General features: G+C 69.3%; 192 protein-coding genes and 1 pseudogene (2 of these 193 cut by a window edge). 95 read left to right on the top strand and 98 right to left on the bottom strand.

All coding sequences use genetic code 11. From position 1 onward, the window contains the following. On the top strand, positions 1-868 hold the 3' portion of the coding sequence (locus tag NR810_RS06280; RefSeq protein WP_257448937.1) for a beta-ketoacyl synthase N-terminal-like domain-containing protein. Its footprint begins 695 nt before the window's first position; 868 of the gene's 1563 nt are visible here — the last part of the coding sequence; its start codon lies off the left edge, out of view; it ends in the stop codon at positions 866-868. 52 nt (positions 869-920) lie between these two features. Here the strand turns inward: NR810_RS06280 and NR810_RS06275 are convergent, their stop codons facing one another. Both NR810_RS06275 and NR810_RS06270 read right to left on the bottom strand, forming a co-directional pair. Then, positions 921-1454 carry a hypothetical protein gene (locus NR810_RS06275; RefSeq protein WP_257448935.1) on the bottom strand — a complete coding sequence of 178 codons (534 nt, stop codon included), beginning with the start codon at positions 1452-1454 and terminating at the stop codon, positions 921-923. A 210-nt stretch (positions 1455-1664) separates the two neighbouring features. After that, positions 1665-2444 (bottom strand): DUF6683 family protein, encoded by a 780-nt coding sequence (locus NR810_RS06270; protein ID WP_257448933.1) that lies wholly within the window; start codon positions 2442-2444, stop codon positions 1665-1667. 166 nt (positions 2445-2610) lie between these two features. Between NR810_RS06270 and NR810_RS06265 the strand changes: the two genes are divergently transcribed. Further along, a complete protein-coding gene (locus NR810_RS06265) occupies positions 2611-4161 on the top strand; it encodes an MBL fold metallo-hydrolase (RefSeq protein WP_257448931.1) in 1551 nt (516 codons plus the stop codon). A gap of 12 nt (positions 4162-4173) precedes the next feature. On the opposite strand, the gene NR810_RS06260 is transcribed toward NR810_RS06265, so the two are convergent. Next, a complete protein-coding gene (locus NR810_RS06260; RefSeq protein ID WP_257448929.1) occupies positions 4174-4449 on the bottom strand; it encodes a hypothetical protein in 276 nt (91 codons plus the stop codon). A gap of 278 nt (positions 4450-4727) precedes the next feature. Here NR810_RS06260 and NR810_RS06255 point away from each other — a divergent pair, with 278 nt between their 5' ends. The 4 genes from NR810_RS06255 (at position 4728) to NR810_RS06240 (ending at position 6944) form a co-directional block, all read left to right on the top strand. Next, positions 4728-4949, top strand: coding sequence for a hypothetical protein (locus tag NR810_RS06255; RefSeq protein ID WP_257448927.1), 222 nt, complete (start codon positions 4728-4730; stop codon positions 4947-4949). A 109-nt stretch (positions 4950-5058) separates the two neighbouring features. Next, positions 5059-5916 carry a nucleotidyltransferase gene (locus NR810_RS06250; protein ID WP_257448925.1) on the top strand — a complete coding sequence of 286 codons (858 nt, stop codon included), beginning with the start codon at positions 5059-5061 and terminating at the stop codon, positions 5914-5916. 81 nt (positions 5917-5997) lie between these two features. Beyond that, positions 5998-6396 carry a YkgJ family cysteine cluster protein gene (locus NR810_RS06245; protein ID WP_257448923.1) on the top strand — a complete coding sequence of 133 codons (399 nt, stop codon included), beginning with the start codon at positions 5998-6000 and terminating at the stop codon, positions 6394-6396. A gap of 131 nt (positions 6397-6527) precedes the next feature. Further along, positions 6528-6944: a hypothetical protein gene (locus NR810_RS06240; protein ID WP_257448921.1), complete on the top strand. Its 417-nt coding sequence runs from the start codon at positions 6528-6530 to the stop codon at positions 6942-6944. Positions 6945-6973: 29 nt separating this feature from the next. On the opposite strand, the gene NR810_RS06235 is transcribed toward NR810_RS06240, so the two are convergent. Next, positions 6974-8065, bottom strand: a complete 1092-nt coding sequence (locus NR810_RS06235) for a sigma-70 family RNA polymerase sigma factor (RefSeq protein WP_257448919.1) — start codon at positions 8063-8065, stop codon at positions 6974-6976. Between the two features lie 69 nt (positions 8066-8134). Between NR810_RS06235 and NR810_RS06230 the strand changes: the two genes are divergently transcribed. Beyond that, positions 8135-10561, top strand: a complete 2427-nt coding sequence (locus tag NR810_RS06230; RefSeq protein WP_257448917.1) for a DEAD/DEAH box helicase — start codon at positions 8135-8137, stop codon at positions 10559-10561. 90 nt (positions 10562-10651) lie between these two features. On the opposite strand, the gene NR810_RS06225 is transcribed toward NR810_RS06230, so the two are convergent. After that, complete coding sequence (locus tag NR810_RS06225; RefSeq protein WP_257448915.1) at positions 10652-11143, bottom strand: helix-turn-helix domain-containing protein; 492 nt, start codon at positions 11141-11143, stop codon at positions 10652-10654. Positions 11144-11205: 62 nt separating this feature from the next. On the opposite strand from NR810_RS06225, the gene NR810_RS06220 reads away from it, so the two are divergent. Together NR810_RS06220 and NR810_RS06215 are read left to right on the top strand one after the other, a co-directional pair. Continuing rightward, the gene (locus NR810_RS06220; RefSeq protein ID WP_257448913.1) at positions 11206-12435 is read left to right on the top strand and encodes a Glu/Leu/Phe/Val family dehydrogenase; all 1230 of its coding nucleotides are present in this window, start codon (positions 11206-11208) and stop codon (positions 12433-12435) included. 56 nt (positions 12436-12491) lie between these two features. Beyond that, positions 12492-13733 carry a threonine ammonia-lyase gene (locus NR810_RS06215; RefSeq protein WP_257449322.1) on the top strand — a complete coding sequence of 414 codons (1242 nt, stop codon included), beginning with the start codon at positions 12492-12494 and terminating at the stop codon, positions 13731-13733. On the opposite strand, the gene NR810_RS06210 is transcribed toward NR810_RS06215, so the two are convergent. Together NR810_RS06210 and NR810_RS06205 are read right to left on the bottom strand one after the other, a co-directional pair. Beyond that, positions 13734-14468, bottom strand: a complete 735-nt coding sequence (locus tag NR810_RS06210; RefSeq protein ID WP_257448911.1) for an immunity 52 family protein — start codon at positions 14466-14468, stop codon at positions 13734-13736. 9 nt (positions 14469-14477) lie between these two features. Continuing rightward, positions 14478-15803, bottom strand: coding sequence for a restriction endonuclease fold toxin 5 domain-containing protein (locus NR810_RS06205; protein WP_257449320.1), 1326 nt, complete (start codon positions 15801-15803; stop codon positions 14478-14480). Positions 15804-16261: 458 nt separating this feature from the next. Here NR810_RS06205 and NR810_RS06200 point away from each other — a divergent pair, with 458 nt between their 5' ends. Together NR810_RS06200 and NR810_RS52030 are read left to right on the top strand one after the other, a co-directional pair. Beyond that, complete coding sequence (locus tag NR810_RS06200; protein ID WP_257448909.1) at positions 16262-17620, top strand: peptidase MA family metallohydrolase; 1359 nt, start codon at positions 16262-16264, stop codon at positions 17618-17620. Positions 17621-17748: 128 nt separating this feature from the next. Next, a complete protein-coding gene (locus NR810_RS52030; protein WP_306817896.1) occupies positions 17749-22686 on the top strand; it encodes a DUF6982 domain-containing protein in 4938 nt (1645 codons plus the stop codon). 75 nt (positions 22687-22761) lie between these two features. On the opposite strand, the gene NR810_RS06190 is transcribed toward NR810_RS52030, so the two are convergent. Together NR810_RS06190 and NR810_RS06185 are read right to left on the bottom strand one after the other, a co-directional pair. Next, positions 22762-23418 (bottom strand): YceI family protein, encoded by a 657-nt coding sequence (locus tag NR810_RS06190; protein WP_257448907.1) that lies wholly within the window; start codon positions 23416-23418, stop codon positions 22762-22764. A gap of 39 nt (positions 23419-23457) precedes the next feature. Further along, positions 23458-24324, bottom strand: coding sequence for a dioxygenase family protein (locus tag NR810_RS06185; protein ID WP_257448905.1), 867 nt, complete (start codon positions 24322-24324; stop codon positions 23458-23460). A 139-nt stretch (positions 24325-24463) separates the two neighbouring features. Here NR810_RS06185 and NR810_RS06175 point away from each other — a divergent pair, with 139 nt between their 5' ends. Next, complete coding sequence (locus NR810_RS06175) at positions 24464-26104, top strand: sigma 54-interacting transcriptional regulator (RefSeq protein WP_407653759.1); 1641 nt, start codon at positions 24464-24466, stop codon at positions 26102-26104. A 20-nt stretch (positions 26105-26124) separates the two neighbouring features. On the opposite strand, the gene NR810_RS06170 is transcribed toward NR810_RS06175, so the two are convergent. From NR810_RS06170 to NR810_RS06150, 5 genes are all read right to left on the bottom strand, one after another. After that, positions 26125-26781, bottom strand: a complete 657-nt coding sequence (locus tag NR810_RS06170; RefSeq protein ID WP_306817895.1) for a rhomboid family intramembrane serine protease — start codon at positions 26779-26781, stop codon at positions 26125-26127. A 225-nt stretch (positions 26782-27006) separates the two neighbouring features. After that, positions 27007-27204: a hypothetical protein gene (locus NR810_RS06165; protein WP_204225761.1), complete on the bottom strand. Its 198-nt coding sequence runs from the start codon at positions 27202-27204 to the stop codon at positions 27007-27009. A gap of 152 nt (positions 27205-27356) precedes the next feature. Further along, complete coding sequence (locus NR810_RS06160; RefSeq protein ID WP_257448899.1) at positions 27357-27572, bottom strand: hypothetical protein; 216 nt, start codon at positions 27570-27572, stop codon at positions 27357-27359. Positions 27573-27610: 38 nt separating this feature from the next. Further along, positions 27611-28807, bottom strand: a complete 1197-nt coding sequence (locus NR810_RS06155; protein ID WP_257448897.1) for an acetyl-CoA C-acetyltransferase — start codon at positions 28805-28807, stop codon at positions 27611-27613. A gap of 78 nt (positions 28808-28885) precedes the next feature. Continuing rightward, the gene (locus NR810_RS06150; protein ID WP_257448895.1) at positions 28886-29557 is read right to left on the bottom strand and encodes a hypothetical protein; all 672 of its coding nucleotides are present in this window, start codon (positions 29555-29557) and stop codon (positions 28886-28888) included. 144 nt (positions 29558-29701) lie between these two features. Here NR810_RS06150 and NR810_RS06145 point away from each other — a divergent pair, with 144 nt between their 5' ends. The 3 genes from NR810_RS06145 (at position 29702) to NR810_RS06135 (ending at position 38330) form a co-directional block, all read left to right on the top strand. Then, entirely contained in the window at positions 29702-30229 is a 528-nt protein-coding gene (locus NR810_RS06145; protein WP_257448892.1) for a hypothetical protein, read from the top strand. Positions 30230-30295: 66 nt separating this feature from the next. Next, complete coding sequence (locus NR810_RS06140) at positions 30296-34258, top strand: serine/threonine-protein kinase (protein ID WP_257448891.1); 3963 nt, start codon at positions 30296-30298, stop codon at positions 34256-34258. A 106-nt stretch (positions 34259-34364) separates the two neighbouring features. Continuing rightward, on the top strand, positions 34365-38330 hold the full coding sequence (locus NR810_RS06135; protein ID WP_257448889.1) for a serine/threonine-protein kinase: 3966 nt from the start codon (positions 34365-34367) through the stop codon (positions 38328-38330). On the opposite strand, the gene NR810_RS06130 is transcribed toward NR810_RS06135, so the two are convergent. Next, positions 38325-39215, bottom strand: a complete 891-nt coding sequence (locus NR810_RS06130; protein ID WP_257448887.1) for an NAD-dependent epimerase/dehydratase family protein — start codon at positions 39213-39215, stop codon at positions 38325-38327. The two genes, NR810_RS06135 and NR810_RS06130, sit on opposite strands and share 6 nt — an antisense overlap. A 135-nt stretch (positions 39216-39350) precedes the next feature. Between NR810_RS06130 and NR810_RS06125 the strand changes: the two genes are divergently transcribed. Then, positions 39351-40034: a S1 family peptidase gene (locus tag NR810_RS06125; RefSeq protein ID WP_257448885.1), complete on the top strand. Its 684-nt coding sequence runs from the start codon at positions 39351-39353 to the stop codon at positions 40032-40034. 115 nt (positions 40035-40149) lie between these two features. Further along, positions 40150-40548, top strand: coding sequence for a hypothetical protein (locus NR810_RS06120; protein ID WP_257448883.1), 399 nt, complete (start codon positions 40150-40152; stop codon positions 40546-40548). A gap of 20 nt (positions 40549-40568) precedes the next feature. Here NR810_RS06120 and NR810_RS06115 read toward each other — a convergent pair whose 3' ends face one another. After that, complete coding sequence (locus tag NR810_RS06115) at positions 40569-40967, bottom strand: thioredoxin family protein (RefSeq protein WP_257448881.1); 399 nt, start codon at positions 40965-40967, stop codon at positions 40569-40571. Positions 40968-41177: 210 nt separating this feature from the next. Here NR810_RS06115 and NR810_RS06110 point away from each other — a divergent pair, with 210 nt between their 5' ends. Further along, complete coding sequence (locus tag NR810_RS06110; RefSeq protein WP_257448879.1) at positions 41178-41582, top strand: response regulator; 405 nt, start codon at positions 41178-41180, stop codon at positions 41580-41582. Between the two features lie 18 nt (positions 41583-41600). Here NR810_RS06110 and NR810_RS06105 read toward each other — a convergent pair whose 3' ends face one another. Beyond that, entirely contained in the window at positions 41601-42539 is a 939-nt protein-coding gene (locus NR810_RS06105; protein WP_257448877.1) for an aldo/keto reductase, read from the bottom strand. Positions 42540-42674: 135 nt separating this feature from the next. On the opposite strand from NR810_RS06105, the gene pruA reads away from it, so the two are divergent. Both pruA and deoD read left to right on the top strand, forming a co-directional pair. Beyond that, a complete protein-coding gene (pruA, locus tag NR810_RS06100; protein ID WP_257448875.1) occupies positions 42675-44309 on the top strand; it encodes an L-glutamate gamma-semialdehyde dehydrogenase in 1635 nt (544 codons plus the stop codon). Between the two features lie 89 nt (positions 44310-44398). Then, positions 44399-45109, top strand: coding sequence for a purine-nucleoside phosphorylase (gene deoD, locus NR810_RS06095; RefSeq protein WP_257448873.1), 711 nt, complete (start codon positions 44399-44401; stop codon positions 45107-45109). Here the strand turns inward: deoD and NR810_RS06090 are convergent. The 3 genes from NR810_RS06090 to NR810_RS06080 all read right to left on the bottom strand — a co-directional run bounded on the left by NR810_RS06090 (position 45103) and on the right by NR810_RS06080 (position 48096). Further along, complete coding sequence (locus NR810_RS06090) at positions 45103-46572, bottom strand: sugar transferase (RefSeq protein WP_257448872.1); 1470 nt, start codon at positions 46570-46572, stop codon at positions 45103-45105. The two genes, deoD and NR810_RS06090, sit on opposite strands and share 7 nt — an antisense overlap. A gap of 268 nt (positions 46573-46840) precedes the next feature. Then, entirely contained in the window at positions 46841-47425 is a 585-nt protein-coding gene (locus NR810_RS06085) for an RNA polymerase sigma factor (RefSeq protein WP_257448870.1), read from the bottom strand. Continuing rightward, entirely contained in the window at positions 47422-48096 is a 675-nt protein-coding gene (locus NR810_RS06080) for an anti-sigma factor family protein (RefSeq protein ID WP_257448868.1), read from the bottom strand. Before NR810_RS06080 ends, NR810_RS06085 begins: the two co-directional genes overlap by 4 nt. 304 nt (positions 48097-48400) lie before the next feature. On the opposite strand from NR810_RS06080, the gene NR810_RS06075 reads away from it, so the two are divergent. The 3 genes from NR810_RS06075 to NR810_RS06065 all read left to right on the top strand — a co-directional run bounded on the left by NR810_RS06075 (position 48401) and on the right by NR810_RS06065 (position 52151). Further along, a complete protein-coding gene (locus tag NR810_RS06075) occupies positions 48401-49690 on the top strand; it encodes an O-acetylhomoserine aminocarboxypropyltransferase/cysteine synthase family protein (RefSeq protein ID WP_257448866.1) in 1290 nt (429 codons plus the stop codon). A gap of 119 nt (positions 49691-49809) precedes the next feature. Beyond that, complete coding sequence (locus NR810_RS06070; protein ID WP_257448864.1) at positions 49810-51174, top strand: homoserine O-acetyltransferase family protein; 1365 nt, start codon at positions 49810-49812, stop codon at positions 51172-51174. 182 nt (positions 51175-51356) lie between these two features. After that, the gene (locus tag NR810_RS06065; protein ID WP_257448862.1) at positions 51357-52151 is read left to right on the top strand and encodes a Uma2 family endonuclease; all 795 of its coding nucleotides are present in this window, start codon (positions 51357-51359) and stop codon (positions 52149-52151) included. A gap of 19 nt (positions 52152-52170) precedes the next feature. Here the strand turns inward: NR810_RS06065 and NR810_RS06060 are convergent, their stop codons facing one another. Next, on the bottom strand, positions 52171-53244 hold the full coding sequence (locus NR810_RS06060; RefSeq protein WP_257448860.1) for a potassium channel family protein: 1074 nt from the start codon (positions 53242-53244) through the stop codon (positions 52171-52173). Between the two features lie 177 nt (positions 53245-53421). On the opposite strand from NR810_RS06060, the gene NR810_RS06055 reads away from it, so the two are divergent. The 4 genes from NR810_RS06055 to NR810_RS06040 all read left to right on the top strand — a co-directional run bounded on the left by NR810_RS06055 (position 53422) and on the right by NR810_RS06040 (position 55448). Next, on the top strand, positions 53422-53649 hold the full coding sequence (locus NR810_RS06055) for a hypothetical protein (protein ID WP_257448858.1): 228 nt from the start codon (positions 53422-53424) through the stop codon (positions 53647-53649). Next, complete coding sequence (locus tag NR810_RS06050; RefSeq protein ID WP_257448857.1) at positions 53649-53834, top strand: hypothetical protein; 186 nt, start codon at positions 53649-53651, stop codon at positions 53832-53834. The genes NR810_RS06055 and NR810_RS06050 overlap by 1 nt, the downstream gene beginning before the upstream one ends. Positions 53835-53857: 23 nt before the next feature. Then, positions 53858-54940 (top strand): hypothetical protein, encoded by a 1083-nt coding sequence (locus NR810_RS06045; RefSeq protein ID WP_257448854.1) that lies wholly within the window; start codon positions 53858-53860, stop codon positions 54938-54940. 313 nt (positions 54941-55253) lie between these two features. Next, positions 55254-55448 (top strand): hypothetical protein, encoded by a 195-nt coding sequence (locus NR810_RS06040; RefSeq protein WP_257448852.1) that lies wholly within the window; start codon positions 55254-55256, stop codon positions 55446-55448. Here NR810_RS06040 and tatC read toward each other — a convergent pair. The 4 genes from tatC to NR810_RS06020 all read right to left on the bottom strand — a co-directional run bounded on the left by tatC (position 55435) and on the right by NR810_RS06020 (position 60582). Further along, positions 55435-56637 (bottom strand): twin-arginine translocase subunit TatC, encoded by a 1203-nt coding sequence (gene tatC / locus NR810_RS06035; RefSeq protein ID WP_257449316.1) that lies wholly within the window; start codon positions 56635-56637, stop codon positions 55435-55437. The two genes, NR810_RS06040 and tatC, sit on opposite strands and share 14 nt — an antisense overlap. A gap of 36 nt (positions 56638-56673) precedes the next feature. After that, positions 56674-57123 carry a Sec-independent protein translocase subunit TatA/TatB gene (locus NR810_RS06030; RefSeq protein ID WP_257448850.1) on the bottom strand — a complete coding sequence of 150 codons (450 nt, stop codon included), beginning with the start codon at positions 57121-57123 and terminating at the stop codon, positions 56674-56676. A 96-nt stretch (positions 57124-57219) separates the two neighbouring features. After that, complete coding sequence (locus NR810_RS06025; RefSeq protein WP_257448848.1) at positions 57220-58488, bottom strand: MFS transporter; 1269 nt, start codon at positions 58486-58488, stop codon at positions 57220-57222. A gap of 15 nt (positions 58489-58503) precedes the next feature. After that, complete coding sequence (locus NR810_RS06020) at positions 58504-60582, bottom strand: methyl-accepting chemotaxis protein (protein WP_257448846.1); 2079 nt, start codon at positions 60580-60582, stop codon at positions 58504-58506. A gap of 144 nt (positions 60583-60726) precedes the next feature. Between NR810_RS06020 and NR810_RS06015 the strand changes: the two genes are divergently transcribed. The 4 genes from NR810_RS06015 to NR810_RS06000 all read left to right on the top strand — a co-directional run bounded on the left by NR810_RS06015 (position 60727) and on the right by NR810_RS06000 (position 63897). Beyond that, positions 60727-61758 (top strand): histone deacetylase family protein, encoded by a 1032-nt coding sequence (locus NR810_RS06015; RefSeq protein WP_257448844.1) that lies wholly within the window; start codon positions 60727-60729, stop codon positions 61756-61758. Positions 61759-61804: 46 nt separating this feature from the next. After that, on the top strand, positions 61805-62347 hold the full coding sequence (locus NR810_RS06010; RefSeq protein WP_257448842.1) for a hypothetical protein: 543 nt from the start codon (positions 61805-61807) through the stop codon (positions 62345-62347). 29 nt (positions 62348-62376) lie between these two features. Beyond that, a complete protein-coding gene (locus NR810_RS06005; RefSeq protein WP_257448841.1) occupies positions 62377-63054 on the top strand; it encodes a glutathione S-transferase family protein in 678 nt (225 codons plus the stop codon). Between the two features lie 81 nt (positions 63055-63135). Further along, on the top strand, positions 63136-63897 hold the full coding sequence (locus tag NR810_RS06000) for an SDR family NAD(P)-dependent oxidoreductase (RefSeq protein WP_257448840.1): 762 nt from the start codon (positions 63136-63138) through the stop codon (positions 63895-63897). Positions 63898-63927: 30 nt separating this feature from the next. Here the strand turns inward: NR810_RS06000 and NR810_RS05995 are convergent, their stop codons facing one another. Both NR810_RS05995 and NR810_RS05990 read right to left on the bottom strand, forming a co-directional pair. Beyond that, positions 63928-66507 (bottom strand): penicillin-binding protein 1A, encoded by a 2580-nt coding sequence (locus tag NR810_RS05995; RefSeq protein WP_407653758.1) that lies wholly within the window; start codon positions 66505-66507, stop codon positions 63928-63930. Then, a complete protein-coding gene (locus NR810_RS05990; protein WP_257448839.1) occupies positions 66504-67469 on the bottom strand; it encodes an RluA family pseudouridine synthase in 966 nt (321 codons plus the stop codon). Before NR810_RS05990 ends, NR810_RS05995 begins: the two co-directional genes overlap by 4 nt. 43 nt (positions 67470-67512) lie before the next feature. Here NR810_RS05990 and NR810_RS05985 point away from each other — a divergent pair, with 43 nt between their 5' ends. Both NR810_RS05985 and NR810_RS05980 read left to right on the top strand, forming a co-directional pair. Further along, positions 67513-68985, top strand: coding sequence for a pentapeptide repeat-containing protein (locus NR810_RS05985; RefSeq protein ID WP_257448837.1), 1473 nt, complete (start codon positions 67513-67515; stop codon positions 68983-68985). 170 nt (positions 68986-69155) lie between these two features. After that, positions 69156-70082 carry a DUF4382 domain-containing protein gene (locus NR810_RS05980; RefSeq protein ID WP_257448835.1) on the top strand — a complete coding sequence of 309 codons (927 nt, stop codon included), beginning with the start codon at positions 69156-69158 and terminating at the stop codon, positions 70080-70082. Between the two features lie 95 nt (positions 70083-70177). On the opposite strand, the gene NR810_RS05975 is transcribed toward NR810_RS05980, so the two are convergent. The 7 genes from NR810_RS05975 to NR810_RS05945 form a co-directional block, all read right to left on the bottom strand. Then, positions 70178-71155: an MBL fold metallo-hydrolase gene (locus tag NR810_RS05975; RefSeq protein WP_257448833.1), complete on the bottom strand. Its 978-nt coding sequence runs from the start codon at positions 71153-71155 to the stop codon at positions 70178-70180. Positions 71156-71253: 98 nt separating this feature from the next. Then, positions 71254-72183, bottom strand: coding sequence for a DMT family transporter (locus NR810_RS05970; protein ID WP_257448831.1), 930 nt, complete (start codon positions 72181-72183; stop codon positions 71254-71256). Positions 72184-72233: 50 nt separating this feature from the next. Beyond that, the gene (locus NR810_RS05965; RefSeq protein ID WP_257448829.1) at positions 72234-73202 is read right to left on the bottom strand and encodes a GNAT family N-acetyltransferase; all 969 of its coding nucleotides are present in this window, start codon (positions 73200-73202) and stop codon (positions 72234-72236) included. Further along, positions 73177-73953, bottom strand: coding sequence for a potassium transporter TrkH (locus NR810_RS05960; protein WP_257448827.1), 777 nt, complete (start codon positions 73951-73953; stop codon positions 73177-73179). Before NR810_RS05960 ends, NR810_RS05965 begins: the two co-directional genes overlap by 26 nt. Positions 73954-73962: 9 nt before the next feature. Beyond that, the gene (locus tag NR810_RS05955; protein ID WP_257448825.1) at positions 73963-74103 is read right to left on the bottom strand and encodes a hypothetical protein; all 141 of its coding nucleotides are present in this window, start codon (positions 74101-74103) and stop codon (positions 73963-73965) included. Positions 74104-74115: 12 nt separating this feature from the next. Continuing rightward, the gene (locus NR810_RS05950) at positions 74116-79971 is read right to left on the bottom strand and encodes a VCBS repeat-containing protein (protein WP_257448823.1); all 5856 of its coding nucleotides are present in this window, start codon (positions 79969-79971) and stop codon (positions 74116-74118) included. A 41-nt stretch (positions 79972-80012) separates the two neighbouring features. Further along, the gene (locus tag NR810_RS05945) at positions 80013-80312 is read right to left on the bottom strand and encodes a PqqD family protein (RefSeq protein ID WP_257448821.1); all 300 of its coding nucleotides are present in this window, start codon (positions 80310-80312) and stop codon (positions 80013-80015) included. 179 nt (positions 80313-80491) lie between these two features. On the opposite strand from NR810_RS05945, the gene NR810_RS05940 reads away from it, so the two are divergent. Continuing rightward, complete coding sequence (locus tag NR810_RS05940; RefSeq protein ID WP_257448819.1) at positions 80492-81064, top strand: cytochrome c oxidase assembly factor 1 family protein; 573 nt, start codon at positions 80492-80494, stop codon at positions 81062-81064. Positions 81065-81136: 72 nt separating this feature from the next. On the opposite strand, the gene NR810_RS05935 is transcribed toward NR810_RS05940, so the two are convergent. The 3 genes from NR810_RS05935 to NR810_RS05925 form a co-directional block, all read right to left on the bottom strand. Further along, positions 81137-82105 carry an electron transfer flavoprotein subunit alpha/FixB family protein gene (locus NR810_RS05935; RefSeq protein ID WP_257448817.1) on the bottom strand — a complete coding sequence of 323 codons (969 nt, stop codon included), beginning with the start codon at positions 82103-82105 and terminating at the stop codon, positions 81137-81139. A gap of 42 nt (positions 82106-82147) precedes the next feature. Continuing rightward, positions 82148-82945 (bottom strand): electron transfer flavoprotein subunit beta/FixA family protein, encoded by a 798-nt coding sequence (locus NR810_RS05930; protein WP_257448816.1) that lies wholly within the window; start codon positions 82943-82945, stop codon positions 82148-82150. A gap of 151 nt (positions 82946-83096) precedes the next feature. After that, a complete protein-coding gene (locus NR810_RS05925) occupies positions 83097-84233 on the bottom strand; it encodes an acyl-CoA dehydrogenase family protein (protein WP_257448814.1) in 1137 nt (378 codons plus the stop codon). Between the two features lie 176 nt (positions 84234-84409). Here NR810_RS05925 and NR810_RS05920 point away from each other — a divergent pair, with 176 nt between their 5' ends. Continuing rightward, entirely contained in the window at positions 84410-86710 is a 2301-nt protein-coding gene (locus NR810_RS05920) for an Ig-like domain-containing protein (RefSeq protein WP_257448812.1), read from the top strand. Positions 86711-86773: 63 nt separating this feature from the next. Here NR810_RS05920 and fsa read toward each other — a convergent pair whose 3' ends face one another. Next, positions 86774-87430 (bottom strand): fructose-6-phosphate aldolase, encoded by a 657-nt coding sequence (gene fsa / locus NR810_RS05915; RefSeq protein WP_257448810.1) that lies wholly within the window; start codon positions 87428-87430, stop codon positions 86774-86776. 172 nt (positions 87431-87602) lie between these two features. On the opposite strand from fsa, the gene NR810_RS05910 reads away from it, so the two are divergent. Continuing rightward, a complete protein-coding gene (locus tag NR810_RS05910; protein ID WP_257449312.1) occupies positions 87603-88664 on the top strand; it encodes a KpsF/GutQ family sugar-phosphate isomerase in 1062 nt (353 codons plus the stop codon). A 78-nt stretch (positions 88665-88742) separates the two neighbouring features. Here NR810_RS05910 and NR810_RS05905 read toward each other — a convergent pair whose 3' ends face one another. The 11 genes from NR810_RS05905 to NR810_RS05855 all read right to left on the bottom strand — a co-directional run bounded on the left by NR810_RS05905 (position 88743) and on the right by NR810_RS05855 (position 98327). After that, the gene (locus NR810_RS05905) at positions 88743-90077 is read right to left on the bottom strand and encodes a tetratricopeptide repeat protein (RefSeq protein ID WP_257448808.1); all 1335 of its coding nucleotides are present in this window, start codon (positions 90075-90077) and stop codon (positions 88743-88745) included. Next, complete coding sequence (gene folK / locus NR810_RS05900; protein ID WP_257448806.1) at positions 90074-90601, bottom strand: 2-amino-4-hydroxy-6-hydroxymethyldihydropteridine diphosphokinase; 528 nt, start codon at positions 90599-90601, stop codon at positions 90074-90076. The genes NR810_RS05905 and folK overlap by 4 nt, the downstream gene beginning before the upstream one ends. Next, a complete protein-coding gene (locus tag NR810_RS05895) occupies positions 90598-91365 on the bottom strand; it encodes a fumarylacetoacetate hydrolase family protein (RefSeq protein WP_257448805.1) in 768 nt (255 codons plus the stop codon). Before NR810_RS05895 ends, folK begins: the two co-directional genes overlap by 4 nt. Further along, positions 91362-92177 (bottom strand): 4-hydroxy-tetrahydrodipicolinate reductase, encoded by an 816-nt coding sequence (gene dapB, locus NR810_RS05890; protein ID WP_257448802.1) that lies wholly within the window; start codon positions 92175-92177, stop codon positions 91362-91364. The genes NR810_RS05895 and dapB overlap by 4 nt, the downstream gene beginning before the upstream one ends. Before the next feature lie 124 nt (positions 92178-92301). After that, complete coding sequence (dapA, locus tag NR810_RS05885; protein WP_257448800.1) at positions 92302-93189, bottom strand: 4-hydroxy-tetrahydrodipicolinate synthase; 888 nt, start codon at positions 93187-93189, stop codon at positions 92302-92304. Between the two features lie 16 nt (positions 93190-93205). Further along, positions 93206-94447, bottom strand: coding sequence for a diaminopimelate decarboxylase (gene lysA / locus NR810_RS05880; RefSeq protein ID WP_257448798.1), 1242 nt, complete (start codon positions 94445-94447; stop codon positions 93206-93208). Further along, positions 94444-94650 (bottom strand): LPS translocon maturation chaperone LptM, encoded by a 207-nt coding sequence (gene lptM / locus NR810_RS05875; RefSeq protein WP_257448796.1) that lies wholly within the window; start codon positions 94648-94650, stop codon positions 94444-94446. Before lptM ends, lysA begins: the two co-directional genes overlap by 4 nt. A gap of 12 nt (positions 94651-94662) precedes the next feature. Continuing rightward, complete coding sequence (locus tag NR810_RS05870) at positions 94663-96513, bottom strand: TIGR04551 family protein (RefSeq protein WP_257448794.1); 1851 nt, start codon at positions 96511-96513, stop codon at positions 94663-94665. Between the two features lie 77 nt (positions 96514-96590). Then, positions 96591-97448, bottom strand: a complete 858-nt coding sequence (gene mutM / locus NR810_RS05865; protein WP_257448792.1) for a bifunctional DNA-formamidopyrimidine glycosylase/DNA-(apurinic or apyrimidinic site) lyase — start codon at positions 97446-97448, stop codon at positions 96591-96593. Between the two features lie 22 nt (positions 97449-97470). After that, positions 97471-97827, bottom strand: a complete 357-nt coding sequence (locus NR810_RS05860; RefSeq protein WP_257448790.1) for a hypothetical protein — start codon at positions 97825-97827, stop codon at positions 97471-97473. Between the two features lie 5 nt (positions 97828-97832). Next, entirely contained in the window at positions 97833-98327 is a 495-nt protein-coding gene (locus NR810_RS05855) for a hypothetical protein (RefSeq protein ID WP_257448788.1), read from the bottom strand. Between the two features lie 485 nt (positions 98328-98812). Between NR810_RS05855 and NR810_RS05850 the strand changes: the two genes are divergently transcribed. After that, positions 98813-99418: a superoxide dismutase gene (locus tag NR810_RS05850; protein ID WP_257448785.1), complete on the top strand. Its 606-nt coding sequence runs from the start codon at positions 98813-98815 to the stop codon at positions 99416-99418. A gap of 85 nt (positions 99419-99503) precedes the next feature. Here NR810_RS05850 and NR810_RS05845 read toward each other — a convergent pair whose 3' ends face one another. Then, entirely contained in the window at positions 99504-101222 is a 1719-nt protein-coding gene (locus tag NR810_RS05845; protein ID WP_257448783.1) for a hypothetical protein, read from the bottom strand. A 133-nt stretch (positions 101223-101355) separates the two neighbouring features. Continuing rightward, positions 101356-102285, bottom strand: coding sequence for a non-homologous end joining protein Ku (ku, locus tag NR810_RS05840; RefSeq protein ID WP_257448781.1), 930 nt, complete (start codon positions 102283-102285; stop codon positions 101356-101358). A gap of 244 nt (positions 102286-102529) precedes the next feature. Here ku and NR810_RS05835 point away from each other — a divergent pair, with 244 nt between their 5' ends. After that, positions 102530-103354 carry a M48 family metallopeptidase gene (locus tag NR810_RS05835; protein ID WP_257448779.1) on the top strand — a complete coding sequence of 275 codons (825 nt, stop codon included), beginning with the start codon at positions 102530-102532 and terminating at the stop codon, positions 103352-103354. A 12-nt stretch (positions 103355-103366) separates the two neighbouring features. Here the strand turns inward: NR810_RS05835 and NR810_RS05830 are convergent, their stop codons facing one another. Further along, positions 103367-104437 (bottom strand): YihY/virulence factor BrkB family protein, encoded by a 1071-nt coding sequence (locus NR810_RS05830; RefSeq protein WP_257448778.1) that lies wholly within the window; start codon positions 104435-104437, stop codon positions 103367-103369. A 160-nt stretch (positions 104438-104597) separates the two neighbouring features. Here NR810_RS05830 and NR810_RS05825 point away from each other — a divergent pair, with 160 nt between their 5' ends. Then, positions 104598-105221 carry a hypothetical protein gene (locus tag NR810_RS05825; protein WP_257448776.1) on the top strand — a complete coding sequence of 208 codons (624 nt, stop codon included), beginning with the start codon at positions 104598-104600 and terminating at the stop codon, positions 105219-105221. Between the two features lie 80 nt (positions 105222-105301). Here NR810_RS05825 and NR810_RS05820 read toward each other — a convergent pair whose 3' ends face one another. The 6 genes from NR810_RS05820 to NR810_RS05795 form a co-directional block, all read right to left on the bottom strand. Then, entirely contained in the window at positions 105302-106279 is a 978-nt protein-coding gene (locus NR810_RS05820; protein WP_257448774.1) for a DMT family transporter, read from the bottom strand. A gap of 60 nt (positions 106280-106339) precedes the next feature. Further along, entirely contained in the window at positions 106340-106726 is a 387-nt protein-coding gene (locus NR810_RS05815; protein ID WP_257448772.1) for a c-type cytochrome, read from the bottom strand. A 108-nt stretch (positions 106727-106834) separates the two neighbouring features. Beyond that, positions 106835-107854 (bottom strand): tRNA epoxyqueuosine(34) reductase QueG, encoded by a 1020-nt coding sequence (gene queG / locus NR810_RS05810; protein WP_257448770.1) that lies wholly within the window; start codon positions 107852-107854, stop codon positions 106835-106837. A 47-nt stretch (positions 107855-107901) separates the two neighbouring features. Further along, positions 107902-108462 carry a cob(I)yrinic acid a,c-diamide adenosyltransferase gene (locus NR810_RS05805; RefSeq protein ID WP_257448768.1) on the bottom strand — a complete coding sequence of 187 codons (561 nt, stop codon included), beginning with the start codon at positions 108460-108462 and terminating at the stop codon, positions 107902-107904. 18 nt (positions 108463-108480) lie between these two features. Then, on the bottom strand, positions 108481-111117 hold the full coding sequence (locus NR810_RS05800; protein WP_257448766.1) for a putative metal-binding motif-containing protein: 2637 nt from the start codon (positions 111115-111117) through the stop codon (positions 108481-108483). Then, positions 111114-112061 (bottom strand): class III extradiol ring-cleavage dioxygenase family protein, encoded by a 948-nt coding sequence (locus tag NR810_RS05795; RefSeq protein WP_257448763.1) that lies wholly within the window; start codon positions 112059-112061, stop codon positions 111114-111116. Before NR810_RS05795 ends, NR810_RS05800 begins: the two co-directional genes overlap by 4 nt. Positions 112062-112222: 161 nt before the next feature. Here NR810_RS05795 and NR810_RS05790 point away from each other — a divergent pair, with 161 nt between their 5' ends. The 3 genes from NR810_RS05790 (at position 112223) to NR810_RS05780 (ending at position 115478) form a co-directional block, all read left to right on the top strand. Continuing rightward, positions 112223-113017 carry a thymidylate synthase gene (locus NR810_RS05790; RefSeq protein WP_257448761.1) on the top strand — a complete coding sequence of 265 codons (795 nt, stop codon included), beginning with the start codon at positions 112223-112225 and terminating at the stop codon, positions 113015-113017. Then, on the top strand, positions 113014-113490 hold the full coding sequence (locus NR810_RS05785) for a dihydrofolate reductase (RefSeq protein ID WP_257448759.1): 477 nt from the start codon (positions 113014-113016) through the stop codon (positions 113488-113490). Before NR810_RS05790 ends, NR810_RS05785 begins: the two co-directional genes overlap by 4 nt. Before the next feature lie 131 nt (positions 113491-113621). Then, positions 113622-115478: a cytochrome c/FTR1 family iron permease gene (locus tag NR810_RS05780; RefSeq protein WP_257448757.1), complete on the top strand. Its 1857-nt coding sequence runs from the start codon at positions 113622-113624 to the stop codon at positions 115476-115478. 18 nt (positions 115479-115496) lie between these two features. Here NR810_RS05780 and NR810_RS05775 read toward each other — a convergent pair whose 3' ends face one another. The 7 genes from NR810_RS05775 to NR810_RS05745 form a co-directional block, all read right to left on the bottom strand. Next, entirely contained in the window at positions 115497-120800 is a 5304-nt protein-coding gene (locus NR810_RS05775; RefSeq protein ID WP_257448755.1) for a trifunctional serine/threonine-protein kinase/ATP-binding protein/sensor histidine kinase, read from the bottom strand. A 309-nt stretch (positions 120801-121109) separates the two neighbouring features. Beyond that, entirely contained in the window at positions 121110-121811 is a 702-nt protein-coding gene (locus NR810_RS05770) for a carbonic anhydrase (protein WP_257448753.1), read from the bottom strand. Then, positions 121811-123355 (bottom strand): SulP family inorganic anion transporter, encoded by a 1545-nt coding sequence (locus tag NR810_RS05765; protein WP_257448752.1) that lies wholly within the window; start codon positions 123353-123355, stop codon positions 121811-121813. Before NR810_RS05765 ends, NR810_RS05770 begins: the two co-directional genes overlap by 1 nt. A 268-nt stretch (positions 123356-123623) precedes the next feature. Beyond that, positions 123624-124967 (bottom strand): sigma-54-dependent transcriptional regulator, encoded by a 1344-nt coding sequence (locus NR810_RS05760; RefSeq protein WP_257448749.1) that lies wholly within the window; start codon positions 124965-124967, stop codon positions 123624-123626. Next, positions 124964-126631 carry a sensor histidine kinase gene (locus tag NR810_RS05755; RefSeq protein WP_257448747.1) on the bottom strand — a complete coding sequence of 556 codons (1668 nt, stop codon included), beginning with the start codon at positions 126629-126631 and terminating at the stop codon, positions 124964-124966. The genes NR810_RS05760 and NR810_RS05755 overlap by 4 nt, the downstream gene beginning before the upstream one ends. A gap of 59 nt (positions 126632-126690) precedes the next feature. Beyond that, the gene (locus NR810_RS05750) at positions 126691-128205 is read right to left on the bottom strand and encodes an MBL fold metallo-hydrolase (RefSeq protein WP_257448746.1); all 1515 of its coding nucleotides are present in this window, start codon (positions 128203-128205) and stop codon (positions 126691-126693) included. Then, positions 128202-129491 (bottom strand): HD domain-containing protein, encoded by a 1290-nt coding sequence (locus NR810_RS05745; protein WP_257448744.1) that lies wholly within the window; start codon positions 129489-129491, stop codon positions 128202-128204. The genes NR810_RS05750 and NR810_RS05745 overlap by 4 nt, the downstream gene beginning before the upstream one ends. A gap of 111 nt (positions 129492-129602) precedes the next feature. Between NR810_RS05745 and NR810_RS05740 the strand changes: the two genes are divergently transcribed. From NR810_RS05740 to NR810_RS05725, 4 genes are all read left to right on the top strand, one after another. Beyond that, positions 129603-130727, top strand: a complete 1125-nt coding sequence (locus NR810_RS05740) for a D-alanine--D-alanine ligase family protein (protein ID WP_257448742.1) — start codon at positions 129603-129605, stop codon at positions 130725-130727. Then, entirely contained in the window at positions 130645-131064 is a 420-nt protein-coding gene (locus NR810_RS05735; protein WP_257448741.1) for a GNAT family N-acetyltransferase, read from the top strand. The genes NR810_RS05740 and NR810_RS05735 overlap by 83 nt, the downstream gene beginning before the upstream one ends. A 38-nt stretch (positions 131065-131102) precedes the next feature. After that, entirely contained in the window at positions 131103-132623 is a 1521-nt protein-coding gene (locus NR810_RS05730) for a transglutaminase-like domain-containing protein (protein ID WP_257448739.1), read from the top strand. Between the two features lie 87 nt (positions 132624-132710). Then, the gene (locus NR810_RS05725) at positions 132711-133985 is read left to right on the top strand and encodes a hypothetical protein (protein WP_257448737.1); all 1275 of its coding nucleotides are present in this window, start codon (positions 132711-132713) and stop codon (positions 133983-133985) included. Here NR810_RS05725 and NR810_RS52025 read toward each other — a convergent pair. Continuing rightward, positions 133982-136072 (bottom strand): thioredoxin domain-containing protein, encoded by a 2091-nt coding sequence (locus tag NR810_RS52025; protein WP_306817893.1) that lies wholly within the window; start codon positions 136070-136072, stop codon positions 133982-133984. The two genes, NR810_RS05725 and NR810_RS52025, sit on opposite strands and share 4 nt — an antisense overlap. Before the next feature lie 125 nt (positions 136073-136197). Here NR810_RS52025 and NR810_RS05715 point away from each other — a divergent pair, with 125 nt between their 5' ends. Further along, a complete protein-coding gene (locus NR810_RS05715; protein ID WP_257448727.1) occupies positions 136198-137556 on the top strand; it encodes an ArnT family glycosyltransferase in 1359 nt (452 codons plus the stop codon). A gap of 33 nt (positions 137557-137589) precedes the next feature. On the opposite strand, the gene NR810_RS05710 is transcribed toward NR810_RS05715, so the two are convergent. Beyond that, on the bottom strand, positions 137590-139362 hold the full coding sequence (locus NR810_RS05710) for a CBM96 family carbohydrate-binding protein (RefSeq protein WP_257448725.1): 1773 nt from the start codon (positions 139360-139362) through the stop codon (positions 137590-137592). Positions 139363-139581: 219 nt separating this feature from the next. Between NR810_RS05710 and NR810_RS05705 the strand changes: the two genes are divergently transcribed. After that, positions 139582-139908 (top strand): CBS domain-containing protein, encoded by a 327-nt coding sequence (locus NR810_RS05705; RefSeq protein WP_257448724.1) that lies wholly within the window; start codon positions 139582-139584, stop codon positions 139906-139908. A 14-nt stretch (positions 139909-139922) separates the two neighbouring features. After that, positions 139923-141485 (top strand): AsmA family protein, encoded by a 1563-nt coding sequence (locus NR810_RS05700; RefSeq protein WP_257448721.1) that lies wholly within the window; start codon positions 139923-139925, stop codon positions 141483-141485. Positions 141486-141490: 5 nt separating this feature from the next. Here the strand turns inward: NR810_RS05700 and NR810_RS05695 are convergent, their stop codons facing one another. Both NR810_RS05695 and NR810_RS05690 read right to left on the bottom strand, forming a co-directional pair. Then, positions 141491-142327 (bottom strand): DUF692 domain-containing protein, encoded by an 837-nt coding sequence (locus NR810_RS05695; protein WP_257448719.1) that lies wholly within the window; start codon positions 142325-142327, stop codon positions 141491-141493. After that, on the bottom strand, positions 142324-143277 hold the full coding sequence (locus NR810_RS05690) for a TIGR04222 domain-containing membrane protein (protein WP_306817892.1): 954 nt from the start codon (positions 143275-143277) through the stop codon (positions 142324-142326). Before NR810_RS05690 ends, NR810_RS05695 begins: the two co-directional genes overlap by 4 nt. A gap of 78 nt (positions 143278-143355) precedes the next feature. Between NR810_RS05690 and NR810_RS05685 the strand changes: the two genes are divergently transcribed. Continuing rightward, the gene (locus NR810_RS05685) at positions 143356-143898 is read left to right on the top strand and encodes a DUF350 domain-containing protein (protein ID WP_257448717.1); all 543 of its coding nucleotides are present in this window, start codon (positions 143356-143358) and stop codon (positions 143896-143898) included. A 4-nt stretch (positions 143899-143902) separates the two neighbouring features. Beyond that, complete coding sequence (locus NR810_RS05680) at positions 143903-144799, top strand: transglutaminase-like domain-containing protein (protein WP_257448715.1); 897 nt, start codon at positions 143903-143905, stop codon at positions 144797-144799. 6 nt (positions 144800-144805) lie between these two features. On the opposite strand, the gene NR810_RS05675 is transcribed toward NR810_RS05680, so the two are convergent. The 4 genes from NR810_RS05675 to NR810_RS05660 form a co-directional block, all read right to left on the bottom strand. Then, entirely contained in the window at positions 144806-145585 is a 780-nt protein-coding gene (locus NR810_RS05675; protein WP_257448713.1) for a tRNA(His) guanylyltransferase Thg1 family protein, read from the bottom strand. Next, positions 145551-146042, bottom strand: coding sequence for an ATP-binding protein (locus tag NR810_RS05670; protein WP_257448711.1), 492 nt, complete (start codon positions 146040-146042; stop codon positions 145551-145553). Before NR810_RS05670 ends, NR810_RS05675 begins: the two co-directional genes overlap by 35 nt. Before the next feature lie 65 nt (positions 146043-146107). Further along, positions 146108-148144 (bottom strand): ATP-binding protein, encoded by a 2037-nt coding sequence (locus NR810_RS05665; protein WP_257448709.1) that lies wholly within the window; start codon positions 148142-148144, stop codon positions 146108-146110. A gap of 59 nt (positions 148145-148203) precedes the next feature. Then, positions 148204-149373, bottom strand: a complete 1170-nt coding sequence (locus tag NR810_RS05660) for an acyl-CoA dehydrogenase family protein (protein ID WP_257448707.1) — start codon at positions 149371-149373, stop codon at positions 148204-148206. 247 nt (positions 149374-149620) lie between these two features. On the opposite strand from NR810_RS05660, the gene NR810_RS05655 reads away from it, so the two are divergent. Continuing rightward, positions 149621-153307 (top strand): FG-GAP-like repeat-containing protein, encoded by a 3687-nt coding sequence (locus NR810_RS05655; protein WP_257448705.1) that lies wholly within the window; start codon positions 149621-149623, stop codon positions 153305-153307. 17 nt (positions 153308-153324) lie between these two features. Here the strand turns inward: NR810_RS05655 and NR810_RS05650 are convergent, their stop codons facing one another. After that, positions 153325-157449 carry an ELWxxDGT repeat protein gene (locus NR810_RS05650; protein WP_257448703.1) on the bottom strand — a complete coding sequence of 1375 codons (4125 nt, stop codon included), beginning with the start codon at positions 157447-157449 and terminating at the stop codon, positions 153325-153327. 171 nt (positions 157450-157620) lie between these two features. On the opposite strand from NR810_RS05650, the gene NR810_RS05645 reads away from it, so the two are divergent. Both NR810_RS05645 and NR810_RS05640 read left to right on the top strand, forming a co-directional pair. Beyond that, positions 157621-158445: a polyphosphate kinase 2 family protein gene (locus NR810_RS05645; protein ID WP_257448700.1), complete on the top strand. Its 825-nt coding sequence runs from the start codon at positions 157621-157623 to the stop codon at positions 158443-158445. A gap of 9 nt (positions 158446-158454) precedes the next feature. Continuing rightward, positions 158455-159528 carry an AAA family ATPase gene (locus NR810_RS05640; RefSeq protein ID WP_257448698.1) on the top strand — a complete coding sequence of 358 codons (1074 nt, stop codon included), beginning with the start codon at positions 158455-158457 and terminating at the stop codon, positions 159526-159528. A gap of 10 nt (positions 159529-159538) precedes the next feature. Here the strand turns inward: NR810_RS05640 and NR810_RS05635 are convergent, their stop codons facing one another. From NR810_RS05635 to NR810_RS05620, 4 genes are read right to left on the bottom strand one after another with little or no spacing between them, the layout of a single operon-like run. Next, positions 159539-160474, bottom strand: a complete 936-nt coding sequence (locus NR810_RS05635) for a hypothetical protein (RefSeq protein ID WP_257448697.1) — start codon at positions 160472-160474, stop codon at positions 159539-159541. Then, positions 160462-162051, bottom strand: coding sequence for a caspase family protein (locus NR810_RS05630; protein WP_257448695.1), 1590 nt, complete (start codon positions 162049-162051; stop codon positions 160462-160464). The genes NR810_RS05635 and NR810_RS05630 overlap by 13 nt, the downstream gene beginning before the upstream one ends. Next, on the bottom strand, positions 162048-162815 hold the full coding sequence (locus NR810_RS05625; RefSeq protein WP_257448693.1) for an anti-sigma factor family protein: 768 nt from the start codon (positions 162813-162815) through the stop codon (positions 162048-162050). The genes NR810_RS05630 and NR810_RS05625 overlap by 4 nt, the downstream gene beginning before the upstream one ends. Next, positions 162812-163393, bottom strand: a complete 582-nt coding sequence (locus tag NR810_RS05620) for an RNA polymerase sigma factor (RefSeq protein WP_257448690.1) — start codon at positions 163391-163393, stop codon at positions 162812-162814. The genes NR810_RS05625 and NR810_RS05620 overlap by 4 nt, the downstream gene beginning before the upstream one ends. 42 nt (positions 163394-163435) lie before the next feature. Between NR810_RS05620 and NR810_RS05615 the strand changes: the two genes are divergently transcribed. Further along, positions 163436-163777 (top strand): hypothetical protein, encoded by a 342-nt coding sequence (locus NR810_RS05615; RefSeq protein ID WP_257448689.1) that lies wholly within the window; start codon positions 163436-163438, stop codon positions 163775-163777. A gap of 242 nt (positions 163778-164019) precedes the next feature. Further along, on the top strand, positions 164020-166125 hold the full coding sequence (gene fusA / locus NR810_RS05610) for an elongation factor G (RefSeq protein ID WP_257448687.1): 2106 nt from the start codon (positions 164020-164022) through the stop codon (positions 166123-166125). 55 nt (positions 166126-166180) lie between these two features. On the opposite strand, the gene NR810_RS05605 is transcribed toward fusA, so the two are convergent. After that, the gene (locus NR810_RS05605) at positions 166181-166597 is read right to left on the bottom strand and encodes a DUF6209 family protein (protein ID WP_257448685.1); all 417 of its coding nucleotides are present in this window, start codon (positions 166595-166597) and stop codon (positions 166181-166183) included. 218 nt (positions 166598-166815) lie between these two features. Between NR810_RS05605 and NR810_RS05600 the strand changes: the two genes are divergently transcribed. The 5 genes from NR810_RS05600 to NR810_RS05580 all read left to right on the top strand — a co-directional run bounded on the left by NR810_RS05600 (position 166816) and on the right by NR810_RS05580 (position 175420). After that, complete coding sequence (locus tag NR810_RS05600; protein ID WP_257448683.1) at positions 166816-167802, top strand: hypothetical protein; 987 nt, start codon at positions 166816-166818, stop codon at positions 167800-167802. A 122-nt stretch (positions 167803-167924) separates the two neighbouring features. Beyond that, positions 167925-169055 carry a trigger factor gene (locus tag NR810_RS05595; protein ID WP_257448681.1) on the top strand — a complete coding sequence of 377 codons (1131 nt, stop codon included), beginning with the start codon at positions 167925-167927 and terminating at the stop codon, positions 169053-169055. Between the two features lie 254 nt (positions 169056-169309). Further along, positions 169310-171034, top strand: coding sequence for a galactose-binding domain-containing protein (locus tag NR810_RS05590; RefSeq protein WP_257448678.1), 1725 nt, complete (start codon positions 169310-169312; stop codon positions 171032-171034). Between the two features lie 191 nt (positions 171035-171225). Further along, complete coding sequence (locus NR810_RS05585) at positions 171226-172620, top strand: glycosyl hydrolase family 18 protein (protein WP_257448676.1); 1395 nt, start codon at positions 171226-171228, stop codon at positions 172618-172620. 97 nt (positions 172621-172717) lie between these two features. Continuing rightward, positions 172718-175420 (top strand): PQQ-dependent sugar dehydrogenase, encoded by a 2703-nt coding sequence (locus NR810_RS05580; RefSeq protein ID WP_257448674.1) that lies wholly within the window; start codon positions 172718-172720, stop codon positions 175418-175420. A gap of 36 nt (positions 175421-175456) precedes the next feature. Here NR810_RS05580 and NR810_RS05575 read toward each other — a convergent pair whose 3' ends face one another. From NR810_RS05575 to NR810_RS05560, 4 genes are all read right to left on the bottom strand, one after another. Then, entirely contained in the window at positions 175457-175609 is a 153-nt protein-coding gene (locus NR810_RS05575) for a hypothetical protein (protein WP_257448672.1), read from the bottom strand. 214 nt (positions 175610-175823) lie between these two features. Next, positions 175824-177974: a hypothetical protein gene (locus tag NR810_RS05570; protein ID WP_257448670.1), complete on the bottom strand. Its 2151-nt coding sequence runs from the start codon at positions 177972-177974 to the stop codon at positions 175824-175826. A 197-nt stretch (positions 177975-178171) separates the two neighbouring features. Continuing rightward, positions 178172-178558 (bottom strand): hypothetical protein, encoded by a 387-nt coding sequence (locus NR810_RS05565; protein WP_257448668.1) that lies wholly within the window; start codon positions 178556-178558, stop codon positions 178172-178174. 103 nt (positions 178559-178661) lie between these two features. Further along, positions 178662-179558, bottom strand: coding sequence for a LysR family transcriptional regulator (locus tag NR810_RS05560; RefSeq protein ID WP_257448666.1), 897 nt, complete (start codon positions 179556-179558; stop codon positions 178662-178664). Between the two features lie 368 nt (positions 179559-179926). Between NR810_RS05560 and NR810_RS05555 the strand changes: the two genes are divergently transcribed. The 9 genes and pseudogenes from NR810_RS05555 to NR810_RS05515 form a co-directional block, all read left to right on the top strand. Beyond that, the gene (locus tag NR810_RS05555) at positions 179927-180808 is read left to right on the top strand and encodes a helix-turn-helix domain-containing protein (protein ID WP_257448664.1); all 882 of its coding nucleotides are present in this window, start codon (positions 179927-179929) and stop codon (positions 180806-180808) included. A 93-nt stretch (positions 180809-180901) separates the two neighbouring features. Next, positions 180902-181828 (top strand): alpha/beta fold hydrolase, encoded by a 927-nt coding sequence (locus tag NR810_RS05550; RefSeq protein WP_257448662.1) that lies wholly within the window; start codon positions 180902-180904, stop codon positions 181826-181828. A gap of 341 nt (positions 181829-182169) precedes the next feature. Further along, positions 182170-183540 carry a hypothetical protein gene (locus NR810_RS05545; protein ID WP_257448659.1) on the top strand — a complete coding sequence of 457 codons (1371 nt, stop codon included), beginning with the start codon at positions 182170-182172 and terminating at the stop codon, positions 183538-183540. Positions 183541-183604: 64 nt separating this feature from the next. After that, positions 183605-184159 (top strand): hypothetical protein, encoded by a 555-nt coding sequence (locus NR810_RS05540; protein ID WP_257448657.1) that lies wholly within the window; start codon positions 183605-183607, stop codon positions 184157-184159. A 24-nt stretch (positions 184160-184183) separates the two neighbouring features. Next, positions 184184-184393, top strand: coding sequence for a hypothetical protein (locus tag NR810_RS05535; RefSeq protein ID WP_257448655.1), 210 nt, complete (start codon positions 184184-184186; stop codon positions 184391-184393). Positions 184394-184720: 327 nt separating this feature from the next. Continuing rightward, entirely contained in the window at positions 184721-184888 is a 168-nt protein-coding gene (locus tag NR810_RS05530) for a hypothetical protein (protein ID WP_257448653.1), read from the top strand. Between the two features lie 1077 nt (positions 184889-185965). After that, positions 185966-187216: an AAA family ATPase gene (locus NR810_RS05525; protein WP_257448651.1), complete on the top strand. Its 1251-nt coding sequence runs from the start codon at positions 185966-185968 to the stop codon at positions 187214-187216. Then, complete coding sequence (locus NR810_RS05520; RefSeq protein WP_257448649.1) at positions 187213-187869, top strand: HNH endonuclease family protein; 657 nt, start codon at positions 187213-187215, stop codon at positions 187867-187869. Before NR810_RS05525 ends, NR810_RS05520 begins: the two co-directional genes overlap by 4 nt. Before the next feature lie 139 nt (positions 187870-188008). After that, positions 188009-189067, top strand: a pseudogene (locus NR810_RS05515) (AAA domain-containing protein); the annotation flags it as partial. A gap of 50 nt (positions 189068-189117) precedes the next feature. Here NR810_RS05515 and NR810_RS05510 read toward each other — a convergent pair. Together NR810_RS05510 and NR810_RS05505 are read right to left on the bottom strand one after the other, a co-directional pair. After that, a complete protein-coding gene (locus NR810_RS05510) occupies positions 189118-189849 on the bottom strand; it encodes an immunity 52 family protein (protein WP_257448644.1) in 732 nt (243 codons plus the stop codon). Positions 189850-189863: 14 nt separating this feature from the next. Beyond that, a complete protein-coding gene (locus NR810_RS05505) occupies positions 189864-191300 on the bottom strand; it encodes a restriction endonuclease fold toxin 5 domain-containing protein (protein WP_257448642.1) in 1437 nt (478 codons plus the stop codon). Positions 191301-191637: 337 nt separating this feature from the next. Between NR810_RS05505 and NR810_RS05500 the strand changes: the two genes are divergently transcribed. Continuing rightward, a complete protein-coding gene (locus tag NR810_RS05500; protein WP_257448640.1) occupies positions 191638-193563 on the top strand; it encodes an AAA domain-containing protein in 1926 nt (641 codons plus the stop codon). 18 nt (positions 193564-193581) lie between these two features. On the opposite strand, the gene NR810_RS05495 is transcribed toward NR810_RS05500, so the two are convergent. After that, complete coding sequence (locus NR810_RS05495; RefSeq protein WP_306817891.1) at positions 193582-194196, bottom strand: helix-turn-helix domain-containing protein; 615 nt, start codon at positions 194194-194196, stop codon at positions 193582-193584. A gap of 123 nt (positions 194197-194319) precedes the next feature. Here NR810_RS05495 and NR810_RS05490 point away from each other — a divergent pair, with 123 nt between their 5' ends. The 5 genes from NR810_RS05490 (at position 194320) to NR810_RS05470 (ending at position 201109) form a co-directional block, all read left to right on the top strand. Next, positions 194320-195333: an aldo/keto reductase gene (locus NR810_RS05490; RefSeq protein WP_257448638.1), complete on the top strand. Its 1014-nt coding sequence runs from the start codon at positions 194320-194322 to the stop codon at positions 195331-195333. Between the two features lie 234 nt (positions 195334-195567). Beyond that, a complete protein-coding gene (locus NR810_RS05485) occupies positions 195568-195747 on the top strand; it encodes a hypothetical protein (RefSeq protein WP_257448636.1) in 180 nt (59 codons plus the stop codon). A gap of 88 nt (positions 195748-195835) precedes the next feature. Beyond that, complete coding sequence (locus tag NR810_RS05480) at positions 195836-196693, top strand: alpha/beta fold hydrolase (RefSeq protein ID WP_257448634.1); 858 nt, start codon at positions 195836-195838, stop codon at positions 196691-196693. 188 nt (positions 196694-196881) lie between these two features. Continuing rightward, entirely contained in the window at positions 196882-199890 is a 3009-nt protein-coding gene (locus NR810_RS05475; protein WP_257449307.1) for a choice-of-anchor D domain-containing protein, read from the top strand. Between the two features lie 67 nt (positions 199891-199957). Further along, positions 199958-201109 (top strand): serine/threonine protein kinase, encoded by a 1152-nt coding sequence (locus tag NR810_RS05470; RefSeq protein WP_257448632.1) that lies wholly within the window; start codon positions 199958-199960, stop codon positions 201107-201109. Between the two features lie 16 nt (positions 201110-201125). Here NR810_RS05470 and NR810_RS05465 read toward each other — a convergent pair whose 3' ends face one another. Continuing rightward, entirely contained in the window at positions 201126-201932 is an 807-nt protein-coding gene (locus NR810_RS05465; RefSeq protein WP_257448630.1) for a nucleotidyltransferase domain-containing protein, read from the bottom strand. A 67-nt stretch (positions 201933-201999) separates the two neighbouring features. Here NR810_RS05465 and pdxR point away from each other — a divergent pair, with 67 nt between their 5' ends. Together pdxR and NR810_RS05455 are read left to right on the top strand one after the other, a co-directional pair. Next, positions 202000-203493, top strand: a complete 1494-nt coding sequence (gene pdxR / locus NR810_RS05460) for a MocR-like pyridoxine biosynthesis transcription factor PdxR (RefSeq protein WP_257448628.1) — start codon at positions 202000-202002, stop codon at positions 203491-203493. Next, entirely contained in the window at positions 203490-204650 is a 1161-nt protein-coding gene (locus tag NR810_RS05455; protein WP_257448626.1) for a hypothetical protein, read from the top strand. The genes pdxR and NR810_RS05455 overlap by 4 nt, the downstream gene beginning before the upstream one ends. A gap of 66 nt (positions 204651-204716) precedes the next feature. Here NR810_RS05455 and NR810_RS05450 read toward each other — a convergent pair whose 3' ends face one another. From NR810_RS05450 to ttcA, 4 genes are read right to left on the bottom strand one after another with little or no spacing between them, the layout of a single operon-like run. Continuing rightward, positions 204717-205268 (bottom strand): peroxiredoxin, encoded by a 552-nt coding sequence (locus tag NR810_RS05450; protein ID WP_257448623.1) that lies wholly within the window; start codon positions 205266-205268, stop codon positions 204717-204719. 37 nt (positions 205269-205305) lie between these two features. Next, positions 205306-206127: a phosphate/phosphite/phosphonate ABC transporter substrate-binding protein gene (locus NR810_RS05445; protein ID WP_257448621.1), complete on the bottom strand. Its 822-nt coding sequence runs from the start codon at positions 206125-206127 to the stop codon at positions 205306-205308. A gap of 25 nt (positions 206128-206152) precedes the next feature. Then, the gene (locus NR810_RS05440) at positions 206153-206980 is read right to left on the bottom strand and encodes a tellurite resistance TerB family protein (RefSeq protein WP_257448619.1); all 828 of its coding nucleotides are present in this window, start codon (positions 206978-206980) and stop codon (positions 206153-206155) included. A gap of 35 nt (positions 206981-207015) precedes the next feature. Beyond that, positions 207016-207825, bottom strand: coding sequence for a tRNA 2-thiocytidine(32) synthetase TtcA (gene ttcA / locus NR810_RS05435; protein WP_257448617.1), 810 nt, complete (start codon positions 207823-207825; stop codon positions 207016-207018). 79 nt (positions 207826-207904) lie between these two features. On the opposite strand from ttcA, the gene NR810_RS05430 reads away from it, so the two are divergent. From NR810_RS05430 to NR810_RS05415, 4 genes are all read left to right on the top strand, one after another. After that, on the top strand, positions 207905-209074 hold the full coding sequence (locus tag NR810_RS05430) for a ribonuclease D (protein WP_257448616.1): 1170 nt from the start codon (positions 207905-207907) through the stop codon (positions 209072-209074). 350 nt (positions 209075-209424) lie between these two features. Beyond that, on the top strand, positions 209425-209775 hold the full coding sequence (locus NR810_RS05425) for a hypothetical protein (protein WP_257448614.1): 351 nt from the start codon (positions 209425-209427) through the stop codon (positions 209773-209775). A gap of 65 nt (positions 209776-209840) precedes the next feature. After that, positions 209841-211514: a DUF2339 domain-containing protein gene (locus tag NR810_RS05420; protein ID WP_257448612.1), complete on the top strand. Its 1674-nt coding sequence runs from the start codon at positions 209841-209843 to the stop codon at positions 211512-211514. Between the two features lie 58 nt (positions 211515-211572). Next, the gene (locus NR810_RS05415; RefSeq protein WP_257448601.1) at positions 211573-212070 is read left to right on the top strand and encodes an NUDIX hydrolase; all 498 of its coding nucleotides are present in this window, start codon (positions 211573-211575) and stop codon (positions 212068-212070) included. Here the strand turns inward: NR810_RS05415 and NR810_RS05410 are convergent. Further along, positions 212052-213551, bottom strand: coding sequence for a carboxypeptidase M32 (locus NR810_RS05410; RefSeq protein WP_257448599.1), 1500 nt, complete (start codon positions 213549-213551; stop codon positions 212052-212054). The two genes, NR810_RS05415 and NR810_RS05410, sit on opposite strands and share 19 nt — an antisense overlap. A 67-nt stretch (positions 213552-213618) precedes the next feature. Between NR810_RS05410 and NR810_RS05405 the strand changes: the two genes are divergently transcribed. Continuing rightward, positions 213619-214164, top strand: coding sequence for a hypothetical protein (locus NR810_RS05405; protein WP_257448597.1), 546 nt, complete (start codon positions 213619-213621; stop codon positions 214162-214164). Positions 214165-214192: 28 nt separating this feature from the next. Here the strand turns inward: NR810_RS05405 and NR810_RS05400 are convergent, their stop codons facing one another. Together NR810_RS05400 and NR810_RS05395 are read right to left on the bottom strand one after the other, a co-directional pair. Next, complete coding sequence (locus NR810_RS05400) at positions 214193-214783, bottom strand: hypothetical protein (protein ID WP_257448595.1); 591 nt, start codon at positions 214781-214783, stop codon at positions 214193-214195. 146 nt (positions 214784-214929) lie between these two features. Beyond that, positions 214930-216549, bottom strand: a complete 1620-nt coding sequence (locus tag NR810_RS05395; RefSeq protein WP_257448593.1) for a peptide chain release factor 3 — start codon at positions 216547-216549, stop codon at positions 214930-214932. A 334-nt stretch (positions 216550-216883) separates the two neighbouring features. On the opposite strand from NR810_RS05395, the gene NR810_RS05390 reads away from it, so the two are divergent. From NR810_RS05390 to gvpJ, 9 genes are all read left to right on the top strand, one after another. Beyond that, entirely contained in the window at positions 216884-217273 is a 390-nt protein-coding gene (locus NR810_RS05390; protein ID WP_257448591.1) for a RidA family protein, read from the top strand. A gap of 108 nt (positions 217274-217381) precedes the next feature. Next, complete coding sequence (locus NR810_RS05385; RefSeq protein WP_257448589.1) at positions 217382-218197, top strand: GvpL/GvpF family gas vesicle protein; 816 nt, start codon at positions 217382-217384, stop codon at positions 218195-218197. Next, on the top strand, positions 218190-218897 hold the full coding sequence (locus NR810_RS05380) for a GvpL/GvpF family gas vesicle protein (RefSeq protein ID WP_257448587.1): 708 nt from the start codon (positions 218190-218192) through the stop codon (positions 218895-218897). The genes NR810_RS05385 and NR810_RS05380 overlap by 8 nt, the downstream gene beginning before the upstream one ends. Before the next feature lie 160 nt (positions 218898-219057). Beyond that, a complete protein-coding gene (gene gvpA, locus NR810_RS05375) occupies positions 219058-219360 on the top strand; it encodes a gas vesicle structural protein GvpA (RefSeq protein WP_257448585.1) in 303 nt (100 codons plus the stop codon). Between the two features lie 39 nt (positions 219361-219399). After that, positions 219400-220167 (top strand): GvpL/GvpF family gas vesicle protein, encoded by a 768-nt coding sequence (locus NR810_RS05370; RefSeq protein WP_257448582.1) that lies wholly within the window; start codon positions 219400-219402, stop codon positions 220165-220167. 2 nt (positions 220168-220169) lie between these two features. Next, positions 220170-220436 carry a gas vesicle protein GvpG gene (locus tag NR810_RS05365; protein WP_257448581.1) on the top strand — a complete coding sequence of 89 codons (267 nt, stop codon included), beginning with the start codon at positions 220170-220172 and terminating at the stop codon, positions 220434-220436. Beyond that, positions 220433-220657, top strand: coding sequence for a gas vesicle protein (locus NR810_RS05360; RefSeq protein ID WP_257448579.1), 225 nt, complete (start codon positions 220433-220435; stop codon positions 220655-220657). The genes NR810_RS05365 and NR810_RS05360 overlap by 4 nt, the downstream gene beginning before the upstream one ends. Next, entirely contained in the window at positions 220654-220974 is a 321-nt protein-coding gene (locus tag NR810_RS05355) for a gas vesicle protein K (protein ID WP_257448577.1), read from the top strand. Before NR810_RS05360 ends, NR810_RS05355 begins: the two co-directional genes overlap by 4 nt. Before the next feature lie 12 nt (positions 220975-220986). Next, the gene (gene gvpJ / locus NR810_RS05350; protein WP_257448575.1) at positions 220987-221301 is read left to right on the top strand and encodes a gas vesicle protein GvpJ; all 315 of its coding nucleotides are present in this window, start codon (positions 220987-220989) and stop codon (positions 221299-221301) included. Positions 221302-221315: 14 nt separating this feature from the next. Here gvpJ and NR810_RS05345 read toward each other — a convergent pair whose 3' ends face one another. The 3 genes from NR810_RS05345 to NR810_RS05335 are packed head-to-tail and all read right to left on the bottom strand — an operon-like array spanning position 221316 to position 223910. Continuing rightward, positions 221316-222110 carry an ABC transporter permease gene (locus NR810_RS05345; RefSeq protein WP_257448573.1) on the bottom strand — a complete coding sequence of 265 codons (795 nt, stop codon included), beginning with the start codon at positions 222108-222110 and terminating at the stop codon, positions 221316-221318. A 4-nt stretch (positions 222111-222114) separates the two neighbouring features. Further along, the gene (locus NR810_RS05340; RefSeq protein ID WP_257448571.1) at positions 222115-222918 is read right to left on the bottom strand and encodes an ABC transporter permease; all 804 of its coding nucleotides are present in this window, start codon (positions 222916-222918) and stop codon (positions 222115-222117) included. After that, entirely contained in the window at positions 222915-223910 is a 996-nt protein-coding gene (locus NR810_RS05335; protein WP_257448569.1) for an ABC transporter ATP-binding protein, read from the bottom strand. The genes NR810_RS05340 and NR810_RS05335 overlap by 4 nt, the downstream gene beginning before the upstream one ends. 63 nt (positions 223911-223973) lie before the next feature. On the opposite strand from NR810_RS05335, the gene NR810_RS05330 reads away from it, so the two are divergent. The 3 genes from NR810_RS05330 (at position 223974) to NR810_RS05320 (ending at position 228337) form a co-directional block, all read left to right on the top strand. Continuing rightward, the gene (locus tag NR810_RS05330; protein ID WP_257448567.1) at positions 223974-225173 is read left to right on the top strand and encodes a small ribosomal subunit Rsm22 family protein; all 1200 of its coding nucleotides are present in this window, start codon (positions 223974-223976) and stop codon (positions 225171-225173) included. Positions 225174-225267: 94 nt separating this feature from the next. Next, positions 225268-227319 (top strand): serine/threonine protein kinase, encoded by a 2052-nt coding sequence (locus NR810_RS05325; RefSeq protein WP_306817948.1) that lies wholly within the window; start codon positions 225268-225270, stop codon positions 227317-227319. A gap of 40 nt (positions 227320-227359) precedes the next feature. After that, positions 227360-228337: a DUF2381 family protein gene (locus tag NR810_RS05320; RefSeq protein ID WP_326522486.1), complete on the top strand. Its 978-nt coding sequence runs from the start codon at positions 227360-227362 to the stop codon at positions 228335-228337. Between the two features lie 88 nt (positions 228338-228425). Here NR810_RS05320 and NR810_RS05315 read toward each other — a convergent pair whose 3' ends face one another. Beyond that, positions 228426-229723, bottom strand: the 3' portion of a protein-coding gene (locus tag NR810_RS05315; RefSeq protein WP_257448563.1) for a hypothetical protein. 43 nt of this gene lie beyond the right edge of the window; the window shows 1298 of its 1341 coding nt (coding positions 44-1341); its start codon lies off the right edge, out of view — the gene reads right to left on this strand; it ends in the stop codon at positions 228426-228428.

Here is a 229723-nt window from a genome sequence, read left to right as displayed (position 1 = left end):
GAAGTGGGGCGCACCCGAGCCGCCCTGGAACGCGGTGCCGGCGGAGATCCTCTGGAACATCCACAACACCCCCGCCTCGCAGATTTCGATGATGGGCAAGCTCACCGGCATGACGTTCGCGCCGGTGGCCGCGTGCTCCTCGTTCGGCTACGGGCTGAAGCTGGCGCTGGATGCCATCCGCCGGGGTGATGCCAAGGCGGTGGTGATGGGGATGACGGATCCGCCCCCGCACGAGCTCACGGTGGGTGGCTTCTACAACGCGCGCGTGGTGAGCGCGGACGGCGCGGTGTCCAAGCCGCTGACGCAGCTGCGCGGCACGCACGTGGCCGGCGGCTCGGTGGTGTGGATCCTCGGTGACCTGGAGCACTTCACCGCCAAGGGCTTCAAGCCGCTGGGCATGGAGCCCGTCACCGTGGGCGTCACCGCGGACGCGGACCACATCATCACGCCCTCGAAGGAGGGCCCCTCCGTGGCCATCCACGAGGCCCTGCAGTCCGCGGGCATCACGCCGGCCGAGGTGGGCAGTTGGGACCTGCACGCCACCGCCACCCCGGGCGACGTCCTGGAGATGGAGACGCTGCGCGCGGTGCTGCCCGAGACGGTGCTGGTGACGGCGCGCAAGGGCACCTTCGGCCACGGCATGGGCGCCGGTGGCGGCTGGGAGCTGACGGCCCAGTACCTCGGCTATGCCCGGGGCCAGGTGTTCCCCACCCCGCTGGCCGAGGCGGAGCTCAACAAGGGACTTGGCCAACTGCACAGCCGCTACGTCTTCGACAAGGCGGTGGCCGCGCCCCAGGGCTGCGCCGGCAAGCTCTCCATGGGCGTGGGCGGCATCAACGCCTGCGTCATCTCGCGCCCCTGGCGCTGAAGCGCACCCCGAGGGGCGGGCTCGTTCCACCCGCCCCCCGGCGCGTCCGCGCTCAGTAGATGTAGAGCGTGTCCGACCAGTTCTGGTTGTTGAAGGCCGAAGTGACCTGCGAGACAAAGCTCCCGCTGGTCACGTTCTGCAGCGTGTAGTGGCGCCACAGGCCCACCATCATGTTGTTGGTGTCGTACAGGGGCTTGGTCTCGTCCTGGTACACGGCCGAGTTCGCGAAGGTGGAGAAGTAGGTGCTCGCGGTGCCGTACTCGTACGTCCACACGCCCACCGTCCCGTTCCAGTTGTAGTAGGTGTCGGGGTAGTCGCGGACGTCCTCGCAGTAGTCCTGGCCGTCCACCCGCTCGCACACGAAGACGAACCCGAACGCCTGGATGTCGAAGGCCAGCGCCGACTTGTCACGCGCCGGCACCTGCTGGAGCTGCGGATTCACCACCAGCTTGCCGGCCCGGACCGCCTCCCGCGCATCGGGCTTCGGCCGCGACAGCGACGAGGACTCCGCATCCCGCTCGGAACCACCGCACGCCACGGCCCCCAGCCCGCAAGCCAGCCATGCCAATACCTTCATGCTCTTCATACGTGCTTCCCCCTCGAGAACCGCCCGCCCCTCTGGCGGGACGGAAGCCTTCACGGCTCACCCAAAGGCAATCACAGTCGGCGGGCGGTACGCCAGGGAGTGAATCGTAAAAAGATTCTCACACACCTCGGGTATGAGCACGCGTAGCCCGGCAGGCAACACCCGTTGACGGAGGTCGTTGCCTCCCAGGCTACGCACGCCCACCGCGCATCAGTCGAGCCTCACGCCGTCGCCCTCGACGTGCACCTTGTCCAGGGTGAGGCCCATCGCCTGCTCCAGCAGGTCCTTGCTCAGCTCCCGCGCCAGCTTCAGCTGGTCCGGGCGCCCCTTGTCGCGCCCCTCGGTGTAGAGCCCGCGGACGATGGAGCCCGCGAGCACCACCGACTCGTACATCTCCTGCTTGTCGCGGTCGGACAGCCGCCGCTCCTTGAGCGCCAGGGCGATGCCCTCGTTGAGCTGCTCCAGCATGCTCTCCCGCTGCTCGCCGTTCAGCTCCTGGTTCTTGAGCGCCTGGTAGGCCGACGCGAAGAGGAAGTTGAAGGCCCCGGCGAGGTTGTTCTTCAACCGCTGCTCGTCGTTCCGATCCAGGTGCTGGTCATAACCCTTCAGCAGCCCGGCGAAGGCGGTCTCGAGCGACTGACGGTGCGCCTCGTCGATGTCCTGGAGGCCCGCGGCCAGCCGGCGGGGCACGATGGGCCCACCCACCGAGCGGAACGACGACACCGCGAGCGGCAGCTTCACCTGCAGGATGCTGGAAGCCTCCTCCGTGCCCACGACGGCCTGGCGCCCCCCAGCCGTGTTCCTCGCCTGCTCCCGCAGATCGTGAGCCCACCACTGCTTGCGGAAGAAGAGCTTGAGGTTGCCGTTGACGAACATGCTGCCGCTGTACTGCCGGTAGGGGCTCGAGGGCTGCGCACCCGCCTCACCCGCCGAGCCGAGCAGGATGCACCCCACGGCGATGACGAAAACCGTCCTGGAAAAGTCGTTCATGTCCCCCTCCACACTGTTCGGGAAGTCGCGCTCCACGGGAGTCAGCCCGGTACTCCGGCCCACAATCCCGATGGACGCGGGAACATCAGCGGAAAGGGCGCGTGCTGGCAAGCCGGTCAGCGAATGCGCTGGCCACTTCCCCCGGGGGTTGGTAGCTGCTCCCGGCATGCGGCTCACCCTCCACCGTGGCGTCAGCCTCGCCGTCCTCGCCTCGGCCCGTACCGAGGCGGAGCACCATGAGGACCTGGGGTGCAGCATCCAGGGCCCCACCGCCCGGCCCGTGAGACAGGCCCATGTGCCCCTGAAACAGCGGCTCGCGGAGCTGGGGCCGGAGCGCGCCCTGCGCGAGGCGAAGTCCCTGGTGCGCTGGCTGGAGGAGACCCCGCGCTATGCCGCGCTGCGTGACGGCAACCGGCGCAGGGGCGGGCGCTACCCGCTGCGTCACGAGGTGCTCTTCCCCGACGCGGCGAAGCACAAGCCACGCGTCCTCCACCTGCGCCAGGAGGAGCGGGGGCTCGACTTTCCCGTGAAGGCCCGCGAGTGGCCGGCCCTCGCCGAGCTCTTCGCCTCCCTGGCGCGCGGAGCCACCCGGGCCGAGCTGCGGGCCCTCGCCCTGGAGCCCGCGGTGGGCGAGCTGCTCGCGGACATGTCGAGCGTGGGCTGGCTGGTCCGCCACGAGGGTCCGGTGGAGGTGCCCACCCCGGGGGCCCTCTTCGTCGGCCACAACACCGTGCTGGTGGCGAGCGCCCAGGCCCGCGTCCTGGTGGACCCGTACTTCCGCCCCGCCAGCGGGCTCGACCGGCCGGACTACCAGCCGATGCAGCCGAGGGACCTCGGCCCGGTGGACGCGGTGGTCATCACCCACTCGCACGGGGACCACTTCCACCTGGGCTCGCTGCTCCAGCTCCCGCGAGACACACGCATCTTCGTGCCCGCGGTGGAGCGCGAGAGCCTCTTCTCCACCGACTGCGTGCTGCGGCTGAAGCAGCTCGGGTACACCCGCGTCGAGCCCCTGCGCTGGGGCGAGGAGCGGCGGGTGGGCGACATCACCGTGCGCGCCCTGCCCTTCCACGGCGAGCAGCCCACCGACGGCGAGGGCCTCTACCCGGGCCTCTTCAACGAGGGGAACACCTGGCTGGTGCGCACGCCGGACTTCTCGGCGGCCTTCTTCGCCGATGCCGGGCACGACGTGCGCGGAGACATGGACGGCGTGTGCCGCGCGCTGCGCGAGGAGGCACCGGTGGACGTGCTCTTCTGTGGCGTGCGGGGCTTCCGGCTCAAGCCGCTCTTCTTCGGCTACACCACCCTGGACGCCTACCTGGTCGACGTGCCCCTGGACGCGCTCGCCACGCCGCAGCAGCTCATGGCCGGGCCGGAGGAGGCCCTGCGCTATGGCGAGCTGCTCGGCGCGCGCTACGTGGTGCCCTGCGCCGACGGCGGTGCCCCCTGGTACTGGCGCGAGGGCATGGGCCCACGCTACCCGGGCTACCCCGGCGAGCCGGTGAGTGGCGCCAGCACCCTGGACGAGAACCCAGACGCGGATCCGTACCCCGAGCGCCTGAAGCAGGTGCGCCGGCAGGTGGGGCACGGGCCCCAGGCGCTGCTGCTCCGCCCCGGCGAGTCCCTGGCCTGGCGGGGACGCAAGGCACCGGACGTCCTCCAGCAGCCGGGCTTCCGCTGGCCGTTCGGCGGCATCCCGGCACGCCGCGGGGCGTGAGTCATTGCCCTGTCATTGCCCTGGAGGTTGCGCTGGCTCGAGGTCCCGGACGGCATCCTCCGGGAAGCCCCGGAGGTTGAGCTGCCCCGCCAGGACGTGCAGCTTCTCGTGAACCGACTCGTTGGTGAACTCGTGCAGGTCCATCAGGGCCTGGGCGTAGTCGGTGAGCGCGGTCAGCCACTCGCGGAGGCTCTCCGTGCTCGTGGGCGCGGCACGGGCCGCCTCGATTCGTGCGAAGGCCTCGTGCAGCCGGTCAGCAGCTTCGTCTACGTGCTTGGGGAGTGCCATGGTGTCGAACCCTCTGGCCTCACCATGGGACCGCCTCGGCCCGGCGTGCCAGGGTGGGTTCCACGCCGGGGGGCCCGGCTGACACTCCGGAAGGCGCTCCCCCCAGAAGCCTCGCAGGGGGCTGGCGGCCAGGGCCGTGCCCTCCGCCGGGCCGGGGGACGAGCATACGAGCCCGGAGCCTCCGGCGAGGGCATGCAACCGCGCTCGGGCGGACAGATCCTGAATCTTCGTGACGATGGCCGCGCCCTGCGGCCGCGAAGGAAAGGAAGGGGGTCGACATGCGAGGACGAGAGCGCGTGTGCAAGAAACACATCAAGCAGGCCGGCTGGAGCATCGCGAACGAGGGGCAACGGGAAGAGCGCTATCATCTGGAGCTCCATGGCCCTCGTGGAGAGCGGATGAAGGTCGATGCTCCCTCCAAGGCTCGCGCCTACCGCCATGCGGAGCGGCAGGTGAATGGAACGGAGCCGGGAACGGCCCTCTGGGCAAACCCGAGCTGACGTCCCTCCTCGTCTGGGAAGCAGCCGACCGGGCTGGTGCACCGTCCGCTGACCTGCCCCCCGGCTGCCCCCGAACCTAACCTCCCTGGCAGGACACCGAGGGCGTGCCATGAATGTTCAAGAGACCGACAAGCTGCCGCACACGCAGGACAGCAAGCAGGCAGCTCACGAGCAGGAGAGCAGGCCGAGCAAGGCGCCACCTCCCATGCAGGCGGATCAGCGTCCCCCCATCGAGCGGGGCGCGCACCTGCTGGCGCTGAGCACGCTCAAGAACGCGGAGATTCCCTTCGTGGTGGCGGGCGCCTACGCGCTCCACCTGTACACGGGCATCTACCGCGACACGAAGGATCTGGACCTCTTCCTCAAGCGCGAGCACGTGGAGCGCGCGATGGAAGCCCTGGGGAGCATGGGCTTCCAGACGAAGATGCATGATCCGGTGTGGATCGCGAAGGCCTACGCCAATGACGAGTACTTCGCCGACCTCATCTTCAGCTCGGGCAACGGCGTCGCCATCGTGGACGACCATTGGATCGACGCCGCCCACCCGGGCGTCATCCACGGGCTGCCCATCCTCGTGGCACCGCCCGAGGACATCATCTGGTCCAAGGCGTTCGTCTGTGAGCGCGAGCGCTTCGACGGCACGGACATCAACCACCTCATCCTCGCCCGCGGCAAGCAGATGGATTGGAAGCACCTGATGATGCGGTTCGACCCGCATTGGGAGGTGCTCCTGGCCCACCTGACCTTCTACCGCTTCAGCTACCCGGGCCAGCGCGACCACGTGCCCCGCTGGGTCTGGGACGAGCTGCTCGAGCGCGCCCGCAACCAGCACAACGAGCCCGAGAAGAAGAAGCTCTGCCGGGGAATGTTGATCGCCAAGGGGCAGTACAATGTGGACGTCGAGCACTGGGGTTATGCCGACGCCCGGATGGAGGAGGTCGCGACATTCCGCGACTACAAGAAATAGGGCGTACGGCGCGGCCCTTGCCCGGCGGGTCGTCCACCACTAGCAAGGGGGCTCCCCGCTCCCCGGAGTCGACGCGCCCCCATGCCCCTCTCCACGCTCTGCCTGCGCTGTGGCCTGTGCTGCGACGGCACGCTCTTCACCCACGTGCCACTCCGGCCGGGCGAGGTCGCCCCGTTGAAGGCCCTCGGCCTGCCGGTGAGGGAGCGAGAGGATGGAAGGTCCGTGCTCCCGCAGCGCTGCGCCGCGCTGGATGGGCGACGGTGCACCGCCTACGCCGAGCGCCCCGAGGGCTGCCGCCGCTACCACTGCCAGCTCTTCTCCGCGCTCTCCGAGGGCGAGGTGTCCCTCGAGGAGGCGCTCTCGGTGGTGGATGGAGCCCATGCGCTGCTCGCCGCCACGGGCGAGGCGCGTGGGCCCGAGGTGGAGGACTACCTCGACCGGCACTTCCGGGGCCGCCACCGGCGCGACCCGGCACGGTAGCGGGACCGCCTGGCCAGGAGCTCCCACCCAGACACTCCCTTGTGGCAATCGGTGAACTCCGGAAGTAGTATATTCCCGTTTTTCATCATCACCTCCAAAGTCATGAGGTGGACCGAGCCCAGAGGGAGCTCATGGATCGCGAAACGTTCCTGACATGGACGGAGGGGCTCCTGCGGCCCGGCGCCGCTCCAGGAGCGAAAACCGGCGGCGACACGCCCTACCGGACCGTGCGCATCGGCACGAGGCAGTACATCGGCGTCGACGCGCTCCACAATGGTGTCCTTCGCGTCTATCTCTATTCCAGCCATCCCCCGCTCAAGGAGCGCTGGCTGCGATTGAAGAACGCGCTGGAGTTGAACGACACGCCCTCGCACCTCGACCCGCTGCCAGCGGGCTCGCGCCCCCGTCTCTTCATGCGTGACAACGGGGAGCAGCAGCGCGGGTTCTTCGGCTTCGAGTGGCAGGGCGCCAACGACCTCGCCCCCGAGCGGACCCCGCTCAGCCAATACGTCTCGTGGCTGCTCCACGTGGCCCGCCGGGAGGGGTGAGGGTCCGCGCCCCCACCTCCCCACCCACTTCATCCCTTCGGCACCGCCACCAGATCGAAGTCCGGAATGTGCTCGCGCATGTAGTCGCGCATCCGGTTGATGAGCGCGGCCTCTATCTGCCTCGCCCGCTCGCGACTCACCCCGTACTTGTCACCGATGTCCTGAAGCGTCAGCGGCTCGTCCGCGATGAGCCGGTTCTCGAAGATGAACCGCTCCTTGCCCTCCAACGACTTCGCGAACTCCCCCAGCTTCTCCCGGAAGAGCGCCTTGAGCTGCTCGTTGCCCAGCCGCTCATCGGCCCCCTGCGCCGCCGACGGCAGGAAACGGTCCATCCGCGTCGCCGACGAGTCCTCTCCCCCCACCGGCGCGTCCAACGACATCTCGTCGTGACCCAGCCGCTGGTCCATCTCCACCACGTCCTGCTCGGTGACGTTGAGGCGCTCGGCCAGCATCTTCGGCGTCACCTCGAAGCCCTGCGCCATCAACTTGTCCTGCTCCTGACGCAACTTGAAGAAGAGCTTCCGCTGGGCCTCCGTCGTCCCCAGCTTCACCATCTTCCAGTTGTCCATGATGTAACGCAGGATGTAGGCGCGTATCCACCATGCGGCGTAGGAGCTGAGCTTCACCCCCCGCTCCGGATCGTACTTCTTCACCGCCTGCATCAGCCCGATGTTGCCCTCCTGCACCAGGTCCAGCAGGGACAGCGGGTTGCGGTGGTACTCGTGGGCCAGCTTCACCACCAGTCGCAGGTTGGCCGCCACCAGCCGGTAGGCCGCCTGCACGTCACCCGTGTCCCGGTAGCGCCGGGCGAGCGCCGTCTCCTCCTCCCGGGTGAGCAGCGGGTGGCGCGTCACCTCGGCCATGTACGCCTGGAGGGGGTCGGCCCGGGCCAGCCCCGTCTCGCTGGCCTTCACCAGGGCCCTGGCGGGCACCTGGGGGACCTCCTCCACCTCGGCCTCCACCTCCTCCAGCTCCTCGGGGGCCGGCTCCAGGGCGTCCGGTTCCGGCTCGGAGGATTCCGCCTCCACGACCTCTGCTTCCTCGGGGGGCGGGGCCGCGGCCGGACGCTTCGCCCGGGTCCGGGTTGCCGTACCTCCCGTTTTCTTCCTCCCATTCGCCATGGGGAGTTCCTTATGCAAAGTGAGCCGATTGTTGCCAGAGGGTAATGCAGGGGTTATGCCCCTGCCTTGATGAGCGACATTCAACCTCCGGAGCAGCCGGAAACCACTGCCGAAGCCCCGACCCGCCCCGCCGAGTACGTCGCGGACGTCAGCTTCGATGACCTGAACCTCTCCGAGCCCCTACGGCGCGGCATCACGGAGCGCGGTTACACCCACCCTACCCCCGTCCAGGCCAAGGCCTTCCGGCCCGTCATGGAGGGGAGGGATCTCATTGTCCGTAGCAAGACGGGCACGGGCAAGACGGCCGCCTTCGGCCTGCCCCTGCTCGAGAAGATTTCCGCCGAGGACAAGCGCGTGCGCGCCCTCATCCTCTGCCCCACCCGCGAGCTGGCCCTCCAGGTGTCCGAGGAGCTCTCCGCCCTGGGCAAGCACAAGGGCGTCAAGGTCGCGGCCATCTACGGCGGCGCCTCCATGAAGCAGCAGGAGGACGCGCTCGAGGAGGGCACGCAGATCATCGTCGGCACCCCCGGCCGCGTGTTCGACCACATCAACCGCGGCAACCTCAAGCTCGAGGCCTGCTCCCACGCGGTGCTCGACGAAGCCGACGAGATGCTCAACCAGGGCTTCTACGAGGAAGTGACGCGCATCCTCGACCGGCTTCCCAAGGACCGGCAGGTGCTGCTCTTCAGCGCCACGGTGCCCACGGACATCCAGAACCTGATTGCCCGCTACACCACCAACGCCGAGACGCTGCTGCTCTCCGGCGACGTCTTCACCGTCGAGCACATCCACCACATCCGCTACGACGTGTCGGACGCCTTCCCCAAGCCGCGCAACCTCATCTACGTGCTGGAGGCGGAGGAGCCGCACAACGCCATCATCTTCTGCAACACGCGGGATGACACGGCGCTGGTGACGGCGGTGCTCAACCGCAACGGCTTCGACGCGGACCTGCTCAACGGCGACCTGCCGCAGAAGGAGCGCGAGCGGGTGATGGGCAAGGTGAAGCGCGGCGAGGTGGCCTTCATGGTCGCCACGGACATCGCGGCGCGCGGCATCGACATCTCCGGCCTCGAGTACGTCATCAACTACTCGCTGCCCGAGGACCCGGCCGTCTACCTGCACCGGGTGGGCCGCACCGGCCGCATCGGCAACAAGGGCACCGCCATCAACCTCTTCTCCGGCCGCGAGCTGGCCACCTACTCCGTGCTGGAGAAGAAGTTCGGCATCAAGTTCGAGAAGCGCGAGATGCCCGCCCCCGAGGAGGCCATGCGCCTGTGGGCCGAGCGCCACGTGCGCGAAATCCGCGAGGCCGCCTCCGGCTCCATCTTCGAGGGCTTCCTCCCCCTGGCCGCCCAGATCAAGGGACGGGCGGACGCGGATGACCTCGTCGCCTTCCTGCTCAAGTACTTCTTCAGCCACCTGCGCATGGAGAAGGCCCAGGCCGCCGGAGAGACCGAGCGCGAGCCGCAGCAGGAGCGCGGCAAGCCCGAGGGCCGCCGCAAGGAGCGCGAGCGCGGCGAGCGTCCTCGCGACAGGGAGCGGGACAGGGACAAGCCCCGCCGCGAGGAGCGCCGGGAGGGCCGCGCGGAGCCGTCCGGCGAGTCGCGTGAGCGTGGCGAGCGCGGGGAGCGTGGCGACAGGCGCCGCCGGGAGCGCGGCGAGCGTGGCCCCGCGGCGCAGGAGGCCGCCCCTGGCGAGGTGAAGCTGTGGGTCAACCTGGGCACCGATGACGGCCTGGGCCCCGGCAGCATCGTCACCGCCCTGGAGGAGGCCGGCGCCCCCGCCAACAAGGTGGTGCGGGCCGATCTCAAGCCGGGCTTCGCCTATGTCTTCATCGCCCAGGAGGACCTGGCCGCCTTCGAGGCCCTCACCGGCAAGCCGTACAAGGACAAGGCGCTGAAGGTGGAGAAGAGCCGGCCCCGGGGCGAGCGAGACCCCAACCGGCCGCCTCCCTCGCCCGACGCCGGCCCCGGCGAGGTGAAGCTGAAGTTCAACCTGGGCATGGACGACGGCCTCGACGAGGCGAAGTTCATCGCCGCCCTGGAGGCCGCTGGCGCCCCCGCGGGCAAGGTGAACAAGGCGGTGCTCCGCCCCCACTACGGCTACGCCTACGTGCCCGAGGAGGAGGCGCAGGCCTTCGAGGCACTCGACGGCAAGCAGCACGGCGAGAAGGCCCTGAAGGTGGATCGGCACAAGCCCCGCGGCTTCCGCGAGCGCCCGCCCCGCCCCGAGCGCCAGGAGTCCACGCCCGAGGTGCCCGGCCAGGCGCGCCTGTGGGTCGGTCTGGGCCGCTCCGACGGGCTGGATGAGGCCGCCCTCACCAGCGCCCTGGAGGGACTGGGCGCCCCGGCGGGCAAGGTGCAGCGCGTGGAGCTCAAGCCCACCTACGCGTACGTCTTCATCGCCGACGAGGACGTGCCCGCCTTCGAGGCCCTCAACGGCAAGCAGCACGGCGAGAAGACGCTGAAGCTGGAGCGGGCCCGGCGCCGGTAAGCCGGCGGGTATGGCACCCAGCCGGGGAGCACGGGGTCGAATACCCTCACCCCGGCCCTCTCCCAGAGGGAGAGGGTCGAAACCCGAGGGTCAGGGTGAGGGTTTCGCCGGCTTCGCCCGGCGTGCCCGGTGGTAGTGCGCGACACAGAGTTCCTTCGCCAGGACCGGCTTCCCGCAGTCCGGCTCCTTGCAGCGCGGCGCCTCCTCCATGGGCCGCTCTCCGGGCGCTCGTCCGGTGAACATCGCCTCCGCCACCGCCAGCAGCCGGTCCACCTCCGCCCGCGTCAGGTGGTGCGCTCGCACGAGCTCCACCAGCCGGTGAGCCCCCGCTTCCTCGTCCTCCTCCACCCGGAAGAGCTCCGCCAACGGCACCTGGAGCGCCCCCGCTACCTGCACCAGCGTCTCGTAGCTGGGGCTGCGCTCCCCTCGCTCCAGCAGCGACGCGAAGCTCACCGAGATGCCACTGCGCGCGGCGAAGTCCTCCTGGGTCAGCCCCCGCCGCTCCCTCAGGGCACGGATGCGCTTCGCGAGCCCTTGCAGGTGCCCGCTCGCATCCTGGGCTGACGGGGAACTGGAGCGCATCGAGAACCCATGCTAGCGCACCCAGTCTGTTAAGGTCTCGCGTCCAGGAGAGCATCCCGGCCATGCACGCCGTCGACAGCATCCACCATTACTTCCGCAAGGCCGCGCGCATCATGGACGTGGGTGAGCGCATCGAGACCCTGCTCGCCACCCCTCTCCGCGAGGTGAAGGTCCAGGTCTCCATCGAGCTCGACAACGGGGAGATCCGCACCTTCCACGGCTACCGCATCCAGCACGACAACAGCCGCGGCCCCATGAAGGGCGGCCTGCGCTACCACCCCTCCATCACCCAGGAGGAGTGCGTGGCGCTCGCCTCGCTGATGACGTGGAAGACGGCCGTGGTGAACCTGCCCTACGGCGGCGCCAAGGGCGGCATCGCGGTGGACCCCACCCAGCTCTCCTTCAAGGAGATCGAGCGTCTCACCCGCAAGTACGTGGACCAGATTCAAGACGTCATCGGTCCCACCCGCGACATCGCCGCCCCCGACGTCAACACCAACCCCCAGGTGATGGCGTGGATCATGGACCAGTACTCGCGCTACCACGGGCACTCGCCGGCCGTCGTCACCGGCAAGCCCCCGGAGCTGTACGGCTCCAAGGGCCGAGACTCGGCCACCGGGCGCGGGCTGCTCTACATCACCCGCGAGATCCTCCGCGACACGGGCCTGCCCATGAAGGGCACGCGCTTCGCCATCCAGGGCTTCGGCAACGTGGGCAGCCACACCGCGCAGCTCTTGTGGCAGGACGGTGGCGTGGTGGTGGCCGTGTCGGACGTGTACGGCGGCGTGTTCAACCCCCAGGGCCTGGACGTCCCCGGCCTCTTCGAGCACGTGAAGCGCACCGGCACCGTCACCGGCTTCAGCGGCGGCCAGGCCTGCACCAACGAGGACGTGCTCGCCGCCGACTGTGACGTCCTCATCCCCGCGGCGCTCGGCAATGCTTTGCACCGCAACAACGCCAACGCGGTGCGCGCCCGGCTCGTCATCGAGGGCGCCAACGGCCCCATGGACCCCGAGGCCGACGAGCTGCTCGAGAAGCGCGGTGTGCTGGTGGTACCGGACATCCTCGCCAACGCGGGAGGAGTGACCGTCAGCTACTACGAGTGGGTGCAGAATCTCCAGCACCTCACCTGGGAGGAGGACCGGGTGAACGCGGAGCTGGAGAAGACGATGAAGGAGGCCTACGACCGGGTGGCCCAGCTGGCGCGCTCGCGCAAGGTGACGTTGCGCACCGCGGCATTCATCCTGGCCATCGGCCGGGTGGGCAAGGCCACGGTACTGAGAGGTATTTGACGGGCAGGCGGACAGACGCAGGCCCGCAGTCCCCTCCTCTTTCGCCCGGGCACCTCATCGGTTATCAGGCGCGACACAAGCTCATGGTCACGCTCCAGCAAATCGAAGACGCCCAGCAGCGCATCGGTGAAGCCGTCTACCGCTCGCCCTGCACCAGGTCGGAGCAGTTCAAGGACATCACGGACTGCTCCTCGCTGTACTGCAAGCTGGAGAACCTGCAGCGCACCGGCGCCTTCAAGGAGCGAGGCGCCCTCAACAAGCTGCTCACCCTCACGCCGGATGAGCGGGCCCGCGGTGTCATCGCCGCCTCGGCGGGCAACCACGCACAGGGGCTCGCCTACCACTCGGGCCGCCAGGGGGTGAACACCACCATCGTCATGCCGGAGCGCACCCCGCTCATCAAGGCCGCGCGCACGCGCGCCTACGGCGCCCGGGTGGTGCTGCACGGCACCAACTTCGACGAGGCCTATGCCGAGGCCCTGCGCATCCAGGACCGCGAGAACCGCGTCTTCGTCCACCCCTTCAATGATCCGCTCGTCATCGCGGGCCAGGGCACCATCGGCCTGGAGCTGCTCGAGCAGATTCCGTACATGGACATGGTGGTGGTGCCCATCGGCGGTGGCGGGCTCATCTCCGGCGTGGCGTGCGCGCTCAAGGAGACCAACCCGCGCATCAAGGTCATCGGCGTGCAGGCCTCGGCCATCGCGAGCATGAAGGCCTCGGTGGACGCGGGGAAGCTGGTGGAGCTGCCCGCTGGCACCACCATCGCGGACGGCATCGCGGTGAGGCGCCCCGGTGACTACACCTTCGAGATGATCCGCCGCTACGTGGACGACATCGTCACGGTGGACGAGGAGGAGATCGCCAACGCCATCCTCCTGCTGCTCGAGCGCGAGAAGTCGGTGGTGGAGGGCGCGGGCGCGGTGAGCCTGGCGGCGCTCCTCAACGGGAAGATTCCCGCGGCGCGCGGCCGCAAGGTGGTGCTGCTCCTGTCCGGCGGCAACATCGACGTCAACCTCGTCAGCCGCATCATCGAGCGTGGCCTGGTGAAGGACGGGCGACTGGTGCGGCTGGTGGTGCGCATGCCGGACCGGCCGGGGATGCTCGCGCGGCTCACCGCGGAGATCGCCCAGCAGGGCGCCAACGTGGTGGAGATCTACCACAACCGTGCCTTCTCCCGGGCGGGCCTGGGCGAGGTGGCGGTCGAGGTGACGCTGGAGACGCGCGGCCGCGGGCAGATCCAGGAGCTGATGGCCAGCCTGTCCCAGAACGGCTGGCAGGTGGCGGAAGAGACCTGATCAGCCCGCCGGGGCTCTCGAAATCGGTTCGAGCAGGCCCTTTGAGAGCAGCACATCCTGGACGCGACGGGCCAGGCTCACGTGTTCGGGGTTGGCGGCACTGATGCGCTCGGGGGAGAGCTGAACGAGCGAGCCACTCTCTCCCACCGGCTCCACGCGCACCGGTTCCGGCAAGGGTGGCACTTCTCCGCGGTGGCTCGAGAAGTACGTCATCCACCCCACGAACGTGCCGGCATTTCCTTCCGGCGACATGCTGTCCCGGAAGTCGCTGGAGGAGACAACTCCCCAGTCCGGTTCCCAGGCCAACACCATGGAGCGCATCACCTCCGTCAGCATGGGAGCGGTGAGCACTCGCTCCGCACCTGGCTGCTCTCGAGGGAGATAGAGGAAGCAGCTGTTCGGAGCGCCCCTTCCATCGGAACCACAGATGAAGTTGGTCATGCCTCCACGCTCCCGGCCCTCATGTCCCGTCCAGGCTCCAAAGATGAACCCGACGTTTCCGAGCTTGTAGCCCCTCCGCTTGAAGAAGCGCACGAACGTTTCGGCGGTGGGCTCGAACTGGAGTTGCAGCGCCTTCTTGCGCGAGTCGGCCTTCTCGAACCAACGGGTGTAGCCCGGATCGCACTGTGAAAGGAGGCGGAAGAAAGTCTCCGCGCGCCGTGCACACTCCTCAGCGGACTCCACGCGGCAGCCCCAATAGACGGCAGCGTAGTAGCTCTCCATGACCTGTGACATGGCTCAGGGCTACGGCGGAGTATGAACCACGTCAATGCCCTTGATCTCCGCGTCCTTGAACAGCTTTCTCAGGATGGCAACCATCCTGGGCTCCGCCACATGCCAGCGGATGGGCGTACCGTTGGCGACCCGGAGTTGCCGTGCGGCCTGTCTGACGAGCCGATCGACTCCCTTGAAATAAGGCTTGGGGTCGAGGTTCACATCGAAGTGCTTGTCGTAGCCGAGGCCCTTGCTCTCCAGCAGGATGCCCTCGTCGAAGCCATCGAAGTCCGCCCTCTCGCCACCGAAGAGCACGCGGTAGACCCAGCCTGCGGGCGCCCTCGTTATCTTGTTCTGGAACTTGCGTGAGCGGGCCGACATACGCTCGTTCTTGGGCACCCACTGGCCCGGTCCACCCACAGGCGGCGTCCAGGTACTACCACCCGCCACGGCCACGCCCACGCTGGCCATGTGCAGCACGTACGTGGCGCTGAGCGCCTGACCCGCCACGGCGATGGCACGGCCGGGCACCGCCACCAGCCGCAGCGCCAGCACGCCATCTCCCGTCAGCGAGAAAACGGGCACGGCGAGCCGTCCCATCCTGCTCCCCCACGTGGCGGCCTGTACCGCGCCTTCCCCGGCGGTGCCCACCATCAGCACCACGCCGGTGACCAGGCGCGACACGCCCCGCACCTGCTCGCCGGAGGGCTTGTGCCGGAATGACTCCCAATATTCGGGGGCGTTGCGCACCAACTGGCGCACCGCGCCCGGGAGTTGGGCGAGACCCTCCGCGGTCTCGATGGGGTGGAAGATGACGCGGTAGAGCCCCTCCACCGTGTCCGCCAGCGCCAGGGCCGCCCCCTCCAACGCGGGCAGCAGCACGCCGTCATCCGGCTCGTAGGCACCGAGGGGTAGTGCCCCCCGTGGTACTTCCAGCGCCGCATCCACCGGCCACAGGCGTCTGTCCTCGATGGCGTAGAAGGGGCCCAACTCGTAGCGGCCGGCGCGCAGCGTGCCGTCCTGGGCCACCGTCACCTCGCCCACCTTCTGTCTGGCCTCGCCCGTGACTGCCAGCACCAGGTAGCCGTCCGGCCGCAGCACCAGCAGCCGGTGGAAGCGGTCCATGCGCGCGTGCAGTTCCTGGCGCGACACGGGCCGCTCACCCGTGGCCACCTCCAGCAACAGCCAGGCCGCCATGCGCCGCTGGGCGAAGTTGCCCAGGGTCACCGGCGTGGAGAGCAGGTGCGGCAGCAGTTGCAAGGCCTGCTCGGGGGAGAGGGTGCGCCCATCCTCGGGCAGTGCGTCAGCGGGCACACCCACGTGCGCGAGGAAGCCCTGGAAGTAGTCCACGCTCATGGGCACGGTGTGAGGGCGGCCATCGCCTACGCCGTCGGGCCACCCCGCCCAGCCCTCGCCCCAGTCCTCCAACGGCTCGTCCCCACCCGCCGGGTGGCGCGTGGGAGCACGAAACGGGGCTCTGGGTACGCTCCCCGCCAACGCGGGGACGTTCTCGTCCAGGTCAAGGTCACCTTCCCCATCACCGACCCCATCGGCATTACTCTCGACTTCGGTGAAGGACGGCCACGGCGAGCCCTGAGATGCCCTGGGTTCAACGGTGGCACACCCGGGCAACACCATCAGGGCGACCATGAGCAGCACGGAAATGGGGTATCCCCGCCCGCGAGGACAAGGGCCTGGGGACTGCACACACATGGCGAGCCTCCTTAAAGAGGGTCCGAGGCGGTCCGCTCCGGACTCTACCTCCGGAAAGCCCCCCTTCGTCCCGGGGCAGGGGCTCGGCCATACTGCGCCCCATGCGTGCCCTGCTCCTCGCCGCCCTGCTCTCCGCCAATCCTCCCCCGACGCCCGCGCAGGCCCAGAAGCTCGCCACCCAGCGCGCGTGGGAAGACCTGTACCTCGCCTGGTCCTCCGTGGACCCCAAGGGCTACGAACCGCCCCAGCGCCGGACCATCGCCTCCTCGCTCCTCAAGGGCTGTGAGGCCCTCGCCGGCTCCGACGCCGTGATGGCGTACTCGCTCGGAGAGCGCGCCGTGCTCTTCGAGGAGACGGCCGCCGGGCTGCGCTGCCTGGCCCGCACCGCGCTCGCCACCGACCAGCGCGGCGCCGCCGAGGACGCCCTGCGCCGCGGACTCACGCGCTTCCCCAAGGACGGCCACTTCGGACTGGAGCTGGGCCGGCTCATGCTGGAGGACAAGGATCCCCAGGGCGCCATCGCCGCGCTGAGCAAGGTGCCACCACGCTCGCCCGAGGCCGCCAAGGCCCGGGCCCTGCTGCAGAAGGCCCGCGGTGAGTCCGCCGAGGAGAACCAGTCACGCGCCACCGCCCTCGCCATCGAGCGCCGCTTCACGGGCGAGGACGGCAAGGGCTCCGTCCAGCCGGCCTCGGGCTCCTCGGGCCTCGCCTACGAGTCCGGCATGGGCGAGGACGGCATGCGCACCCGCGCCAACAACCGCTTCGTGGTGAAGTACTTCAACAACGCGCGCGACTTCGGCCAGCGCGCCGAGTACGAGGGCCGCATCGTCTCCGCGCTCGACGAGGCCTACGTCCACACGCGCCAGGTGCTGGGCGAGGCGCGCGAGGCCCCCGTCGACGTCATCCTCTACACCCGCGAGGAGTTCCGCACCCACCAGGGCGCCGCCCTCGCTCGCGCCGTGGCCGGGCTGTACTCGGATGGCGCCATCCGCATCAACGACGCCGCCGAGCTCACCCAGCAGACCAAGGCCACCCTCGTCCACGAGTACGTGCACTCCGTGGTGGATGACCTCGTCCGCGCCGCCGCTGGCGGCCAGCACGTCCCCATCTGGCTCAACGAGGGCCTGGCCGAGTACGTCGAGTGGCGCTACCTGGGCAGCGACAAGCCGCCCTACGCGCTGGCCACCCGCCTGCGCGCCGCGGCTCAGTCCGGCCAGCTCCCCCGCCTGTCCCAGATGGCCGGGCAGGCCCTCATCCACCAGAGCGACCCCGCCCTCGCCTATGGCACCTCGGCCGTGGCCGTCCGGGAGCTGCTGGGCGAGGGAGGGCCCACCCGGCTGCTCGGCCTCATCCGCGAGGTAGGCCAGGGCACCCCCTTCGAGCAGGCCCTCCAACAGCGCTATGGCCGAGGGGTCCCCGAACTGGAGGCCGCCGTGAAGGCCGCTCTCTCGCGGAGGTAACGGGCGGGCTGAATCCGCGTCCGCGAAGTTTACCCCTCCTCCTGAGTCTCCTAGACTCGCGCGGAATTTTATTTGGCTTCAGGCGCTGCGGCTGAAGCTCCGGCCCAGGACCCGCAGCGAGGTGATGGATGTCCGACACGCGTGCGGCGATGAGGGAGTTTCGCTTCCTGGACGAGAAGCGGACGCGGGGAAATATTTCCCCCGCGGAGGAAGCTCGTTGGAACGAGCTGCGTGGGTCCCTGGGTGACCAGGGAACGCCTGCCCAGGAGTCCGCCGTGGCCATGGACCCAGCGCAGCAGCCCCAGGGCTACTACGGCGCCGATGGCCAGTGGTACGCCTACCCCGCCCAGGGCTACGACCCCCACCAGGGTTACGATCCCCATCAGGCCTACGACCCCAACCAGGCCTACGCCCAGCAGCCCCAGGGCTACTACGGCGCCGATGGCCAGTGGTACGCCTACCCCGCGGGCTACGATCCCAACCAGGCCTACGACCCCAACCAGGCCTACGACCCCAACCAGGCCTACGATCCCAACCAGGCCTACGCCCAGCAGCCCCAGGGCTACTACGGCGCCGATGGCCAGTGGTACGCCTACCCCGCCCAGGGCTACGACCCCCACCAGGGCCAGGATCCCTACGCGCAGCCCCAGGGCTATTACGGCGCCGATGGCCAGTGGTACGCCTACCCCGCCCAGGGCTACGACCCCCACCAGGGCCAGGATCCCTACGCGTCCCCGCAGGGTCAGCCCTACCCGGCCGAGCCGCAGCAGGACGCCCCCAGCTACGCGCAGCCACCGGCCGCCGCCCATCCGGTGGTGCCCGGGTACGTGCCGCAGCAGCCGCATCCGATGCCGGATCCGGTCAAGATCAGCCTCGAGAGCGAGAACCTCGACATCCCCGCGCTGAGCGAGCCGGCGCCCTGGGCCGAGCCCGAGCCCACCCCGGAGCCCCTCGAGCCCACCGCTTCCGAGCCGGAGCCGGAGCCCGAGCCACTCGACGCGGCGGAGCCCGCCACCGACGACGTCTTCGAGGTGTCCGACACCGACGTCTCGCCCGTGAGCGAGGCCATCCCCATCCCCGAGAGCGTTCCCGAGTCGGTCGACATGAGCGACTGGAACGACGTCACCGCTCCCTCGACGGCCTCGCTCACGCAGCGGCAGCCGGTGCTCGCGGCCACGCCTCCGGCGGATTCCTCGGGGCCCATCGAGCTGGGCGAGGATGACTTCTCCTCGCTCAACTCCGACCTGGCGCAGCCCGCTCCCGCCTCCGAGCCGCCCGTGGCCGAGGTGCCACTGACGCCCAACCGGACCATCGAGGTGAGTGCCTCCGACATCGAGCTGATCGAGTCCGAGGCCGACATGCTCCCGGCCGAGCCGCTGCTCACCGCGGAGCCCATCTCCGCGCCCGAGCCGGTACTCGCCCAGGAGCCCTCGGCGCCTGTCGCGGACGAATGGGCCTCCGCGCCGCTCGCGGTGGACATGGAGCCGGGCGCCTCCACGTCCTCCCACGCGGACGATCCGGACCTCGCCCTGCTCGAGGATCCGAGCTACCGGATGGAGATCACCGCGTCGTACGCGCTGCCCGCGTACCCGGAACCCCGCCCCCTCGTGTCCACGCTGGACGTGAACGACGTCCAGGCGGAGAACCCCCCGCCCGGCGCGGCCGACGAGACTCCCACGTTCGACGTCTCCGACCTCGAGGCCACGCCCGAGCCCGCCGCGGAAGCGGCCCCGGCGATGGAGATGCCGTGGCAGACCTCCGAGGACATGGCGGCGCTCGAGGCGAGCCCCACCGACGAGGACGCGTCTCCCGCCACGGGAGAATATGGCGTGGGGCAGCCCACCTTCGACGTCGTCGACCTCGGCGCGGAGAGCACGCCCCCGATGCCGGCTCCGGGCTTCCCGTCCGAGGCGCACGTGCCCTCGCTGGCGCTGCATCCGGTGAGGGTCGCGCCCGACCTGCAAGCGGACACCGTCCAGGTCACCGACTCGTTCGATCCCGAGGCCGCGCAGCCCGCCGCGTGGGGCGCGCCAGCGGAGCGCAACGAGGTGGTGGACTCGGGCGAGCCGCTGTTCGGCTCGGGCGGCTCGGGCGACCCGGGCGATCCCGTGCCGCTCGCGAACACGAACGAGTTCCTGGGTCACGCGGACGCGGCCGGCACGGGCGTGACGGACGAGGCCGTGCCGCTCGAGGCGACGGAGGCCAGCGCGAGCTGGAGCACGGCCGAGGGTGAGGGCACCGGAACGGGGCTCCAGCTGGAGAGCGCGGCGGAGTACATGAGCACGCCGGAGTTCGCGGCGGCCAGCTCCACCTGGGGCCATCAGCCGGGGAGCGAGGGTGCCGGAGAGAGCGCCGAGCCTCAGCCCGAGGACACCACGGCATACGGCACACCTTTGAGCGAGAGCGGCGAGCTGCCGTCGATCGAGGCACAGCCCGAGTGGGCCACGCCCGCCGAGGAGCAGGCGCCCATCGAGGTGCAGGGCGAGTGGTCCACCGCCGAAGCCACCGCCGAGCCCCAGCCCGAGTGGTCCGCTCCCATGGAGGAGCAGGCCCCCATCGAGGTGCAGGCCGAGTGGGCCACCTCCGAGCCCTCCGCCACCGAGCCCCAGTCTGAGTGGTCCGCTCCCATGGAGGAGCAGGCCCCCATCGAGGTGCAGGCAGAGTGGGCTACCTCCGAGTCCCAGCCCGTCGCCGAGGCACAGCCCGAGTGGGCCACTCCCGCCGAGGAGCAGGCTCCCATCGAGGTGCAGGCCGAGTGGGCCACCTCCGAGCCCCAGCCCGAGTGGGCCACTCCCGTCGAGGAGCAGCCCCTCATGGAGGCCCAGCCCGAGTGGGCCACCTCCGAGCCCCAGCCCACCGCCGAGGTCCAGCCTGAATGGTCTGCTCCTGTCGAGGAGCAGCCGCTCATGGAGGCCCAGCCCGAGTGGGCCACCTCCGAGCCCTCCGCCGCGGCCGAGCCCCAGCCTGAGTGGGCCACGCCCGCCGAGGAGCAGGCGCCCATCGAGGTGCAGGCAGAGTGGGCCACCGCCGAGACCTCCGCCACGGCCGAGCCCCAGCCCGAGTGGGCCACTCCCACCGAGGAGCAGCCGCTCATGGAGGCTCAGCCCGAATGGGCCACCTCCGAGCCCTCCGCCACGGCCGAGCCCCAGCCCGAGTGGTCTGCGCCCGCCGAGGAGCAGCCGCTCATGGAGGCTCAGCCTGAGTGGGCCACCTCCGAGCCCTCCGCCACGGCCGAGCCCCAGCCCGAGTGGTCTGCGCCCGCCGAGGAGCAGCCGCTCATGGAGGCTCAGCCTGAGTGGGCCACCTCCGAGCCCCAGCCTGTCGCCGAGGCTCAGCCCGAGTGGGCCACGCCTGTCGAAGAGCAGCCGCTCATGGAGGCCCAGCCTGAGTGGGCCACCTCCGAGCCCCAGCCTGTCGCCGAGGCTCAGCCCGAGTGGGCCACGCCTGTCGAGGAGCAGCCCCTCATGGAGGCCCAGCCTGAGTGGGCCACCTCCGAGCCCCAGCCTGTCGCCGAGGCTCAGCCCCAGTGGGCCGCTCCTGTCGAGGAGCAGCCTCTCATGGAGGCTCAGCCCGAGTGGGCCGCGCCCGCCGAGGAGCAGCCCCTCATGGAGGCTCAGCCCGAGTGGGCTACGCCCGCCGAGGAGCAGCCCCTCATGGAGGCTCAGCCCGAGTGGGCCACGCCTGCCGAGGAGCAGCCCCTCATGGAGGCCCAGCCCGAGTGGGCAACCTCCGAGCCCCAGCCTGTCGCCGAGCCCCAGCCCGAGTGGGCCGCAGGTGGCGCCACGCAGGATTGGAACGCCGCTGCCGCCGAGCAGCCGCAGCCCGACTGGAACGCTCCGGTCGAGGCCCAGACCGAGTGGGGCTCGCCCGTCGAGGAGGTCCAGCCCGAGTGGGGGACGCCGGAGTCGTCCGCGGCTCCGGCCGCGTCGCCCGAGTGGTCCGCTCAGGGTGGCGAGACCTCGCCCCAGGGCGAGTGGGCCAGCGCGCCCGCGGAGACGGCCTGGAGCGCGCCCGCCACGGATGCGGCGGGATGGAACACGCAGCAGGCCGAGAGCCAGGGTGAGTGGGGTGCGACCGCCCACGACGCCGCGCCCATGAGCCCTGGCGGTGACGCGTCCATGTTCGGCACGAGTGGCTCCTGGTCCGCGGACGAATCGGCGGATCCGCAGGCCCACTGGTCCGGCCAGGAGCAGGCACCCGCCTGGGGCCAGGGAGACAGCCTCGCCACGGCTGTCGAGGAGACGGCCAGCTACGCGCCCGCCCCCGAGGCCGACCTGCCCATCATGGAGGCCGAGCCCGAGATGCCGGTGATGGCGACGCCTCCGCCCGCCCCCGAGCCCGACCTGCCCATCATGGAGGCCGAGCCCGAGATGCCGGTGATCGATCTGGCGGCGCCCGAGGCCGACCTGCCCATCATGGAGGCCGAGCCCGAGATGCCGGAGATCGACCTCTCGGAGGACATCGTGGAGCAACCGCCCGCGATGGCCGTGCCGCCTCCGGCTCCCGTGGCCAGGGCCCCGGTGGCTCCCGTGCCGCCTCCGGCTCCCGCGATGGCTCCGAAGGCTCCCGCGAAGCCCTCCGCGGTCGCGGCTCCGGTGCTCGTGCCCGGCGCACCGCCTCCGCGTGCCACGCTCCAATCCATACCGGCCGTGTCGGCCACTCCGTCCGCCTCGGCCGTCATCGCCCCCGTCAACGCGTTCATCGACGGCGAGCACCGCGTCATCATCCACACCGTGGAGGGCCAGGTGAAGCGCGGCGCCATCCGCGACGTGGACCTGCTCGACGAGGTCATCCCGCTCGAGCAGCAGACCGGCTTCGCTCCCGAGCGGATCCCCGTCACCCGCGTGAAGGCCATCTTCTTCATGCTCGCCACCGGCAGCCGTCCGCCGCAGCCGGACGGACAGAAGATCCGCGTCACCTTCACCGACGGACGCCAGGTGGCCGGCTTCTCCCACGACTACAAGGGCACCGGTCAGGGCTTCTTCGTCATCCCCGCCGACACGCGCACCAACACCTCGCGCATCTTCATCTACCGCGCGAGCGTGCAGGCCGTCGCCGAGGGCTGAGCCGCCCCCCGAAAATGAAAGAGGGGCCTCGTCACCGAGGCCCCTCCGGGCAACCGCCCTACCCTGCTTGAAGGACTACTTGGAGTCCTTGGCCGACTTGGCCGGGGCCGCCTTGGCGGGAGCCGCCGCCGCCGGAGCCGCGTCCTTCTTCTTGTTCAGCTCCACGTCGATGGTGATGGCGACCTCCTCGCCCACCGCCACGCCGCCGGTCTCGAGGACGCTGTTGTAGGTCAGGCCGAAGTCCTTGCGGTTGATCTTCGTGGTGGCCACGCCGCCGCGCTTGATGTTGCCCCAGGGATCCTTCGACTCGGTGGTGAAGCCCTCCACGTCCAGCACCACCGGCTTGGTCACGCCGTGCATGGTGAGGTTGCCGGACACCTTCAGGTTCTCACCGGCCTTCTCCACCTTCGTCGACTTGAAGGTGATGGTGGGGTACTTCGCGGTGTCGAAGAAGTCCGCGTTGCGCAGGTGCTCGTCGCGCTTGGGCTCGTTGGTGTTGATGGTGGAGGCGTCGATGGTGGCCTCCACGGTCGACTTGGTGATGTCCTTCTCGTCGATGTTGGCCTTGCCGGTCACCTTCGCGAAGGAGCCACGCACGTTCGACACCATCATGTGCTTCACGGAGAACTGGGCGCTCGAGTGGCCCGGGTCGATCTCATACTCGGCGGCGAACGCGAGGGAAGGGGCGGCGAGCACGAGAGCGGCAACGGCGGGCTTGAGGGACAGCTTCATGGTGTTTCTCTCCAGTTGGGACTGCGAACGACGGGGGTTTCATCCACGCAGCACGAAGCTGCGCATGGACAGACTCGAGTAATGGAAGCCCTCGAAGACGGGGGTGACGCGCTCCTCGGGGAGGGCCGCACCGAGGGCGAAGAAGATCGGTAGGAAATGTTCGGCACTGGGATGCGCGAGCCGCGCATGCGGTGCGCTCGTCCACGACTGTATCCCAGCGAAGTCGCGGGCCGCGAGACGCTCGCCCACCCACGCATCGAACTCGCCCGCCCAGGATGCAGCGGGTGCGGATTTATCCTGCCAGGCCAACCGGCGCAGATTGTGGGTGATGCCACCGCTGCCCATGAGGAGCACGCCCTCGGCGCGCAGCGGGCGCAGCGCCTCGCCCATCTTCGCCACGTCCGCCGCGGATGCACCCCAGGGCAAAGACACCTGCACCACCGGTGTGCGCGCCGCCGGAAAGGCCAGCCGCAGCGGTATCCACGTGCCATGGTCCAGCCCGCGGCTGGCATCCGCCGTGGCCGGAAGCCCCGCCGCGCCCAGCCGCGCCACGATGTCGCGCGCCAGCTCGGGCGCTCCGGGGCTCGGATACTTCAATTGATAGAGCGGCTCCGGAAAGCCGCCGAAGTCATAGATGAGCGGAGGGGCCTCGGAGGCGGTGACGCGCACCCCGCCCGGCGTCTCCCAGTGCGCGGACACCACCACCAGCGCTCGCGGTGCCACGCTCTCGCCGAAGGCCTTCATCGCCTGGGGGAACGCGTCCGTCTCCAGCGCCACCATGGGCGAGCCGTGGGACACGAAGAGCGCCGGAGCCACCGCCGTCCCCTTGGTGCTCCCCAGCGCGCCCGCCACGCCGGCGGCCGCCGCTCCCTGCAACACCTCGCGTCGATTCAGGTCCGAGCTCATCTCGCGGGGACTTCATAGCAACCCCCGGGCCAGGAAAGTCAACCCGCCAAGCCCTTGAATTTCCTCAGCCTCTCCCATTCGGCTCGCATTGGCACTCTCAAAACGATAGAGAAGAGCATCATCCTGAGAGGAAGGCGCCGTGGCGACGAGAATGGAGCTGGACCTGAGGGAGCTGCTGAGCTTCGACCCCCAGGGGGGACTCATCCACTTCGCGGGCCAGCGGGTGCTGCTGTTGGATCCAGTGGTGCTGGGGCTGCTGCGCAAGGAGCTCATCTCCACGGTGGGGATGACGGCGGCGCGGGGCATGCTCACGCGGCTGGGCTTCGCGCATGGCTGGCGGACGGCGGAGACGATGAAGACGGCCTTCCCCTGGGAGGACGAGTCGCAGTGGCGCCGTGCGGGAGGGCGGCTGCACGCGCTACAGGGGCAGGTGGTGATGGAGCGGGTGGAGCGCGGCGCGGAGGACGGCCCGGAGCCGTTCGCGGAGGCGCTGTGGCACGACTCGTACGAGGCGCAGCAGCACCTGCTGCACCTGGGCAAGGCGGAGGAGCCGGTGTGCTGGGCGCTGACGGGCTTCGCCAGCGGCTACATGAGCTACTGCAACGGCAAGCCGGTGTACTGCCTCGAGACGCGCTGCGTGGGCAAGGGAGACCCCGTCTGCCAGGTCATCGGCAAGCCGGAGGAGGAGTGGAGCGCCGAGTGCAAGGAGGCGCTGCGCTTCTACGAGACGCAGTGCATGGAGGGAGCGCTGGCGCAGGTGACGGAGGCGCTCAAGCAGGCCGAGCGCAAGCTGCGGGCGAAGCGCCAGACACTGGCGCGGGTGTCGGGCGTGCCGGAGGATCCGGCGGGAATGCTGGCGCGCACCGAGGCCATGCAGCAGGTGCTGAACCTGGCGCGCCGGGCGGCGAAGGTGGACTCCACGGTGCTCATCACCGGCGAGAGCGGCGTGGGCAAGGAACGCATCGCCCGGCTCATCCACGAGGAGTCGGGCCGGGCGCACAAGGCCTTCGTGGCGGTGAACTGCGCGGCGGTGACGGAGAGCCTCCTGGAGAGCGAGCTGTTCGGCCACACGAAGGGGGCCTTCACCGGGGCCACGCACGACCGGCCGGGCCTCTTCGAGGCGGCGCACGGGGGCACGCTCTTCCTGGACGAGGTGGGCGAGGTGCCGCCGGCGATGCAAGCCAAGCTGCTGCGCGCGCTGCAGGAGAAGGAGGTGCGGCGCGTGGGAGAGAACCAGAGCCGCAAGGTGGACGTGCGCGTGGTGGCGGCCACCAACCGCAACCTCGCGGCGGAGGTGATCGCGGGCCGCTTCCGGCAGGACCTCTACTACCGCCTGCGCGTCATCGAGCTGCGGGTGCCGCCCCTGCGCGAGCGGCGCGACGACATCCTCCCGCTGGCGAGGATGCTGCTGGCGGAGGCGACGGAGCGGCTGGGACGGAGGGTGACGGGGCTGTCGCCGGAAGCGGCGGACCAGCTCCTGCGCTACTCGTGGCCGGGCAACGTGCGCGAGCTGAGCAACGCGCTCGAGCGCGCGGTGGCGCTGTGCGAGGGCTCGCGGGTGGAGAAGGACGATCTCCCGGAGGAGGTGCGCGCGGCGCCGCCGAGCCTGCTGCCGGGAGAATCACCGCGGACGCTCGAGGAGATGGAGCGCGAGTACATCCTCGCGGTGCTGGCCCGGAACGGAGGGAACCGGGCGCGGACGGCGGAGCAGCTCGCCATCGGCGTCGCCACGCTCTACCGCAAGCTGAAGCAGTACGGAGAGCTCGAGCACCCCAACTGAGCTCCCCGCCGCTCGCGGGACTAATTCAAATACTTGTCGTTCGGCCGCTCGCTGGAGATGACGCGCAGGTGCCGCGAGCGCCCCTGCATCTGCCGCTGCAGCCGCCAGTGCTGGAAGCGCAGCCACAGGCGGCGGGGGCTGCCGCCGCGCACGTAGAGGAAGATGATGCCGAGCCCGAACAGCTCGGGGAGCTGGCTGACCCACCCGAAGCGCAGCCCGTTGAGCACGACGAACCCGGCGCCAATGCCCGCCAGGACGTTGCCGGAGACGGGGATGCCCCAGAAGTTCGCCTGCCCGCGCCCGATGGACAGGCCGTAGGCCACCCAGGCCATGGTGCCCATCACCCAACCTCCGGTGTAGGCGCCGGCCACGGGGACGAAGAGCCCCACCAGCACGGTGAGGACTCCGGCCAGCATCGTGCCACCCCACAGCACCTGCAGCAGGCGGCGCGAGCCCCAGCTCATCTCCAGGCCGCCGCCGATGGAGTACAGGGCGAAGGCGCCGAAGATGATGCCGAAGGGCTCGGTCTCGACGAAAGCGTAGGTGAAGGGCTGCCACAAGTGGAGGCCGGGGAAGACGGCCTGGGGCGAGAGCACCAGGAGCCTGCCAATCGTCGCCTGCGCCGCCAGGGTCAACACCGAGCCCACCACGAGCCCGATCGCCAGCTTGGCGGCCATGGATTCCACGCCAGCAAAGCCGAATCCACTACCGCCGCCAGAGCTTCGCATCGGTCGCATCACGTTCCTCCGCTCGGAACACCCGAGAGTCGTCCAAAGGTGGGGAAACGCGGCCCGCTTCGCAACCGTTTCCGTCCACTTCCGAGCGCGCTCAATGGGAAAGGGCGCCCATCCCCGTCCCGGGGAGAGCGCCCTCGAACCGACATCGCCACCGGAGTGTCCGGCTCAGGACTTATGGCGGTAGAACAAGGTGATGGTCAGGCAGTGGAACTCCTTGTCGGAGGACTGCGTGACGATCTTGTCCACCACGTCGACGTTCTGGTTCTCCTTGAGCCACTTGGTGATGTTCTCCCCCATGTTCTCGCGGTCGCGCGCGAGCGTGGTCGAGAACACCTTGACTCCCGTGAAGCTGATGACGCCCATTCCGACCCTCGTGTAGCCGAAGAGATTCCGCAGGTTTACCGCGAGTCTTGACGGCCATCAAGGAAACTGCCCGCAAGAAAACACCCCATCCTACCCGACAGGGTGGGCGAGGGGCCGGAGACGCTCCGCTCCGGCCTCCCCTCGAGGAGCTCTCAGCGCGCGGCCGCGGCGCGGCGGGCCTGGCAGGAGACCTCGTCCTTGCACGAGGGCCCGATGCCGTCCGGGTGGGCCCCCAGCGGCGTCTTGTCACTCTCCTCCACACCACACACCACGCACTTGCGCTTGCGGTTGCGGCGCTCGGCGCGCCGCTGCTCGGCGATCGCCTTGGCCCGCTCCCGGGCCGCCTTCGCATCCAGCTCGTTGCTCATCGTCATGTTCCGTTGGTCGTCTGGAGACCGAAAGGGGGTCAGAGCGCCTCGATCAACAGCGCGATGCCCTGGCCACCGCCGATGCAGGCGGAGCCGATGCCGTAGCGGGCCCCCCGGCGCTTGAGCTCGTAGGCGAGCGTCATGGTGATGCGCGCGCCCGAGGCCCCCAGCGGGTGGCCCACGGCGATGGCGCCACCGTTGACGTTGGTCCGGTCACGCGGCAGCCCCAGCTCCTTCTCCACCGCGAGGTACTGCGGAGCGAAGGCCTCGTTCACCTCGAAGAGCTCCACGTCCCCCAGCTTGCACTGGGCGCGCTCGAGCAGCCGGCGGATGGCGGGCGCCGGGCCGATGCCCATCACCTTCGGGTCGCACCCGGAGATGCCCCAGTTGACGAGCCGGGCAATGGGCGTGAGGCCGTGCTTCTCCACGAAGCTCCGGGTGGCCATCACCATGGAGCCCGCGCCGTCGCAGATGCCGCTGGCGGCGCCCGCGTGCACCACGCCGTCCTTCTTGAAGACCCTGGGCAGCTTCTTCAGGCCCTCCACCGTGGTGTCCGGCCGGTTGTGCTCGTCCCGGGCGAACTGCGTCTCGCCCTTCTTCGTCTTCAGCGTGACGGGGGAGATCTCCTGCTCCAGGCGGCCGGACTCCTGCGCGGCGGCGAAGCGCTTCTGGGTGAGCACGGCGTACTCGTCCACCTGGTCCTGGGTGAGCGAGTAGTCCACCGCGAGCTGCTCGGCGGTGAGGGCCATGGGGTTGCCCGTGTAGCTGTCCGTCAGGGCGCTCCACAGCATGTCCTCCATGCCGCCCTTGCCCAGCGGAATGCCGAAGCGGGCGCCACGGATGACGTGGGGCGCCTGGCTCATGGACTCGGTGCCACCGGCCAGCACGCAGTCGGCCTGCTCGGTGAGCATCATCTCCGCCGCCGTGACGAAGGCCTGGAAGCCCGAGCCGCACAGCCGGTTGACGCCCAGCGCCGGCACCGGTACCGGCACGCCCGTGCGCAGGCCCACGTGGCGCGGCAGATAGATGGCGTCCGCGCTCGTCTGCACCACGTTGCCGTAGATGACGTGCTGGATGGACTCGGGAGACACCTTCGCCTGCGCGAGCGCCGCGCGGGCCGACTCCACGGCCAGCTCCGTGGCGCTCAGATCCTTCAGTGCGCCTCCATAGGTGCCGAACGGGGTACGCTTGCCAGACAGGAAATAGATCTCTTCGGTCTTGGACACGCTCTTCATCGCGGGACGACTCCACACAGGCTGCAAAGATTCGTTCTTCCTACTCCCCGAAGGCGCGCCGTGCACGCCCCAGGTGCGTCAGACCGAGCGTCCGCCGCCCAGGAAGAGACCGGCGACGATGGCAAGGGCCACGACCGTCCACAACAACCCTTGGAGGTTCTGTCGTCGAATCTCCCTTTGACCTGCCCCCCGGTACCACGCCCGCCCGGCCCCCAGCCGGCCTTCCCAGGAAAAATCCTCCGTGGGAACGAGACCTTGGAGCCTCTCCTGGTGGATCTGGAGCAGACGCTCGACGGAGGCCTCCGCGACGCCCCCTGAGCGATAACGGCCGGGGAGCTCGAAACCCGGCCGCCGGTAACCGGCGGTGAGCACGAACCCCTCGGGGGCGAGCGGGGTGAGGAGATAGAGACGGGGCTTGCCGTCCGGCCCGAAATGGAGGGTGGCGAAGGTGTGCGCGCCGGGGTGGGCGAAGTCGTAGGAGCTCGTCCCCTTCTGGAAGCGGGGCTGCTCCACGTGGCTGCCGAGCGGGACGAAGCCGAGCGTCCGGAGCCGGTCCGCCAGGGGAGTGAGCCCGGCGGGCAGCGCCATCTGGCCCGCGGGGGCCTCGGGCTGGACGCGGACGCTGGCGGGGAAGAGGAAGAGGACGGCCCGCCAGAAATTGAGGAGCAGCAACTTCACGGCCATGCCCAGCGCGACGAGCACGAAGACGAGCTCGACGAGGACACCGAAGGCGGGGCTTCCCGGGGACATGGGGCGCGCACCCTACTGGGAAAATCCGGACACGGGGAGGGCACGGCAGCCAGCCAGCCGGGCGCTCCTCCCTCCCCAACGCGCCACTCCCGGAACTCCCGGGTCAGCCCGATTCCTCTCCTCGCGGAAACGAGGGGGGTCCACATGTCCATGCGTCTCCGGTTGATGAGCGGGGGTGTCCTCACGCTCTGCCTGTCCCTCCACGGTCTGGCCTGCGGTCCCTCGACGAGGACCCAGGACATCACCACCCGGAAACAGCCGGGTGGCGAGCTCTGCGGCGGAATCGCTGGCATCCCCTGTTCCGAGGGCAATGTGTGCGTCGATGACCCCCGGGACGACTGTGATCCGAGCCAGGGGGGAGCTGACTGCGGCGGTCTCTGCCGCAAGGCGAAGGAACGCCGGTGCACGGGCAGTGAGCCTGGTTTGAGCTACAAATCCCGGGAACCCTCGCTGTGCCCCACACTGCCCTTCACCTGCGGCAAGGACACCACGCCGTTCTCCAACGGATGTGGGTGCGGCTGCCAGGAGGGCAATGCTTGCAAATACGACGATCCGGACCGCACCTACGTCTCCACGGATCCCGCCGAGTGCGCGGCCATCCTCTTCCTCTGCGTCGAGGGAACGGTGCCATTCTTCGACAGGTGCGGCTGCGGCTGTGAAACGGCACCGTGAGGTGAGACACGGACCGGGGAGAGGGGAATTAGGCCCTACCTGGAATCCGAATCTACACTCCTCACCATGGACAGCACCCTGACGTTCGAGGCCGCGGGCGAGGCAACCTCGTCGCGGGCCCCTGCCCCGCTGCCGGCGGGCACCGTCATCGCCAGCCGGTTCACCATCGAGTGCCAGGCGGGCCGAGGCGGAATGGGCGCTGTCTACCGCGCCCACGACTCCCTGTCCGGCCAGCCCGTGGCCCTCAAGCTGCTGCACGGCAGTACCCCCGATGGCCTCCATCGCTTCCACCGCGAGGCCACCCTGCTGGACTCCCTGCAACACCCCGGCATCGTCTCCTACGTCGCCCACGGCACGACCGAGAACGGGCTGCCCTTCCTCGCCATGCAGTGGCTGGAAGGCGAGGTCCTCACCCTCCGCCTCAGGCGCCAGCCACTGCGCCCGGGGGAGACGCTGGCCCTGCTGCGCCGCGCCGCCGAGGCCCTCGCCATCGCCCACCAGCGAGGCATCGTCCACCGCGACATCAAGCCCTCCAACCTCCTGCTGCGCAACGGCCGCCCCGAGGACGTGGTGCTGCTGGACTTCGGCCTGGCCCGCAGCACCCTGACCTCTCCCTCCATGACGGCCAGCCACGCCGTGCTCGGCACCCCGGGCTACATGGCTCCCGAGCAGGCCTCGGCCCACACCCGCCTCACTCCCGCCGCCGATGTCTTCTCCCTGGGCTGCGTCCTCTACGAGTGCCTCACCGGCCGGCGCCCCTTCTCCACGTCCCACTTCGTCGCCACCCTCGCCAAGATCCTCTTCACCGAGCCGCCCCCGCTTCGCTCCGCGCGCCCCGGGCTTCCCGCCGCCTACCAGGAATTGCTCGAGCGCATGCTGGTCAAGAACCCCGCTCGACGGCTCCCGGACGCCCAGCATGTCGTGAGCGCCCTGGAGGAGCTCCGCCCCCGGCTGGAAGCGGAACCCGTCACGGAGCCACCCCGGCACACCCCGCCCCCTCTGGCGGGCGTGGAACAACAACTCTTCAGCGTGCTCCTGGCCGCGCCCCGCGGAAGAACCATCGGAGCGCCCGGCTCACGTGCGCCCCTGCGCGATTCCCTGAGCGCCCAGCTCGCCCCCCACGGCGCCCAGGTGGAGCTGCTCGCCAATGGCTCCCTCGTCATCACCCTGAGGGCCCTCCATGGCTCCGCCACCGACCCGGCCACCCTGGCCGCCCGCTGCGCCCTCTTGATCCAGGAGCGCTGGCCCGAGGCCGCCGTGGTGCTCACCACCGGCCGCGGCCAGTTCGACCAGCAATTCCCGGTGGGTGAGGCCATGGACCGCGCCGGCCAGCTGCTCCGCCAGCTGGAGCTGTTGCCTCCCCAGCTCGGCGCTCCGGTGCTGCTGGACGAGGTGACGGCGGGGCTGATCGGCTCCAACTTCCAGCTCACCCCCCTCCACCCCGGGCTCTTCCTGCTGCGGGGACTGCCGCCAGGCTCGGACGAGTCCCGGCCACTGATGGGCAAACCCACTCCCTGCGTCGGCCGCGAGCAGGAGCTGGCCCTCCTGGAGATGGCCTTCACCACCTGCGTGGAGGAGCCCTCCGCGCAGGCCGTGCTGGTCACCGCCCCCCCGGGGGTGGGTAAGTCCCGCCTCCGGCACGAGTTCCTCCGCCGCCTCGAACGCCACAAGCAACCCGTGCTGACGCTGTTCGGCCGGGGAGACCCCATGAGCGCGGGCTCGGCGGATGGGCTCATCGGCCAGGCCCTGCGACGGTTGTGCGGCATCACCGGCAGCGAGCCGCTCGGGCTCCGGAGGATGCGGCTGCTCCAGCGCATCAGCCAGCACCTGCCTCCCGCCCAGGTGCCGGATACGGTGGCGTTCCTCGGCGAGCTGTGCGGCGTTCCCCTCTCCGACGAGCCCGGCCCCAAGCTGCGTGCCGCCCGCGGCAACCCGCAGTTGATGAGCACCCAGATGAGCCGGGCACTGGCGGCCTTCCTCCAGGCCGAGTGCGACGAACACCCGGTCCTGCTCGTGCTGGAGGATCTCCACTGGGGCGACGTGCCCACCCTGCGGCTGATGGACGAGGCGCTGCGCGAGCTGGCCGAATACCCCTTCATGGTGCTGGCCCTGGCCCGGCCCGAGGTCGAGAAACTCCTCGCGAGCCATCCGGCGGCGCGGCGCATGCAGCAGGTGCCCCTGCGAGGGTTGAGCCGCAAGGCGGGAGGCCACCTGGTGCGCGAGGTGCTCGGCGAGGACGTGCCCGACACCCTCATCGGCCGGCTCGTCGAGCAGGCCGCGGGCAATGCGCTCTTCCTCGAGGAGCTCATCCGCGGCGTCGCCGAGGGCCGTGGAGACACCACACCGGAGACGGTGCTGGCCATGCTCCAGGCGCGCTTGATGCGGCTGGAGCCCGGAGCCCGGCGGGTGTTGCTGGCCGCCAGCATCCTGGGCCACACCTTCTGGTCCGGCGGCGTGCGCGCGCTGCTGGGCGAGGAGCACTCCACCCAGGAGCTGGAAGGATGGTTGCGACAGCTCGTGGAGTGGGAGTGGGTGGAGCCACGGCCCGCCAGCCGCTTCCCGGGCGAGGCCGAGTACCGCTTCCGGCACGAGCTGGTCCGGGACGCGGCCTACGGGCTGGTGCCCGACAGCCACAAGCCGGGGGGCCATCAGATCGCGGGCCTCTGGCTGGAGAAGGCGGGAGAGAGCGACCCGCGCGTGCTCGCCAAGCATGCCGCGCTGGGCCAGCAGCCCGAGCGGGTCGTCCAGCTCCACACCCAGGCCGCCGAACAGCTCTTCGAGCGCCATGACATGCAGGGCATGGAGCGGTGCATGGAGACGGCCCTGGGGCTGGATCCTCGCGGAGAGGCGTTGGTGCGGCTGCACGCGCTCCGGGCCATCTCGGCCTTCTGGATGGACGACTTCGCGACCCTGCACGAGGTGGGGAGCGCGGTGTTGCCCAGGCTGAAGCCTGGCGAGGCCCAGTGGAGCAACCTGCTCAGCGGGCTGTGCATGAGCCATGGCCAGAGCGGGCACAAGGAGCAGCTGCTCGCCCTCTACCGGCTGTTGCTCGACACCGAGCCGGAGCCGGAGGCCCGGAGCGCCTACCATCTGGCGCTGTGCTTCATGAGCAGCATGACGTGCTACGTGGGCGCCATCCCCGAGTCCAACGTGATGATGGAGCGGCTGGAGCGCACGGGGGGCGAGAGCATCGCCGGGGACGCCATCGTGCGCGGCTGGAGGAGCATCGCACAGGGCTTCCGGGCGCTGAGCCTGACGGACGAGCCCTGGCAGGCGCTGACCTGGACGAAGAAGGCCAGCCAGGCCTTCCGCGAGGCCGGCGCGGAGCGCGACGAGGTGGCCTCCCTCACGTGGGAGGCCCAGGCGCTGCTGGGGCTCGGAGACCGCGAGGGAGCGATGGAGCGGGCGCGCCAGAGCATGGGGATGGCGGTGCGGGTGGGGCAGCTCTTCGGCATCACCCATGCCCGGCAGAACCTGATGCTGCTGTTGGCGACCAGCCCCGAGCCCGCCCATTGGGAGGAGGCCCGCGCCCTGGCGCACGATTGGGTGGAGGTCCGGGTCCCCAACCGGCTGCACCTGGGCTTCGCGCGCTGGGCCCTGGCGCGGGTGGACGCCTGGGAGGGAGCGCTCCCCAAGGCCGAGGCCCAGGCGCGTGAGGCCTGCGAGGCGTTGGCGCCCTTCGCCCCCTTCGCGCCCCTCGCGCACTGGCTGCTGGGAGGCCTGCTGCTCGTCCAGGGACGCCCGGCTGAGGCCCGTCACGGAGTGGAGCTCGCGCTGCGCGAGGTGGAGACGGTGGGCGGCGGAGGGCTCGCCAGGGTGGGCCTGCTCCAGGTGCTGGCCGAGGCCTGCCTGGCCGAGGGCTCCACCGCCGCTGGAGAGGAAGCCCTGCGCCGCGCCCTGCACTGCGTGCGTACCCGCGCCAACGACATTCCCGATGCCACCGTTCGCGAGCGCTTCCTGCGGCAGGTGCCCGAGAACGCCCGCGTCCTCGAGCTGGCCCACCTGCGCTGGGGCGAGCCCTTCAGCTAGGGGCGAGCGCGGGGATTCTCAAACTCCCAGACTCCAGGGTTCTGTCACCCGACAGAACAGGCGCGGGGGGTAGGCCGAGCCTGGAGTCAGATTCTAGAGTCTCATCATGGACAGCACCCTGTCGCTGGATGAAACGGTCGAGTCGCCAGCACCGCGCTCCACCGCCCATTTGCCGACGGGAACCGTCATCGCCAGCCGCTTCACGGTGGAGGCCCCGGCGGGCCGCGGCGGCACGGGCTCTGTCTACCGCGCGCGCGACTCGCGCACCGGCCAACCCGTTGCCCTCAAGTTCCTGCACGTCGCCATCCCCGAGACCCTCCAGCGTTTCCACAGGGAGGCCTCCCTGCTGGCCTCCCTGCATCACCCCGGCATCGTCTCCTACGTCGCGCACGGCACCACCGAGGCCGGCCTGCCCTTCCTCGCCATGGAATGGCTGGAAGGCGAGGACCTGGCCCACCGCCTCGCGCGCCAGCCGCTTCGACTGGAGGAGATACTGGCCCTGCTGCGCCGCGCCGCCGAGGCTCTCTGCGCCGCCCACCAACGCGGCATCGTCCACCGCGACCTCAAGCCCTCCAACCTCCTGCTGCGCAACGGCCGCCCCGAGGACGTGGTGCTGTTGGACTTCGGCCTGGCGCGCGACACCCTGCCCGACTCCGCCATGACGGCCAGCCACATGGTGCTCGGCACCCCGGGCTACATGGCGCCCGAGCAGGCCTCGGCCCAATCCCGCCTCACTCCCGCCGCCGACGTCTTCTCCCTGGGCTGCGTCCTCTACGAGTGCCTCACCGGCCAGCGCGCCTTCTCCGCGTCCCACTTCGCCGCCGTCCTCGCGAAGATCCTCTTCACCGAGCCGCCACCGCTTCGCACCGCGCGTCCCGAGCTTCCCGCCGCCTTCCAGGAACTGCTCGACCTCATGCTGGACAAGGATCCCACCCGGCGCCTCCAGGACGCGCTCCATGTCACGAGCACCCTGGTGCGGCTCCTTCCTGGTCTGGAAGCGACCCACGCCACCGAGGAGCCCCGGCTTCCGACGCCCCATCTGGCGGGCGTGGAACAACAGCTCTTCAGCGTGCTCCTGGCCGCGCCCCGCGGAAAGACCCCCGCGGCGCCCGGCTCACGTGCGCCCCTGCGCGAGGCATTGAGCACCCTGCTCGCCCCCCACGGCGCACGGGTGGAGCTGCTCGCCGATGGCTCCCTCGTCGTCTCCTTGGTGGCCATCCACGGCTCCGCCGTCGACCCGGCCGCCCTGGCCGCGCGCTGTGCTCTCGCGGTGCAGGAGCGCTGGCCCGAGGCCGCCGTGGTCCTCACCACCGGCCGTGGCCGGCTCGACCAGCACATCCCGGTGGGCGAGGCCATGGACCGCGCCGGTCAGCTGCTCCGCCAGTTGGAGCAGTTGCCCGCGAGCCTCGGCGCTCCGGTGCTGCTGGACGAGGTGACGGCGGGACTGCTCGGCTCCAGCATCCAGGTCTCCCGCCCGATGCCCGGGCTCTTCCTGTTGCAGGCCCCACAGCTCGACTCGGACGAGTCCCGGCCGCTGCTGGGAAGACCCACGCCCTGCGTCGGACGCGAGCAGGAGCTGACCCTCCTGGATGTGGCCTTCACCACCTGCGTGGAGGAGCCCGCCGCGCAGGCCGTGCTGGTCACCGGCCCCGCGGGCGTGGGCAAGTCCCGCCTCCGTCATGAATTCCTCCGCCGCCTCGAGCGCCGCGGACAGCCGGTGCTGAAGCTGCTCGGCCGGGGAGACCCCATGAGCGCGGGCTCGGCGGATGGGCTCATCGGCCAGGCCCTGCGACGGTTGTGCGGCATCTCCGGCAGCGAACCGCTCGAGGCCCGGAAGACACGGCTGCTCCAGCGCCTCGGGCAGCAGCTATCCCCGGCCCAGCGCCAGGAGCTCGTCCCGTTCCTCGGGGAGCTGTGCGGCATTCCCTTCTCCGATGAGGACAACCCGAGGCTGCGAGCCGCCCGCAACGACCCGCGGCTGATGAGCACCCAGGTGGGCCGGGCACTGGTGGGCTTCCTCCAGGCCGAGTGCACCTGCTCCCCTGTCTTGCTGGTGCTGGAGGATCTCCACTGGGGTGACGTGCTCACCCTCCGGATGGTGGACGAGGTCCTGCGTGAGCTGGCCGAGCATCGCTTCATGGTGCTGGCCCTGGCCCGGCCCGAGGTCGAACAGCTCCTGGCGAGTCACCCGGCGGCGCGGCGCATGCAGCAGGTGCCCCTGCGAGGATTGAGCCGCAAGGCGAGCGGCCATCTGGTGCGCGAGGTGCTCGGCACGGCCGTGCCCGAGCTCCTCATCGACCGGCTCGTGGAGCAGGCCGCAGGCAATGCGCTCTTCCTCGAGGAGCTCATCCGCGGTGTCGCCGAGGGGCGCGGGGACGCCACGCCGGAGACGGTGCTGGCCATGCTCCAGGCGCGCGTGATGCGGCTGGAGTCCGGAGCCCGTCAGGTATTGCTGGCCGCCAGCATCCTCGGCCGCACCTTCTGGTCAGGTGGCGTGCGCGTGCTGCTGGGTGAGGAGCGCTCCGCCCAGGAGCTGGACGGGTGGTACCGGCAACTCGTGGAGTGGGAGTGGGTGGAGCCGCAGACCCTCAGCCGCTTCCCGGGTGAGGCCGAGTACCGCTTCCGGCACGCGCTGGTCCGGGACGCGGCCTATGGGCTGGTGCCCGACAGCCACAAGCCGGCGGGCCATCAGCTCGCGGGCCTCTGGTTGGAGAAGACGGGAGAGCGCGACCCGCGCGTGCTCGCCGAACATGCCGCGCTGGGCCAGCGGCCCGAGCGGGCCATCCAGCTCTACACCCGGGCCGCCGAGCAGCTCTTCGAGCGCCATGACATGCAGGACATGGAGCGGTGCATGGAGGCGGCCCTGGCGCTGGGGCCCACCGGAGAGGCATTGGTGCGGCTGCACGCACTGAGAGCCACCGCGGCCTTCTGGATGGACGACTTCGCGACCCTGCACGAGGTGGGAAGCGCCGTGCTGCCCCAGCTGAAGCCTGGCGAGGCCCGGTGGAGCAGCCTGATCAGCGGACTGTGCCTGGGCTATGGCCAGAGCGCACAGAGGGAGCACCTGCTCGCCCTGCACCGGCTGCTGCTCGACACCGAGCCGGAGCCAGAAGCCCAGGACGCGTACTACCAGGCGCTGTGCTTCATGAGCTGCATGGCGTGTTACGTGAACGCCATTCCCGAGGCGAACGAGTCCTTCGAGCGGCTGGAGCACAAGGGACGGGAGAGCATCGCCCGGGACGCCATCGTGCGCGGCTGGAGGAACATCGCGCATGGCTTCCGGACCCTGAGCCTGACGGAGGGGGCCTGGCCGGCACTGAACTGGAGCGAGAAGGCCAGTCAGGCCTTCCGCGAGGTCGGCTCGGAGCGCAACGAGGTGGCGTCCCTCTCGTGGGAGGCTCAGGCGCGACAGGCACTCGGAGACCACACGGGAGCGGTGGAGCGGGCGCGCCAGAGCATGGCGCTGGCGGTGCGGGTGGGGCAGCTCTTCGGTATCGCCCACGCCCGGTACAGCCTGATGCAGGTGCTGGCGGATGGCCCCGAGCCGGCGCACCAGGAGGAGGCCCAAGCCCTGGCGCTCGAGTGGGTGGAGGCCCGGGTCCCCAACCGGTTGCACCGGGGCTCCGCGCTCTGGGTGCTGGCGCGGGTGGCGATGTGGAAGGGGGCCATGGACGAGGCCGAGACCCGGGCGCGCGAGACCTGCGAGGAGTTGGAGCCGTTCGCGCCCTTCATCCCCCGCGCACGTTGGTTGCTGGGTGCCCTGCTGCTCGCCCGGGGACGCCCGGCCGGGGCCCGCCAGGTGACGGAGCTCGCGCTGCGCGAAGCAGACGCGGTGGGCGGTGGCGGGTTCGCCAGGGTAGGCCTGCTCCAGGTGCTGGCCGAGGCCTGCCTGGCCGAGGGCTCCACCGCCGCTGGAGAGGAAGCCCTGCGCCGCGCCCTGCACTGCGTGCGTACCCGCGCCAACGACATTCCCGATGTCACCGTCCGTGAGCGCTTCCTGCGGCAGGTGCCCGAGAACGCCCGCGTCCTCGAGCTGGCCCACCTGCGCTGGGGCGAGCCCCTCGGCTCATGAGCCGAGCGCCTGCTGTGTCTCGCGCATGACCTCCTCGAAGGAGTACCGGGGCGTGTAGCCCAGCACGCGCCGGATCTTCTCCGCTGGGAAGTGCCCGCGGAAGCTCAGGAAGCTCGGGACCTGCGACTCCGGAACCGCGGGAAGCGGCTCGGAGCGGAAGTGCGCGGCGTAGCGGCCCCAGGTGGTCTCCCCATCGGCGATGTCGAACACCTGCCCCACGGCAGCCTCCGAGCGCAGGCACTGGACGACGGCCTCGGCCAGGTTGCGCACGTGGACGTAGAAGAGGTGGCCCTCGCCCCCCATCGGCAGTGCGAACTGCCCGGCGACGATGGCGCGCGGCACCTTGTTGCCCCAGGTGGACGTGGGGTGCACGCCCAGGATGCACGGCGGGCGGAGGATGACGGCCGGCAGGCCCCGCCCGATGGCCGCGAGCACCCGCCGGTCTCCCTCGGCCTTGCTCACCGAGTACGCCCGGCCCTCCTTCACCAGCGGAGCGCCCTCGTCGATCGTATCGACCCTGGCCATGTCGTACACGGCCACGGTGGAGATGTGCACGAAGCGCTCGCAGCCCGCGGCCCGCGCGGCCTCCAGCATCGCCTCGGTGCCCTCCGCGTTGACCCGCATCGCCTCGGCCATGTCATCGGACCCCGTGGCCGCGCAGTGCACCACCACCTGTGCTCCCACGGCGGCCTCCCGCGCGGACCGCGCGTCCGCCGGATCTCCCCGCACCGGCTCCGCGCCCAGGGCCCGCACTTCCGCGTCGGCCTCGGGACGCCGCACCAGGGCCCGCACCCGCAGGCCCTCCTCCACCAGACGCCGCACGATGAAAGAGCCCACGAACCCGTTGGCGCCCGTCACGAGCGCCACCTTCCCTTTCAGCTCCATGTCGTCCTCTCCTCGCGTGCAACCCCGGGTTCATCCCGGACGCACGCCTGCTCAGCGAACCTGCGCCGATACCACCACGGGGGAATGCACATCGTCAGCCCCAACGGAGCAACCCCGCCCCGTGGGAGGACGGCGATGCGCGCGAGGAGACTTTCGGGTCTGGCCGGTGTCCTGGCAATGGTGACGCTGGCGGCCTGCGGCTCGGCGAAGAAGCAGGAGGACACTGCGCCGGACTTCCGGGCCGTGAAGGACGCCACGGTGACGCTCTTCCCCGGGCATTGCGCCGGCGTGGTCGTCGCCGACGGGCGCCACGCCCTCACCGCCGCGCACTGCATCGACGTCGCTCCCGGCGAGCGCCAGCCCGTGGTGCTGCGCAATGGGCATCTGCTGAGCGGTGTCGTGAAGATCGTCGATCCCGTGCGAGACCTCGCCGTCATCCGCTTCGACGAGCAGGCCCCGGTGCCTCCGCTGGCCGTGGCCACCTCGCTGCCCGTGCCGGGCGAGGGACTCCTCTTCGCCGGCCGCAACGACCGTCCGGGCGAACCCCAGGAGGTGGAGCTGAAGCGGCTCGGGCGCTGCCCCTCCCTGCCCGGCGTGCCCCAGGCGCTCTTCACCAGCCTGCACGGGGAGAAGGGTGACTCCGGCGCGCCCGTGGTGGACCACCGCCTCCAGGTGGTGGGCCTGGTGCACGGAGGCGCGGCATGCAGCGTCGCGGCTCCCACCGCGGAGATCGCCTCGCTGGTGGAAACGCTCGTCGCGGAGATGGCCCGGCCCGAGTCCCTGCAAGGAGTCGGCGGCAGCGGAGGCGCCGGCCAGTAGTCCCCCCTCACCCTGCCGGGCAGCCGAGCCCCGGCGCGCCAGAGAGGTTTTCCGGTGCGCCACCGTGCCGAAGTTGAGTCGGGCAGACACAGGCGCGAAGGCGACGGAGACACCCATGGCCGACACTCCCAAGATTCCCACGGGCAGGACGAAGAACTCCCAGGACAAGGGCCGGGCCGACACCGAGATGACGAACGTCGGCGACGACCAGTACGTGCCGGACGAACGCGGACAGAACTTCCAGCCGCGCAACGCGGGCACGCTCGAGGACTCCATCGACGCGGCGGCGGCGAGGGTCGCGAGGGACATCAACGCGCGCACCGGCCCCGCCGACAATCCCGGCTCGTCACAGGACACGTCCTGGGAAGCGCGAGTGGAGCGTGGTGAGGAGTGGGAGGAGCAGGAGGACAAGGATCCCGTCCGCAACCACGACATCAACGAGGACGTCTACAAGCGCGAGGCTCCGGCGGACGAGCCACGCGAAATCCAGCCGAACAAACCCGGCAGGCGGTGAGCCCCGGCCACGCGCGGGGCTCACACCCCGTGCGGGCCGATCCTCATGCGCGCGTTGCTGGCGCGGTACTCCGCTACCTCGAGCCGCACGCCGTCCATGTCCAGCGCTCGGGCCTGCCGGACGAGGTCCTCCAACATCGGCTCCGGCACGGGCCCCACGTGGTTGAGCAACAGGAAGCCATCGCGGAACACCATCAGCGCGGGCATCGTCTGGACGCCGAGCACCTCCGCCAGCTCCGGCTCCGCGTCCACGTCCACCATCGCGAAGGTGATGTCCGGGTGGTGCTCGGCCACCCGCGCCACATCTGGAGCGATGAAGCAGCAGGGCGCGCACCACTTGGCCCACCAGCCGATGAGCAGGATGCCGGGCCTCGCCAGCACCGGTCCGAAGCTCCTGCTGTTCAGGGATACCACCGCCATGGGAGTCCTCCGAAGGGCCCGATGTCCCGTCCCGGCCCCCCGTAAGGTAGGAGTCAGGAGCCGTCAGGGAAGATTCTCCTGGCTGCTGGCTGAAAAGACGGACGACCCCCCTTCCTTATCCTGGCAAAGCGAGCGAAACTGAACAGGTGCGTGATTCGGGGTACGGGCCGATGGACACCCCCGGTGAAACGGTCGCGCACGAGAACGTCCGTGAAGGTGGAGAGCGTCGTGAAACCCAGGGTGCTGATCGTGGATGACTCGTGGTCCATGCGCCAGACGCTGCGGCTGTTGCTCTCCCCGGACTTCGACTGCGCCCTGGCCGAGGATGGATTCTCCGCGCTCGATCAGGCCCGTCAGCAACCGCCCGACATCATCGTGTCGGACGTGAACATGGCGGGCATGGACGGGTACGAGCTGTCCCTCCGGGTGCGCTCCGAGCCGCCTCCGCTCCAGCTGGTGCCCTTCGTCTTCATCAGCGGCATGGCGCCCCGGCCCGGCATGATCCAGGCCTCGGACGTCTACCTCGTCAAGCCGGTACAGCCCGCCGTCCTCATCGCGCGGATGCACGAGCTGCTTCAGCCCCGGCACCTCGCCGTGGCCCAGGGCCAGGGCTGACGCCCACCCGGCCCCGCCTCAGGGGTTCCACCACACGGCGCCCTTGCCCTCGATGGCCTCCACCGCGCGCCGGCGCACGTCCGCCATCTGCGCGGAGGTGAGGGGCTGGAAGGCCGCGGCGGCGTGGAGCGCCGCGTCCTGCTCATTGGGGAAGCTCATGCCCAGCAGTGCCACGTCCGGGTCCAACGTGAGCGTGTAGCGCACACACTCCTCCACCCCCAGGTGCGGCAGCGACGGCTCCGCCCCCGTGTCGTCGGAGCCGCCCGAGCTCACCTTGCCGCGCGGACGAGCCTGGAGCGGCCGGCCATACCCCTCGGTGTCCACGAGCAGCTTGCCGGCCCCGAAGGTCTTGAAGCACACCGTGCCCACGCCCCTGGACTTCGCCAGCGGCAATATCTCCTCCACGTAGCGCGGATGGACGAAGGGCCCCACGGGGAACATCACCACGTCGCAGCGGCCGGACTCGAGCGCCGCGCGCAGCACGTCCGGGTGGTGGCTGGAGATGCCTCGGAAGCGCGCCTTGCCCTGGCGCACGCAGCGCTCCAGTTCCTCCATGCCCCCGCCCGGCGCGGCGAGCCGCTCCCAGGTGGCCGGCACGGAGACGTTGTGGAAGACGAACAGGTCCACCGCCTCCAGCTGGAGCCGGCGCAGGCTCTCCTCCACCTGTGGGGCCACCGGCTGGTCCAGGAAGTCCACCTTGTCGATGACGAACATGCCCTCGCGCCGGCCCCTCAAGGCCTCGCCGACGATCTGCTCGCTGTAGCCGTCCTCGTAGCCGGGAGCGGTGTCGATGAGGTTGAGCCCGGCATCCATGGCGCGGTGCAGCGTGGCCACGCACCGCTCCCGGGGGACCGAGCGATCGGCCAGGTCTCCGATGCCCACCACGGTGGCCTGGAAGCCGGTACGTCCGAGCTGCCGGCGGGGCTGGAAGCGGGGAAGCATTCGTTCATCTGCCATATGAGCCTCAGTCCGGGTGATGGATGTGATGTCCGGAGGTGTGGGTTCTACATCTCCCTGGTGGTTCAACCTTCGAGATGAAGGGCTATGCTCCGCCGCCCTTCCCTACCCCGCTTTCTCCCCGAGGTGCTCCGCGTGATCAACGCCAACGTCCGCGTTCCCCCGCCGCAGAACGAGCCCGTCCTTTCCCACGCGCCCGGCACGCCCGAGCGCGCCGAGCTGCAGGCCACGCTCAAGCGCATGGCCTCCGAGCAGATCGAGATTCCCATCGTCATCGGCGGCAAGCGCATCAAGTCCAGCAAGACGGACACGGTGCGGATGCCGCACAGGCACTCGCACGTGCTGGCCACGGTGCACGAGGCGGACGCGAGCCATGTGGAGCAGGCCATCCAGGCGGCGCTGGCGGCCAAGGACGAGTGGGCGCGGATGCCCTTCATGGAGCGGGCGGCCATCTTCCTGCGCGCCGCGGAGCTGCTGGCCACGAAGTACCGCCCCATCCTGAACGCCTCCACCATGCTGGGCCAGTCGAAGACGGCGCACCAGGCGGAGATCGACGCGGCGTGCGAGGCCATCGACTTCCTGCGCTTCAACGTGCACTTCGCCGAGCGGCTCATGTCGGAGCAGCCGGTGAGCTCGCCGCAGACGTGGAACATGATGGACTACCGTCCGCTGGACGGGTTCGTGTTCGCGGTGGCGCCGTTCAACTTCACCTCCATCGCGCTGAACCTGGCCATGGCGCCGGCCCTCATGGGCAACGTGGTGCTCTTCAAGCCGTCGACCACGGCGGCGCTGAGCAACTGGTACAACCTGGAGCTGCTGCGCGAGGCGGGCCTGCCCGACGGCGTCATCAACCTGCTGCCGGGAGACGGCCCCACGGTGGGCAACCCCGTGATGGCCAGCCCGCACCTGGGCGGCATCCACTTCACGGGCTCCACGCCCACGTTCCAGGGCATGTGGCGCACGGTGGGTGAGAACATCGCCCGCTACAAGCAGTACCCGCGGCTGGTGGGCGAGACGGGCGGCAAGGACTTCATCTTCGTGCACCCCTCGGCGGCGGACGACCTGGAGGCGGTGGCCACGGCCATCGTGCGCGGCGGCTACGAGTACCAGGGCCAGAAGTGCTCGGCGGCCTCGCGCATCTACGTGCCCGAGTCCCTGTGGCCCAGGCTCAAGCCGCGCCTGCAGGAGATGATCGCCGAGCTGCGCATGGGCGACGTCAGCGACTTCCGCAACTTCATGGGCGCGGTCATCGACGAGAAGTCCTTCAAGCGGACGTCCTCGTACATCGAGCTGGCGAAGCAGGGCGGCGAGGCGAGCATCGTGTCTGGCGGCGAGACGGACCGGAGCGAGGGCTGGTTCGTGAAGCCCACGCTGGTGCAGGTGACCAACCCGCGGCACCGCCTGATGATGGAGGAGATCTTCGCGCCGGTGGTGACGCTGTACGTGTACCCGGACGCGAAGTTCGAGGAGACGCTGCGCGAGTGCGACTCGTGCGCCACGTACGCGCTGACGGGCGCCGTCTTCGCGCGCGACCGCAAGGCCATCTCCACGGCGATGAGCACGCTGCGGCACGCGGCGGGCAACTTCTACGTCAACGACAAGCCCACCGGCGCCGTGGTGGGCCAGCAGCCCTTCGGCGGCTCGCGCGCCTCGGGCACCAACGACAAGGCGGGCTCCATGCTGAACCTGGTGCGGTGGACCTCTCCGCGCACCATCAAGGAGAACTTCGTCCCGCCCACCCGCGTCCCCTACCCGTTCATGAATTCGTAGAACCCGGACGCACTGCGAGCGAAGCCCCGGCCCCACCCGGCACCTCTGGTGCTCTCCGGGTGGGGCCGGAGCGGCTATGCTCGCTCACCATGCCTACTCCTCATATCTCCGCCGCGGCGGGAGACTTCGCCGACGTGGTGCTCATGCCCGGCGATCCACTGCGCGCCCGCTACATCGCCCAGCGCTTCCTCCAGGACGCGCGTGAAGTCACCTCCGTCCGCAACATGTATGGCTACACGGGCGTTGCCCGGGGCCGGAAGGTGTCCGTCATGGGCCATGGGATGGGGATTCCCTCCATCTCCATCTACGCCACCGAGCTCATCCAGCAGTACGGCTCGCGCGTGCTCATCCGCGTGGGCAGCTGCGGCGCGCTGCGCCAGGACGTGAAGCTGCGCGAGGTCATCGTCGCCCTGGGCGCGGGCACCGACTCCAAGGTGAACCGCATGCGCCTGCAGGACCACGACTTCCCCGCGGTGGCGGACTTCGCGCTGGCGCGGCAGGCGGTGGAGGCCGCCGAGAAGCGCGGCAAGCCGGTGCGCGTGGGCTCCGTCTTCACCTCGGACCTCTTCTACGGCCCCGCGGGGCAGACGTACGAGGTGCACGAGCGCATGGGCATGCTCGCGGTGGAGATGGAGGTGGCGGGCCTGTACGGCGTGGCGGCCGAGTACGGGGCCCGCGCGCTCGCGCTGCTCACCGTCTCGGACCACCTGCGCACCAAGGAGGCGCTGAGCGCCGAGGAGCGGCAGACCACGTTCGACGAGATGATCGAGCTCGCCCTGGACGTGGCCGCCGCTCAGTAGGCGCCGGTGCGCCGGAGCACGGCCGGCAGCGTCTTGAGGAGGATTTCGATGTCCAGCCAGAGCGACCAGCGGTGGATGTACTCGCAGTCGAGCCGGACCACCTCCTCGAAGTCGGTGATGGAGCTGCGGCCACTGACCTGCCACAGGCCGGTGATGCCGGGCAGGGCGCCCAGCCGGCCGAAGTGGTGCTCGTGGTAGGTGGCCAGGTCCTTCTCGAAGAAGGGCCGGGGCCCCACCAGCGACATGTCCCCGCGCAGCACGTTGAAGAGCTGGGGCAGCTCGTCCAGGCTCCACTTGCGCAGGAAGACACCCACGCGGGTGACGCGCGGATCATTGGGAATCTTGAACAGGCGCGCGTCGCCGCTGGTGTTGAGGTGGGCCAGCTGGGCCTTCTCCGCGTCCGCGCCCACCCGCATGGTGCGGAACTTCATCATGCGGAAGGTCCGGCCCCCGAGCCCCACCCGCTCCTGGGCGAAGAAGACGGGCCCGCGCGAGTCGAGCTTGATGGCGATGGCGATGAGCGTCAGCAGGGGGGAGATGACCAGCAGCCCCAGCCCGGCGGCCGTCAGGTCCACCATCCGTTTGATCCACATCTGCTGCGCGCGCAGCGAGGGCACCGTCAGCTCCATGAAGGACACGGAGCGGTAGGAGATGGGGGCGGGGCGCACCCAGCCGAGCCGGTCGTAACGGGACACGGCCAGCAGCCGGACGCCAGCGGACACCACGGCCTCCATGAGCAGCTTGTGCTGGGAGTCGCCGATCTGCCCGCAGAGCACCACGGTGTCGATGGGGTTGTCCTTGAGGATGCTCCACAGGTCATCCAGGGAGCCCAGCACGCCCTCGCGCGGGGTGCCGCCCGGGGCGGGCGATTGGACGGTGATCCACCCGGCCAGCTCCATGCTGCCGTGGCGGGACAGGCGCCCGACGACCTTCTGGCAGAAGGGCTCGTCCGGCTCTCCCACCAGCAGCACGCGCTCGACGGGAGAGTGGAAGAGGTGGGCCAGCCCCGTGACGAAGCGGTCCACCCCGAAGCGGGCCGCCAGGACACAGGCTCCGAGGCCCGTCACCGCCGTCAGGTAGTGCACCAGCACGGGGGCGATGTCGCGCAACCAGAGGTCCCCCCAGAGCACCAGGCCCACGGCGAGCATGACGCCGCTGAGGGTGCGCCGGGGTGAGCGCCAGTCATCACCCGAGCGGTAGGCACCCGCCACCAGCAGACCCACCAGCAGGGCGGCGCCCATCTGCCATCCGCCGTAGGGCCCCAGGGCGGGGACGACCCAGCGGGTCGCCGCGTCGAGCGGCTTGAGCACCTGGCGGTTGAGGAGGAAATGCAGGGCGGTCCGGGCGACGAGGAAGGCGGCGGTGTCCGCGGCCAGCAACAAGCCCACGCGCACGGTGGCACGTAGCGCATGCATCAGCAGGGTGCGAGAAGCACGGCGCTGCAGGACGACCCGGGGAGGCATCAGCCAGAGAGGCTTGATCGACGCGAAGCGTCCCGAAACGGTGGGCGTCCCTGGGGGGGGAGGGACAGGCGAGGCTGGCTTGCTCACGATGGGTAGTGTGACACCCGATTTCCTCTAGAGTCCATCTTCCCTGGGTGAAGACGTCTCCTGGAAACACTCCGCGGGGGAGATCCGCCGACGACAGCATGTTCCGCCAACGTCCCGGCAGGCAGGCAGCCAGCCAGCCACCTCGCGGCAGGCGACCAGGCAGGGCAGGTCGTGCCCCCTGTCAAGTTTCCGGCTCCTGGAGCGCCGCCAGGAGCTTGCGGCGGGCCAGGTGGAGCCGGGACCAGACGGTGCCCTCGGGGATGCCGAGCACCTCGGCGATGCGCGAGGGGCCCAGGCCCTCGATGGCGGAGAGGGACAGGACGCCGCGATGCTCCAGGGACAGCCGGCCCATGGCGGCGAGCATCCGGCGCATCTCCTCGCGCGCCGCCGCCCGCCGGTCCGGGAGCACGCCCGGGTCGACCAGCTGGCGCCACACCTCCTCCTCGTCTTCGGCGGCCAGTCCCCGGGGCCGGCGGGCCCGGTGCTGGGCGGCGGCGCGCAGGGTGATGCGGTAGACGAAGGTGGACAACCGCGCCTCGCCCCGGAAGGAAGGCAGCGCGCGGTGCAGCGCCAGCAGCACCTCCTGGACGACGTCCGGTGCGTCCACGGGGCTTCCCGTCAGGTGCGTGGCCAGCCGCAGCAGGGGCCGCTCGAAGTGGGCCACCAGCTCGCGGAAGCTCGCCTCGCGGGCCGGGCCCTCGTCGCGACGCCAGGCCTCGAGCAGTTGCCGCTCCCGTCCCTCGGAGAGCGTCGAGGAGACCCTCACCGCAGCTCCTGGAGCTCACGCCGGAGCATCGGCAGCGTGCGGAAGCTGAGGTGCAGTGCGCGCACGAGGCACACCGCGGCGGTGCCGAAGAGATAGAGGTACACGACGGGCCGCAGGCTCGCCGGCCACGGGGGCCCCACCACCACGGCCGCCAGCTGGAAGGTGGCGAAGGCGAAGGCCAGTCCGCGCAACCGGCTCCAGCGCCGCAGCCGCGCCTCGAGGTCGCGCCGGTATACGGCCAGCAACTCCTCGTGCCCATTGCCCGCGCGAGCCACCTCCCGCGCGAGCCTCCGTCCGCGCAGGTGGGACGAGGGCAGGACGAGGACGGCCACCAGCGCGGCGACCCCCAGCCCCAGGACGGCGCTGCCCGTGCTCCACCACAACAGGCCTCCGGTGGCGAGAATCCCCGCCACCACGCTGCCCAGGCGCCAGCGGTCCTCGGACTGAACGCGGCGCACCCGCCGCACGAGCGACTCGGCCGGCACCACGGGAGCTGGGCCACACAGCAGCGCCTGGGAGCGCCGGGCCTCCGCCGCGAAGGCCCGGCACGCCTCACAGGTGCCCAGGTGGGCCGCCAACGCCCGGGCGCGCTCGGGTGGCAGCGCATCCTGGAGCTCCATCTCGAGAGAGACCTCGAAGTCGCCACAATCAGAAGGAAGTGTCGTGGTCATGAATCACTTGGTGGGCCACGCGCGAAAACCCTTCACGTCCGCCATAACGGACATCCTGCATAACGGAAGCCTTGACAACATGACGGAGGGGGTCCATCTTGCCCATCGCAATGAACGCCGAGTCCTTCGCCAGCTGTCGAATGTGGATGCCGAGTGGTGGGCGCCAGCCCGCTGCCGGTTGACCGACGTTCGGCCACCCGTGGCGAGAGTTCGGAGCCCACCATCCCGCGAGGGTCGGTGGGCTTCGTCGTTCCTGGCCTCCGGTGCCCTCGTGGCTTTTCCAGCCCACCCGAGGAGCACCGTCATGAGCACGAATCCGTCGCAGTCGCAGCACTTCGAGACCCTGGCCCTGCACGCTGGCTACGAGCCCGACCCCACCACGGGGGCGCGGGCGGTGCCCATCTACCAGACGACGAGCTACCGCTTCCGCAACGCGCAGCACGCGGCGGACCTGTTCGCGCTGAAGGAGCCGGGCAACATCTACACGCGCATCATGAACCCCACGACGGACGTCTTCGAGAAGCGCATCGCGGCGCTCGAGGGCGGAGTGGGAGCACTGGCGGTGGCATCGGGGCAGGCGGCGCAGACGCTGGCGCTGTTGAACATCCTGAAGGCGGGAGACGAGTTCGTCTCGGCCACGAGCCTGTATGGAGGGACGTACAACCTCTTCAAGGTGACGCTGCCGAGGCTGGGCATCCACGCGCGGTTCGTGGACGCGAACAAGCCGGACGAGGTGCGCGCGGCGATCGGGCCGAAGACGAAGGCGCTCTACATCGAGGCGATCGGCAACCCGCGCCTGGACGTGCCGGACTTCGAGGCGCTGGGGGCGGTGGCGCGCGAGGCGGGAATTCCACTCATCGTGGACAACACGGCGCTGAGCCCGGCGCTGTTCAATCCGCTGCGCCACGGGGCGAACATCGTGGTGCACAGCGCGACGAAGTACATCGGCGGCCACGGCACCTCGATTGGAGGCGTCATCGTGGACGGCGGCAACTTCCCCTGGAACAACGGCCGCTTCCCGGAGTTCACCGAGCCCAATCCGAGCTATCACGGGCTGAGGTTGCACGAGGCGCTGGGCCCGGCGGCGTTCATCGGCAAGGCGCGGCTCGAGGGACTGAGGGACCTGGGTCCATCGCTGAGCCCATTCAACGCGCACGCCTTCATCCTGGGGCTGGAGACACTGACGCTGCGCGTGCAGCGGCACTCGGAGAACGCGCTGACGGTGGCGAAGTGGCTGAAGAAGCACCCGAAGGTGGAGTGGGTGCGCTACCCGGGGTTGGAGGAGGACCCATCGTTCGCGAACGCGAAGAAGTACCTGCGCAACGGGGCGGGAGGGCTGGTGACGTTCGGGGTACGCGGAGGGGTGGATGCGGGCCGGAGGCTCATCGATGGCGTGAAACTGTGGAGCCTGCTGGCGAACATCGGAGACACGCGGTCGCTGATCATCCACCCGGCGAGCACGACGCATCAGCAGCTGACGCCGGAGGAGAGGCTGAGCACGGGAGTCACGGACGGGTTGGTGAGGCTGTCGGTGGGACTCGAGCACATCGACGACATCCTGGCGGACCTGGAGCAGGCGCTCTCGCAGTCCTGAGACAAACCATGGGTTCGACCCTCTCCCCCTGGGAGAGGGACGGGGTGAGGGTATGCGCCCCCGTCCTCCCACTCGAGCCCCCACCTCGTCACTCAGCCCCACCCGACCAGGACCCCACCATGTCCACACCGTCCCGAGTCTTCGATCTCCCGCTTCCCGACCTGCCGCTCGAAGCAGGAGCGCGAGTCACATCCCACATCGCGCGAGGCTGGTGGTGGGGACCGGAGCAGGATCTGCCGTGGCTGCGAGCCCGAGCCCACGTGCTCCCAGAACAAACCGTGCGCGAGAACGCGCTGCGAGTCGTCCGCCGGACGAAGGAGGAACAGGGCCAACTCACCGCGGCCCGGCACCGAAACGAGTCCAGGCGCCCCGACAGCACCGTGCCCACGGTGCTGCTGGTGCACGCGCTCACGGGAGACATGCGAGCGGGAGACGAGGGGGGCTGGTGGGAGCCGGTCATCGGCCCGGGCCGGGCGCTGGACCCGGAGCGGGTGCGACTGCTGTGCTTCAACAACCTGGGCTCCTGTTACGGGAGCTCGGGCCCGGCGGACGAGGGCTTCCCGTCGCGAGCGGAGGACCGAGGAGCGGAGGGAGACGAGGGAACCCACGAGTGCCACCTGCCGGCCACCCTCACACCGTGGGACCAGGCGCGGGCCATCCTGCAGGCACTGGACGCGCTGGGAATCGAGCGGGTGTCGCTGGCCACGGGAGGCTCGTTGGGAGGGATGATCCTCCTGTGCCTGGCGGCGCTGGCGCCGGAGCGCTTCGAGCGCATCTGTCCCATCGCGGCGGCCGAGGTGGCGAGCACATGGGTGGTGGGGTGGAACCACGTGGCGAGGCAGGCGCTGCTGCTGGACCCTGGCTTCCCGGAGGCGCCCGTGAGGGGACTGGAGGTGGCGAGGCAGCTCGCCATGCTCACGTACCGCGCGGAGCCGGGCCTGGAGTCACGCCAGGGGAGGCACCTGCCCCGGCCGGGAGAGACGAAGGCGCGCGGCTGGTCGCCCCGAGCGCTCTATCCCATCCAGAGCTACCTGGAGCACCAGGGCGAGAAGCTGCGAGAGCGCTTCGACGCGAAATCCTACCTGGCGCTGCTGGGGGCGATGGACCACCACGACCTCTCGCGTACACCACGGGGTGACGCGGGCGGAACGTGGGGCGTGTCGCGCATCCGGGCGAGCGCGCTGTGCGTGGGCATCGACCGGGACCAGCTCTTCTACCCCGAGCACATGGAGAAGCTGACCGAACGCCTGCGCGCCCTGGGGCGCCACGCGGAGTACGCGGAGCTCTCCAGTCCCCACGGACATGACGGCTTCCTCATCGAGTGGGAGCCGCTGGAGGAGCTGCTGCGGCGCGCGCTGGCCCTGCCCCCCGCGGGAGGCGACCCACTGCCCCGGCGGGGAGCGGGAGGCGAGGAGCCGGTGGCGGGCGTGCTCGCCGAAGCCCTCGATGTGGCTCGCGGCGCACAGGCCCGGGTGACGCGGTAGCAGTCCGGCCGGGCGGGACGTCCAGGGAAGGAGACCCCCCCTCCACGCCAGGAACGGAGGAAGAGGAGCACCCGCCCTCCGTGCACTCGGAGGCAGGTGCAGTGTCCACTCGGCCCGCTCCTTGCTGAGAAGTCACGTGGGGGCGGTTGACCGGCGAGGTCACCCGTCGCACGCTCAGGAACATGGGACAGCACGCGAAAGAGAGTGGAGACGCCTTCCCCCGGGCGCCGACGCAGGAAGAGTGGGAGGCGATGGGACCGGAGGAGAGGGCCCGGGTGGTGGAGTCACTGCCCGGGGAGGTGACGTGGGACGAGATGGCCATGCCGGAGGGAGACAGACACTTCCGGGCCAAGGTGGAGACGCTGGACGTGCTCGAGGGCTACTTCACGCACCAGCGGCGCAAGGTGTACCTGGGAGCGGAGCTGCCCGTGTACTACCCGGGGGAGCGGCGCTTCGCGCCGGACCTGCTGGCGGTGCTGGATGCGGAGCAGCACGATCGGGACAAGTGGGTGGTGAGCCACGAGGGGAAGGGGCTGGACTGGGTGTTGGAGGTGCACGTGGGCGGCGACCGGAAGAAGGACGCCGAGTACAACGTGGAGCGCTACGCCCGGCTGGGCATCCCCGAGTACTTCATCTACGACCGCTCGAGACAGCGGCTGGAGGCGTACCGGCTGGCCACGCCCGAGGCGAGGCAGTACGTGCGGATGGAGGCGAAGCAGGGCCGGTACGTGTCGGAGGTGCTAGGGCTGGAGTTCGAGGTGACGGGGGACACGCTGCGGCTGTGGGCGGGCAACGCGCTGCTGCTGGAGTCGGCAGAGATGCTGGCGCGGCTGCGGGAGAAGTTGGAGGAGGTGCAGCAGAGAGCCGACGAGGAGGCACGGATGCGCCACGAGGAGGCGCAACGCCGGGAGGAGGCGGAGCGGCGCCTGGCGGAGCTACAGGCCGAAGTGGAGCGCCTCCGGCAACACGGAAGGTGAGCCCCCGCGAACCGTTGCTTCAGGACGAGAACTCGGCGCGATGGGCGAAGACGGGGGCGTCCGCTTCCATGGTGAAGGCGCGGAGCTGCCGGTAGTCCTTGTACTCGGCCTGGAGGGTCAGCGCGTCCCCCACCTCGATGCGGGTGTCGCCATTGGGGTGGAGGAACTCATCGCGGCTGCCGCGCCGGCGCATGGACAGTGTCAACCCTCCGAAGCGGTCGCGCACCTCCGAGATGGTCATTCCCGGCAACCCGTCACGCGCCTCGAAGACGGACACCACCATCAGGTGGGAGCCGATGCGGAACGAGTGGATGATGCGCGGATCCAACGCCGCGAGCGCCATGGCGGGGGCGGCCAGCGAGGAGCTGCTGAGCGCCTCGGCCTTGAAGGTGTCGCGCACCTTGGCCACCAGGTCGTCGTCGAAGAGGCGGATGACCACGCGGATGTCCGGGTTCATCCGCCGGGCGTCCAGGGCGATGTTCAGGTTGGCCAGGTCGTCGTCCGTGGCGCAGACGATGGCCGCGGCCTTCTTCACGTTGGTGCGAGGCAGACACTGGGGGCTGCGGATGTCGTCGATGAGCAGGGGCACCTGCTCGTCGCGCAGCACCGAGACGAACGCCGCCTCCTCGCGCTTCTCCACCACCACCACGTCCTTGCCGAGCGCGCGCAGCTGCGTCACCACCCGGTACCCCACCCTGCCCGCGCCACACACCACCACGTGCCCCTTGAATGTCTCGGCGATCACCTCGAACCACTCCTTGTCCTGCCGGTGCCTGGCGAAGAAGAGATAGGCGAAGCGCACCACGCCGTCGACGAGCACCGCGATGCCCACCGGCGGGATGACCATGTCGAGGACCATCAACAGCGTGTCATCCACGTCCAGCGAGGGCTGCCCGTAGAGCAGGAAGTAGACGTGGCGCAGCGCCTTGCCCAGGCTCACCGGGTGCCCGTCCGGCCCTACATGGCGCCAGTGGTACAGCAGGGGCATGCAGCCGAAGAGCAACACCGCCATGAGCACCGTGGTGCGGAAGCGACGCAGCAGCGCACCAAGGTAGCGCAGGTTCATCGCCAGGCGGCGGCGGGGGGTGTCCATCGGCTACCTGCGTAGCATGCCCATGACACCCGGGCCACACACGGGCGGCGGGACACGATGGCAGGCCCCGCCGCCCCTGCCCGGACACCCTGACACGCCAGGCCCCGGATACCTCCGGCCCACCGAGACGCGACACCCCGGCACGCCCCTTGAAGAAACGGAAGGAGGGGAGGAGTCATGAGCATGCTGCTGGTGGGAGCCCTCGCGGTGCTGGTGGGCCTGAGCTGTGTGTACTGGGTCGTGGGCACGTGGGGACTCGTGAAGATGGAGCGGGAGCTGCCACGCCTGGGGTCGCCCGGAGTACCCGAACCCGCCCGGTGGCCCCGGGTGTCCCTCATCATCCCGGCATGCAACGAGGCGGACACGCTGGAAGCCGCCGTGGCCTCGCGGCTCGCCCAGGACTGATGGTGAAGCGGGCCGGGGGCCGCTGTGGCGTGGCGCACGCGCTCGACCACGTGGGCCTGGAGATCTACCCGACGCTGGGTGCCCTGGCCCGGGGTTGCGAGAAGAACGGATTCGGGGTCATGGGCGGCCCCCTCTACCCCACGGAGATGCTGCGCGCGGGGATCCGCATGCAGGCCCCGTTTTGACTGAGTAGGCTTCGAAGCTACCCATGCCCTCACTCCCTCTCACGGCTTTCGCGCTCGTGCTGCTGCTCGATGCGACACCCGCGCTGGACTACGACAGCTTCTGTGATGCCGAGGGAAACATCCGCGCTGAGCACGTTGAGGCGGCCCAGACCATGGTGCGGCAACCTGAGCTTCTGGAGCAGCTCTACGCAGATGCAGCTCGAGGCGATTCTCGAGCAGCTCGCGTCTTCCATGAGCTCGAAACACAGTACTTCCCGGCCATCGGCCGCACCGTGGCCGAAGAGACACGTGCGATTCCCTGCTCCGTCCCGGTCTATCGGGAGCTGTCCGGGAGATGCATCCCGAACTGGGCGTTCCTCGATTTCCTATCCAAGGACAAGCCTGGAGGAATACGTCTCAGAACAGCACTCGGTACCGCTTATCAGGCTCGTGCCAGGGAGCTCGGGCTCAAAGACGCAATGATCTTGAGCGTCGTGAATGCCCTCATGGCCGGGGTCATCGTCAAGGGAACGATGGCCGGTCCTGAAGCCAGGAGCAGCACGACGAGCACACGGCTCGAGGCCCCCAGGTCAACGTCTCCGCCTATTGAATGGCCACCCGACCCCCCCCGAGGTCCCAAGCCCGGGCTCGAAGAGCCGGGTGCAGCCCAATGGCGTTATCAGCGCTACCTCCATGAGCAGCACGCAGCGGGAAAGCAGCCTCACGAGATTCTCGACTTCCAGAAATGGAAGCCGTTGTATTTCGACCCAGCATTGAAAGGCGGTCGGCCAGGGCGTTCAGGAGGTCCAGCACAGGTGGCAACCCGCCAGAGTCTGACGGAGGAAGGGTTCATCAACACGGAGAGCAAGAGACTTGGCGAGAACTTCGTCGACCTCTACAGGCCCAATACCGCAGGAGGAATCGACTACGTCGAAGTCGATGAGATGTTGAAGAGCGGCATTCCCCGAGCCGACGTGCGGGCGAAGTTGAAGAAGGAACTCGCCCACCTCACCAAGAACGATACGTTGCTCTTCGTCGACAAGGCGGAACCCTCGAAGAGGATCCTGTATCGCTTCGGGGAGGAACCGAGCGTCGTCGACACCCGGACCTGCCAGCCCTCACGATGATCCCCCCTGCCTCCGCACGACGATGAGCCACTACCTGCGCGTCCTGTGTCGCTCCGACGAGCCCCTTCCCAGGGTCGAGCTCGCCAGCTTCATCCGAGATGGCTGGTTCTTCGATACACCCCCGCTCTTCCAGCCCGCGATGGACGCGCCGGAGGCCAGACACCCGGAGTGGGACAGATTCGAGATCCACCCTCCAGGGAGTCGACGGCCGGTCGTGCTCCATCACGCCTCCCCTGATGTCCTGGCGGAATCAGTCGAGGAAGTCCTACAGACACTTCGCGACGCCGGGCTCGAAGAGAGCCACTCCTCGCTCATGCAGAGGATCCGCGAGAGCCGACAACTCTTCACCTTCGAGGTCGAACCACTCCAGATGAAGGAGGATGCCTGGGAGATGCTGGATGCCACCGAGGCCTGCGTGGCCCGGGTGCGAGACGGCGTGGTGTTCGTCGCGGGAGAAGGCGTCTATGACGCCTCCCTCCAACCCATCTGCCGGCTCACGTCGGGGTGATGCCCGTCTGAGCTTCCTGCTTCGACCGCCTGCGCTCGATCAGCCACACCGCCAGCACGCCCATCTCGTAGCAGAGCAGCATCGGACCCGCCATCAGCGACAGGTTCACCACGTCACCCGTGGGCGTGAGGATCGCCGCCGAGATGAGGCACACCACGAACGCATGCCGCTGGTACTTCATCAGCCAGCTCGCCTTCACGACGCCCACCACGCCCAGCAGCGCCATCACCAGCGGCAGCTCGAAGATGACGCCGAAGGACAGGATGAGCAGCAACACCAACGAGAGCTGCTCGTTCATCGTCAGCATCGGCCGCGTCCACGACGCCGCCACGTAGCGCGCCTTGCCCAGCGCCAGCTCCTTCTCCAGCCTCCACAACCCCGCCAGCTCCTCGGCGCGCGTGGGGGCCGCCCCGGCCAGCAGGCTCGCCGCCTCGTCCATCGCCTTCGCCGACGCGGCGTAGTTCTCCTTCGCGTACGCCTCCACCGCCTCCGAGCGCTTCTCCACCGACTGCCGCAGCACGCTGCGCGCCGCCACCCCGAAGCCGTCCGCCGCCGCGTCCAGCAGCCGCCCCAGCCCGTCCAGCCGCGCCTCCAACTCCACGCTCTCCGCGGGCGGCCGGTTGGCCTCGCCCAGCTTCCCCTCCCCTTCCGCCTTCAGCGTCGCGCTCGCCTCCTGCGCCAGCTTCCCCGCCCGCTCCGCGTCACCGATCCGCAGGAAGCGCACCGCGTCGTCCGCGCGCAGCCTCGCCACGTCCAGCCGCTGGGAGATGGCCAGGCCCTGCTCGTCGTTGAGGAGGAACCTGAACATCGAGGGCAGCACCGCGAAGTAGCAGAAGAGCGCTCCCAGCAGGAACGCCAGCGTGCCCATGAACACGAAGGGCCCCGCGTACTTGCGCTCCTCCGGGTAGAGCCCCGGCGACACGAAACCCCAGATCTGCGTGAGGATGACGGGCGTCGTCAGGAAGATGCCGCAGTAGACGCCCACCTTCATCAGGACGTTGATCTCCTCGATGCCCGACGTGTAGACGAGCGCGCGCCCCTCGGGCGGCAGCGCGTCCAGCACCGGCTTCATCAGGAGGCCGAAGATGGGCTTGGCAAACACCATCGCCGCGGCGCCCAGCACGAACACCGCCACCACGCACTTGAGCAGGCGGGAGCGGAGCTCCGTCAGGTGCTCCGCCAGACTCATCCGAAGATCGTTATCCACTGTCGCGACTCTCGCGGGCTAGCCGCTCTTGGAGGCGTTGCGCGCCACCGTGCCCGGGATGGGCTCCAGACGCGGCAGGGCGTCCGGCTGCTCGGCTCCGGCGGCCGACGGCTCGGAAGAAGCAGGAGAAGGTTCAACCGCGGCGACTGGCGCCTCGGCGGCCGGCGTGGCGGCCGTGGCCAGGGCCTCGGCGGGGGCGGCCGGTATCACGGAAGGCGGCACGGGCGCCGGAGAGGGCAGGGCCGCCGGGGTGGCCAGGGGGACCTGGGGACGCGGCTCGTCCTGGAACTCCTGGTCCATCTTGTAGAACTCACGCTCCACCACGGTGCGGACCTCATCGGTCTGCCGGCGGAACTCGCGCACGAACTTGCCGATGGCCCGCGCGAACTCCGGCAGCCGCTGCGGCCCGAGCACGAGCAACGCCGCCACCAGGATGAAGACCAGTTCGCCTGCGCCGATGTTGAACATGAGCGGGGAGCTCCAGAAAAACCGCCTCGGGGTTATCGCGCCATGGGCGGCCGGGCGCAACCCGATTGGACCACCCCTGTCCGCCTGGTCCCTCGTTCAGGAGCGGGGAGCGCCCCCGGTTCCCACCGCCACGGGCCCCCCCGCGGCCAGCGAGGGGGCCGACGCCCGGTCGCGTGCCTGCACCTGGCGCTCCACCAGGAAGAACATCACCGGCAGTGTAAGAGACAGGAGGATGGACACCCCCACCACCCGGTTCATCCCGCCCAATTGCCCACCCGGCAGATCGAACAACATCTGGGAGGACAAGAAAGCACCGGCCGCGGCCCCCAGGTGCTGCACGGCCGACTGGAAGGACATGAAGCGCGCGCGGATGGACTGCTCGGGCACGCGCGAGGTGAGCGTGCTGTACGCCACGTTGCGCACCCCATTGGCCAGGAAGAAGAACGGGAAGAGGAGCATCAACGGCAGACCCGGCGGCAGGTGGAGGAACAGGACGTAGATGGTGCACATGAACAACACCACCCCCACCGTGCCCACGCGGAACGAGCCCAGCCGGTCCACCGCCTTGCCCGCCAGCCGCAGCGTCACGAAGCTCACCAGGCCGCCGGCGAAGTAGATGGCCTCGACCTGTTCACGCGGCTGGCCCAGGTTGTTCTGCACGTAGCCCGACAGGTGGGGGATGACCATGAAGCCCGCCATGTTGAGCAGCCCCGTCATCGAATAGGAGGTGAGCACGTCCGAGCGGGTGAACAGCTCCCGCACGCCCACCACGTGGGTCCGCTCGCGCTCCAGGTGCCCGCGCATCGGCGGCAGGAAGAAGATGGCCCCAGCCACCAGCAGCAGCCCCAGTCCCGCCAACAGGAAGAAGGGCATGCGCCAGTCCGACCAGCCCGCCACCTTCAGCGCCATGGGGACGCCCAGCACCGAGGCCACGGAGAAGGCCCCCATCACCGCGCCCATGGCCCGCCCGCGCCGCTCCACCGGGATGAGATCCGCGATGATGGACAGCGACAGCGACGTGGCCGGACCACCGAACAGGCCCGCCATCGCCCGCGCCATCAGCAGTGACGTCAGCCCCGTGGCGAAACCTCCCGCCGCCGTGCTCACCACCAGGCCCAGCATGGCCACCGCCAGCGCCTTGCGCCGGTCGAACCGGTCCAGGAAGTAGCTGCCCGCCACTCCCGCCACGCACCCCGCCGCCGTGTACGCCGCGCCGATGGTGCCCACATGGCTGGTGGAGATGCCCAGTCCCGCGGCGAAGTCGGGGCCCAGCGGCATCACCATCACGAAGTCGAGGATGTTGACGAACTGGACCGCGCCGATCAGGAAGACGACGGCGCGCTCGGAAATCGCACGGGAGCTCACCGAGCCCCTCCCCTCTCACACCTTGAAACGCCGGATCTCGGCGCGAAGCACCTCGGACTGCCGCTGCAGGCTGTCGATGGCCTCTTCCAGCGCCTTCACCGAGCGCGTCTGGTGGTCCGACACGCCCTTGATGGCCTCCACCGCCTTGAGCACCTGCTCGCTGCCCTTGGTCTGCTCCTTCTGGGCGCGGTTGAGGTGGGTGACCATCTCGTTGATGTTCTCGATGGAGCGGGTGATCTGCTTGCTGCCGTGCGCCTGCTCCTGGCTGCTGCGCTGCACGTGGGCGGTGATGGCCTTCATCCGCTCGGCGCTGTTCATGATCTGCTCGCCGCCCTTGGCCTGCTCGTTGGAGGCCTTGGAGATCATCAACACCGTCTCGGAGATGCGGTGGATGGCCTGCGTCACCTGCTTGCTGCCCTTGGACTGCTCCACCGTGGCCCGGGCGATGGCCTTCACCATCTGCGTGGACTTCTGCGCGCTGTCGTTGATCTTCCGCAGCGTGCTCTCCGCCTCGCGGCCCAGGTTCACGCCCTCCTCCACGTTGCGCACGCCCTGGTTCATCACCTGCACCGCGTTGCGGCTCTCGTCCTGCACCCGGCTGATGAGGTCGGCGATCTCCTTGGTGGACGCGCCCGTGCGCTCGGCCAGGTCCTTGATTTCATCGGCCACCACCGCGAAGCCCTTGCCGTGCTCGCCCGACTGCGCGGCGATGATGGCGGCGTTGAGCGCCAGCAGGTTGGTCTGCTCGGCCACGTCGTCGATGACGTTGAGGATGTTGCCGATCTCCGAGATGCGCCGGCCCAGGCTGTCGATGACGCCCGCGGCGCCGCGCGTGGACTCCTTGATGCGGTCCAGGCCGTGCATCGTCTTGCGCAGGGCCTCCACGCCCGTCTGCGCGTCCTCGGACACCTGCTCGGACAGGCGCGCCGTCTCGTTGGCGTTGGCCTCCACCTGGCCGATGGAGCTGTCCATCTGGCTGATGGACGTGGACGTCTCCTCGGTGGAGTCGCGCAGCTCGTCGATGTTCTTGGCGACCTCCTTGATGGAGAAGGTCATCTCCTCGATGGCGCTGGTGGTCTCCTCCACGCTGGCGGCCATGGCCTGGACGTTCTCCGCCACCTCGTCGTTGGTGGCCGCCATCTCCATGATGGAGGAGCTGCTCTCCTCGGCGCTCTGGTAGAGGACCTCCACGTTCTCCGCGATGCCGCGCAGGCTGGCCAGCATCTGCTCCATGGAGGAGGACGTCTCCTCCACGCGCCCCTGGATGGTGGAGGCGCCCGAGGACACGGTGGTGCCCGCGCGCGAGAGCTGCTCGATGACGTTGGAGACCACCTCGGACACGCCGCGCACCTGGCCGAGCGTCTTGCGCAGCGACTGGCCGATGCCGTCGAGCGCCTCGGCCAGCTGTGCCAGCTCGCCTCCGGTGCTGTTGTCCATCGCCACCACGCGGCCGGACAGGTCTCCCTCGGCCATCTTGCGCGCCACCGCCATCATCCGCTCCAGCGGCTTGAGGATGAGCCGGTGGGTGACGACGTAGATGAGCCCCACCACCAGCCCCAGGCCGATGATGAAGGCACCAATCAACAGGAGGGTGAGCTCGCCCAGGATGGCCCGCAGGGGAGAGAAGTCCACCACCACGACGACCCGGCGCTGCAACGTGTCGCCCTGGGAGGGAACCACCTCGGACACGAGCACGTCCCCATTGGGCAGCTCGAAGGACGAGGGCGCTCCCGGCTGGACGAGCCGGCCGAGCACGGACTCGAGCTGCTCGGGCCGATGGCCTCCATCGAGGAAGATCTCCCCAGTGCCGGAGATGATGGCGGCGTACGTGAAGTCGGCATCCGACTCCGGCAACCAGCCAATGGCGTTCATGGCCCGTTGGGAGCGTGGGTCCGTGTCCTGTTGGAGGGGGCCACGCGCGAGCTCCCGGGCCTTGCTGCGGCCATGATCCAACAGTCTCGTCTCGAGATAGTCGGAGACCATCCAGGAGATGGACAGGTGGAGGGCCCCGAGAATGAAGGCCAGAGCCAGCGTGAAGGTGACGAAGAGGGTGACCCGGAGACCGGGTTTCTTGAGGCGTCGGACCAAGGCCATGGGACTGTAGGAAGGTTGACCCCGCGAGAGCAAGAAACCGGCGGTCCGTCTGGCAGTGGGCCTCGCCCGTCCCCCGCCTGGAGAGAGAGAGAGCGGGCATCCCGATTCCAGGCACGCCATACTGGATGGGTGGGAGCCCCCGCCATGACCCAGACGCTGCTGCTGACCGACCCGCTCTTCCTCAAGCACGACCCGGGCGAGGAGCATCCCGAGCGGCCAGCGCGGTTGGCGCGCATCCTGGACGTGTTGGAGCGCGACCCCATCTGGGGAATCGAGCGCCGGACCCCTCGGCCGGCCACCGAGGAGGAGCTCGCCTCCGTCCACACACCGCGGCTGCGCGAGTACCTCGAGGGGCTGCGCGGTCGGCACGAGGTCGTCGATCCGGACACGGTGACGTCGCCGGACAGCTACGACGCGGCGGTGCTGGCGGCGGGGGCGGCAGTGCAGGCTGTGGAGGAGGTGATGGCGGGGCGGGCGCGCAATGCCTTCGCGCTGGTGAGGCCCCCGGGGCACCACGCCGAGCCGGACAAGGCCATGGGCTTCTGCCTCTTCAACAACGTGGCCATCGCCGCGGAGGCCGCGCGCCGCCAGGGCGCCGAGCGGGTGCTCATCCTGGACTGGGACGTGCACCACGGGAACGGCACGCAGGCGGCCTTCTGGAGGCGGCGGGACGTGCTCTACATGTCGGTGCACCAGTACCCCTACTACCCGCACACGGGCGCGCCGCACGAGGTGGGCGCGGGCCCGGGCGAGGGCTACACTCTCAACTGCGGGCTGCCGGAAGGTGGGAAGGACGCGGACTACGGGGCGCTCTACCAGGATCTCTTCCTGCCGGTGGCCCAGGCCTACAAGCCGGACATGGTGCTGGTGTCCGCGGGCTTCGACGCGCACCACAGGGACCCGCTTGGCGGCATGGAGCTCACCGAGCGCGGCTTCGCGGCCATGTGCTCGGACATGATGGACCTGGCGCGGAGCGCGTGCGGCGGGAAGCTGGTGCTGCTGCTGGAGGGGGGCTACTCACTCGAGGGCCTTTCCCGCTCGGTACACGCCTGCGTGGAGGTGATGGCGGAAGAGACGAAGGACAGCTACCCGGGAGGAGTCTCGCGGGGGGCGGCGGCGGCACTCCGGAGCAGCCGCGAGGCGCTCCGGCCCTACTGGTCCGTGCTGCGCGGGTGAGACGGAATGAAGACTCCGAGGACATTCGAGGGTGTTGGGGTGAGACGTGGATCGTGATGCCGTGGAGAGGTTGCAGCGCGCGGGCCTGAAGGTGGACCAACCCGAGATGCTGCGGGTGGCCATCCAGCGCGACGAGAACAAGAAGGTGATGAAGCTGGGCACCGAGGTACCGGTAATGGGCAACGAGGGGCTGATGCTGGTCTCGCTCCAGCCCCTCACGAAGCTGTGGACGGGCTCGGCGGTGCCGCCGGACCTGTCCCGGACGCCGCCGCCGCAGTACCAGCCCTTCTTCCTGTTGCTGGAGTCGACGGCGGCCAACTACTGCGCGGCCATCGGCAAGGCCGAGACGGATGACGAATTCGAGCGGCTCTACAGGCAACTGCGCCGGAGGCCGGATGGGGATGACCCACATCCTCTCTTCTCGTACCTGAGGGGAACGGCGCGCCTGTACATGTCGCTGCGGGACGTGAGCCAGTCCGAGTTCGAGGCGGTGGTCAACCGGCTGAGCCAGTCGGCGAAGTGGCATTCCACGCACGTGGGCAGTACCAACTACCACCGCGAGGTGCTCCAGAAGCTGTTCGGGGCCTGAGCACCCGCCTACCCGAGAGGAGCTGTCCGATGATCGACCTGTACACCTGGGCGACGCCCAATGGTTGGAAGGTATCCGTCACGCTGGAGGAGCTGGGGCTGCCCTACACGGTGCACCCGGTGGACATCGGCAAGGGCGAGCAGAAGCAGCCCTGGTTCCTGAAGATCAATCCCAACGGGCGCATCCCGGCCATCGTGGACCGCGAGGAGGGAGACTTCGCGGTGTTCGAGTCGGGGGCCATCATGCTGTACCTCGCGGAGAAGACGGGGAAGCTGCTGCCGACGGATCGGAAGGGGCGCTCGCGGGTGACGCAGTGGCTGATGTTCCAGATGGCGGGCGTGGGCCCGATGCAGGGACAGGCCAACGTCTTCTTCCGCTACTTCCCGGAGAAGATTCCGGCGGCCATCGAGCGCTACCAGAACGAGACGCGGCGGCTCTACACGGTGCTGGATACCCGGCTCGGGGAGAGCGAGTACCTGGCGGGGGACTACAGCATCGCCGACATCGCGAACTGGGCCTGGGTGCGCATCCACGGATGGGCGGGCGTGTCCGTCGACGGGCTGCCGAACCTGCAACGCTGGCTGGCGGCCATCGAGCAGCGGCCCGCGGCCCAGAAGGGTGTGACCGTGCCGCACGTGCAGAAGCTCGACACGTCCGCCGACCAGACCCAGGCCATCAAGAGCGCGCAGAACATCGTGCAGCGGTGAGGGCGCGACGCGCCGCGTCGCTTTCTCTCCCCTCCCCCGCCCTTCCATGGCAGGAAGGTGCGAACACCCGGAGGGAGCAACATGGCGGAGATGAATTATCGGACAGCGCTGATCACGGGGGCCTCGAGTGGCCTGGGACGCGGGCTGGCGCTCTGGTTCGCCCGGCGCGGCGTCAAGGTGTACGCCGCAGCCCGGCGCCGCGAGAACCTGGAGGCGCTCGCCAACGAGGCCCGCGCGGCCGGCGCCACCGTGGATCCCATTGAGCTGGACGTCGCCAACGCGGACACCACCCTCGCGCGCATCCGTGAGCTGGATGATTCCTGCGGCGGGCTGGATCTGATCGTCGCCAACGCCGGCGCCGGCATCGAGACCAACGCCCGGCGCATCAAGTGGGAAGTGGTGAAGCAGCTCATCGACGTCAACGTCACCGGCGCCGCCGCCACCCTCTGTGCCGTGCTCCCGCGCATGGTGGAGCGCAAGCGCGGACACGTCGTGGGCGTGGCCAGCCTCGCCGCGTACCGGGGCCTGGGGCGCAACGCCGCCTACTCCGCCTCCAAGGCCTACCTCTCCACCTTCATGGAGAGCCTGCGCGTGGACCTCAAGGGCACCGGCGTGCGCGTCTCCTGCATCTACCCCGGCTTCGTGAAGAGCGAGATGACCGCCCAGAACAAGTTCCCCATGCCCTTCCTCCTGGAGACGGAGGAGGCCGTGGAGATGATGGGCAAGGCCATCCTCCGAGGGGAGGCCGAGTACGCCTTCCCCTGGCAGACGGCGGGCGCCATGGGCCTGCTCAAGTGGATGCCCAACGCCCTCTTCGACGCCACCATGCGCAAGATGCGCTGACGCACGGTGGCGCCGCCCGCGGGCGCGCCGCTACGGCGCGCCCATCAGGAATTCCTGCGTGCCCACCTGGCCCTTCTCCGGGGCCACGTCCTCGGGCTGCGTGCCCTTCTTGAACCAGATGTTGACGGCGTCCTTCGTCCCCGACGAGGCGAGCTTCCCCGTCTTCTTGTCGATGCGCAGCAGCCGCATGTCGTCGCGCAGCCACTCGGGCGGCCAGAACTCGGCCTGGGGCCGGGCCGCCAGCGCCGTCTTCATGTAGCTCAGCCAGATGGGCAGCGACGCGCGGCCACCCGTCTCGTAGCGGCCCAGCGGGTGCTCGTTCTTGTCGTAGCCCACCCACGTCACCGTCACCAGGTCGCGCGTATAGCCGGCGAACCACGTGTCGAACGAGTCGTTCGTCGTTCCCGTCTTGCCTGCCGCCGGCTTGCCCAGCTTCTGCGCCGGACCGCCCGTGCCCTCCTGCACCACGCCACGCAAGAGCGAGGTGAGGATGAAGCCCGTCTCGGGGCTCATCACCTGCTCGCCCGGCTCGAACATGCGCGCATAGCCCGCCGCCACCCGGTCCTGCAGCGGCGCCCAGGCGTCGTCGTACGCCGTGTGGTCCTCCAGCGTGCGCCCGAAGCGGTCCTCCACCTTGCGGATGAAGTACGTGGGCTTCTTGCGGCCGTAGCGGTCGAAGGTGGCGTACACGTTGGCCAGGTCGTACGGGTACACGCACGAGGAGCCCAGCGCCGCCGAGAAGTCCATGTTCATCGGCGTGGTGAGGCCCAGCTTCTCGCTCCACGCGGCCATGTTCTTCACGCCCACCGCCGCGAACGTCTTCACCGCGGGGATGTTCATCGAGTTCACCAGCGCCGTGCGCAGCAGCACGTCACCCTGGAACTCCTCGCTGTAGTTGTCCGGCTTCCAGCTGACGCCGCTCTCCGGGTCGTGCTCGACGATGGGCGAGTCCACGATGATGGTGGCGCCCGTCCACCCCAGCTGCTCCATCGCCGCCGAGTACACTAGCGGCTTGAAGGAGCTGCCCGGCTGGCGGCACGCCTGGAAGGCCCGGTTGAACTCGTTGGCGTCGAAGTCGTACCCGCCCACCATCGCCGTGAGGTACTGGCGGTGCGGATCGATGGACACCAGCGCGCTCTGCAGCTCCGGCTCCTGCTCCAGCCGGAAGAGCGGCACGCCCTGGGGAATCTCCTTGTCCAGCTTGCGGTCGAACTGGACGTTGTCGTCCGTGAGCTCCTTCTGCACCACGTGGCGCACCACGAGCACGTCTCCCACGGTCAGCACACGCTTGACGGAGGTGAGCATCAGCCCCGGGTAGTAGCCCTCGGGGTTCACCTTGCGCGCCCAGCGCATGCCCAAGAGCGGCAGCAGGCCCTTGTGCGGACCCACCTGCACATCCGCGCCCTGGCCGTCCGGATCCACCCGCGTCACCACGCCCACGTACAGCTTGTTCTCCTGGAGCTTCTCGTCGCCCATCACCTTGATGGACTTCTCGATGAAGGCCTTGCGCTCCTGCTCCGTGCCCAGCTGCATCACCGGCCCGCGGAAGCCCTGCCGCTTGTCGATGGACATCAGCCCGTCGAGCACGGCCTCCTGCGCGCCGCGCTGACGCTCGCTGTCCATGGTGGCGAAGATCTTCAGACCCTCGTTGAGCAGCACCTTGTTGGTGTAGCGCTCCACCACGTCGCGGCGCACCTGCTCGGTGAAGAACGGGGCGAACTCGTGGAAGACGTCCTCCACCGGGTACACCCGCACCGGCTCCTCGTCGGCCTGCTTGCGCTCCTCCGCGGAGATCATCCCCTCGTCGAACATGCGGCGCAGCACGTACGAGCGGCGCTTCTTCGCCGCCTCCGGGCGCAGGAAGGGCGAGTAGCGGCTGGGCGCCTGGGGCAGGCCCGCGATGAGCGTCATCTCCCCCAGCGTCAGGTCGCGCACGTCCTTGCGGTAGTAGTTCTCCGCCGCGCTCTGCACGCCGTAGCTGTGGTGCCCGAGGAAGACGTTGTTGAGGTAGAGGTAGAGGATCTCCTCCTTCGTCAGCGCCTCCTCCAGGCGCCGGGCGAGGATGGCCTCGCGAATCTTGCGCGTGAGGTTCTTGGCGGTGGCCTTCTCGTAGCCCTCGGCGCCGATGAGCACGGCCTTCGCCGTCTGCTGCGTCAGCGTGGAGCCACCCTGCATGCTGCCGCCCAGGCCCAGCTTCTTCATGATCGTCTTGGAGCCGGCGCGCGCCGTGCCCAACACGTCCACACCGTGGTGGTCGAAGAAGCTGGAGTCCTCGCTGGCGATGAAGGCCTGCACCAGCCGCTTGGGGATGCGCTCGTAGGGCACCACCTTGCGCCGCTGGTGGTAGAACTCGCCGGCCAGCACCGCGTCATCGGTGTAGACCTCGGTGACGATGGGCGGCCAGTACTGGTCCACCTTGGGGATCTCCGGCAGCCCCTGGGAGAAGTGGTAGTACACCCCCACCACGGCCACCGCCGCGGCGGTGGCGCCCGTCAGTGTCGCCCACGCGGCGAACTTCAAGAGGCGCACCCACCAGCGGCGCTTCGGGGGCACGCCGTCGAGCACCAGCTTCGACTGGGAGCGATCGGTCTTGTCGGAATTCATACTCATGAGGGTTCCAGCGCGGCTCGCTTCAACACGTCCTTCAACTCCGGGGGCATTCGCGCCTCCACCGCCACCTTGCCCCCATGAGCCGGGTGGGGAAATTCAATGAACTCGGCGTGCAGGAACAGACGTTTCAGGCCCCACCGGGCCCGGACTTCCCGATTGAAGGCGAAGTCACCGTACTTCTTGTCCCCCGCCACCGGATGTCCGATGGCGGCCAGATGCCTTCTTATCTGATGCGTGCGTCCGGTCTCGATGACGCAGGAGAGGAGGGCTGCCTCGCCCGACTGCTTGATGACCTTCCATCGCGTCACGGCCTCCTGCATGTTCACCCCGCGACGGGCCTTGGACTCGGCCGTCTGCTGGTGCTCGGCGAGCGGGAGGTTAATGACGCCTGAATCCTTCGGCATCTTCCCTTTGACCAGTGTCAGATACCTCTTGCGGGGGTGTCCGTTGGTGAAGAGTTCCGTGAAGTGGACCATCGCCGGCCGGCGCTTGGCCACCAGGATGACCCCGCTCGTCTCCCGGTCGAGCCGGTGGGCGGGGCTCGCCGCGAAGTCGTTTCTCACCGCCTTGGGCCCCAGGTGCGCCCGGACGTAGTCCACCAGCGTCCCCCCGGTGATTCCACTCCCGGTGTGGACGGCCATCCCACTCGGCTTGTCCACCGCCATCATCCAGTCGTCCTCCATGAGGATGACCAGCTCGCTGGGGTCCACGGGGGGAGGGGGTGGGGGTTTACGCTCCTCGGGGCTGGCGGGAGCGAGCAGTTGCTCCTGCGTCCCCCGGATGGAAATGGTGTCCCCGGCCGCCAGGGGCTGCTCGGGTTGGGCCCGCTTCCCGTTCACCCGCACCTTCTTCACGCGAATCATCTTGAAGAGGTGGGAGGTGGGCACGTTCGCGAGCTTCTTGCGGAGGAACTTGTCCAACCGCATGCCCGCGCTGTCTTCCTCGATTCGGAACTCGATCATTTGACTGGCGCACGGACCTCACCACACCGATAAATTCGGGTCCATGCCGAAAGCCCCCACGATTGAACAGCTCCTTCAGAACGGAAGCGCGGAATGGAACCGACTGCGCAAGGCCGGCAAGGTGCCCACCGAGCACACGGGCGCGACCTTCACCCAGCTCTTTTCCGCCAATGCCGACCTGTCGGGTCTGGGACTGGTGGGCAGTGAGTGGGAGCGCTGCGACCTGTCCAAGGTGAACTTCCGCGATACGGACCTCTCCAACGCCTACTTCCACGGCGGCCGCCTCCAGGACTGTGACTTCCGGGGCGCCAACCTGGAGGGCGCCACCTTCGAGAAGCTCAAGCTGCTGCGCTGCGACTTCACCGGCGCCAAGGGCGTGGAGGAGGCGGACTTCGAGGACGTGGACATGGACCGCGTCACCGGCCTGGATGGCCAGGAGCCCCCGCCGCCCCCGCCGCCCCCGGTGCAGGGCATCACCGCCTTCACCCGCGAGCAGCGCGACCGGGTCATGGGCCCCGGAGCCCTGCTGGCCCCCGCCGCCGAGCAACCCGCGGAGAACGAGCTGCCCCCCTTCAAGCCCCAGGACAACCCGGGTCAGCTCTTCTTCCGCGCCCTCAAGCGCATGGGGGCCCCGCCCCTCTGGGTGCTGGACGTGCCCGGCCTGCGCCCGCTGCTGCCCGCGCGCCTGCCTCCCGGCTCCTCCCTGGAGACGCTCTACCGCGAGGCGGTGAAGACGCGGCTGGAGAACAAGAAGCCCGCCGCGGACCCCGGCGCCGTGGAGCGCGCCCAGCGCTCGCTGCGCATGGGCTCCAAGGACGCCAACCTCGCCGCCATGTACCTGCGCGAGGTGGGCGTGGTGCCCTCCTTCCGCTTCTCCGCGGCCAAGACGGTCAAGAACGCCCTGCGCGAGGAGCTGCAGGTGGATGACCTCACCGGCTCGGTGGATCCGCGCACCACCGGCGCCCTGCTGGAGCTGCGGCTCCCCCAGGAGGTGGTGGAGCACACCCACGAGGTGCGCCGCCGGCTGGCCGCCACGCAGCTCTACACCGCGCTGCTGGAGGCCGGCTTCAACCCGGAGAACAACTGGGAGGAGGCGCTGGAGTCCGCGGACGCCGCCATGGAGCTGGCGCAGCTAGCCACCGGCGAGGACCGGCAGGCGCTGCTCGAGGGCTTCCAGGTGTTCGCCGCCCTCCCCGAGGAGGCCCGGCTGCGGCGCCTGGCGTACCTGGCCGAGGCCCTCTCGCACCTGGAGCTCATCGGCCGGCTGCCCGAGGGCATGGAGCCCGCGTGGCTCACCGGCCCCGAGACGCGCGAGTGCCACGACCGGGAGATGACGTACGTGCAGTCCCTGACCGCCGAGGACATCCCCCGGAAGGTGCCGGCGCTGGGCAAGAGCGAGCTCGGCGTTCCCGAGGGCGAGGTGCCCGAGGAGAGCGAGGAGGACCTGTTCGTCCACCTGCGCTGCGACGTGTGCGGCAAGGAGAAGCTCATCGTCCAGTCGCCCGGCGAGGTGTGACGGGCGGCCCGCGCGGATGGGGGAAGTGAACGGCCCGGGACACTCCCCCTGTCCCATCCGGTACACCCGCCGGGGTCTCGACGGCCCGGCGGGCCTGATTTCAAGGGGTTGGGGCGCGGCACGGGGAGTGCTTTGGGGAGTGGCAACTCGAACCCCGGAGCACCCTCTCCATGAAACGCATCCAGCTTCTGACGCTCAGCCTGTTCGCGCTCACCTTCGGTCTGCTCACCGGCTGCGGCGGCGACAGCCAGGTCACCATCAAGCTGACCGACGCCCCCGGCGACTTCAAGAAGGCCGTCGTCACCATCTCGGAGGTCTACCTCCAGGGTGAGGGTGGCAAGGTGGTGCTCAGCGACGAGGCGACGACCACCAACCTCATCTCCCTGGCCAACGACACCCAGGACATCGTGAAGGACGCGGTCGTCCCCGCCGGCACCTACTCCGAGCTGCGCTTCGTCATCTCCGGCGCCTACATCGAGGTGGAGCAGGCCGACGGCAGCACCCTCATCTACGCCACCGAGGACAACTACGCCGGCCTGCCCGAGGGCGCCAAGGTCGCTGGCAAGCTGCAGACGCCCAGCTTCAGCTCCTCCGGTCTGAAGGTGAAGTTCGACGGCGACGTGGAGATCTCCGGCGAGCAGAAGGTCATCCTCGTGGACTTCGACGTGGCGCAGAGCTTCGGCAAGGAGCGCGGCCAGGGCGACAAGTGGGTGATGAAGCCGGTCATCAAGGGCGCGGACATCACCTTCAGCGGCAGCGTGAACGTGACCCTGGCCAAGGGCGCCGAGGTGAGCCTGCCCGTCATCAATGAGCAGGCCGTGACGCTCGGCCAGTTCAAGGCCACGCTCACCGCCGAGGCCGACGCCGACGGCGCCGCCGCCCCCGCCGCCGAGGAGATCGCCCTGACGGACGCCAACGGCGACGGCGTGTTCGAGGCCAGCTTCAAGTTCCTCGTCCCCGGCAACTACAAGATCAACTTCGTGGCTCCCGCGGGCGTGAGCTTCACCACCAACCCCTCCGTGCCGGCCCCCGTCACCATCTCCTCCGGCCAGGACCAGACGCAGGCCTTCATCCTCACCTCCGCCTCGGCGCAGTAATCCAGGAGGCGTCCCCCTGCCGCCCTCCTTCACCAGGTGGGATGCCCGATCGGGGACACGGCTCGCGCCGTGTCCCCGGTTGTCTTTTCGAAGGCTCAGAGGAGCGCGAGCTGCTTGGGCTGCCCGAGCGCGCGCGCATCCAGGCCCTCCGCGCGCAGCACCTCGGCCAGCTCCTCGGCGAAGCCATGCAGGGTGATGACGTCGCGGGCGCCGGTGGCCTTCACGTAGCGCACCAGTGAGGGGCAATCGGCATGGTCCGACAGCGGGAAAGCCACGTCCGCGCCATAGCGCCGCGTGGCCCCCGGCCCATCCACCGCCCAGCCCGTGAGCACGGCCGTGGCACGCGGCCAGAGCGGCGCCAGCGCCCCACCCCGCGCCTGGTGCGGCGGGAAGAAGAGCACCTCGCCCGGCTCGACGCGCCCGTCGAAGCGGCGCAGCGGCTCGATGGGGACACCGAGCTCACCGTACAGCTTCGTCACCTCGTAGATGGAGGCGTGCGCCACCAGCGGGAAGCCCCGGTCCGACAGGTACTTCATCGCCTCCTGGCTCTTGCCCAGCGCATAGGCCAGCAGCACCGGCACCGCGCCGCGCTCCTGGTGCCGGCGCACCCAGGACTCCACCTGCCCCAGCACCTCTTCTCTCGGAGGGAAGACGTAGCGCGGATGACCGAAGGTGGACTCGATGATGAGCGTGTCGCACTCGGCCACCTGGGCGGGCTCGGCGGTGAGCGAGGGGGCGAGGTTGATGTCCCCCGTGTAGACGATGCGCCGGCGGTCCTCCCGGGTGACGCGCAGCTGGGCACTGCCGAGCACGTGGCCCGCGGGCAGCAGCTCCAGCGTCAGCGAGCCCAGCGCGAAGGGGCGGCCGTAGGGGGCCGGCAGCGGCGCGCTGAGCGTCCCCAGCCGGTGCGCCATGAGACGCAGGGTGGCGGCGGTGGCGATGGTGCGCTCGTGCCGGGCGATGTGGTCCGAGTGCGCGTGGCTGACGAAGGACAGCGGGCACTTGCGCGTGGCATCCAGCGCCAGCGGCGTCCCAGCCAGGTGCAGTCCGTTCCTTCGCAGCTCGACGCTCATGGGAGGCGCTGGATATAGCGTGTCCCCACGGCCCATGCGCCTTCTTGACCACCGCCCCACGAACCCGAGCGCCGGGCAGGCGGAGGAGCGGGCCCGTGCTACACCTCGGGGAGCTGCTCGGTGGCCCCGCGCCCGCGCAGGCGTTCGAGGAGATGGCCTCCCAGCTCGGCCACCAGCACGCCCACCACGATGAGACCTCCGCCGCCCCACTCGCGCACGCCGAGCGTCTCGTAGCCGAGCCACACCGAGTACACCGCCGTGAAGACGGGCTCCATGGAGCAGATGAGCGCCACGCGCACGGCGGTGGTGCGCACCTGCGCCCACGTCTGCACGCAGAGGGCCAGCGCGCTGGCCAGGAGGCCGCAGAAGGCCACCGCCCCGATGAAGGACGGCGTCCACTCCACCCGGGTCTCGGTGAAGGGCAGGCAGAGCGCGGAGAGCACGGTCACCACCCACAACTGCACGGCCACGAGCGCCACCACTCCCGTCTTCGACGCGTAGCGCTCGGTGAGGAGGATGTGGAGGGCGTAGGCCATCGCGCAGCCCAGCGTCAGCCAGTCGCCCACGGACAATCCCCCCTCTCCCACGTCCGCGCCGGTGAGGTAGCGCAGGCCCACCGCCGCCAGCACCACGCCCACCCATGAAGTGACGCGCGGCATGCGCCGGAAGAGGATCAGCCCCAGCAGCGGGACGAACACCACGTACAGCCCGGTGATGAAGGCCGAGCGCGAGGGCGTGGTGGACACCAGCCCCACCGTCTGCAGCACGAAGCCGAGGAAGAGGAAGACCCCCAGCAGCAGCCCCCGGCGCAGCGTCTGGGGCTCGAGCATCTCGCGCCGGGCGACGGCCGTGAGCGCCAACGCGCCGAGCGTGAACCGAAGCGTGAGGAAGGAGTACGGGTCCCCATGGCCAAGCGCCCCCTTCACCACCACGAAGGTGGTGCCCCAGAAGGCGGTCATGAGCACCAGGGCCCCGTCCGCGCGGAGGCGGGCGGCATCGTTCGTCGAAGAGGAAGAGGGGCTGCTCACGGGGCGGGAATCGCTCTCATCGAGGGGAAGGAAGGCCCCGTGCTTTTGGCCTACCCTCCGGGCCGATGCAATGGGGGGAGGGCTTCATCCCCCAGGGGGTGCACGAGCTCACGCCAGGGCCCTCCGGACTGTCTCCAAGGTGGACCCTGGCGCTCCGCTCCTTGCCCTCCAGGCACATCGAGGAAGCCACCGCTGGCCAGGAACTCCCGGCAGGCCACCTCCTCTTCCCGCACCGCCGCGCGCAGCACCCGGATGCCTCGTCGGGCGGCGGACCCCTCCAGTTCCCGGAGCAGCCGCGTCCCCACCCCAAGCCGCCGCGCTTCCTCCGTCACGTGGAGGTAGCGCAGCCACGCCTCTTCCCGGACCGCGAAGCCCACCATCCGGCCCCGGCGGGTGAAGGCGCCCACCGCTCCGTCCTCCTGACACCACCGCTCCCGCAGCGAGTCGCCCAGGAAAGCCGTGGGGCCACGCAGGGCATGCCCCGCGTAGAGCAGCAGTGCCTCCGCGTCCTCCAGGGCGAGAAGCCGCACTTCGATGGGACCGAGCCACCGCCGCCGCGGCTCGCGGGTGGCCGGAGAAGAGGCGATGCCCCGCAGCACCTGGACGCTTCGGCGAAGCGAGGCGCTGCCCGCCGCGCGAGCACCCACCCGGTGCATGGCCAGCAGCAATGGCACGAGCCGGCCTCCCACCGGCAGGCGAAGCCCCGAGCGCCGGACGGCCACCACCCGTCCCAGCAGCTGCACGGGGCCCTCGTCCGCGCGCCCGAGGAAGGACCGCGTACGCAGAGGCGCCACGGAGCACACCACATGAGCCGCGAGCCCTCTCCCTTCCACACGGACGAGGGCGATGTCCCCGGGCCGCACCGCGAAGACGTCCGAGCAGCGCTCCACCTGGACGGAATCACCCCCGCGCAGCAGCGGGTACATGCTCCGTCCGGCGCCTCGAACCCAGAGGCGCGTACCTGGAGGGCTCGCCTCGAGGAACGCCGCCCACTCATCCTCGGGACGGCGTGAGCCCATGCATCCACTCGTCGAGGAAACCCGCCACGGCCGGGTCCTTGCGGAACGTCAGGCGGAATCCCGGAACGGGCGCCATCAGGCCACCCAGCCTCGGAAGCGTCGCAGCGCCGAGGCTCAGCCCCGTGCCCCCCTCCCCCTGAAACACCTGTCCGAGCAGCGGAGCCACCAGGGCCGCGGGGCGCACCGGGGAGATCGACTCGACCTGCCCCTTCTCCAGCAACAGGAAGGCGTGCAGGCGAGCCTCGGTGCGTGTGGCGGGCAGGTCCGGCTCCGAGCGGAAGGGGCTGCCGCACACGAGGCCGTCCGGCAACAGCGCCACCACCTCGTCCGAGAGCAGCGCGGCCCTGCCTGACTGGACGCAAAGCCGCGAGAGGGTGGATTTGCCGGCCCCACTGATGCCCAGGGCCACCACCGCCTCCTCACCGAAGGCCACGCCAGCGGCATGCAGGCAGAGACCTCCCTGGCGCAGGATGGCGAGTTGGAAGAGCGCACGCAGCGCGAGTTCCGCCGGGAGGAGCTCCAGGGGAGCATCCGTCGCCAGCCCGTCCTCCTCCACCCGGACGGCGCCGAGCGAGGGCTGGCCGGTTTGAAAGGGCCGGGCCCCCTCGCCCAGGTCCGCCAGCCGGCGGAGCCTCAACCGTGGCCGCCCCTCCTCCACGAGGAAGGGCGCGTCACTGCACCGGGGGCGGGCCGCGTCGAGGAGCGCGTCCTCGACCTCGCACACCCACCGGCCGAAGCACACCCGCGCCATGCTCCGGACCTACAGGCACTCAGGGCGCGGGTCACCGAAGGGGTCGCAGTTCGTCGGCTGGAACAGGTCCGGCACGATGATGCGCTCGGACTTCACCCGGGGAGGACTGTAGGGCTTCTTGGGAAGTGGCTGCTTCGGTTCCGTCCGCATGGTCGAGTTCTATCAATACCACACAGTAATGCGCCCCGGGGTATCAAAGGGATCGCCCGCCGCCACGTCCGGCGCACCATCCCCGTTGAAGTCACCCGTCACGACACCGGCCCCGAGCGCCTTGACTCCCTTGAAACGGGACTGGGCGACACCTTCACCGGCCACGAGATCGAACGGCGCTCCGGTGCCCCCCCGGTTGTAGAGGATCCAGGCGGAGGCGCTGGTGGTCATGGACTCGCCGGTCACGAGGTCCGGCAACCCATCCTGGTTGATGTCCGCCGAGGCCAGCGTGTAGCCGAAGAAGCGCTTGACGGTGATGCTGGGGTCGTTCGCCACGGTGACGGACCACTCGGGCTGGACGAACCCCGACGCCCCACCGTCCGGGAAGAGGCGAAGGGTGTTCGACTCGGGTTGGCTGACGACCAGGTCCCTGGCGGGTCCACCGGTGAAGTTCACCCGTGCCACCACGTCCACGCCGAAGCCATTGAGACCTCCCGTGCTGACCGGACCGTAGGTGAGGCGCTGCAACGTGTCCGCGACCGTCAGCGTCCGCTCCGCCACGGTCGCGCCGTTGCGGGCCATCAGGATGCTCCCGGGATAGATGTAGAGGGTGTTGACCTTGTCGTAGGGCGAGGAGATCGAAAGCTCCGGCTTGCCATCGCCATCGAGGTCTCCCACGTTCGCCTGTCCCCGCCGCCGGCCGAAGTAGGTGTTCGTGCCCACGTTGAGGCTCGTATCCCCTTCGATGATGCGGTCCGCCTTGTCCACGGGCACGAAGGTCACGCCGCTCTCGTTTCCGGTCGAGGCCGCCACCCAGTTGGCGCGGGTGCGCCCGAAGAAGAGATAGACCCTGCCCTTCCCACCATTCTCCCCGTCGGCGCTGAGGAGCACCTCGGACAACCCATCTCCATTGAGGTCCGCGATGATGCGGGCGGCGTGGCCGAAATTCGTCGAGCTGGCCTGGCCCCGGAACTCGATGGGAGCCGGGTCCACCGGCTGGCCCGTACGGCCGAAGTAGAGGAAGGCCCGGCCTCGAGCAGTGGACCAGTTCGGCGAGCCCACCAGCAGATCCGGCCGTCCCTCGCCGGAGGCGTCGCCCACGTTGCCCACCGCCACCTCGTTCCCGAAGAGCTGCGCCCCCACCGTGGGCGTGGAGGGCCACAGCGTCAGGGGCGTCTCGTTCCCGGAGAGGGCGTCGGAGTAGATGTGGACCGCCCCCACGTTCGTGGTGGTCGCGCTGCCCACGACATAGGCGGCCCTGGAATCCCCCGCCACCAGCTCATCCCTGCCATCACCGTTCAGGTCACCGCTGGCCAGGACGAGGCCGAAGAACCCGGACCGGGCCGTGGGGTTGGTGAGGACCTTGTTCGGCGCATTGTCGAAGACCGGGATGGTCCGGAAGGGCGAGACGTTGCCCACCTCGTCGAGGGCCCGCACCTCGATGAAGTACTTCGCCAGCGGAGGCAGGGTGAGCCGGTAGGAGGTGGTCTGCGCGGGCAGCAACGCACCGGTCTCCCGCCGCACCTTGGACCCGTAATAGGTGGCCTCGTCCGGGATGCCCGTCGGCAGCAGCGTGTCGGTGGTCCAGCGCAGGTCGTAACCCGCCGGCGTGCCCGTGGCGTCATCATCACCACTCTGAGGCCACGTCAGGTCCACCCAGGCCTTGCGTGCCCCACCCGTGGGAACCTTCGCGGTGAAGGCCACCTGGGCCGGAGGCCGCACGTCCACGGTGACGTCGATGGCGTACACCGTCTCGTTGAGGGCCGTATCGCGCAGCCTCAGCTCCAACGGCCCGGAGGTGCCGTGCGGCAGGACGAGGGGAATCGTCAGCGACTCGGGGCTCTGGGAGATCGGCAACGACGCGAGCTCCGTGGTGCCCTTGTAGAGGATGCGCAGGCGGCCCCCGGTGGCGCCCGTCACCGTCGCCCGGAGCTCCGCCTCCGCGTCACCGCCCGGCGTGAGATCCTGCACGTAGCCGGTGCCCGGCAGGTTCACGTTGGAGGCGGACACGAAGGTCAACGTCTTCTGGGCGGGAGTGACGGTGCTGAAGGCGGGCGGGGAGATGTCCACCGTGTAGTCGACGAAGTCGCTCGTCTGGCTCGACGCCGAGTCGATCATCTCCACCGTCAGCCGGGACTGCTCGCCGTCCGGCAGCGACACGTCGAAGGAGAAGTCCCCGGTGCCCGGAGCCGCCACCGTGGAGCCCAGCAAGGTGCCACCCTTGTAGAGCGACACGGTCTGGCCCGCGCAGCGGTTGGTGCGCCCGTGCAGCGTGTACTGCAGGCCCGACAGGCTCGCGTTCCCATCATCCGTCTGGTTGAAGGTGACCGGAGTGCCCGCGGGAGAGGTGAGCGTGACGTCACAGCCGACGTGCGGCACCGTCACCCCTTGCGCACTCGCCGAGCCGCGGTTGCCCGCTGCGTCCACGGTCTCCACCGTCACGTCCTGCGTGCCCTCGGGAAGGTTCACACTTCCCTGCGCCACGCCATTCACCACCGGGAAGGAGCCCACCAGTTCCTTCGAGTTCCCTCGTACGGAGAAGACACTCACGATGAGCCCCTCGCCGCCCTCGACCTCCACCCTCACCGTCGCCAGCGGAGAGCCGAGGGTGGTGCCGGAGGTGGGGCTGCTCAGCGTGAGCCGCGGGGCCTCCAGGTCCACCGTCACCGGCATGTTCACCGGCGGGCTCACGTTGCCCGCCTTGTCCTGAGCGGTGAAGACGAGCGTGTAGCTCCGGGTGCCCGCCGCCTCGACCGTGAAGTCGTGGGACACCGAGCGTCCTTCCGGGGTCTTCGTCACCACGGTGCCCGCGGGGTCGAGGCGCAGGGAGACACCACCCGGCCCGACGTCGGCGCTCGTCAGCGCGCTGGCCCGGAGCTGGAAGCCCGCCGTGGCCGGAACCGCGTCATCCGCCGGTCCGAGCGTGGCCCTGCCCGGTGAGGTGGGGCTGAGCTCGGGCACCACCCGGTCCAGCCGGAAGGACAGCAGGGCCGCGGCATTGACCGGATCCAACGGATTGGGCGGCACGGCGGCCACCGTCCGGTTGGCGTTGCCCGCGGAGTCCGTGACGACGACCACCAGCGAGTAATCCGCCTCCTCGAGGGACGGCAACGAACCGAGCGTCACGTCGGTCACCGTCCCCGTGGACATGGCATTGCCATAGAGGGTGTTGTTCGTGGCGTCGCGGACCTGGATCGGCAGACCGGTCGCCAGCCCGCTGGTGGACACGCGCAGGACCGGAGCACCCGTGGGCCACTCGGTGGCATTCACCATGCGGTCACCGTTGACGTCACCCACGAGCTCGAGCGCGGTCACCTCCGGGCGCACGCTGTCCACCACCAGCGACACGGGAGCGGACTCACGGACGGTGCCACCCTCGTCGAGCACCACCTTCAGCGAGTACCTCCCATCCGGATAGGAGAACAGGTTGGTGTAGGCCGGAACCCCCGCCGCCAGGGTGAACCAGCCGCTCCCGTCCCGGCACGGCGCCGCCGCCGTGGTGAGCGCGACACTGGTGCACACGTCCACCGTGGCCGACGCGGAGGCACCGTTGAGCGTGTAGGCCAGGGGGTGCTGGATGCCGGGAGTGAGCGGGTCGCGATCCGACTGCAGGTTGTAGTTGCTGGAGGCACCCGGCGCGGTGAGGACGATATCGCCCGGCGTGGTGTCCACGGTGTACAGCGCGCTCGCGCACGCCCCGGCGCCCGCGTTGTTCACCAGCACCGCGCGGAGCACGTTCACGCCATCGGCGAGCTGCACCCCCGAGAAGGTCTTCCCGGTGTCCACCACCTCCACGGGGACTCCACCCACCTCGGCGGTGTCCCGGTAGAGCTTCAACTGTCCCAGGGCGCCCGCGGAGAAGCCCAGATTGAGCGACACCTGGAGATTGCCGTCACCCACCGGCGAGCCATCCGTCGGACCCAACGTCCGGGAGGGATCCGGCGATTCGAACTTCAGGGAGGAGGTCCCAAAGGCCGACGCGACGGGCACGGACACCGAGGACTCGTTGCCAGCCAGATCCACCGCTCGCGCGGAGAAGGAGCAGGTGCCGCTGGTGGGAACACCGACGTCCCGAAGCGAGGCACGGCCCTGCTCGTCCGCGTTCGCCAGGAGGGTACCCTGCAACCCGCAGCCCTGGACGAGCACCTGCGCGAAGGGCTCCGTCACCGCGTCGAGCACCACCTGGGTGCCGGGCAGCGGGGAGGTGTCGATGAAGGAGGGCTCGATGCGGCCCCCGGGCGCGTCGCGCACGGTGACGGCGAGCGTGGGAGGCGTGGTGTCACGGGACACGGTGACGGCCTGGCTGACACCGCCGCCGGCACACGAGGCCACCAGACTCCAGGCGCCGTCCCCGGACAGGTTCATCGACAGCGAGGCAGCGCCCCCCGAGGCCGTCCCCGAGGCGTTCTCCGAGGCCCCCGGCCGCTGCGCGGAGAGGCTCACCGGTCCATTGTTGCCGAGCGCCTCCACCCGCACCACCACCGGCTTGCCGCCCGCGGGCAGCACGTCGCCCGGCGAGGGCTCGACGATGCGGCAGTTGGGACGGCCCGTGCGCACCTGCGTCGTGGCGAGCGTGCACACCTGGGTGCCGGCCGCGTTGCGCACGCACGCCTTCACCGTGTTGGCGCCCTCGGCGAGCGACAGGGTGAAGCGCGCCACCCGGCCTTCCCCGCTGCCATCCACCGTCCGCGCGCGCTGCGGCTGGCCGAGCCGGCCAGACACCGTCGTCCACAGCTCCACCTCCGTGCCCACCGGCTGGTCGTCCACCTTCACCACCGCCTCGACCTGGGCGGGCTGGCCCGCGACGAAGGTGCCGATGGTGGCCGGCACGCGCAGCACGGGGGTGGGCGCGGTGCTCGCCACCACGACGGAGAAGGGCTTGCCGGCCACGTTGCCACCGGAGTCCGTGACGCTGAGCTGGAAGTCGTGACGGCCGTCGCCGGGAACGGTGACCTCCGGGAAGAAGACCTGCCCCGCGCGCACCGTGGCCGACAGCGGCTCGGCTCCCGCCCGCGTCAACGTGGCCGTGGCACCGTCCTCCACCGGGCGCACCACCGCCTCCACCTTGAAGGTGCGGGTGGCCACCGCCGACACGGGCGAGCTGATGGCCAGCCGCGGTCCCTCGGTGTCCAACGTCATGCCGCGCGCCGGAGACGTCACATCCCCTCCGGGCAGCTTCACCACCGCCACGCACTGGGAGGGCTGCGCCTCGCGCACCGGCTCGGAGAGCGTCACCCGCGCCATGGCCCTGCCATTGTCCCCCACCGTGAAGGGCACCGGCGCGATGCCGCACACCCCCGCGCACGAGAGGAGGCCACTGGCTCCGCGCAGTCCCGTGCCCCACACCTCGAAATCCACCTGGTAGCCCGGCAGCAGCGGGTCCGCGTCATCCACCTCCCGCAGCACCTGCCCCTCGGCGGGGATGACGATGTCCAGGGTCCTCGTCTCGCTGCCCACCGTCACGCTCTGGTCGTGCGACGCCGTGCGCTTCGAGCCCTCCTCCTCCACCGTTACCCGCAGCACGTTGGTGCGCCCCGGCAACGTCACCGTGGGGAAGCGCACCCGCTGGCCCTCGAGGGTCGCCGCGGGCCCCTCCCGCCACACCGACTCGCCCGCCGACAGCACCTCCAGCTTCGCCCGCGCCAGCGTCACCTCGCGCCCGGCCGAGTCCGCCGCCACCGCCACCACGTCGTACTGGAAGCCCGCGGTGCCCACGTCCGCGTCATCCCCCAGCGCCAGCCGTTGCCCATCCACCGGCCGCTCGAACGCCACCGTCAGCGCGGACTCCACCGGCGGCTTGCCGCACGTACAGCCCGCCGTCCACAGCGCACACACCGCCAGAAGCCACTGCCATCCCGTTCGACGCATGACTGCCTCTCGACGTACTGGAACCGGCCCCACACAGGGCCTCACGGCCCGAGCACCAACACCTTCTTGTCCACAAGGAGCCTCACGAAGGCGACCGTGTCCTCACGGCACACCTCGGGCTCCACCTCGAATTCCTCGCACAGCGCCGCCACGATCTCGCCCAATGTCCGCCGGCCGTCGACCAGCTCGAGGATGCGCTCGGCCACCGCGGATACCTCGCCGCCCTCGTCCTCGAACGTGTGCAGGGTGTCGTCCGGCCCCACCGCCAGCACCCGGTCTCCCACCCGCTGCACGCCCGCGTCCGGATGGAGGCGCGGCACCCCCTTCATCACGTCCTCCATGTGCGCCTCCGTGCACCCACATGACCCCCGGTCCGTTCGAAGCAGGGTGCGATGCTACCCCCACCCCGATACCCGGGCCAGGAACCGTGCTCGCCCGCAAGCCCTGTTGTCGACCATGCGGTAACCGCTATGACGGGGGCGCGCCACCCTCGGGGGCGTCGGGAGGAACCAGGGAAACCATGAATACGATGCCAGAAGGCGAGATGGCTCCCCGGCAGGGCTGGTGGGGCCGCAACTGGAAGTGGGTGGTGCCCACCGGATGCCTGGGGCTGCTGCTGTCCTGCGGCTGCCTCGGCGCCCTCATCTTCGGCGTCACCTACCAGGCGCTCCGGGGCACCGGCGTCTTCGTCGAGGCGCTCACCCAGGCAAAGCAGTCGCCCGAGGTGCGCGAGGCACTCGGCGAGCCCATCGAGTCGGGGATGATGCTCCAGGGCTCCATCCAGTCCCACGACGACCAGGGCTCGGCCAACTTCTCCGTGCCCCTCCAGGGCCCCAAGGCCGACGGCACCCTGCTCGTCGAGGCCTACAAGGACGGGGAGCAGTGGAAGTTCACCACGCTTCAGGTGGAGGTGCCGGGACGCCCGACCATCGACCTGCTCGGCGGAGAACCCGCGCCCCCACCCGACACCGTGCCCTTCCAGGACTCGCTCCCGGACGTCGAGCCCCTGCCCGAGGACGAGGAGCCCGGTGGGGAGCCCGTCGAGCCCGAGGAGCGGGAGCCCGAGGAGGGGCAGAAGGACATCGAGCTCTGAACCCGCAACGGCGAAGGGGCGGCGCGAGGAGTCTCCCCGCCACCGCCCCTCCCGGGACTGCTCAGGCGATGCCTAGCCCTTGGCCTTGTGGATGGCCTCGCGCAGCGCGGGCAGCACCTTGAAGAGGTCCTCCACCAGCCCGTAGTCCGCCACCTGGAAGATGGGGGCCTCGGGGTCCTTGTTGATGGCGACGATCGTCTTGGAGCTCTTCATGCCCGCCAGGTGCTGGATGGCACCGCTGATGCCCGCGGCGATGTAGAGCTGCGGCGCGACCACCTTGCCCGTCTGGCCCACCTGCAGGTCATTGGGCACCCAACCGGCGTCGCACACCGCGCGCGAGGCGCCCACGGCGGCACCCAGCTCGTCGGCCAGCGCTTCGATCTCCTTGAAGTCGCCCTTGGTGCCACGGCCGCCGGACACCACCACGCGTGCCTCGGTGAGCTCGGGCCGCGCGCTCTTGACCTCCTTGAAGTCGACGAACTTCGTCTTGCCCGTCTCCACCTTGGGGGAGAAGGTCTTGACCTCGGCGGCGCCCTGGCCACCCGCGGCCGCGGGGAACTCGGTGGCGCGCAGGGTGAAGACCTTCACCGGCGTGGTGAGCTTCACCTCGGCGAACACGTTGCCCGCCCACATGGGCCGGGAGAACGTGACGTCCGCGCCGCTACCATTGAACCCCATGACGTCGGTGGCCATGGCGGCCTGCAGGCGGGCGGCCACGCGGGGCATCAGGTCCTTGCCCTGCGCGGTGGACGCCATGCCCACGTAGTTGGCGCCAATGGACTTCGCCAACTCGGCGATGGCCGGGGCGTACGTCTCGGCCAGGTAGTGCTCGAACTCGGGGGCCGCGGCGGTGTGCACCGCCTTGGCGCCCAGGCCCGCGAGCTCCTGGGTGACCTTGGAGGGATCCTTGGAGAGCAGCACCAGGTGCAGCTCCGCGCCCGCCTTCTCGGCGAGCTGCTTGCCCGCGCCAATGGCGTTGAGGGTCGCCTTGCGCAGGTTCCCGTCCGGCTGCTGCTCCGCAACGATGAGAACGATCGGCATGTTCGGCTCCTAATCTCGAAGAAGAAGGGGAACGACGCCCCGTCAGACGACCTTGGCCTCGTTGCGCAGCTTGTCCACCAGCGTCGCCACGTCCGGCACCTTGATGCCCGCCTTGCGCGGAGGCGGCGCCGCCATCTTCAGCACCTGCACCTTCGGGGTGACGTCCACGCCCAGCTTCTGCGGCGTCAGCTCCTCGATGGGCTTGCTCTTGGCCTTCATGATGCCCGGCAGGCTGGCGTAGCGCGGCAGGTTCAGGCGCAGGTCCGTGGTGACCACCGCCGGCAGCGCGCACTCGAGCGTCGCCAGGCCGTTGTCCACCTCGCGCACCACGCGCACGCTCTTGCCGTCCGCGCCCATCTGCAGCGCCGGCACCTTGTTCTTCTCCTGCTCGCTTTCCAGCGACTCCACCTTGGAGGCGAACGTGGCCTGGCCCCAGCCCAGGTACTCGGCCAGGTACTGGCCCACCTGGTTCTGGTCGTCGTCGATGGACTGCTTGCCCAGCACGACGAGGTCCGGCTTCTCCTTCTCCACCACCTTCTGCAGCAGCCCGGCGACGCCCATCTGGTCCAACGGGCCCGTGTGGTTCACCCACACCGCGCGCTGGGCACCCATGGCCAGCGCGTGCCGCAGTTGCTCCTGAACTTCCTTGCCGCCGATGGAGACGACCACCACCTCGCCGCCATGCTTGGCGACGAGACGCAGTCCCTCCTCGACGCCAATCTCATCGAAGGGGTTGATCTTGTACTTGAGCCCCTCCTGAACGATGCCCGAGCCGTCCGGCTTCACCTTGATCTTGGACTCGGGGTCTTCCACGCGCTTGGCGGTGACGAGGATCTTCACGGTCGTCCTTCTCCTTAGAGCGGGTACTCCCAGAAATGGCGTGACGGGCGCGTTTTCATGACGCAACGCGCCGCGTCGCGGGGCGTTGATTTACGCATCAACGCCCCGCGCCGGCAACCGGGAAGCGCAAGGAGCGGACAGTTTTTCTTGCCTACTTGAACAGCTCGCGCGCGATCACGAGGCGCTGCACCTGGCTGGTACCCTCGTAGATCTGGATGAGCTTGGCGTCGCGCATGAGCTTCTCCACCGGGTATTCCTTGATGTAGCCGTAACCGCCGTAGACCTGGACGGCGTCGGTGGTGACCTTCATGGCCATGTCGGCGGCGAAGCACTTGGCGTAGGAGGACTGGAGGCTGGCGCGCTGGCCCTCATCCAGCAACCACGCGCTCTGGTGGCACAGCAGGCGCGCGGCCTGGATGTTCATGGCCATGTCGGCCAGCATGAACTGGATGCCCTGGTGCTCGCGGATGGGCTTGCCGAACGTCTTGCGCTGGGCGGAGTACTCCAGGGAGTGCTCGAGCGCGGCGCGGGCGATGCCCACCGAGAGGATGGCGGTGATGGGACGGCTGTTGTCCAGCGTCTCCATGGCGATGCGCCAGCCCTCGCCCTCCTCGCCGATGCGGTTGTTCACCGGGACGCGCACGTCCTCGAAGGTGAGCGCCACGGTGTCGCTGGCGCGCTGGCCCATCTTGTTCTCGTGCTTGCCCACGGTGAGGCCCTTGGGACGGCCCTCCACCACGAAGCAGGTAATACCCTTGTGCTTCTTCGCCTTGTCCACGGTGGCGAACACCGTGTACTGGTCCGCGTGGCCGCCGTTGGTGATGAAGCACTTGGAGCCGTTGAGGACGTAGTGGTCCCCGTCGCGCACCGCGGTGGTGCTCATGTTCGCCACGTCCGAGCCCGCCTCCGGCTCGGTGAGGCAGAACGAGGAGAGCTTGAACTTCTCGGTGAAGGGCGTGAGCAGCCGCTTCTTCTGCTCCTCGTTGGCGCCCACGATGATGGGCAGGTTGGCCAGGTCATTGGCCGTGATGGAGGTGGCCATGCCCGCGCAGCCCCATGCCAGTTCCTCATAAGCCAAGAGCTGGTCCAGGTGCGACAGGCCCACGCCGCCGTACGCCTCCGGGATGGCCATGTTCAGCAGGCCGTTCTCCCAGGCCGCGGCGATGATGCTCCGGGGGAACTCCGCGGTCTCGTCGTGGTGGGCCGCCTTGGGGCGGATCACCTCGCGAGCAAACTTGCGCGCCATCTCCTGCAGGGCGCGCTGGGATTCGGAAAGCTGGAAGTCCATGGGTCCTCGCGGGCTGTGATTCGGCAGAAAAACACGGTGGTTGGAAGGGCACTTCCCACAGGCTCATCTGCCATGTGTCTGTGGTTTGACGAATACCGCGTGCACCGGAATACTGCCAGCCGTCAAGACCCGGGGTCTGGGCCGGTTCAACCCCGTGTCCGAGGGGAGTCATCTACATGCATCGATTGTTGAAACTCACTGGCGCCCTGGCGCTGGTGCTGGGAACCACCGCCTGTCCGGGAATCTTCGGAGGGGATGACGAAGAAGGGGAGCCACTGCTCCAGGTAAGCGCCAGGCCCACCCGCATCGATGACAAGGGACAGGTCGCCACCCTCACCGTCAGCGCAACCGACGCCAAGGAAGAGCCGGGCACGGGCAGCGTGGAACTGACGGCCGCCGCCGGCCTGCTGGGCGATGGCCAGACCACCGTCACGCTGACGCTCGACGAGACCGGCACCGCCACCACCACCTTCAAGTGTGACAAGGCCCTGGACTCCAACTGCAAGGGCGCCGTGAGCATCGAGGGCAAGTGGAGCGGCACTACCGCCAAGACGACGGTGACGGTGGGCAGCACCGTCGTGACGCCGGACGCTGGCACCGGTGACGCCGGCACCGGTGACGCCGGCACGGATGGCGGCTTCGACGGCGGAGTCACCACGGTGTTCAGCATCGACATCGCGTTCAGCAAGCCCGTCGTCGTGGCCAACACCGGAGACCAGACCACCGTCACCGTCACGGCCATCCGCAACTCGACCAGCGCCCCGGTGGCGGACGGCACGCCCATCACCTTCACCAGCGACAAGGGCTCGTTCCAGCCGACTCCCGGCGTGAAGAGCATCACCGTCAACACGACCTCGGGTGGCAAGGCCAGCGCGCCGCTCTACGTGGCCAACGACACGCCCGGCCAGGCGCGCATCACCGCCACCGTGGAGAACGAGACCAAGGCGGCGCAGTACTCCTTCCTGAGCGTCTCCTCCGTCACCTACGTGCCGACCACCGCCACCAAGGCGCTGCTGGGCCTGGAGTCGTCCGGACGTGAGACCACCACGCCCATCACCTTCAAGGTGCTCAACGCGAACGCCCAGCCCGTCCCGGGTATCGACGTGAGCTTCGAGGTGTCGGGCGCCGCCGGTGCGAGCGTCACCCCGTCGGGCACCACGGACGCCCAGGGCCAGGTGTCCACCACCCTGCGCTCGGGCAACACGGTGGGCGTGGCCATCGTCCGGGCCGTGGTCACCGCCACCCGCAGCTCCACCCCGAGCGTGGACGCCAACCACACCGGTACCCCCATCGTCGGTGGCAAGCCCTCGGATCGTGGCCTCACGGTGGACTGCGTCCGCAAGAACCTGGGCGCGCTCCATGCCACGCCCCCGCCGCGCAAGGGCATCAACACCAACTGCACGGCCAAGCTGGTGGACCGCTTCGGCAACCCCGTGGGCCTGGCCACGCCGGTGCAGTGGTACCCCGAGGCGGGCTCCATCAGCAGCCCCGTCAACTCCAAGCCCCAGGCGGGCAGCACGCCCGCCGCCGGCACCGGCGAGGCCGTCACCGTCTTCAACACCGATGGCGCCTTCCCGCCCTACCCCGTCACGCCCCTCACGGGCGAGAAGTACGACGGCAGCGCGACCAACCCGAACGATCCCAATCCCCGCGACATGGCGGTGACCGTCATCGCCGTGGTGGCCGGCGAGGAGGAGTTCGCCGACGGCTCCGGTACCACGACCGTGAAGAACGGCCGGTGGGATCCGGGCGAGTGGTTCGTGGACCTCGGCGAGCCGCTGGTGGACCGCAACGACAACGGCGTGTGGGACCCGGGCGAGGACTTCATCGACACCGAGCGCATCGACTGCGCCGATCCGAGCAAGCCCGCGACCCGCAACGGCAGTTGGGACGGCCCCAACGGCTGCTGGGATGGCAACACGCAGATCTGGCGCGCCATCCACCTCGTCTACACCGGGCCCCTGGCGAGCAACCACCTGGTGTTCAAGCCCTACTCCGACAACTACTTCGTGCCGGTGGAAGGCCAGATCGAAGTGGACTTCATCTGGGGTGACGCCTACTACAACCGGATGTCGACCGACGGCGCGAACTTCTCCGTCGTGAAGGTGTCCGGCAGCCGGGGTAGCGCCGAGCTCGCCAGCGCTGGCGGCGTCGGTGCCTTCGACTACGGCGGGTTCAACATCGACTACAACACGCGCGTGGCGACGACCCAGGCGGACGGCAGCCTGCAGATTGGCGGGACGTGTGACACGGGCGCGGCCATGCCGGGGCCGGTGCCGAGCACCCCTCCGGTGAAGGTCCGCTGCGTCCGGACGGTCGACTACAACTTCAACGGCGTCGCCAACGGCAACTACGGCACCATCCGCATGAAGGGCGGCACCGCGCCCGCCAAGCCGACCCCGGGCACCGTCGAGCTCCGGGCCACCCACAGCTTCTCGGCCTCGCCGGCCGCGGCCCTCCAGGCGACCTTCGAGTAGTCGTCTCCGGGTTGTTGGCCAGAGGCCACCGCGCCAGTACGGGCGGTGGCCTCTTCATTCGCGCTACGGCTTGGCGGACTTGGGCACCTTCTCCCAGTCGGCCAGGAACTTCTTGATGCCGATGTCGGTGAGCGGGTGCTGGGCCAGCTGGGCGATGACGCTGTAGGGCAGCGTGGCCACGTCCGCGCCCATGCGCGCCGCCTGCAGCACGTGCACCGGGTTGCGCACGCTCGCCACCAGCACCTGCGTGGTGAAGTCGTAGTTCTGGTAGATTTCAATGATGTGGGCGATGAGCTCCATCCCGTCCTGGGAGATGTCGTCCAGGCGGCCCACGAACGGCGAGATGTAGGTGGCCCCCGCCTTGGCGGCCAGCAGCGCCTGGTTGGCGGAGAAGCACAGCGTCACGTTGGTGCGGATGCCCTCGGCGGTGAGCGCCTTGACGGCCTTGAGGCCCTCCACGCCCATGGGAATCTTCACCACCACGTTGTCATGAATCTTGGCGAGCCCCTTGCCCTCCTTGATGAGCTCGGGCGCGTCGGCGGAGACGCACTCGGCGCTCACGGGTCCATCCACGATGGAGCAGATCTCCCGGATGGTCTCCTCCAGGCCCCGGCCCACCTTGGCCAGCAGCGACGGGTTGGTGGTGACTCCATCCAGCACGCCCATCGCATGGGCCTTGCGGATCTCCTCGACGTCGGCGGTGTCGATGAAGAACTTCATCTCGTCCCCTCTCCAGGTTCAGGTCTGCCCTGTTAGGTTGTAAGGCGGAAACCCACGGGTGCAGGCGAGACGCTCCCGTCTGCCCGCCGGGCGAGGAGGCGCGTAGCCGATGCCCTCCGGTGCGTCAAGCTGGCAGGCCCGCCCGGCCCGGGAGTACAAGGGCCCCACCACCATGGCCCGAGCCTCCCGAAGCACCGCCCGGAAGCCCCGCCTCCGCGCCCTCCCCGGTCCAGCCACCCCCTCCCCCGCGCCCTCCCGCGACGAGCGCGAGGCCACCCTCGCCTACGCGCGCAGCGTGCTCGAGGCCGAGGCCCAGGCCATCCTCGGGCTGATGGGGCGGTTGGGTGACTCCTTCCTGCGCGCGCTCGAGCTGGTGCGCGACTGTCCGGGCCAGACGGTGGTGACGGGCATCGGCAAGGCGGGCCTCATCGGCCAGAAGCTGTCCGCCACGCTGGCCTCCACCGGTGTCCGCTCCGTCTTCCTCCACCCCACCGAGGCCGTGCACGGAGACCTGGGCCGCGTGGGCCGCGGGGACGTCATCCTCGCGCTCTCCAACAGCGGCGCCACCGAGGAGCTGGTTCGGCTGCTGCCCTCCTTCAAGCGGCTGGGCGCCCCCGTCATCGCCCTCACCGGCGACGCGGAGAGTCCCCTGGCCCGCGGCGCGGACGTGGTGCTGGACATCGGCCGCATCGAGGAGGCCTGCCCCATGGGCATGGTCCCCACCGCCTCCACCGCCGCCCTGCACGCCATCGGTGACGCGCTCGCCATGGCCGTGATGCGCGCCCGGCCCTTCTCCTCCAACGAGTACGCCCTGCTCCACCCCGGCGGGAAGATCGGCCGCTCCGTCATGCGCGTCTTCGAGCTGATGCGCTCCGGCTCCGCCAACCCCATCGTCCGCGACTCCGCGAAGCTCTCCGAGGCCGTGGTGGTGATGACCAACACCCCCGGCCGACCGGGTGCGACCAACGTCGTCGACCGCCAGGGCCGCCTCGTGGGCATCTTCACGGATGGGGATTTGCGCCGGCTCGTCGAGCGCGGGGAGACGAACTTCGAGCGCCCCATCCGCGAGGTGATGGGCAAGCGGCCACGGTGCGTGGGCCCAGAGGTTCTGGTGCTCGAGGCCACCAGGCTCATGCGCGAGTTCCGCGTGGACCAGCTCCCCGTCGTGGACGCCGAGGGCAAGGCCGTGGGCCTGCTCGACGTCCAGGATCTGCTCGCCGCACGGTACTTCTAGGCGGGGCTCGCGGAGGTCAACACGGGGGTCAATACCCTCACCCCAGCCCTCTCCCAGAGGGAGAGGGGGCATACACGGTTACTGGCTCAGCTTGGCCTGCAGGGATACCTGCGCCGCGTAGCCCGGCGCCGAGGCCGCCAGCTTCGACCAGAGCGCCTTCGCTCCCTTCAGGTCTCCCTTCGCCTTCAGCGTCTCTCCCAGCTTGTCCACCGCCGCCGGATCCGACTCCACCGCCACTCCCCACACCCGGTCCGCCGTGGGCTTGCCCAGGCCGATCAGCGTCCACGCCAGGCCCGCCTTCACCCGCCCGTCCGGACGCAGCGGCATCACCTGCCGGTAGGACTGTAGCGCCTCGTCGAAGCGGCCCTTCGCCAGCAGCTCCTCGCCCTGCGCCACCGTCTGGTCCAGCTGCGCCTCGAGCTCCGGCGTGCGCTCCACGTCCTGCATCGCCTGCATCGTCTCTTGCGAGATCGTCGGCGCCGACGCTCCGGCCGTCCCACCCGCCATCGGGCCACCCGCACCCGCCATCGGCCCCTGCCCCATCATCGGCTTCGGCGACAGGTCGAGCTTGGACACCCGGATGCGCCGATCCTCGGTGCGCGAGGCCAGCATCTTCTTCATGCCGCCCGCCTTCACCGCGTCATCCGCCAGGCGGCTCAGCTTGCGCGCCAGTGCCGAGCGCGTCGAGTCCGGGTGCGCCGCGAGGAAGGCCTCGAAGCCATCGCGCGCGGACTGCAGCGCCTTCACGTCCTCGCCCCGCGTCTCGTACAGCAGCGCCGAGCGCCCGAAGAGCGCGTCCGCGAACGAGGGCGACACCTCCAGCACCCGCTCGTACACCTTCAGCGCGCCCTCGGCGTCCCCGGAGAGGAACAGCGCGTTGCCGCGCATCGACTCCACCTCGAGCACCGGCTGCAGCGCCGCGCGCGCGCAGGCCACCGCACCCGCGGTGTCACCCTTCTTCGCACGCTCCGCCGCCGTGGCCCCCATCTGCTCCACCGGCGTCTCCACCGAGAAGCCACAGTTGGCCTCCTCCGCGGATGGCACCGCTCCCTTGCCCAGCTTCTTGCGCTGCGCCAGGAAGAGCTCGCGCGTGGCCTTCGCCTTCTCCTCCGCCTGGAGGAAATAGGAGACGGCATCCGAGGGCCGCCCGTTCGTGTAGTAGAGCTTGCCGAGCGACGAGGCGATCTCGAACGTCTTCTCCCGCTCGCGCAGGCCCTGCATGCCATCGAGCTGCTGGAGCAGCTCCTCGGCGGTGGGCGGCGCACGGCCCGTCATCGGCGGGTGCCCGTCCATCACCGCGCCCGAGGAGGCGGGGGGCTGTGCGTCCGAGCCGAGGGTCGGATGCCCGGCGGGCAGGTTGGTGGGCTCGGCGGTGAGGAGGGCCGCGGCGGCCAGGGCCAGGGAGAGGGTCATGACTCGATCACGGGAGAAAGGGTTTCGGGCCACTGGGTGGCCGGGCACCGTTGTACGTCCTGCGGCGCCAGCTGGGCGAGCAGCTCCACCACCGACATACCCAGCACCGGGTGCTCGGCCTCGGGGGCGAGCTCGGCCAGGGGCTCCAGGGCGAAGCGGCGCTTGTGCAATTCCAGGTGCGGCACCTGCAGGTTGGGATCCGCCACGACCTCACCCTCCCACAGGAGGATGTCCAGGTCGATGGGGCGCGGACCCCAGCGTGGACCGTCCAGACGGCGGCCCATGTCCTTTTCGATCTGCTTCAGGATGCAGAGCAGCCGCTGGGGAGGCAGCCCGCACTCCAGCGCCACCACGGCGTTGAGGTAGCGAGGCTGGGGAGGCCCCACCGGGGCGCTCTCGAAAAGGGAGGAGCAGCGCAGGACGGCCACTGCATCGATTCGGGACAGCGCCTCCAGGGCGGAGACGAGTTGGGCTTCGCGGTCTCCCTGATTGGAGCCCAGCCCTACGTAGACAGTGGCGCTCAAGGCTCCATCTCAACAGGATTGGCCAGGGTCCCGATTCCCTCCAACTCCACTTCCACCGTATCCCCAGCGGCCAACCGGCCCACGCCCGAGGGAGTCCCCGTGCTCACCAGGTCGCCCGGCAGGAGGGTCATGATGTGGGAGATGAAGGACACCAGCCGGGCGGGGCCGAAGATCATGTCCGAGGTACGGCTGTCCTGCTTCACCTGCCCGTTGACGCGGCAGAGGATGCGCAGGTCCGCCGGGGACAGGCCGGTGACGGCCCAGGGGCCCGCGCAGGCGAAGGTGTCGTAGCTCTTGGCGCGGGTGTGCTGCACCTCGCGGCGCTGGATGTCGCGCGCCGTCACGTCGTTGATGCAGGTGAGACCCCAGATGGCCCGGGCGGCGGTGGCCTCGTCGGCGTTCTTCAGCCGCTCGCCGATGAGCAGCCCCAGCTCCGCCTCGTAGTGCACCTCCTGGCTCGCCTTGGGAATCCGGATGGGCGAGCGGTGCGCGTTGAGCGCCGTGGAGGGCTTCATGAAGATGAGGGGCTCGGGAGGGACGGGCTTGCCCATCTCCTCCGCGTGCTTGCGGTAGTTCTGCCCGATGCACACCACCTTGGAGGCCTCGGAGGGCACCAGCAGCGACACCGCGCCCAGCGCCACGCGCCGGCCCGTGTCCTCCCCTCCGGCCCACGGCGCGCCGGAGAGCACCACCACCTCTTCACCCTCGATGCGGCCGTACTGCGCACGGCCCTCATGCTGGAAACGGCAATAACGCGTCGTCATGGCGTCCTCTGGAAGCCGAGCACGTCGGCCATGTCGTAGAGCCCCGGCGCCCGGCCCGTCACCCAGCGCGCCGCCCTCAGCGCCCCGAGTCCGAACTGGTCCCTGCTCGTGGCCCGGTGGGTGAGCTCGATGCGCTCGCCCTCACCGAAGAAGTACACGGTGTGCTCGCCCACGACGTCCCCGCCGCGCAGCGTCTGCACACCGATCTCCTGCTTCGGACGCGCGCCAATCTGCCCATGCCGGGCGAAGGTCAGGTCCTCCTGCCCGCGTCCCAGCGCCGAGGCGAGCACCTCGGCCAGCTTCAACGCCGTGCCCGAGGGCGCGTCCTTCTTCATCCGGTGGTGGGCCTCGAGCACGTCCACGTCGTAGCCGTCACCCAGCACCCGGGCGAGCTCGGCGGCCATGCGGATGACCACGTTCACACCCACGGAGGTGTTGGGGGCGAGCACCACGGGAATGGACTTCGCGCTGGCGGCCACCTCGGCGCGGGACTCGGGGGTGAAGCCCGTGGAGCCGATGACCATGGCCACACCGCGCTCGGCGCACTGGCGCGCATGGGCCACGCTGGCCTCCGCGCTGGTGAAGTCGATGACCACCTGGGCTCGCGATGCGTCGAGCACACGGCCGAGGTCATCGCCCACGGAGACACCAAGCGTCCCCAGGCGCGCGGCCTGACCCACGTCCTGTCCCACGGAGGCGGAGCCCTTGCGCGAGGTGGCGCCGGCCAGCTCGAGGTCCTTGGAGTCGCGAACGAGGCGCAGCAGGGTGCTACCCATGCGGCCAGAGACTCCGGTAATGACGGTGCGGATCATGGTGACCTCGAGACCCTCACCCTAGCCCTCTCCCAGGGGGAGAGGGGACCTGCACGGTGAGGAACCAGGTTAGACCCTCTCCCTCTGGGAGAGGGACGGGGTGAGGGTATGGCGTCCCCCGGGTTCAACCCTGGAGCAACCCCAGCTTGCGCAGCTCGGCCTCCAGCTTCTTCGCGTTGGGCTCGGTCATGGGAACCAGGGGCAGGCGCAGCTCCGGCCCGAAGAGCCCCAGCTTGTGCAGGGCCCACTTCACGGGGATGGGGCTGCTCTCGATGAACAGCAGCTTGTGCAGCTCGTTCATCCGCACCTGGAGCTCCTGGGCGCGGGCGAGCTGTCCGGCGCGAGCGGCGGCCACCAGGTCCGCCATCATCCGCGGAGCCACGTTGGAGGACACCGAGATGACGCCCTTGCCGCCGCAGGCGATGAAGGGCAGCACGGTGAAGTCATCACCGGACAGGAGCGTCAGGCGCTCGCCGCACTTCTCCACCAGGTCCACGGTGCGAGCCATGTTCCCCGTGGCTTCCTTGATGGCCACCACCTCGGGAAGGTCGCACAGCCGCAGGGCCGTCTCGGGCAGCAGGTCCACGCCGGTACGGCCCGGCACGTTGTAGGCGATGATGGGGAAGCCCGGGTGCGCCTTCGCGATGGCCTTGAAGTGCTCCACCATGCCCGCCTGGGTGGGCTTGTTGTAGTAGGGCGTGACGATGAGCGTGCCGTCCGCGCCGGCCTCGCGGACGCGCTTCACACCTTCGATGGCCTCCGCGGTGCTGTTGGAGCCCGCGCCGCCCACCACCTGCACCCGGCCCGCCGCCTCCTCCACCACCACGCGGATGGCGCGGAAGCGCTCCTCGGGGGTCATCGTCACGGCCTCACCGGTCGTGCCCATGGGAATGAGCACGCTCGTTCCCCCGGCGATCTGCTGACGCACGAGCGCCCGGTAGGAGGCCTCGTCGAGCGCGCCCTCCCGGAACGGGGTGGCCAGCGCGGTCATCGAGCCTTCGAAGGTCTTCATGGTGCGGCTTATATGTTCAGGGCCGCTCGCCGCGCCAGAGATCCTCGACGCTCTCCCGCTCGCGCACCACCCGCCAGGCGTCCCCGTCCACCAGCACCTCGGCCGGGCGGGGGCGCGAGTTGTAGGTAGAAGCCATGCTCATGCCATAAGCACCGGCGCTCATGAGCGCGTACAGCTCGCCCTGCTTGGGGAGCACCACCTTGCGCTGGCGGGCCAGCACGTCGGTGGACTCGCACACCGGTCCCACCACGTCCACCTCGACCTCCTGGCCGCGCCGTTGGACGAGCGGCTGGAGGCCATGGTGGGCGTCGTAGAGGGCGGGGCGCATGAGATCGTTCATGCCCGCGTCCACCACCACGAAGTGACGGGCCGGTGTCTTCTTGCGGAAGAGCACGCGGGTGACGAGCAGTCCGGCGTTGCCCACGACCACCCGGCCCGGCTCGAAGATGAGCGTGGCGCCCGTGCCGCCCACGGCCGACAGGGCGGCGCGCGCGTACTCCTCGGGAGAGGGCGGCGTCTCGGACGTGTAGGTGATGCCCAGGCCTCCGCCGATGTCCAGGTAGCGCAGCGCGTGCCCCTTGGCCTTCAGCTCCTGGTAGAGCCCGGCCACCTTGGACAGCGCGGCCTTGAAGGGCGCGGTGCGGGTAATCTGGGAGCCGATGTGGCAGTCCACCCCCACCGCCTCCAGGCCCTTCATCTTCTTGGCCCGGGTGTAGAGGGCCATGGCCTCCTCGAAGGGGACGCCGAACTTGGATGTCTTCAGGCCGGTGGAGATGTGGCGGTGCGTGCCCGCGTCCACGTTGGGGTTGACGCGGATGGCGAAGGGCGCGCGCTTGCCCTTGGAGCGGGCCACCGCGTCGAGCAGCTCCAGCTCCTCGGGGCTCTCCACGTTGAAGAAGAGGATGCCGGCATCGAGGGCCTGGGCCATCTCGTCCGCCGTCTTGCCCACGCCGGCGAACACCACCTTGCCGGCATTGCCGCCGGCCGCCTTCACGCGGGCCAGCTCACCGCCGGAGACGATGTCGAAACCACTGCCCTCCTCGGCCAGCAGCTTGAGCACCGCCAGCGTGGAGTTGGCCTTCACCGCGTAGCACACCAGGTGCGGGTGCGAGCCGAAGGCCTCCGTCACCACGCGGAAGTGCCTGCGCAGCGTGGCGGTGGAGTAGACGTAGACGGGGGTGCCCACCGCGTCGGCGATGGCGGGCAGGGGCACGTCCTCGGCGTGGAGGACGCGCTTGCGATAGGTGAAGTGATTCACGGAGTCCCGGCGTCGGGTGGAGGAATCGACGAAGGCAGCGGATCCCGCTGCGTGCCCTGAGGCTGCGTGCCGCCAGCGGGCGCGGGCGGCGGCGAGCCGGTGGGCGGAGGCGGCGGCGCGGGCGGACGGGGCGGCCCCTTGATACCGCAGGCCGCCACTCCCAACACCAGACCGAGCAGCGCGATGAGAGCGCGAGAGCTCACCCTGGCACCTTCCTAGAAACGGATGCCCAGCGTGCCACGGATGGACTGGGCCGTCGCCAGATCCGGGGCCTGCGCCGCGGTATTCGTGTCCGTGACCTGCTTCAGGCCGGCGAGCGGGAAGAGCACGGACCAGTCGATGCGGGCGACGAAACCATCCTCCGTCTCGTAGCGGGCACCCAGGTTCGTCTCGATGCCCAGCATGCGATCCGAGAAGGAGGGCGTGGACTCGGGGTAGATGGCCTGCGAGTAGATGGCGCTGCCGAAGACGTCGAAGCCCTGCGTCAGCGTGTAGCGCACCGTGGGCTTGGCGTAGAAGGCATCGGTGACGGTGCCGATGAGCTGGCGCCAGAGGATGTTGTCCACGTTGTAGGCGCGGTTGAACCGGAAGTTGCGGATGGCGTTGTCGAGGCAGCCGCCCACGCCACAGTTGAACTGCGGGCCATCGAGGTCACCCGCCCGGGTGAACGGGGTGTCCGCACGCTGCGGCCGGGGCCGGCCCGGGTAGGCGCCGAAGCCCGGCGCGCGGTCACCCGAGGCGAAGCCCAGCTCCAGCTGGATGTTGAGCTGGCCGTTGAGCAGCCGGTACTCGCCCACCGCCGCGCCGCCGAAGTTCACCACGTCCAGCGACTGGTTCAGGTTGGGGTTGTTCTGATCACCCGGCGACCGGGCCCGGTTGCCGATGCTGCCCAGGTAGGCGGCGAACTCCAGCTCCACGCGGAACTTGCGCTCCTCGTAGCGCAGCCACACGTCCGGGATGTAGAGGTTGGCGTTGCGCTGCACCAGCCCCCCACCCTGGTTCACCGTGCCGTCCGGGTTGACCGCCGGGTCGGAGTAGAGCCCCGTGGTCTCGTAGCGCTGCTGGCGCCAGCTGAAGTGCAGGCCGTAGTTGAAGACGCCCTGGTTGTTCTCCAGCTTGGCCTTCATCTGCTGCGGGGTGTCGCGGCGCGCCACGGCCAGCACCAGGCTGTGGCTGTCGTCCGCGTTGGTGAGGTCCACCGGCTGGCCGCTCTGGCCATTGGGCTGGGCGACGGTGCCCTCCTCGTTGAACTCCAGCATGGGCGTCACGTAGAAGCCGTCGAAGGGCTCCGTGACGAACATGACGCGGTCCACCTGGTCCCCGAAGTCGCACTCCAGGCAATTGCCGTCGTTGCGCAGGATGCCCAGGCCCCAGTGCGCGTTCATGCGGCCGAAGCGCAGCAGACCCACCGGCGTGGACACCTCGCCGTAGGCCTCGCGCACCCGCAGCGCACCGCGCAGGGCGTTGAGACCCGCCTCGGGGGAGATCTGCCCGTCATTGAAGATGTCGAAGAGCTGGAAGTTGTCGTTGGGGAAGCCGAGCGACGGCGTCGAGCCCAGCACGAGGTTGTCCAGCACGTCCAGTTGGGCCTTGATCCGCACCTCCTCGGAGATGTTGAAGGTGGGCTCCAGCCGCAGGCGCATGTCGGCGCCAGACTGGGTCTTCTCGGTGGCGCGGGGCGAGGCGGCCCACGGCGAGCGCTCCCCCGTCTGACCCAGGTTGAACTGGTAGAAGAGGCTGGGGCGCAGCCGGTAGTAGCCGTCGAGCGAGAAGACCTCCAGCTTGCGCTTCTCCTCCACCCACTCCTCCTGCCAGTCACTGGCGAGCGACTGGGTGGCCAGCTGGGCGCGGATCTCCTCGCGCATCTCCTGCTTGGCGGCCTCCAGGCGCTTGTCCACCTCCTGACGGATACGCTCCTCGGTGGAGTCGGCGGCGGCCTCCTGGGTGGCGGGAGTGGCGTTCTCCTGGGAGGGGGCCGGCGTGCCGGACGGAGGCGGCTCCGGCGTCTGCGCGGTGGCCGTAGCGGAGGCGACGAGAAGCGCCGCCAGCAGGGCGTTGGACGACATAGGGGATTCTTCTCCGGTGCCGCGCGAGTGCGGCGGGTGCAAAGGGCGGGCGAGTCAAGCGGACCCGGCCGGGGGTGTCAACGACGGCGAGCGGCTGTCTTCCGCCGTCCGTCCGGGGGTTTACGGGGAGGGTGTAGCGGTTGGCACTGGGGACAGCAATGGGTGGTGCGGCCACCTTGGGTGAAGGATTCCACCGTCGCCCCACAACGGGAGCAAGGCGTTCCGGAGCGACCGTAGACGAGGAAACGGTTCTCCGCGCCGTCCTCCAGGTACGCGGGCTCGTCGCCCTGCTGCTCCTCGAGGCCGAAGGCGATGGAGGCGTGGATGGCATCGGCCAGCCGGGCCCACTCGGCGGGGGTGAGGGAGGCGGGCGCGCGCGCGGGGTGCAGCCCGGCGCGGTAGAGCGCCTCGGCGGCGTGGATGTTGCCCAGCCCCGTCACCCGCCCCTGGTCCATCAGGGCCACCTTGAGCGCCTGCCGCGAGGTGCCCAGGGCCTCCTGGAGCTGTTCGGCGGTGAGCCCCTCGGCGAGCGGATCCCTCCCCAGTTCCTTCACGGCATCCAGCTCGCGCAGGCGCGAGGCGGGACACGGCTCCATGCGGCCGAAGAGGCGTGAGTCCGCGAAGTGGATGACCTCGCCGGAGTCCAGGTGGAAGCGGGCGCGGCTGTAGGGGACGGGGACGCCCTCGGGACGTCGGAGGAAGCGGCCCGTCATGCCCAGGTGGGCCAGCAGCCCCCGGCCTCCCTCGAAGGTGAAGAGGAGGTACTTGCCACGCCGCTCCAGGGACTCCAGACGCCCCTGGAGGGAAGCGAAGTCCTGCCGGCGCGCCCCACGGAAGACGCGGGTGTCGTCCGCCTCGGCCCGCACCACGCGGCGCCCGTCCAGCCAGCGGACGAGGTTGCGCCGGGCGATTTCGACTTCGGGAAGCTCGGGCATGGCGAGCGCGCCATAGCACCCTCTAGCTGGCCTGCCCAGAAAGCTCGAAACCGAGAGCCTCGAGCGCCTGACGTGCATCCTCGCGGAGCCTGTCCACGCCCGCCGCATCGTCCCAATCCAGGGACGGCAGCACGTCCCGCATCCGGGTGAGTGCCTCCAGGGCCCTGGTGGGATTCGGGAACGCGCCCGGCTGGGGACCTTTCAATGTGCGCTCGACCATCTCCATGCAGTCGATGACGGACTCCAGGTAGCCATCCCGCAGCGGTGCATCTCCCTTGGAGCGGCGCGATTCCTCCATCGGATGGCCGAGCGCGAGGTGACCCAGGTCATTGAGCGCATTCGCCAGGCGGGCGGCTTGTTCGGCGGCAGACGGAGTCATCTCCTCTACCCCTCTCCACTCCGCGCGGAGGCGAAGGCCGCGGGCTGCGCCGGGCAGATGGGACCGACGAAGGCCTTTCCCCCAACGGCTGGGATGAAGCCATAGGCACTGCCCATGGGCTTCGAAGCACTCATGCAGCCGTAGGCGCACCACTCCTTGATGACGAGGTTCTTGAACGAGTCCGGGACGGGAATCAGCCCGCCGCAATTCGTGCAACTGCCTCTTCCACAGTGGGTGACGAAGCAGCGAGCGGCTCCACACTGAACGGTGTCGGGGCAGCCACGCTCCATGCACTGGAATTCCGGGATGATCTTGTCGCCATTCCCGGCAAGGACGATGGAAGGGTCCGGGTCCGGGCTCTCCGCGACACGATCGCCGCCGGTGTCTGTGTATCGCGCGGCGGATGAAGAAGAGCAGGCCGCGGCCAACATCAAGAGCAGCACTCCGCGGAACGGGGCGCGGAGGGAGCGCACCCGTGGAAGGCAGAGGCCTGCTTCCATTCTGGGCTCATCCATGGAGTTCCTGGCTCAATCGGGGGAGGAGACCGGTTGAACCAGGAAAGGATGATGCACTCGGGAGGTCTGAAATCCCAGGCGGACCTGAAAGATGGGATTTCAGAACGTACGAATCCAGACTCGCTGAGTACCGCCCGAGTGGGATTATCCGCTGGGGATGATGGAGTGCTCACCCCTTCCTTCAATCAGAACTCGCCTTCCGGCTGAAGGACCACCTGGGGAGTCACCCTGTCGACACACCCCGTGCGGTGGGATTCTCCGACGGCCGGTGGCAAAGAGTCTCCCCCACCGTCCACAAGTGGAACGCCCGGGCCCTCTGGCGATGGGTGCACGGACAAATGTGCCGGGGCACTCACTTCTTACTTGTTGCCGCGCGCACATCTGCGCGAAACAACCCCCGAAAGGCAGCGTCTGCCCGCTACAAGGGACGCCTTTCGCCGCAACCTCTTCTCCCCCATCGGAGGCCCGACATGGCCGATATCCAGAAGAAGTACACGCCGATGCAGTTCACCCACCTCAAGGGTCTCAAGGGCATCAGCGACGCGGTGCTCGAGTCCCACTTCAAGCTGTACGAGGGTTACGTCAACCGGACCAACAAGCTCACCGAGCTGCTCTCGGGCATGCAGGCCAAGGGCGAGGCCGCTGGCGCCAACCCCGCCTATGCCGAGATGACCCGCCGCATGGGCTTCGAGTACAACGGCATGGTCCTCCACGAGTACTACTTCGGCAACATGAAGCCGGGCGGCGCCACCACCCCGGGCGGCAAGCTGAAGCAGGCCATGGAGCAGAGCTTTGGCTCCTACGAGAACTGGCTGGCGGACTTCAAGGCCGTGGGCACCTCGCCGGGCATCGGCTGGGCCATCACCTTCCAGGATCCGCGCACCGGCTGGCTCTCCAACCACTGGGTGACGCTGCACGAGAACGGCAACATCGCCGGCTACACCCCCATCATCGTCATGGATGCCTGGGAGCACGCCTTCGTGCCGGACTACAAGCCCTTCGAGCGCGCCAAGTACGTGGACGCCTACTTCCAGAACATCGACTTCGAGGCCTGCGAGGCCCGCCTGAAGAAGTAGTCACTTCGGGACTTCTTCCCTCACGGCGGCGGATGGGCTCGGCTCGGGCCCATCCGCCGTCGTCGTTTCGGGGCGAGGCGCGCGGCTACTGGCGCTTCAGCGCGACGACGACGGCATCCGCCCCCGTCTTCTGCTGGAAGGCCGTCACCGTCAGCGTGAGCGGGCTGTCGTTCTCGTTGGTGTAGAGGACACCCGGGCCCGTGCCGCGGATGAACACCCGGTAGCTCCCCGGCCTGAGGAAACGGTAGATGACGGGCACGTCCTCGCAGCCATGCGGGTCTCCGTCAGTGCCATAGATGAGCACCCCGGTGGCCTCGTCCTGTAGGTTGATGGCCACCCTGGTCACACCCGACTGGGAACAGGTCCGGCTCTCGATGCCGTCAACCAACGACCAACTCAGGGCCATGCCCCCCACCGCCCCGAACCGGTACGAAGCGGAGACGGGGCTCCCCTGCTGGATGTCCAGGAAGGCATTGACGTAGTAGGAGGGCTGACCGTCGGAGCCCACCCCGATGAGCTCGAGGGTGTGCCGGCCCGGCTCCAGGAAGGGCGTCTGAACGCCAGCGCCGCTCATGCCCCGCGAGCATTCCAGGCGCACCGTGTCGCCGCCGTCGATGCGTGCGTCCACCGAGACCACGCCCGCCTGGGCGCAGGTGGGGTTCTGGCTGGTGGAGTTGGCCGGGAAGGACCAGGAGAGGTAGGCGTAGGAGCTCGGGCTGCCGTACGGGGCGAGGGTGACGTTCACCCGCACGTTCCCATTCACCGTGACGGAGCCGCTCCCCTTGTAGAGGACTTGACCGGAGGAGCCGAGGGCCTCGAGCGTGTAGCTGTAGGTGCCGGACACGAAGCTGAGCAGGGCGATGCCGTCCACGCCCGAGTTGTTGCAGGCGAAGATGCCGTCGTTGGCGAGCACCTGACCGGGAATGGTGATGCGCACCGACTTCACGTCCGGCACGTCCGCGCACCGGCCCGAGGCGGTGTCGGAGAAGGTCCAGAGGAAGGTGATGTCTCCAGACCCGGGTGGCGGGGTCGGTTGGAGGGTGACGTTCACCCGCGCGATGTCTTTCAGCGTGACGGAGCCACCCGCCTTGTAGAGGACCTGACCGGAGGAACCGAGGGCCTCGAGCAGGTAGAAGTAGGTGCCGGGCGCGAAGTCCCGCAGGGTGATGCCATCCACCCCCGCGGTGTTGCAGGGATGGGTGCCAACGAGCTCGCCCGTCTGTCCGGCGATGGAGACACGCACCGACTTCACGTCCGGCACATCCACGCACCGGCCCGAGGTGGAGCCGGAACCGGCGAAGGTCCAGAGGAAGGTGATGTCTCCGGGCCCGGGCGGACGGATGCTCGGCGTGAGGGTGGCGCTCACCTGCGCGTGGCCGTCCACCGTGAAGGAGCCGCTGCCCGCGTAGAGGACCTGGTCGGTGGAGCCGAGGGCCTCGATGGCGTAGTTGTAGATGCCGGGTGCGAAGTCGCGCAGGACCGTGCCGTCCACGCCCTCGATGTTGCAGGGGGAGATGCCACCATCGGCGAGCGTCTTGCCCGGGATGGAGATGCGCACCCGCTTCACGTCCGGTACGTCCGCGCACCGGCCGGAGAGGGAACCCGGAAGGGAGAAGGACCAGAGAAAGGACACGTCCCCGGGCATGGGCATCTGCTCATGACCGGTGCCGCCGTCGTTACCGCCGTTGTTACCGCCGTCGTTGCCGCCGTCGTTGTCGCCGTCGATGTTGTTGACGATGCAGCCCGTGCCCGCGACGGTGAGACAGAGGAATACCGCGAGCAGCCTGAGGAGTCTGGTGTGCATGGGGCGTTGTCGTGCTCCGTCGGAGGAGGGGCGGGTCCGCGCCGCCGGGCATCATCCACGACACGACGACGCCAGCCAATCCGCTCCCCATCCTGACACGCCGCGTCCTGGCCCCGCGAGTGCCCCCTTCCGCCTACGGCTTGCGCTTCGTGGCGGAGCCGCCCTTCCCGCGCCGGGTCCGAGGCGTGGCCGTCCCCTCCGCCCTCTTCCCCCGGGGAGTCCGCTCCCGTACCTCGCGGGCGGCCTGCGGACGCAGACGCAGCGAGCCCCGCGTGGGCAGCTCGCGAACCTCGCCGCCCGCGGCCCTGCCCGCCCGGGTGATGCGTGGCACCTCTTCACCCGCTGGCGCCGGAGCCTCGGCGGGCGCCTCGCGCACCCCATGCGTCCGGGCGCGCCGCTCGAGGAAGGCCAGCAGCCGCTCCCGGTGCAGGTCCTGGTAGCGCTGGGGCACGAAGTCCACGATGCGCGTCTCGATGATGTCCAGGACGGACTCCACCTCGCGCTGCGCGGGAGGCACGGCCCCGGAGAACTCGGAGAAGCTCTCCTGCGGGATGAGCTCGTCCGCGAAGTGCAGCGTGGAGAGGACGAGCCCCCGCTCGTGCGGCCACACGGCGCACAGGTGCTCCTTCAGGTGCATCACCAGCCGCCCGAGGCCCACGCGGCCCGAGGCCCTCAGCGCCATCGCCAGGGTGGCATAGGGTTTCGTGGCGCCCTCGCCCGGCATGAGGTGGTAGGTGGTGTCGAAGAAGATGGGATCGATGTCCGCCAGCTCGACGAAGTCCTGGATGTCGATGGTGCGGCTGGACTGGGGATCGAACGCCTCGAGCTCGCCACGCGTCACCTCCACGTACCGGCCACGGCGGATCTCATAGCCCTTCACCACGTGCTCGAAGGGCACCTCCTCTCCATCCGCCGAGCACACCCGCTTCTGCTGGATGCGGGCACCGTCCGCGTCGTGCAGGAGGTGGAACTGCACCTGTTTGGGTGACACGGCCGCGTAGAGCCGCACCGGGACATGCATGGGCCCGAAGCCGAGCGAGCCGGTCCAGACGGGACGAGACATGTGGGGCCTCCCTGGCACCCGAGAGGGCGCCGTCTCCTAAGCTCCGTCTCGCCGGGCCGGGCGGCAAGGCACTCCGCGCGCGCGGACATGGGCCCGCAGGGCCGGCCGCTCGGGGGCAGCGTTGCATATCCATCCGCGCCGGGCGTCCCACGAAGAGCACCGTCACGGAACGCTTGCCGCGTACCCGGGACGCTGGTTACGAGGCCGGGTCATCCGGCGATGACACATGAAGGGAAGGAAAGGCATGCAACGGATTCTCTCTGCGATTCTGGGCCTCACGCTGATGACGGGACTGATGACGGGGTGCACCTCCCAGCGCCTCGCCCAGGCGCAAAGGACGGCGGCGTCCTACCTCGTCTCCGACCAGCAGGAGGAGCAGCTCGGCCAGCAGGTGAAGACCGAGCTCGAGACGAAGGAGAAGATCAAGTACGTGGAGGACCCGGCGGTGGTGGAGTACGTGCGCACCCTGTCCACGCCCATCCTCCAGGCGGCGAACCGGGACCGCAAGGGCGTGAAGTGGAAGGTGAACGTCATCGATGACCCGAAGACGGTGAACGCGTTCGCCACGCCGGGCGGCTACCTGTACGTGTACACGGGCCTGCTGCTGGCGGCGGACAACGAGGCCGAGGTGGCCGGGGTGATGGCGCACGAGGCCGGCCACGTCGTGGGGCGGCACTCGGCCCGGGCGATGATCCTCCAGTACGGAGAGCAGGCGATCATCGAGGCGGCGCTCGGTAAGAGACAGAGCACGGTGGCGCAGATCGCCGCGGGGCTCGCCGGCACGGGCGTGGGCCTGGCGTACGGCCGCAGCAACGAGACGGAGGCCGACGAGTACGGCGCGAGGTACTCGGCCGCGGCGGGCTACGACCCTCACGGCCTCGCCACCTTCTTCCAGAAGCTGGCGGCCAATGAGGGCAAGACGCCGGGCGTGCTGAAGTGGCTGAGCACGCACCCGCCCTCCAGCGAGCGCATGGCCCACATCAACGACTTCATCGCGAAGAACCGGCTGTCGGGCTCCAACGTGGGCGCGGAGCGGCTGGCTTCCATCAAGCAGCGCCTGAGGAAGTAGACCCCCCGGGCCTCAATGCACCGAGGGAGGCCGCTCCTCCCCGGTGCGGGGCTCCTCGTCGTCGGGGGAGTCGTGCACCTCGGCGGGAGGCTCGACCTCGGGAGGAGCCCGCTCCGCCATGCGCCGCCGCCAGCGCCAGAAGGCGTACCGCTCCCGCCTCGAGCCATCCCCGCCGGCACCGCTCGATTTGAGATGGGGCACCTCGATGGGAGGAGGCCGTCCCTCCGCCTCGGCCGCCTCCGCCTCGGCCTGCTCCAGGACGGCGTTCACCTCACCGCCGATGATGAAGATGAGGCCGGTGACGTAGAGCCACAGCAGCAGCACGACGACACCGCCGATGGAGCCGTAGGTGACGTTGTAGCGGCCGAAGAGCTCGACGTACTGCGTGAAGCCCCAGGTGGTGAGGAGCCACAGCACGCTGGCGAGCACCGCGCCGGGCGAGAGGAACTGGTAGCGGTGCCGGACGGCGGGCAGACGCCAGTAGCACAAGGCCAGCACCAACATGACGAGGGCGGCCGTGAAGGGCCAGCGCAGCCACGACCACACGGCGTGGTAGACGTTGAGCACGTGGAGGTGACTGGCGATCCACTCGCCCGCCCGTCCGCCCAGCAGGAAGAGGGCGAAGGCGAGGGGGATGAGCAGCGAGCCCGCCACCGTCATGAGGATGGCGAGCCCCTGGGTCTTCCAGAAGGGCCGGTACTCGGGGACGTCGTAGGCGAGGTTGAGGGCGCGGCGCAGGGCGTCCACCCCGCGCGAGGCCGACCAGAGCGCCACCAGGAGACCGAGGGTGATGAGGCGGGGCTGGGTGTCGGTGACGAGCGACTGGAGGTGCCCCTGCACCACGCTCAGGGCCTCGGGAGGCATGAGCGGGCCGAGCCGCGCCACCATGGCATCCACGGCGCCCGGGGCGAACGGCAGGTACGCCGCGAGCGTCACGAAGAAGAAGAGGAAGGGGAACAGGGCGAAGAGGAAATAGAAGGCGAGCTGCGCCGCGCACTCGGTGACGGCGTCCTCCTGGAGCTCCACCCAGAAGCGCCGGCCGAGCTCGCGCCACGTCAGGTGCCTGGGCTTGCGGAACCTCATGCTTCCCGCCTCCGCTGCATCCCGGGTGAGGTTGGGAAGGTGGGCACGGGTGGGCCTTCGTGCAGCGAGGAATGGAGCAGGCGCTCATCGCCCCCTCCCCCGCCCACCTACCGGGGTTGCACACAGGAAGTCAGAATGCCTGCTAGCCTTCCCTTCCACCATGCATCCGCTTTCGCTCGTCATCTTCCTGACGCTCGCCGCTGGCCCTGACCGTCCCATCCCCGCGGGGTGCCGCGAGGATTACAGGACGTGCCGCGAGGACTGCACCATCGACTACGGTGCCAGCACGAAGAAGTACCGCCAGCTCACCCAGTGCCTCGTGGGCTGTGACAAGGAGCAGAAGGAGTGCAGCAGTCAGCACTACTCGCTCCAGGACGCGCAGATCGACCCGATGCCCGCGCGCCAGCCGGATCCGGCCATGAGGGAGGCGGAGCCGTACGAGGATCCCGACAAATCCTCCACGGTGCCCGCGTCGAGCACGCAGACCTCCGGGGATGCGGTGCGCCGGGGTGTCTATCGGGCCTCGGAAGAGGAGTCGACCGAGCCCATCCTGCCGGCCCCGAAGGCGGAGCCGGTGGCCGCGCCCGAGCCCAAGGCGGAGCCGAGCCCCACCGCGCCAGCGAAGACGGCGTCGGAGCCGGCGACATCGGGGAGCGAGGAAGTGCCCATCTTCGACAAGGATGAGCCCGAGCCGGCGCCGAAGCCGGCGGAGCCGGTGCGGCCGACACCGCCGCCGCCGCCCAAGAAGAAGGACATCTCGGAGTGGGACCCCAACGGGGACTGAGTCACGACCCCAAGGAACAACCCCTCTCCCTCTGGGAGAGGGACGGGGTGAGGGTAAACGGACCCCGGGTTGAACCCGGGTCACCGCTGTCCCGCGACCGACGCCTCTTCGTCCAGAGAGCCAGAGCCACGGGGAGACGCCGGAACGACGGGAGCCCCCTGCGTCAGCCGAACGCCCAGGATCACCAGCCCGCCGCCGAGAACCAGAGCCCAGTGGAGCGACTCGCCGAGCAACAACCAGGCGGCGAGGGCGGTCGCCGCGGGCTGGAGGTTGGAGAAGATGGCGACGCGGGAGGCGGGGACCTTGGAGAGGGCGTAGTACCAGATGAGGTAGGCCACCACGGAGGTCAGGAGGGCCAGGTAGACGATGCTGCCCAGGGCGGGCCGGCTGACGGCGAAGGTGCGAGCCGGGTCCAAGGCGAAGGGCATGACGGGCACGAGGAGCAGGGCGGCGGTCACCATGCTCCACGCGGTGGAGCGCACGGGACCGTGAGTGGCGGCGAAGGGCTTGCCCTCGGTGGTGTAGACGACCCAGGCGGACACGGCGGCGAGGATGAGCAGATCGCCCACGAGCGAGCCGCTGGCCGAGGCCAGTCCGCGGCCGAGGAGCAGCACCACCACGCCGACGAGCGCGGTGAGGATGCCGGCGGTGGCGCGCGAGGAAGGACGCTCGTGTCCCCGGGCGAGGCTGAGCAGGTACACGCCGAGCGGGGTGAGCGCGTAGAGGAGCGCCGCGTGGGCGGCGGTGGAGCGGGACAGGCCGAAGAAGAACAGCACCTGGTTGATGGGGCCGGCGAGCAGGCCGAGCATCAGCACGCGGCGCCACTCGGAGCGCGGAGGCAGCTTGGGGCCGGGCGTGAAGAGGAGCAGCAGGCAGAAGACGGCGGCACTGAGGAGGAAGCGCCAGAGCACCACGGTGAGGGGCGGCAGTTCCTCCATGGCGCGCTTGCCGGCGAGGTACGTGCCGGCGTTGATGAGCACCTGGAGGAACAGCGCGGCGTACACCGGGCCGAGCGAAGCCTGACGAGAAGAAACGGACCGGGTGGAGGATGCGCTCATCGTCTGGCGCGAAGTATCAGATTGCCCGGGGTGCCGTCCGGCATTTGCGAGCCGGGGCCGTCAGGGCGCGCCGCAGGCGAGCCACTCGCCGAGCTTCTTCCGCTCGTCGTCGGTGGGCATGGTGCCGTTGGGCGGCATCTCGGTGTTGGTACGGTCGGGGCCGGAGGCCGTCCACGCGTCGACGTCCTTCAAGTGCGCGCGCACCCCCTCGGGGGTGTTGAAGTTCTGGTCCTCCGGGGCGTCCTGGCGCGCGGCACCGGAGAGCACCGTGCTGTGGCAGCGGGTGCAGTAGGTGTCCATGAAGGTCTTGCCGAAGTTCTGATAGGTGAGCGCGCTGCCCTGCGGGCAGGTGGCGCCGCTGGGGCCGGTGCTCTCGCCGCAACCCGCGAGCACGAGAACGGTGGCACCGCACAGCGCGGCGATCAGGGAACGGAAGTGCTGGGACATCGTGGCCTCCTGAAGAGGGGTCGACGGGCCCGGAGGGACCCGGCACCGGCATATCGGGAAGGGGCCAGAAGTGACAGCCGCTCCATGTCCTCCCCGGAGCACTCCCCGTCAGGCGTCCAGGTGCCGGAGCGCCCACTGCGCGGCGTGGCGCACCTGTTCACTCGGATCCTCGCACAGCGTCTCCAACAGGGGCCGGGCCTCGGCCTGCTTCGCGGCGCCCAGCGCGTACACGGCGTTGCGGCGCAAACCATCGTACTTGGCCCGCGCGAGCGCCGTGCCGGGGATGAGCCGCTCGTACTGCTCGGGGGTGAGCGCGGCCAGCTCCATCACCCCGAGCTCCGCCACCGCCCGGGGCGCGAAGCGCTCGTTGGGCGTGAACACGGGGTGCCGGTTGAGGGGACAGACGTCCTGGCAGATGTCGCAGCCGAAGATGAGGTTGTCCATCTCCACGCGGAAGGACTCGGGCACCTCGGCGTGGCGGTTCTCGATGGTCTGGTACGAGAGGCAGGCCCGCGCGTCCACCCTCCCCTGGCCCAGCAGTGCGCCGGTGGGGCACGACATGATGCACTTGCGGCAGTGACCGCAGCGGTCCTCCGTGGGGCCGCCCGCGTACGCATCCACCTCGGCGTCCAGGATGAGCGCGGACAGCAGCACCCACGAGCCATAGGGCTCGGTGATGAAGCACCCGTTCTTGCCCACGTAGCCCAGGCCCGCGCGCGCGGCCCACACCTTCTCCATCAACGGGCCCGAGTCCACGCTGCCGTAGTGGTGCACCTCGGGGTAGGCCTCCGAGAGCAGCCTGCGGAAGGCCTTGAGCTTGTCGCGCAGCGTGGAGTGGTAGTCCCGGCCGCGCGCGTAGCGGGCGATGGGCGAGCCCGCCGAGCGCGGCTCCTCCCGGTAGTAGTTGGTGGCGAAGGCGATGACCGTGCGGGCGCCGGGGAGCAGCCGGGAGACATCCAGCCGCTCGGCCGCCCGCGTGGTCATCCAGTCCATGTCCGCGGCGCAGCCGGACTCGAGCCACCCGAGGAGGAACCCGGGCTCGATGGGCTCGGCGCGTGCGAAGCCCACGAGATCGAAGCCGACCTGCTGGGAGAGCTGGCGAAGGTGTTCGGAGGGCAGCGGACTCACGGGCTCTTACATAACCGCGCCGCCGCCCGGGTGGAGCCCCCCACGTGCTACTTCGCGGGCTTCTCCGGTATCCACTTCACATCCTCGATGCCCGCGCGGTGGTTGGCGACCCGGGCCATGACGAAGAGCAGGTCCGAGAGGCGGTTGAGGAAGACCACCGTCTCCTGGGGGGCCTCGCCCTCGCGCACGGCGGCCACGACGCGGCGCTCGGCCCGGCGGCACACCGTACGGGCCAGGTGCAGCGCGGCGGCCGCCTGGCTGCCTCCCGGGAGGATGAAGTGCGTCATGGGGGCGAGCTCGGTCTCGAACGTGTCGATGGCCCGCTCCATGTCCGTCACCCACTCGGGCTTGAGCCTGGGGATGTGCTCGGAGGCCTTGGTGCCCGCGGGCGTGGCCAGCGCCGCGCCCACGGTGAAGAGCTGGTCCTGCAACCGGTGCAGGAGCGCGTCCAGGTCGGTGGGCATGGACAGGGAGCGCGCCAGGCCCAGCGAGGCGTTCAGCTCATCCACCTCGCCGTAGGCGTCCACGCGCACGCTGTCCTTGCGCACCCGGCCGCCGCCGAACAGGCCCGTCTCTCCCGTGTCCCCGGTCTTCGTGTAGATCTTCATGGCGCCTCGTCTAACGCCCTATTTGCAGTTCGTCACGGGGGTCGCGGGGTTACCCGTGTTGCGCACGTCGTGCTGGAACTTCGGCCACTGCGCGGAAGCGTCCAGTCCCGGACTGTCCACCACGAAGGCATACAGCCGCCGATCGCTGTACGCGGGCATGTAGAGCACGCCGGGGCGACCGGAGATCTGCGTCCCCGAGGTATCCCGCGCGCAGTCGAGCGTCATCTCGTAGCCCGTGGGGATTCCCGACGGCAGCGACACGCTCCAGCGCGCGGAGAGATCCGCCGAGGACCACGCCGACAGGGTGCCCACGTTCGAGTACAGGGTCCCATCCCGTCCGAGCACGGGCGTGGTGAAGTTCGAGCCCGAGAACCCGCCCTTGACGGTCGCCGTCCCCCCCCCGCCCAGCGGGAACCGATGCAGCTCGGTACCCGAGGAGCCATTCACGTTCAGGAATGCCTCGTTGGCGCTCCCAACCGAGACGCTGCCCAGGGAGTAACTGGACGGGAGCGGGTACCTCAACGTCGACAGACTCCCGCTGGTCGCGATGGAGAAGAGGCCACGCATGTTGTTGCCGTTGCCCAGCCCAGGCACGACGAGCTGGGGGCCGACCAGCACGGGGCTTCCCAGGTTGGCATCGATCTTCACCGGCCAGTCGAGCCGGGACTGATTGCTTCCGAAGGTGTAGCTGGCGACCTCGTTGTTGCTGCAGCACGTGCTGCTCTCGGACACGTAGAAGAGGTTGGTGCCCTGCGAGACGAGGCGCCCCGGTTCGATGGGTCTCGGCAGCGCGTTGCCGAACTCGGGACACCGCTCCACGCTCGTTTCCGCGTCCGGCCTGATGGCCACGAAGCGGTTCGAGTTCGCCGAGCCCTGGAGGAAAGCCACCACGGCCTCCCTCTCACTGGTGCCGAAGGGAGTGGTGAGAAGGGTGAGCGACCCGCTGATGCTCCCCGAGCCGTAGGAGCCGGAGAGCGGGCAGCCCGTCCGGAGCTGGCCCAGGTTGCCGTCATACGCGAACAGCTCCGGGTACGAGGAGCCGTTCGTCCCCGCCGCGACATAGATGAGCTCCGATGTCCCCCCGAAGCCATCGTCCCGGGGCTGCCCCACCACGGGCGTGCTCAGGTAGCTGCCCGGCTGGGCCTCCCACTTCAGCTTTCCCTCGGGAGTCACGGCCACGAGCCTGTTCCGGGCGGCGACATAGATGGTGCCACGGGCTCCGATGGCGGGGGTCGTCTCGACATAGTCGTAGAGATCGTAGGCCCACTTCCAGCGCGTCACCGGAATGCCGCCGTCCACCTTCTTCGTATTGCCCACCTTGTCTCGCGCGTTGGCCACGAGCGCCATCTGCCCGCGGAATGCGTCGAACCGCGACTCCCACAGCTTCACGGTGCCCTGGGCGCAGGCGCTCACGGAGCAGGGCGTGGAGGCCGTCAGGGTCACGGGCCTGCCCACACCGTCGGTCCCCTTCACCTCGAGGGTGAGCGACGAGGCGTCGACGTTCGCATCCGTCACCTGCACCTCGACCCGGACCTCCTGGTCGCGCCGCCACGAGGTGGTCGCGTTGGGGTCGGCGTACTGCGTCCTGCCCGTGGTGTCCGAAGGGAAGGTCGGGTTGGGGACCACCAACACGACGGTGGGAGGCGTGCGATCCACGTTCACGGTCACCGTGGCGCTCGGGGCCCCATCCGGCACGGCCGCCGTCAGCTTGAAGTCGCCCTCACCGGTCGCCGGTGGCAGCCACTTCACCTCGTACACACCCTCGGCCGCGCTCGCAGCGGAGAAGGTACCGCCCTGCCCTCCCCCGGCCCGAGCACCGCTGAAGACGAGCTCGGCGGGGAACTTCGGGTTGGAGGCGAACTCCGGCTTCACCTCGAGCCGCACCCGCACCGTCATCTGCTCGCCTCCCGCCGTGGGAGTGCCCTCCGCCGGCTCCAGCACGGTGACCGAGGCGAAACGGGACACGCACGCCCCGCCAACGTACTCCTGCGTGGCCGCGCAGGTGCACGCCGGACCACCGAAGTCCTCGTCCACCTGCCCGTCGCAGTCCTCGTCCACGGCGTTGCACACCTCGGACGCACCGCTGTAGCGGGAGTAGTTCGTGTCATCGCAGTCCATGGCATTGGGCGCATGGCCCACCGGCTGCTGGCAGCTGTCGATGCCCGGGGAGCCCCGAGCGCCCTGGCCATCGCGGTCCTCATCCGGGTGCCACAGGCCGGGCGTCACCACACAGGTGCGTCCTCCGCCCGTGTCACACGACCAGGCGCCCTTGCACCCATTGGACATGTCGCAGAGGGAACCCAGGGAGAAGTCCTCGTCCGCCTGCCCATCGCAGTCATCGTCGAGGTCGTTGCACACCTCGGACTTCGGCCCCGTCTCGCCCTCACAGGCGCCCCAGGTGCCGTCATGGGAGCAGCGGCGCTGCCCCGGCCGGCACTCACCGACGTTCTTCCCGCAGGCCTCCGTCGTGTTGGGCACGCACTCGTGGGGGATGCCCGCCGGGAGGCACAGCCCTCCGACGCACTCGTAGCCTCCGGCACAAGCGTGCTCCGCGTTGCAGGCGCGAGGCTTCTCCTTCTCCAGCTCGCCCAACTCCGGGACGGTACAACCGGCGAGCAGCAGCATCAGGCCAGCGGCCCACGTGAGGCGCTTCATCGGGACTCTCCAGACGCGACGGCCGCGTCGGCCGGCATGAGGAACCAGGTCACCACGGCGCCCGCGAGGGCGAGCCCCGCGGTGCCCATGAGGATGTTGGCGGTGGTGGCGCTGCGCCGTGCCGCCTGATGGTGGGAGATGAAGTCGTCCTGGAACTCCGCGTCGCGAGCGGCCTGCACCTGGCCGCGAGACGACACGCCGAAGAACGTGGCCAGGCCGCCCGCCACCACACTCGTGCCCGCCAGGGCCAGCGGCACCACGGGCAACGGACGCGAACGGGTCTCCACCGTCGGCGTGAAGGCCGCCGGAGGCGGCGTGGAGGGCAGCAGCGCGCTCCCCTCCGACGTCTTCTGCTCGGGCCGATCCGTGGAGGCCACCGCGGGAGGGGCCTCGGGCTTCGTCCCAGTGCCCTCCGGAGTGGCCACCACCGAAGGCGTGCTCGCCGGCTTCTGGCCCGGCTTCTTCCCGGGAGTCCCCGTGGAAGTGGTCGCGGGCTTCTGCCCCGGCTTGCCCTCGGTGGCCGTGCCGGCCTTCCGCGGCTCCTGGCCCTGCATGCGCGCCAGTTCCTGCCTCGCGCGCTCGCGCTGCTTCTCGAACTCGGCCTCCACCTTGGGCGAGACGCGCAGGGGCAGCTTCGCCTCCGGATTCAACAGGAGCGCCGTCTTGAAGGTGGCGAGCGCGTCCTGCCACCGTCCCATGTCCGCGAGGATGATGCCCTCGTGGAGCCCGAGGGTGACATCCTCCTCCACGCCACGCGCCACGCGCCGGGCCCGCTCGAGCTGCTTGAGCGCCCGCTCGTAATCGAGGCCCTCGTAGAGGCGGACGGCGGCCCTCAGGTAGCGATTGAAGTCATCCGCCGCGTGGGCGGCACTCAACGGGGCCCCCACCAGCGACAGGAGCACCAGGACGAGCATTACGGATGCCCGGCGGTTGGACAGGAACATGGCGCGACATCCTAGCGCGCGTCCACGAGCTGACAGGTGTCCTCGTGGATAGGAAGTGATCGACATTCAGGGCCCCCCATTCGCACCCGGCCGTGCGCAGAGTACGGGTGCTGGACGTTTTCTTGCCCGGCGTCTACCCGCACCCGAGATTACACCGACACATGAAGCAATACCTGGCTTTGCTCGAGCACGTCCTCCACCACGGGACGAAGAAGAGCGACCGGACCGGCACCGGCACGCTGAGCATCTTCGGCCACCAGATGCGATTCGACCTCTCCCAGGGGTTCCCGCTGGTGACCACCAAGAAGCTCCACCTCAAGTCCATCATCCACGAGCTGCTCTGGATGCTCGCGGGCGGCACCAACGTGCACGACCTGCAGAAGCACGGCGTCACCATCTGGGACGAGTGGGCCGATGCGCAGGGCAACCTCGGCCCCATCTACGGGCACCAGTGGCGCTCGTGGGCCAGGCCCGGCGGCGGCTCCATCGATCAGATCTCCCAGCTCGTCGAGCAGCTGCGCAAGAACCCCGACTCGCGCCGGCACATCGTCAGCGCGTGGAACGTGGCGGACCTGGACGCCATGAAGCTCCCGCCCTGCCACATCCTCTTCCAGTTCTACGTGGCGGATGGCCGACTCTCCTGCCAGCTCTACCAGCGCAGCGCGGACATCTTCCTCGGCCTCCCCTTCAACATCGCCTCCTACGCGCTGCTGACGATGATGGTGGCGCAGGTGACGGGCCTGAAGGCGCACGAGTTCATCCACACCACGGGTGACGCGCACCTGTACCTCAACCACGTGGAGCAGGCCCGCCTGCAGCTCCAGCGCGAGCCCCGTCCCCTGCCCCGGATGACGCTCAACCCCGAGGTCCGCTCGCTCTTCGACTTCAAGTACGAGGACTTCACCCTCAGCGAATACGATCCGCATCCGGCCATCAAGGCACCGGTGGCCGTATGACGCTGTCGGCCATCGTGGCCATGGCCTCCAACCGGTGCATCGGCAGGGACAACGCCCTGCCCTGGCGGCTGCCGGCGGACCTGAAGCGCTTCAAGCAGCTGACGATGGGGCACACCCTCATCCTGGGCCGCAAGACGTACGAGTCCATCGGCCGGCTCCTGCCGGGCAGGACGTTCATCGTGGTGACGCGCCAGCGGGACTACGCCCCCGAGGGCGTGCAGGTGGCGCACTCGCTGGAGCAGGCCCTGGAGCTGGCGCGCGGCGACGAGGTCTTCATCGCCGGAGGCGCGGACCTCTACCGGCAGGCGATGGACCGGGTCCAACGGCTGTACCTCACCCGGCTGGAGCGCCCGTACGAGGGCGACACCTTCTTCCCCGAGGTGGACCTCTCCGGCTGGCGGCTCGTCTTCGAGGAGCACCACCCGGCCACCGCCACCGAACCGCCCTTCTCCTTCCTCACCTACGAGCGGTAGGGGCAACGCCCACCACCCGACAGCACATCCCCGCGCCGAACCTCGGGGAGCCTTCCATTCCGCTGTCCGTGAAACCTGATTTTGATTCTCAAAATTGAAGTAACCCCCCGAGGACTGGTAGAGCATGGCCCGTGAAACGCACGGGCCTCCTGCTCCTGTCCCTGTTGATCGCGGCACCGCTGGCCGTTGCCGCAGATGAGGGCGCGTCCGAGGGGCGCTCCTGGCACCGGCTGGTGGGCATCCTCCAGTACCTCGAGGCGGACTATCCGAACGCCATCGAGTCGAAGTCCGAATTCGAGATGGCCGAGCAGCGCAGCTTCATCGCCGAGGCCGTGGACGCGGCGCGGGAGATGGGCCATCAGGGCGAGGCGTTCCTGCCGCGCCTGGAGGAGATCAAGGCCCGGGTGGACAAGGGAGAGGATCCCCAGGGCGTGAGCCGCGACTGCGCGGCACTGGTGGAGGACCTGGTGCTCGCCGGAGGACTGGCGCGCAGCCCGCGCCTGGCGCCGGACCTCGAGCGCGGCAAGGCCATCTTCCAGGAGAGCTGCTCGGCGTGCCACGGCCTGGACGGGCGCGCGCAGGTGTCCATCGCCCAGACGATGGAGCCCCAGCCCGCCAACTTCCAGGACGCGGACCTGATGGCCGGGCTCACCCCGTACAAGGCCTTCAACACCACCGGCTTCGGCGTGCCCGGTACGGCCATGCCCGGCTTCCCCACCCTCTCCGAGCAGGAGCGCTGGGCCGTCGCCTTCTACGTCTTCACCCTCCGCCAGCCCCCGTGTGACGACAAGCCGCCGAGCATCTCGCTGGAGAAGCTCGCCAATTCCACCGATGCGGAGCTGGTCCAGGCCCATGGCGAGAAGAACCTCGCGTGCCTGCGCCGCAAGATGCCCGACGTGGACGCGGAGCGCGGCCTGCTGACGGCGCGCGACCACGTGGAGCGGGCCATCCAACTGGGCGCCGCCGGAGACTCGCTCGGAGCGCGCAACGCGCTGCTGGATGCCTACCTCAACGGGGTGGAGCCGGTGGAGCCCATGCTGCGCGCCCGCAGCCCGGAGCTGGTGCTGAAGATCGAGAAGGCCTTCCTGGACACGCGGCTCGCCGCCGAGCAGAAGAGCCCGCACCTGCAGGACGAGGCCCGCCTCCTCCTGTCCGTGCTGGACGAGGCGCGCCGCGGCAGCGGCAACACGGTGGGCTTCGTGTCGGTGGTGTGGCTCACCCTGCTCATCCTCCTGCGCGAGGGCTTCGAGGCCACCGTCATCGTCGCCGCGCTGCTGGCCATGCTGCGCAAGATGCAGGCGACCTCCTCCGCGCGCGTGGTGCACGCGGGCTGGGTGTCCGCGCTGGTGGTGGGCGCCCTGGCCTTCATCTTCGGGCGGCACCTGCTCAGCGGCGCCAACCGCGAGCTGCTCGAGGGCATCGCCGGGCTGCTGGCCGTGGTCATGCTGCTGTACGCGGCGCTGTGGCTCAACGCGCGCTCCAACATGAGCAAGTTCATGGGCGAGCTGCGCGAGAAGATGCAGGGCGCGCTCGGCCGCGGCAGCATGGCGGGCCTGTTCGGCATCGCCTTCAGCTCCGTGCTGCGCGAGACGGTGGAGACGGCCATCTTCCTGCAGGGGCTCGCGCTGGACTCGGCCTCGGGCGTGGCCTGGGGCTGCGCCGCGGGCACCGTGGCCCTCACCGCGCTCGTCCTCTTCGTCAACCGAGTGGGCTACAAGCTGCCCATGAAGACGCTCTTCAAGGCGTCCACGGTGCTGCTCGTCGTCACCGCCATCATCCTGCTGGGCAAGGCGCTGCACGCCCTGCAGGAGGTGGCCCTGGTGCCGCTCAAGCCCATCCCCTTCGTCACCATCGAGCTGCTCGGCATCTACCCGGACGCCATGTCGCTCATCCCGCAGGTGGTGCTGACGGCCATCCCGCTCATCATCCTCTTCATCAAGCGGCGCGCGAGCACCACGCGGCTGGCGGACGCGTCCTCGCGGGGGTAGTGCCGGGCCCCTCCCCGCTCAGGCCTCGCCCGGCTCGAGCGGAATCTCCAGGGTGGCCGTGGCCCCCTGGTTCGGCCCGTCGCTCTCCAGCGTCAGGTGGCCTCCCAGCATCTTGGCCGCCAGCGCGCTCGAGTGCAGACCGAAGCCGTGGCCATCCTTGCGCGTGGTGAAGCCGTGCGTGAAGAGCTTCCCCTTGAGCTCCTGCTCGATGCCGACGCCGTTGTCCGCCACCTGGATGCGCGCCCACCCCTTCTCCGCGGTGAGCCGCACGCTCATGTGCCGATGCCCCTCGGGCACCGGGTCCAGGGCGAACCTGGCGTTGCTGACCAGGTTGATGAGGATCTGCAGCACCTTGTGCTTGTCCAGCTTCACCCGGGGGAGGCGGGACAGCTCGAGGCTGACGGCGATGCCGTGACGCTGGAGCGCCGCGTGCTGGATGCGCAGGGTGTCCTCGATGAGCTGCGCCAGGTCACACTCCTCCAGCAGGAGCGACGTCTTCGCGTACGTCTGCTGCACCTGGACGATGGCGCGGATGTGGTCGACGTGCCGGTTCATCGCCTCCAGGCTCTCCTGCAGATTCGTCTGCTCGATGAGCAGCTCTTCCGAGAGCGCGGTGACGTAGTCGACCAGCCGCTCGCCGCGCGGATCCTTCGTGAAGAAGTCCCCCAACCCGCCGCGGTTCTCCTCGAGCAGCGCGGACACCTGCCGCACCCGGACGACCCGTGAGGAGCCCACCGCCCGGCGCATCATCTCCAGGTTGACGACGGCGCTGGTGAGGACGTTGCCCACGTTGTGCAGCACGTTGGAGGCGATCTCCGACATGCCCACCGCGCGCGCCGTCTCCACCAGCCGGGCCTGCGTCTGCTTGAGCTCGTGCGTGCGCTCGTCCACCCGCCGCTCCAGCTCGTCATTGGCGTGGCGCAGGGCGGCCTCGGCGCGCTGGACCTCGGCGTAGAGCCGCGCGTTCTCGATGGAGATGGCGGCCTGGGAGGCCAGGTGTCCGAGCAGCGCGATGCGGGCCGGGGTGAAGGCCTCGGCGGCCAGGCGGTTCTCCAGGTACAGCACGCCCGCGAGCCCCTCCTTGCGCATCAGCGGCAGGCAGAGCACCGACCGGGCCAGGCCGTGCGCGAGGTACGGATCGGCCGAGAAGGGATGGGGTTTGGAGGCATCGCCGATGAGCACGTGCTCGCTCGAGCGCCGCACGTAGGCGAGGAGGGTCAGGGGCAGGCCATCGGCGGCGGTGTCCTCTTCCGGGAACACGCTGACACCGCCCTCCGAGTCGCTGGAGATGGCGGCGATCCGAAGCGAGTTGCCGCGCGGGAGCAGCAGGGCCCCGCGCTGGGCGCCGGCGTTCTCGATGGCCACCTGCATCAGCGTGGTCACCAGCCGCTCCAGGACGATCTCCCCGGAGATGGCCTGCTGGGCCTTCACCACGGTGAGCGCGTCGATCTGCGTCGAGCCCGTGTCGTGGGTGCCGGTCTCCGAGCCATTCACCGCGGCGGCGAGGGCGGGCCACCGCGCGTCCAGGTGCTGGACCTTTCCGTGAGCACCCCACTTCAGGTACGCCTCGCGCGACTCGCGGCCATAGGCCAGGGCGACGGTGGTGAGCCGCCGTTCGCGCCAGAAGCGCGCCGCGAGCTCGCCGGCCAGGCCCACCTGGAGGTAGGAGCCGTACTCGCGGGCGGTCTGGAGCGCCTCCTCGTAGGCGTCCATCGCCTCGTCCGTGCTGCCCGTGCAGCGGGCGATCTCCGCCGAGACCAGCCGCTCGGCCGCGCGGAAGTTCTCGGGACAGTTGTCCGCCCAGATCTCGAGTTGCCGCTGGTGCCGCTCCAGGGACTCGAGGTACTCCCGCTTCGCCTCCGGCGCCGCTCCTTCGCAACAGGCCGCCAGGGTCAGCGCGCTGTAGAAGTGGAAGTCGAACAGCTGGATGTGGCCGACCGAGGACCAGAGCAACTCCCCGGCCCGGACCGAGGCCTGGCGTGCCTCCTCGTACGCGCCGCACATGAAGCGCGCCTGCATCTTGAGGATCCAATACCAACACACCACGAGGCTCACACGGGTCGGGGCCTGGATGCTCTCGAAGGACTGCTCCTCGAAATCCTCATTGTTCAGCGAGCCGAACGAGGGCGAGAGGCCACGCAGCTGCTGCACGTAGCACTGGGTGTGATGGATGACGTTCTGCACGGCCTGGAAGCCGGCCTTGCGCGCGAAGTCGAGGCGCGCGATCGACTCCTGGTGGACCTCCTCCAGGGAATGCCCCAGTGCCAGCAGGTTGGTGACGATGTGGTTGCAGCTATAGCAGGCGCTCAGGAAGTCCCCGGCCGGGACCGCGAGCTGGAAGGCCTCGCGGATGTACTCCAGCGAGACGGCGATGGGCTGGGTCCAGTAGCTGACCAGCTCCAGGGAGTAGAGCGCCCGGGCCTTGGAAGCGGAGAAGCCGTGGCGCTCGACGAGATCCCAGGCCAGCAACCCGAAGGAATGACCCTCCCGGTACTTCCCGAAGCAGTACCCCTGCATCAGGCCGAACCAGGCATACCCGTTCACGGCGGACTCGGCGTTGCCATGACGGAGACACAGGAGGACCATCCGGCCCAGGTGGAGGAAGAGCAGGTTGACGTCGGTGAAGAGCGCGGGCGAGAACAGGGCGGAGAGCATGCGCATCGCCGCCTTCGTGTCCGGGTCCGTCATGAGCGGCAGGTCGATGAGGCTCTCGATGGAGCGCTCCCCCATCAGGGCCCACACCTCCGCGTTGACCGCCGCCACCTCTTCCCACGTGGGATGGGGTGACATGGGCATGCCCAGCGCGGTCAACCCCTCCAGGAGACAGGAGACGGCCGCGTCGCTCTCGCTGGTGGCGAGGTGGATGTCACTGAGCAGGCAGGTGACCGCGGCGATCTCCTCGGGGGTGCGCGCCCGCGAGCGGAGTGCCTCGGTGAGGAGGCGCGCCTCGGTCACGTTGCCGCTCATGAACTCGCCGAGGGCCCGCTGGTGGCTCAGCGTGAAGGTGAGCGCGGGGTCCAGCGCCCAGGGGTCATCCGGGAGGAGCTGGAGGGCCGCCGTGTAGTAGGTGACGGCCGAGCGGTGCGCGGCCGCGGACTGGGCCTTCCTTCCCGCCTCGGCGTTCAGGAGCGCCACCTCGTGACGCTCCTCGGGGGAGTGGATCAGCTCCGCCCCGGCGTTGAGCTGGTTCACGACGTCGAAGAGCCGCTCCCGCATCTCCGCCGGAGACAGGCTCGCCCGCAGCAGGCGGCCGATGCGCAGGTGGACGGCCTTGCGCTCCGCTTCGGGGATGAGGGCATGGGCCGCCTGTTGGATGCGGTCATGCAGGAAGCGGTACTGCTCCAGGCCCGCGCGCATCAACAGGCCCTCCTGGAGCGCGGGTTCGAGCCCCTGTTCCACCGCCCCCAGTTGCTGGTCGGAGATGATGGCCAGCGTCTGGAGCGGGAAGAGGTTGCCCACGCACGCCGCCAACCTCAGCAGGTGCTGCGTCACCTCGGGGAGCTGGCGCAGCCTGCCCACCATGAAGTCGACGACGTTGTCGGAGTAGCCCCGGGCCCGGACGCCCTCGGCATCCCATCGCCAGGAGCCCTCCGGCGTGCGCGTCAGCAGCCCGTCCTGGTTCAGCGTCCGCATCAGCTGGATGAAGAAGAACGGGTTGCCGCCGGTCTTCTCGTGCACCTGGGCCGAGAGGGGCCCGACGAGCTCCGGACCCGCGCCCGGCAGCGCGTCGGCGACGAGCCGCTGGAGCTGCTCCAGGCGCAGCGGCGCGAGCCGGATGTCGGTCACCCGCGCGCCCTCCTTCCGCATCTCCTCTCGCGCCAGCACCAACGGATGGCACGGGCCGGCCTCGTTGTCCCGCCAGGCGCCGACCAGCAGCAACGGAGAGGTGTCCGGGTGGGTGATGAGGTGCTGGATGAGCCGGAGGCTGGCCTGGTCCGCCCACTGCAGGTCGTCCAGGAACATGGCGAGCGGATGCTCGGAGGTGGAGATGGCGCCGAGGAACCGCTGGAAGACGCGGTTGAAGCGGTGCTGGGCCTCGGAGGGCGGAAGCTCCTGGACCGGCGGCTGCCGGCCCACGATGAGCTCCAGCTGGGGCACGAGCCCCACCAGGAGCTGCCCGTTGCCCTCCAATGCCTGCCGCAAGCGCCCGCGCCAGTCCTCGAGCTCCGCGTCGGTGCCGGCCAGCAACTGCAGCACCAGGCCGCGAATGGCCTGCGCCAGGGTGGCGTAGGGGATGTCCCGCTGGAACTGGTCGAACTTGCCCTGCAGGAAGATGCCGCGCCGCTGGACGACGGGCCGGTACAGCTCCTGGACCACCGCCGACTTGCCGATGCCGGAGTAGCCGCTGATCATCACCAGCTCCGGGCAACCTCCCTGGGAGACCCGCTCGAAGGCGCCGAGCAGGGTGGAGACCTCCTCGTCGCGCCCGTAGAGCCGCTGCGGCATCTGGAAGTGGGTGGGGACGTCGTGCGTGCCCAGCGGGAAGGACTCCCGCACGCCCCGGCGCAGCTCGTCCCGGCACCGCACGAGGTCCGCCTTCAGCCCGTCCGCGCCCTGGTAGCGCTCCTCGGCCACCTTGGCCAGGAGCTTCATCACGATGGCGGACAGGGCGGGAGGGAGTCCCGGGACGCGCTCGTGCGGGGGCCTCGGGACCTGGGCCATGTGCGCGTGGAACCACTCGAGTGCGTCGCGCCCGTGGAAGGGCAGCGAGCCCGTCAGCAACTCGTAGAACGTCACGCCCAGGGAGTAGAGGTCGCTGCGGTGGTCCACCGAGCGGTTCATCCGCCCCGTCTGCTCCGGGGACATGTAGGCCGGAGTCCCCTCGATGAAGGTGGTGGACGCCGCGTCCACGTGCTCCAGGGTCTGGAGGATGGCCGTCCCGAAGTCGATGACGCGCGCCTCGCCCGAGGGCAGGAGGATGAGGTTGGAGGGCTTGAGGTCCTTGTGGATGACGCCGCGGCGGTGGATCTCCGCCAGGGTCTCCGACAGGGAGATGGCCAGCTCCAGGAACCGCTCCACGTCGAGCGGCTGCCCCACCCCCTCGGACAGGGCCTTGCCGCCCTCTCCCTCCAGGAGGAGCACCGGACGGCCATGGCTCAGCTCATGGCCCAGCACCCTGGCGACGCCGCGCACATCCCGGAGCCGCTGCAGGATGGCGTGCTCCCGCCTGTAGCGCTCCAGCTCACGAGCCCCGGGGTACGTGGTCACCGGCATCTTCACGATGACGGGCAGGCGATCGGCGTCCCGCCTCGCGTTGTAGAGGATGCTCGCCCCCGTCGACTTGAGCGTGTCGATGAGGGTGTAGCCAGGGATGTTCACCATGGAGACCGTCACGTGCAGGGGCCGGGGTCCCCCCACGGGTGACGGGAAGCGGCCTCACCTACCCGCTGTGGGACATGGCTCGGCCGGACTGCCTGGCGCCTGCGGAGTGAGGATCCCAGCGTTCGAAGCGGTGAGTCTTCAGCTCGCTCGTTGATACCTGCCCGCGACTGTACCAGAGAAAATGTTCGATTCTCAAAAAATGAAATACCAACGGCTGGACAGAGCCGTGTGGAGCGCTTCCAGGCCCGGCCGCCGCCCGCCTGGTTGGAGCGGGGGCGGACCGGCACCTGGGAGCGGCCGTCAGGGCAGTCAGGCGGCCGAGCTGTTCGTCTCGTTCGCGGCCTTGCCCCCCAGCTCCGCGAGAATCCGCTCCCCCTCCAGCTCATCGATGGGGAGGAAGCGCTCGAGGTCCGGACGGTAGACGTGCACCCGCGCGTGGGCGATGTCGAACCACCAGCCGTGCAGCCGCAGCGTGCCGGCCTCCAGGCGCTCACGCACCAGGGGGTAGCTGCGCAGGTGCTCGAGCTGCTGCAGCACGTTGTACTGGCTGAGCCGGTCCGCCGGGGGCAGCCCCTCGCCCACCTTGCCGCCACGCTCCATCGCGGCCAGGGCCGGGCGGCCGATGTCCAGCCAGCTGCTGAGGTTGGGCGTCTTCTGGTCGTTGTACCCCGCCAGCACCGCCTTCATGGCGCCGCAGCCGGAGTGCCCGCACACCACCACGTCCTCCACCGGCAGGTTCAGCAGGGAGAACTCCAGGGCCGCCGCCTCGGAGCGGTCGCTCAGGGACAGGCCCGCGGAGTCCGAGGGCGCCACCATGTTGCCCACGTTGCGCATGACGAAGAGGTCACCCGGGTGCGTGGACACGAAGAGGTTGGGCACGACCCGGCTGTCGGAGCAGGCGATGAAGAGGCAGTCGGGAGACTGTCCGTGAGCCAGCCGCGCGAAAGTGGAGCGGTAGGCGGGGAGACCATGACGCTGGAAATCGAGCAGACCCTGAATGAGCTTCTTCATCACGCACCTTCCGAGGAGAGACGAGCAGTGGAGGAAACAGCGGCAACGGACTTCGGCTGCGCAATGGCACCCTTGCGCGTCCACACGTCTTCGAGCGGCTCCATCCATACCTTGCCGCCCGTCTTGCGGTGGTTCTGGCACCAGCTCTCGAGAGCCTCGTAGCCAGAGTGGTCCAACGTATCCACCGCGAGGTCCAGCTCCACCTGGGCGCCCGAGGGCACCTGGGCGAGCGCGGTAGCCAGCTTGGGAACGCCCACGAAGGTGAGGGCGCCGCCCACGCGAACCTGGTGCACCTCACCGGCCCGCTGCACATCCACCTGCACCCGGCCCAGCCGCCACAGCAGCCGCGCCACCGCCAGCGCCAGGCCCATGCCGATGCCCGCCAGCAGGTTGATGCCCACCACGCCGGCCACCGTCACCACGTACACGGACAGCTCGCCGCGGCGGCGCAGCTCCTGGATGTGGTGCGTGTTCACCAGCTTCATGCCCACGTGGACGAGCAGACCCGCCAGCACGGTGAGGGGCACCAGTCCCAACCACGCGCCCAGCAGGGAGAGGAAGAGCAGCATCCACACGCCGTGCAGGACGGCGGACAGGCGCGACTTGGCGCCCGCGGCGATGTTGGCCGCGCTGCGCACGATGACGCCGGTGATGGGCAGGCCGCCGGCCAGACCCGACACGGTGTTGGCCAGACCCTGCGCGAACAGCTCCTTGTCCAGGTTGGCGCGCGGGCCGGTATGCAGCTTGTCGGTGGCCACCGCGCTCAGCAGCGACTCGGCGCTGGCCACCAGGGCCAGCGACAGCACCGCCGTCACGAAGGCACCCCAGTTGCCCTGGGGCAGCGAGGGAAGCTGGATGCTCTCGAAGAGGCTGCCGTTGAGCTGCACCCGCGCCACGTCCGCGCCCCACACCGCCGCGACCGCCGAGGCACCCACCACCGCCACCAGGGGCCCGGGCACCTTCTTGAGGCGGCTGTTGGGCATCACCTGCCACACGATCAGCAGGGCGATGGTCAGCAGGCCGAGGATCGTCGCGGGGCCGTGCAGGTCGGCGATCTGCTGCGGCAGCTCACGCAGGTTCGCCCACGCGTTGGACTGCGGCTTGCCACCCAACACGATGTGCAGCTGGCCCAGCACGATGAGGATGCCGATGCCCGCGAGCATGCCGTGGATGACGGCCGGGGAGATGCCCAGCGCGGTGCGCGCCACCTTCAGTCCACCCAGCGCCATCTGAATCAGGCCCGCGGCGGCCACCGCGGCACAGGTGGCCGCGAAGCCCAACTCCTGGATGAAGCCGAACACCATCACCGCCAGGCCCGCCGCCGGGCCGCTCACCAGCAGCGGCGCCCCACCGAACAGCCCGACCACCAGGCCCCCCACGATTCCGGCGATGAGACCGGACATGATGGGAGCACCCGAGGCCAGGGCGATGCCCATGCACAAGGGCAGGGCCACCAGGAAGACCACCAGGGAGGCGGGCACATCACTCGCCAGCACCGCCCTGAGTGAGCCGGCTGAACCGGCGCTCTGCTCTTTGGACTCCATGACTCTTTCAGCCTCCACACTGCGAAAGGCGTCGTGCCTCCTTCGGGGGAGGCGCGCGCGGTTCCGCCCTCTCTTCGCAAGGGGCGTGCCGGGCGTATGCAGTGGGGCTTCCCTCTGGAGCGCTTCAAGGGAGGGCGACGGGGACTTCAAAAATCTTGAAGTGCGACCCGCGGCACTTAAACTTCCTTGAATTCCTGATTTACAAGGAAGTACACGACCTGGCGAGGACCCTCATGGATGCGCGGGTCCCCGGCGATCAGACGGGCGCCTACTCCTCTCCCAGCCGCCGGAGGAAGGTGGGATAGGAGATGCCGAGGGCCTTGGCGGCGTCCATCCGGCGCCCTTCGAGGAGCCCGAGCACGTGCCGCACGTACATCCGCTCCACGGCTTCCAGGGGGAGCGGGGGGCCGGGCACCACGAAGGCATTGGGGTCCCCCAGGGTGGCCGGGCCCTGGGAGCCCGGCGCGAGCGCCTCCAGCTCCAGGGCGGGGCCGCTCTCGAGCACCAGGGCACGCTCGAGCAGGTTGCGCAGCTCGCGCACGTTGCCGGGGAAGGGGTAGCGCGCGAGCCGCTCGCGTGCGGCGGCGGAGAAGCCCACCGGGCGGCGGCCCAGCTCCGCGCACAGCTCGGCCACGAGGGACTCGGCCAGCGGGAGCACGTCCTCGCGCCGCGCCCGCAGCGGAGGCACCTCCACCTTGAAGACACTCAGGCGGAAGTAGAGATCCTCTCGGAAGCGGCCGGCGGCCACCTCCTCGGTGAGGTTGCGGTTGGTGGCGGCCACCACGCGCGCGCTGCTGGACAGCTCGGTGGTGCCTCCCAGCCGCCGGAAGGCCCCCTTGTCCAGGAAGGTGAGCAGCTTGGCCTGTAGGGGCAGCGGCAGCTCTCCCACCTCGTCGAGGAAGAGCAGACCTCCGTTGGCCACCTCCACCAGGCCGCGCCGGGCGGTGCGGGCGTCGGTGAAGGCGCCCCGCTCGTGGCCGAACAGCTCGCTCTCCACCATGGTGTCCGGCAGGGCGGCGCAGTTGACGTGGACGAAGGGCCCCTGCTCCTCGCGCAGCAGGTGCAGGTGACGGGCGAGCACCTCCTTGCCCACGCCCGTCTCCCCCAGCAGGAGGACGGGGCTGCGGGGCGAGGTGGCGATGCGCTCGAGCATCTGCAGCGTGCGTTGCATGGCGGGCGAGTGCGGCACCAGCAGCCGCCGCCGGCCCTCCAGCGCGCTCTCCGCCCGGCGCAACCGCTCCTGGAGCCGCACGTCCTCGGCGGCGCGGCGCGCGCGCAGCACCAGGTCGTCCAGCTCCACCGGCTTGGACAGGTAGTCGCGCGCGCCCGCCTTGATGGCCTCCACCGCGCTGGCGATGTCCCCGTGCGCCGTCACCATCAACACCACGGTGCCGGGCACCTGGGTGCGCAGCTCGGGCAGGAAGGAGAGCCCGTCGCCATCCGGCAACCGGCGGTCGAGGATGACCAGGTCGGGGGCCTCCCGGGCCAGGGCCCCGCGCGTCTCGTGCAGCGAGCGGGCCGTCCGCACCTGGAACCCCTCCTGGGAGAGGACGGCGGAGGCGAGGGAGGCGAAGGTGCGATCGTCATCCACCAACAGCAGGGAGGTACTCATGCGGAGCTCTCCAGGGGAAGGCGGAGGCAGAACCGGCTGCCCTCGGGCAGGCGGGCATAGGTGAGACTACCGCCGTGGGCCTCCACGGCGGCACGGGCCATGGGCAGACCCAGGCCCACGCCCTTGGCCCGGGCGGTGGCGAAGGGCTCCCACAGGCGCGGCTCCAGGTCCGGGTCCACTCCGCCCGCGTTGTCTTCCACCGTCAGCACGGCCTCGCCCGCCTCGCGCGCGAGGGACACCCGCACCCAGGGCGAGGGACGCAGGCCCGTGTCGCGCGCCACCGCGCCCGCCTCCACCGCGTTGCGCAGCAGGTTGTCGATGGCGGACACCAGCAACGCCGGGTCGGCCTGCACCATGAGGCCCTCCGCCAGCGCCACCGCCACGGGCACGTCCTCGGCCTCCGGCAGCAGGCGCACCGACTGAAGGGCCTCCTCCACCAGCAGGCGCAGCTCGCAGGTGCGGCGATGGGCGGGCCGCGGCGCGCCGAAGGACAACAGCGAGCGGGCCAGATGTCCCAGCCGTTGCACCTGGGCTCGCAGGGCGGGCAGCGCCACCTCTCCGGCGGAGGCGGCGGGCCTCAAGAGGGAGAGCGCGGCCTGGATGCCGTTGAGGGCGTTCTTCACCTCATGGGCGATGAGCTGGCTGGCGGAGCCCAGCGCGGCCATCGTCTCCTGGTGCCGCAGCCGCTCCTCGGCGGCGATCAGCGAGTGGTACGAGCGCCGCAGCAGGAAGGTGAAGATGAGGAGGGTGCTGCCCAGCAGGGCGACGTGGAAGAGGAGCTGCCCGAGGAAGCGGCGCCGCAGGCGGGCGATGTCCCGCTCCTCGTTCTCCAGCACGGCCAGCACCATGCCGCTGATGCCCTCTGGCATGGGAACCAGGGCCGCCGCGCCCAGCATGCGCGAGCCCCCCAGCACGAGCGGGCCGGGAGCCGTGGCCAGGGCGCGCACGAGCGAGGCGCGCTCCCGGGTCCACATGAAGCGAGGAAGGGGCGCGGGCAGCAACAGCTGGTCGTTCTCGTCCATCAACAGCACCATGTCCGCGCCGCCCGACTGGACGCCTGGAAGCGGTCGGGCCCCCGCCCTCAGCTCGCCCACCAGCAGGCCCCTCACCTGCCCCCCTCGCATGATGGGCACCGCCACCACCAGCGGCCCATCGTTCCCCTCCAGCAGGCTGATGTCCGAGACCCCATCGGTCATCACCCGACGGAACCAGGGGCGGGTGTTCAGGGAGGATTCTCCCAGCGACATCTGGGGCGGATCGCTCCACACGCGGTCCCCCGAGGGAGTGAGCAGGGCCACCCCCTCGGAGAAGAGAGGCGAGTGGTGGAGGGCCCTGTCCAGCACCGCCTTCTCCAGGATGGAGGGGCCATGCTCGGGAGAGAGCTGTGGGTGCTCGGCCAGGCGGCGCAGCTCCGCCTCCAGCAGCCCCAGGTGCACGCCCAGGGCGTCGGCCTGCACATGGGCCTGGTTGGAGAGGTGCCCGAGCATCTCCTCGCGGGCGTTGCTCAGGTCCTCGTGGTAGGCGAGCAGGGGACTGGCCAGCGCCACCAGACCGAGCAACGCCAGGCCCAGCATGGCGGAGCGACCGGCACGCTGCTGCGCGCGCGCGAGTTCCCCGAGGGCGGAGGCCAGGGAGGAGACCGGCAGGGCGGGCGGACGCGACATGAGGCGCATCATGCGTCAACCGCCCGGGCGGGCACCTTCTTTCCGCAGGCCTCCCCTGTTCACCTCCGGAAGTAGCGGCCGGAGTCCTCCCGCAGCCGGCCCTCCTGCTCCAGCTTCAGCAGGACCGCCAGTGCGCTGCGCTCGGCCACCGGGTGCAGGAACGGCGGCGTCTCCGCGTACGCGCGCTCCACGACGTCCGCGAGCGTCGCGCCCTCCGCCGTCACCGCCTCCACGATGCGCGCCTCACGCGCCGCCCGGTGGTCCAGGTACTCCTGAAGCTTCCCCGGCCCATCCGGAATCGCCGACCCGTGCGAGGGGTGCAGCGTCGTCACCGGCCAGTCCCGCAGCCGGGCGAGCTGCCTCAGGTACTCGCCCATGTCGCCCTCGGGAGGATCGATGACGATGGTGCCCACGCTGGCCACCATGTCGCCCACCACCGCCGCGTGCGTGCGCTCGTCCACGAGGCACAGGTGGCCTCGCGCGTGCCCCGGCGTGTGCAGCACCCGCCAGCGCTGCGGCGGAGTCCCCGCCAGCTCCAGCACCTCGCCCTCCTCCAACAGCCGCTCCGTTGGCACGTCCAGCCGGTCCGCCGTGCGCGCGTGGCACCACAGCGGCACGCCCAGGCGCTCCTTCACCACGCGTACGCCACCAATGTGGTCCCCGTGGTGGTGCGTCAGCAGCACGGCCTGGACCCGGCACCCGTCCGCCACCAGCCCCTCCACCATCGCCAGCAGCCGCGCCACCTCCGCCTCGTCGTCCGCCCCGGGGTCGACGATGAGCAGCTCGCCATTGCCCAGCACGTACGCGTTGGTGTGCGTGGCCGGCGGCAGCGTGGCCGTCCGCAGCGGGAACACCCGCACGCCCTGGTGGAACTCGATGCGCTGCGCGATGAAGTCCGGGCAGTGGGGCTGCTCACGCAGACGCGCCAGGGCCCGCTCCGGCGAGTCGAAGTCCGCCATCACCCGCAACACGTGCAGGGCGGGCGGGTGCAGCAGCGCCGTCCCCTGCTCCCAGCGCGCGAGCGCCTCGGACGGCTTCACCCACGCCGCCTCCGACAGCTCTCCGGGCAGCCACTCCGCCCGGGCATGCGCCGGTGCCTCCACCAGGTAGAAGAAGGTGTCGAAGCGGACGGGCGCGAACTCCGGCGTCACCCACCGCCCCGCGTCCGGGAAGTCCTCCGCCCGCAGCGTGAGGCCGTGCCGCTCTAGCAGCTCCGGCCACGTGGCCCGCTTCTCCAACAACGCGCGGCGCAGCTCCCGCACCTCGTCCGGCGCCAGACGCTCGGCGCCTTCGGCCACCAGCACCCCGGTCTCCTCGAGGAGCTCGCGCGCCGCCGCCACCCGGAGCGCCGCCTCCTGCCCCGAGGCCCCGCGCACCGGCACCTCCGCGTCCGCCTTGTCCACCTTGCCGCCGGGGAAGGCGTAGAAGCCACCAGCGAAGGCGAGCGCCTTCTCGCGCTTCACCCAGAAGACCTCCACGCCTCCGGGCCCCCCGCGGTACAGCACCACCACCGACGCGGGCCTCGTCGCCGCGACGGGAGGCGGTGGAGGCATTCCGGGAAACGCTTCACTCATGATTGCACCGTCTGGCCCAGCAACCGGGCCATCATGTTGCGCGCGTCCTCGATCTGATCCGGCCGCACGTACAGGCGCGACAGCCGCACCGCCCCGCTGTAGCGCTGGTAGAGCGGCGTGTAGCGCGCCACCTCCGTCAGCCGGCCGGTGGACCTGTCGACGATGAAGAGGCTCGGACCCGAGCCCTCCGAGAAGTACTTGGACAACACCCCGCGCGACTCCACCGTGAAGTGCTCGAAGCCCCCTGTCACGAGCGCGCTGCGCAGCACGTCCAGGTCGTAGCCGACATCCCGCTCGGTGAACTGCGCCAGCAGCTTGAAGCCCTGGCGCGTGGAGATGCGTTGGGCCCACCGGTTCTTCGAGCGCCGCAGCGTGTACCAGAGCGCCACGTCGTCGCAGCCGAGGAAGGCCTCGGGGTCGGAGGGAATCTCGAACTCGCCGGGCGCCTCCTCGTAGTAGCGCCGCAGCATGTAGTCGAAGTTCACCGAGGTGTGGTGGTAGTAGACCGAGATGAACATGTGGTAGCGGCTGAGGAGGAAGTCCTCGAAGGCGAAGGCCGCCGCCCGGCTCAGCGACAGGTAGGCGCGCCCGTCCTTCATCGCCGGGTTGAGATTGGAGATGATCCAATCCATGTCGTACCGGCCATAGTTGACTCCCGTATAGAAGGAGTCGCGCACCAGGTAGTCCATGCGGTCCGCGTCGAGCTCGCCGGAGACGATGGCGCGCAGCAGCGGCGTCCAGTCCACCCCGGCGTGGGAGAAGCCCGGGTCCTGCGGAGGCCGCGCGCCGGTGATGAGCCCCACCGCGGCCATGGGGGTGATGCCCTGGGGCCCGTAGTGCTGCTCGATGATGGGGGTGAGCGAGCTGTCGAGCAGGAGCTTGGCGGTGAAGTCCTCGTGCGTGGCCTGCTCGCCCTCCGCCACGGTGTCCAGCCAGGAGGGCAGCCGCAACGAGGCGCGAGGGGGCGCGATACGCTCGGAGGCGTGGGACAGGGGCATGTGCCCCAGGTCATGACAGAGGACGGCCAGACGCACCGCGGCGGCGAAGCGGTTCCTCACGTCCGGGGGAAGCTCGGAGCGGGCCGTCACGGCGTGGAATACCCGGGAGGCCACACTCATGGCGCCGAGCGAGTGGGCGTGCCGGGTATGGGTGGCTCCCGGGAATGCCAGGTCACCGAACCCCAACTGTCTGACATGACGCAGTCGTTGGTAGTACCGGCTGTCGATGACGGCCTTCTCCTCGTCACTCACATCGATGGTGCCGTGGATGGGGTCGCGAATCCGCATGGTTCTCCTCTCATACTTCCGGGAACTGCTCGGCGGCCAGCCAATCGGCCCATCTGTGAACTGTCATCCCCCTGGGGGACGTGCTAACCCTGCCAGTACCCAGCGCCACGCATGCATATCGCCATCCTGTACAACCGAGACCATGAGCTGTTGGAGGACGACCCGGGTCGGGAGGCGCGAGAAGACGTAACGCGCGTGGCCACCGCCCTGTCCGAGGCGCTCACCCGGGGCGACACCCACGCCGAGCCGCTCGCCGTCGAGGGCTCCCGGCTGGACTTCGTGGACCTGCTCGCCCGGATGCAGCCCGACCTGGTCATCAACCTCTGCGAGTCCGTGGCCGCGGACAGCCGGGGCGAGATGGTCATCCCCTGTCTGCTGGACATGCTCGGTCTGCCCTACACCGGCTCCCCGGCCCTGTCGCTGGGCCTGGCGCTGCACAAGGACAAGGCCAAGGAGCTGCTCAAGGTGCGCGGGGTGTCCACCCCGGGCTTCGCGCGCGTGGACCGGCTCGAGGACGTGGGCCTGGTGGACCTGCCCTTCCCCCTCATCGTCAAGCCCGCGCGCGAGGACGCCAGCATGGGCATCTCCGGCGACTCGGTGGTGCATGACCGGGCCGCCCTGGGCCGCGCGGTGGAGGCGGTGCTGCGCACCTTCCAACAGCCCGCCCTCGTGGAGCAGTTCATCCCCGGGCGCGAAATCTACGTACCGCTGCTGGGCAACAACCCGCGCCGGGCGCTGCCGCTCACGGAGATCCGCTTCGGCAAGCACTTCGAGGACCGGCCCAACATCGTCACCTACGCGGCGAAGTGGGAGTCCAACTCGCCGGAGTACAAGGACAGCCCCTCGGCACCGTGCCAGCTGGAGGACCCCGTGCTGGAGGCCCGCCTGGTGAAGACGGCGGTGGAGGCCTTCGCCGCCCTCGAGTGCCAGGACTACGGGCGGGTGGACCTCCGGGTGTCACCGGAGGGCGTGCCGTACGTCATCGACATCAACCCCAACTGCGACCTCCACCCGGACGCGGGATTCGCCAAGGCCGCGCGCGCGGCCGGCATCGACTACCCCGCCCTGGCCACGAGGCTGGTGGAGATCGCCCTGGAGAGAGCCCATGGACATCCGACCACTCGAAGGAAAGGACCGGGAGCAGCTCGCTTCCTTGATCCAGCGAATCGAAACGTTCTCGCCGGAAGAAGTAACGGTCGCAATCGAGCTCGTCGATCTCGCGCTTCAGCCGAATAACCCCGACTACAAGATCCTCGTCGCGGACCGGGACGGGAAGCTGGTGGGGTACGTGTGCTACGGCCCCACGCCGATGACCGAGGGGACGTACGACCTGTACTGGATCGCCTCGGACCCGACGGTGCGCGGCCAGGGCGTGGGCGCCTCGCTCATCTCCGGCATGGAGGGAGACCTGCGCCGCCAGCAGGCCCGGCTCATCCGCGTGGAGACGAGCGCCACCGAGGCCTACGGACCCACCCGCGGCTTCTACGCCTCGATGAAGTACAACGAGGAGGCGCGCATCCGCGACTTCTACAAGGTCGGCGACGACCTGATCATGCTCACCAAGCGACTCTAGAAAGAGGCTCCAGGCCCCGCGCCGGAGCGCCCTGAGCGATGCGACTGTCCAGAAGACCCGCCCTCCTCCCGCTGAGCGCCGCGCTGCTGAGCCTGGCGCTCGTGCAGTGCAAGCAGCAGCACCCCGCGCCCGAGGCCCCCAGGCCCCAGGCGCAACAGCAGGCCCCGCAGGCCCCGGCCACCGTCTCCGACGTGCTCAAGGCGCGCCGGCCCCAGGGCGGCGAGTACATGGGGCTGTACCTGGTGGACAAGAAGGTGGGCTACGTCTTCAGCGACCTGGCCCCCATCCCGGGCCGTGCGGACCGGGTGCGCAGCATCCAGGAGCTGCACTTCAAGGCCAACGTGGGCACGCGGGTGTCCGAGCGCGTCCACCGGGAGGAGCGCATCTACGAGGCCGGGCCCCGGGGTCGGCTGGTGGCCTTCACCATCGAGCAGCGCGGAGACGGCGGCACGCAGACGCTGGTGGGGACCGCCTCGCCCTCGGGGGTGAGCGTGGTGCGCAAGCGGCCGGGACTGGCGGACGAGACGGTGAACCTGCCGCCCACCACGGAGGTGGTGGAGGACGCCGACCAGGTGCGCGTGGCCATCCTGCGCCAGGCGAACGTGGACGGCAGCATGATGGATGGGACGGACCTCGGCACGTACAAGCTGAGCACCACGGTGCACCCCACCGAGGAGCGGCTCGTGAGCGGGGTGAAGGTGAAGGTGGGCAAGGCCGTCAGCGTCTCGGAGAAGGAGAAGGTGCCCGTCACGGCGTACGTGGCCGAGGACGGACGGACGCTGGAGCTGGACTACGGGCAGACGATGAAGGCCCGTGCCGAGCCGGAGGAGGTGGCGAAGCGGCTGGACACGGTGGAGGTGTTCGGCCTCACGCGCGTGGTGCTGCCCAGGGCGCTGCCGCCCGAGGCGCACAACATCCCCGGCCAGGTGACGCTGGTGATGAAGGACCTGCCGGAGAAGTTCCAGCGGGACACCTACCGGCAGAAGTACCAGGCGCGGCCGGACGGGAGCGTGCAGGTGACACTGTCCGCGCGCGCGCCCGAGCCGAAGAACCTCAAGCCGCGGCCACTCGCGGACCCCGAGGGGGGCAAGAACCTCGAGACCTCCATCATCGTCGAGAGCGACAACCCGCGGATCCGCGAGCAGGCCGAGCAGCTCGTGGGGGGCGAGAAGGACGCCTACACGGCGGCGAAGAAGATCGTCACCTGGGTGGCGGCCACGCTGCAGAAGGACTACGGGGCGAGCGCGGACCGGGCCACGGACGTGCTGCGCCAGCGCAAGGGTGACTGCACGGAGCACTCGCTGCTGACGGTGTCGCTGCTGCGCGCCTCCGGCATCCCCGCACGGCGCGTGGATGGCGTCATCTACATGGTGAACCAGGACGGCGTGCCCGCGCTCTACTGGCACGAGTGGGTGGAGGCCTTCGTGGGCGAGTGGACCCAGATGGATCCCACCTTCAACCAGGTGGTGGCGGATGCCACCCACTTCGGCGTGGGCCTGGAGGGAAACGCGGAAATCACGCCCCTCATCGGCCAGCTCAAGGTCGTCGAGGTCAAGTAGGACCCCGCCAGGGGAGCCCCCCTTGGCAATGTGTCCGGAAGTCGACTAAGCAACCCCCGCCTTTGCGGCATCAGTAACGGGGGTTCCATGAACAAGTTGACTCAGAAGTTCCTGGTGGTCTCGCTGCTCGCCCTCGCGGGCTGTGATCGGGAGACCAACCATGGCCGGCTCGTCGGTTTCGTGGTGGATGGGCAGAGCGGGCAGCGGCTGAACTTCTTCAAGGCCGATGGCGACAAGCAGAACGTCGACGACGACAAGGACAGCCAGAGCCAGGTGTACGCGGTCATCGACGGCGAGTTCCGGCGCGCGAAGCCGTGCGGCAGCGGCGATCTGACCGAGAAGAACGCCATCGAGGCGGACGGGTGCTTCCAGATCGAGAACATCCCCGAGGGGATGACCATCCCGATCTTCGCGCAGGCGCCGAACTACGAGCGGTTCGTCGGTGAGTACACGTACGAGGAGCTCGATTCGGACATCGAGCACTCGCAGCGGGTGGCCAACATCCGGCTGTTCCCCAAGGGCTTCTCGGTGGATTACCGGTTCAACGTGAGCTACGGCAACCAGCCGGTCGCGAAGACCCAGGTCCTCTGCCAGTACATCGCGGTGACGAACAACTCGCTGCAGGTGTCGGGCGAGTTCCTCACGCCGAAGAACACCAGCACCACCACCCTCAGCGCCACCACGGGTGACGATGGCGTGGCGGTCATCCCGGGCGCGCAGCTGGTCAACGGCGCTACCTACCACTGCGAGGCGGTGCTGAGCCAGCCGCTGGATGGACGGACGCTGGCGGGCCAGGCCGACATCGTGGCGGGCGTGAGCCAGGGCGAGCAGATGATCGCCCTGTCGGCCAGCGGCACGACGGACCCCACGCTCTACGCGGTGCGCTCCAACATCGATGACCCGAACGTGCTGGTGGGCGCCAACGGCAAGCTCATCATCACCTTCAACCGGCCAGTGGAGGTCGTCCCGGGCACGGCCAACTGCCAGACGGCCACCGCGTCCGCCCCGGACACGGACAACGACAAGACCCCCGCCGGCACGCTCGTCACGGACGACGCCACCAACGCGGTGTCTGAGCAGGTGACCGTGGATGTCTCGGGCGACGGGCTCACGGTGTCGATCGGCTTCAGGACGGCGACCACCTTCGACGCGGATGACCGCGGCACCACCGTCAGCCTCAATGGCATCGTGTTGCGCCCGCGCGCCACCGCCGATGCCCGCCAGGCGCGCTACATCGGCGCCCTGGGTGCCTGCCCGGCGGCCACGGCCTATGGCGTCGAGAACACGCTGACGCTGAAGAACCAGCGCCTCAGCACGCCGGGCACCACCGCCACCCAGCCCAACGTCCTCAAGCTCTTCTAGGACCCGGGCACCAGGGCCAGCTTCCTCGCGAGCACGCCCGCCTCCGTGATGGGCGGCTCGCAGGCGAAGTGGCGGCACAGGTAGGCGGCGCCGCGGCCGCCTACCGGCCCTCGGCCCTCGAAGGTCTCCCGCATCGACGGGGGCACGAGTGCCTCCGGCTCCTTCCAGGCCAGCGCCACCGTGGGCGCGTAGGTGACCCGCGTCGCGGAGAGCAGGGAGGCCACCGTCTCCCGGGCTCCAGCCAGGGTGAGGCTCGGCGCCCCTTCGATCAGCGCATCCGCGGCCAGGCCCAGGTGCCCGTAGCCCATGGGGTTCTGCCGCAGCTGGTCCCTCATCCGCGACACGTAGCGCTCCGGCAGGTCCAGGTACTGCTTGTTGCCCGTGAGCGCCGCCAGCGCCACCTGCGCCTCCGTCAGCGTGGAGGCCCCCGAGGGGAAGGCGTTGTCGAACGTCGCGTAGGTCGCCACCACCAGGTCCTGCTGTGACTTCGGCGCCGTCAGGTACGCCCCCTTCTCCCCATCCCAGAAGAGCGCTTCCGCCGCCTTCACCAGTGCCTCCGCCGCCTCCAGGTATCTCGGCTCGAAGGTGGCCTGGTACAGCGCCGTGAGCCCCGAGGCCAGGTCACCGTAGTCCTCGAGGAAGCCCGGGATGCGCGCTTGTCCCTCCTGGTACGAGCGCAGCAACCGCTGTCCATCCCACAGCTCCGACAGCAGGAAGTCCGCCGATCGCCGCGCCAGCTCCACCCAGTCCGCCCGGTCGAAGACGCGCCCCGCGAAGGCCAGGCCCCGGATCATCAGCCCGTTCCACCCCGCGAGGATCTTGTCGTCCCTGCCCGGCTTCACCCGCTGCTCCCGGGCCTCGAAGAGCCGCCGCCGGGCCTCGCCCAGCCGGCGCTCCGCCTCCTCCACGGAGAGCTGGAGCTCCTTGGCCAGCGTCTCCACCGGCACCACCGCCTCCAGCACCGTCGCGCCGTGCTCGAAGTTGCCCGCGGGGGTGATGCGGAAGTGGCGCAGCGCGAGCTCCGCCAGCTCCGGCGCCAGCACCTCGCGCACCTCCGCGGGCTTCCAGACGAAGAACTTCCCCTCCTCGCCCTCGCTGTCCGCGTCCTGCGTGGCGTAGAAGCCACCGCGCGCGTCCGTCATCTCGCGCCGCACGTACTCCGCTGTCTCCTCCACCACCTTGCGCCACAGCGGCCGGGGCTCCACCTGGAACGCCTCGGTGTACAGGTGCAGCAGCTGCGCGTTGTCGTACAGCATCTTCTCGAAGTGCGGCACCGTCCACCGCTCGTCCACCGAGTACCGGTGGAAGCCTCCCCCGAGCTGGTCATGGATGCCGCCCAGCGCCATCCGCTCCAGCGTCAGCAGCGCCGCCTTCTTCAGCGCTTCGTTCCCGCTGTCGCGCCGCCAGGCCCGCAGCAGCAACGCCACGTTCATCGGGTTGGGGAACTTGGGCGCTCCGCCAAAGCCCCCGTTCACCCCGTCCACCCGCTTCAGCAGGGACCCGCCCATCGCCACGAGGTCCTCGGGCGCCAGCGCCGCCGGCACCGCGTCCAGGCCGTAGCCCGCCAGCTCACCCAGCCCCTCGCGGAACTCCTCCGACTGACGCAGCACCTCCTCCCGCTTCGTCACCCAGGCCTCGTGCAGCGCCTGCAATACCTTGGGGAAGCCCGGCCGCCCGTACCTGTCATCCGGCGGGAAGTACGTGCCCCCGTAGAAGGGCAGCAGGTCCGGCGTGAGGAACACCGTCAGCGGCCACCCGCCCCCCTGCCCCATCAGCTGCACCACGCCCTGGTAGATCTGATCCACGTCCGGCCGCTCCTCGCGGTCCACCTTCACGTTGATGAACCACTCGTTCATCAACCGGGCGATGTCCGGATTCTCGAAGGACTCGTGCGCCATCACATGGCACCAGTGGCAGGCGGAGTAGCCCACGGAGAGGAGCAGCGGCTTGTTCTCCGCCCGGGCCCGCGCGAAGGCCTCCTCCCCCCAGGGGTACCAGTCCACCGGATTCGAGGCGTGCTGGCGCAGGTACGGCGAGGGCTCTCGCGCGAGGCGGTTGTTCGCACCGGACGGCGGAATCTGGGCCATGGGACGCTCCTGAGGCAGGGGGCCCAACGAGATAAGAGGCACCCGCCGCGCGGGCAAGCTCCTCTGGAGGTCCGTGTTCCAAAAGGGACTGGGCAAACGCTCCCGGTTGCGCTTTGTCCAGGGTCGTGGCCGAGCCCCTCCCCACCCGAGCCCCCTCCCCCCTGACGCTCAGCTTCGTGCTGCTGGCGGTGAGCCTCGGGGTGCGGCTCGTGCTCGCGCTCGGCACGGACACCTACTTCGACGAGGCCTACTACTGGCAATGGGCCCGGAACCTCGCCGGGGGCTACTACGACCACCCGCCCCTGGTGGCCTGGCTCATCGCGGTGCTCGGGGTGCGGCTCACGGCGCTGCTGTGCGGGGCGGGCACCGTGGCGGCCGTGTGGGGCTTCGCCCGGGACGTGTACGGCCAGCGCGCGGCGGCCTGGCGCGCGGCGGCCCTGTGGAGCGTCGTGCCCGCGGGCATCCTCGCCGGCGTGTGGGCCACCCCGGACACGCCCCTGCTGCTCTGCTGGGTGCTGGCGCTCTGGGCCCTGTACCGCGAGCGGTGGGTGCTCGCGGGGCTGGCCTGTGGACTGGCGCTGCTGTCCAAGTACCCGGGGGTGCTGCTCGCCGCGGCCTTCGTCGTCGCCTGCGTGCGCGCGCGCCGCCTGCCGGCCGGAGCGTGGCTCACCGCGCTCCTCGGCGTGCTCCTCTTCCTGCCCGTGGTGCTGTGGAACGCCCGGCACGACTGGGTGGGCTTCGCCTTCCAGCTCAAGCACGGCCTCGAAGGCACGGGCGGGTGGCCCACCTTCGGCGAGTTCCTCGCGGGCCAGCTCGCGCTCGGGGGCGCGGTGCTGTTCCCGCTCACGGCGGTGTACGTCCTGCGTGGACCCAGGGAGCAATTCCTCCTCCGGGCGGCGGCGGCCGTGCCACTCCTCCTGTTCGGCTACGCGGCGATCCGCACCCGGGGCGAGGCCAACTGGCCCGCGGCGGCCTACCTCTCCGCGTGCGTGGGAATCGCCGGCATGCGCCCCGGGTGGTTCCGCGCCGCGGCGCTGGCCAACGTGGCCGTGGTGCTCGCGGTGACCTCGCACATCCTCTTCCCCGTGCTGAGCTTCGAGCGGGACGTCATCCTGATGCGCACCCACGGCTGGGCGGAGCTGACCGGGCTCGGCGAGCCCTCGCGGCTCTTCCCCGGGCTCACGCGCGACGAGGTGGCGGTGGCGTACGCGCCCAGCTACCAGCTCGCCTCCGAGGTGGCCTACTACTCCGGGCTCACCACGGACACCGCGGGCCAGGCCCGCCGCAGCCAGTACGACCTCTGGCCGGAGCCCGAGGTGGCCCCGGGACGTGATGCGCTCTGGGTCTCCAATGGAGAGACACCTCCCGAGGAGCTGACCGCGCGCTTCTCCTCGGTGGAGGGCCCGGTGGAGCTGCCCGCCGACTTCCGCGGGCGGCGCATGCACACCTACTCCATCTGGTGGTTGCGCGACGCGAAGCCCTGAGAGGCGAGGGCCGGGGTTGCCGGCCCCCCTCTCTCACCTGTTCACATTGACGTTGTAGAGGTTCCCGCCGCCGATCCGGACGTCATTGCGCGCGGTCGTGCCCTGGGTCGCGCTCGTGGCGTACACCACGTAGCCCGCTGAACCATCCAGGTCCACGGTGTTGTCGTGGAAGCCGTTGTTCACGCCCGTCGCGTAACCCGTGCCGTGCGTGCGGACCTGGAAGGCATCCACGACCGAGGCATTCCCGTTCCGGAAGCCCTGGTTGTACCGGACGACGGTGTTGACCCCCTTCACGTCCACGAAGCTGTCGGCGCTGTTGGCTCCGGAGATACCCGTACCGTTGAAGGTGCAGTGCTCCACGACGGTGCCGTCCGCGCCTTCCTTGATGTCGATGTGCTCCGCCGTGATGCCTCCATCGAAGTTCGTGTATCGGATGACGTTGCCGATGACGACGTGCTCATACGCCGAGCTGGCATCGGAGCCGACATAGGCGCCTTCGCCGTAGCCCGCCTGATACCTGCCGGTGTCGTGGATCCTCGAATGCTCCAGGGTGTTGTAGGAGCTGCCGTCGCGGAAGTGCACGCCCTCATCGCCGATGAGGTGGACCTCGAGGTTGCTCAGCACGTTGCGGTTGCCGTTGTCGATCATCACCCCCTTCTGCGCGTTGGTGATGATGAGGTCGCGGATCTGCCAGAAGTCTCCGGTCAGATGGATGCCGTAGGAGCCATCGTTGACCGCGGTACCGCGAAGGGTGGCGGGATTCGCCGGATCGCAGCTCTTCAGGACGATCGGGCTGGAGGACGTGCCGCTCTGGCCCGAGTAGAACAATCCCTGACCGCCGGGATCGCCGCTGGTGCCACGGTTCCCGGTATAGGTCCCCGGAGCGATGAGGATGATGGCGCCCGGAGCCGCGCTCTTCATCGCGTTCTGGATGGCGGTGGTCGTCGTCAGCGCATTCGCGCAGGAGGTCGAGCCACCGCTCGAGGTGGTCGCGCTGACCGTGTTGCTGCCAGCGGAGACATTGCCCGCGGCGTCCCGGGCCTTCACGGAGTAGCTGTAGGTCGTCGAGGCCGCCAGTCCCGTATCGCTCGTCGAGGTGCCACTGACGTTCTTGAGGAACGCGCCGTTGCGATAGAGGTCATAGCCCGTCACCCCCACGTTGTCCGTCGAGGCGCTCCAGCTCAAGTCGAGCTGGCTGCTGGACACCACGGAGGCCTTGAGATTCGTGGGCACCGAGGGAGCCTGGGTGTCACCACCTCCGCCACCGTCGGCGGTGATCTCCAACCGCGGAGGGTTCGAGGCATTCTCGCTGCTGTTCAGCGTGGTGTACTTCCCCACGGTCTCCTGCAGCACGAACGAGACGGTGCCGTCTCCGCCCGCCTGGGCGCTCACGTAGGACGTCACGTCGATCTCGTAATACATCGCGGTGGTGTTGATCGGCACACTCCCCACCAGGCTGCCCACGGCCGGCTTGTTGGCCCAGGTGAGGGTCGACTCCGTCCAGGTGTCCGTCGTCTGGGAGGCCGTCAGCGTCGTGGTCGACGACGCACTGCCGTACACCCTCAATCTGGCGCTCGTCACGCCGGAGACGCCGCTCAGATTGAACTTCAGATAGGCATGACGGCTCACGCCCACGTCGTTCTTGACGTACAGCGACGTGCTCGAGCCGTAGTTGGACGAGGCATTGCTCTCATGGGCGTAGGAGTCCTCCGACGGATTCAGGGTCGTGAGCGACTGCCGCGCCGCTCCCGGGGGTTCCTCCGGCCCGCCCGCCTCCACCCCGCATGCGATGAGCGTGGCGGCCATTGCCGCGACTGTCAGCTGCCGGCCTCTCCCCCATGGCATTGCCTCACATCGACGATTGCCCACGGTCGTGCTCCCTTTCGTTGATGAGGATGTGCCTCCTTGTAATTCGCGTTTACTGCGTTTTCCAGCTTTCCTGGGTCGACCCGCGAGCCGTGCGAGCCATGGCAGGGGGATTGCTAGGTAGCAGGTAGCGGGAGTCACACGGTTGGAGGTCGGGGCGTGGACGGGCGAGGGCAGGACGAGGTGGAGGCGCGGGTCGTGGGGGCGGTCATGCTGTTCGCACAGGACACGGTGGTGGCCGCGCTCCGAGTGATGCAGCAGTACGGGGTGCGTCAACTGCCCGTGGTGGATGAGGTGCGCGGCGAGCTGCTGGGCGAGATCACCGACGAGCAGCTGCGGCGGATGTGGACCGTCGCTCCGCTGGCCAGCATGGCGGAAATCCTTTCAGTCCTTCAGGAAGGTTCCCCAGCGGACAGTCGTGTCCAGGTGGTGGAGCTCGCGCCGCTCATGGCCTTCCCTGGCACGCCCAACCGCTGGCTGCACTGAGGCTCGCGCATCGCATGAGGACCCCCACTGCTCCCGCCTCATCCCGAGCCCGGACACGCTGGCGCCGCGCGCTCTCGTGGGGGCTCGGGGCGTTCCTCCTGCTGCATGCTGTCGTCAACGTGCTGCTGGCCACCGGACTGCTGGCCCGGGTGCTCAACCCGTTGCTCGATCGCATGCAGGTGGGCTGGAGCCACGGCTGGAGCGTGGTTCCCGGAACCGTCCACGTCCGTGAGCTGACGCTGCGGCGGCAGGAGCCGGGGGGCGGTCACTGGGGGCTCGACATCGACAGGGCGGAGGTCAACCTGTCCCTCCTGGCTCTATTCAGGCAGCGATTCGAGACCGAGTCGCTCGACGTCCAGGGCCTGCGCGTTCGAATCCACCCCGGCGAACCCCACGCGGGGGACATGGCGCTGAAGGGCCGTCCCTGGGGGCTGAGGCTGCACGGGGTGACCGTCCACGACGTTCATGCCCTGGAGGTGGATGCGGTCCGGCTCACCGGCATCACGGAAGTCACCGGCGGGATGGAGCTGGAGCCGGAACAGCGCATCTCCATTCGTGACGTGAGGCTGAAGCTCGGACGGGGCGAGCTCACCGTCCAGGCAGAGGCGGTGGCGCACGTGGAGGAAGGCACGGGCGGATTCACCCTCGAGGCGCATCGCCAGGGCGCCCGGGGGCAGTTGGATCTCCTCTCCGGCCTGACGGATGGGCGGCTCCAGCTCTCCGCCACCCTTCCCTCGTTCGGCGCGATGCGGCGGCTGATGCCCCGGCTCGCCGAAGCCGGGCTGGAAGGTGGCGCGGGACGGGTGGAGGTGGATGTCCGCATCAAGGATGGACAGCTCGCACCGGGCACCCGGCTGAAGGGCTCTGGAGAGAGCATCACCTTCCCCGCCGGCACCCTGCGCCTGCGAGCTCCCTGGCGGCTGGAGGGAGGCGTGCGCGAGTCCGGAGACGCGCCAGACCGGTTCGGGCTCCGCCTCACCCTGGCACCCGTGCGGTTGGAGGGAAGAAAGGGACGGCTCCTGGAGATGTCCGAGGCGCGGATCGTGCTGATGTCGAAGACGACGCGCCTGGGCCAGGAACCACCGGACATGCGGATGGAGCTGGATGGCACCCGCCTGGTGCTGCGTGACGTCTCCGTCCGGACCGGGAAGGAGCAAGAACTCGATTGGAATGGCACCCTCGCCTTCCCGGAGGCCACCCTCTCCCTGGCGTCTCCTCGCATCAAGGGACGCTTCAGCGGCAGCTTCTCCAACGCCGCCCCTTTCATCGCCCTGCTCACCGACCAGGGCAGCCTGCCCCAGGTGTTGTCCCCCCTGCTCACCGCCAGGGATTTGAAGGTCTCCGGCAACGTGGCACTGGGAGAGAAGGGCGCGAAGGTGACGAAGCTGCGGGCCCGGGGCGAAGGCCTCGAGCTGCATGGGCAGGCGGACAGCGCCCAGGGCTCCACCCGGGCCGTGTTGCTGGTGAAGGTGGGAACGGTGCCCCTGGGTGTGGAGGTGACACCCGAGGGCTCTCATCTGCAGGTACTGGAACCCCAGCGCTGGTACGAGCAACGCACGGGCGAACCCGTGGAGTGAGACGCTCAGGCCGCCCGCGCCTCCCAGCTCGCCCTCCCGCGCGCCAGTGCCGCCCGGATGCCCTCCAGCTCGGCGGTCAGCTCCGCTGGCGGAGGGAAACGGTCATCCCGCTCGAGCAGCGTCGGCACGGGCCCCACGCGCGCCACGAGCGCTTCCAACAAGGCCAGGGGCCCCTCGGGCACCGCGTGCGCGTGGGTGTCGTGGTACAGGCCACCGCGCTTCACACCCCCGGCCACGTGCACGTACGCCAGCCGCCCGCGAGGCACCGCCGCCAGCACCGCCGCCGCATCCGTCCCGAGGTTGAGGGCATTGGCGTGCAGGTTGGCCACGTCCAGCAGCAGCCGCGCCCCCGTGCGCTCCAGCACGCCCACCAGCCATTGCGCCTCGGACAGGGCCGGCTCCGGCCAATCGAAGAGGCTCGCCACGTTCTCCAGCGCCAGGGGCACCGGCAGCGCCGCCTCGGCCTGGCGCACGTTCTCCGCCAGCACCTCCAGCATCCGCTCGTTGCGCGGCAGCGGCAGCAGGTGGCCCGACTCCCGGCCTCCCGCGCGTACGAAGCACAGGTGCTCGCTCACGCACACCGCGCCCACCCGCTCGGCCATCCGCGCCAGCCAGTCCAACCTCCGCTGCTCCGGAGGCTCCGCGCTCCCCAGCCCCAGGGACACCGCATGCAGCACCACCGGCACGCCCCGCTCCCGCAGGCGGACCAGCGGCACCGGGAGCGGTCCCGTGGGGCTCAGGTGCTCGGCCAGCACCTCCACGAAGCCCAGCCCTTCCGCTTCGTCGATGTAGTGCGCGAGCTGTCTGCGCCAGCCCAGCCCCACGCCCGTCGGCCACTTCAATCCCCACCACCTCCACCACAACCGCCACAACCCCCACCGCCGCCGCTGTCACCACCCCCACCACAACTGCTGCCGCTGTCTCCAGAAGAGTCGCTGCCACCACTGTCGGCGAAGTCACTGCTGCCGCCGGTGATGTCCGTGCCGTCGTCGCCGCCCCCTCCACCGCCGGCCGGAGGCATCAGGTAGCTGTGCAGGCCCCCCATCCCCGCCGTCATCAGCATTCCCGTGCCGAAGAGGGCCACCCCCATGGCGACGTTCGAGGCACTCAGCGTCTGCCACGCGCTCTCGGTGGCCGACGTCATGCTCAGCGCCGAGTTCTGCAACCGGAGCAGCTTCAACGCACTGTCTCCGCGCCGGGTGCGGCGGGGGACCGACCACAGGGTCATGAATCCGAGCACCGCTCCGAACGCGAGCAGCAGCACGAGGAAGGCCACCGGCCGGTCCCGGACGATCCCGACGAACATCTTCAGCAGGCCCAGGCCCAGGCCCGCGCCGAAGAAGAGGGCCATGGGGTAGCGCCTGTACTGGACGGCCTGCTCGTGCTCCATCAGGAAGCCACGGCGGGAGAGGGATTCTTCCATCGAGTCGAGCTGTTCATCCACGGCCTCCTCGATGTCTCCCACGCTCTCCACCTTCCCCGACACCGCGGCGTGGACGGCGCGCTCGAAGGGTGATGCGCTCGCCGGTGGCGGGCCCTCCACCTTCAGCTCGCCCTCCTCGAAGCGCAACGCCCCCGCGTGCACGAGCGCGGCCAGCGCCGCGTTGACGGCCGCCCTGCGATGATCCAGCACCGCCACCAGATAGGGGTCGAGCCTCAGCTCGGTGCTGCCCGGCTCCGACGAGGGCTGGTTCAACGAGCGCTGCCACAGCTTCGCGGCGATCCACATGCCCACGAGGTAGGGCACGTAGGCCAGCAGGAACTGCGTCCCACTCCAGTCCAACGGATTCAAGGCATCCCTCCGGCTGCGTCTGGGCGTATGTTACACCCACTCGGCTCCCAGGCTTTCTCCTACACTGCCCGTCCATCCATGAACCTGCTCCTCGTCGCCGTCGGGCTGTCCAAGGTGGTCTTCGGTGGGCTGGTCGCCGCACTCGGCATCTGGCTCGCGTTCCGCGGCCTCAACCGCCTGATTGGCACGGACCCCACGGCCGACCTGGAGAAGGGCAACGTCGCCGCCGGTATCGTCCACGCCGCCAGCCTGCTCGCTCTCGGCCTGCTGGTACAGAACGCCGTGAACGCCACCTTCGACGCCGTGGACCTCACCTTCCGCGGCTTCCCCCTCCAACCCCTGGCCCTGGCGCGGCTCTCCTTCTTCGCCCTCATGCACGTGGGCGTGTCCCTGCTCGTGAGCACCGGCGTGCTCGCGCTCGGCATGATCCTCTTCGACAAGATGACCCCCGGCGTGGACGAGCTCGCCGAGGTGCGCCGCGGCAACGTGGCCCTCGCGCTCGTGCTGGCCGCCATCCTCATCGTGTTCGCCCTGCTCACCGCCCCGGGCCTCCAGGCCACCCTCAACGGCCTCATCCCCTTCCCCGAGCTCCCTCCCGCCACGTTCCGCGCCCCCGCCTGACGCCTTGCACACTCCGCCATCCAGACCGGGGAAGAGGCTCCTCGCGCTCTTCCTCGTCCTCCTCGTCACCACGAGCTGCTTCGCCCTCCTGGGGCTGCGCTGGTTCGTCTCGCGGGACGTGCACGCACTCGCTTCCCCCCAGGAACCGGAGCCCCCGCTCGACCTCTCCAGCGCCGATGGCGTCCATCTCGGCGTGGCCCTCATCCCCCCCTCCACGCCCCTGAGCCAGGGACGCACCCATGAGTGGCGGGCCGCTCCGCTCGTCCCCTCCCAGCACCGGCTCGTCTATGGCCTGGGCGAGTCCCTCGCGGACTCCCTCTCAGACGAGCACCATGCGTACGGCCACAAGATGCGCTTCCGCGCGCTCGGGCCCAACCGCTTCACCTACCACGCGCCCCCCGGGTGCCAGGAGGACATGCGCTGCATCTACAACGAGCTGATGCGCAGCAACGCCGAGCCCGTGCGCGTGCTGGGCACCCGCTTCGTCCAGCACATCCGCGAGCGCAACCTCGACCCCATCGAGGCCGCCGAGCTCATCGTCACCTTCGTGCAGCACATCCACTACGAGGAGCCCGCCGACCAGCCCTTCGGCATCCTCCCGCCCGCGCTCGTCCCCTCGGAGGACCGCGGCGACTGCGACTCCAAGGCCGTGCTCGCCGTGATGCTGCTGCGCCAGGCCGGCATCGACGCGGCCATCCTTTATTCGGATCCGCTCTCGCACGCCGCCGTGGGTATTGCCCTGCCCGTGCGCGGCCCCCCCTTCCGTCTGGGGAGCCGCGTGTACCGCTATGCCGAGCTCACCACCGAGGGCTGGCCCCTCGGCATGATTCCCCCCCAGCACGACAAGCCGCACCTCTGGAAGGTCCTGCCCCCTCCAGAGCTGTCCGATGAGACGGGGTGAAGACCCTCACCCCGGCCCTCTCCCAGAGGGAGAGGGAGTCGCGCTCATGCGCTCGCGGATGTAGGCGTCGTACTCCTCCTTCATCGGCAGGGACTCGTCCACTCGCAGCCGGCGGCGCAGCGTGCTCACCTTCCGGCCCGTGCGCGGATCCTCTCCCTCCTTCTCGTACTCCTCCCAGGAGATGCCCGTGCCCCGCCGCTGCCAGAGGGGCAGCTCGTTGAAGTTGATTCCTCTCTGGAAGAGCAGCTCGTTCTTGAAGCCCACCGACTTGCCGTGCAGCTCCCGCGAGGCGCTCGCCACGCTCTGGCCTTCCTTGCGCAGCGTCCAGTAGCACCAGCCGTGCAGCGCGCAGCGGGCCGCGTCCGCCTGTCTCCAGCGGAAGTAGTCCACCACCGCGTTCTCGCTGGCCCCCATCCACACCCGGCTGTCGAACACGGCCGGCACTCCCGCCGCGTGCGTGAAGGTGGCGCTCGCCACTCCCGCCGAGATGGACACCAGCTTCTCCACCTCGCGATCGAAGAGCGACCACTCCGGCCGGAAGAGGACCGAAATCTCATCGCTCTCCGTGTACGCGTAGATGCCCTGCAGCTCCTCCAGCAGCGCCGAGGCCGTGCGCACCATCTGCTGGTGCAGCGTGGCATCGAAGGGCTTCTCGTAACGCGCCTCCGTGAAGCGCGAGAAGCCCCGCCCGTCCACCCGCAGCACGCACCACGCCCCGCGCAGCAGCCGCAGCGAGTGGAAGAACTCGCCCTCACGCATCCGGGCTTCGAACTGGTTTGGATTCATCTCCCTCCCTCCATTCCCTCACGTGGAAGCCACCCTCGGGGGCCAGCCGCACGTGGAACAACGCATCGAACCCCTCGGTGTACGAAGGCCACTTCAACTTCCGCCACGTGATGTGGAGCGCCTTCTCCGGCACCCTCGACCGCCCCACGCGCCCCGCGTTGCGCTCCAGGCACGCCTTCAGGTCCGACTCGAAGACGTAGCCCACCACCCGCGCCCCGCGCTCCCGGGCGATCGCGATGAGCGGCTCCCGCTCCTCGACGAGCGGGTTCGTGTTGTCCACCACCACCGGGCGCCCCTCCGCCAGCGCCTGCGCGATGAGCCTGCGCTGCCGGGCCTCGCGCCTGCGCGCGTTGGGCCACAGGTCCTTGCTCACGTGCACGTGCGTGGCCGCGAAGCGCTCCCGGAAGAAGCTGCTCTTGCCCGAGCCCTGCAGGCCGATGAACAGGACGAGTTCCATGGCGTGTCTCCGTCTGACGGTGTGCACGCCAGGGCCCTGACGCCGAGGGCGGCCCCCCTACCGCCTCACGTCCAGGACATCCGCCCCTTCAACCGGGCCGCTTCCTCCACTTCGCCCACGGCCTCCAGGATGGAGGCGGCGCGCGCGTAGTTCGTGGCCGCCTCCGCCCGGCGCAGGTGGGCCTCGTCCGTCTGGGCCGCCGCCAGGAGGAAGGGCACGGCGCGCCGGTTCTCCCCCCCTGCGATCCAGTGCTGCGCGATGGTCGCCGGGGCCGCCCGCCTGCGCTCCAGCTGCTGGGCCAGGCGCCGGTGCAGCAGCGCTCCCAGCGCGGCGGGAAGCGAGGCCCGGACGGCCTCCAGCACCAGGTCATGGGAGAAGTGCACGCCCCGGAAGATCTGCGCCGCCTCCAGCTCCGCCAGTGGCGCCGAGAAGGACAGGGGGCTCACCTCCAGCACCTCGCCGGCCAGCTCCAGATTGAAGTCCGTCAGGGCCAGCGCCGCCACCTGGGCCAGCTGCAACGCCAGCGGGGACAGCCGCCCCAGACGCTGCTGGATGAGCTGGCGCACCCGCCCCGGAGGAGGCAGCCGCTCCGGCCACCCCCGCTCCAGGCTCCCCGACTCCAGCAGGTGCTTGAGCGTCTCGGTGATGAAGAGCGGGTTGCCTCCCGTGTAGCGCGTCATCTCCCCCGCGAGGGACGTGGCCCCCGGCAGGGAGAGGCTCCCCAGCATCTCCCCCACCGCATCCGGTGAGAGCGGCTCCAGTTCCACATGCGCCAGCAGCCCTCCCTCGTCCATCCGCCGGGTGATGGTGAGCACCTCGGAGGAGAGCCCGCCGCTGCGGCAGCAATCGATCATCCGCGGCAGGGCGCCCGCCCCCTGGAAGCGCGCATGGGCATAGGCCCCCACCTCCAGGCTGGCGGTGTCGGCGAACTGCAGATCGTCGGTGATGATGCAGTCCAGGCCCTCCGTGCAGCGGCGGATCATCTCGCTGTAGGCGTCCAGGCAGCGCACCCGCTCGCCCTCGTTGCGCATGGGGGGAATCTCCTCGCCGGGCGCCATCTCGGGCATCACGCGCGCCAGCTCCCGGCGGATCCACGGCTCCAGGTTCCGAGGCAACTCGGGCTGCTCGATGAAGCGCTCCCGGATGTGCCGCACGAACAGGGAGTAGGGCACCTCCGTGTCCCCGGGCCTGCCCGAGAAGACGATGAAGCGACCCTTGGAGGCCGCGAAGTCCAGCGCGAGGCGCGTCTTGCCCACGCCCGGCTCCGCCGTTATCAGCACGAGCTGCCGCGCCTTCCACGCCTCCTCCAGCTGCTCCCATTCGCGCGCGCGGCCCACCAGCACCGGCGGGCGGAGGACGGTGAGCGGCAGGCTCCGCTCCGGCCGGTTCCCGGCGTTACACGGCCGCACCGCACCGTGCTCCACATCCCGGGCCAGCGCGAACGTGTCCGGGTGCGGCGACGCGTCATACTCCTCACGCAGCATCGTCCGGCAACGCTCGAAGAGGGCCAGCGCCGCCATCCGGTCTCCCGACAGGTAGTGCAGCCGCATCAGCCGGCGGTAGGACTCCTCGGAGAGCGGATCCAACACCAGCAGCCGCTCGGCGAAGTGCAGCGCTCCGGGCAGGTCCCCCCGCTGCTCCCGGAGCTCCGACTCGGCGCTGGCGGCGCGGCGCCGCAGGGCCTCCAGCTGCTCGCGGGCCCGGCGCAACCACGCCTCGAAGTCCGGGCAGTCGTCGAACTCCAGCGAGCCCAGCAGCGAGCCCGTCAGCGCCAGCGCCCGCGTGTGGCGTCCGGCGAAGACGTGGCCCTCCAGCTCCGCCGCGTCGGTGCTCACCCTGTCGGACAGGGAGACCACGTCCCCACCGAGCACCAGGTCCGTGCCGGTGGCCACCCGCAGCCGGCGCAGCAGCTGGCGCATGTTGTTGCGCGCCGTGTCCTCGCCGGAGTCGGGCCACAGCATGCCCGCCAGCCGGTACTTGGGGGTCGGTCCCTCCAGGGACAGCCAGGCGAGCACCGCGGCCACCCGCCGCTGCAGCTCCAGAGGCTCCACCAGACCCAGGAGCCGAGCGCCCCCAAGCAACTCCAGTCTCCAGTCGGCCACGTACTCCCCCTCCTGCTCGAAGGTGCAGCCGAGATGCCCTTGAGGCCAGCCCTGAACGTTCATGTCCAGAAGCCCGTCGGCTGCCCGAGGAGGGAGGCCCCGGCCTGACCAAACCACCCCTCAGCGGCAGCCGCATGCTGCCTGAAGGAGTGGATGTCACGGAAGCGCCTTTGTAGGGACGAGCCATCCTTGAGCGAGCTGGCCCCTCCCGCCTGGTAGCACTTCCCCACCACTTCGGCCGCCGTCTCCGTCACCCAGGCCAGGGCGGCCGAGATGCGCGGGGACAGGGCGGGGATGGCGGCGGGGTTGCCCTCGCACGCGGCCCAGAGCTCCTGGGAGATGTCCCTCAACAGCGCCCGGGCGGCCCGCACGCTCGTGTCGGCACGGCCGAGCTCGAGCTGGAAGACGGGGGACTCGGCCAGCGGGACGCGGGCGTACAGCCGCCGCTTCCCCGTCCCGACGAGTGTCACCAGCTCCTCCACAGCGCCCTGCGCGATGCCCAGCGACACCGCCGCCATGTGCAGCACGAAGTGCAGCAGCGGCGCGACGAAGCCCGGACCGGGCACGTTGGACGTGCCGGAGAAGATGTCGAAGGAGTACGCCTCGGGACAGAAGACACCTTCCATGGAGATGTCATGGCTGCCCGTGCCCCTCAGGCCGAGCACGTTCCAGGTGTCGAGAATGCGCACCTGGTCGGACCGCAGGAGCATGCCCCGCGTCCGGGGCACGCCCTCGGAGGGACCCGGGAGTGGCTGGCCGTCCTTCAGGACGACGCAGTTGCCGAACAGCCAGTCCGCGTGCTGGCAGCCCGAGGCGAAGCCCCAACGCCCGTTGACGCGGTAGCCGCCCTCCTCCATCACCGCCTGCCCCTGCGCGTTGAAGCCGCCGGCCATGATGACGTCCGGTCCACCCGAGTAGATGGCATCGAAGCTCTCGCGCGGCAGCAGCGCGAAGAGATGCGGGCTCTCCAGACCAATCATTGTCGTCCAGGCCGTGGCGCCATCCGCCCGGGCGATCGTCTCCAGTATCTCCATACCCGTGTGCAGGTCCCCCTCGCAGCCTCCGTGGCTCCGGGGCACGAACAGCCGGAAGATACCTGCCTGTTTGAGCTGACCCAGCAGCTCCAACGGCAGACGCCGCCCCGACTCGATGTCCGCAGCCCTGGATGCGATGACAGGAACCAGCCCCCTCACCGCGTCCAACACCTTCTTCGCTTCGGCATTCCCCATGTGCCACTCCTGAGTATGAGCGCGGGAGCTCCCCCCCCCCATGCGCCTGGATACAACCGAAGCAAGTGTTTAGCGCGTGGGGTGTGACCACGGCGTGACGGCACCGGGACGGCGTCACACGACACGTTTTTTTCGAAATCGACAGGCGATCACGACCCATTGACGCGCCCGGATTCGTATTGGAAATACCGCGGCGCCAGCTTCCGCGGCGCATGCCGCTTCTTTCACTCTCCAAAAGGGGATTGCCGTGTCACGGCACTTGTACTCGTTCGTTGTCGCATTGATGGTGATGGGGGTCGCCTGCGAACCCGGGAAGGGGTCTCAGCCGAATCCGCCCAACCCGCCCGCCCGCCCGGTTCCCCCTTCGGCCCCGGGCTCGGTGGAAGCCATCGCCGAGGTGGGCGGCGCCACGCTCACGTGGAGCATCCCGGCCCAGGACGGAGGGAGCGCCATCACCGGCTATCAGGTGGACAGCGAGCCCCGGGAGGCCACGCTGGCCGTCCAGCTCGAGGGAACCACGGCCCGAGTCACGGGCCTGCACGCGGGTATCACCTACCGATTCTCCGTGGTGGCGCTGAATGTCGCGGGAGCGGGGCCGGCCACCACGTCGGCGGCCGTGACCCTTCCCGACGTTCCCGGAGCCCCCGCCCTGCTGTCCGTGAAGCGCGGAGATACAAAGGTAGAGGTGGCGTGGAAGGAGCCCGAATCGGACGGCGGGCGTCCCGTCACCGGCTACCTCGTCACCGCGCATCCCCAGGACGTGCGGGTGAAGGTGGATGCCGGGGCACGCTCGGCCGTGGTGGGTGGGCTGACCAATGGAGAAGCCTCCACCTTCACGGTGCGCGCGCTCAATGCCGTGGGCGAGGGTCCCGACTCCCCCGCCTCGGCGCGCGTGGTGCCCGCGACCCTGCCCTCGGCGCCCACGGGTGTGAAGGCCACCGCGGGCATCCGCGAGCTCACCGTCACCTGGAGCGAGCCCGCGAGCACCGGCGGGCTGCCCGTGGAGGAGTACGTGGTGATGGCCGAGCCGGGTGTCATCCGCCTGAGCCAGGGCGCCGACGCCCGGAGCGCCACCGTCACCGGGCTGAGCAATGGCACGGAGTACACCCTCAGCGTGGTGGCGCGGAACGAAGTGGGCGAGAGCACCGAAGCGGGCGCGGCCAGACAGCGCACGCTGGATGTGCCCCTCGCGCCCGGCGCGGTGAAGGCCACCGTGGACGTGCGCTCGGCCACGGTCTCCTGGGAGGCCCCGGCGGGAGATGGTGGCTCCGCCATCACCGGCTACACCGTGGAGGTCCAGCCCACGGGCACCCGCGTGCAGGTGGGCGCGGAGAAGCGCGACGTGACACTGCCGGAGCTGCCCAGCACCCGCGCGTACACCTTCACCGTGTCCGCCACGAACGCCGTGGGCACGGGAGCCGTGTCGGCCGCCTCGTCCGCGGTGCGGCCGTTGCCGACGCCCGTGCAGGTGACGGCCCTCGAGGTGCCCTCCTCCGATGAAGGCTGCCTCTCCGTCTCCTACGCCCTCCGTCAGCGGGACGGGGAGCGCGCCGACGTCATGGTGGAGGTGGACACGAAGGGAGACGGCACCTTCCAGCGCGTCACCCAGGCTGGCTCCACCGACCATGAGGGCCTGCTCGCGCGCTCCACCTCACCCGAGGGCGTCTCCCACCGCTTCCTGTGGAACCGCGCCGTCGACGTGCCCGGTGCCACCTCGGCCCGCGTGCGCGTGAGTGCCCGGGTGCACGGCACCGCGCTGGCCTCGAAGAGCCTGGAGGTGGCCCTGCCCGCCGTGGGCCACCGCTGCGAGCAGCGGACGGACACCAGCCTCGTCAGCACGATGCAGGCCCAGCCCTTCTCGGGCACGGTGGGAGACTTCGACCGGGATGGCAAGCTGGACCTCGCCGTCGTCCCGGAGAGCGGCACCGCCCTGGTGATGATGATGGGGCTGGGCAACGGGGCCTTCCAGCCAGCCCGCCAGCTCGAGCTCGGAGACATCCCGGGCACGAAAACCCAGCCCGTCGCGGCGGACCTGGACGGAGACGGCGCCCCGGAGCTGCTCTGGTCGCACAAGTACGAGGGCCTGGTCGTGGCGAAGGGTCTCGGGAATGGCGCGTTCGACACCACCCGCATCTACCGAACGAGCTCCGGCACGTGGTTCGAAGGCATCTACCAGGGCCTCGCCGTCGCCGACTTCGACCGCAACGGCAGTCCCGACGTGGCCGCGGTGTCGAGTGACGGCCATCTGGGTCTCCTCCTGAACCAGGGGGACGGAACGCTCGGCACCTTCAAGTCCCTGGGGAGCGTCTGGCACTCGGGCGCCCGGCTCGCCACGGCCGACCTCAACGAGGATGGCCGCCAGGACCTGTTGGCCGCTGGCGATGGCTCGACCCTCGCCGTGCTGTCCAACGAGGACGGCTCCTTCCGCTTCCAGCAGGTGGGGGAGATATTCACGACGCACGACCTGGCGCTGGGGGACTTCGACAAGGACGGCCACGTGGACCTGGTCACCGCCGCGTCGCAGGGCAACGCCGCCCGGGTCTACCTGTTCCGGGGAGACGGCCTGGGCGGCTTCTCCGCGGCGGAGCTCGTGGCCACGCTCGAGAACGACACCTACTTGTGGGACCCTGCCTCCCTGGCGGCGGCGGACCTGGACGGTGATGGCCATCTGGACCTCGCGGTGAAGGTCGAGCGGGACAACACACTCGCCCTGCTGCGGGGACTGGGGGATGGAACCTTCGCGCCCGACCTGCGGCTGCCCGCAGGACGCCTGCCCAGATTCGTCACCACCGGAGACTTCGATGGAGACGGCGTGTCCGACGTGGCGACGCTCCAGAGGGCCAGCAACGACGTGCGCGTGTGGCGCGGTGGCCCGGGCCGCACAACCCGGGCCCTGCTCACCGGGCCCGACGGGACCCACGCCACGGGAGACCTCAATGGCGATGGGTGGATGGATGTCGTCTCCTCCAGGCCGACGAACCCGACCGAGGTGCGCGTGAGCCTCGGCGGTCCCGGTGGCCTGTCCACCCTCGCGCCCGTGACGGTGGGGAACGCCGTGCTCAGGTTGCTGGTCACTCACGTGGACGCGGATGCGACACCGGACGTGGTGGTGCTGTACGACGTCGAGGGAGAGACCACGGGGCTCCTGCTCGGCAACGGTGACGGCACCCTGCGTCCCGCCGCCGACATCCCACTGGGGGGCATCGCGGTGTACGCGGACTCCGGCGACGTGAACGGAGACGGGAAGCTGGATCTCGCCTTCCGCGCCATGCGCAAGGACAGCGGCAGCTACGTGGACGAGGTGCGGCTGCTGCTCGGCCGGGGAGATGGCACCTTCGAGCCGCCCGTCGTCCTGGAGGCTGGAAGCAATCCGGCCCGGGTGATGATGGGAGACCTGGACAGCAACGGGGCGATGGATCTGGTGGTGCCGCGGGAGGGGCGAGGTGCTGGCGCGAAGGTGTTGATGAGCCGGGGGGACGGCACCTTCACGGACGGGCCCGATCTGACGCCCGGGTACGACCTCCACGGGAGCGACCTGCGGCTGGCGGACATGGACCGGGACGGCATCCTGGACGCCGTGTACAGCGTCTACGGCAGCAGCATGTACAACGACATCTACCTGATGAAGGGTACGGGTACCGGCGACTTCGCCCGCGTGAGCACGTACCCCGCGGAAGGAAACTGCTTCAGTCTGGCCCTGGTGGACTTCGACGCGGATGGCTGGCGGGACGTGCTGTGCGCCAACCTGGGCATGGACTCGGTGTCTCTGCGCCGGGGCATGGGCCAGGGAATGTTCACCCCGGCGCAGGTCTTCGGAGTCTACGACTACGCAGCCTTGGAGCTCTCGGTGCTGGACGCGAATGGGGATGGCTTGCTGGACATCCTCTTCGGGGGCAGCAACCTCGGGAAGAACGCGCTGCTCCTCCAGCGCTGAGCGCCCCGGGGCCCGGGTCAGTGGACTGGCCGCCGGCGCACGGCCAGCCACGCCAGCAGGGAGAGCATGCTCCAGGCCAGGCCCGACCCCACCGGGACCGTGGAGCAGCCTCCCGGCGCCGTCACCTTCACGCCGGGCAGCACGCGAACCGGGAGCGAGCACGTCGCGGTGTTCCCCGCCTCGTCGCGAGCGGTGAAGGTGACGGAGTGCTCGCCCACCGCGAAGACGTCGCCGCTGGTCCGGTCCGCCATGACGGTGGGCGCGGCGGTGATGCCATCGCGGGCCAGCGCATCCGGGAACGACACCTGTGCGCCCCAGGCGGCGGTGGCCCGGACCTCCACCGGCTCGGGGCACGTCACCTCGGGCGCGGTGGTGTCCTGCACGGTGACGGTGAAGCGGCAGACGGCGGTGTTGCCCGCCTCGTCCCTCGCGGAGACGCTCACCCGGGTGATGCCTCGCGGATAGAGCGCGCCGGAGACGTGGCTCACCTCGAGCGTGGCCTCGGAGACGGTGTCCACGGCGGTGGGCTCGGGAAAGCTCACCGGGGTGCCCTGGGCGCTGGTGGCCTCCACCCGCGTGTCCTCGGGGCACGTCAGCCGCGGCGCGGTGGTGTCCTGGACCGTCACCCGGAAGGAGCAGGTGCTCCGCAGCCCGGCCACGTCCGTGGCGGTGACGGTAACGCGGTGGATGCCGGGCTCCAACGTGCTGCCCGAGGCGGGCTGGGACGTGAGGGAGGGAGCGGGCCGGGGGCCATCCGAGGCCGTCGCGGCGGGGAAGTCCACGCGCGCGCCCTCGGGGCTGGTGGCCTCGACGACGAGGTCATCCGGGCAGGCCAGCGAAGGGGCCTGGGTGTCGCTGACGGTGACGACGAAGGAGCACGAGGCCGTGTTGCCCGCTCCGTCGGTGGCCGTCGCCGTCACGGTGTGCGAGCCGAAGCCGAAGAGACTGCCCGGCTCGGCGGAGAGCGTCACGCGCGGCGCCGCCATGCGCCCGTCGGTGGCCCTCGGGGACCGGAAGTCCACATGGGCGCCCGAGGCCTCGGTGCCCTCCACCGTCACATCTCCCGGGCAGAGCACGGCCGGAGGCGTGGTGTCGCGCACGGTGACCTGGAAGGTGCAGGAGGCCTGGTTGCCGGCCTCGTCCGAGGCGGTCGCCGTCACCTCGGTGGTGCCGAGGGGGAAGAACCCTCCGGACGTCCGGCTGAAGGTGACGGTGGGCGAGGCCGTGACGTCGTCGTGTGCCTGGATGACCGGGAAGGAGACGGGCGCGCCCGCGGGCTGGAGGGCCTCCATCACGAGCTCCTCGGGGCACGTGAGGGTGGGAGGCTCGCGGTTGGCGAGGGCCTCCACCTCCAGGAGCCAGGGCTCCCGCCCGGTGCGCCCGTCGTCCGCGGCGAAGGCGACGCGGTTGCCCATCCGGACGAAGTCACGCGGCAGCGAGCTGTGAGGCCCGGGGAAGAGGTTCACCAGCCGGCGCGTGCCCTCGCGGGTCCCATCCGACAACCACGGCTCGTTTCCGACACCCGGCGTGGACGCGGAGAAGAGCAGCAGCCCCTCGGGCTCGAGCGCGAGCAGGCGCGTGCCCTGGAGGAGCGAGGTGTCGTCCTCCTTGAGGCCCGAGCCGGTGCCGGGACTGGCGTCCACCAGGCGGAAGGTCCCCTCCTCGGTGCCGTCACTGCGCCACAACTCGCGTCCACTGACTCCATCGTCGGCGGTGAAGAAGAGCAGCCCGCCCATGACCACGAGCTCCTTCGGCTGCGAGCCCTCGGTGCCGGGCCGGATGTCCCGCACCCTGCGCGTGCCCCCGGGGGTGCCATCACTCACCCAGAGCTCGGCGCCGTGCGTGGCGTCGGTGAACACGAAGAAGAGCTGGCTTCCCGCCGCGGTGAAGAGGTTGGGAGGCACCGGCCACGGATTCGAGGGAGCGAGCACCGACACGAGCGCGGGCTCCTGCGCGGCTCCATCCAGGCGCCAGAGCCCCAGGCTCGCGTCCTTGGTGGCCACGAAGAAGAGCGTGCCACCCACGGCCGTGAGATTCGACGGACTGGACGAGTCGCTCCCTGGCACGAGGTCCGCCACCAGGGAGGTGCCCTCGGAAGTCCCATCGGTCCGCCACAGCTCGCGCCCGCTCACCTCGTCCTGGGCGGCGAAGTACAGCCACTCGCCCATGCGCGTGAGCGAGCTGGGAGCAGACGAACCCGACCCCGGCACGAGGTCCTTCACCAACCGGGTGCCCTCGGGGGTACCGTCGGTGCGCCACAGCTCATCGCCCTGGCCGCTCTGCGCACCGGAGAAGAAGAGCTGCCCACCGGCCACCTCGAGCTCTTCGGGGTAGGAGCCCGTCCACAGTTGCACCGGGGGCTCCGTGGCCGCCCCCGCTGTCTTCCACACACCGCCCTGGGAGGTGGGCAAGGCGACGAAGAACTCCGAGCCCAGGGTGGCCACCTCGAGCCGCTGCCGGGTCGACGTCTCGGACTCCAGGGGCATCACCAGGAAGGTGCCCGCCTCCGTCCCGTCCGTGCGCCAGAGGCTGTTGGTGAACACGGAGTAGGAGTCCCCCATCCGCTCGTACGCATGGAAGAACCAGAGCCCGCCCGCGGTGCCGAGGATGCGCGGGTTGCTCCCCCCGGCCCCGGCATTCCACCATTCACGGAAGATGTCCTTGACCCGGACGGTGTTCCACTCCTGCCCCTGGGACTTCCACAGCTCGTGGCCGGAGTGTCCGTCATCAGCCGTGAAGTACAGGGTGTCACCCACGGCGGACAGGCTGCGCGGCTCCGACGAGGAGGGCCTCCCCGCTCCAGTTCTCGGGTCGATGTCGCGGACGAGCACCGTGCCCCGCTCCGTGCCGTCGCTGCGCCACAGCTCCAGGCCCATGGAGGGATCCTCGGCGACGAAGTAGAGCACCCCGTTCATGGCCGTCAGCTCCCGGAACGCGGACCCCCAGGCAGAGGTGGTTGCCTTCAGCTGCTTGACGCGCACCGTGCCGGGCACCGTGCCATCGCTGTGCCACAACTCGTCCGAGTAGGGGTAGGACCCGACGTCCGCCGCGACGAAGAAGAGCCGGTCCCCCACGGCCGTCAACGACACCAGCCCGGCGCCCGAGGAGTTCACGGAGAACTCCTTGAGGCGCACCGTGCCCTGTGCGGTGCCGTTGCTCCACCACAGGCTCCAACGGTTGGAGGGCTCCTGGACGGAGATGGCGAGCGCACCGCCCACACGGATCAGGGTCAGTCGCTGGCCGGAGTTGCCGGAATCGAGCGGCAGCACGGACCGCGTTCCAGCCACGGTCCCATCGCTCCGCCAGAGCGAATAGCCGGTGGAGGAGAACTGCTCCCGGGCGAGGAAATAGAGGGTGTCATCGAGCAGCACCAGACCGGGCTCATCCGGGCGGAAGTACGCCGGTTGCGCATCCGAAACGCGCACGGTCCCCGCCTCCGTCCCATCACTGGACCACAGCCCGGAGTTGGCCGCGTCGTCTTTGATGGCGAAGTACAGGCGGCCCTCCTTCACCACCAGGTTGCTCATCTGACAGAACGACGCGCACACGGTGCGCAGGGACGTGGTGACACCGGTGGCGGGGTCATACCGCCAGAGGGCGCGCGTCCCGGAGTCGGTGAAGAAGTAGACGGCTCCGGCCATCCCGACGAAGCCCTTCGGGTAGGAGCCCAGGGAGCCGGGCTGGATGTCCGCCAGGCGGAAGGTGCCCTCGGGAGTCCCGTCGCTCCGCCACGGCTCACTGTCCGACGAACTGCTTTCACCCGCGAAGTAGAGCAACCCATCCACCTCGGTGAAGGTACCCGGGCCGTGCGTGGTCGTATTGATGCCCACCAGGCGGACGGTTCCCTCTTCGGTGCCATCCGTACGCCACAAGCCGCTGCCCAGTTGAGCGTCCACCGCGTAGAAATAGATGGAGGAGCCCACGCGGATGAAGCTGGAGATGCTGGAGCCGGAGGTCTTGTCCTCCGCAGGGTGGATGTCCCGGATGGGGCGGATGGGGCGGGAGTCCCCCACCGAGAGCGCGTCATGGCTCATCCGCCGTGCCGGCGAGGGCTCTCGCGAGTCCGCGCCACCGTTGGGAGCACAGGCGGACAGCACGAGGCACAGGAGCGCCAGGCGCGTGAGCGCGGGTTGCATCATCATGGTGTGTTCTTCCCCCTCGTCGAGGTGCGCGAAGCCCGGCCGGAGCGCGCCGTACGTTTTCTACAGGAAACGAAGGCCAGGCGGCCAGCATGCCGTGAAGGCCCGGGCACCCTCACGAATTGTCATGCCTTGGTGACACATGGGAACCTCTCCTGTCACGGGGAGGAGCACATGGACTTCACCATCGACAAGCAGGGCGAGAAGGTCAGGCTCGACGCCATTCCCACGGAGCCCCCGAAGAATACGGATCGGGACGAGGCGAAGCGGGAGCTGGAGACGATCGGCGAGGAGCTCTTCGACCTGCAGGATCTGCTGTGGGGCGCGAAGATGAACTCCGTACTCATCGTGCTCCAGGGCCGCGACACGGCCGGGAAGGACGGCACCATCAAGGGGGTGGCGGGTTTTCTCAACCCCCGAGGTGTCACCGTCACCTCCTTCGGAGTCCCCAGCGAGGAGGAGCGGGAGCACGACTTCCTCTGGCGCATCCACCGTCACACCCCGCGCAAGGGTGAGCTCGCCATTTTCAATCGCTCACATTATGAGGACGTACTCGTCGTGCGCGTGAACAAGCTCGTTCCGGAGGCCCTCTGGAAGGAGCGCTACGGCCACATCCGCGACTTCGAGGAGCTGCTCGTCGAGCACGGCACCATCGTCCTCAAGTTCTTCCTCCACATCAGCCGGGAGGAGCAGGAGAAGCGCCTGCTGTCGCGGGAGAAGGAGCCGCGCAAGGCGTGGAAGATCAACGCCGGGGACTGGGAGGACCGGGAGCACTGGGACGACTACACGAAGGCGTACGAGGAGGCCCTCTCACGCACGGCCAGCAAGCAGGCGCCGTGGACGATCGTCCCCGGGGACACGAAGTGGTACCGCAACCTCGTGGTGGCGCGCGCGGTGGTCGAGGCGCTGCGGCCCTACCGTGACACCTGGCAGAAGAAGCTGGACGAGATAGGCGTGAGCAAGAAGGCGGAGCTGGAGGCCTGGCGCAAGGGCAGGTAGGACGCGCGCATGTCCGTCCGAGAGCTGTGGATCGCCGGGTACCGCTCGGTCCATTCGCTGCGCTTCCCGCTCGCCCCGGTGACGGTGGTGGTGGGCCCCAACGGGTGCGGGAAGACGAACGTCTACCGCGCGCTGCAACTGCTGCACGTGGCCGCCGAGGGGACGCTGTCGCGCATGCTGGCCGAGGAGGGCGGGATGCCGTCCGTGCTCTGGGCGGGCCCGCGCAAGAAGGGGGACGCGGCGCGCCTCACCGTGGGCGCGCGGCTGGACGACCTGGCCTACGAGCTGTCCTGCGGGCTGGTGCCTCCCCCGGAAGGGCCCTTCGCGTTGGATCCGGACGTGAAGGAGGAGACGGTGTGGCTCCACGAGGGCAAGCGTCGGCACGTGGTGGCCGAGCGCCGCTCCCGGAGCGTCTTCGCGCGCGACGCGGACGGGAACCGCACCACCTTCGCCGCCGAGCTGTGGGGCAACGAGTCCGTGCTGGCGCAGATAGCGGAGCCGCACCGCTTCCCGCTGCTGAGCGCGCTGCGGGCGGAGCTGCTCCGCTGGCGCTTCTACCACCACTTCCGGACCGACCCGGCATCGCCCCTCCGCCACGCGCAGGTGGGCGTGCGGACGCCCGCGCTCGCGCACGATGGGAGGGATCTGGCGGCGGCGCTGATGACCATCGACGACATCGGTGATGACCGGGGACTGCACGCGGCCGTGGAGAGCGCCTTCCCCGGCTCGAGATTGCAGCTCGACAGCGAGGACGGGCGCTTCTCCTTCCGCATGAGCATGCCCGGACTGCAACGCCCGCTGGAGGCGGCGGAGCTGTCCGACGGGACGCTGCGCTACCTGTGCCTGCTCGCCGCCCTGCTCTCTCCGCGCCCTCCGCCCTTCCTGGCCCTCAACGAGCCGGAGACCAGCCTGCACCCGTCACTGCTGCAACCGCTGGCGCGGCTCATCGCCAGCGCGAGCCGCCGGGGGCAGGTGTTCGTCACCACGCATGCCCGCGAGCTCGCCACCGCGCTGGAGGAGCACGCGGGAGCGGCCGTCCTCCCGCTGACCAAGGAGGGAGGAGCCACGGAGCTCGCGGAGTGAGGCGGGCCTCCTAGGGCGGCGGAGGTGCGCCCTCCGGGGGCTTGCAGTAGGAGCGCGGTGGCCCGCGGTCATTCATGTCCACCTGGACATCGGAGCTGGGCCGGCACGCCCGGAGCTGCTGGTCGCACTGGTAGGGAGGGCCACGCCCGCACTCGGCTGACACCGTACAGGCCTTCAGCCAATACCCCTTCGTCGAATCATCCGGATCCCTCAGGAGGACCGAGCCACGCTGGCGGCATCCGTTCGGTGGAGGCTCCGGAATGAGGCAGGCACCGGTGGGCCACGGTCCGGCGAAGTCGTGGACGCACACGCCGCCTCCGCATTCCGCGTCGTTCCTACAGGGAGCTCCGAGAGGCACGCCGCACTCCCCATCCGCCACGGGCTGGGGGCTGGAACCACCTCCCGGGGGTGGACCGGCGGGTCTCGGACAGTCGAGCGGAAGCGAGACGATATGCCAACCCGAGGCGAGCGCGGCTCCGGTGGGTGAATCCCGGGCAGGCAGCGCATCGAGCGCGCGAATCAACACCCTCCCCATGGAGCCACCGATGAGCGGCTCCGCCTCATCCCTCCGCCCGTTGCCGTTCGCATCCTGGTAGGCCGCGAGCCACGCGACGCCATACCGCATGCCAGCGGGCGTGGTGACGAGGTGCTCGGCACCGGGCTCGTCGAACAGCTTCAGCTCGAAGGGCCGGTAGTACTCCGCGAGGAGGGCCGCCGCGGGCTGCTCGACCAGGACGTCATCGGCGCCCTGCACCTTGGCCCTGACACTCCAGAACACTCCGATGCGCACCTCGGGATGATCCGGGTCGACGTACTCCGAGGTCCCCCCCACCCTGCCATTCACCGTGAAACGAGGCGTCCCCGAGTACGCCCCATCGACGAGCGAATCCCCGCAGGAGAGCATCACCCCCGCGAGCACCCCGGCGAGCCCCCTCACCAGCGCCATACGAGTCCTCCCGTGCCCCACCAGGTGAGGGGAGTCAGCAGCTCGCGGTCCACTTCCTCCCCGCCATCGACCACGGCATGCGGGAAGAGTCCGCTCACCGGCCCGCCCTCGAGGCGCAGGGACACACCCGCGCCGACATATCGCTCCACCAGCAGGATGCCGCCAACGCCCGCGCCCAGGGCCCGCCGGTTCGTGACGAGCCGGTCCGAATCGAAGACCTGCCGGTGGAACACGCCCTCGACGAAGAGCCCGAACGCCACGCTCACGGGCTTGAGGTCGACGAAGCGCAGCAGGGTCAGCCCCAGCCCGAGCTCCTCGTGGCGGCGCACCAGCACCCCATCGGAGCCGGGGCCCTGGACCGTCATTCCGCGCAGCCGCGCGCCGATGGAGCCCCACTCGAAGTCGAGGCCATAGCCGAGCTGGAACTGGGGAGTGATGCCCTCGCCCACGAGCATCTGCCCCCGGGCGCCACCGAGGAGGCTGAGGTGCTGCGTATAGGGCTTCGAACCGCCACGGCGGCGCACGAGCCGGTCATAGCGGACGGTCTCGAAAGGCAGACGGGCGAGCTCCACCACGGCGCCCGCGGCGAGGGACACCTGGTACTCGCGGTATTCGTCGGCCTTGCGCTGCTGAACGAAGTAGTTGCCCGCGGGCAGGGACAGCTCCCGCCGCTGGCCTTGCGGTGAGGCCTCCGCCACCACCGGTCCCCCTTGCCGCCCCTCCATGATGAGGTAGAGCGCGGCCTCTCCGAGCCGCAGCCGGCCCGAGCGCCCCCGAGGCGCGGCCGGTACCGACAGCACGAGCTCGCCGCGCCCCTTCACCTCCCAGGAGTAGGTCGGGTGCTGCAGCGCCACCGTCTGCCCGCTCGAGCGGAGCGTCTGCGCATAGGTGTAGCCATAGGCCTCGGTGAGCGTCACCTTGCCGTCGTCATCCTCATCGGCCGCGCCGCGCAGCGCGTTCACCAGGTGGTGGGTGAAGAACGAGCCACCGAGCCGATCGGACTCCTGGCTCGCCTCGCTCGCACCGCTCGAGGTGATGATGGCCAGGCCCTCGGTGGCCACCTCGTTGCGCAGGGAGATGTCGAAGCTCTCCGCGGCGTTGACGCCCTTCACGCGCGTCACCGTCCCCGAGCGGCACGCATCGAGCACGAGCAGGCGCACGCCCGCGGGCGAGCCCTGGACCAGCGACTTCAGCTCCTCGAGCGGCAGCTCGGTGCCGCCGAGATGGAGCGAGACCGCGTCGGCATGGCCCGAGTAGAAGACCACGAGCGCGGTGGGATGCCCTCCCCCCGCCTGGCCGCGGATGGCGGCGTTCACATCCAGGAGCGCGCGCCGCACCGTGGCCGCGTCCTCTCCGAGCAGCAGCAGGATGCGCCGTGACGAGACGCCTCCGTGCTCACGCAGGACGTTGGAGAGGGCCCGAGCGTCCTGCTCCGCGTACAGCAGGCTCACCTCGTTGGGGGCGCCGTCGTTGTGACCGATGGCCACCACCCAGGTGTGCTCGGGGAGCGCCCGGGCCGGGAAGGAAGCGAGCACCGCGAGGACGAGACACAGGAGCCCCCCCCTCCCGAGGCTCATGGCCGCTTCACCATGATGAACGGCGTGGTCACGCAACCGGCGGGGCACATGGGCGCGGCGATGGCGCCCTGGGAGGTGCAGTGCGGCGGGCCCACCTCGAGCGGACAGTGCACGAGGTAGAGGGTCTCGCGGCCCGGCTTCGCGTCGAGCGACACCGCGCCGGAGAGCTCGATGCCCGTGCCCGCGGCGAAGCGCGTCCGCGCCCCGGGCTCGAGGGGCCACGCGGTATAGAGGGCCCCGGACGACTCGACGCCGAGCACCGTCACATGACCCTCCGCCGGCAGGTCGACGAGGAAGCGGAGCCGATCTCCTGGAGAGAACGCGCCACCGCTGACCATCTCCTCCGAGTGGTCGCCCTCGAACCGGAACACGTGCAGCGCGAGGGAGCCCTTCGCGCGATTCTCCGGAGGCCGCAGCTGCTGGCTGCTGACCACCAGGAGCACGACGGCCGTGGCGGCGGCCGCCGCGAGCGGAGCACTCCGCTGGCGCAGCCAACCGAGGAGCCGCTCGGGGAGTGGGGCGGGTCTGTCGAGTCCGGTCCGGATGCGCGCCAGCATCGCGCGCGGGTCCACCCCCTCGATGGAACCGAAGCCGGCCCGGCGCTCCGCCATGCGGGCGCCACACTCCGCGCAACCCGCCACGTGACGCTCGGCCGTCAGGGCGTGCTCCTTGGGGAGCTCACCGGCGTGGAGCCGATCCAGCGTAAAGTCGGACGGACAGTCCGGGCGCCCCGTCCTCAGGGCATCAAAGTCGGGCGGATTCATGGCCGCCTCCTTCCAAATCCCAGGAAACCGGACCGCTTGGGCTCCGGGGGCGGGCTGGCCGTGATGGCGGGTGACGCGGACCCCTGCGACACCTGGGTCCCCGCCCAGGCCTGGAACCGTTCGAGCAGATTGCCCACCGTGCGCTTGGACACGCCGAGCACCTCGGCGGCCTCCTCGTGCGACATGCCGTCAAGGAAGACGTACACGGCGGCGGCGGCCTGGCGTTCATCCGCGGTCGAGAGCAGCCGCCGCAGGAGCAGCAGGTCATCGGGGTGCGCCGGGTCGGGCCTGTCGGTGCCATCCACCAGGGGTGCCACGTGCTCCGCATGGAGCTCGGCGCGCCGCGAACGGTCCCGGATGAGGTTCAGGCAGTAGTGGGTGGTGATCTGATACAGCCAGGTCGTCATCTGGCTCTGCTGCCGGAAGCCCTGGGCGGCGCGGAGGGCGCGGATGAAGATCTCCTGCGTCGCCTCCTCGGCATCGGCGGGGTTGCCCAGCAAGCGCAGGGCGCGGCGGTACACACGGGGGCCGTGTTGGTCGAAGAGCGAGGCAATCTGCTGTGAGTCGGTTCGGCTCACGAGAGCATTCGAGGTGGGGACGTGCCCGGAGTGTACCAGTAAATGCGCCATCGGGCCGGTACCCGCCCCCCGAACCCGGCCGCCGGGCGAGGCCAGCTCACAGGCGCTGCATTGGATCTGGATGGTCGTCATGCGGACTGCCTCCGGTCGCTTCCCCTGACTTGGACCCGTGAGGCGGCGTTTCGGGCAAACCGTTTTGTTCGCCCGCCACGCTCCGGCTCGCGTCAATACCTGCTCAAGATTGACAAGAGCGCCTTCATTATTAAATATGCTCCCGTCATGAGGCCCGTCTCCACCATCCAGGGTGTGCCGTTCGCGCGCGTTCTCGCGCCGATGGCGGACGTGCGTCTCGGCTCCCGAAACAAGGTCCTGCTCGACATTTGAGCAGGCGGACCGGTGTCCCCCGGTGCGCGGGTTGGCTGGTTCCCGTGTGCCGCGTGGGCTCGGTTCCGCCTTCTGCCCGGCCTGAGCCTTCGTGTGTCCTCGCGCCGTCCTGAGCGGGCCTGAGCGGCCCCTTCCGGGCATGCGTGTGTGCGCTCGCTGGCCCGGAAGCCTTCCTCCCCTCTCAACCAGTGTCTGTCTTTCGACCCGCGGGTGCCTCCACCCGGCGGGAACGGGAAACCTTTATGTCTCGCACCACTCGAATCGAGCGCTACCGCAACATCGGCATCATGGCCCACATCGACGCGGGCAAGACCACGCTGACCGAGCGCATCCTCTTCTTCACCGGACGCATCCACGCCATGGGCGAGGTGCACACCGGCTCCACGGAGATGGACTGGATGCCGCAGGAGAAGCAGCGCGGCATCACCATCACCTCGGCGGCCACCACCGCCGCCTGGAAGCCGATGCGCGGGCCCTTCGCGGGCACCGAGCACCGCATCAACATCCTGGACACGCCGGGACACGTGGACTTCACCATCGAGGTGGAGCGCTCCCTGCGCGTCCTGGATGGAGCGGTGGCGGTGTTCGACGCCAGCCAGGGCGTGGAGCCGCAGTCCGAGACGGTGTGGCACCAGGCCGACCGGCATGGCGTGCCGCGCATCGCCTTCCTCAACAAGATGGACAAGGTGGGCGCGGACTTCGCCATGTGCGTGCGGTCCATCCAGCAGCGGCTGGACGCCAACCCCGTGCCGGTGCAGCTGCCCATCGGGGCGGGCCCTGACTTCCGCGGGCTCGTGGACCTGCCGCGCATGCGGGCCCTCTTCTTCGACGCGGAGACGGGGGCACCCACCGAGGGAGAGGTGCCCGCGGAGCTGCTCGCGGAGGCGGAGGCGCTGCGCCTGCGCCTCATCGAGGCCTGCGCGGAGGTGGATGGCACCGTGCTGGAGAAATACGTGGAGGGACGCCTGGCGGACCTCACCGGGGAGGAACTGGAGCGCGCGCTGCGCGCGGGCACCCTCCAGCGGCGGCTGGTGCCGGTGCTGTGCGGGGCGGCTTTCAAGAACAAGGGTGTGCAGATGCTGCTGGATGGAATCGTCAACTACCTGCCCGCTCCGCCGGACCTGCCGGCGGTCGAGGGCGAGACCCCGGACACCCGGGTGCGCGTCACCCGTCCGGCCAACGCGGAGGAGCCGCTGTGCGCGCTCGTCTTCAAGCTCATGCACGACAAGGCCGTGGGGAGCATCGTGTTCCTGCGCGTCTACTCGGGCACCCTGCGCACGGGCATGGCCGTGCTCAACACCCGCCAGCAGCGCCGCGAGCGCGTGGGACGGCTCATGTTCATGCATGCCAACAAGCGCGAGGAGGTGGACGAGGTGCACGCCGGCGACATCTGCGCGGTGCTCAACCTCAAGGGGGTGCGCACCGGCGACACGCTGTGCGCGCCGGAGGCGCCCGTGGTGTTGGAGTCGCTCCACTGCCCCGAGCCCGTCATCCAGCTCGCCGTCGAGTCGCGCTCTCGGGCGGACCAGCAGAAGATGGAGGATGGACTGGCGAGGCTCTCCTCGGAGGATCCGTCCCTGCGCGTGGAGGTGGACCCGGAGACCGGACAGCGGTTGCTGTCCGGCATGGGAGAGCTGCACCTGGAGATCATCGTGGACCGGCTGAGAACCGAGTACGGAGTGGAGGCACGCGTGGGCCAGCCGAAGGTGGCCTGGCGCGAGACGCTGCGCCAGAAGGTGCGCCAGGAGTACCGCCACGTCCGGCAGACCGGAGGGCCGGGACAGTACGCCCATGTGGTGCTGGAGGTGGCTCCGGCACCGCGCGGCTCGGGGCTCGTCTTCGTGGATGACACGCACGGCGGCGTCATCCCGAAGGAGCTCGTCCCGGCCATCGAGAAGGGCGTGGCCGGCGCCATGCAGCGGGGCGTGCTAGCGGGCTACCCGGTGGTGGACGTGGAGGTGCACCTGGTGGACGGAAGCACGCACGTGCGTGACTCCACGCCCCAGGCGTTCACGATGGCCGGCTCACTGGCCTTCCAGGAGGCAGCGCGCCGCGCGGGCATGGTGTTGCTGGAGCCCGTGATGGACGTGGAGGTCACCACGCCGGAGGAGTTCCTGGGCGACGTGCTCGGGGACCTGTCGGCGAGGCGCGGGCGGGTGCGGGGGATGGAGGGCGGTGGCACGGTGCGGCGCGTCTCCGCGCTGGTGCCCATGGCGCACCTCTTCGGCTACGTGACGAGCCTGCGTGGCCGGACCCAGGGACGCGCCACGGCCACCCTGCGCCTGGCCACCTACGAGCCGGTCCCCGACACCCTGCGGGACTCGCTGCTCGCGGAGGCGCGTCAGTAGGACGAGGAGACGGGGCCCCGGGGATGCACCCCGGGGCCCGCGTCCCGGCTCACGGCTACTGCTGGAGCGTGAACGTGTAGATGGGCCAGGAACTCGGGTCATAGGCGACGCAGCCCCCACGGTCCCAGTTCCTGAACCGCAGCTCCAGGGTCCGTGCACCGGCCGGAGCGGTGATGGTGGCCGGAACGGGCTCGCGCCTGTACCCGCTCGTGTTGGTCACGTAGGCCTCCTGGAAGGTGCCGTAATCGAAGCGGTACTCGACGGCGATGAGCCAAGTGTCCATGCCGCTGTACGTCGCGCGGCACTTCTTCAGCCGGTCCAGCGCGTAGTGGATGGTGAGCGGCTGGCCGGCACGCAGGGTGCCGGTCACCGTATAGGGACCGCTCACCGGGAAGAAGATGACCGGGGTCTCCGCCACGGCGGAGGTGGCGATCAGCAGGGGAAGAACGAACGCACAGAGCTTGGACGACAAGGCTTTCTCCTGAGCTGGGGTAGGGACAGCCAGGAGGTTGTCCAGCAACCGGCCAGGAAGTTTCCTGGTCTGTCGCGCTTTCTCGCTCTTCCCGCCCTTCATGTAGGCTCGTGTAGGCAGGAAAAAATCGGCATGATCCAGGAAACCTTGGGGGGGCGGGGCCGATAATCCCGGTATCTGCGGTCCCCAATCAAAAATTTCGGAGCAGGAGTTCTCCCATGAGCTTCATCGGCGGAATCAAGAAGAAGGTGGTGCAGCTGGCGAAGGATCCGGTCAAGGCCGGCCAGACGGCGAAGAAGGCCTACGACACGGTCACGAAGACCAAGTCGAGCATCAAGGACGCCTTCGAGAACGCCCGCTCCGTGAAGTCGGACGGCTTCAAGACGACCTGGAAGAACAACTGGAAGAAGACGATCGAGAAGGCGACCGATCCCAAGGACCAGCTCACCAAGGGCGGCATCGCCAAGAAGGTGGGCGGCGCCTTCGGCACGGTGACCAACGCGGTCAAGCTGCCGGGCCAGGTCGCCACGGCGTTCAAGGACGTGCGCGACGCCTTCCGCTCCGGTTCCGCCCAGGATCGCGACAAGGCGATCGGCTCGGTGGCCACGGCCGGCAAGACGGCCATCCAGACCGTCAAGGGCGGCCTGGACATCGCCCGCGACGTGAACAAGTTCGGCAGCGCCTACCGCGCGGCCTCTGACGCCTTCCGCACCGTGGCCCCCAACGCGACGGGCAAGGCCGTCCGCGCGGCGGCCACCACCGCGGCCAAGCACGCCTTCGAGGGTGCCACCAGCGTGGGCGACGTGCGTCGGGCCGTCAGCACCGCCGTGAAGGGCGCGGCGAAGGGCAGCACCATCGCCCAGACGGTCGGCTCCGCCACCCGCGCCGCCGCCCGGACCGCGGTGCGCGAGGGCAGCGAGGCCGCTGGCAAGGCCGCCATCCGCGCCGGTGCCAAGGCCGCCGCGGGCCCGCTGGCCAAGGCCGCCGGCCGCTTCGCCCCGGGCGCCAACATCGCCATCGCCGCCCTGGACGTGGCGAGCGCCTACTCCACCGTGCGCGACCCCCAGGCCAGCACCACCAAGAAGGTGACCAGCGTCATCACCGCGGTGGGCTCGGTGGCCGCCGCCACCAACATCCCGGTGGTCAGCCAGGTGGGCGCCGCCGTGTCCACGGTCTCCAGCTTCGTCGGCGGCCTCTTCGGGTAGGCATCCCCCCTCATGCGCGCCGTCACCGGACTCCTTTTTTTCTGGTAGGGACAGTGAAACGCTCGCGGTTCAATCCTTTCTGGGACTACGGTCGCGGCGCCTACCTGCCAGGAGGAGTTCCGGTGGCACAGAGCAAGAAGGGTGGTAACACGAAGGCCGGCGGCGAGAAGGCCGCTGGCTCGAAGCCCCCCAGCAGTGGCAAGTCCGCGGGTCCCGCCAAGGTGGTCCTGATGGCGGAACAGCTTCCCGTCGCCCCCTCCGTGAGCAGCGGCCCCGTGCCGCTGCCCGAGGTGAAGGCGCCTTCGACGGAGGGCATCGAGGTCACCGTGCCCGCTCCGCCGCCGCTCAGCGAAGATGCGCTCATCCGCCGCTTCCATGAGCTGGCGCGCTCCCTCGCCGAGGTCCGGGAGCGGCAGCCGGGCGAGGAGGTGGTGCTGGGCGATGACGTGCAGCTCGACATCCTCGGCTATTCCAACGGCCAGCTCATCCCCTTCAGCATCCGCGTCGACTACTGGATGGAGCTGGCACCCCAGGAGATGCTCCCCGGCTTCGCCGACGCCATCGCGGGCTCGGCCGTGGGCGACAGCCTGAAGATCGATCTGGTGCTGCCCGGCAACTACCCGGTGGAGTCGCTGCGCGGAATGCCGGCGACCTTCCTGGTGGACCTGGTGGGGGCCCGTGAAGTGAAGATGCCCGACACCGACTCGGACGAGTTCCTGCGCCAGCTGGGCCGCGGGAACACGCACGAGGAGGTGATGGAGTCCATCGCCAACGAGCTGCTCGACGAGCAGGCCGACGTGCTGTGGCTGGATGCCCAGAACATGGTGCTGGACGAGCTGGCCTCCCGGACCCAGGTGGAGCTCCCCCCTGCCCTCGTCGACGAGGAGATCCGCCGCCGCTGGACGGCCGCGGAGGGACCGGTGATGGAGGAGAAGGAGTTCTCGCCCGAGGAGAGGCAGGAAGCGCTGGACGTGTGGATGAAGGATCCAGCCACGCGGGCGGACGTGGAGCGGCGCCTGCGCATCTCCCTGGCGTTGAAGGCCGTAGCGGCGAAGGAGAAGCTGGAGCTGAGGCCCGAGAAGGCCTTCGAGGTGCTCGAGGACTCGGCGGCCGCCTTCGGGCTGACGTCGGCGCAGCTGCGCGAGGCCCTGGTGGACCCGGCGGCGGCGAGCCAGCTGCAGAACGTGGCCTGGCACCTGATGGTCGTCGAGCACGTGATGGACAAGGCCAAGGTCCACTTCGAAGGCGCCTGAGCACCCCACTTCGCGGAAGGTGGCCATCGCGCTCACAGGCACGTGAGCACGGTGGCCACGATGCGCTCCAGGCATCAGAGAGACGCTGGAACCTTCCCGCCGTACAGCTCTCGCCGGTCGGACCAGCGGCTCTTCAATCAAAAATCTGTAATTCCGGAAGCCCTGGACAAACCCAATTAACTTGATGTACGTAGGGTCAGGGCCCGGACACGGACGGGCATCGTTCACCCATCATGTGCGGAGTGGAAATGCGCATGCCCGACACGCGCTGGTCGACCCTTGCCTGGAAACAATCCCTGGGCCTCGTCGCCACGGGACTGTGTTTGTTGTCACCAGGGCTCGCCTCGGCGTTCTGCGTCTATAACGATACCCAGACAGGCGCCAATTCGAGGGTCCTCGAAGGAGATTTCAGCAAGGACATCCCGGCTGGGGACAACCGGTGCTGCCATTGGAGCGAGAAATCCTGCAACCCCTCGGGCTCACGCGAGGCCATGCTTCGCGCGCAACTCGGGACGGGCTCCTTCACCTGCGTGGTCGCCCTGCAGGCGGGAGGATATGCGCGCATCCAGCAGGAGGACCGCTCCCACCTGGGCCTTCCTCCCAACTACTACTGCGTGTCCTACGATTACAACCATGGGCTCGTGAGTCAGTCGAACCATGGCATTGGCGCCCAGACGCGGAACGTCCGGTTCCTGATCACGGGCGATCCCCAGTACAAGAACGGCGGTGACAACTCGCGCGCCGACCGGACGTTGGCGTCGATGATCAACACCCTCCGCTACAACTCGCAGGTCCGGGGAGTCGTGGTCGCGGGCGATCTGACCCAGAACTCCCGGACCCGGGATGAGTTCTCCTGGTACAAGGACGCCATCTCCGGATACTCCCGGTTCGTCTTCGACGGTCTGGGCAACCATGACCTGATAAAGCCAAGCGTCCATCAGAAGACCGCGTGCGACATCGCGGGACCCGGCGGCCAGCACTGCGTGGATCCCGGTGCCATCCAGGATGACCTCCACGACCGCACGCGGGCCACGGTCCTGACGAACCGGGGAAACCCCCACTACTCCTGGGACTGGCACGACGTCCACGTCGTCCAGCTCAACCTCTTCCCCGCCAACGAGACGGCGCCCCAATTCCCCGACTACTCGCCCAAGGGCAGCCTGTCCTTCCTCCAGCAGGATCTCGCCACCTACGTGGGCTTCTCGGGCCGGCCCGTGGTGATCATCCAGCACTACGGGTTCGATGACTTCTCCAAGGGCGAGAATGGCTACCACGAGGTGTGGTGGACACCCGAGCAACGCCTCGCCTATTGGGATGTCATCTCGAAGTACAACGTCGTCGCGATCTTCTCCGGACACGATCACCGGTCGGCCTACGACGAGTTCCGGATCCCCTTCGTCCGGCCCGCGAGCCGGACCTCTGGACCTCCGAGCATCCCCACCTTCGTGTCTGGCGCGGCCACGACGGGAGCGTTCCTGGACGTGCAGATCGACGCAGCCAAGATGCACATCACCCGGAAGGACCAGGACGGCAACTCCTCGGGCCGGTACGCCCAGGTTCAATTCCCGGTCAACATGGCGCGCGGCAAGCCCACGGCGCAGTCCTCCACCGACTGGAATGGCAGCTCCTCCCGGGCGGTGGATGGCAACCTCAACGGTCATTACTTCCAGAATTCCATCACCCACACCCGTGAGTCCCCCATGGACTCCCAGCCGTGGTGGGAAGTGGACCTGCAAAGCGTGCAGCAGCTCGGGACCGTGCTCATCCACAACCGCACGGATTGCTGCTCGGCGCGGCTCTCCAACTTCAAGCTGATGGTGTCCAACGACAGGGTGTCCTGGCAGGAGTACCCCCATCCCGGGCAGGCCAGCCAGGTGACGGGCTTCGAGGTAAACCGCTCCGCCCGGTACGTGAAGGTGCAGCTCAACGGGACCGGCATCCTCAGCCTCGCCGAGGTCCAGGTCTTCGGAATGCCATAGACCCCCATAGAGACAGGCGGGTCGATTCCGATGACCCGAATCCAGCCACGAGCACCTCCAGGAGTTGGGCAGACTCAACCTTCCACCCGGTCAAAGCAGGCTCCATGCTCCATTTCAAACGTTCAAGGTCGTTCCTTCGCGCCGCGTGCTCGATCCTGTTCCTCACGAGCGCGTGCACCCCAGCGAGCAGCTTGCCTGACGGGCAGGACGACGCGACCGAGGTCTCCTCGAGTGCGTTGCTCATCCCCGGCGTGAGCTTCAAGACGGTGCTCGGCAACCGATACGTGGGCGCTCAGAACAACGGCGGCGGCGCGGTCATCGCGACGGCGACGGCCGCGCAAGCGTGGGAGAAGTTCACGATCGATGACATCAACGGCGGGGCCCTCGAGAGCGGGGACTCGATCTTCATCACCGCGGGCACTGGCCAGTATTTCCAGGCCGCGAACGGGGGCGGCTCCACGCTGAACGCCGCCAGCGCGAACCGGCTCGGCTGGGAGACGTTCCGCATCGTCAAGCAGAACGGGAGCGGAGTGATCGCCAACGGCGACGTCGTCGGCCTGCAGACGGTGACGACCGGCCATTGGGTGTCCGCGGAGAACGGCGGTGGCGGCACGGTGTTCGCGTACGGCGCCGCGCTCGGCCCATGGGAGCAGCTGACGATCTCTGGCCTGTCCTCGTCGCCCCCGCCGCCCTCGGGGACCCGCGTCGTGGGTTACCTGCCGAACTGGTACGGCTCCTACGCGAGCTGGGTCGGCCGGGTGGACTTCGACAAGCTCACGCATGTGAACCTCGCCTTCGCCCTGGGTGATGCGAACGGGCGCCTCCAGCTGGCGCCGGCCAGCGATCTCGCGACGTTCGTGAACGCCGCGCATGCCAAGGGCGTGAAGGTGTTCCCCTCGCTCTGTGGCGGCGGAGGAGACGGCCGGATCACGCCCTTCTACCAGCCCGATAAAGTCGACGCCTTCGTGGATGAGATCATCAACTTCGTGGTCTCGAACAACATGGACGGCATCGACGTGGACGTGGAGGCGCCGGATCGCATGGGCGCGGTGTACGACACGTTCATCGCGAAGTTGATCGCGAAGGCCCGGCCGCGCGGACTGCCCGTGACGGCCGCCGTCTCGCAGTGGATGCAGTATGGCATGTCGGACACGACGCTGCGTTCCTTCGACTTCATCACCATCATGTCCTACGACAACGCGGGCACCTGGACGAGCCCGGGTGAGCACTCGAGCTATGCGCAGGCGGTGACCGCCCTCTCCTTCTACGAGAACAAAGGCGTGCCGCGGAGCAAGATCGTGCTCGGAGTGCCCTTCTACGGTTATTGCTGGGGCAATTGTGGGAACGGACAGAGCAGCACGTACGTGCTCTACAAAGACATCCTGGCGCGCTACCCGAACGCGTCGAATTCGGATTGGATCAACGCCGACGGTGCCCAGTATTCGTATAACGGGCTCGCGACGCTGCGCTCGAAGACGACCCTGGCGAAGCAGTACGGCGGAATCATGATCTGGGAGCTGGCCGGAGACGTGAGCACTTCGAGCGATCAGTCCCTGCTTCGCGCCATCGACGGCGCGCGGCGCTGAAGCCGGCCTCTCGAGAGCAGAAGAGGGGTGATTCGCTTGCCGGGGTCGAACGCGGGGCTCACCTGTGCCGCACTCCGATGCGCTAGCGTCTCGAGTCATGCGTCCCTCTCTCCTGACATCCCTGACATTGCTGCTGTTGTGCTCGCCGGCATGGGCCACGGTGCCCGCCGGCTTCTCGGAGACGAGCTACGCCTCCAACACGCTGACTCCTGCCACGGGCATGGCCTGGGCGCCGGATGGCTCGGGCCGCCTGTTCATCACCCTCAAGAACGGTTCGGTGCGGGTGGTGACGATGAAGGATGGCGCCCTGGAGACGCAGCCGGGGACCAGCACGCTGGTGACGCGCTTGTTCGCGACGGAGCCCCAGGTCCACACCAACAGCGGGAGTGGCCTCATCGGCATCGCGTTCGACCCGAACTACGTGGTCAACCGCTACGTCTACCTCTTCGTCACCGTCTCCGCCTCCGAGCAGCGCATCGTCCGCTACACCGACGCCAACGGGACGGGCATCGCGCGCACGGAGGTCGTCACCCGGCTTCCCACCACGGGCAACAACCATAACGGTGGAGGAATCGGCTTCGGGCCGGACGGGAAGCTCTACTGGGCCATTGGCGACCTGGGCAACGGCACTGGCGTGAACGCGGACCTGACGTCGCTCGCGGCCAAGGTGGGCCGCGCCAACCTGGACGGCACGCCCGCCAACGACAACCCGTCCAACGACGGCGTGGGCCCCAACAACGACTACATCTGGGCGAGCGGCTTCCGCGACCCGTTCACCCTCACGTTCCAGCCGACCACCGGGAAGCTGTGGATCAACGGCATGGGCACCGAGTACGAGCAGGTCTTCGTCGTGAGCAGGCGCAACCATGCTGGCTACAGCCGCTACGAGAACAACCAGCCCACCACCAACGACTCCATCCCGCCCGTCATCAAGTACCGAACCAACGGCACCGACACACGCAAGCTCACGGCGGGCGGAGCGGTGCGCAGCGGCGGCGTCACCACCTTCACCACCACCGGGGCGCATGGCTTCCGCAAGGGAGAGCGGCTCACCCTCGAGGGAGTGGGTGACGCGAGCTTCGACGGCACGTTCTACGTCGCCAGCGCTCCCAACGATCCCAACGCCACCACCTTCACCGTGGCCCAGCCTGGGCTGCCCGATGCGAGCAGCGGCGGGGGCACCGCGACGACACAGGCCCTGGGAGGCTCCATCACCGGCGGCACCTTCTACGACGCCACGCTCTTCCCGCCCGAGTTCCGCGGCAACTACTTCTTCGGCGACTTCAACTCCGGCCAGGTGACGCGTGCCACGCTGGCCGCGAACAACTCGGTGGAGACGGTGGCCGAGTGGGGCACCGGATTCTCCTCGCACGTCGACATGGCCGTGGGACCTGACGGCGCGCTGTACACGTTGGGGAACACCGACGGCATCGTGCGCCGCATCACCCCGTCAGGGCGCGGGCAGAAGCTGGTGGTGTCCGGGCTCAACCCGCGCGTGGTGGAGGGCGGACACACGGTCTTCACCGTGCGTCTGGCCGAGGCGCCCACCGCGCCCGTCACGGTGCAGGTGACGCGGGCCATGGGCGGCTCCGAGGACCTGAGCATCGCCAGCAACGCCACGCTCACGTTCTCCTCGACGGACTGGAGCGTGCCCCAGGTGGTGACGCTCGCGGCGGCGGCGGACGGGGACGTGGACGCGGACACCGCCACCTTCACGGTGACGTCGGAAGGACTGGCGGACGAGGCGGTCGTGGTCACCACCATCGACAACAACGAGCCCCGGCTGGTGCTGTCTTCCACGCGGGTGGTCATTCCGGAGGACAGCACCGCGACCTTCGACGTGTCGCTGTCCAAGCGGCCCACCGGAAATGTCACCATCACCGTGGCGCGCACGCTGGGCGACGTCGACATCACCGTGCGGGACGGGGCGACGCTCGCGTTCACTCCCACCAACTGGAACCTCCCGAAGACCGTCACGTTGCGGGCCGACTCGGACCCGGACAACCTGGGCGGTATCGCCACCATCACCGTGGCCGCGCCGGGCCTGGATGCGCGCTCGGTGGAGGCCGTCGAGTCGGATGACGAGCTGGCTCCTGTCATCTCCACCACGCCAGTTACCACCGCCGTGGTGGGCAGACCCTACCGCTACGACGTGCAGGCGGAGGCTCAGCCGGAGCCGACGTACTCGCTGGTGGGCACGGTGCCGCAAGGGATGACCATCGACATGACCACCGGCCTCATCTCCTGGACGCCCACGGCGGCGGGCGCAGTGGAGGTGACGGTGCGGGTGAGCAATGGCGTGGCTCCGGACGCGGAGCAATCCTTTACCATCACCGTGAAGGTGGATGAGGGGCCGAGCGCCATCCTCACGCGGCCCAAGGAGGGAGAGCGCGTGTCCGGCAGCATGGCGGAGTTCTACGGCCACTGCGTGGACGACGTGGGCTGCACGCACGCCGAATTCTACGTGGACGGCGAGTTGCAATTCACGGACACGGGCACGGACAACCACTTCTACTTCGGCGGCGAGCCCAACCGCTGGGACACCACGGGACTGGCACCGGGTGGGCACGTGGTGCGCTTCGTCGTGGTGGACAGCGCGGGGAGGCGGGCCCAGGCCGAGGTGAAGGTGTGCGTCGGCGACGGAAGCTGCGAGCTGCCGCAGCCGGACGGCGGGACGGACCAGCCTTCGCCCGCCGCTGAGGTAGGGGGCTGCGGCTGCGGTGCGGCTCCAGTGGCGCCGCTCGCGTGGCTGGCGCTGGGCGCGCTGGCACTCCGGCGGAGGCGGACGCGCGAGGAGTGATTCAAGGCACGAGCGCCGGGGCACAGCCCCGAGGCTTCAGAACATTCCCCAGGGAAAGGGCTTCACGGGGGCGTAACCCCCTGGGGGAGGATTGCCCAGGTGCTCGAGCACCGAGTCATAGCGGGGATCGTCGGGCTTGAGGATGAACAGCGCTGAGCCCACCACCCCGCCCGGAGCCTCGGCGTGCATCCGCAGTTCCAGCGTGCCATCGGTAGGCCGAGCCCACGGGCTTGGGCTCCGGCTCTGGCTTGGGCATGCCCGGAGGACGAGGCGGGACTTCGTGGATGCTCATGTCAGGCACTCGCGGAAAAGGGGGGATCCTACAACCGGGGACTCTAGCCCTGCACGCCACGGGAACGGAAACGGCCGCGCCCACCGGCGCACCGTGGACCACGTCTCGGGTTCACGGCGGAACGCAGTAGGTCACCGTGGCGGTGACGCCGTCGATGAGCGCGTCCGCATTGCCCGCGGGGAGCCGGTACGTGGCGCTCAGCAGTACGCCGAAGCCCGGATCGTTGATCTCCGCGGCCGTCCAGAACAGCCCCCACCGCTGGGAGGAGCCTCCATACTGGACGGTGCTGTCTTCCCCCGACCAGGGAGTCGATGGGTCCGCGAGGTCGCGCCCTCGCCTGCTCCCACCCGACACGAGCTGGACACGCTTGTCCTCGATCCCGTCTCCGCCGGAGCGCGCGACGTCGATCTGGATGCCGGTGACCAGGGCCGTTGACGGAAGGTTGAAGCCAAAGGAGCGGAGGACCAGCTCATCCGAGGACTCGTCCTGGACGAGGTTGTTCACGTTCGTGAACACACCATCGACGCTCAGGGCGTTGGAGGGCTCATTCCACTCGCTGGAGCGCACCTCCTGGGAGACCGTGGAGGGCGTGGCGGTGACACTGGCGTCGACGGGATCGTACAGCACCGTCAGGCGGAGGTCGTCGATGCTCGCCACCACGGGGATGTTGACGAGGTTCCGCGCGGAGATGGCCACGCCAAAGTCTGGGCTGGCGACGGTGGCCGCGCTCAGCGCGACACCCCAGGTGTCGAGCGCGTTCCCGTAGTGAACCTGCGTGGGGGTGGCGGTGTAATTCTCGATGTTCCTGCGGTCCTCCCCGACGACCGTCCCCCCCACCACGAGCCGGACGTCTTCGTCGTAGACGTAGGAGAGCGAACCCGCCGACGAACGCACGAGATGGAGCCTCACCCCCGAAGGTGTCTTGCCCGCGGGCAGCACGAGCCCGAAGCCCGTGGCCTTCAGCAGGTGGCTGGTATTTTGAGTCAGGGAGGCGGTAGCGGAGGGGGCCCCCGGGGTGGCCGCCGCCTGAGGGTTGGACCAGGCGACCGTGCCCTGCGAGGGCTCGTCCACCACGGTGGTGGGACTGGCCGGGCCCAGCTCGGAGGCCGTGGTGTAGTACACCTTGACCTGGACGCCGTCGATGCTCGCGAGGTCCGTTCCCTCCGTGCCCGCGTGCCGCAGCTCGAGACCCACCGAGAAATCCGGCGAGTTGAAAGCGGTCGCCGGCCAGCTGCCGAGGCTGGACCAGAGATCGGCCGGCCCGCCGAACACCACGGTGCGAGTTCCCGCCGGCCACGGAGCGCTGGCTACCTCCCTGCGAGCCCCGTAGTAGTTGGAGGCCTTCAGAGTGATGGAGACATCCTCGATGCCCGCCCCCGAGGCGGAAGAGCGCGTCACCCACACTTCGAGCCCCGTCACCTTGGCGTTGGACGGAAGGGCGAGACCGAAGCCCTTGAGCACCAGCCTGTCGGTGCTGTCTCCCGGAGACAGGCTCGCGGTGGCGGACTTCCCGTCGGCCGTCGTGGCCCAGGCGGCGTTGGTCCAGGCCCTGCTGCCGGGCAGCGTCTCCACGACGGAGGGGAGGAGCGGACCCGCCGTGGCTGTCCTCTCCACACAGGAGGCGGGAAAGGCCACCGCTGGCGTCGGAGCGGAGCTGGCGGAGGAGCTCCCCGCCTTGTTCGACGCGGTCACCGTCACCACGAGCGCGTGATCGAGGTCCGTCGAGGTCACGGTGTACGTCGAGGCGGTGGCTCCCGAGAGCGGGACGCACGCGAAGCCAGACGCGTCACAGCGTGACCACTGGTACGCATAGGACCTGGGCGTGGGGTTCCAGGTCCCGGGCCGAGCGGTGAGGACCGACGACAAGGTCGCGCTTCCGTCCACGGTGGGCAGGGTCACAGGGGAGGGAGCCAGCACCGGGCCCACGACGTCCGTCGGCACGGAATCGGCGGTCGCTGTTCCGGCCGGATTCGAGGCCTGGACGCGCAGGCGCACACGGTGGCCGACGTCCGCTTCCGCCAGGACGTAGCCCGTTCCGGTAGCGCCCTCGAGGTCCGTACAGCTCTCGCCGCTCGCGTCGCAGCGCTGCCATTGCAGGGTGGTGGTCACCGGGTTCGAGCCCGTCCAGGCACCGGCGGAGCCCGTGAGCGCGGCCTCCTCGCGCGCCTCCCCGCTGATGGAGGGAGGCACGCTGACGGCCGGCACGGTGTTGCCGGGGGGCTTGGGAGCGCAGGCGCCGAGACCCACGAGCACGAGCATCATCCCCAGCGGGCTTGAAACGCTTCGACCGGACGAAGACACAGGGAACATGCCCCAGGCTACCACTTTGCCCAGCTCAAATGCCTCGGCGCGCCAGTTCCGCGAGGTGGAGGGGCCACTCGCCGAAAGGGCCTGAGACATTAGAGCCATGAGAGCCAAGAGGCCCAGGCCCCTGCCGCGCACCGAGACGGCAGACGACGTCACTCCCTCAGAAACTCGACAGCGGCCCGGGTGAACGCACGAACCTTCGCTTCGGGGCCCTGAGCGACGAGCACCAGGCGCAGGGTGCGGGGGTCTTCAATGTTGCTACTCAGGCTGTGCTTGACGCCAAGCTTGCTTGCAAACTGCTCGAAGGCGAGATGCATTGGCTCAGTCGTCGCGGCGACCACTCGAGGCTCTGGGCCGTTCGGGATCGTGAACGACAGTTCGGTGCGCAGCTCACCGCTCGAACCTTCGACGGGCGCCTCGGTGAGCGACGCGTTCGCGAGGGGCTCGAGCGACAACGGCTCCGTCGAACTCTTCGAGAGCGCCTTCTCCAGGGTGTGACTTGCAACGTCGCGGATGCGGTTGGGGTCGATTCTGCCCATGATTTCGATCGTGCCTCCTGACGGGTTCTTGCATCAGCTTGCCTCGAAATTCGGCACGTGAACAGCCGTTGCAGCGTGTCCATCCGCCGCCCACAGTCAGGCGTCAAGGTCCAAGTTCACTGAGCAAGAGGTCGAGGAACTGTCTGACGCGCGGTTCCAGCAGACGCCTGGTCGGATAAAGCGTCACGATCTTCACCTCGCCGACATCGAGGTTCGCAAGCACCTGCGTGAGGCGGCCGGCGGCCAGATCCTCTGCAACCAGAAAGTCGGGAAGAAGCGCAATGCCCGCCCCGGAAACGGCGGCATCCCGGATGGCCTCTCCACTATCCAACCGCAGACGGCTTCGTCCGGCCGCCTTCACCCAGGCACCATCGTCGCCACGAAAGCGCCAGCTTTGCCTTCTGGTGGCACTGCTGAACACCAGGCAATCATGGTTTGCCAGGTCATCGATCCCTTCAGGCGCGCCACGCTCGGCGATGTAGGAAGGAGACGCGCAGAGCAGCGCTCTGTATCTGGCGATTACCCGGGAGACCAGCCGCGAGTCCGGATCCGTGACACCAATCCGTACCGCCAGGTCGAATCCCTCCTCGATGATGTCCACCACGCGATCGGTGAAGCTCACTTCGACCTGAACGTCGGGCCACGCCCGCAGATATTTCCTCAGCAGAGGAAGAATCACCAGCCGTCCGAACGCATCAGGCACGGTCAGCCGCAGGACGCCGCGCGGCGTCCCGGCTCGACTGGCCACACTGGCCTCGGCCTCTTCGACCGCCGCGAAGATCTGCAGGCCCCGGTCGTAGAACGCCCGGCCTTCGTCGGTGAGGCTCAGCGTCCTGGTGGTACGGTTCAGAAGGCGTACGCCGAGCCTTTCTTCCAGACGCATCACGGCCTTGCCCGCCGCCGATCGTGTCATGCCCAACGCCTGCCCACCGGCCACGAAGCTTCCGGCGTCGACGACGGCCATGAACACGGTGATGTCATTCAGATTCGTGCGCGGCATGGGTTCGACTCGAGCACCAGGCGCGGGCGCGCCCGGGGCAGCCCGCTGAACATACCAGCACGCAGACAGGAGGGCTCAAGAGCGTTCGAGGTGGAACTCTCGAGGCAGTCGCGCCAGAGCTGCTGCTCGACATCGAAATGCCGTCGGGCGACGGCTTCGAGGTGCTGCGGGCGCTACTGCCCGACCAGAGGCCGGTGGTGGTGTTCGTCACCGGACGCACCGCCTTCTGGGGCGTGAGTACCGCGGCTTCTTCCCCAGCTCTCGCCAGTCCACCATCGTATGGGACTAGACGCGGGCCGGGCTCGAGAGGTGGACCGCATACGAGGCCACGCGTCGGTGTGTTATGCACGTGGCCAGAGGTGCTCCGGATGTCCACGCCACCGCTCCACACTCGCCACGAACGCCCGCGCGATCCGGGTGGGCGTGGCCCACGAGCGCCCCTCGAGGAAGACGAGCGCTCGAGCCTCATCACGACCCCGCCTCCCGGGCTCTCCAGTCAGATCGACCTGTGCTGGGCGACACCGGGCCGCGCCGGGGTGGGCACTTCGCTCCACGAGCTCTTCCCGGATGCGGGCACCCATCTCATCTTCCGCCACTCCGAACACGGTTGCCGGGCGGTGATGCTCGGGCCCGCGACCGAGCGAGCGGCCGTCGAGCGCGAGGCAGGTTCCGAGTACCTCGTCATCCGCTTCCGGCCCGGCCAGGCACCGCGCCTCGCGGACATCCGCGCCTCGGAGCTCACCAACGGCTTCGTCGAGCTGACGCACCTCGGAGGGCTGCCCATCCAAGCCGTGGCCGAGCGATTGCGCCTCCTGCCGGACCTCGCGTCGCGGCAGCATGCGCTCGCGGAGCTGATGCAAGACGTGGCCCCGCCGCTCGTGGGGGACGTGCGCTGCCGCAGAGCCACCCAGCTCCTCGAAGCGCACGGCGGACAGCTCCGGGTCGAGGCGCTTGCCGAGGAGCTCGGCCTCAACGTGCGTGGCCTGGAGCGCCGCTTCCTGGAGCACTTCGGCATGACGCCCAAGCGCATGAGCCGGCTCGTCCGCCTCCGCAACGTCCTCGGGGCGCTCCACTCGGGCGCGTACACGAGCCTCGGCGAGCTCGCGCAGGCGTGTGGCTACTCGGACCAGGCGCATCTCATTCACGACTTCAAGGCGCTGACCGACCGGCTGCCTGGCGACAAGGACACCTTCCTGAACCGGCGGCTCTCTCGCGAGGAGACGCGCATCATCCACCGCTATCGCCGGTAGGCCTTCGCGGGCGGGATGCGCCGTGTCGCATTTCTCCAATACAGCGCTCCGTGGGCGCCTTAGCTTGAGTGCTGACTTCAGGAGGAAGACAGCATGCGCGCTTCACATGAGCTCGAGCCGCGGGGGGCGGCGACGCTCCCCGGCGATTCGCAACCGATGATGGTGCAGACGCGGCGAGGGCCCGTCGAGTGTGTCTCCCTGGGCGAGGGCCCGGCGGTGCTCGCGCTCCACGGGGCCATGGGGGGCTATGACCAGGCCTCGGTGCTCGCGCGCACGGCCGGTGTCCCGGGCTTCCGGTATATTGCGATCTCCCGCCCCGGCTATCTCGGAACTTCCCTCTCGCTCGGCCGGACGCCGGCGGAACAGGCGGAGCTCTACCGTGACCTGCTCGACGCGCTCGGCATCGAACACGCGGCGGTGATGGCCATCTCCGGAGGCGGCCCTTCCGCGCTCCAGTTCGCGCTCAGCTACCCGGATCGCTGCTGGGGGCTCGTCATCATCTCGTCGTTCCACTCCCGCTTCGCGGGGCGGCTGCCGATGGCCTGGCACATCTTGAAGCTGGCCGTCCGCTTCAGCCCGTTCGTCACCGCGATGCAGAAGAGGAAGGCCAGACAGGATCCGGAGCGGGCCTCGCGCCGGTCCATCACCGACCCCCTCCTGCGCGCGCGCACGGTGAATGACCCCGAAGCGGGCCCCCTGCTCCGAGAGGTGCAGCGGATCACGTACAACCGGATGCCGCTGCGGGTGGCCGGGACGGAGAACGACATCGCCCTCACGAGCAGCGAGCTCTCGCTTCCTCTCGAGCGGATGAAAGCCCCGATGCTCGTCATGCACGGCACGAAGGACAGCTCGGCCCCGTACGCCCAGGCGCAGCAGCTCGCCGCACGCGTTCCCGGCGCCGAGCTGCTCACGCTCGAAGGCGGCGAGCACTTCTGCATCTTCTCTCACCGCGACGAGGTCCGCGCGCGGGTCGGGCGCTTCCTGGGTGCACACTCGCCCAAGGGCCTCGTGAGAGCCTGAGCGGGGTTCTCGTCTTCAGCCAATGAGCGACGGCCAGTTGCGGTCTTGGGAGCGCGACCTGGGCAGGCGTGTACACCCAAGGGGTTGCGCGCCCTCTGCACAGCCCGGGCGCACAACCCGGGCGGCCCTCCTCTCCAGCCCTCACTCTCAGCAGGCCTCCCCGTTCCCGTGCGTGTCGACGAGGGACCGCGTGCCGGTGGGCGCTTCCGGTACGGCCTCCGGGCCCCCAAAAATGGCCTGAAAATCATTTTTGGGACGTCGGTGCGCCCCCCTCCTCTTCTTGGCCGAACCCACACTCCCGGACGGTACTCACCGCCCGGGCCACTGAGAGAGAGGCCCCCATGAGCCCGCCCCGCATCCAGCCCCGCCAGGTGTTCATCCCCCAGGCGGACACCTCCACACGACCCTCCACCGCCGAGTCAAAGAAGCCCGCCCCGCGCCGCACGGACACGGACACCTTCGAGCCCGCCCAGAAGAAGGCGCCGGTGGCGCTGGCCGGCGGGACTCCTGCTTCCGCTCAGGAGCCATCCCCGGGCACTGGCGATGTGGCGGCGGGGGCGGCAGCGGCGGGGGCGGCAGCGGCGGCAGGCGTGGAGGGGGCGGCGGCGACGGCGGCCGTCGCCGGGGTCCACGGCATCGACCCGAAGGTGCTGGACACGCAGGAGAAGCTGTCCACGGCGCGCCAGAAGCTGGGGGAGTACAAGCTGTCGGGCGGGAAGGACGAGAGCACGCTCAAGCAGTTGGAGAACGAGGTCGCGGAGCTGGAGAAGCAGGAGGAGGTCCAGTTCAAGAACCCGGACCTGAAGGACGACGTGGAAAAGGCGCAGTTCGTCGTCCTCGAGAAGCGGATGGGCGAGCTGGAGAAGCAGTACGGCAAGCATAAGGCCGCCACGCTGGCCCGGCAGACCTACTACAACAGTGACCTGTGGAACCTGGCGGGCGGCTCCGCCAAGGCCTCCGATGACCAGGTGCTCGCTCTGGGCCTGCCCCACACGCCGGGGCAGAAGAACTCCGACGTCGCCGTGGGCGGCTACGCGGGGCAGATGCGCACCCCGGACGGCCAGCCGGTGGACATGGGCCACGTGCTGTGCGGCATGGACTGGCAGCTCAACAAGGACCGCGTCCCCAAGACGCTGAGCGTGGACGACCTGGCCAAGGCCGTGGGCAAGGAGAAGCTGGGTGACATCATCAAGAGTCTGCCCGGCGGCGAGCCGGACATCCCCAACCCCTTCACCAAGGGCTTCGTCACCCTGACGGGAGACATCGGCTCCGCCGTCGCCGCCCGCTACAATGGCACCTCGGCCGACGACGCCATCAAGAACGAGAGCGACTACGACTGGAACGGGGACCTCGACGGCCTCAACCTCGCGAAGCGGCTGGCGGACAACCCGAACCAGTCCATCACCGATGCCATGAAGTCGTACTACGGCAGCGGCGAGTACAAGAACCGCGTGGACGAGTACGCCACCCACGGCGGGTTCGTGAAGCGCGACGGCAACGGCCAGCCCATCAAGGACAAGAACGGCCACTACGAGCTGGACACGAAGGCCATCGCCAACGCCGGCGTCGTCACCGGCATCCTGCTGAGCAAGGGCGGCATCGCCGACGATGTCCTGAAGGAGGGCCTCAATCCCTTCTCCGACGAGGACAAGGCGAAGGAGGTCGCCGAGGCCTTCGAGCGCTGGCTGCACCGGGCCCAGGACGCGTCCTGAGTCCCAGGTCCGCAAGCACGGCCTCGAGTCATCCAGCTTCATCCACTCTTTGTTGGACCTTTTTATGTCCTCTCCTTCCGTCTGTGACACCGGAGCAAGCGAGGAACCGAAAGCAAGGAAGGCCGCTGATGACAAGGCGAAGGCGGCGTCCCTTGTCACCGAGGCGCAAACCGCGTCGCGGAAGGCCCATGAGGATGGGTCGAGGCTCCAGCGAATCCAGATCGTTCATGGTATCGCCAAGGAAAGGAAGGCCGTCGCCGAGAGGGAACTCGAAAGCTCCAGGAAGAAGCATCAGGCATTGGTCGACCCGCAGGATTCATCGGCGAGCAGCCGCTCAGGCTACATCGAGTCACTCGAGGCCGCGAAGACGAAGGTCGAGCGCGACGAAGCTGCGTTGAGGAAAGCGACCGAAGTGGTCAACTGGACCGCTGATGCCGTAACGAATGCGGAGGCCACCGCTTCGAAGTCCAAGGCGGAAGCCATTGGCACAGTGGAAAAAGCGCTCCAGGCTCAAAAGACCGCCAACACCAGCGCGAGGGAAGCGGGCCTGGCCGAGCCCTTCCCCATCGAGAGCGAGCGCAAGAAAGCCATCGCTGACCAGCGGATTCGATCGGAATGAGGAGCGGGACGCTGGGGACGCAGAGTGGGTCCCATCAACCACATCCGCATCGCTGGCGTCATCGATGAGACGTTCCCGCTGACGTCTTCCTCGCCGGACCTCGATGGGCTCATCATCGTCGACCTCGGCCGGGTGGAGCGCATCAGCTCCTTCGGCGTACGGCGGTCGTTTCTTGGGGGCACGTTTCTCGCTTCCCCTCTCACTCTCATCGCCCCAATCCTTCCCATGCTTTGACCGTAACCGGATTTTCCCTCTCACCGTATCACCATGCGCACACGATGTGCGCCAATAAGGAGACGACAATGTTGAAGTCAACCGGTCCCCGTCGCCCCATGCCTCCCAAGAACACACAGGGTCCAAGCAAGACCAAGACCCCCGGCAATGCAACGAAGACAAAGAGTCCAAAGAGCCCCGACAAGCCAAACAAGACAGATGACACAAAGAAGCCCAAGGGTCCCAGTAAACCCAACGCCAACACCGACCGCCATCGGGACACGTTCGAGCCGCCACCTCATCACCGGACGGAGCACCGCACCTGACAGTGCCCGCCCGGGTTGGGCATTGCCGGAGCCCCAGGCGGCGGCCTGTACGCCGGGGAAGATCGACGGGAAGCACTACATCTACGACAACTCGGGCAGCCAGAGCGCCAGGCTCCGCCCGCTGCCCAACCCGGACTACTTCAAGTACGTCCACATCCCGACGCAGAAGATGCTGGACGGCAAAGCCTGAGCAACTCCGCCTCGGGCAAACTGCTTGCGGCGAGCTGCTTTCGCGCTCACGGCGTACCGCGACGGGCGGGTGGGGTTGCCTTGCGCGGAGGAGAGATCTTCCGGAAGAACACCACCGCGTCCGTGTTCCGCCCCACGGGACCGTGCGCGTATGAGCTCGGGTTCCCGTAGTCCGTGACTTCGTCGAGCAGTGTCCCCGGTGGGCGCTGACGCAGGTCGAGCAGGAATGCATCGCCATGAGGTGCGAGCGCACGACGCTGCCCTCGCGTAGCGGCACGCGGCGGGTGACAGGCTGCCGGCCGTCGGGCATGAGGTGCGCTCCCTCGGGGGCCAGGAGCCAGAACACGAAGACCTCCTGGGGGCGTGGCTCCGCGACATGGGTGCCGATGGAGCGCCACATCGGCTCGTGCTCGCCGTCCGAAGCGCCGACACTCAGCGTCGAGGAGTCGCGAGACAGGTGCGTGTTGTGACCCAGGAGGATGAGCTTCTCGCCGGGGTGTGCCTCGAGCCAGCGATCGAGGGTAGTGATCGGGCTCGCCGAGATAGACGATGCGCGCATCCCCGATCATCGCATCCACTCGCTCCGCGACCCTGGGCTCGAGCTGGGTGGACTCCGGGTCGGGCCACCCCGTGCTGTTCGCTCGCACCCACGCGGAGTCGAGCTTCGCGCCGGAACAACCGGCCAGAAGTACCGCCAGTGCCGTGAGCACGCGCACGCATCCCCTGCCCTCTGACTTCCCCATGTTTCCTCCAGTCCGATGACTGTGATGAAGAAGATCGCGGAGGGTAATCGGCAAGCGTGACTGGAGAATGACTGGAGGGCGGGTACTGGTGGGCCGAGCGCTCCGGGCTCTCCGCCTCCCGTGTAGCCGACCTATCAGGTGCATCCACAAAACCGGGGCAGGCTCACTCCTACGCTGATCCTCGGTTCCAGGGGTATCGAAGCCCGTAACTTCAACAGGCCGTCCATCCTTCTTATGCTCCAGAGGTAAATGCCGGCCCTTCTGCTGTTTTCGGCTCTGACCGGACCGAATTGGCATAGCTTCCTCCAGAGCCCTTGCCCGGAGAGGCAAAGCCGATGCTTGAGTCGCTGCACCTGAAGAATGTTGGACCCGCGCCCGAGATGGAGCTGAGGCTTGCGCAACGGCTCAACCTCATCACCGGCGACAACGGGCTGGGCAAGAGCTTCCTGCTGGACATCGCCTGGTGGGCCCTGACCAGGACCTGGGCACGCCATCTGGTCCTTCCCGCGCCCGCGCAGGGCAAGCCCAGGATCGCGTACAGCTACACGAAGTCCACGCCTCGTAGCTACTCGTACGAGAGTACGTATGACCGCAAGGCCGAGCGTTGGTCCGTCAACAATGGCCGGCCCGCGATTCCGGGGCTCGTGCTCTACGCCCAGGTCGACGGTGGCTTCTCCGTGTGGGATCCGGCGCGCAACTACTGGAGGACCGATGCGCCGGACCGCCCCAGCTCCTATCTCTTCGCGCCTCACGAAGTGTGGGCGGGAAACGCGCACTGTGAAGGGCTGATTCGCGACTGGGCGTCGTGGCAACGCGAGAAGGGTGAGGCCTTCAACATGCTGACCAAGGTTCTCCAGGTGCTGTCACCGCCCGGGGGAGAGCCGCTGCATCCAGGGGAACTGCGGAAGCTCACCGTGGAAGATCCGAAGCGCTACCCGACACTGCGAATGCCCTACGGCCAGGATGTCGCTGTGACCCACGCGTCGGCGGGCATGCGGCGCATCATCGCCCTGACCTACCTCCTGATCTGGGCCTGGCAGGAACACATCGCAGCGGCCGAGGTTCGTGGCGACGATCCGGCCCGCGAGATCATCTTCCTCATCGATGAAATCGAAGCGCACCTCCATCCTCAGTGGCAGCGCCGCATCGTACCGGCCGTGCTCAACGTGATGGACGCGCTCACCGGGAGTCACGGCTCCCGCGTCCAGCTCATCACGGCGACGCACTCCCCCCTGGTGCTGGCCTCCGTGGAGCCACTCTTCGACGTCAAGAAGGACGCATGGTTCGACCTGGACCTTGAAGAGGCTCGGGTCGTCCTGCGGAAGCGCGAGTTCGTGCGCCGGGGAGATGTCTCCAACTGGCTCACCAGCGAGGCGTTCGATCTGAGGAAGGCCCGGTCGCTTGAAGCCGAGTCCGCTATCGAGACCGCGCTGGCGCTGCTCCGTCAGAAGGACCCGCCATGGAAGGACGTGGAGTCCGCAGACCAGGGACTGCACGCCGCAGGGCTTCCGGACATTGATCCGTTCTGGGTCCGGTGGGGGCAGTTTGTCGAGGAGCGCAAGCCGGCGAAGCGAGGCAAGCGGTGATACCTGTCGCGCCTGCGAAGGAGCCGCCCCACTTCGACAAGGGGGTTCGCCAGAGGGGGCTGTCCGCCATTGACGAGCTGGTCGGCCGAAAGCCGCGTCTCAAGCGCCGAGGCCGTCGCCGCAAGAAGATCGCGGCCCGCGAGGCCGACATTCCTGCCGACGCCTTCCCCCCGTTCTGGCGTGACGCCCTCCCGGACATGCTGGAGGCCTATGAGCGCCGCTGTGCCTACCTGGCGCTCTATTTCGAGCATGCAACGGGCAGCCCGACCATCGACCACGTTCTTCCGAAGTCACGTGTGTGGGACCAGGTCTATGAGTGGTCGAACTACCGGCTCTGCGCCGCGCTCATCAACGCGAGGAAGAACGACCTGACCTCTCTGGTGGACCCCTTCGAAGTGGCCGAGGGTTGGTTCGCCTTGGAGCTCGTGGCATTCCAGGTCATTCGCGGCCCCAAGGCTCCCCCGGGCAAGGCGAAGGAGCTCGAGGAGACCCTCCTCGTGCTCAACATGCCCGAGTGCCTCAAGGCGCGTGAAGAGTACGTCACGTGCTACGAGCGGGGGGACATCGAGCTCTCCTATCTCGAGCGGCGGGCTCCGTTCGTGGCGTCCGAACTCCGGCGTCAAGGTCGCCTGCGCAAAGAGGACAGCAGATAGGGAGGACTCCCAGCCTGACGCGAGACCTCCGCGGCAAGCTCGGCCTTGGAATACTCGTCCCCGCCAGCGTTGTCTGGCGAGCGCCCGGCCTCACATGCCGGGCGTGAAGTGCACCGGCACGTGGCATAAACCTCACCCCATGCCTCGCGACGTCTCCTTCTTCGACTCCCTCGGCCGCCTCCTCGTCCTCGAACGCGAGGCCGAGCGCGCCCGCCTGGACGCCCTCGCCGAGGGCATGTCCCTCCAGCAGCGCGCCGAGCAGGGGCTTTCCTTCCTCGACCTCGAGAGCATCGAGGAGGAGGTCGGCCTCGGCGGCCGCGTCCTGGTGACGCTCGCCCGCAGAGACAGGGCCCGCTTCCCCGCACGCCTCGACAACGGCGACCAGGTCGCCGTCATGCCCCGCCGCTCCGAGGTCAAGGAGCCCGCTCGCGCCCTCGTCTCCCGCGCCACCGCCACCCGCGTCCAGCTCGCCTTCGACCGCGCCCCTCCCCCCTTCATCCACGAAGGTCTGCTGCGTCTCGACCGCGTCCCCAACGACGTCACCTTCGAGCGCGTCCGCGCCGGCCTCGCCCGGGTGAAGGCCCTCGACAAGGGCGCCGCCCGGCACAAGCGCGAGGTCCTCCTCGGCAACGAGCCCCCCCGCTTCGACTCCCTCCGCGAGCTCTCCCCCACCCGCCCCCTCAACCCCGAGCAGCACGACGCCGTCGCCCGCGCCCTCGCCGCCGAGGACTTCTTCCTCGTCCACGGGCCTCCCGGCCCCGGCAAGAGCACCGTGCGCGCCGAGGTCGCCGCCCAGGCCGTCGCCAAAGGCCAGCGCCTGCTGTGCACCGCCGCCAGCAACGCCGCCGTCGACCACCTCACCGACCTATGTCTCGACAAGGGTCTGCGCGCCATCCGCGTCGGACACCCCGCCCGCGTCACGCCCCGTCTCCAGGAGCACACGCTGGACATCGTCGTCGAGGACCACCCCGACCGCGTCCTCTCCCGCGAGCTCTTCGACGAGGCCTTCTCCCTCCTCGGCTACGCCCGCCGCCAGCGCACCCAGGGCCGCAGCCGCGAGCGCTTCGCCAACGCCCGCGCCTCCACCACCGAGGCCAAGAGCCTCCTCGACGAGGCCCGCGCCCTCGAGCGCAAGGCCCTCCGCGGCGTCCTCGAGCGCGCCCAGGTCGTCTGCGTCACCCTCGCCAGCCTCGAGTCCTTTGACACCTTCTCCGGTATCGTGCGAGGGAGCAACCTACGACCATGCAGTCAACCTGTCGGCCACGGCTGCAACCTCCGCAGCAGTCCGGCCCGGTCCAGCAACTCGTGAACGCGCGCGGCCAATGCGACGTGCTCCGGGTTGGAGGCGGTGAACCTCTCTGATGTGAGGATGACGAGGGTGCCCTTGTCCTCCACGGGCTCGATGCGCACGGGGGCCGGCAATGGGGGCACCGGGCCTCGCAGCCGCGAGAAGTACATCACCCATCCCACGAAGGTGCCTGCATAGGGGAATCCCTGTACCACCATTTGCCGGTGTGCGTCGGTCGTAGCCACTCCCCACTCCGGGTCCCAGGCCAAGGCCATGGCGTGCAGCACTTCAGTCATGATGGGAGCGGTCAACATCCGTTCCCCGACAGGACCTTCATCGAAGGGTCGGAGTATGCAGTTGGCCGCTAGCAGGCGGGAGGATGAACCGCAGCTGCCGTCAACGACGGAGGTTTCTTCCTGACTGTCGCCCGTCCACAAGTGGAAGGAGAAGCGGTCACCGAAATGATTCTCCTCCTGTACGAACAGCTTCTGGAAACTCGCGGCGTTCGGCGTGAACTGGCGTTTGCGCGCCTCCTCGAAGGAGCTTGCCGGCTGGTACCAGCGGTTCCACGCCGGGTCGCAGCGTCCCAGGAGGTGGAAGAAACGCTCCGCGCGACGTGCACAAGCTTCAGCGGATTCGGACCGGGCGAGCCAATAAGAACCCGCGTAATAGGTTTCATGGGTTTCCATCATTGAACGGCTACTCCTCATGGAACTGGAGCCGGAGCAACATGGACGACCTCAATCGGGAGTTCAGCTGCCTCGAACATCTTCCTGAGTGCACCCGCGAGTTTCTCTTCGGCGACGATCCACCGGATGGGTGTCCCATTGGCGACTTCGACCTGGCGTGTCGCCTGATCAAGCAGCTTGGGGCCGCCCTGGTAGTTCCCGAAAAACTCCAGCTTCTTGTTGATCCACTGCGCGTAGCCGGGGCCCTTGGCCTCGAGGAGAACCCCCTGGTCGAAGCCATCGAAGTCCACCTCGTTGCCACCCGATTTGACGCGGTAGGCGTAGCCCTTGGGCGCTCCCGTCACCTGGGCTTGATAGTCCCGGGCGCTCTCGGACATGGACTCGTCCGTCTGGATCCATTGGCCCGGGCCACCGGAGCGGGGCGGCTGAACCTGTGCGCCAGAATTGCCGCCTCCGCTACCCCGTGCCGCCATGGCCACGGCGTTGGGGACCAGCGCGATGGTGACGCCCTCGGCACTGATGGCGACCGATTCCACCTGAGCCAGCGCTGGGGCCGTGAAGCGGATGTTCAGCTGCGTTTCGGCCACTACCGCCGCCTGCCTGGCGCCCGGCAACCTGGGCAGCGTCGCCGCCATCCCCGATGCCGTGTTCCCCATCGCCACCATCGCCAGCATGATGAACGCTCGGGCCGCCTTCTCCCCCATCACATTCCCGAACTTCTCTCCAGCCGCATGGAGCTCGTCGAAAGTGGTGGCTTCATCCACTTCATTCATCAGCCCCAGCCACCCATCGAGCAACCGCCACACGGTGTCCCAGCCCAGATACGCCATGGCCCCCAGCGTCAGCAGCGCCGCCACGCCCTTGCTGACGGGCTCGGGCAGTGCAAGCAAGATCGCATACATGGTCAGGCCACCGACGACCGTGGCTACTACCGTCTGGGGGCTCACCAGTTGCGCGAGCTCTTCCTTCATGGCCCCCAGCACCTTGCTCTGAGCGATGGCCATGGCCAGCATGTACCTGGCATCTCCATCCAGGAAGGGCTTGTCCACCAGCAGACGCAGACAGTCCCCGGCGCCCCACGTCCGCTCGCACCACAGCAGGTAGCAGCGCTTCAGCTCCTCGTCCTCGGGCAGCAGGCGCGGGTTACGGTGGCGGCCCGGCTCCGAGGCCATGAGCCGCTGGCTCCGGCCCTCGTACCAGAACCAGCCGCTTCGCTCGGGCACTCCGAACAGCCTCCCGGCGTACTCCAGGGGCCGCTCCACGACAGGCACTGAGGGCGCGTGCTTCGCTACGGCTTGCTTGAGCTCCTCTTGGCCCACTTCCACCGGCTCCACGTGGCGGCGCGGGACGTGGATGCTCGGCTTGCCTTGGCCTGTGTCGAGGCGGACGACCTTCGTTGGGGTGCTGCACGCCGCGAGGGATGCGACCAGCAGAAGAACGACCTGGCGCCGCATGGGGAGCCTCCTGGCAATGGCCCCCACACGATGAGAGCACAACCCGAGATTACAGGGGAACCATGACATGCCCGTCAATCACGGGGCCTCGCGGACACTTTGTGCGGAGGAAACGTCACCCCATTGAGGGGCACGGTGCGCGTGCCGCCTCTGTCTACGGAGTAAAACAGTGGAGGCGGCGGGAATCGAACCCGCCGTTCCGTGTCGCTCCAGGACGACTCGAAGAGGGACACCTCGCCGTACTCATAATACTCGTCCCCGCCAGCGTTGTCTGGCGAGCGCCCGGCCTCACATGCCGGGCGTGAAGTGCACCGGCACGTGGCATAAACCTCACCCCATGCCTCGCGACGTCTCCTTCTTCGACTCCCTCGGCCGCCTCCTCGTCCTCGAACGCGAGGCCGAGCGCGCCCGCCTGGACGCCCTCGCCGAGGGCATGTCCCTCCAGCAGCGCGCCGAGCAGGGGCTTTCCTTCCTCGACCTCGAGAGCATCGAGGAGGAGGTCGGCCTCGGCGGCCGCGTCCTGGTGACGCTCGCCCGCAGAGACAGGGCCCGCTTCCCCGCACGCCTCGACAACGGCGACCAGGTCGCCGTCATGCCCCGCCGCTCCGAGGTCAAGGAGCCCGCTCGCGCCCTCGTCTCCCGCGCCACCGCCACCCGCGTCCAGCTCGCCTTCGACCGCGCCCCTCCCCCCTTCATCCACGAAGGTCTGCTGCGTCTCGACCGCGTCCCCAACGACGTCACCTTCGAGCGCGTCCGCGCCGGCCTCGCCCGGGTGAAGGCCCTCGACAAGGGCGCCGCCCGGCACAAGCGCGAGGTCCTCCTCGGCAACGAGCCCCCCCGCTTCGACTCCCTCCGCGAGCTCTCCCCCACCCGCCCCCTCAACCCCGAGCAGCACGACGCCGTCGCCCGCGCCCTCGCCGCCGAGGACTTCTTCCTCGTCCACGGGCCTCCCGGCACCGGCAAGAGCACCGTGCTCGCCGAGGTCGCCGCCCAGGCCGTCGCCAAAGGCCAGCGCCTGCTGTGCACCGCCGCCAGCAACGCCGCCGTCGACCACCTCACCGACCTATGTCTCGACAAGGGTCTGCGCGCCATCCGCGTCGGACACCCCGCCCGCGTCACGCCCCGTCTCCAGGAGCACACGCTGGACATCGTCGTCGAGGACCACCCCGACCGCGTCCTCTCCCGCGAGCTCTTCGACGAGGCCTTCTCCCTCCTCGGCTACGCCCGCCGCCAGCGCACCCAGGGCCGCAGCCGCGAGCGCTTCGCCAACGCCCGCGCCTCCACCACCGAGGCCAAGAGCCTCCTCGACGAGGCCCGCGCCCTCGAGCGCAAGGCCCTCCGCGGCGTCCTCGAGCGCGCCCAGGTCGTCTGCGTCACCCTCGCCAGCCTCGAGTCCGGCATCCTCTCCCACGAGGAGTTCGACCTCGCCCTGCTCGACGAGGCCACCCAGGCCACCGAGCCCCTCGCCCTGCTCGGATTCCTCCGCGCGCCCAAGGTGGTGCTCGCTGGAGATCCCCAGCAGCTCCCCCCCACCGTCCTCTCCCCCGAGGCCGCGAAACAGGGCCTCGCCGTCAGCCTCTTCGAGCGGCTGCTCGCCGACCACGGCGAGGGCGTCAAGCGCATGCTCCGCGAGCAGTACCGGATGAACACCGCCATCATGTCCTTCCCCTCCAAGGAGATGTACGGCGGCGAGCTGCGCGCCCACCCCAGCGTCGCCGATCGCACCCTCGCGGACGTGCTGCCCCCGGAAGCCACCAGCGTCGACGCCCCGCCCGTCCTCTTCCTCGACACCGCCGGCAAGGGTTTCGACGAGGAGCTGGAGCAGGACACCGGCAGCCTCTTCAACCGCGGCGAGGCGGACCTCGTCATCGCCCGGGTGAAGGAGCTGCTCGCCGCCGGGCTCGCGCCCCGCGAGCTCGCCGTCATCACCCCCTACCGCGCCCAGGCCCACGCCCTGCGTGAGCGCGTGGAGCAGCTCTCCCCCGACGTCGAGGTGGACACCGTCGACGCCTTCCAGGGCCGCGAGAAGGACGCCATCCTCGTCTCCCTCACCCGCTCCAACTCAGAGGGCCAGCTCGGCTTCCTCACCGACCTGCGCCGCATCAACGTCGCCCTCACCCGCGCCCGCAGGCACCTCTTCGTGGTGGGCGACTCCGCCACCCTCAGCGGCAACCCCTTCTACTCGCGCTTCATCGAGTCCACCCAGGAGGGCGGTGGCTACCGCTCCGCCTGGGAGTGGCCCGACCCCGCCGATGCCTCCTGAGCGGACGGGGCGCTCCCCTCATCCCGGCTCGCGCGCCATGACGATGTAGCACACGCACACGCCACGCCCGGTGTTGACGAACGCGTGAGGCACGTCCGCCTCGAAATAGAAGGCGTCCTGCGCCTCCACCGTCACGCTCCCGTCCGGGAAGTCGATGCGCAGCGTGCCCTTCTCCACGGCCAGGTACTTGCCCACCGGCAATTCCTTGCCCGGCAACTCCCCCGTCGAGGTGTTCGCCGGCAACGTGAACCGGATGAACTCCACCCCCCTCGTCTCGAACGGGGGCGACAGGAGCTGCCTCAGCACGCCGCTCTCCCCATCCCGGAACGTGGGCTGCTGCGCCGGAGGCAGCAACACCCGCGCCTGCTTCGGCCTCGGACGCGACATCAGCTCCGACAGCCCCACCCCCAGCCCCTTCGCGATGCGCACCGCCACCACCAGCGTGGGGTTGTTCGTCCCCCGCTCCACCTTGGAGATCATCGCCCGGCTCACCTCCGAGCGCTCCGCCAGCGCCTCCAGCGTGAGCCCCCGCTCCTGCCTCAGCTCCCGGATGCGCGCCCCCAGCCGCGACGCCTCCGCCGCCTCCAGCTCCGTCGCTCCCTCTCCACTCGAACCCGACTTGACATTTCTCATATGTGAGAACAGTAAAGGACCCACCCGAACGGCTCAGTCCGGGCCCGGTGGGACGTTACCGCCCGGGCCAGGAGACTGCCCGCGCCTCGGGACGAGTGCACACGCCGTAGGGAGGTCTGGAGCATGGAGACTCGAAAGCTGGGGAAGCAGGGGCTCGCCGTCTCGGCCATCGGCCTGGGCTGCATGGGCATGTCGGACTTCTACGCCGGGCGGGATGACGCGGAGTCGGAGGCCACGCTGCTGCACGCACTGGAGCGGGGCATCACCTTCTTCGACACCGCGGATGCCTATGGCCCGGGCCTCAACGAGGAGCTGGTGGGCCGCGTGCTGCGTCCGCACCGCGCGAAGGTGGTGCTGGCCACGAAGTTCGGCATCGTCCGTGACCCGAACAACCCGCACGCGCGCTCCATCAACGGCCGCCCCGAGTACGTGAAACAGGCGTGCGAGGCCAGCCTCCGGCGGCTGGGCATGGACGTCATCGACCTGTACTACCTGCACCGCGTGGACGCGAATACGCCCATCGAGGAGACCGTGGGCGCCATGGCCGAATTGGTGAAGCAGGGCAAGGTGCGCTACCTCGGGCTCTCCGAGGTGAACTCGGACACACTGCGCCGCGCGTGCGCCGTGCACCCCATCACCGCGCTGCAGAGTGAGTACTCGCTGTGGAGCCGCGACCCCGAGGACGGCGTGCTCCAGACCTGCCGCGAGCTGGGCGTGGGCTTCGTGCCCTACAGCCCCCTGGGCCGTGGCTTCCTCACCGGACAGCTCAAGCGCTTCGAGGACCTGGCCCAGGACGACTACCGCCGCCACAACCCGCGCTTCCAGGGAGAGAACTTCCAGCGCAACCTGAAGCTGGTGGAGCACATCGAGCAGCTCGCCCGGAAGAAGCAGTGCTCGCCGGCCCAGCTCGCCCTGGCCTGGGTGCTCGCCCGGGGGGAGGACCTCGTGCCCATCCCCGGCACCAAGCGGCGCAAGTACCTGGACGACAACCTGGGGGCGCTGGACGTGAAGCTCACCGAGGGCGACCTGGCGGAGATCGACGCCATCGCGCCTCCGGGTGTCGCCGCCGGAGACCGCTACCCGGCCAACATGAAGCACCTGACGCAGTCCGACAGGCCGGCGCCCCAGGCCCGCTGAAGACTCTCGCGCACTGAGAAAGTAAGAACCTGAACAGTAGGGTCGGGACACTACGCAAAACGTGCGGACCTGCCCGCACGTTTTGTCACGAATGACCCGCAAAATTTGTCACTCGCGAAGAACTGGCAGGCGGCAAAGCACCGGATTCCTTGGGTATCGGCGAAAACCGGGTGTCGGCACGGCGAATGCTTCCTTGGAGGGCAGTGGGGGAAGGCAGCCCTCAAGGAGGCAGCCATGTCGCAAGTACGTTCGGTCGTGTCCAAGGAAGCCGATGTCTGGGTCCTTCGTCTGGAGAAGCCCAACGGGAAGGTGCAGGAGTACCGTTGCACCACCGAGGGACAGGCGCGGCAGCTCGCGCTGGTGCTCTCCGCCTCGGCGCCGGTGGAGCTCTCGGCCCAGCAACCCCAGGCCTGAGCAGCACCCGCCGGTTCACGGCGACGGCGGAACGCGTTAAGCGGGGGGTCCGGCCGGAGTGTCTTCTCCGGCCTGGAAGGAGCCGCCGTTGTCCTCCTCTTTCGAGTCGTCGACGGTCGATGCCCACGGGCTCGGCCTCCACGTACGCCAGCGCGGTGCCGGCGGCTCACCCGCCGTCGTCCTCCTGCACGGCTTGCTGGACCACTCCCACAGCTTCGACTTCGTCACCGAGCACCTGCCGGACTCCTGGCACCTGGTGCTGTTCGACTTCCGAGGCATGGGTCGGAGTGGACACCTGCCCCGAAGCGCCAACTACCAGTTCGCCGACTACCTGGTGGACGTGGAGGCGGTGCTGCGCGGTACCGGCCTGGAAGCGGCGCACCTCGTCGGCCATTCGCTGGGCGGCATCGTCGCCACGGCGTACGCGGCCGCACGCCCCTCGCGCGTCCTCAGTCTGAGCCTCATCGAGAGCCTCGGCCCCTCGGGTGGCCCTCCCGAGAACGCGCTCGCGCGCCTGCGCGGCTTCCTCGAGGACCTGGAGCGCACGCCCAACCGCAAGCGCTATCCCAGCGTGGAGGACGCCGCCGCGCGCCTGCGGGAGGGCACCGCCCTTCCCGAGCACCTCGCGCTCCACATGGCCCGCCACGGCACCGAGCCCGTCGACGGCGGCGTCGCCTTCACCTTCGATCCCTCCCACCGCCGCCGCTTCGGCTTCGGCTACGACGACGCCCAGTGGCTCGCCCTCTCCTCCGCCGTCACCTGCCCGGTGCGGTTGATCCTCGGCAGCGAGGGCTACGGCTTCGATGACGAGCGGGCCCGGGCGCGGCTCGCCGCCCTGCGCCACGCTCAGCCGCCCCTCGTCCTCCCCGGAGGCCACCACGTGCACCTGGAGCAGCCGGAGGCCGTGGCCCGCGCGCTCCGGGAGCTCATCCAGCCCGCCCGCTAGTTCGCCCCAGGCCCCCCGGCAAGCCGGGAAAACTCCTTCACCCCACAGGGCAAGCGGCTTCCAATCGTTCGCATCCCACATCCACGCCTTTCGCAACCCCCTGTTTTCATTGGGCACCCCAGGCGACAAACGGTTGGTACGCCTTTTGATTAGGGGAATGCCGGATGGATTCCAGGCGGGAACGGGCGATGAGGACGGGGCTGCGAGTGGGGCGGATCATCGGGCTGTCACTGCTGACGGCGCTTCTGGCGTGTCACGAGCCGGGGAACACACGCTCGGTGCAGGCGCTGGCGGCCGTGGACGCGGACACGCTGGATTTCGGGGACGTGCCCGTTGGCCAATGGCGCGAGAAACAGGTGCGCCTGCGCAACGTGGGCTACGTGCCCTTCCATGCGCTGGAGGCGCTGGGGCTCAAGGGGGACCCCTCCTACGAGGTGTCCTTCGAGGGCGAGGAGCGGGTGATGCCCGGCGAGGAGAAGCTGGTGCGCGTGCGCTTCCACCCGCTCTCGGAGGGCCCCCAGGAAGAGACGATCCACGTGCGCACGGACGCCAACGAGGGGCGGGAGCACGTCGTGAGCGTCCGGGGCCAGGGCGTTCCGCTGCCCATCGACATCTCCCCGCCGGTGCTGGACTTCGAGACGCTGGAGGTGGACAGCGAGCGGACGCTGCGCCTCACCATCACCAACCCGGTGGACCTGCCGCTCACGGTGACGCTCGAAGGCGAGGCGGCCGATGCCTTCAGCGCGGATACGATCACCGTGCCGCCGCTCAGCACGCGTGAGGTGCAGGCGAAGTACCTGCCACGCGCGCTGGGAGACATGCGCGCGCAGGTGAAGGTCAAGGCCTGCGGCAACTGCACGCCGACAGTGGCGGAGCTGGCCGGACGCTCGGTGCCGAGCGCCTTCGTCTTCGAGCCGGAGCCGGTGCCCTTCGAGGCCATCCCCGTGCACGAGCGCACCCAGTCCTATACGCGTGCGCGCAACATCACCTGGCGGCCGGTCACCATCATGGGGCTGAGCACCAGCGACAAGTCCTTCACGCCGCTCAAGGCGATGCAGCGTCAGGAGGTGAAGCCGGGCGAGGCGGTGGAGGTGCCGCTGGAGTTCGCCGCGCGCTTCTCCGGGCCCAACAAGGGCACGCTGACGCTGGGCTACGAGTCGGACAAGGCGCGCCAGTCGGAGGTGCTCCTGGATGCGAGCGGTGGCCGGCCCACGCTGGCGGTGGCTCCGGCCGCGCTGGACTTCGGCGAGCTGCCGGTGGGCGGCAAGCTGGGGAAGACGATCCGCATCTCCAACGGCGGCACCACCGGCAACCTCGTCTTCCGGGGCGTGCGAGGCGCCGGGAGCGCGGAACACTTCTCGGTGGACGTGCCCATGCGTGGCAAGCAGGCCCATCCCTGGAAGGCGGGTACCGCCTGGCCGGCGCTGGGGGTCGACGACATCCTCATCGCCCCGGGCACGGACGCGATCGACCTGACGGTGTACTTCGAGCCCAAGACCGAGGGCACCTGGCAGGCCACGCTGGTGCTCATGTCGGATGACAGGTTCACGCCCGAGCGCACCATCGTCCTCACCGGCCGCGCCCGGGCCACCGGCCCCTGTGTCTACGAGCTCAAGCCGTGGCCGGTGCTGGACTTCGGCAACGTGACACCCGGCCGCGGTGCCGTGCTGGGCTTCTCCTTCCGCAACCCCGGCCGGGCCGAGTGCGCGGTGAAGGACATCCACCTGTCCAACGACGCCGGGGGCGTCTTCTACATGCCGGGCGGCAAGCTCGCCGGTGGCGTGGTGCCGTACGACACGGCCTTCAGCGCGATGATCGCCTTCCGGCCCCAGACGCCGGGCCAGTACCAGGGCGAGCTGCGGCTGACGGTGAACGACCCCGCCAACCCCACGGTGACACTGCCCCTCCGAGGTGTGTCGCAGGACAGCTGCCTGGTCGCCGCGCCGGCCTTCGTGGACTTCGGACCCATCCGCTACGACTGCGCGGTGGGCCGCCGGCGCACGCTCATCTCCAACCAGTGCGCCGCGCCCATCGACGTGCGTGACTTCCAGATCGGCGCGGGCACCAGCAACCAGTACGCGCTGATGACGCCCATGCAGCTGCCGCGCACGCTGGCCCCGGGCGAGGGCTTCGAGCTGGAGTTCTCCTACGAGCGCAACGTGCTCGGCCAGCACTTCAGCCCCTTCTTCGTCTTCGCGACCAACGAGCCGAGCCCGCTGCTCGTCCCGCTGCTGGCGGAGACGAACCACGAGGGCCTCCAGCTCGACCGCTTCATCCAGGGCACCAACAGCCAGCTGGACGTCCTCTTCGTGGTGTCCAACACCACCACCATGGACGCCTACCAGGCGCGGCTGAAGGCGGCCCTCCCCGGCTGGCTGGAGCGCGCGCGGCAGGCCGGCGTGGACGTGCGCATCGGCGTCACCAGCACGGGTCTGGCGGCCCGGGCGTCCGCGTGCGGCGGTGTGACGGCGGGCGGTGAGGGCGGCCGGCTCGTCCCGGTGGACGGCAGCCGCTCCCGCGCCATCTCCAGCGACTCGCCCACGGCGGCGGCGGGCGTGCAGGCCAACATCGACGACGTGGGGCTGTGCCACAACCTGGTGCAGGGCCTGGAGACGATGCGCCAGGCGCTCTCCTCGCCCCTGGCCACCAGCGCGGATGATCCGCGCACCCCGCTGCCCAACGACGGCAACCTGGGCTTCCTGCGCTCCACGGCCCGGCTCGCGGTGGTGGTGGTGTCCGACGAGGACGACCACTCGGGCTTCGACGCGGAGAGCTACGTGCAGTTCCTCCAGTCCATCAAGGGCACCGGCATGGCGCACCGCACCCAGCTCTACGCGCTCGTGCCCACGGACAACGGCTGCACCACCGCGGGCCCCCCGGGACCGCGCTTCTCCACCGTGGCGAAGCGCACCAACGGCGAGGTGGGCTCCATCTGCATGGGCGACTACGGCTCCTTCCTGGACAAGCTCCTGCAGCGCGCCGACAGGCCGCAGGCGGACTTCGCCCTCGGCGCCACGCCCAATGGCACGGCGGAGATGTCCGTGCGCGTCGCGGGGGTGAAGCTCCCGGTGGACCAGTGGACCTATGACCCCGCCCGCAACGCGGTCGTCTTCCAGCCCAACGCGGTGCCCACGCCAGGTCAGACCATCGAGGTCCGCTACCGCAGCGCCTGCCCGGCTCCTCCACCCGCCCCCTGAGGGCCGCGTCAAGGGGGGTGGGGCACCTTCCGCCCATGGGCCCGGGGCGGATATGGTTGCCCCACCCGTGGAAACCTTCGGCCGTTACGAGCTGCTGCGCAAACTGGCAACCGGCGGAATGGGCCAGGTCTTCCTGGCCCGGCAGAAGGGGCCCGTGGGCTTCCAGAAGCTGCTGGTGGTGAAGCGGCTCCTGCCACACCTCTCCGAGGACCCGGACTTCATCAAGATGTTCCTGGATGAGGGCCGCATCGCCGGCTACCTCAACCACCCCAACGTCGCGCAGATCTACGACCTGGGGGACGTGGACGGGGTGCTCTACATCGCCATGGAGTACGTCCAGGGCGAGGCCGTCAGCCACGTGAACGCGCGCGCCAACCACCGCAAGGGCGGGATGCCGCTGGGGCTCAAGTGCCGCCTCATCGCGGACGCCGCCGCCGGGTTGGACCACGCGCACCAGGCGCGCTCGCCCTCGGGCCGCAGGCTGGGCCTCATCCACCGTGACGTGTCCCCGCAGAACGTGCTGGTGAGCTTCACCGGCAACGTGAAGCTCATCGACTTCGGCGTGGCCAAGGCCTCGGGGAAGCTGTCCCAGACGATCGTCGGCACCATCAAGGGCAAGCACGCGTACATGTCCCCGGAGCAGGCCCGCGGCGAGGAGCTCGACGCCCGCTCGGACGTGTACGGCCTGGGCATCGTCTTCTACGAGCTGCTCGCCAGCCAGCGGCTCTTCAAGCGCGAGTCGGACATGGCCACCCTCAAGGCCGTGGTCGGCGCCAAGGTACCTCCGCCCTCCGAGGCCGTGCCGGGCGTCCCCAAGGCGCTCGACGCGGTGGTGATGAAGGCGCTGGCCCGCAGGCGGGAGGAGCGCTTCCAGAGCGCCGGAGAGTTCCAGCTCGCCCTCGAGGACTTCCTGATCGCCGAGCGGCTCCCGGGCACCCACGCCCACCTCACCGGGTACATGAGGGACCTGTACGCCGCGGAGCTCGAGGAGGAGCACTTCGCCAGCGAGCCCACCGTCATCCAGTACGACCCGCGGCTCATGCGGGAGAACAGCTCGCACTCCTCGACGAAGGTGGCCCCCGCCGAGCAGGGACAGGCGAAGCCGGCGCGGGCGGCGGGCGCGGGGACTGGCGCGCCTCCGCGTCCACGGGCGGCCCAGGGAGCCCGGCGCCCCGCGGGAAGCCGGGAGCCCGGCGGGGACACCGGGACGGAGACGTAAGCGGGGCCACCCTCCCTCAGTGGCCGCCCTGACTCGCGGCGCACACCTCCGCCAGGTATGCGCGGACGACAGGCTCCGCCGGTGAGTGCCGAGGTCCGAGCGACTCGTGGAGCTGACTCCGCAGCGCGGTGTAGACCTCGACCGCGGCGGCCATCGCGCGAAGACACTCCTGTGCGTCGTGGCGCGCACAGACCCGCGAGAGCGCCGATGCATGGCGTGAGGCCTCGAGCCGCCGCACCCCGCGCCACAAGCCACCGTCGATGCGCTGTATCAGCGGCGCCAGGGCCTGGGCCCTCAGAAACGCCAGCATGTCCAGGCACTCGAACAGCTCTCCGCGCCGGAGCTTGTCGAGGCCGTAGTGGATCCACACCCAGAAGCGGTCTTCGATCCACTGCGCCGACGGCGTTTCCAGGGGATTCGCCCGCGTCGAGCGCAGCCGCTCCGTGATGACGCCAGCCCGCTCGAAGAGGATCTCCGGCTCCTCGATCCGGGAGTCGAGCTCGGAGACGGAGATGAACTTCAGATCGACATGAAGCAGCGGCGGACCGTAGAGGCAGATCAGCAGGCGGGGCTCGCCCACGTGCTCCCCCGTGAATCCCTGTAGGAGGGGACCCGCGGCGCGGGCGATCGTGGTGCGCTCCTGCGCGATGGTGGCCCGCAGCTCGTCCGAGACGACGAGGATGAGATCCAGGTCGGAGAACTCATCCATGCTCCGGCTCAGGAACGAGCCGCCCGCCAGGACCCCCAGGATGCCGGGGTTGGCCCGCCAGGCCCCCAGCGCGGAGGTCAGGAATTCACGGTGTCGGAGCGGTAGGTGTTGCATGCCGCCCTGATAGCATCCTGCCTGGACCCATCCATAGGGCCAGAAACCACACGACACATGGGGCCAGATGCGAAACGGTCGAGCCGATGTCTCACACCCGCTCGTGACGCTGCGGCGGAATGCGCCTCTCCAGAAGCAGATCGTCGAGGAGCTCCGAGCACGAATCCTCGGCGGCGAGCTTCCGCGTGGCGCCAGGCTGCCCTCCGCGAGGCGTCTCGCGCGCGAGCTGCGCGTGGCGAGGATCACCGTTGTCACCGCGTACAACGCGCTCGCGGACGAGGGGTACGTCCAGATCGAGGCTCGCCGTGCTCCGAGGGTCGTCGACGTTCCTCCCGAGGCGCGCATGAACGTGGCGGCTCACGCGCCCGCGCGGCGGGTGGAACGGGAACCTCCGAGGATTGCCACCCGTGCGCGCCGCCTGCTCCACGCGGGCCGCGGCGCGCTGCTGTCGTATGACGGAGGCCCCCGTCCCTTTCGGGCGGGTCTTCCACCGCTCGATCTCTTTCCGCAGGAGGACTGGGCTCGGGCGGTGGCGCGTGCCGCCCGGCGCGCAACGAAGCGGGACCTCGTCTATGGCGAGCCGCAGGGAGCGCGCGGGCTTCGGGAGGCCATCCTCGAGCATGTCTGTGCCGTGCGGGGTGTACGTGCCCATGCCGACCAGGTCTTCGTGACAGCGGGCTCCCAGGCGGGCTTCGATCTCTGTGCCCGCGTGCTCATCGAGCCCGGCGCGACGGCGTGGGTCGAGGATCCCGGCTTCCCGGGCATCCGAGGTGCGCTCATGGCCTATGGAGGCCGCGCAGTGCCGGTCCCCGTGGATGGAGAGGGGCTGTGCGTTGGGATGGGACGGGCTCGCGCTCCGGACGCGGCCGTGGCGTTCGTCTCGCCGTCACATCAATTTCCCCTGGGCGTCCGGCTCTCGCTGTCGCGGCGGCTCGAGCTCCTGGCGTGGGCGCGGGAGAGACGGCGCTGGATCGTGGAGGATGACTACGAGAGCGAGTACCGGTTCGAAGGCCGCCCCGTGGCCGCACTCGCCGCGTTGGATGAGTCACAACGGATCCTCTATGTCGGCACCTTCAGCCGGGTCTTCCTTCCGGGCCTGCGTCTTGGGTACGTCATCGTGCCCGAGCAGCTCGTCGATGCCTTCGCCGCGGTGCGTGTTCTCGTGGATCGCCACTCGCCGTACCTCACCCAGCTCGCCTTCGCGGAGTTCCTCGAGAGCGGCTGGTTCGCGCGTCACCTGAGACGGCTTCGTGCCTCGACGCTCGAACGGCGTGACCACCTGGTCTCGGCGGTGGAGCGCCTGTTCGGAGAGCGCCTCCGGGTGGATGTTCCTGATGCGGGGAGTCACGTCTTGGGTTGGTTGGAGCGCGGAAGGGATGACCGGGAGGCCGCGCGGGCCGCGGCCCGGGTCGAAGTGGACGTGTTCCCGCTCTCGCGGTTCACGCTGCGCCGGCGAATGCCTCCGGCACTCGTGCTGGGGTATGGGGCGTATCCACCCAGCGCCGTGTGGGAGGCATTGGAGCGTCTCTCCGGTATAATCCCGCTCAGGAGGGGCGCATGACACATCTCTCGACTCCGCGTCACCTGGTCCTGGCACTCACCACGCTCCTCGCGGTGCTGACGAGCGGGTGCCTCGGCCACCACTACGAGATTCCACGCACGGAGCTGGAGCGCCTCGTGGAGACGCCGCCGCAGGAGCGTGGTCAGGGCGTCTATGCCGTGCAGCAGTTCTCGACGGCCGCGGAGCCGGAGCCCGCCCCCACCTGGGAGCAGCCTGGCGGTGAGCCACCACCGGGCTACTCCCTGGGCCTGCATGGCCACTGGGTGCCGTCCTTCTACGTCGATTACGGCGCGCCCTATTACGAGCCGCCTCCCCCCCGGCCACCGCCCTCCGTCCACGACGCCTCGCCCGTCGGCGGAGTGTCCTCGTCCGGCGGCGGCACACCGTCGTCCGCCTCGGGCTCGGGTTCGAGCGGCTCCGTCGGCAACATCAACGACATCCACGTGCTGCTGGTGGCGGCCATCGTGGTCGGCGTCGCGGCCGGCGTGGGACTGGCGGCCACCGAGGGGGCCCGCTACGAGGGCACGGTCGCCGTGCATCCGCACCACCCGGTGCACCTCTGGCACGAGAGCGGCGGGCAGAGCATCGTCGCGCTCGACGAGCTCGCCCCCGAGCACTTGAGGAATCTCGACCGGGCCACGCTATCGGGCACCGAGGGCGCCGGCATGTGGCTGCGCGACGCCGCGCCGCTCAACCGCAAGGGCTTCTCGTACCAGTTCGGCGCCGGCAACGATCACCTCACGCTGCCCGGCCGCTACAGCCAGCGGAGCCTCGGCTTCCACTTCGGGCTCGGCTACTACCCCGCGAAGAAGTTCGGCCTGCTCGCCCACTCGCGCCTGCAGCTCGGTGGGGATGCCACCAACGCCTTCTACAACGTGCGCCTGGGCCTGGAGGCCCAGTGGTACCCCATCGCCCTGTGGCGCCTGCACCTGGGTCCCTTCGTCGGCGGCGGCCAGTCCTGGTCCGCATCGGCCGGACCGATGCTGCCCGACGCGCGGGGCACGCGGCCCTATGTCTCCTTCGGAGGGCTCGCGGAGTTCGAGCTGACCACGCGCCTGGGGCTGACCTTCCGCTGGACCCAGGACTGGCTGCCGACCGCCGGCCCGGACACCCGCGCCTTCATCAGCTCGTGGTCGGTGGGGCTCGCGGTCTACTGAGCCACGCGGACAGGGTGACCGGAACCCGAGGAGCCCCGGTCACCCCACCCGCTCGTGGGGCGCCCGCTACTTCCCGGCGTCCTTTCCTGCCTCCTTCACCGCCGCGTCCGCGCCTGCCTCCGCCGCCTTCGGCTTGCGGATGGGACAGGACACGATCGCCCCGTTCGGATCGATGGCGTCCTTGCCGGACTCCACCTTGAGAATCTTCCGCTCCTCTCCAATGACGAAGGTGTAGCGATTGGCCAGCTTCAACACTGGCGTCTTCACCTCGTAGAGGTTCGTCAGCTTCGCATCCGGATCCGGGATGAACGGGAACTGCGCCTTCAACGACTCCTTGAACTTCGCCAACGTTTCCTTGTCATCCGTACTGACGGCCAGGACCTGGCCGTTGAGCTTCTCGACATCCGCGTACCGGTCCCGGTACGCCGAGAGCTCGCGCGTTCAACCACCTGTGAACGCCTTGGGGAAGAAGGCCAGGATGACCGGGCCCTGCTTCACCATCTGGGACAGGGTGTACGACTTGCCGGCGGTGTCCTCCACCGTGAAGTCCGGCGCGACGTCCCCCACCTGGGGGGTGGCTCCCGCGAAGAAGCCAGCTACGAGCGTGGGAATGAGCATGACCCCGAGTAAAGGACTTCGCCGTCCCCGGCGCAACTCAGAGGCTCGCCAGCGCCACGCGGTAGAGGGCCCGGTAGCCCATGCGAGGGGCCGGCTCGAAGCGCTCCGCCGTGAAGATCTCCTCCAACAGGCGCTTGCCGTCCTCGCTCTCGTGCAGCCCCAGCAGGGCCCGCTCCAGCTGGCCCACCAGCTCCGGCGCCACGCCCATGCCCACCGGCACCCCATCGTTCGGGGCCTCCTCGGTGTAGGCGATGAGCTCGAACTCCCTCCCCTTGCCCGGGAGCACCACCTCCACGCCGTCCGCGAACGTCAGCCCCGTGGACTCCGGCGGGCAGAAGACGCTCGCCACGTCCGCCGTGCCGCCCAGCACCGCCTCCAGGGAGGCCTTGTACGAGCCCGTGAGCTGCTGCGAGGCGAACGTCTTGGCCGGCTCCTGCCCCTTGGCCTTCAGGTACGCCACCGGCAGCAGGTAGCCCGCCACCGAGTCCCGGTCCACCCACGCCACCCGCCTGCCCTGTAGCGTCTCCAGCTTCAGCCCGGAGCCCACCCGCGCCACCAGCGCCGAGCGGTACGACGAGCGCCCCCGCCGCACCCCGCGCGCCAGCACGCGCACGCCCATGGCCTCCACCCGCGCGCACACGAAGGGCGGCGCCCAGACGGCATCCGCCCGGCCCGCCAGCAGGTCCTTCGCGAGCGCCTCGTAGCTGGCCGCCACGCTCACCTCCACCTTGCGGCCCAGGGCCCGCTCGATGAGCGAGGCCAGGTGCTCGGCCCGGTCGCGCGCCAGGGAATTGCCCAGCGAGGGCGGCAGACCGAACCGGAAGGAGAATCGCGCGGGAGTGGGAGGGGAGACGGACATGGTGGCGTGCGGGTCCCTCCTCCTACTACGCCTCGCGGTCCAGCCGCGCGACTTCGTCGTCCGCGAGCCCGAAGGTGGCCTGGAGCATGTTGAGGATGCGCTGTTCGCTCAGGCTCGGCTCCTGGCCTCCCGCGTGGGCGATCTTCGTCGCCAGCCGGTAGGCCTTCAACCGCTGGGTGTGCGTCGTCAGCCCGTGCGCCATCACCTGGAGCCGCGCCGGCAACCCCTCGGCGGCCAGCGCCGCCACCGCCTCGCTCACGAAGGCCTGGGCACGCTCGGGGCTCACGTTGTGGAAGAGCGGATCCGACGCGAAGCTCTCCACCAGTGCCCGCGCCTCCGCTTCCTTCAGACGCCCGTCCGCCGCGCTCACCAGCACCATGACCTCGGCGTACAGCCGCTCCAGCGGCTCGCCCAGCGCCTCCGCCAGGCTGCCTCCGCTCTCGATGACGTCGATGATCTGCGCCACCTCGTCCTCGGAGATGCCGAGGGCGGCCTGGAACGTCTTGAGCAGCCCCAGCTCCGTGCGCGTGGCCCGGTGGTCCGAGAACGCCACGGACGCCGCCAGCCCGAAGGCCAGCATCCGCGTCTTGTGGTCCGGCAGCCGCGCCCGGAACGAGGCGAGGATCTCCTCCAGGTCATGCGCCTTGGACAACCGCTGGGCGCTCGCCTCCACCAGCGAGTTGAGCTCCTCGGGCTTCGTGCCCTCGAACTCGGGGCGCTCGATGACGCGCCGGAGCAGCGTCTGCATCTCCAGTTGCGACACACGGCCATCCGCCATGGCCGCCAGCAGCATCACCTCCACCAGCGCGGCATTCCGCTCCTTGCGCGCTTTCACCGCCAGCTCTCGAGGCATCCGCCAACCCTCCCAGAATCGTTCGTGCTGCCGTCCTACTGCGCCTGTGTGCTCTCGGGCTTCGTGCCGTCCTCGGGCGCGAGCTCGGAGAAATCGAAGAGGCTCCGGTCCATCAGGTGGCTGGGCCGCACGTTGCTCATGGCGGACAGCACGCTCTGCCGGACATTGGGAATCTCCTTGCCCAGCTCCTCCACCAGCCGCTGCATGCGCTTGCGCTGCAGGTTCTCCTGCGAGCCGCACAGGTCGCACGGGATGATGGGGAACTGCCTCGCCTCCGCGTAGGCGGCGATCTCCTTCTCCGCCGCGTAGCACAGCGGGCGGATGACGGTGTTGCGCCCATCGTCGCTCTTGAGGATGGGGGGCATCGCCTTGAGCGAGCCGGCGAAGAAGAGGTTGAGCAGCAGGGTGTTGATGAGGTCGTCCCGGTGGTGGCCGAGGGCAATCTTGGTGCAGCCCAGCTCCACCGCCGCCGTATAGAGGATGCCGCGCCGCAACCGGGAGCAGACCGTGCACTGCGTCTTGCCCGGGGGCGTCTTCTCGAGGACGACCGAGTAGGTGTCCTCCTTGAGCATCTTGTAGGCGAAGCCCTCGCTCTTGAACCAGTTCTCCAGCTTGTCGGCCGGGAAGCCCGGGTGCCCCTGGTCCAGGTTCACCGCGAGCAACTCGAACTTCACTGGGGCGCGGCGCTGCAGCTCGCGGAGCAGGTAGAGAAGGGTGTACGAATCCTTCCCACCCGACACACCCACCATGATGCGGTCCCCCTCGGAGATGAGGGAGTAGTCCGCGATGGCCCGGCCCATGTGGCCAAGCAGGTTCTTTTCGAGGCGAAGGACGTCGGGATTCATCGGCGGTTGTCATCCTAGCGGCGGCTGGGGAAAAAACACGCTACACGTACACACCCGGTCCGCTAGCCTGCCTTCCGCCATGCCGACCTTCCCACAAGGTGCGCAGGACGTAGTGAATGCCCCGGGAGCCCAAGAGGCTGCCCGGAAGCTCGAGGCCGCCCCGGAGCTGGCGGTGGACGTGGAGGCGGACGCGATGCACGCCTTCCGCGCCCGCCTGTGCTTCCTCCAGGTAGGCACGGACGAGGACGTCTTCCTCTTCGACACCCTCCAGCCGGGAGTGGAGCCGTCGCTGCTGGCGCCGGTGATGGAGGACCCCGGGCGGACCAAGTTCTTCCATGCGGCGTCGGGAGACCTGCCCTACCTGGCCGAGGCGGGCGTGCGGGTGAGGGGCCTCTTCGACACCCACCGGGCGGCGACGCTGCTGGGCTGGCCCAAGGTGGGGCTGGCGGACCTGGCGCGCGAGCGGCTGGGCGTGGAGCTACCGAAGGAGCACCAACAGTCGGACTTCTCGCTCCGGCCGCTGCCACCCGGGATGAGGGACTACATCGCCAACGACGTGCGCTACCTGGTGGAGCTGGGCCGGCAGGTGCGCGAGGAGAGCCGGAAGGCGGGCATCCTCGAGGAAGTGCTGCTCGACTGCGAGCGCATGTGCGACGAGGCGGCGGCGCGGCCGGACGTGGGAGCGGACTTCAAGCCGAAGCTGCCGAAGGCGGGGCTGACGCCGACGCAGCTGGTGCTGGCGAACGCCATCGCACAGGCGCTGCACCGCAAGCGGCTGGAGTGGGCCGAGGCGGAGAACGTCCCCATGGGGCGGATGCTCTCCAACATGGCCATCACGGACATCGCGGTGAAACCACCGGGCACTTCGAAGGAGCTGGTGAAGGCGGCGGGAGTGCGAGGGGCCTTCGTGCGGACGCATGGGGACGAGGTGCTGGCGCTGGTGCGCGAGCTGCTGGAGAAGTCGCGCCGGGGCGAGCTGAAGCCGGAGCAGGAGGAGCAGCGAGGACCAAAGGACGCGAACCGGCGCAAGCGCGAGGACGCGCTGAAGGCGTGGCGAGTGGAGAAGGCGGGGGCGCGCAAGGTGACGCCCTCGGTGGTGCTGCCCAACGCCATCTTCGACACGATCGTGTCACGGCCGCCGGCGAACCTGGATGAGCTGAGGGCGGTGCCCTACTTCGGAGACAAGCGCGTGCAACTCTACGGAGAGGAGCTCCTCACGCTGCTCTCCCAACACCCTGTCTCCGGCTGAGGAAACAACCCCCTCTCCCTCTGGGAGAGGGACGGGGTGAGGGTATCCGTCACCGCGGTGCCCACCTGTCTCCCGCTCCGGACTCACGTGCAGCGGAATCTTCCGCCCGTGTCTCCCGGCGTCCCACTTGCAGGGACACGAAGTGAATCCGCGCTGATCGAGCGGTTTGCCGGAGTTCCGCGAAGAACGGCGCGGGAACCCTGGTGTGCTCCTGTGCGTACTTCTTGGTGGCAGTAGGCACGAGCCCCCCTGTCATGCGGCCGATTGAACAAGTCGGCGGGGAGGAAGCAGATCCGGTTGCGGCTGGGGGGAACGTGCGTAGGTTTGAAGCCGCTGTGGAGGTGGTGGGCATGTCAGGAGTGCGACTCGGAGGCGCGATCGCCGACGTTCATCACTGCATCGACGCGAGCCTGAGCTGTCAGGCCGCGTGCGAGGCGGCGATGGAGCAATTGGCGGCCAGGGGTATACGCGCCGACAGCGAGCCGATGCGCCTGCTGCGCCAATGCGCGGAGCTGTGCGAGCTGAACGCGCGAGCCCTCCAGAAGGACAGCCGGTTGGCGAGGCGCACGGCGACGCTGTGCTTCGAGCTGAGCAACCAGGTGGCGCGCGCGGCGTGGCTGGACGGCAACATGGCCTCGAACGTGCTGGCGCGGGATGCGCTGCAGCTCGCGAGGGCCTGCCGGCCGCTGCTCTTCACCTGAGGTAACGAGCGCCATTCTCCCGTCACGTTCGGAGTAACGTCCGTCTAATGAGACGGACGGGCTCCATGCGCTGGAGCCACGAGGAGAGCATGGCGGAGGGAGACGCGGAGGAGCTGCGGGAGGTGGTGCGGCGGCTGGAGGCGACGGTCTCCCGGCTGGAGGCGCGCATCGAGCACCTGGAGACGGCGGCCACGGTCCGGCCGCCCGCCCCAGCGGCACCTGACGTCCCGGCCACCCCGGCGCCCGCGCCCGCTCCGGAGAAGAGGGACCTCGAGGCGCACCTGGGCACGTACTGGCTGAGCCGGGTGGGCATCGTGTCGCTCATCCTCGGCTTCGCCTTCCTCATCATCTACCACTTCGGCGAGCTGGGCGTGCTGGTGCGGGTGGGAGCGGGCTACCTGCTGAGCGCGGGGCTGGCGGCGCTGGGCCTGTGGCTGTCGCGCCGCCATGAGCTCTTCGGACGCATCGTCTTCGGAGGAGGGCTGGCGCTCGCCTACTTCGTCACGTACGCGTTGCACTTCGTGCCCTCGGTGCGGGTCATCCCCAGCGAGACGCTCGCGCTCGTGCTGCTGGCGTTGCACGTGGTGGGCATCGTGGTCATCGCGGACCGGATGAAGTCGGAGACGGTGGCGGGCATCGCGCTCTTCCTCGGGCTGCACACGGGGATGCTCAGCGACATCACCGTCTTCACCCTGCTGTCCACCACGCTGCTGGCGGGCGGAGCGCTGTTCTTCCTGGTGAAGAACCGCTGGGTCATCGTGCCGCTGTCGAGCCTGGTGGCCGTCTACTCGACGCACGTCGTCTGGGCGATGCGCACGGAGGCCATCGCTCCGGGCCAACCCGCGAACGAGCGGCTGGCGCTGAGCCTCTCCTTCCTCGCGCTCTACTACATCCTCTTCTCGGTGGCGCTGCTGGTCCACCCGCGCGAGCTGTCACGGAGGGCGAGCCTCTCCTTCGCGCTGCTCAACTGGGTGGGACTGCTCACCCTGGGGGCGCTGGAGGTGGGACGCTGGAACGAGCCGCGCCTCTTCACCTTCTTCGTCATCGTCGCGCTGGCGCAGGGCGCGGGGGCCGGGGTGGGCCACCTGCGGGGCGCCCCCCTCTCGCTGCTGCAGGCGTACCTGGCCACGGGTGTCGTCACGCTCGCGATGGGACTGCCCGCGCACTACGAGGACACGGCGCTGGTGCGGGCCTGGACGGCGGTGGGGCTCGTGGCGGGGCTCTCGGGACGGGTCCTGGGCGCGAGCGCCCTACAGGTGGTGGGCGTGGGGCTCCTCTACGTGGCGCTCGGGGCCACCTGGCTGCCGCCCTCGGGCCGCGCGCTCCTGTACGCCGCGCTCCTCGTGAGCTTCACGCTCGTCGAGCGTTCCGGGGTCATCGAATCGGCCCGGCTGCCCCCTCCCCTCCAGGGGCGCCGCCGCACCGCGCTCCAGCTCTTCTGCACGGCCGGCGCGGGGCTCGCGCTGGTGGGGCTCCTGGGCGAGCTCATGCCGAAGGACCTGGGCACGCTGGGCTGGGGGGTGGCGGCCTTCGCCCTGTTCGCCCTGGGCTTCGTCCTGCGCGAGCGCTGGTACCGCTTCGTGGGCCTCGCGGTGCTGGCGTTCACCCTCGGGCGCCTGGTCCTCGTCGACCTGGCGGGCCTGCCACCGAACCAGCGCATCCTCACCTTCATCCTGCTCGGGGCGATGCTGCTGGCCGTCTCCTACGTGTACACGCGGCTGCGCGGGCAGCGGAGCTGAGACGCGACTCCGCAAGTGGACTGGCCCGGGCCGACCCCCTCGACTAGCGTCCGGGAACATGGATCTGCTCGACCCGCTCGTGCGCACGGCGTACCGCGGTGCCTACACCCTGGCGAGGGCGTACTGGTTCGTGCGCCGCCCGAGGACGGAGGGCACGCTCGTGGGTATCTGGCATGGCCGCGAGGTGCTGCTGCTGCGCAACTCGTACAAGCAGGACTTCAGCATGCCCGGAGGGGGCAGGCACCCCGGCGAGTCCCCGCAGCAGACCGGCGCGCGCGAGCTGCGCGAGGAGGTGGGGCTGCGCGTCTCCCCCGGAGAGCTGCGCGAGGTCTTCGAGACCCGGGGCACGGAGGAGTTCAAGCGCGACCGCTGCCACTTCGTCGAACTCGAGGTCCAGACCCGGCCCACCCTCACCCTGGACAACCGCGAGGTGGTGTGGGCCGAGTTCATCGACCTGGACACGGCGCTCCGGCTGCCGCTCGCCCAGGTGGTGCGGGCCTACCTCGAGCACGCGGCGCGGCGGCGCGGCCCCACCGGTCAGAGGGACACGCCGTAGAGGGCGCCGTACTTGGACTTGAGGTAGGCGAGGAAATCCGAGTCGGTGAGGCCCTGGCCCGTCACATTGCGCACCAGCTCCTCGGCGGGCAGGCGGTAGCCCTCGGCGTGCACATGGGTGCGCAGCCAGTCGCGCAGGGGAAGGAGCTGGCCGCGGGCGATGCCCTCCTCCAATCCCGGCAGGGCGCGCTTCGCGGCGGCGTAGAGGGACGCGGCGTAGAGGTTGCCCAGCGAGTACGTGGGGAAGTAGCCGAACTCGCCCCAGGCCCAATGGATGTCCTGCATCACGCCCTGCGTGTCGTCCGGCGGGGTGACGCCCAGGAAGCGCCGCATGCGCTCGTTCCACGCCGAGGGCAGCTCGCTCAACGGCAGCTCGTCGCGGATGAGCAGCAGCTCCAACTCGTAGCGCAGGACGATGTGCAGGTTGTACGTCACCTCGTCCGCCTCCACGCGGATGAGCGAGGGCGTGACGCGGTTGACTGCGGAGTGGAAGGTGTCCAGGTCCACGCCCGCGAGCGCCTCGGGGAAGGCCTCGCGCATCACGGGGAAGTAGTGCGTCCAGAAGGGCCGGCCGCGCCCCACCAGGTTCTCCCACATGCGCGACTGGGACTCGTGCAGGCCCATGGAGGGAGCGTTCGCCAGCGGCGTGCGGTAGTGGGACTCGGAGAAGCCCTGCTCGTACAGGCCGTGCCCGCCCTCGTGCAGCGTGCTGAAGAGGCCCGTCAGCGTGCCCTCCTCCAGGTCCGTGGTGAGGCGCACGTCCTTCGGGTGCTGCCCGCTGGAGAAGGGATGGATGCTCTTGTCCTGCCGCCCCGCCTCCAGGTCGAAGCCCATGTCCGCCAGCAGCCGCAGGGAGAGGCGCCACTGCGTGTCGAGGTCGAAGCGCCGGCCCTGGAAGAAGTCCGTCACCTTCCGAGGCGCGGCCTGGAGGGCGGCCACCAGGGGGATGAGGTTGTCGCGGAGCGCGGAGAGCACCGGGGTGAGGCGGGCCACGCGCATGCCGGGCTCGTAGCCCTCGAGCAGCGCGTCGTAACGCTCGCCGGAGTGGCCATAGGCATCCGCCTGCTCGCGGCGCAGGGCCAGCAGCCGCGCCAGGGCGGGCTGGAAGACGGCGAAGCGGTTCTGCTTGCGTGCCTCGCGCCAGGCCACGAGGCCCCGGCTCTGGGCCTCGGCGAGCGCCTGCACCAGCGCCTTGGGCACCTTCACCGCCCGGTCCCGCTCATGGGTCAGCACGCGCGCCATGGCCCGCTGGTCGTCCGTGAGGCCCTTGTTGCCGATGGCCCAGGAGAGCAGCTCGCCCAGCCGGGGGTCGACCAGGCGCTCGTGGTGGATGCCCTGGATGGTGGAGAGCTGGAAGGCCCGGGACTCGGCCCCTTTGGAGGGCAGGTAGGTCTCCTGGTCCCACGTGGCCAGGCCGATGAGTCCACCGAGGTCCCGAAGCTCCTGCATCCGGGCGAGCAGCGCGTCGAAGGTCTTTTCCATGGCGGATTCTTTAGTCCGATTCGCCTCGGACTTCCGCAAGCCTCGGCATTCGGTTAATTGCCGGAACATGGCCAGCCAGGTTCAGTTCTTCATGTCCCCCGATGACGAGGTCGCCTTCTTCCGCTTCCTCGAGCGCATCGAGCTGGAGGTGTACCCCCGGCGCGTCCCTCCGGACTGGAAGACCTTCCGGGCCAGCGAGGCGAACCATCCCCGGCTGCCCGAGGAGGACCTGTACCTGGTGGCCGTCTCCGTGGGACCTGCCATCGTGGACAAGGTGAAGCGGGGTCCGGACAAGGGCTTCTGGCGCATCGACGAGGTGCGCTCGCCGGTCATCTTCATGGAGCGCTGCCGGATGAACGAGGAGGGCGAGCTCCTCAGTGGCCAGCTCTGGGCCGAGCTGGAGGTGACGCCGCAGACGGGCCGCAAGGACGCGGCCTCGGACCAGTTCCGGCGCCAGTTCCGTGAAATCGAGGAGTACCTGAAGAAGACCTTCCGCAAGGGTGACCCCAAGGCCTTCCTCGTGGGCCCCAAGGCCGCGCGCCTGCACAAGGAGGGCAAGCTGGTGCTGCGCGACTCGGCCCACCGGGGCGGCACCGTGGTGCCGTACAAATAGGTCTCACCGGGCGCCCGAAGCGCCCCGCTCACTCCTGCTTGGGCTTGGAATCCTTGTCACCCTGCTCCTGCCCGCTGCCGCCGTGTCCTGGCGTCAGCTCGTCCACGAGCGAGCGCAGTTGACGGGCGATGGCGGAGTCCTCCGATCCCCGCTTCGCGAGCGCCCCCATCACCGCCGAGAGCGTCTCTGGATCGGAGAGGAGCTGCGCGGCAACCTCCTCCTTCTGCGCCCGGATGGCCGTGAGGACGGCACGCTGGGCCTCGGGCTCGTCCTTCGCCGCCTCGAGGACCTGGACCATCACCTCGGTGAGTGGCTCGGGGTTGCGGACCAGGTGGTGGGCCATGAGCGCCGCGTACTGGGGATCGTCCAGGCCGCTGGCGTTGATGGCGAGGAAGCGGTTGAGCGACGAGCGGTGCCCGAGCAGCAACCGGAACAGCTGGTCGACGTACTCAGGGTTCTCATCGAGCACGCGCAGGGTGGCCTCGAACAGCTCCCGGCGCTCGACTTCATTCTTCATGGCCTTGTCCATGAAGAACCGCCGGGGCTCGACACCCGTGCTGTGGACACACCCAGCCAGCGGCAACAGCAGCAGAAGGCTCCATCTCGCGAGGACCCGCATGGCCCCTCCTATCAAGGGGGCGAAGCTGGGAATGGAGCCCTGGCCCAACAATGGTCTCCCGTCCAATCCAGGCCGGGAGTGTCCGAAGATGTCCGACGTCCAGCGTCAGGCCCGGGCTAGACGTCGTCCCGCGAACGGGTCTCGGGTCAAGAGCCCGTCGCGGCCAGCTGGCGCAGCTGCGGCGCCGCCGACAGGAACTTCAGCTCCGGGTGCTTCTCCTCGGCGTGCTGCAGCGCCCAGTCATCCCGGAAGAGCACCAGCGGCAGCCCGTCGCGGTCCTGCACCGTCTGCCGGTTGCCCTCCCAGTCGAAGCTCTTCGGGTCGAAGTTCGGGCCCACCACCCAGCGCGCGTGGCTGAAGGGCAGCCGGTCCAGCATGATGCGGGCGCCGTACTCGTGCTCCACCCGGTACTGGAGCACCTCGAACTGCAGCGCTCCCACCACGCCCACGATGGGATCCTTCATGCCCATCCCGAGCTGCTGGAAGATCTGCACCGTGCCCTCCTCGGAGAGCTGCTCCAGGCCCTTCTCCATCTGCTTGCGGCGCAGCGGATCCTTCGAGCGGACGATGGCGAAGTACTCCGGGCTGAAGCGCGGCACGCTCTCGAAGAGCAGGTCCTCGCCCTCGCACAGCGTGTCGCCGATGCGGAACATGCCCGGGTCGAAGAGGCCGATGACGTCCCCCGGCCACGCGTCCTCGATGGCCGTGCGCTCGGCGGCGAGGAACTGGCTCGGCTTGGCCAGGCGCACCTCCTTGCCCAGCCGCGAGTGGAACGCGCTCATGCCCTTGGTATACCGGCCCGACACCACACGCATGAACGCGATGCGGTCTCGGTGCGCCGGGTCCATGTTCGCCTGGATCTTGAACACGAAGCCCGCGAACTTCGGGTGCGTGGGCTCGCGCGGCCCGTCCTTCGTCGGACGCGAGGTGGGCGCCGGCGCCAGCTCCAGGAAGTGGTCCAGGAACGGCCGCACTCCGAAGTTCGTCATCGCGCTGCCGAAGAACATGGGCGTGAGCTGTCCCGTGGCCACCTTCTCCCGGGTGAACTCGTCGCCACCGATGTCCAACAGCTCGATCTCCTCCTTGAGCGTGGCCAGCTCGCGCTCGGTGAGCACGGAGAGGATGTCGGCCGAGTCGATGTGCACGGAGCGCTCCTCGACCTCGGACTCGCCATGGCGGCCGGCGGCGGAGAAGACGTGCACCACCTTGGACTGCCGGTCATACACGCCCCGGAACTCCGGCCCCATGCCAATGGGCCAGTTCATGGGGTAGGCGCGGATGCCGAGCACCTGCTCCAGCTCGTCCATGAGCTCGAGCGGCGCGCGGCCCCAGCGATCGAGCTTGTTGACGAAGGTGAAGATGGGGATGCCGCGCATGCGGCAGACCTTGAAGAGCTTCTTGGTCTGAGGCTCGACGCCCTTGGCGGCGTCGATGAGCATCACCGCCGAGTCTGCCGCCGCGAGGGTGCGGTAGGTGTCCTCGGAGAAGTCCTGGTGGCCCGGGGTGTCGAGCAGGTTGACGGCGTGCCCGCGGTAGGGGAACTGGAGGACCGAGGAGGTGACGGAGATTCCGCGCTCCTTCTCCAGCTCCATCCAGTCGCTGGTGGCGTGGCGGCTCGCACGGCGGGCCTTCACGCTACCGGCCAGATGGATGGCGCCGCCGTAGAGCAGCAGCTTCTCGGTAAGGGTGGTCTTACCCGCGTCGGGGTGGGAGATGATCGCGAAGGTACGCCGACGGGCGACCTCCTGGTCGAGCTCGGATGCCATATCGGGAGAGGAACTATCACGGGGCGTGCGTTTTTTCGCGGGGTTCCATGCGTGGGAGCCGTTCCGCCGGAGAGCATCCGGGCAAACGAGCCCTCCTCGTACCCTGTGTATGTCCCCTCTCCCTCTGGGAGAGGGCCAGGGTGAGGGTAGGTATCCCCGTCTTCCAACCCGTGGAGCGGGGAAAGAGTGGGGAACCCGAGTCCACCCATACCCTCACCCCGTCCCTCTCCCAGGGGGAGAGGGTCCAACTCGATTCCCACCGTGGATGTCCCCTCTCCCTCTGGGAGAGGGCTAGGGTGAGAGTCTACCCCACCTACGCCCCCCAGGAGTCACCATGCAGCGCAACACCTACTCGACCGGAACCCCATGGGAGCCCCGCGTGGGCTACTCCCGCGCCGTCCGCGTAGGCCCCTTCATCACGGTCTCCGGCACCACCGCCACGAACGCGGCCGGCACCCTGGTGGGCGAGGGAGACGCCTACGCCCAGACGGTCCAGGTGCTTCGCAACATCCAGGCGGCGCTCGAGGCCCTGGGTGCTGGGATGGAGCACGTGGTCCGCACCCGCATGTACGTGACGGACATCTCCCGTTGGGAGGAGGTGGGCCGGGCCCATGGCGAGTTCTTCGGCACCATCCGGCCCGCCACCAGCATGGTCCAGGTGAGCCGTCTCATCGATCCGGCCATGCTCGTGGAGATCGAGGCGGACGCGATCGTGCCCGGGTGAACATCCAGGGGAGAACCCTTGCCCGTCCCGAACGTGTCGGAGGTGCGTGCGACAGTCCGGGACACCATGAATGCAAGGGATGCTGCCTATTTGGAGGGCCCCGCTGTCATGGGGCTCTACGTCTTCTGTTTCGCGCGAGCGGACGCCGCGGGTTCAGCGTCGGGCCTGGGCTTCGCGGAAGACTCGTCGCTCTTCGCGCGAGTGCACGAGGATCTCGCGGCCATCTGCTGTGAGGTGCCGCTCCACGACTGGACGGGAGAGGCGGGCGAGGCCCATCTGAAGGACCTGGCCTGGCTCGGTCCGCGAGCGATGCGTCACGAGGAGGTCATCGAGCAGACGATGCGCGCCTCGCCGGTGCTGCCGCTGCGCTTCGGGTGCCTGTTCTCTTCGGCGGAGCGGCTCGAGGAGCTGCTCCGGCGCGAACGGTCACGGATCAAGACCTTCATCGAGAAGGCGGAGCACGAGGAGGAGTGGTCGCTCCAGGGCTCGGTGCACCTCCAGGCTTGCGAAGCAGTCCTGTTCAACGCCGATCCGCGCACGGCGAAACTGCCGGCATCGCCCGGGGCACGCTATCTGCTGGAGCAGAAGCTGCGAAAAGACGCGGCCCGAGCGGCACAGGTGTGGATACAGGAGGCCCAGACGACGATCGCGCAGGCGCTCGCGGGGCTGGTGCTCGAGCGGCGCGTGCTGCGGCCGCCTTCGCACGGCCCGGAGGAGCCCGCGCTGGAAGGGGCTTTTCATTGGGCACTCCTCCTTCCGCGCGGCGCGGAGGAGGAGCTCATCAGGCGCCTCGCACCGCTGGCGGAGCAACTGTCAGGGCACGGCCTGCACCTGTCCGCGCGAGGGCCGTGGCCGGCCTACAACTTCGCGCCACGCCTCGGGGAGGAGCCGGGCGGCACGCCCGAGGAACGGACGCATGGCTGAGAGCGACACCGGGCTGCTGCTGTATTGCATCACGGACGCATCCTCGGCATGGCCAGACGAGGAGCGAGGAGTGCGGGGCGGCAGGCTCCAGCGCGTCGTGGACGGTGGGCTCGCGGCCGTGGTCTCACGCGTCGAGGAACGCACCTGGATGGCGACACCGGCCGCGCCGGAGCTGCTCGCCTACGAGCGAGCCATCCGCGCACAACACGCCATCGCCGATGTCCTGCCGATGCGCTTCGGGAGCGTGCTTCTGGACGAAGCGGCGGTGCGCGCGCACCTCGACGAGCAGCGGGCCGCCTATCTGCGCGCACTCGAGCGTGTCTCCGGCTGCGTGGAGATGGGAGTACGAGCACTGCTCTCCGCGCCTCCCCCACCCTCCGCGCCCGTGAAGCCGAAGAGCCGCTCGGGCGCCGATTACCTCGCGGCACGGCGGCACCACTACTCCGCCGAGAACCGACTGCGAGACCAGGGCGCGGCGCTGGAACGGGCCCTGCTGGCGAAGGTGGCGCCGCTGTGCAGGGAGCACCGTTCGGAGCTCTCCGCCCCGCGCCCGGGTGAGCCCGCGCTCTGCTCGCTGTATTTCCTCGTGCCGCGCGACCGGGTGCCCGCGTTTCGCGCCGCGTTGTCGCCGGACTCCGGCGAGGTGCCCGCGGAGCTCGCGCTGAGCGGACCGTGGCCTCCCTTCAATTTCATGGCGTGAAGCCAGGTGTACATGTCGGACGGTTCTGTCCAATGACAAACACGTCGGACACTCCTGTTACTCGTAAAGACAAGCATGGACGGAAAGGCCGCGCAGGCGCGCCGCGCTCGCGAAAGACCCGACTGGCCAGGCTCAACCGAGGTGACACGAGGAGGCAGCAATGGCGAACATTCAGAAGTCGACGGATTCGTCCAGCCTGGCGGAAGTGGTCAGCATCATCCTCGACAAGGGAATCGTCATCGATGTGTGGGCCACGGTGTCACTGGTCGGCATCCAGCTCCTGGCGGTGGAAGCGCGTGTGGTCATCGCCTCGGTCGAGACGTACCTGAAGTACGCGGCGGCGATCGGTCTGACCGGCGGCACCCAGGCGGCCCAGTCGCTCAAGAACGCGGCCCTGCCGGTGGCGACGAGCGTGGCCATGCCGGCCATGCCGGGCGCGGCGATTCCCGCGCCCGCCATGTAGCCGGACGAACCTGATCACGACACACGAGGAGCCGGGGAAATGACGAACGTTCAGGCAGGGGGCACGTATCTTTATGCCGTTCTCGCCGGCCCGGAGGGTCTCGGCCAGGCTGGGGTGATTGGCATCGAGGGAGGCGAGGTCTACTGCGTCACCGTGGGGGACATCGCCGCGGCGGTGAGCCGGGTGAGCCGCGCGCGCCTCCGGCCTGAACGCAAGCACCTCCTCGCGCATCAGGCCGTCTTGCGGCACTTGATGGAGCGCGGCACCGTGCTGCCGGCCGCGTTCGGACTCGTCGCCCGGAACGATGAGGACGTGCGCGGCCGGCTGCTCGACAACCGTGCGGTGTTCAAGGAGCAGCTCGAGCATGTCGCTGGCAAGGTGGAGATGGGGCTCAAGGTGAGCTGGAGCGCCCCGGACCTCTTCGGCTACTTCGTCGAGACCCACCCGGAGCTCGGCGCCGTCCGCGATCAAATGAGGGGCCGTCACGACATCCATCGCGAGGAGCTGCTCGCCGTGGGGAAGCTGTTCGAGGACATCCGCGAGACGGATCGGCGGGAGCACTCCGAGCGCGTCATGGCGGTGCTCGGGGAACACGGCATCGAGCTGAAGTGGAACGCGCCACGGGGAGAGCGCGAGGTGATGAACCTCTCGTGTCTCGTGCCGCGCGAGGGGGTGGCGGCCTTCGAGAAGGTGATTGAAGCCGCCGCGGCGGGCTTCGATGACCACTTCACGTTCGAGTTCCACGGACCGTGGGCGCCCCACAGCTTCACGGAGCTGAAGTCCACGAGCAGCACCACGCGGGAGTGACGATGCTGCTCATCGACGACCTCCTCTTCGCACCGCTCCACGGCCTGCTCTGGGTCGCCAGGAAGGTCGACGACGCCCTGAGTCAGGAACAGGAGAAGGAAGAGGAGGAGCTCAAGGCGCGGCTGCGGGAGCTGTACCTGCGGCTCGAAGCCGGACAGCTCGGGGAGCAGGAGTTCGAGACACAGGAGGCGGAGCTGCTGGATCGGCTCGACGCCATCCTCGCGCGCCAGGAGGCCGAGGGTGTCGAGGCAGGCGAGGAGGAGACATGACGATGGAACGGGAATCCGAGTCCATTTCGCTCTGTGAGGCGCTCGACCGGGTGCTCCACAAGGGCGTGGCGCTGCGAGGTGACATCGTGTTGTCGGTGGCGGACGTGGACCTCGTCTACCTCGGCCTGCAGCTCATCTTGTGCTCGACGGATACGGCACGGCGCGCGGGTCTCATCCCCCCCTCGTCCATGAAACCCCTCTTCGGTGGAGGAGGGAGATGAGCGGCGAGACAAGGGAGCTCGAGGCGGCGCTGCGCAAACAGCTCACGCCGCCCGCGCGGCGGCTCTCACTCGACGAAGGCACGCTGAAGAACGGGCTCGGACAGCTGGTGCTCACCCTGGTCAGGCTGCTGCACGAGCTGCTCGAGAAGCAGGCCATCCGCCGCATGGAGGGCAACACACTGAGTGACGAGGAGATCGAGCGCCTCGGGACGGCACTGATGCGTCAGGCGGAGGAGATCGAGCGGCTCCGCGTGGAGTTCGGGCTCACGGAGGAGGACCTGAACCTCGACCTGGGCCCACTTGGCAAGCTGCTCTGAGGAGGAGGAGACATGGCGACACAGCAGATCGTCCAGAGCCCCCGGAGCGCGACGCTCGCGGACGTACTGGATCGCGTCCTCGACAAGGGACTGGTGGTCGCGGGTGATATCAAGATCAAGCTGTTGGACATCGAGCTGCTCACCATCCAGGTGCGCCTGGTGGTGTGCTCGGTGGACAAGGCCGCCGCGATGGGGATGGATTTCTGGAGGAACGATCCACACCTGTCGCCGCGGTTGGCGGGGACGAGCGAGCCCGAGGGACTCGCGCGCCGGGTAGCGGAGCTGGAGGCGGTGGTGGCGAAGCTGGACGGGGGACGGGACACGTAGCCCCCCGGAGCGGCTTAACTGCTCGCGGACGTGTAGTGGCCGATGGAGTACAGCCAGACCCGGCGCGACACGAAGGCGAAGAAGGCGGACCCCAGCACCGACCAGACCAGTGCCATCAGCGGCAGCCGGCCCAGCATGGCCTCCGCCGGGAAGGTGGTCATCACCGCCAGCGGAATCACGAAGGTGAAGATGAAGGCCAGCACCCCGCGGAACACCGAGGCCGGCCAGCGGGCGGCGTCGAAGATGGACGTGAAGAAGTACGTGAGGTTGTCCACCTTCACCACGAAGAAGGCCGCGCTCACCGTGAGGATCCACAACGAGTAGAGCAGCAGCACGCTGCACCCCAGCAGCACCAGCGAGATCAGCACCCCGAGCGGGGAGGGAGTGCGCCCCAGGAGATGGAAGCCGTAGACGAAGATGCCGAGCGCCACCAGGACGTTGGTGGCCCGCCACGGCAGGAAGCGCGTGGTGGACACCAGGAACTGCGCATCCGCGGGCTTGAGCAGCACGAAGTCCAGCGTCCCCTTGCGGATGTGCTCCACCACGCCGGTGAGGCTTGGACTGATGGCCCCCTCGAGAATCCCCTGCAGCAGGGTGAACCAGCCGATGACGAGCAGCGACTCGCCAAAGGACCACCCACCGATCTGCTGCTCCTGCTTCTGGAAGACGACGAAGAGCGGGGCCAGCGCGGTGACCGACCAGAAGAGGGAGATGAGCCCCTCGACCAGGAAGTCCCCGCGGTACTGCATCGCGAGCAGGCTGGAGGCCCGGAGCTGGACACCGAACAGCCGGATGTAGCGCCGCAACATGCCCCTACCCTCCAAACGCCGAGAAGCGCTTCAGCCCCTGCTTCCACAAGCCGAGCGACATGGCCAGCATCAGCGCCACCCACAGCCACTGGCGTCCCAGCAGCACCAGCGCCGTCCGGAAGTCGTGCGCGTTCGTCATCAGCTCCACCGGCAGGCCGATCTGATAGCGGAAGGGCAGCCAGTCGAGCGCCGCCCGGAACGCGGGCGGGAAGAGCTCCACCGGGTACAGGTAGCCGGAGCACACGAAGAAGAGGGCGATCCACACGTCCATCAGCTTGGTGCTGCTCTCCATGAAGAGGCTCATCGTCCCGATGGCCACGTTGGCCAGGAAGGTGATGAGCCACCCCCCGAAGAGCGACAGGAAGAAGAAGACCCAGCCCCAGGCCGTCTGGGGCACCGAGCCCCAGCCCAGCTTGTAGACGGAGAAGGCCGCCACGGGGACCACCACGAACAGCCGCATGGGGAAGGAGCCGAGGTTCTCCGCCGCGTAGCTCCACAGCGGGGAGATGGGGCGCAGCAGGCGCATGGCCAGCGTGCCCTGGCGCACCTCGTAGTTGATCTGCCAGGCGGCCCAGGCCCCCGTCATCTGCCGCACCACGAAGGCGGCCAGGAAGTAGCGGACGAAGTCGTCTCCGCCATAACGCCCCACCGGGGCGGTGCGCGCCACCGCCGTCCACAGCGCCATCATGATGAACGGCATGGTGGTGGACAGCACCCAGATGAACATCTCCGCCCGGTAGGCCACCGCCTCGGAGACCCCCACGCGCAGCAGCGTGGGGAAGGCCCGCAGTGTGCTCCGCACGCTCATGCGCTCACCGACCCCCGCCGCGCCTTGCTCTCGGCGAACAGCTCGCTCATGACCTCTTCCAGCGGCGCGTTCTCCACCGTCAGGTCCTGCACCGGCAGGTTGGAGAGCGCCCGGCTGACGGTGGCGTTGACGGCATCCTGCGGCACCTGGAGCACCGCGGTGGCGCTGTCGTGCGTCACCACCTTGCCCAGCGGGGCGAGGCTCGCCGCGTCCACCGGCTGGTTCAGGCGCAGCACCACCCGCTTCTCGGGCCGCACCCGCTGCACCAGCGCGTCCAGGCCTCCGTCGTACGACAGCTGGCCCTTGTCGATGACGATGACGCGCGGGCACAGCGCCGCCACGTCGTCCATGTAGTGGCTGGTGAGGATGAGCGTGGCCCCGTGCCGCTCGTTATAGGACTTGATGAACGCCCGCATGGTGGCCTGCATGGACACGTCCAGGCCGATGGTGGGCTCGTCCAGGAAGAGCACCCTCGGACGGTGGATGAGCGCCGCCGCCAGCTCGCACTTCATCCGCTCGCCCAGCGACAACTGCCGCGCCGGCTTGCCGATGAGCTCCTCGAGCTCCAGCAGCGTCACCAGCTCGTCCAGGGTCTGCTTGAACTGGGCGCGCGGGACATCGTAGATGGCGCGGTTGAGCTCGAACGTCTCGGAGGGCGGCAGGTCCCAGAGGAGCTGCTGTTTCTGCCCCATCACCAGCATGATCTTCTTGAGGAACGCGTCCTCCCGGTGGCGGGGAACGTGGCCATCCACGAGCACCTCACCCCCCGAGGGGTGGAGCAGTCCCGACAGCACCTTGAGGGTGGTGGTCTTCCCCGCCCCGTTGGGGCCGAGGAAGCCCACGCGCTCTCCGGGCTTTATCTCGAAAGAGATGCCATCCACCGCCTTCACGTTGGTGTAGGTACGGTGGAGGACGGATCGGAAGGCGGCCATGAGGCCGGGCGGGCGCTTGTGGACCTGGTAGTGCTTGCGCAGGTCTCGGACGGAAATCATTCGGACAGGGTTTAACGCGGTTGCCCCAAAGAGGCGACCCCTCGTTGTGGAAGGCAGGGTCGGATGAGTGGCGCGTACGGCAAGGACCTCGAGCGGTGGATACCGCGGCTGATCGCCGTGTGGCGCGAGGCGCGCAAGCGGGGGGAGGGGCCGGAGACGCGGCTGACGCCCCAGGAGGTGAAGGAGGTCGGCGCGGGTGTGAAGCAGTTATCACTCGGCCTGACGCGCGACCGGAAGCTCGCGGGGGCCCGGTACATGGACGACCCGAAGCTCCTGGGCGCCTACCTGCTCTTCTACTGGCCCGTCTCCTATGCCCAGGCCCGGGAGGCCCTGGGGGAGCTGCCCAACCGGCCACGGGCGGTGCTGGACCTGGGGAGCGGACCGGGGCCGATGGCCTTCGCGGCACTGGACGCCGGGGCGGCGGAGGTGACGGCGGCGGACCGGAGCAAGCCGGCGTTGGCGCTCGCCCGGGCGCTCGCCGCGGAGGCGGGCGAGGCCCTGGCGACCCGGGAGTGGGACCCGACGCGCAAGGCGGCCCCGCCGGAGGGCAAGTACGACCTGATCACCATGGGCCACGTCCTCAACGAGCTGTACGGCGCGGGGGACGAGTCGGTGAAGCCGAGGGCGGCGCTGCTGGAGCAGGTGCTGGCGCAGGTGAAGCCGGGCGGGAGCCTGCTGGTGCTGGAGCCGGCGCTGCGTGAGACGTCGAGGCTGCTGCTGAAGGTGCGGGATGCGATGGTGGAGAAGGGGTACGCCATCCGGGCGCCGTGCATGTACCGGGGAGCGTGCCCGGCGCTGGTGAAGGAGAGCGACTGGTGCCATGCGGAGCGCCAGTGGCCGATGCCGAGGGTGGTGGAGGAGATCGCGAAGGCGGCGGGGCTGCACAAGGAGTCGCTGAAGATGAGCTACCTGATGCTGGCGCCCAAGGGGGAGGGCTGGCCGGAGCCGAGACCGGAGCGGCTGTTCCGCATCGTGTCCGAGTCGCTGGAGGGCAAGGGGAGGCAGCGCTACATCGGCTGCGGGCCGGAGGGCCGGCTGGGGCTGGCGATGCAGGAGAAGCACCGGACGGAGAAGAACGAGCGCTTCCTGAAGCTGAACCGGGGAGACGTCATCGCGGTGACGAACACGGAGGCGAAGGGGGACGGGCTGGCGCTGGACGACACGTCGGAGGTGAAGGTGGTGGCCTACGCGGGCAAGGGAATCCCGCCTCCCGCGCCCCCTCCCCCTCTCCCTCCGGGAGAGGGCAAGGGTGAGGGTACCTGAGCCCTGGGACTCAACCCCGTCCATGACCCGGGACGGCACTACCGCATAAGTCACGTTCTGCTAGGGTAGCCGCGAACCCGAGGAGGCTCGCGGCCTGATCATCCACCTTCCAAGAATTGGCGCCCGGGTCGGCGACTACATCATCACCCAGAAGCTGGGAGAGGGCGGCTCGGGCCATGTGTACAAGGCCGAGCGGGGCGAGCGCTCCTTCGCCATCAAGTTCCTGGCGGACCTGGAGCTGACGGGCTGGAACCGGCGGGAAATCACGCTGATGCTCCGGCTCCAGCTACCGAACGTGGTGGGCTTTCGCGCGTGCGAGCGGTGGCCGGACCCGGACCTGGGCTATCCGTACATCGTCATGGACTACGTCCCCGGGCTGACGATGGACCGGTGGGCGCAGCGCTTCAACCCCACGGCCCGGGTGGGGATGAACACGTACTTGAAGGTCGCGCGAGCCATGAGGGAGGTGCATCGGCGCGAGGTGCTGCACCGGGACCTGAAGGAAACGAACATCATGATCCGCGCCGACGACGGCGAGCCGGTGGTGATCGACTTCGGTTTCGGGGCCATGAAGGGAATTCCCACGGAGACGACGCCGGGCCTGGTGCCGCCCGGGACCCCCGAGTATCGCAGCCCCGAGATGATCAAGTTCCTGAGGGGCGAGACAGAAGAAAACATCTACACCTACACGCTGTCCGACGAGTTGTGGGCGATGGGGGTGCTCCTGTACTGGCTGCTGACGGATGAGGTGCCCTTCGGCGGCCGGATGGTGATGGGGCTGCATGACCGGATCCTGCTGAACACGCCCAGGGAGCCCCACGTCACGAACCCGCGAGTGCCCGAGGCGGCGAGCCGGCTGTGCATGCGCATGCTGGAGAAGGACGCGAGGGCACGCTTCAAGGATGACGACGAGTTGTGCGAGGCACTGGAAGCGGTGCTGGCCGCGGCCGAGGGGGACGCGAGCTGGGACGTGCCGCTGATGGAACCTCCGCCGCCCCACGACGCGACGACGGAGAGCAATTCGGGCAAGGGCGGAGAACCCCACCAGAAGAAACCGAGGGAGGGACAGCGGTGGATGGCCCACAGGCCCCGGCGCGGCTGGAGGCCAGTGGAGGAGCCACCAGTGCAGGAGGAACCAGCGGCAGCGCCGCCGGACGAGCCGCCCGCCCTTGTTGAGGTACCCACCCTGGCGGTGGACACACCGGCCGCTCACGAGACAGAGGCAGCCGCCTCACGACACGCGGAAAGCCCCGCCGTGGGGGCAATGGCTGACGAAGCCGAGCCAGGGAGGGCCCGGGGCGGGCGCCGCTGGATGAGCGGTGCGGACGCCCTTCCCCTGGGGATCGCGCTGATGGTGGGGCTCGCGGTGGTGGCGATCGCGGTGGGCTCCATGCGCCCGCCCAAGCCCCCGCCCGAAGAGAAGAGGGCCGCACTCCAACCTTACACATCCACTCAGGGTGAGGTGACGACTCAGGCTGCTTTTGTCCGCGAAGTGGCGCGATCGGGCAACCCTGCCGAAGCTATATCAAGCGCGGCGCCCGACAGGGCCCAACCCCCCGCGCCCTCCCCCACCATGCTTCGTCAGAAAGAATCCCGCTTGAAGCCCGAAGAGAAGCCCACGTCCCAGTCGCGGGGCAAAACGTCGAAATGCATCCCCATTGCCAAACGGGTCTGCACGGCGGCCGGTGTCTGCACCACCATTCTCACCGGATGCGCGGGTCCCCAGGTGCGCCCCGAGCCAGCGCCCGTCGAATGCCCCGCTGGCTGGCGCGAGACGCACACCCGGTTTGGTATTAGCAGTCGGGGATATGGCCTTGTGCCAGGCTACAAGGGAGAGCCGCAGGAAAGGCCTACCCTCCACGAGGGCCCCATGACTCTGGAGTTGGATATGGGTTGGGACAAACTACCACGCGGCACCCTGCTGATCGGGACGCTGGTGTTTGGGGAGAATCGTTTCTTCGGCCGCTTCACCCAAGCACAGACACCAGACCGGCAGATCCATCCGGTTTGCATTCAGATCTATCGAGACGCACCGACGGACGATTGCCCTGTAGGCGTGGGTGACTGCCCTGACGAAGAGAGCAGGCCGGGCAACATCAAGGGAACGTCCATCCTGCAACTGAGTCAAACGAATCGTTTCCAATAACACCGTCTACCGCACGCCACCGCACCCGGCATTCACACGGGTGCAGCTGGCCTCGGTACCGCTTGTATCCTGGAGATTGATTCCCGTGCTCCCGCCGACATCCGGCGCCCTCCTGGTCTTGGCCCTCCAGGCAGGCACCGTAGAAACCGCCGATCCGCCCCGCCCCCCCGAATGCTCCGCCACCTCCCGCGTTGACTTGACGACCGGCTCCAACGAGGCACCCAGCGTATGTGCCACCCCAGAGGAGCCTGTGACGTTCGTATTCGATTCTCCGTTGACACCAGGGGCGGTGGCGGTGGAGTCAGTCAGTCGCTCCGTGAGCGTCGCGCAAGGCGATGACTTCGTGACCGTCTATCCGAAACGAGGTTTCCTACCCGCGGAGCGCGTCAAGCTGACCGTGCGTTTCAATGATGGCGCAGCCCCGGAGAGAACAAGTTTCTGGCTGGTGGGGCATGCAGCACGAGGAGCACGACGCGTGGAGGTGTTCCGCCACCCTCGTGCTGCGGACGCGCTCAAGAAGGAGGCAGCCGAGGCGCAGGTCAGAGCGAACCAGTGCCAGGAAGAAAAGGCGCGGCTTTTGCTCGAGCGCAAAGAGCCAGGCGGACTCATGGGCACAGTATGGCTGGAACGCACAAACGCCGTGCAATCAAAAGACATGTGGAAACAGGTAGAGCACCACCCCAACAACGCCCTATCAGCACGTGGAATCAGGAGTTACAGCCACCCGGGAAGCCTGGCAGCAAGGCTTGAGTTCCTAAACCCTGGCGCCGAGCCCTGGACAGCAGCGGGAGCAGTATTGAAGGACTCGAAGGGCGAGGAGGTGGAGCTATCCGTGTGGCAAGAGACAGCCATCCCTCCCGAAACCCTTGGTGCCATCGTAGTGGGTGCCCAGAGAGACCCGGGGCAACTCAGCTGCCCCTGCACCCTCAAGCTATGGGAGACACAAGGACCACGCACCGTCACAATCGGGAACATCACGTTCCCGGCGGCTGCGAAGCAGGGCTCGACACCCGAGTAGCCGCCACACCCTGCGGAAAAAGGAAGACCCAACCTCCCCCATGGGCACGAGGCACCGCACCTCCCCACCCGGGGACTCGCTTCCGTTATCAGCCCCTGTTCCTCTCGGCCACGTGGAAGAGCTGGGTGAGGGAGTAGTCCAACAGCGTCTGTCGCGAGCGCATGTAATGGCGGGCCCGGACAAACGGAAACCAGATGCGGTTGCCAACCAGCACCTGTGCCTCCTCGAGTTTCTGGCGCGGAATCCACCTGCCGCCCAGGTTGCGCACCAGCACTTCACCCAGGTACGCACCAATGGCGGGCACCGCGTGCCCGTCGATGGCCTCCCGAAGGCGACTCTTCGGGAACTCCTCCCGCCAGAAGTAGAAGTCGGCATCCGTGAGTGACTCGGGCGTCGCCTTGAGAACCGAGGGCACCTCCGAGTGCAGTAGCGCCACGAGGTGCTCGGCGTAGAGGCTGTACTGCCGCAGAGCACGCTCTAGATTTTCCACGTCCGGGGAGAGGGCGGAGTCGGCAGGGAGCCACTCCTCCGGATCGGGCGGGCGCCACATGTTGAGTTCGGCGATTCGGTGCTGGCGCTCATGGCTGGCGGCGCGGTCCACCACGCGCGAGAGGAGCGGCGCCAGGTCAGGGTGGAAGCGGGGCTCCACGGGGGCGAGCGTGGCACTGCGCTCATGCAAGGTTCGCAGCACGGTGTCGAAGTCAAGGTCTGGCCGGAGGTGGACGTGGGCGCGAGCCTGCGCGAGCCGTGCCTCCTTGCTGGCGAAATCCGCCACCGTGGGCCACGTCACCAGGAGGACGGAGCCGTTGGGCAGTTCCTCCACCCGGTGAGCCGGCGTGGACAGCATGCGCTCGCGGCCGACCGTTTCCACCAGCTTGGAGCCGAAGACGTTGAGCCAGAAGACCTCGTAAACCTTGTCGAACCCGTCTCTGTACTCAGTCTCGTCATCGCGGCCAAAATTGGGAGAGCCCGCCAGTTCCGTATCATCGGCGCTGTGAGCCTTTGCATGAGTGACCGGGTAGCGAGAGGCCCAGGCGCGCACCATCTCCACGAAGCGGTGACAACGCTCCGCTTCCGCGAAGAAAGAGAGGGGCTTGACGTTGATGAAGATTCCCAGTTTGGGAGGTAGCGGCGGAAACCAGAGACTGAGCGACATGTCCAACGCGGGCCACGTCGTACGATAGAGCCCGAGACCCGTGGTGTTCTCGTCGCGCCGCTCCTCCAGGGCCTTCCAAAAGGAAGCGCGAGAATATTTCCGTTGACGCTTGCCGTTGACGATGTCCGGCATCCACCCGTCGGCGTGCTGCTCAAGTGCCTGGAGAAAGGGCCCCAGCTCTCTTTCCAATGCGGCCCGCTGGTCGAAGCCACCGTCGAAAGTGAGCCGGA

This window comes from Archangium lipolyticum (genome assembly GCF_024623785.1).
In the GTDB taxonomy this organism is placed as follows: Bacteria; Myxococcota; Myxococcia; order Myxococcales; family Myxococcaceae; genus Archangium; species Archangium lipolyticum.
This window is presented reverse-complemented; position numbering and strand designations above follow the sequence as displayed.

Coding starts and splice junctions, on each gene's coding strand:
- NR810_RS06275 (WP_257448935.1), bottom strand. CDS start 1,454: ATGAAGAGCATGAAGGTATTGGCATGGCTGGCTTGCGGGCTGGGGGCC.
- NR810_RS06270 (WP_257448933.1), bottom strand. CDS start 2,444: ATGAACGACTTTTCCAGGACGGTTTTCGTCATCGCCGTGGGGTGCATC.
- NR810_RS06265 (WP_257448931.1), top strand. CDS start 2,611: ATGCGGCTCACCCTCCACCGTGGCGTCAGCCTCGCCGTCCTCGCCTCG.
- NR810_RS06260 (WP_257448929.1), bottom strand. CDS start 4,449: ATGGCACTCCCCAAGCACGTAGACGAAGCTGCTGACCGGCTGCACGAG.
- NR810_RS06255 (WP_257448927.1), top strand. CDS start 4,728: ATGCGAGGACGAGAGCGCGTGTGCAAGAAACACATCAAGCAGGCCGGC.
- NR810_RS06250 (WP_257448925.1), top strand. CDS start 5,059: ATGAATGTTCAAGAGACCGACAAGCTGCCGCACACGCAGGACAGCAAG.
- NR810_RS06245 (WP_257448923.1), top strand. CDS start 5,998: ATGCCCCTCTCCACGCTCTGCCTGCGCTGTGGCCTGTGCTGCGACGGC.
- NR810_RS06240 (WP_257448921.1), top strand. CDS start 6,528: ATGGATCGCGAAACGTTCCTGACATGGACGGAGGGGCTCCTGCGGCCC.
- NR810_RS06235 (WP_257448919.1), bottom strand. CDS start 8,065: ATGGCGAATGGGAGGAAGAAAACGGGAGGTACGGCAACCCGGACCCGG.
- NR810_RS06230 (WP_257448917.1), top strand. CDS start 8,135: ATGAGCGACATTCAACCTCCGGAGCAGCCGGAAACCACTGCCGAAGCC.
- NR810_RS06225 (WP_257448915.1), bottom strand. CDS start 11,143: ATGCGCTCCAGTTCCCCGTCAGCCCAGGATGCGAGCGGGCACCTGCAA.
- NR810_RS06220 (WP_257448913.1), top strand. CDS start 11,206: ATGCACGCCGTCGACAGCATCCACCATTACTTCCGCAAGGCCGCGCGC.
- NR810_RS06210 (WP_257448911.1), bottom strand. CDS start 14,468: ATGTCACAGGTCATGGAGAGCTACTACGCTGCCGTCTATTGGGGCTGC.
- NR810_RS06205 (WP_257449320.1), bottom strand. CDS start 15,803: ATGAGCGTGGACTACTTCCAGGGCTTCCTCGCGCACGTGGGTGTGCCC.
- NR810_RS06200 (WP_257448909.1), top strand. CDS start 16,262: ATGCGTGCCCTGCTCCTCGCCGCCCTGCTCTCCGCCAATCCTCCCCCG.
- NR810_RS52030 (WP_306817896.1), top strand. CDS start 17,749: ATGTCCGACACGCGTGCGGCGATGAGGGAGTTTCGCTTCCTGGACGAG.
- NR810_RS06190 (WP_257448907.1), bottom strand. CDS start 23,418: ATGAAGCTGTCCCTCAAGCCCGCCGTTGCCGCTCTCGTGCTCGCCGCC.
- NR810_RS06185 (WP_257448905.1), bottom strand. CDS start 24,324: ATGAGCTCGGACCTGAATCGACGCGAGGTGTTGCAGGGAGCGGCGGCC.
- NR810_RS06170 (WP_306817895.1), bottom strand. CDS start 26,781: ATGGCCGCCAAGCTGGCGATCGGGCTCGTGGTGGGCTCGGTGTTGACC.
- NR810_RS06165 (WP_204225761.1), bottom strand. CDS start 27,204: ATGGGCGTCATCAGCTTCACGGGAGTCAAGGTGTTCTCGACCACGCTC.
- NR810_RS06160 (WP_257448899.1), bottom strand. CDS start 27,572: ATGAGCAACGAGCTGGATGCGAAGGCGGCCCGGGAGCGGGCCAAGGCG.
- NR810_RS06155 (WP_257448897.1), bottom strand. CDS start 28,807: ATGAAGAGCGTGTCCAAGACCGAAGAGATCTATTTCCTGTCTGGCAAG.
- NR810_RS06150 (WP_257448895.1), bottom strand. CDS start 29,557: ATGTCCCCGGGAAGCCCCGCCTTCGGTGTCCTCGTCGAGCTCGTCTTC.
- NR810_RS06145 (WP_257448892.1), top strand. CDS start 29,702: ATGTCCATGCGTCTCCGGTTGATGAGCGGGGGTGTCCTCACGCTCTGC.
- NR810_RS06140 (WP_257448891.1), top strand. CDS start 30,296: ATGGACAGCACCCTGACGTTCGAGGCCGCGGGCGAGGCAACCTCGTCG.
- NR810_RS06135 (WP_257448889.1), top strand. CDS start 34,365: ATGGACAGCACCCTGTCGCTGGATGAAACGGTCGAGTCGCCAGCACCG.
- NR810_RS06130 (WP_257448887.1), bottom strand. CDS start 39,215: ATGGAGCTGAAAGGGAAGGTGGCGCTCGTGACGGGCGCCAACGGGTTC.
- NR810_RS06125 (WP_257448885.1), top strand. CDS start 39,351: ATGCGCGCGAGGAGACTTTCGGGTCTGGCCGGTGTCCTGGCAATGGTG.
- NR810_RS06120 (WP_257448883.1), top strand. CDS start 40,150: ATGGCCGACACTCCCAAGATTCCCACGGGCAGGACGAAGAACTCCCAG.
- NR810_RS06115 (WP_257448881.1), bottom strand. CDS start 40,967: ATGGCGGTGGTATCCCTGAACAGCAGGAGCTTCGGACCGGTGCTGGCG.
- NR810_RS06105 (WP_257448877.1), bottom strand. CDS start 42,539: ATGGCAGATGAACGAATGCTTCCCCGCTTCCAGCCCCGCCGGCAGCTC.
- deoD (WP_257448873.1), top strand. CDS start 44,399: ATGCCTACTCCTCATATCTCCGCCGCGGCGGGAGACTTCGCCGACGTG.
- NR810_RS06090 (WP_257448872.1), bottom strand. CDS start 46,572: ATGCCTCCCCGGGTCGTCCTGCAGCGCCGTGCTTCTCGCACCCTGCTG.
- NR810_RS06080 (WP_257448868.1), bottom strand. CDS start 48,096: ATGACCACGACACTTCCTTCTGATTGTGGCGACTTCGAGGTCTCTCTC.
- NR810_RS06075 (WP_257448866.1), top strand. CDS start 48,401: ATGAGCACGAATCCGTCGCAGTCGCAGCACTTCGAGACCCTGGCCCTG.
- NR810_RS06070 (WP_257448864.1), top strand. CDS start 49,810: ATGTCCACACCGTCCCGAGTCTTCGATCTCCCGCTTCCCGACCTGCCG.
- NR810_RS06065 (WP_257448862.1), top strand. CDS start 51,357: ATGGGACAGCACGCGAAAGAGAGTGGAGACGCCTTCCCCCGGGCGCCG.
- NR810_RS06060 (WP_257448860.1), bottom strand. CDS start 53,244: ATGGACACCCCCCGCCGCCGCCTGGCGATGAACCTGCGCTACCTTGGT.
- NR810_RS06055 (WP_257448858.1), top strand. CDS start 53,422: ATGAGCATGCTGCTGGTGGGAGCCCTCGCGGTGCTGGTGGGCCTGAGC.
- NR810_RS06050 (WP_257448857.1), top strand. CDS start 53,649: ATGGTGAAGCGGGCCGGGGGCCGCTGTGGCGTGGCGCACGCGCTCGAC.
- NR810_RS06045 (WP_257448854.1), top strand. CDS start 53,858: ATGCCCTCACTCCCTCTCACGGCTTTCGCGCTCGTGCTGCTGCTCGAT.
- NR810_RS06040 (WP_257448852.1), top strand. CDS start 55,254: ATGCAGAGGATCCGCGAGAGCCGACAACTCTTCACCTTCGAGGTCGAA.
- tatC (WP_257449316.1), bottom strand. CDS start 56,637: ATGAGTCTGGCGGAGCACCTGACGGAGCTCCGCTCCCGCCTGCTCAAG.
- NR810_RS06030 (WP_257448850.1), bottom strand. CDS start 57,123: ATGTTCAACATCGGCGCAGGCGAACTGGTCTTCATCCTGGTGGCGGCG.
- NR810_RS06020 (WP_257448846.1), bottom strand. CDS start 60,582: ATGGCCTTGGTCCGACGCCTCAAGAAACCCGGTCTCCGGGTCACCCTC.
- NR810_RS06015 (WP_257448844.1), top strand. CDS start 60,727: ATGACCCAGACGCTGCTGCTGACCGACCCGCTCTTCCTCAAGCACGAC.
- NR810_RS06005 (WP_257448841.1), top strand. CDS start 62,377: ATGATCGACCTGTACACCTGGGCGACGCCCAATGGTTGGAAGGTATCC.
- NR810_RS06000 (WP_257448840.1), top strand. CDS start 63,136: ATGGCGGAGATGAATTATCGGACAGCGCTGATCACGGGGGCCTCGAGT.
- NR810_RS05995 (WP_407653758.1), bottom strand. CDS start 66,507: ATGAGTATGAATTCCGACAAGACCGATCGCTCCCAGTCGAAGCTGGTG.
- NR810_RS05990 (WP_257448839.1), bottom strand. CDS start 67,469: ATGATCGAGTTCCGAATCGAGGAAGACAGCGCGGGCATGCGGTTGGAC.
- NR810_RS05985 (WP_257448837.1), top strand. CDS start 67,513: ATGCCGAAAGCCCCCACGATTGAACAGCTCCTTCAGAACGGAAGCGCG.
- NR810_RS05980 (WP_257448835.1), top strand. CDS start 69,156: ATGAAACGCATCCAGCTTCTGACGCTCAGCCTGTTCGCGCTCACCTTC.
- NR810_RS05975 (WP_257448833.1), bottom strand. CDS start 71,155: ATGAGCGTCGAGCTGCGAAGGAACGGACTGCACCTGGCTGGGACGCCG.
- NR810_RS05965 (WP_257448829.1), bottom strand. CDS start 73,202: ATGGGCTCACGCCGTCCCGAGGATGAGTGGGCGGCGTTCCTCGAGGCG.
- NR810_RS05960 (WP_257448827.1), bottom strand. CDS start 73,953: ATGGCGCGGGTGTGCTTCGGCCGGTGGGTGTGCGAGGTCGAGGACGCG.
- NR810_RS05955 (WP_257448825.1), bottom strand. CDS start 74,103: ATGCGGACGGAACCGAAGCAGCCACTTCCCAAGAAGCCCTACAGTCCT.
- NR810_RS05950 (WP_257448823.1), bottom strand. CDS start 79,971: ATGCGTCGAACGGGATGGCAGTGGCTTCTGGCGGTGTGTGCGCTGTGG.
- NR810_RS05945 (WP_257448821.1), bottom strand. CDS start 80,312: ATGGAGGACGTGATGAAGGGGGTGCCGCGCCTCCATCCGGACGCGGGC.
- NR810_RS05940 (WP_257448819.1), top strand. CDS start 80,492: ATGAATACGATGCCAGAAGGCGAGATGGCTCCCCGGCAGGGCTGGTGG.
- NR810_RS05935 (WP_257448817.1), bottom strand. CDS start 82,105: ATGCCGATCGTTCTCATCGTTGCGGAGCAGCAGCCGGACGGGAACCTG.
- NR810_RS05925 (WP_257448814.1), bottom strand. CDS start 84,233: ATGGACTTCCAGCTTTCCGAATCCCAGCGCGCCCTGCAGGAGATGGCG.
- NR810_RS05920 (WP_257448812.1), top strand. CDS start 84,410: ATGCATCGATTGTTGAAACTCACTGGCGCCCTGGCGCTGGTGCTGGGA.
- fsa (WP_257448810.1), bottom strand. CDS start 87,430: ATGAAGTTCTTCATCGACACCGCCGACGTCGAGGAGATCCGCAAGGCC.
- NR810_RS05910 (WP_257449312.1), top strand. CDS start 87,603: ATGGCCCGAGCCTCCCGAAGCACCGCCCGGAAGCCCCGCCTCCGCGCC.
- NR810_RS05905 (WP_257448808.1), bottom strand. CDS start 90,077: ATGACCCTCTCCCTGGCCCTGGCCGCCGCGGCCCTCCTCACCGCCGAG.
- NR810_RS05895 (WP_257448805.1), bottom strand. CDS start 91,365: ATGACGACGCGTTATTGCCGTTTCCAGCATGAGGGCCGTGCGCAGTAC.
- dapB (WP_257448802.1), bottom strand. CDS start 92,177: ATGATCCGCACCGTCATTACCGGAGTCTCTGGCCGCATGGGTAGCACC.
- dapA (WP_257448800.1), bottom strand. CDS start 93,189: ATGAAGACCTTCGAAGGCTCGATGACCGCGCTGGCCACCCCGTTCCGG.
- NR810_RS05870 (WP_257448794.1), bottom strand. CDS start 96,513: ATGTCGTCCAACGCCCTGCTGGCGGCGCTTCTCGTCGCCTCCGCTACG.
- mutM (WP_257448792.1), bottom strand. CDS start 97,448: ATGCCCGAGCTTCCCGAAGTCGAAATCGCCCGGCGCAACCTCGTCCGC.
- NR810_RS05860 (WP_257448790.1), bottom strand. CDS start 97,827: ATGACTCCGTCTGCCGCCGAACAAGCCGCCCGCCTGGCGAATGCGCTC.
- NR810_RS05855 (WP_257448788.1), bottom strand. CDS start 98,327: ATGGAAGCAGGCCTCTGCCTTCCACGGGTGCGCTCCCTCCGCGCCCCG.
- NR810_RS05850 (WP_257448785.1), top strand. CDS start 98,813: ATGGCCGATATCCAGAAGAAGTACACGCCGATGCAGTTCACCCACCTC.
- NR810_RS05845 (WP_257448783.1), bottom strand. CDS start 101,222: ATGCACACCAGACTCCTCAGGCTGCTCGCGGTATTCCTCTGTCTCACC.
- ku (WP_257448781.1), bottom strand. CDS start 102,285: ATGTCTCGTCCCGTCTGGACCGGCTCGCTCGGCTTCGGGCCCATGCAT.
- NR810_RS05835 (WP_257448779.1), top strand. CDS start 102,530: ATGCAACGGATTCTCTCTGCGATTCTGGGCCTCACGCTGATGACGGGA.
- NR810_RS05830 (WP_257448778.1), bottom strand. CDS start 104,437: ATGAGGTTCCGCAAGCCCAGGCACCTGACGTGGCGCGAGCTCGGCCGG.
- NR810_RS05825 (WP_257448776.1), top strand. CDS start 104,598: ATGCATCCGCTTTCGCTCGTCATCTTCCTGACGCTCGCCGCTGGCCCT.
- NR810_RS05820 (WP_257448774.1), bottom strand. CDS start 106,279: ATGAGCGCATCCTCCACCCGGTCCGTTTCTTCTCGTCAGGCTTCGCTC.
- NR810_RS05815 (WP_257448772.1), bottom strand. CDS start 106,726: ATGTCCCAGCACTTCCGTTCCCTGATCGCCGCGCTGTGCGGTGCCACC.
- NR810_RS05805 (WP_257448768.1), bottom strand. CDS start 108,462: ATGAAGATCTACACGAAGACCGGGGACACGGGAGAGACGGGCCTGTTC.
- NR810_RS05800 (WP_257448766.1), bottom strand. CDS start 111,117: ATGAAGCGCCTCACGTGGGCCGCTGGCCTGATGCTGCTGCTCGCCGGT.
- NR810_RS05795 (WP_257448763.1), bottom strand. CDS start 112,061: ATGTTCCTGTCCAACCGCCGGGCATCCGTAATGCTCGTCCTGGTGCTC.
- NR810_RS05790 (WP_257448761.1), top strand. CDS start 112,223: ATGAAGCAATACCTGGCTTTGCTCGAGCACGTCCTCCACCACGGGACG.
- NR810_RS05785 (WP_257448759.1), top strand. CDS start 113,014: ATGACGCTGTCGGCCATCGTGGCCATGGCCTCCAACCGGTGCATCGGC.
- NR810_RS05775 (WP_257448755.1), bottom strand. CDS start 120,800: ATGGTGAACATCCCTGGCTACACCCTCATCGACACGCTCAAGTCGACG.
- NR810_RS05770 (WP_257448753.1), bottom strand. CDS start 121,811: ATGAAGAAGCTCATTCAGGGTCTGCTCGATTTCCAGCGTCATGGTCTC.
- NR810_RS05765 (WP_257448752.1), bottom strand. CDS start 123,355: ATGGAGTCCAAAGAGCAGAGCGCCGGTTCAGCCGGCTCACTCAGGGCG.
- NR810_RS05760 (WP_257448749.1), bottom strand. CDS start 124,967: ATGAGTACCTCCCTGCTGTTGGTGGATGACGATCGCACCTTCGCCTCC.
- NR810_RS05755 (WP_257448747.1), bottom strand. CDS start 126,631: ATGTCGCGTCCGCCCGCCCTGCCGGTCTCCTCCCTGGCCTCCGCCCTC.
- NR810_RS05750 (WP_257448746.1), bottom strand. CDS start 128,205: ATGAGTGAAGCGTTTCCCGGAATGCCTCCACCGCCTCCCGTCGCGGCG.
- NR810_RS05745 (WP_257448744.1), bottom strand. CDS start 129,491: ATGCGGATTCGCGACCCCATCCACGGCACCATCGATGTGAGTGACGAG.
- NR810_RS05740 (WP_257448742.1), top strand. CDS start 129,603: ATGCATATCGCCATCCTGTACAACCGAGACCATGAGCTGTTGGAGGAC.
- NR810_RS05730 (WP_257448739.1), top strand. CDS start 131,103: ATGCGACTGTCCAGAAGACCCGCCCTCCTCCCGCTGAGCGCCGCGCTG.
- NR810_RS05725 (WP_257448737.1), top strand. CDS start 132,711: ATGAACAAGTTGACTCAGAAGTTCCTGGTGGTCTCGCTGCTCGCCCTC.
- NR810_RS52025 (WP_306817893.1), bottom strand. CDS start 136,072: ATGGCCCAGATTCCGCCGTCCGGTGCGAACAACCGCCTCGCGCGAGAG.
- NR810_RS05710 (WP_257448725.1), bottom strand. CDS start 139,362: ATGGCCGCCACGCTCATCGCATGCGGGGTGGAGGCGGGCGGGCCGGAG.
- NR810_RS05700 (WP_257448721.1), top strand. CDS start 139,923: ATGAGGACCCCCACTGCTCCCGCCTCATCCCGAGCCCGGACACGCTGG.
- NR810_RS05685 (WP_257448717.1), top strand. CDS start 143,356: ATGAACCTGCTCCTCGTCGCCGTCGGGCTGTCCAAGGTGGTCTTCGGT.
- NR810_RS05675 (WP_257448713.1), bottom strand. CDS start 145,585: ATGAATCCAAACCAGTTCGAAGCCCGGATGCGTGAGGGCGAGTTCTTC.
- NR810_RS05670 (WP_257448711.1), bottom strand. CDS start 146,042: ATGGAACTCGTCCTGTTCATCGGCCTGCAGGGCTCGGGCAAGAGCAGC.
- NR810_RS05660 (WP_257448707.1), bottom strand. CDS start 149,373: ATGGGGAATGCCGAAGCGAAGAAGGTGTTGGACGCGGTGAGGGGGCTG.
- NR810_RS05650 (WP_257448703.1), bottom strand. CDS start 157,449: ATGATGATGCAACCCGCGCTCACGCGCCTGGCGCTCCTGTGCCTCGTG.
- NR810_RS05645 (WP_257448700.1), top strand. CDS start 157,621: ATGGACTTCACCATCGACAAGCAGGGCGAGAAGGTCAGGCTCGACGCC.
- NR810_RS05640 (WP_257448698.1), top strand. CDS start 158,455: ATGTCCGTCCGAGAGCTGTGGATCGCCGGGTACCGCTCGGTCCATTCG.
- NR810_RS05635 (WP_257448697.1), bottom strand. CDS start 160,474: ATGGCGCTGGTGAGGGGGCTCGCCGGGGTGCTCGCGGGGGTGATGCTC.
- NR810_RS05630 (WP_257448695.1), bottom strand. CDS start 162,051: ATGAGCCTCGGGAGGGGGGGGCTCCTGTGTCTCGTCCTCGCGGTGCTC.
- NR810_RS05625 (WP_257448693.1), bottom strand. CDS start 162,815: ATGAATCCGCCCGACTTTGATGCCCTGAGGACGGGGCGCCCGGACTGT.
- NR810_RS05615 (WP_257448689.1), top strand. CDS start 163,436: ATGCGCCATCGGGCCGGTACCCGCCCCCCGAACCCGGCCGCCGGGCGA.
- fusA (WP_257448687.1), top strand. CDS start 164,020: ATGTCTCGCACCACTCGAATCGAGCGCTACCGCAACATCGGCATCATG.
- NR810_RS05600 (WP_257448683.1), top strand. CDS start 166,816: ATGAGCTTCATCGGCGGAATCAAGAAGAAGGTGGTGCAGCTGGCGAAG.
- NR810_RS05590 (WP_257448678.1), top strand. CDS start 169,310: ATGCCCGACACGCGCTGGTCGACCCTTGCCTGGAAACAATCCCTGGGC.
- NR810_RS05580 (WP_257448674.1), top strand. CDS start 172,718: ATGCGTCCCTCTCTCCTGACATCCCTGACATTGCTGCTGTTGTGCTCG.
- NR810_RS05575 (WP_257448672.1), bottom strand. CDS start 175,609: ATGCACGCCGAGGCTCCGGGCGGGGTGGTGGGCTCAGCGCTGTTCATC.
- NR810_RS05570 (WP_257448670.1), bottom strand. CDS start 177,974: ATGATGCTCGTGCTCGTGGGTCTCGGCGCCTGCGCTCCCAAGCCCCCC.
- NR810_RS05565 (WP_257448668.1), bottom strand. CDS start 178,558: ATGGGCAGAATCGACCCCAACCGCATCCGCGACGTTGCAAGTCACACC.
- NR810_RS05560 (WP_257448666.1), bottom strand. CDS start 179,558: ATGCCGCGCACGAATCTGAATGACATCACCGTGTTCATGGCCGTCGTC.
- NR810_RS05555 (WP_257448664.1), top strand. CDS start 179,927: ATGTCCACGCCACCGCTCCACACTCGCCACGAACGCCCGCGCGATCCG.
- NR810_RS05550 (WP_257448662.1), top strand. CDS start 180,902: ATGCGCGCTTCACATGAGCTCGAGCCGCGGGGGGCGGCGACGCTCCCC.
- NR810_RS05545 (WP_257448659.1), top strand. CDS start 182,170: ATGAGCCCGCCCCGCATCCAGCCCCGCCAGGTGTTCATCCCCCAGGCG.
- NR810_RS05540 (WP_257448657.1), top strand. CDS start 183,605: ATGTCCTCTCCTTCCGTCTGTGACACCGGAGCAAGCGAGGAACCGAAA.
- NR810_RS05525 (WP_257448651.1), top strand. CDS start 185,966: ATGCTTGAGTCGCTGCACCTGAAGAATGTTGGACCCGCGCCCGAGATG.
- NR810_RS05510 (WP_257448644.1), bottom strand. CDS start 189,849: ATGATGGAAACCCATGAAACCTATTACGCGGGTTCTTATTGGCTCGCC.
- NR810_RS05505 (WP_257448642.1), bottom strand. CDS start 191,300: ATGCGGCGCCAGGTCGTTCTTCTGCTGGTCGCATCCCTCGCGGCGTGC.
- NR810_RS05500 (WP_257448640.1), top strand. CDS start 191,638: ATGCCTCGCGACGTCTCCTTCTTCGACTCCCTCGGCCGCCTCCTCGTC.
- NR810_RS05495 (WP_306817891.1), bottom strand. CDS start 194,196: ATGAGAAATGTCAAGTCGGGTTCGAGTGGAGAGGGAGCGACGGAGCTG.
- NR810_RS05490 (WP_257448638.1), top strand. CDS start 194,320: ATGGAGACTCGAAAGCTGGGGAAGCAGGGGCTCGCCGTCTCGGCCATC.
- NR810_RS05485 (WP_257448636.1), top strand. CDS start 195,568: ATGTCGCAAGTACGTTCGGTCGTGTCCAAGGAAGCCGATGTCTGGGTC.
- NR810_RS05475 (WP_257449307.1), top strand. CDS start 196,882: ATGAGGACGGGGCTGCGAGTGGGGCGGATCATCGGGCTGTCACTGCTG.
- NR810_RS05465 (WP_257448630.1), bottom strand. CDS start 201,932: ATGCAACACCTACCGCTCCGACACCGTGAATTCCTGACCTCCGCGCTG.
- pdxR (WP_257448628.1), top strand. CDS start 202,000: ATGCGAAACGGTCGAGCCGATGTCTCACACCCGCTCGTGACGCTGCGG.
- NR810_RS05455 (WP_257448626.1), top strand. CDS start 203,490: ATGACACATCTCTCGACTCCGCGTCACCTGGTCCTGGCACTCACCACG.
- NR810_RS05445 (WP_257448621.1), bottom strand. CDS start 206,127: ATGTCCGTCTCCCCTCCCACTCCCGCGCGATTCTCCTTCCGGTTCGGT.
- NR810_RS05440 (WP_257448619.1), bottom strand. CDS start 206,980: ATGCCTCGAGAGCTGGCGGTGAAAGCGCGCAAGGAGCGGAATGCCGCG.
- ttcA (WP_257448617.1), bottom strand. CDS start 207,825: ATGAATCCCGACGTCCTTCGCCTCGAAAAGAACCTGCTTGGCCACATG.
- NR810_RS05430 (WP_257448616.1), top strand. CDS start 207,905: ATGCCGACCTTCCCACAAGGTGCGCAGGACGTAGTGAATGCCCCGGGA.
- NR810_RS05425 (WP_257448614.1), top strand. CDS start 209,425: ATGTCAGGAGTGCGACTCGGAGGCGCGATCGCCGACGTTCATCACTGC.
- NR810_RS05420 (WP_257448612.1), top strand. CDS start 209,841: ATGCGCTGGAGCCACGAGGAGAGCATGGCGGAGGGAGACGCGGAGGAG.
- NR810_RS05415 (WP_257448601.1), top strand. CDS start 211,573: ATGGATCTGCTCGACCCGCTCGTGCGCACGGCGTACCGCGGTGCCTAC.
- NR810_RS05410 (WP_257448599.1), bottom strand. CDS start 213,551: ATGGAAAAGACCTTCGACGCGCTGCTCGCCCGGATGCAGGAGCTTCGG.
- NR810_RS05405 (WP_257448597.1), top strand. CDS start 213,619: ATGGCCAGCCAGGTTCAGTTCTTCATGTCCCCCGATGACGAGGTCGCC.
- NR810_RS05400 (WP_257448595.1), bottom strand. CDS start 214,783: ATGCGGGTCCTCGCGAGATGGAGCCTTCTGCTGCTGTTGCCGCTGGCT.
- NR810_RS05395 (WP_257448593.1), bottom strand. CDS start 216,549: ATGGCATCCGAGCTCGACCAGGAGGTCGCCCGTCGGCGTACCTTCGCG.
- NR810_RS05390 (WP_257448591.1), top strand. CDS start 216,884: ATGCAGCGCAACACCTACTCGACCGGAACCCCATGGGAGCCCCGCGTG.
- NR810_RS05385 (WP_257448589.1), top strand. CDS start 217,382: ATGGGGCTCTACGTCTTCTGTTTCGCGCGAGCGGACGCCGCGGGTTCA.
- NR810_RS05380 (WP_257448587.1), top strand. CDS start 218,190: ATGGCTGAGAGCGACACCGGGCTGCTGCTGTATTGCATCACGGACGCA.
- gvpA (WP_257448585.1), top strand. CDS start 219,058: ATGGCGAACATTCAGAAGTCGACGGATTCGTCCAGCCTGGCGGAAGTG.
- NR810_RS05370 (WP_257448582.1), top strand. CDS start 219,400: ATGACGAACGTTCAGGCAGGGGGCACGTATCTTTATGCCGTTCTCGCC.
- NR810_RS05365 (WP_257448581.1), top strand. CDS start 220,170: ATGCTGCTCATCGACGACCTCCTCTTCGCACCGCTCCACGGCCTGCTC.
- NR810_RS05360 (WP_257448579.1), top strand. CDS start 220,433: ATGACGATGGAACGGGAATCCGAGTCCATTTCGCTCTGTGAGGCGCTC.
- NR810_RS05355 (WP_257448577.1), top strand. CDS start 220,654: ATGAGCGGCGAGACAAGGGAGCTCGAGGCGGCGCTGCGCAAACAGCTC.
- gvpJ (WP_257448575.1), top strand. CDS start 220,987: ATGGCGACACAGCAGATCGTCCAGAGCCCCCGGAGCGCGACGCTCGCG.
- NR810_RS05345 (WP_257448573.1), bottom strand. CDS start 222,110: ATGTTGCGGCGCTACATCCGGCTGTTCGGTGTCCAGCTCCGGGCCTCC.
- NR810_RS05340 (WP_257448571.1), bottom strand. CDS start 222,918: ATGAGCGTGCGGAGCACACTGCGGGCCTTCCCCACGCTGCTGCGCGTG.
- NR810_RS05335 (WP_257448569.1), bottom strand. CDS start 223,910: ATGATTTCCGTCCGAGACCTGCGCAAGCACTACCAGGTCCACAAGCGC.
- NR810_RS05330 (WP_257448567.1), top strand. CDS start 223,974: ATGAGTGGCGCGTACGGCAAGGACCTCGAGCGGTGGATACCGCGGCTG.